Annotated in this window: 180 protein-coding genes, 3 tRNA genes and 3 pseudogenes (1 of these 186 only partly in view); 79 read left to right on the top strand and 107 right to left on the bottom strand. The window is 67.8% G+C overall.

Annotated elements, in window-relative coordinates; translation table 11 throughout:
* Positions 1-47: 47 nt before the first annotated feature.
* From ASC87_RS33655 to ASC87_RS02045, 7 genes are all read right to left on the bottom strand, one after another.
* Positions 48-1166, bottom strand: a complete 1119-nt coding sequence (locus tag ASC87_RS33655; protein WP_056655796.1) for a carbohydrate porin — start codon at positions 1164-1166, stop codon at positions 48-50.
* Between the two features lie 29 nt (positions 1167-1195).
* Positions 1196-1423 (bottom strand): carbohydrate porin (locus ASC87_RS32965; protein WP_235582006.1); only part of this gene is annotated, 228 nt, incomplete at its 3' end.
* Between the two features lie 169 nt (positions 1424-1592).
* Positions 1593-2684, bottom strand: coding sequence for an ABC transporter ATP-binding protein (locus ASC87_RS02065; protein ID WP_056655792.1), 1092 nt, complete (start codon positions 2682-2684; stop codon positions 1593-1595).
* A 1-nt stretch (position 2685) separates the two neighbouring features.
* A complete protein-coding gene (locus tag ASC87_RS02060; RefSeq protein ID WP_056655788.1) occupies positions 2686-3990 on the bottom strand; it encodes a GH1 family beta-glucosidase in 1305 nt (434 codons plus the stop codon).
* Between the two features lie 37 nt (positions 3991-4027).
* Positions 4028-4870 (bottom strand): carbohydrate ABC transporter permease, encoded by an 843-nt coding sequence (locus ASC87_RS02055; RefSeq protein WP_056655782.1) that lies wholly within the window; start codon positions 4868-4870, stop codon positions 4028-4030.
* 4 nt (positions 4871-4874) lie between these two features.
* Positions 4875-5861 (bottom strand): carbohydrate ABC transporter permease, encoded by a 987-nt coding sequence (locus ASC87_RS02050; protein WP_235582005.1) that lies wholly within the window; start codon positions 5859-5861, stop codon positions 4875-4877.
* 58 nt (positions 5862-5919) lie between these two features.
* Positions 5920-7179 (bottom strand): extracellular solute-binding protein, encoded by a 1260-nt coding sequence (locus ASC87_RS02045; protein ID WP_056655779.1) that lies wholly within the window; start codon positions 7177-7179, stop codon positions 5920-5922.
* 307 nt (positions 7180-7486) lie between these two features.
* On the opposite strand from ASC87_RS02045, the gene ASC87_RS02040 reads away from it, so the two are divergent.
* The gene (locus tag ASC87_RS02040; protein ID WP_235582004.1) at positions 7487-8512 is read left to right on the top strand and encodes a LacI family DNA-binding transcriptional regulator; all 1026 of its coding nucleotides are present in this window, start codon (positions 7487-7489) and stop codon (positions 8510-8512) included.
* A 160-nt stretch (positions 8513-8672) separates the two neighbouring features.
* The gene (locus tag ASC87_RS02035) at positions 8673-9995 is read left to right on the top strand and encodes a cyclopropane-fatty-acyl-phospholipid synthase family protein (protein WP_056655911.1); all 1323 of its coding nucleotides are present in this window, start codon (positions 8673-8675) and stop codon (positions 9993-9995) included.
* Between the two features lie 13 nt (positions 9996-10008).
* Here ASC87_RS02035 and ASC87_RS02030 read toward each other — a convergent pair whose 3' ends face one another.
* Positions 10009-10650, bottom strand: coding sequence for an LON peptidase substrate-binding domain-containing protein (locus ASC87_RS02030; protein ID WP_056655773.1), 642 nt, complete (start codon positions 10648-10650; stop codon positions 10009-10011).
* Positions 10651-10767: 117 nt separating this feature from the next.
* Here ASC87_RS02030 and ASC87_RS02025 point away from each other — a divergent pair, with 117 nt between their 5' ends.
* Positions 10768-11679: a ParA family protein gene (locus tag ASC87_RS02025; protein WP_056655770.1), complete on the top strand. Its 912-nt coding sequence runs from the start codon at positions 10768-10770 to the stop codon at positions 11677-11679.
* Positions 11680-11698: 19 nt separating this feature from the next.
* Here ASC87_RS02025 and ASC87_RS02020 read toward each other — a convergent pair whose 3' ends face one another.
* On the bottom strand, positions 11699-15367 hold the full coding sequence (locus ASC87_RS02020; RefSeq protein ID WP_056655766.1) for a DUF748 domain-containing protein: 3669 nt from the start codon (positions 15365-15367) through the stop codon (positions 11699-11701).
* A gap of 50 nt (positions 15368-15417) precedes the next feature.
* Here ASC87_RS02020 and ASC87_RS02015 point away from each other — a divergent pair, with 50 nt between their 5' ends.
* Together ASC87_RS02015 and ASC87_RS02010 are read left to right on the top strand one after the other, a co-directional pair.
* The gene (locus tag ASC87_RS02015; protein WP_369820726.1) at positions 15418-15924 is read left to right on the top strand and encodes an HU family DNA-binding protein; all 507 of its coding nucleotides are present in this window, start codon (positions 15418-15420) and stop codon (positions 15922-15924) included.
* A 244-nt stretch (positions 15925-16168) separates the two neighbouring features.
* On the top strand, positions 16169-16546 hold the full coding sequence (locus ASC87_RS02010; protein WP_056655761.1) for a hypothetical protein: 378 nt from the start codon (positions 16169-16171) through the stop codon (positions 16544-16546).
* 79 nt (positions 16547-16625) lie between these two features.
* Here ASC87_RS02010 and ASC87_RS02005 read toward each other — a convergent pair whose 3' ends face one another.
* The 17 genes from ASC87_RS02005 to ASC87_RS01930 all read right to left on the bottom strand — a co-directional run bounded on the left by ASC87_RS02005 (position 16626) and on the right by ASC87_RS01930 (position 34682).
* Positions 16626-17450, bottom strand: a complete 825-nt coding sequence (locus tag ASC87_RS02005) for a GNAT family N-acetyltransferase (protein WP_082568303.1) — start codon at positions 17448-17450, stop codon at positions 16626-16628.
* 203 nt (positions 17451-17653) lie between these two features.
* Entirely contained in the window at positions 17654-17992 is a 339-nt protein-coding gene (locus ASC87_RS02000) for a hypothetical protein (protein WP_056655758.1), read from the bottom strand.
* Positions 17993-18097: 105 nt separating this feature from the next.
* Complete coding sequence (locus ASC87_RS31485) at positions 18098-18793, bottom strand: hypothetical protein (RefSeq protein WP_157603783.1); 696 nt, start codon at positions 18791-18793, stop codon at positions 18098-18100.
* Positions 18794-18796: 3 nt separating this feature from the next.
* On the bottom strand, positions 18797-20482 hold the full coding sequence (locus ASC87_RS01995; protein WP_056655754.1) for a hypothetical protein: 1686 nt from the start codon (positions 20480-20482) through the stop codon (positions 18797-18799).
* A complete protein-coding gene (locus tag ASC87_RS01990) occupies positions 20479-21030 on the bottom strand; it encodes a type 4 pilus major pilin (RefSeq protein WP_056655751.1) in 552 nt (183 codons plus the stop codon). The genes ASC87_RS01995 and ASC87_RS01990 overlap by 4 nt, the downstream gene beginning before the upstream one ends.
* Positions 21031-21057: 27 nt before the next feature.
* Positions 21058-22215 (bottom strand): hypothetical protein, encoded by a 1158-nt coding sequence (locus ASC87_RS01985; protein ID WP_056655747.1) that lies wholly within the window; start codon positions 22213-22215, stop codon positions 21058-21060.
* Positions 22212-23939 carry a GspE/PulE family protein gene (locus ASC87_RS01980; RefSeq protein ID WP_056655744.1) on the bottom strand — a complete coding sequence of 576 codons (1728 nt, stop codon included), beginning with the start codon at positions 23937-23939 and terminating at the stop codon, positions 22212-22214. Before ASC87_RS01980 ends, ASC87_RS01985 begins: the two co-directional genes overlap by 4 nt.
* A gap of 1 nt (position 23940) precedes the next feature.
* Positions 23941-24414 carry a hypothetical protein gene (locus ASC87_RS01975; protein WP_157603782.1) on the bottom strand — a complete coding sequence of 158 codons (474 nt, stop codon included), beginning with the start codon at positions 24412-24414 and terminating at the stop codon, positions 23941-23943.
* Positions 24398-25621 (bottom strand): hypothetical protein, encoded by a 1224-nt coding sequence (locus tag ASC87_RS01970; RefSeq protein ID WP_235582002.1) that lies wholly within the window; start codon positions 25619-25621, stop codon positions 24398-24400. Before ASC87_RS01970 ends, ASC87_RS01975 begins: the two co-directional genes overlap by 17 nt.
* A 101-nt stretch (positions 25622-25722) precedes the next feature.
* A complete protein-coding gene (locus ASC87_RS01965) occupies positions 25723-27471 on the bottom strand; it encodes a type II secretion system protein GspD (protein WP_056655735.1) in 1749 nt (582 codons plus the stop codon).
* Between the two features lie 22 nt (positions 27472-27493).
* Positions 27494-27916, bottom strand: coding sequence for a TcpQ domain-containing protein (locus ASC87_RS01960; RefSeq protein ID WP_056655732.1), 423 nt, complete (start codon positions 27914-27916; stop codon positions 27494-27496).
* A gap of 48 nt (positions 27917-27964) precedes the next feature.
* A complete protein-coding gene (locus ASC87_RS01955) occupies positions 27965-29029 on the bottom strand; it encodes a TcpQ domain-containing protein (RefSeq protein WP_162255119.1) in 1065 nt (354 codons plus the stop codon).
* A 14-nt stretch (positions 29030-29043) separates the two neighbouring features.
* The gene (locus tag ASC87_RS01950; protein WP_056655725.1) at positions 29044-30351 is read right to left on the bottom strand and encodes a TrbI/VirB10 family protein; all 1308 of its coding nucleotides are present in this window, start codon (positions 30349-30351) and stop codon (positions 29044-29046) included.
* A complete protein-coding gene (locus ASC87_RS01945; RefSeq protein ID WP_056655722.1) occupies positions 30351-31184 on the bottom strand; it encodes a TrbG/VirB9 family P-type conjugative transfer protein in 834 nt (277 codons plus the stop codon). The genes ASC87_RS01950 and ASC87_RS01945 overlap by 1 nt, the downstream gene beginning before the upstream one ends.
* A complete protein-coding gene (locus ASC87_RS01940) occupies positions 31181-31915 on the bottom strand; it encodes a VirB8/TrbF family protein (protein WP_056655719.1) in 735 nt (244 codons plus the stop codon). Before ASC87_RS01940 ends, ASC87_RS01945 begins: the two co-directional genes overlap by 4 nt.
* A 168-nt stretch (positions 31916-32083) precedes the next feature.
* On the bottom strand, positions 32084-32509 hold the full coding sequence (locus ASC87_RS01935; RefSeq protein WP_056655716.1) for a hypothetical protein: 426 nt from the start codon (positions 32507-32509) through the stop codon (positions 32084-32086).
* Positions 32510-32657: 148 nt separating this feature from the next.
* Positions 32658-34682: an RICIN domain-containing protein gene (locus ASC87_RS01930; RefSeq protein WP_056655713.1), complete on the bottom strand. Its 2025-nt coding sequence runs from the start codon at positions 34680-34682 to the stop codon at positions 32658-32660.
* A gap of 153 nt (positions 34683-34835) precedes the next feature.
* On the opposite strand from ASC87_RS01930, the gene ASC87_RS01925 reads away from it, so the two are divergent.
* Together ASC87_RS01925 and ASC87_RS01920 are read left to right on the top strand one after the other, a co-directional pair.
* A complete protein-coding gene (locus ASC87_RS01925; RefSeq protein ID WP_369820725.1) occupies positions 34836-35696 on the top strand; it encodes a helix-turn-helix domain-containing protein in 861 nt (286 codons plus the stop codon).
* A 35-nt stretch (positions 35697-35731) separates the two neighbouring features.
* Positions 35732-37951, top strand: coding sequence for a molybdopterin-dependent oxidoreductase (locus ASC87_RS01920; protein WP_056655710.1), 2220 nt, complete (start codon positions 35732-35734; stop codon positions 37949-37951).
* Between the two features lies 1 nt (position 37952).
* Here the strand turns inward: ASC87_RS01920 and ASC87_RS01915 are convergent, their stop codons facing one another.
* From ASC87_RS01915 to ssuE, 7 genes are all read right to left on the bottom strand, one after another.
* On the bottom strand, positions 37953-41960 hold the full coding sequence (locus ASC87_RS01915) for a Pls/PosA family non-ribosomal peptide synthetase (RefSeq protein WP_056655707.1): 4008 nt from the start codon (positions 41958-41960) through the stop codon (positions 37953-37955).
* Entirely contained in the window at positions 41957-43027 is a 1071-nt protein-coding gene (locus ASC87_RS01910; protein ID WP_082568300.1) for a sensor domain-containing diguanylate cyclase, read from the bottom strand. The genes ASC87_RS01915 and ASC87_RS01910 overlap by 4 nt, the downstream gene beginning before the upstream one ends.
* Before the next feature lie 66 nt (positions 43028-43093).
* Entirely contained in the window at positions 43094-44215 is a 1122-nt protein-coding gene (locus ASC87_RS01905) for a hypothetical protein (RefSeq protein WP_056655704.1), read from the bottom strand.
* A gap of 215 nt (positions 44216-44430) precedes the next feature.
* Complete coding sequence (locus ASC87_RS01900) at positions 44431-45414, bottom strand: formylglycine-generating enzyme family protein (RefSeq protein ID WP_056655701.1); 984 nt, start codon at positions 45412-45414, stop codon at positions 44431-44433.
* A gap of 34 nt (positions 45415-45448) precedes the next feature.
* Positions 45449-46039 carry an alpha/beta hydrolase gene (locus tag ASC87_RS01895; RefSeq protein ID WP_056655698.1) on the bottom strand — a complete coding sequence of 197 codons (591 nt, stop codon included), beginning with the start codon at positions 46037-46039 and terminating at the stop codon, positions 45449-45451.
* Positions 46040-46055: 16 nt separating this feature from the next.
* The gene (locus ASC87_RS01890; RefSeq protein WP_056655694.1) at positions 46056-46274 is read right to left on the bottom strand and encodes a molybdopterin-binding protein; all 219 of its coding nucleotides are present in this window, start codon (positions 46272-46274) and stop codon (positions 46056-46058) included.
* A gap of 44 nt (positions 46275-46318) precedes the next feature.
* Positions 46319-46960, bottom strand: a complete 642-nt coding sequence (ssuE, locus tag ASC87_RS01885; protein WP_056655691.1) for an NADPH-dependent FMN reductase — start codon at positions 46958-46960, stop codon at positions 46319-46321.
* Positions 46961-47112: 152 nt separating this feature from the next.
* Between ssuE and ASC87_RS01880 the strand changes: the two genes are divergently transcribed.
* From ASC87_RS01880 to ASC87_RS31480, 3 genes and pseudogenes are all read left to right on the top strand, one after another.
* Positions 47113-48411, top strand: a complete 1299-nt coding sequence (locus tag ASC87_RS01880) for an O-acetylhomoserine aminocarboxypropyltransferase/cysteine synthase family protein (RefSeq protein ID WP_056655688.1) — start codon at positions 47113-47115, stop codon at positions 48409-48411.
* Positions 48408-49024: pseudogene (locus tag ASC87_RS30510) on the top strand (hypothetical protein). Before ASC87_RS01880 ends, ASC87_RS30510 begins: the two are co-directional and overlap by 4 nt.
* Positions 49025-49169: 145 nt before the next feature.
* Entirely contained in the window at positions 49170-50693 is a 1524-nt protein-coding gene (locus tag ASC87_RS31480; protein ID WP_157603780.1) for a lipopolysaccharide assembly protein LapB, read from the top strand.
* Positions 50694-50701: 8 nt separating this feature from the next.
* Here the strand turns inward: ASC87_RS31480 and ASC87_RS30505 are convergent.
* Positions 50702-50991, bottom strand: a pseudogene (locus ASC87_RS30505) (Tn3 family transposase); the annotation flags it as partial.
* Between ASC87_RS30505 and ASC87_RS01865 the strand changes: the two are divergent.
* From ASC87_RS01865 to ASC87_RS01805, 13 genes and pseudogenes are all read left to right on the top strand, one after another.
* Positions 50911-51207 (top strand): annotated as a pseudogene (locus ASC87_RS01865) (ABC transporter permease); the annotation flags it as partial. The pseudogenes ASC87_RS30505 and ASC87_RS01865 overlap by 81 nt on opposite strands.
* A gap of 164 nt (positions 51208-51371) precedes the next feature.
* Positions 51372-54356 (top strand): PAS domain S-box protein, encoded by a 2985-nt coding sequence (locus ASC87_RS01860; protein ID WP_056655675.1) that lies wholly within the window; start codon positions 51372-51374, stop codon positions 54354-54356.
* Between the two features lie 125 nt (positions 54357-54481).
* Complete coding sequence (locus ASC87_RS01855; protein WP_056655670.1) at positions 54482-54838, top strand: co-chaperone YbbN; 357 nt, start codon at positions 54482-54484, stop codon at positions 54836-54838.
* Between the two features lie 73 nt (positions 54839-54911).
* Positions 54912-57695 (top strand): type VI secretion system Vgr family protein, encoded by a 2784-nt coding sequence (locus ASC87_RS01850; RefSeq protein WP_235582001.1) that lies wholly within the window; start codon positions 54912-54914, stop codon positions 57693-57695.
* 97 nt (positions 57696-57792) lie between these two features.
* Complete coding sequence (locus ASC87_RS01845; RefSeq protein WP_056655666.1) at positions 57793-58218, top strand: hypothetical protein; 426 nt, start codon at positions 57793-57795, stop codon at positions 58216-58218.
* 12 nt (positions 58219-58230) lie between these two features.
* Positions 58231-58596 (top strand): PAAR domain-containing protein, encoded by a 366-nt coding sequence (locus tag ASC87_RS01840; RefSeq protein WP_056655663.1) that lies wholly within the window; start codon positions 58231-58233, stop codon positions 58594-58596.
* A gap of 40 nt (positions 58597-58636) precedes the next feature.
* Positions 58637-59161 (top strand): DUF4123 domain-containing protein, encoded by a 525-nt coding sequence (locus tag ASC87_RS01835; RefSeq protein ID WP_235582000.1) that lies wholly within the window; start codon positions 58637-58639, stop codon positions 59159-59161.
* Positions 59162-59164: 3 nt separating this feature from the next.
* Entirely contained in the window at positions 59165-59797 is a 633-nt protein-coding gene (locus tag ASC87_RS01830; RefSeq protein WP_056655658.1) for a hypothetical protein, read from the top strand.
* Complete coding sequence (locus ASC87_RS01825; protein ID WP_056655655.1) at positions 59794-60669, top strand: HNH endonuclease; 876 nt, start codon at positions 59794-59796, stop codon at positions 60667-60669. Before ASC87_RS01830 ends, ASC87_RS01825 begins: the two co-directional genes overlap by 4 nt.
* A gap of 8 nt (positions 60670-60677) precedes the next feature.
* Positions 60678-61268 (top strand): SMI1/KNR4 family protein, encoded by a 591-nt coding sequence (locus tag ASC87_RS01820; protein WP_056655652.1) that lies wholly within the window; start codon positions 60678-60680, stop codon positions 61266-61268.
* Positions 61265-61966: an SMI1/KNR4 family protein gene (locus tag ASC87_RS01815; RefSeq protein WP_056655649.1), complete on the top strand. Its 702-nt coding sequence runs from the start codon at positions 61265-61267 to the stop codon at positions 61964-61966. The genes ASC87_RS01820 and ASC87_RS01815 overlap by 4 nt, the downstream gene beginning before the upstream one ends.
* Complete coding sequence (locus ASC87_RS01810; protein WP_056655646.1) at positions 61963-62724, top strand: hypothetical protein; 762 nt, start codon at positions 61963-61965, stop codon at positions 62722-62724. Before ASC87_RS01815 ends, ASC87_RS01810 begins: the two co-directional genes overlap by 4 nt.
* 195 nt (positions 62725-62919) lie before the next feature.
* Positions 62920-63210, top strand: coding sequence for a hypothetical protein (locus tag ASC87_RS01805; protein ID WP_056655643.1), 291 nt, complete (start codon positions 62920-62922; stop codon positions 63208-63210).
* Position 63211: 1 nt separating this feature from the next.
* On the opposite strand, the gene ASC87_RS01800 is transcribed toward ASC87_RS01805, so the two are convergent.
* Positions 63212-63664 (bottom strand): MarR family winged helix-turn-helix transcriptional regulator, encoded by a 453-nt coding sequence (locus tag ASC87_RS01800; RefSeq protein WP_056655640.1) that lies wholly within the window; start codon positions 63662-63664, stop codon positions 63212-63214.
* Between the two features lie 74 nt (positions 63665-63738).
* On the opposite strand from ASC87_RS01800, the gene ASC87_RS01795 reads away from it, so the two are divergent.
* The 12 genes from ASC87_RS01795 to ASC87_RS01740 all read left to right on the top strand — a co-directional run bounded on the left by ASC87_RS01795 (position 63739) and on the right by ASC87_RS01740 (position 79489).
* Positions 63739-65466 (top strand): chloride channel protein, encoded by a 1728-nt coding sequence (locus ASC87_RS01795; protein WP_056655637.1) that lies wholly within the window; start codon positions 63739-63741, stop codon positions 65464-65466.
* 69 nt (positions 65467-65535) lie between these two features.
* Positions 65536-67170 carry an alpha-amylase family glycosyl hydrolase gene (locus ASC87_RS01790; protein ID WP_056655632.1) on the top strand — a complete coding sequence of 545 codons (1635 nt, stop codon included), beginning with the start codon at positions 65536-65538 and terminating at the stop codon, positions 67168-67170.
* A 239-nt stretch (positions 67171-67409) separates the two neighbouring features.
* A complete protein-coding gene (locus tag ASC87_RS01785) occupies positions 67410-67733 on the top strand; it encodes a hypothetical protein (RefSeq protein ID WP_235581999.1) in 324 nt (107 codons plus the stop codon).
* 17 nt (positions 67734-67750) lie between these two features.
* Positions 67751-69388 carry a PepSY domain-containing protein gene (locus ASC87_RS01780; RefSeq protein ID WP_157603779.1) on the top strand — a complete coding sequence of 546 codons (1638 nt, stop codon included), beginning with the start codon at positions 67751-67753 and terminating at the stop codon, positions 69386-69388.
* On the top strand, positions 69385-69699 hold the full coding sequence (locus tag ASC87_RS31475) for a DUF3325 domain-containing protein (protein ID WP_056655625.1): 315 nt from the start codon (positions 69385-69387) through the stop codon (positions 69697-69699). The genes ASC87_RS01780 and ASC87_RS31475 overlap by 4 nt, the downstream gene beginning before the upstream one ends.
* A 90-nt stretch (positions 69700-69789) precedes the next feature.
* The gene (locus ASC87_RS01770; RefSeq protein ID WP_082568297.1) at positions 69790-71973 is read left to right on the top strand and encodes a TonB-dependent siderophore receptor; all 2184 of its coding nucleotides are present in this window, start codon (positions 69790-69792) and stop codon (positions 71971-71973) included.
* Between the two features lie 118 nt (positions 71974-72091).
* The gene (locus tag ASC87_RS32380) at positions 72092-72499 is read left to right on the top strand and encodes a response regulator (protein ID WP_162255117.1); all 408 of its coding nucleotides are present in this window, start codon (positions 72092-72094) and stop codon (positions 72497-72499) included.
* Positions 72500-72512: 13 nt separating this feature from the next.
* Positions 72513-73139 carry a sigma-70 family RNA polymerase sigma factor gene (locus tag ASC87_RS01760; protein ID WP_369820724.1) on the top strand — a complete coding sequence of 209 codons (627 nt, stop codon included), beginning with the start codon at positions 72513-72515 and terminating at the stop codon, positions 73137-73139.
* Positions 73136-74104, top strand: a complete 969-nt coding sequence (locus ASC87_RS01755) for a FecR domain-containing protein (protein WP_056655620.1) — start codon at positions 73136-73138, stop codon at positions 74102-74104. The genes ASC87_RS01760 and ASC87_RS01755 overlap by 4 nt, the downstream gene beginning before the upstream one ends.
* Before the next feature lie 2 nt (positions 74105-74106).
* Positions 74107-76452, top strand: a complete 2346-nt coding sequence (locus ASC87_RS01750; RefSeq protein ID WP_056655617.1) for a TonB-dependent receptor — start codon at positions 74107-74109, stop codon at positions 76450-76452.
* A gap of 83 nt (positions 76453-76535) precedes the next feature.
* On the top strand, positions 76536-78731 hold the full coding sequence (locus ASC87_RS01745; RefSeq protein WP_056655614.1) for a TonB-dependent siderophore receptor: 2196 nt from the start codon (positions 76536-76538) through the stop codon (positions 78729-78731).
* Positions 78732-78754: 23 nt separating this feature from the next.
* A complete protein-coding gene (locus tag ASC87_RS01740) occupies positions 78755-79489 on the top strand; it encodes a DUF4198 domain-containing protein (protein WP_056655611.1) in 735 nt (244 codons plus the stop codon).
* Between the two features lie 52 nt (positions 79490-79541).
* On the opposite strand, the gene ASC87_RS01735 is transcribed toward ASC87_RS01740, so the two are convergent.
* The 13 genes from ASC87_RS01735 to ASC87_RS01675 all read right to left on the bottom strand — a co-directional run bounded on the left by ASC87_RS01735 (position 79542) and on the right by ASC87_RS01675 (position 95181).
* Positions 79542-82577, bottom strand: a complete 3036-nt coding sequence (locus ASC87_RS01735; protein ID WP_056655608.1) for a hypothetical protein — start codon at positions 82575-82577, stop codon at positions 79542-79544.
* Between the two features lie 592 nt (positions 82578-83169).
* A tRNA-Pro gene (locus ASC87_RS01730) sits at positions 83170-83246 on the bottom strand.
* A gap of 67 nt (positions 83247-83313) precedes the next feature.
* The gene (locus ASC87_RS01725; RefSeq protein ID WP_056655606.1) at positions 83314-83751 is read right to left on the bottom strand and encodes a MerR family transcriptional regulator; all 438 of its coding nucleotides are present in this window, start codon (positions 83749-83751) and stop codon (positions 83314-83316) included.
* Positions 83752-83786: 35 nt separating this feature from the next.
* Entirely contained in the window at positions 83787-84161 is a 375-nt protein-coding gene (locus ASC87_RS01720; protein ID WP_056655889.1) for an integration host factor subunit alpha, read from the bottom strand.
* Positions 84162-84181: 20 nt separating this feature from the next.
* Positions 84182-86602: a phenylalanine--tRNA ligase subunit beta gene (gene pheT / locus ASC87_RS01715; RefSeq protein ID WP_056655603.1), complete on the bottom strand. Its 2421-nt coding sequence runs from the start codon at positions 86600-86602 to the stop codon at positions 84182-84184.
* Positions 86603-86630: 28 nt separating this feature from the next.
* A complete protein-coding gene (gene pheS, locus ASC87_RS01710) occupies positions 86631-87674 on the bottom strand; it encodes a phenylalanine--tRNA ligase subunit alpha (RefSeq protein WP_056655600.1) in 1044 nt (347 codons plus the stop codon).
* Between the two features lie 128 nt (positions 87675-87802).
* Positions 87803-88159 (bottom strand): 50S ribosomal protein L20, encoded by a 357-nt coding sequence (gene rplT / locus ASC87_RS01705; RefSeq protein ID WP_056655597.1) that lies wholly within the window; start codon positions 88157-88159, stop codon positions 87803-87805.
* A 22-nt stretch (positions 88160-88181) separates the two neighbouring features.
* Positions 88182-88385 carry a 50S ribosomal protein L35 gene (gene rpmI / locus ASC87_RS01700; RefSeq protein WP_056655594.1) on the bottom strand — a complete coding sequence of 68 codons (204 nt, stop codon included), beginning with the start codon at positions 88383-88385 and terminating at the stop codon, positions 88182-88184.
* A gap of 124 nt (positions 88386-88509) precedes the next feature.
* Positions 88510-89058 carry a translation initiation factor IF-3 gene (gene infC / locus ASC87_RS01695; RefSeq protein WP_082568294.1) on the bottom strand — a complete coding sequence of 183 codons (549 nt, stop codon included), beginning with the start codon at positions 89056-89058 and terminating at the stop codon, positions 88510-88512.
* Between the two features lie 72 nt (positions 89059-89130).
* Complete coding sequence (gene thrS / locus ASC87_RS01690) at positions 89131-91050, bottom strand: threonine--tRNA ligase (RefSeq protein WP_056655588.1); 1920 nt, start codon at positions 91048-91050, stop codon at positions 89131-89133.
* A 200-nt stretch (positions 91051-91250) separates the two neighbouring features.
* A complete protein-coding gene (locus ASC87_RS01685) occupies positions 91251-91727 on the bottom strand; it encodes an acyl-CoA thioesterase (RefSeq protein ID WP_056655586.1) in 477 nt (158 codons plus the stop codon).
* A 19-nt stretch (positions 91728-91746) separates the two neighbouring features.
* Positions 91747-92826 carry a hypothetical protein gene (locus ASC87_RS01680; protein WP_056655582.1) on the bottom strand — a complete coding sequence of 360 codons (1080 nt, stop codon included), beginning with the start codon at positions 92824-92826 and terminating at the stop codon, positions 91747-91749.
* A 12-nt stretch (positions 92827-92838) separates the two neighbouring features.
* Positions 92839-95181, bottom strand: coding sequence for a Tex family protein (locus ASC87_RS01675; protein ID WP_056655579.1), 2343 nt, complete (start codon positions 95179-95181; stop codon positions 92839-92841).
* 102 nt (positions 95182-95283) lie between these two features.
* On the opposite strand from ASC87_RS01675, the gene ASC87_RS01670 reads away from it, so the two are divergent.
* Positions 95284-96969: a hypothetical protein gene (locus ASC87_RS01670; protein ID WP_056655576.1), complete on the top strand. Its 1686-nt coding sequence runs from the start codon at positions 95284-95286 to the stop codon at positions 96967-96969.
* Here ASC87_RS01670 and ASC87_RS01665 read toward each other — a convergent pair.
* Together ASC87_RS01665 and ASC87_RS01660 are read right to left on the bottom strand one after the other, a co-directional pair.
* Positions 96959-99121 carry a response regulator gene (locus ASC87_RS01665; RefSeq protein WP_056655573.1) on the bottom strand — a complete coding sequence of 721 codons (2163 nt, stop codon included), beginning with the start codon at positions 99119-99121 and terminating at the stop codon, positions 96959-96961. The two genes, ASC87_RS01670 and ASC87_RS01665, sit on opposite strands and share 11 nt — an antisense overlap.
* Entirely contained in the window at positions 99118-104031 is a 4914-nt protein-coding gene (locus ASC87_RS01660; RefSeq protein ID WP_056655570.1) for a HAMP domain-containing protein, read from the bottom strand. The genes ASC87_RS01665 and ASC87_RS01660 overlap by 4 nt, the downstream gene beginning before the upstream one ends.
* A 138-nt stretch (positions 104032-104169) precedes the next feature.
* On the opposite strand from ASC87_RS01660, the gene ASC87_RS31470 reads away from it, so the two are divergent.
* The gene (locus ASC87_RS31470) at positions 104170-106791 is read left to right on the top strand and encodes an ATP-binding protein (RefSeq protein WP_056655567.1); all 2622 of its coding nucleotides are present in this window, start codon (positions 104170-104172) and stop codon (positions 106789-106791) included.
* Positions 106792-106821: 30 nt separating this feature from the next.
* On the opposite strand, the gene ASC87_RS01650 is transcribed toward ASC87_RS31470, so the two are convergent.
* Positions 106822-107865: a LacI family DNA-binding transcriptional regulator gene (locus tag ASC87_RS01650; protein WP_056655564.1), complete on the bottom strand. Its 1044-nt coding sequence runs from the start codon at positions 107863-107865 to the stop codon at positions 106822-106824.
* A 328-nt stretch (positions 107866-108193) separates the two neighbouring features.
* Here ASC87_RS01650 and ASC87_RS01645 point away from each other — a divergent pair, with 328 nt between their 5' ends.
* Positions 108194-109357, top strand: coding sequence for a response regulator (locus tag ASC87_RS01645; RefSeq protein WP_082568293.1), 1164 nt, complete (start codon positions 108194-108196; stop codon positions 109355-109357).
* Positions 109354-109776, top strand: coding sequence for a response regulator (locus ASC87_RS01640; protein ID WP_056655558.1), 423 nt, complete (start codon positions 109354-109356; stop codon positions 109774-109776). Before ASC87_RS01645 ends, ASC87_RS01640 begins: the two co-directional genes overlap by 4 nt.
* Positions 109777-109822: 46 nt before the next feature.
* Here ASC87_RS01640 and ASC87_RS01635 read toward each other — a convergent pair whose 3' ends face one another.
* Positions 109823-110884, bottom strand: coding sequence for an ABC transporter substrate-binding protein (locus ASC87_RS01635; RefSeq protein WP_082568292.1), 1062 nt, complete (start codon positions 110882-110884; stop codon positions 109823-109825).
* Between the two features lie 97 nt (positions 110885-110981).
* Here ASC87_RS01635 and ASC87_RS01630 point away from each other — a divergent pair, with 97 nt between their 5' ends.
* Together ASC87_RS01630 and ASC87_RS01625 are read left to right on the top strand one after the other, a co-directional pair.
* A complete protein-coding gene (locus ASC87_RS01630) occupies positions 110982-111914 on the top strand; it encodes an ABC transporter substrate-binding protein (protein WP_235582013.1) in 933 nt (310 codons plus the stop codon).
* Between the two features lie 9 nt (positions 111915-111923).
* On the top strand, positions 111924-113717 hold the full coding sequence (locus ASC87_RS01625) for a sensor histidine kinase (protein WP_056655549.1): 1794 nt from the start codon (positions 111924-111926) through the stop codon (positions 113715-113717).
* A 67-nt stretch (positions 113718-113784) separates the two neighbouring features.
* On the opposite strand, the gene bla is transcribed toward ASC87_RS01625, so the two are convergent.
* The 8 genes from bla to ASC87_RS01585 are packed head-to-tail and all read right to left on the bottom strand — an operon-like array spanning position 113785 to position 121366.
* On the bottom strand, positions 113785-114696 hold the full coding sequence (bla, locus tag ASC87_RS01620) for a class A beta-lactamase (RefSeq protein WP_162255116.1): 912 nt from the start codon (positions 114694-114696) through the stop codon (positions 113785-113787).
* The gene (locus ASC87_RS01615) at positions 114693-115637 is read right to left on the bottom strand and encodes a pseudouridine synthase (RefSeq protein WP_369820723.1); all 945 of its coding nucleotides are present in this window, start codon (positions 115635-115637) and stop codon (positions 114693-114695) included. Before ASC87_RS01615 ends, bla begins: the two co-directional genes overlap by 4 nt.
* A 10-nt stretch (positions 115638-115647) precedes the next feature.
* On the bottom strand, positions 115648-116439 hold the full coding sequence (locus ASC87_RS01610) for a rhodanese-like domain-containing protein (protein ID WP_056655540.1): 792 nt from the start codon (positions 116437-116439) through the stop codon (positions 115648-115650).
* Between the two features lie 10 nt (positions 116440-116449).
* The gene (locus ASC87_RS01605) at positions 116450-117703 is read right to left on the bottom strand and encodes a putative Na+/H+ antiporter (protein ID WP_056655536.1); all 1254 of its coding nucleotides are present in this window, start codon (positions 117701-117703) and stop codon (positions 116450-116452) included.
* 26 nt (positions 117704-117729) lie between these two features.
* The gene (locus tag ASC87_RS01600) at positions 117730-119439 is read right to left on the bottom strand and encodes a TrkA family potassium uptake protein (RefSeq protein WP_056655533.1); all 1710 of its coding nucleotides are present in this window, start codon (positions 119437-119439) and stop codon (positions 117730-117732) included.
* Complete coding sequence (locus ASC87_RS01595) at positions 119436-119816, bottom strand: DUF6394 family protein (protein ID WP_056655530.1); 381 nt, start codon at positions 119814-119816, stop codon at positions 119436-119438. The genes ASC87_RS01600 and ASC87_RS01595 overlap by 4 nt, the downstream gene beginning before the upstream one ends.
* 9 nt (positions 119817-119825) lie before the next feature.
* Complete coding sequence (locus tag ASC87_RS01590; protein ID WP_056655528.1) at positions 119826-120443, bottom strand: phosphatidylcholine/phosphatidylserine synthase; 618 nt, start codon at positions 120441-120443, stop codon at positions 119826-119828.
* Between the two features lie 26 nt (positions 120444-120469).
* Positions 120470-121366 (bottom strand): DUF72 domain-containing protein, encoded by an 897-nt coding sequence (locus tag ASC87_RS01585; protein ID WP_056655525.1) that lies wholly within the window; start codon positions 121364-121366, stop codon positions 120470-120472.
* Positions 121367-121448: 82 nt separating this feature from the next.
* On the opposite strand from ASC87_RS01585, the gene ASC87_RS01580 reads away from it, so the two are divergent.
* Both ASC87_RS01580 and ASC87_RS01575 read left to right on the top strand, forming a co-directional pair.
* Positions 121449-123506, top strand: a complete 2058-nt coding sequence (locus ASC87_RS01580) for an ATP-dependent helicase (protein ID WP_056655522.1) — start codon at positions 121449-121451, stop codon at positions 123504-123506.
* A 251-nt stretch (positions 123507-123757) separates the two neighbouring features.
* The gene (locus ASC87_RS01575) at positions 123758-124234 is read left to right on the top strand and encodes a CreA family protein (RefSeq protein ID WP_082568289.1); all 477 of its coding nucleotides are present in this window, start codon (positions 123758-123760) and stop codon (positions 124232-124234) included.
* Here ASC87_RS01575 and ASC87_RS01570 read toward each other — a convergent pair.
* Positions 124224-124853: a LysE/ArgO family amino acid transporter gene (locus tag ASC87_RS01570; protein ID WP_056655519.1), complete on the bottom strand. Its 630-nt coding sequence runs from the start codon at positions 124851-124853 to the stop codon at positions 124224-124226. The two genes, ASC87_RS01575 and ASC87_RS01570, sit on opposite strands and share 11 nt — an antisense overlap.
* Before the next feature lie 71 nt (positions 124854-124924).
* On the opposite strand from ASC87_RS01570, the gene ASC87_RS01565 reads away from it, so the two are divergent.
* Positions 124925-125824 (top strand): LysR family transcriptional regulator ArgP, encoded by a 900-nt coding sequence (locus ASC87_RS01565; protein ID WP_056655516.1) that lies wholly within the window; start codon positions 124925-124927, stop codon positions 125822-125824.
* Here ASC87_RS01565 and ASC87_RS01560 read toward each other — a convergent pair.
* Positions 125813-127057: a TIGR03862 family flavoprotein gene (locus ASC87_RS01560; RefSeq protein WP_056655513.1), complete on the bottom strand. Its 1245-nt coding sequence runs from the start codon at positions 127055-127057 to the stop codon at positions 125813-125815. The genes ASC87_RS01565 and ASC87_RS01560 overlap by 12 nt on opposite strands.
* Before the next feature lie 67 nt (positions 127058-127124).
* Here ASC87_RS01560 and ASC87_RS01555 point away from each other — a divergent pair, with 67 nt between their 5' ends.
* Positions 127125-128093 carry a magnesium and cobalt transport protein CorA gene (locus tag ASC87_RS01555; RefSeq protein ID WP_056655509.1) on the top strand — a complete coding sequence of 323 codons (969 nt, stop codon included), beginning with the start codon at positions 127125-127127 and terminating at the stop codon, positions 128091-128093.
* 4 nt (positions 128094-128097) lie between these two features.
* Here ASC87_RS01555 and ASC87_RS01550 read toward each other — a convergent pair whose 3' ends face one another.
* The 12 genes from ASC87_RS01550 to ASC87_RS01495 all read right to left on the bottom strand — a co-directional run bounded on the left by ASC87_RS01550 (position 128098) and on the right by ASC87_RS01495 (position 142208).
* Complete coding sequence (locus ASC87_RS01550; protein ID WP_056655506.1) at positions 128098-129006, bottom strand: SDR family oxidoreductase; 909 nt, start codon at positions 129004-129006, stop codon at positions 128098-128100.
* A 17-nt stretch (positions 129007-129023) separates the two neighbouring features.
* Positions 129024-129959, bottom strand: a complete 936-nt coding sequence (locus tag ASC87_RS01545; RefSeq protein ID WP_056655503.1) for a glutathione S-transferase family protein — start codon at positions 129957-129959, stop codon at positions 129024-129026.
* Positions 129960-129962: 3 nt separating this feature from the next.
* Positions 129963-130982 (bottom strand): NADP-dependent oxidoreductase, encoded by a 1020-nt coding sequence (locus ASC87_RS01540; protein WP_056655500.1) that lies wholly within the window; start codon positions 130980-130982, stop codon positions 129963-129965.
* A 22-nt stretch (positions 130983-131004) separates the two neighbouring features.
* Positions 131005-131442, bottom strand: coding sequence for a PaaI family thioesterase (locus ASC87_RS01535; RefSeq protein WP_056655497.1), 438 nt, complete (start codon positions 131440-131442; stop codon positions 131005-131007).
* A gap of 2 nt (positions 131443-131444) precedes the next feature.
* A complete protein-coding gene (locus tag ASC87_RS01530) occupies positions 131445-132236 on the bottom strand; it encodes an SDR family oxidoreductase (protein ID WP_056655494.1) in 792 nt (263 codons plus the stop codon).
* A 49-nt stretch (positions 132237-132285) separates the two neighbouring features.
* Positions 132286-134238 carry a M3 family metallopeptidase gene (locus tag ASC87_RS01525; RefSeq protein WP_056655492.1) on the bottom strand — a complete coding sequence of 651 codons (1953 nt, stop codon included), beginning with the start codon at positions 134236-134238 and terminating at the stop codon, positions 132286-132288.
* 3 nt (positions 134239-134241) lie between these two features.
* Positions 134242-134430, bottom strand: a complete 189-nt coding sequence (locus ASC87_RS01520; RefSeq protein WP_056655489.1) for a hypothetical protein — start codon at positions 134428-134430, stop codon at positions 134242-134244.
* Between the two features lie 96 nt (positions 134431-134526).
* The gene (locus tag ASC87_RS01515) at positions 134527-136341 is read right to left on the bottom strand and encodes an acyl-CoA dehydrogenase (protein WP_056655487.1); all 1815 of its coding nucleotides are present in this window, start codon (positions 136339-136341) and stop codon (positions 134527-134529) included.
* Positions 136342-136373: 32 nt separating this feature from the next.
* Positions 136374-137003 (bottom strand): DUF922 domain-containing protein, encoded by a 630-nt coding sequence (locus tag ASC87_RS01510; protein ID WP_056655484.1) that lies wholly within the window; start codon positions 137001-137003, stop codon positions 136374-136376.
* A 16-nt stretch (positions 137004-137019) separates the two neighbouring features.
* Positions 137020-138195, bottom strand: coding sequence for an acetyl-CoA C-acyltransferase (locus tag ASC87_RS01505; RefSeq protein WP_056655481.1), 1176 nt, complete (start codon positions 138193-138195; stop codon positions 137020-137022).
* 69 nt (positions 138196-138264) lie between these two features.
* Positions 138265-140358, bottom strand: coding sequence for a 3-hydroxyacyl-CoA dehydrogenase NAD-binding domain-containing protein (locus tag ASC87_RS01500; RefSeq protein ID WP_056655477.1), 2094 nt, complete (start codon positions 140356-140358; stop codon positions 138265-138267).
* Positions 140359-140561: 203 nt separating this feature from the next.
* Positions 140562-142208: a 3-(methylthio)propionyl-CoA ligase gene (locus tag ASC87_RS01495; protein ID WP_304440673.1), complete on the bottom strand. Its 1647-nt coding sequence runs from the start codon at positions 142206-142208 to the stop codon at positions 140562-140564.
* Between the two features lie 122 nt (positions 142209-142330).
* Between ASC87_RS01495 and ASC87_RS01490 the strand changes: the two genes are divergently transcribed.
* The 5 genes from ASC87_RS01490 (at position 142331) to ASC87_RS01470 (ending at position 146083) form a co-directional block, all read left to right on the top strand.
* Complete coding sequence (locus ASC87_RS01490) at positions 142331-143821, top strand: YdiU family protein (protein ID WP_056655474.1); 1491 nt, start codon at positions 142331-142333, stop codon at positions 143819-143821.
* Positions 143818-144231, top strand: coding sequence for a peptide-methionine (R)-S-oxide reductase MsrB (gene msrB, locus ASC87_RS01485; protein WP_056655470.1), 414 nt, complete (start codon positions 143818-143820; stop codon positions 144229-144231). The genes ASC87_RS01490 and msrB overlap by 4 nt, the downstream gene beginning before the upstream one ends.
* A gap of 16 nt (positions 144232-144247) precedes the next feature.
* A complete protein-coding gene (locus ASC87_RS01480; RefSeq protein WP_056655467.1) occupies positions 144248-144901 on the top strand; it encodes a septation protein A in 654 nt (217 codons plus the stop codon).
* Positions 144902-144903: 2 nt separating this feature from the next.
* Complete coding sequence (locus ASC87_RS01475; RefSeq protein WP_056655464.1) at positions 144904-145167, top strand: BolA family transcriptional regulator; 264 nt, start codon at positions 144904-144906, stop codon at positions 145165-145167.
* Between the two features lie 76 nt (positions 145168-145243).
* A complete protein-coding gene (locus ASC87_RS01470; protein WP_056655461.1) occupies positions 145244-146083 on the top strand; it encodes a peptidylprolyl isomerase in 840 nt (279 codons plus the stop codon).
* 63 nt (positions 146084-146146) lie between these two features.
* On the opposite strand, the gene ASC87_RS01465 is transcribed toward ASC87_RS01470, so the two are convergent.
* Positions 146147-146839 carry an ABC transporter ATP-binding protein gene (locus ASC87_RS01465; protein WP_056655458.1) on the bottom strand — a complete coding sequence of 231 codons (693 nt, stop codon included), beginning with the start codon at positions 146837-146839 and terminating at the stop codon, positions 146147-146149.
* 18 nt (positions 146840-146857) lie between these two features.
* Between ASC87_RS01465 and ASC87_RS01460 the strand changes: the two genes are divergently transcribed.
* Positions 146858-147514, top strand: coding sequence for an arylesterase (locus tag ASC87_RS01460; RefSeq protein WP_056655455.1), 657 nt, complete (start codon positions 146858-146860; stop codon positions 147512-147514).
* Positions 147515-147524: 10 nt separating this feature from the next.
* On the opposite strand, the gene ASC87_RS01455 is transcribed toward ASC87_RS01460, so the two are convergent.
* The 7 genes from ASC87_RS01455 to ASC87_RS01425 all read right to left on the bottom strand — a co-directional run bounded on the left by ASC87_RS01455 (position 147525) and on the right by ASC87_RS01425 (position 156229).
* Positions 147525-149555: a DUF6600 domain-containing protein gene (locus tag ASC87_RS01455; protein WP_056655452.1), complete on the bottom strand. Its 2031-nt coding sequence runs from the start codon at positions 149553-149555 to the stop codon at positions 147525-147527.
* A gap of 93 nt (positions 149556-149648) precedes the next feature.
* Complete coding sequence (gene def, locus ASC87_RS01450) at positions 149649-150185, bottom strand: peptide deformylase (protein WP_056655449.1); 537 nt, start codon at positions 150183-150185, stop codon at positions 149649-149651.
* Between the two features lie 36 nt (positions 150186-150221).
* The gene (gene ligA, locus ASC87_RS01445) at positions 150222-152306 is read right to left on the bottom strand and encodes an NAD-dependent DNA ligase LigA (protein WP_056655446.1); all 2085 of its coding nucleotides are present in this window, start codon (positions 152304-152306) and stop codon (positions 150222-150224) included.
* 79 nt (positions 152307-152385) lie between these two features.
* Positions 152386-153537, bottom strand: a complete 1152-nt coding sequence (locus ASC87_RS01440; RefSeq protein WP_056655443.1) for a branched-chain amino acid ABC transporter substrate-binding protein — start codon at positions 153535-153537, stop codon at positions 152386-152388.
* Positions 153538-153627: 90 nt separating this feature from the next.
* Positions 153628-154308, bottom strand: a complete 681-nt coding sequence (locus tag ASC87_RS01435) for a hypothetical protein (protein ID WP_056655440.1) — start codon at positions 154306-154308, stop codon at positions 153628-153630.
* Entirely contained in the window at positions 154305-154748 is a 444-nt protein-coding gene (locus ASC87_RS01430; protein WP_056655437.1) for a DNA polymerase III subunit chi, read from the bottom strand. The genes ASC87_RS01435 and ASC87_RS01430 overlap by 4 nt, the downstream gene beginning before the upstream one ends.
* A gap of 20 nt (positions 154749-154768) precedes the next feature.
* Positions 154769-156229, bottom strand: a complete 1461-nt coding sequence (locus ASC87_RS01425; protein WP_056655434.1) for a leucyl aminopeptidase — start codon at positions 156227-156229, stop codon at positions 154769-154771.
* Positions 156230-156255: 26 nt separating this feature from the next.
* Between ASC87_RS01425 and lptF the strand changes: the two genes are divergently transcribed.
* The 7 genes from lptF (at position 156256) to ASC87_RS01390 (ending at position 166136) form a co-directional block, all read left to right on the top strand.
* Entirely contained in the window at positions 156256-157362 is a 1107-nt protein-coding gene (lptF, locus tag ASC87_RS01420; RefSeq protein WP_056655432.1) for an LPS export ABC transporter permease LptF, read from the top strand.
* A complete protein-coding gene (lptG, locus tag ASC87_RS01415) occupies positions 157359-158483 on the top strand; it encodes an LPS export ABC transporter permease LptG (RefSeq protein WP_056655428.1) in 1125 nt (374 codons plus the stop codon). Before lptF ends, lptG begins: the two co-directional genes overlap by 4 nt.
* On the top strand, positions 158480-158863 hold the full coding sequence (locus tag ASC87_RS01410; RefSeq protein WP_056655425.1) for a sirohydrochlorin chelatase: 384 nt from the start codon (positions 158480-158482) through the stop codon (positions 158861-158863). The genes lptG and ASC87_RS01410 overlap by 4 nt, the downstream gene beginning before the upstream one ends.
* Before the next feature lie 468 nt (positions 158864-159331).
* A complete protein-coding gene (locus ASC87_RS01405; RefSeq protein WP_056655422.1) occupies positions 159332-162604 on the top strand; it encodes a hypothetical protein in 3273 nt (1090 codons plus the stop codon).
* Positions 162605-162688: 84 nt separating this feature from the next.
* Positions 162689-163948: a PHB depolymerase family esterase gene (locus ASC87_RS01400; protein ID WP_056655418.1), complete on the top strand. Its 1260-nt coding sequence runs from the start codon at positions 162689-162691 to the stop codon at positions 163946-163948.
* An 87-nt stretch (positions 163949-164035) separates the two neighbouring features.
* Positions 164036-164983 carry a CysB family HTH-type transcriptional regulator gene (locus ASC87_RS01395; RefSeq protein ID WP_056655416.1) on the top strand — a complete coding sequence of 316 codons (948 nt, stop codon included), beginning with the start codon at positions 164036-164038 and terminating at the stop codon, positions 164981-164983.
* A 4-nt stretch (positions 164984-164987) separates the two neighbouring features.
* On the top strand, positions 164988-166136 hold the full coding sequence (locus ASC87_RS01390; RefSeq protein WP_056655413.1) for a pyridoxal phosphate-dependent aminotransferase: 1149 nt from the start codon (positions 164988-164990) through the stop codon (positions 166134-166136).
* A 6-nt stretch (positions 166137-166142) separates the two neighbouring features.
* Here the strand turns inward: ASC87_RS01390 and ASC87_RS01385 are convergent, their stop codons facing one another.
* Positions 166143-168080 (bottom strand): FimV family protein, encoded by a 1938-nt coding sequence (locus tag ASC87_RS01385; RefSeq protein WP_056655410.1) that lies wholly within the window; start codon positions 168078-168080, stop codon positions 166143-166145.
* Between the two features lie 134 nt (positions 168081-168214).
* On the opposite strand from ASC87_RS01385, the gene ASC87_RS01380 reads away from it, so the two are divergent.
* The 3 genes from ASC87_RS01380 to ASC87_RS01370 are packed head-to-tail and all read left to right on the top strand — an operon-like array spanning position 168215 to position 170802.
* Entirely contained in the window at positions 168215-168994 is a 780-nt protein-coding gene (locus ASC87_RS01380; RefSeq protein ID WP_056655408.1) for an oxepin-CoA hydrolase, alternative type, read from the top strand.
* Between the two features lie 22 nt (positions 168995-169016).
* Positions 169017-169727 carry a Crp/Fnr family transcriptional regulator gene (locus tag ASC87_RS01375; protein WP_056655405.1) on the top strand — a complete coding sequence of 237 codons (711 nt, stop codon included), beginning with the start codon at positions 169017-169019 and terminating at the stop codon, positions 169725-169727.
* Between the two features lie 16 nt (positions 169728-169743).
* Positions 169744-170802 carry a phosphotransferase gene (locus tag ASC87_RS01370; RefSeq protein ID WP_056655403.1) on the top strand — a complete coding sequence of 353 codons (1059 nt, stop codon included), beginning with the start codon at positions 169744-169746 and terminating at the stop codon, positions 170800-170802.
* A 10-nt stretch (positions 170803-170812) separates the two neighbouring features.
* Here the strand turns inward: ASC87_RS01370 and ASC87_RS01365 are convergent, their stop codons facing one another.
* The gene (locus ASC87_RS01365; RefSeq protein ID WP_056655400.1) at positions 170813-171562 is read right to left on the bottom strand and encodes a hypothetical protein; all 750 of its coding nucleotides are present in this window, start codon (positions 171560-171562) and stop codon (positions 170813-170815) included.
* Positions 171563-171624: 62 nt separating this feature from the next.
* On the opposite strand from ASC87_RS01365, the gene ASC87_RS01360 reads away from it, so the two are divergent.
* Positions 171625-172323 carry a glutathione S-transferase family protein gene (locus ASC87_RS01360; RefSeq protein WP_056655396.1) on the top strand — a complete coding sequence of 233 codons (699 nt, stop codon included), beginning with the start codon at positions 171625-171627 and terminating at the stop codon, positions 172321-172323.
* 13 nt (positions 172324-172336) lie between these two features.
* Here the strand turns inward: ASC87_RS01360 and ASC87_RS01355 are convergent, their stop codons facing one another.
* The 5 genes from ASC87_RS01355 to hrpA all read right to left on the bottom strand — a co-directional run bounded on the left by ASC87_RS01355 (position 172337) and on the right by hrpA (position 177487).
* Positions 172337-172543 (bottom strand): hypothetical protein, encoded by a 207-nt coding sequence (locus ASC87_RS01355; protein ID WP_157603777.1) that lies wholly within the window; start codon positions 172541-172543, stop codon positions 172337-172339.
* A gap of 309 nt (positions 172544-172852) precedes the next feature.
* Positions 172853-172926, bottom strand: a tRNA-Arg gene (locus tag ASC87_RS01345).
* Between the two features lie 82 nt (positions 172927-173008).
* Positions 173009-173085, bottom strand: a tRNA-Pro gene (locus ASC87_RS01340).
* A gap of 13 nt (positions 173086-173098) precedes the next feature.
* Positions 173099-173590, bottom strand: a complete 492-nt coding sequence (locus tag ASC87_RS01335) for a hypothetical protein (RefSeq protein ID WP_056655388.1) — start codon at positions 173588-173590, stop codon at positions 173099-173101.
* 36 nt (positions 173591-173626) lie between these two features.
* On the bottom strand, positions 173627-177487 hold the full coding sequence (gene hrpA, locus ASC87_RS01330; RefSeq protein ID WP_056655384.1) for an ATP-dependent RNA helicase HrpA: 3861 nt from the start codon (positions 177485-177487) through the stop codon (positions 173627-173629).
* Positions 177488-177537: 50 nt separating this feature from the next.
* Between hrpA and argA the strand changes: the two genes are divergently transcribed.
* The 6 genes from argA (at position 177538) to ASC87_RS01300 (ending at position 185365) form a co-directional block, all read left to right on the top strand.
* The gene (gene argA / locus ASC87_RS01325; protein WP_056655381.1) at positions 177538-178878 is read left to right on the top strand and encodes an amino-acid N-acetyltransferase; all 1341 of its coding nucleotides are present in this window, start codon (positions 177538-177540) and stop codon (positions 178876-178878) included.
* Between the two features lie 50 nt (positions 178879-178928).
* Positions 178929-179201 (top strand): oxidative damage protection protein, encoded by a 273-nt coding sequence (locus ASC87_RS01320; protein WP_056655378.1) that lies wholly within the window; start codon positions 178929-178931, stop codon positions 179199-179201.
* A 143-nt stretch (positions 179202-179344) separates the two neighbouring features.
* Positions 179345-179650: an H-NS family nucleoid-associated regulatory protein gene (locus ASC87_RS01315; protein ID WP_056655375.1), complete on the top strand. Its 306-nt coding sequence runs from the start codon at positions 179345-179347 to the stop codon at positions 179648-179650.
* A 129-nt stretch (positions 179651-179779) separates the two neighbouring features.
* Positions 179780-181786 carry a DNA primase gene (gene dnaG / locus ASC87_RS01310; RefSeq protein ID WP_056655373.1) on the top strand — a complete coding sequence of 669 codons (2007 nt, stop codon included), beginning with the start codon at positions 179780-179782 and terminating at the stop codon, positions 181784-181786.
* Between the two features lie 351 nt (positions 181787-182137).
* Positions 182138-184315, top strand: a complete 2178-nt coding sequence (gene rpoD, locus ASC87_RS01305; RefSeq protein ID WP_056655371.1) for an RNA polymerase sigma factor RpoD — start codon at positions 182138-182140, stop codon at positions 184313-184315.
* A gap of 81 nt (positions 184316-184396) precedes the next feature.
* Positions 184397-185365 carry an adenylate/guanylate cyclase domain-containing protein gene (locus ASC87_RS01300; protein ID WP_056655368.1) on the top strand — a complete coding sequence of 323 codons (969 nt, stop codon included), beginning with the start codon at positions 184397-184399 and terminating at the stop codon, positions 185363-185365.
* A 7-nt stretch (positions 185366-185372) separates the two neighbouring features.
* On the opposite strand, the gene ASC87_RS01295 is transcribed toward ASC87_RS01300, so the two are convergent.
* A complete protein-coding gene (locus ASC87_RS01295; RefSeq protein ID WP_056655365.1) occupies positions 185373-186104 on the bottom strand; it encodes an HAD family hydrolase in 732 nt (243 codons plus the stop codon).
* A 31-nt stretch (positions 186105-186135) separates the two neighbouring features.
* Between ASC87_RS01295 and ASC87_RS01290 the strand changes: the two genes are divergently transcribed.
* The 7 genes from ASC87_RS01290 to ASC87_RS01260 all read left to right on the top strand — a co-directional run bounded on the left by ASC87_RS01290 (position 186136) and on the right by ASC87_RS01260 (position 197449).
* Positions 186136-190122 carry a PAS domain S-box protein gene (locus ASC87_RS01290; protein WP_162255115.1) on the top strand — a complete coding sequence of 1329 codons (3987 nt, stop codon included), beginning with the start codon at positions 186136-186138 and terminating at the stop codon, positions 190120-190122.
* A gap of 48 nt (positions 190123-190170) precedes the next feature.
* The gene (gene hemH / locus ASC87_RS01285; RefSeq protein ID WP_056655359.1) at positions 190171-191262 is read left to right on the top strand and encodes a ferrochelatase; all 1092 of its coding nucleotides are present in this window, start codon (positions 190171-190173) and stop codon (positions 191260-191262) included.
* A gap of 15 nt (positions 191263-191277) precedes the next feature.
* Entirely contained in the window at positions 191278-191685 is a 408-nt protein-coding gene (locus tag ASC87_RS01280) for an RNA-binding S4 domain-containing protein (RefSeq protein WP_056655356.1), read from the top strand.
* A 148-nt stretch (positions 191686-191833) separates the two neighbouring features.
* On the top strand, positions 191834-192346 hold the full coding sequence (gene grpE / locus ASC87_RS01275) for a nucleotide exchange factor GrpE (RefSeq protein ID WP_200954276.1): 513 nt from the start codon (positions 191834-191836) through the stop codon (positions 192344-192346).
* Between the two features lie 108 nt (positions 192347-192454).
* On the top strand, positions 192455-194395 hold the full coding sequence (dnaK, locus tag ASC87_RS01270; RefSeq protein ID WP_056655353.1) for a molecular chaperone DnaK: 1941 nt from the start codon (positions 192455-192457) through the stop codon (positions 194393-194395).
* 99 nt (positions 194396-194494) lie between these two features.
* The gene (dnaJ, locus tag ASC87_RS01265) at positions 194495-195643 is read left to right on the top strand and encodes a molecular chaperone DnaJ (RefSeq protein WP_056655350.1); all 1149 of its coding nucleotides are present in this window, start codon (positions 194495-194497) and stop codon (positions 195641-195643) included.
* A 159-nt stretch (positions 195644-195802) separates the two neighbouring features.
* Positions 195803-197449, top strand: a complete 1647-nt coding sequence (locus ASC87_RS01260; protein WP_056655347.1) for a tetratricopeptide repeat protein — start codon at positions 195803-195805, stop codon at positions 197447-197449.
* A 73-nt stretch (positions 197450-197522) separates the two neighbouring features.
* On the opposite strand, the gene ASC87_RS31465 is transcribed toward ASC87_RS01260, so the two are convergent.
* Both ASC87_RS31465 and ASC87_RS01250 read right to left on the bottom strand, forming a co-directional pair.
* A complete protein-coding gene (locus tag ASC87_RS31465; RefSeq protein ID WP_157603775.1) occupies positions 197523-198080 on the bottom strand; it encodes a hypothetical protein in 558 nt (185 codons plus the stop codon).
* Positions 198081-198568: 488 nt separating this feature from the next.
* A complete protein-coding gene (locus ASC87_RS01250; protein WP_082568284.1) occupies positions 198569-199750 on the bottom strand; it encodes a PA0069 family radical SAM protein in 1182 nt (393 codons plus the stop codon).
* A gap of 128 nt (positions 199751-199878) precedes the next feature.
* Between ASC87_RS01250 and ASC87_RS01245 the strand changes: the two genes are divergently transcribed.
* Entirely contained in the window at positions 199879-200307 is a 429-nt protein-coding gene (locus ASC87_RS01245; protein ID WP_056655340.1) for a VOC family protein, read from the top strand.
* A gap of 53 nt (positions 200308-200360) precedes the next feature.
* Here the strand turns inward: ASC87_RS01245 and ASC87_RS01240 are convergent, their stop codons facing one another.
* Positions 200361-202826: an ATP-binding protein gene (locus ASC87_RS01240; RefSeq protein ID WP_056655337.1), complete on the bottom strand. Its 2466-nt coding sequence runs from the start codon at positions 202824-202826 to the stop codon at positions 200361-200363.
* A 64-nt stretch (positions 202827-202890) separates the two neighbouring features.
* A complete protein-coding gene (locus ASC87_RS01235) occupies positions 202891-203688 on the bottom strand; it encodes an ABC transporter substrate-binding protein (protein ID WP_056655334.1) in 798 nt (265 codons plus the stop codon).
* 145 nt (positions 203689-203833) lie between these two features.
* Here ASC87_RS01235 and ASC87_RS01230 point away from each other — a divergent pair, with 145 nt between their 5' ends.
* Both ASC87_RS01230 and ASC87_RS01225 read left to right on the top strand, forming a co-directional pair.
* The gene (locus tag ASC87_RS01230) at positions 203834-204427 is read left to right on the top strand and encodes a helix-turn-helix domain-containing protein (RefSeq protein ID WP_056655331.1); all 594 of its coding nucleotides are present in this window, start codon (positions 203834-203836) and stop codon (positions 204425-204427) included.
* Positions 204424-205155 carry a response regulator gene (locus ASC87_RS01225; protein ID WP_056655327.1) on the top strand — a complete coding sequence of 244 codons (732 nt, stop codon included), beginning with the start codon at positions 204424-204426 and terminating at the stop codon, positions 205153-205155. The genes ASC87_RS01230 and ASC87_RS01225 overlap by 4 nt, the downstream gene beginning before the upstream one ends.
* Here the strand turns inward: ASC87_RS01225 and dnaB are convergent.
* The 9 genes from dnaB to ppsA form a co-directional block, all read right to left on the bottom strand.
* Complete coding sequence (gene dnaB / locus ASC87_RS01220) at positions 205128-206558, bottom strand: replicative DNA helicase (protein ID WP_056655324.1); 1431 nt, start codon at positions 206556-206558, stop codon at positions 205128-205130. The two genes, ASC87_RS01225 and dnaB, sit on opposite strands and share 28 nt — an antisense overlap.
* Positions 206559-206702: 144 nt before the next feature.
* The gene (gene rplI / locus ASC87_RS01215; protein ID WP_056655322.1) at positions 206703-207155 is read right to left on the bottom strand and encodes a 50S ribosomal protein L9; all 453 of its coding nucleotides are present in this window, start codon (positions 207153-207155) and stop codon (positions 206703-206705) included.
* Between the two features lie 10 nt (positions 207156-207165).
* The gene (gene rpsR / locus ASC87_RS01210) at positions 207166-207456 is read right to left on the bottom strand and encodes a 30S ribosomal protein S18 (RefSeq protein ID WP_056655319.1); all 291 of its coding nucleotides are present in this window, start codon (positions 207454-207456) and stop codon (positions 207166-207168) included.
* Positions 207457-207466: 10 nt separating this feature from the next.
* Positions 207467-207769 carry a primosomal replication protein N gene (gene priB, locus ASC87_RS01205; protein ID WP_056655316.1) on the bottom strand — a complete coding sequence of 101 codons (303 nt, stop codon included), beginning with the start codon at positions 207767-207769 and terminating at the stop codon, positions 207467-207469.
* Between the two features lie 37 nt (positions 207770-207806).
* On the bottom strand, positions 207807-208169 hold the full coding sequence (rpsF, locus tag ASC87_RS01200) for a 30S ribosomal protein S6 (protein ID WP_056655313.1): 363 nt from the start codon (positions 208167-208169) through the stop codon (positions 207807-207809).
* 109 nt (positions 208170-208278) lie between these two features.
* Entirely contained in the window at positions 208279-210393 is a 2115-nt protein-coding gene (locus ASC87_RS01195; RefSeq protein ID WP_056655310.1) for a cation acetate symporter, read from the bottom strand.
* 1 nt (position 210394) lies between these two features.
* Positions 210395-210652, bottom strand: a complete 258-nt coding sequence (locus ASC87_RS30475) for a DUF4212 domain-containing protein (RefSeq protein WP_235581998.1) — start codon at positions 210650-210652, stop codon at positions 210395-210397.
* A 77-nt stretch (positions 210653-210729) separates the two neighbouring features.
* On the bottom strand, positions 210730-211029 hold the full coding sequence (locus ASC87_RS01185) for a hypothetical protein (protein WP_056655304.1): 300 nt from the start codon (positions 211027-211029) through the stop codon (positions 210730-210732).
* A 13-nt stretch (positions 211030-211042) separates the two neighbouring features.
* Positions 211043-213439, bottom strand: coding sequence for a phosphoenolpyruvate synthase (ppsA, locus tag ASC87_RS01180; protein WP_056655301.1), 2397 nt, complete (start codon positions 213437-213439; stop codon positions 211043-211045).
* Positions 213440-213669: 230 nt separating this feature from the next.
* Between ppsA and ASC87_RS01175 the strand changes: the two genes are divergently transcribed.
* On the top strand, positions 213670-214491 hold the full coding sequence (locus tag ASC87_RS01175; RefSeq protein ID WP_056655874.1) for a pyruvate, water dikinase regulatory protein: 822 nt from the start codon (positions 213670-213672) through the stop codon (positions 214489-214491).
* A 58-nt stretch (positions 214492-214549) separates the two neighbouring features.
* Here ASC87_RS01175 and ASC87_RS01170 read toward each other — a convergent pair whose 3' ends face one another.
* The 4 genes from ASC87_RS01170 to lpxB form a co-directional block, all read right to left on the bottom strand.
* Positions 214550-215539: an MBL fold metallo-hydrolase gene (locus ASC87_RS01170; protein ID WP_056655298.1), complete on the bottom strand. Its 990-nt coding sequence runs from the start codon at positions 215537-215539 to the stop codon at positions 214550-214552.
* Positions 215540-215723: 184 nt separating this feature from the next.
* Positions 215724-216494 carry an RNA methyltransferase gene (locus ASC87_RS01165; RefSeq protein WP_056655295.1) on the bottom strand — a complete coding sequence of 257 codons (771 nt, stop codon included), beginning with the start codon at positions 216492-216494 and terminating at the stop codon, positions 215724-215726.
* Entirely contained in the window at positions 216491-217129 is a 639-nt protein-coding gene (gene rnhB / locus ASC87_RS01160) for a ribonuclease HII (RefSeq protein WP_056655292.1), read from the bottom strand. Before rnhB ends, ASC87_RS01165 begins: the two co-directional genes overlap by 4 nt.
* Positions 217101-218175, bottom strand: the 3' portion of a protein-coding gene (gene lpxB / locus ASC87_RS01155) for a lipid-A-disaccharide synthase (RefSeq protein WP_082568283.1). It continues 71 nt past the right edge of the window; only the last 1075 of its 1146 coding nucleotides appear in the window; its start codon lies beyond the right edge, outside the window; it ends in the stop codon at positions 217101-217103. The genes rnhB and lpxB overlap by 29 nt, the downstream gene beginning before the upstream one ends.

Below are 218175 nucleotides of genomic sequence, written 5' to 3'. Positions count from 1 at the left end.
CCCCCAACCGCAACAGCTTCGCCGTCCCCGGCGGTCGACGCGTCAGRTCACCACCAGGTTTCGCCCTGGATGCCGATCGACGTGCCCGACTTCTTGTCGCCGTAGATCTCGGCGGTGCGCGAGCCACCGGCCACGAAGGCCTGGCGCGCGGCCTCGTTCCACACGGCGTGCGTGACGAACAGGCGGATCGTCGGACGCGAGCCCGCGGTGTTGCCACCCGAGACAGCACCGGCCAGCGTGAGCTTCGTCAGCGAGCGCGTGTTACCCACGTCCGGGCTGATGCGGTCGTGGCCCAGCTCGGCCAGGAAACGGAACGGGCCCGAGATGTACGTGTCGGTGCGTGCACCGATCGAGTACCACTTGTCACCTGCGTTGTTGGGTGCGTCGCGGTTGCGGAACTCGGCGATCGCGTCGAACGCCGTGGCGCCGAACTGCGTCGATTCCTGGGCCATCACGCGGGCGGTCTTGATGCCACCTTCACGCTCGTACTTCGCACCCACCAGCAGGTTGCCACCGAGCACACCACCTTGCGTGTGGTACACGCCCAGCGTGGCAGCCTTGGCTTTCTTTGCCGGCTCCACGCCCGTCAGCTGGTTCTTCGTCTGCGTGTTGTCGGCCCCCGACACGTACACCGCCAGCTCGCCGTCCTTGAACGTCTTGATGTTCGTCAGGCGGATGGGGATGGTCAGGCGGTTGTCGAACCCGGTGTCGCTCGGGTTCATCATGACCGCCACGCTCAGCTTGCCGAAGCCGACGTTCACGTCTTCCAGGCCAGCGCCGTCACCGTCGTTTTTCTCGAGGAACTGGTCGTTGATGCCCAGTTGCAGGCGGTTGTAGAACCGGCGGCCGACCCACAGCTTGCCGTTGCCCAGCGCCGAGATGTTGTTGCCGTAGGTGTAGACCTGGCCGTAGCGGGCCACGAGATCGTCGCCCGATTCTTCCGAACCCGGTGCGCCCACGAACTCGTTGCCACCCCAGGCGCGGTACACGCTGGGCATGAAGTGCACGTGCCAGTCGGCACCTTCGTACGAGGCCAGCTTGGCGCTGAAGCTCGGTTCGATCACGTAGTCACACTCGTTGCCGAGACGCCACTTCGTGTCCGCGCCCGGCAGCTGGAAGCACACCTGGGTGCCGCCACGGGCGGTGACGCCCACGCCGGCGCGCATGTAGCCGGAGAAGTCGATCGCAGGGGCCNGTGGTGGCTGGCGGTGTTGAAGCTCGGTTCGATCACGTAGTCACACTCGTTGCCGAGACGCCACTTCGTGTCCGCGCCCGGCAGCTGGAAGCACACCTGGGTGCCGCCACGGGCGGTGACGCCCACGCCGGCGCGCATGTAGCCGGAGAAATCGATCGGCGGGGCCGCCATCGCGGCGGTCCCGATGCCGGCGAGCCCCAGGGCAATGATCAGACGCTTCTTTTTCATGGTTACTCCTCGTCGTGTGTGTAGTGAGGTATCGATCGCCTGCGCGGCGAAGACATCCGTCCGGGGATGGTGCGAGCCATCCCCTGGCCGGAAGAGATGTCCCGGAACCTGCTCCCCGGAAAGCAGATGCCTGGACAGTGGAAACGGCAAGCTCCGGGATTCCTCGAAATCAGTGCAGGGAGAGTGCCTCGCCGGCCTCGCTGAACAGCAGCACCTGAGATGGGTGCGGCGCAAGACCCACGTCGAGCCCGGCGCGCAGGCCTGCCTGGCTGGCCGGCACGCGTACGGACACGGTGTTGTCGGTGCCACGCAGCGTGGCGTGCACGAGCACCGAGTCGCCCAGGTGTTCCAGCAGGTCGATGCGGGCGGCCAGGCCGTCCTCGACACGCGTGACACCCAGGTGCTCCGGCCGGATGCCCAACATCAGCGGGCCACTGGCCGCGGTGGACAACACGCCCGGCACGTCGACAACACCGGCCGGATCGACGCGCAGGCGCACGCCGCTTTCGGCGCGTTCGTGGCCCGTCACGCGGATGAAGTTCATGCGGGGCGACCCGAGGAAGCCCGCGACGAACTTGTTCGCCGGACGGGAGTACAGGTCGAGCGGCGTGCCCACCTGTTCGATGCGCCCCCCGTTGAACACCGCGATGCGGTCGCCGAGCGTCATGGCCTCGACCTGGTCATGGGTCACGTAGATCATCGTGCTGCCGAGTTCCTTGTGGAGCTTCGACAATTCGATGCGCATCTGCATGCGCAGCGAGGCATCGAGGTTGGACAGCGGTTCGTCAAACAGGAACACGCCCGGCTTGCGCACGATGGCGCGGCCGATGGCCACGCGCTGGCGTTGTCCGCCTGACAGGGCCTTCGGCTTGCGGTCCAGCAGGTGCGTGATCTGCAGGATTTCCGCGGCCTTGCCCACGGCCGAGGCGATCTCGGCCTTGCTCTGCCCGGCGAGCTTGAGCGCGAAGCCCATGTTCTCGCCCACGGTCATGTGGGGGTACAGCGCATAGCTCTGGAACACCATCGCCACGCCACGCTGGGCCGGCGGCACGTCGTTGATGAGGCGGCCGCCGATGCTGATCTCGCCGGAGCTGATGTCTTCGAGGCCCGCGATCATGCGAAGCATCGTGGACTTGCCGCAGCCGGACGGGCCCACGAAGACGGCGAACTCGCCGTCGGCGATGTCGAGGTCGATGCCGCGGATCACCTCGATGGAGTTTTCATAGCGCTTGGTGATGCCGCGCAGGGTCAGGGCTGCCATCTCAACGTCCTTTCCGGATGAGGTCGCTATACCAGTGCGCGCTGTCTTTCAGCGTGCGTTGCTGGTTCTCGTAGTCGACGTGCACGAGGCCGAAGCGCTTCGCGTAGCCGGAGTTCCACTCGTAGTTGTCGAACAGGCTCCAGTAGAAGTAGCCGCGGATGTCGACGCCGGCCTCCATGGCCTGCTGCAGTGCGGCCAGGTGGGTGTGGACGTACGCGATGCGGGGGGAGTCGGCCACCTTCCCGCCCACGAGGTGGTCATCCCCCGCGAACCCGTTTTCCGTGATGTAGATGGGCGGCAGGTCGTAGTCGCGGTCGATCTGCCGGAGCAGGTCGGACAGGCCTTGCGGGTAGGTCTCCCACCCCATGTCGTTGACACCCATCGCGTTGGGTGCGGGCACCGGCGGGCTGGACTCGCTGGCCCAGATGCGGGTGTAGTAGTTGATGCCGAGGAAATCGAGCGGCTGGGCGATCGTGTTGAAATCGTTTTCAGAGACGGTCGGGTAAATGCTCAACCCGGGTGCCGTTGGATAGCGCTTCAGGAAAATCGGGTCCATGTACCAGCGCACGAACGCAGCGTACTGGCGTTCGGCGGAATCGCGGTCGGCTTGCGACTGGGTGGCGGCCGTCACGGACGACTGGTTCAACACGATGCCGAGCGGGGCCTTCACGCCGCTCGCGCGCATGGCCTGGAGGGCCTTGCCGTGCGACAGCAGCAGGTGGTGCGCCACCTGGATGGCCAGTTGCGGATCCTTGTTGCCGGGGGCGAACTGGCCCACGTGGTGGCCCAGGTGCGCCGTGCACCAAGGTTCGTTGTGGGTGCAGATGGACGCCACGCGGTCGCCGAGGCGGCGGCCCATCACGTCGGCATAGTCGGCGAAGCAATCGGTGGTGTCGCGCGAGCCCCAGCCGCCCAGGTCCTGGAGGCCTTGTGGCAGGTCCCAGTGGTACAGCGTGACATGCGGCTTGATGCCCTTCGACAGCAGCTTGTCCACCAGGCGGTCGTAGAACGCGAGGCCCTTCTCGTTCCAGGCGCCGTGGCCCTTCGGCTGCACGCGGGACCACGAGATCGAGAACCGGTAGGCATCCACGCCCAGGCTTGCGATCAGGTCGACATCGGTGTCGTAGCGGTGGTAATGGTCACATGCGACGTCGCCCGTGTGGCCTTCGAACGTCTTGCCCGGCTGGTGGGAGAAGGTGTCCCAGATGGAAGGGCCGCGGCCGTCCTCGGCGGCTGCACCTTCGATTTGATAGGCACTGGTGGCAACACCCCACGAGAAATTCGGGGGAAACTTCAATTCGCTCACGCTTGGGCTCCTGGAAAGATGGGGTGGATCAATTCGTTCATGCCTTGACGGCACCGGCCGTGAGGCCTTCGATGAGTCGGCGCGAGGCCATCACGAACATCACGAGCAGCGGCAGCACCGCGATGGACGAGCCGGCGCAGATGGCGCCCCACGGCGTCTGGCCGGTGCCCTGCAGCGACCGCAACGCAAGCGGCACGGTGAACATCTCCATGTCGCGCATCACGATCAGCGGCCCCATGAAGTTGTTCCACGACCCGATGAAGGTGACGAGGCCGAGGGTGCCGAGTGCCGGCCCCACCAGGGGCAGCACGATGCGCCCGAAGATGCCGAACTCGCCGCAGCCATCGATGCGGGCCGCGTCGATCAGGTCCTTCGGGATGGCCGACGTGATGTACTGGCGCATCATGAAAACACCGAGCGCCGAGCATGCGCCGGGCACGATGAGCGCTTTCGGTTCGTTCATCCAGCCGAGCCAGCTCATCGTGATGACCGTGGGGATCATGCCCACGAACGACGGCAGCAGCATGGTGCCCATCACGAAGAGGAACAGCTGGTTCTTGTACTTGAACTCGAACATCGCGAAGGCGTAGCCGGCCAGCGAGCACAGCAGCAGGTTGGCTGCCGTGACGGCCAGCGCCACGTACAGGCTCCAGCCGAGGTTGTGCCAGAAGTACGGCAGCTTCTCGACCAGCAGGCGCAGGTTGCTGACGAACGCGTCGCCGAACCAGAGCGGCGGCGGCAGCGAGAGGATCTCGCGGTCGGCGTGCGTGGCGAACACGAACATGAAGTAGAACGGGGCCAGCATGATCAGCGCGCCGCCGAGGACGATCGCGTAGGCCACGCCGTTGGCCGCAAGAGAGGTATGGCGGAAGGTACTCATGGGGTCAGCCCTTCGTGTCGCGTTGGCCGAGGAACCGGTTGTTGGCCCAGGTGACGCCGGCGATCAGCATGAACAGCAGCCAGGCGATGGCCGACGCGGTGCCGAAGTCACCGTCGACGAACGCGGTGGCGTACATGTGCATGGCCGCGGTCTTGCCGGCCTGGTCAATGCCGCCGGTGCCGCCGGTCAGGATGAAGGGCTCTTCGAAGAGTTGCAGGTTGCCGATGATGCTGAGCGTCACGGCGAAGAAGATCATGGGCCGCAGCAGCGGCAGGCACACATGGCGGAACTGCTGCCAGGGCTTGGCGCCGTCCATCGTGGCGGCCTCGAAGAGGTCTTTCGGAATGGTCTGCATGGCGGAGAGGTACAGCACCGCGTTCCAGCCCACGTAGCGCCACCACACGACGAACGAGATCATCCACTTGGTGTACTGGGGCTGGCCCCAGTCGATCTTCTCGGCGGGGAAGAACCATGAGAGCCCCGGTACGTCGTGCAACGCGGTCAGCGTGGCGTTGACCACCCCGAAGTCACGCGAGAACAGCGACGAGAACACGAGAGAGATGGCCACCGTGGACGTGATGAACGGCAGGAAATAGGCACCCACCACGGCGTTCCGCCACCGGCCGAAGGCCGTGTGCAGGAAAAACGCCAGTGGCAGCGCGACCAGGTGCTGCGGTAGGCCCGACACCAGGGCCAGCCACACCGTGTTGTAGAGCGACGAGTGGAACCAGTCGTCGTTCGTGATCACGAAGATGTAGTTCTCCAGCCCCACCCAGTTCATCGCCGCGAGACCCGCGGCGGGGTCCCAGCGGTGGAACGACAGGTACATCGAGAACAACAGCGGGAACAGGCCGAACACGAAAAACAGCACGAAGAACGGGCTGATGAACACGTACGGAGCCACATCCCGGAAATGCAGCGGTTTGCGCTTGCGTTGGATGGGTGTCGATGGAACGCTGGTAAGCGTTGTCGACGGCTTGGAGTCGGCCATGGCCTGCATGTTGGGCACTCGAACTGGACTGGATGGGCGGTGTCGGGCGGTGCCGGGATCAGCGGCGGACGCGGCGCTTCAGCTGGGCTTGGGCATCAGCCAGGGCGGTCTTGATGTCCTTGTTCTGCTCCAGCACCTTGTCGAGTTCGGCGTTGACGACGCTCTCGGCCACCGGGTCGAACTTGTCGATGGTGGTGGCCGGGATCTTGTCAGCGGCGGTCTTCCAGGCCTGGCGGGCCGGCTGGCCACCGAGGTACTCCATCGGCTGGGCGATGAAGGCGTCGGTCTGCGCGTCGAGCAGCACCGGGAACGAGTCCTGGCTCTTCAGGGCCGTCAGTTGCATTTCCTTGTTGTAGGTCATGAACTGCACGAAGTCCCATGCGGCGGCCTTGTTCTTGGCCTGCTTCGGGATGGCGTAGAACGAGCCTCCCCAGAAACCGAACGCGCCGTTCGGCAACTGGGCCGAGCGCCACTTGCCCTTTTGTTCCGGGGCGAGCCAGTTGTTCAGGTGACCAGCGAGCCAGCCGCCCATCATCTGCGTAGCGATCTTGTCGCGCTTGAAGCCTTCGCTCCACTCGTTGGACCAGGCCGCGATCTTGCCGTCGATGCCCGCGGCACGTGCAGCCTTGGCCAGTTCGAACGCCTTGACGAAACGCGGCGTCGTGACGAGCGAGTTGCCCTTCTTGTCGAAGTAGATGCCGTCACCGTCCTTCAGGCCCGAGCGGATGTAGATGTCCTTGATGTCGGCGGCGTTGCCGAGCATGTAGGCACCGGTGGCCGCCTTCACCTTCTTGCCAGACGCGATGTACGAGTCCCAGCTCTTGATCATGTCGGCTTCGGAGACGCCGGCCTTGTCGAGCAGGTCCTTTCGGTAGAACAGCGCGCCGGGGCCGATGTCGACCGGCAGTGCGGCCAGTGCGCCTGCGCTGCTGGTGGACTGGTTCACCGCGAACTTGGCGAGCTTGTCGCGCTGGGCCAGGCCGTTGAACGGGGCCTTGCTCAGGTCTTCGAGGCAGCCCGATTCGGCGAACTTGCCGATGAAGCCGTTGTCGACGGCCATCACGTCCGGCAGGTTGGCGCCGGTGGCGAGCGACGTGGTCATCGCGGTGTGGTGGTCGGGATACGCGAGGCTCGTGAGCTTGATCTCGACCTCGGGGTGCAGCTTCTTGTACAGCGGAATGGCAGCCTTGACGCCCCGGTCCAGGTCAGGGAACGACGAGACGTTGAGGGTGATGGTGGGTTTGGCGTCCTGGGCTTGGGCGCCAAAGGCCGCAACAACTGCGGCAGTGATCAACAGGGGTTTCAACAGACTTTTCATGGCGTCTCTTCCGTGCCTGGGGCGTTGGGTTGATGTGCTGCGGTAACAGCGTTCTTTGTCGCCTGCGCTGACGACAACCTGTGAAAACGTTTTCAGAACGACGAATTTCACTCCCGCGGTCGCCAGGAGTCAACACCTAAGTCTCAGGAAGTACCCCATCCCAGGGAAACCCCCTAGAACACATCAAAACAACATCAGTGTTTTTCAGAACCAAAAGCACTTGACACCTTGAAAACGTTATCATGATGACAAAATTCAACGCAGCACGCAGTCGTGCCGTCGGCTCCACCCCTTCTTCCGAGCAACCGTGAATCGTCCCATCACCCCAGAAGCGCCCCCTGCCGCGGTGACCCTCCTCGACGTGGCCAAGGAAGCTGGCGTTTCGCCGAGCACGGTTTCCCGCATCCTCAATGGCACCGCCCGCGTCGACGGCGCCAAACGGGCGGCGGTCGAGAAGGCCATCAAGAAGCTGTCGTTCAGGCCCAACCTCTTTGCCCGCAGCCTGAAGACCGGCACGACCATGACGGTGGGCATCCTGGCGCAGGACATCGAGAGCCCCTTCTACACACGGGCCATGCGGGGCATCGAACAGGGCCTGGCCGACAGCGGCTACGCCCCGATCATCGTCAGCGGCCACTGGAATGCCCACGAGGAGGCCGAGCGCATCCGCCTGCTGCAGGCCCGCCGCATCGACGGGCTCGTGATCCTGACGGGCCACCTGCCCGACGAGGACATCCTCAACTTCGCCAAGCAGCAGCCCATCGTCGTGACGGGGCGCCACCTCGAAGGCCCGAGCATCCGGTCCCACACCATCGACCACGCCGCCGGGGGCTACCTCGCCACCAAGCACCTGATCGGCCTCGGGCACCGGCGTGTGGCACACATCGCGGGGCCGGTGGACCACGTGGACGCGATCGCGCGCTACAAGGGCTATGTGCGGGCACACCAGGAGGCCGGCCTGGCGCTCGACCCGGACCTGGTCGTCCAGGGCGACTTCCTCGAAGGCGGTGGCCTGATGGCGATGAACCGCCTCCTCGACAGCGGCCACGCCTTCACGGCAGTGTTCGCGGCCAACGACCAGTCGGCCTTCGGCGCCCGGGTGGCGATGTACCGGCGTGGCATTCGCGTGCCCGACGACGTTTCGCTGGTCGGTTTCGACGACTTGCCGGTGGCTGCCTACCTGACCCCACCGCTCACCACCGTGCGCCAGCCCATCTACGAGGTGGGCCTGTTCGCCGCGCAGGCGCTGCTCAACATGCTTGGCCAGCCCACGCCGGAGGTGGAGCTGCCGCCCCTGTCCCTGACGGTTCGGGAAACCACACGGCGCCTGTAGTTCCAAAAACCGCCCGGCTGACTCGGGCAGCGGGAATGTGTCAAATTCCCAAGCACAGGGAGTACGCCCGGGCAGCCCCCCCGCCCGCACGACTTGCAGCTGGAGTTCGATCACCATGAAGGAACCCTCTTCCTCCGCGTGTGCGACGACGTCCGACGACATGCCGTCGGCGGCCCCCGCCTCTCGACCGGGCGCCGGGCCCGACAGCGCCCCCCTGATCGAGGCGGTCGAACGCCTGTTCCGGGCCTTCGACAGGCACCTGGCCGTCAGGCTGTGGGATGGCCGCACGCTGTTGCTCGGCCGCGGCCCGCCGCCTGCCGAGCCAGCGCCCTTCACGCTCGTGTGCCACACGCCGAACGTCGTCCGCAGCCTGCTGGGAGGCGGCGACCCGCTCCGGCTGGCTGACGCGTACTTCAGGGGCGACCTCGACATCGAAGGTGACTTTTTCGCGGCCCTGGCACTCAAGGACCACGTCCAGGTGCTGCGCCTGCCCTGGCAGGACCGGTGGCGTGTGCTGCTGACCACGTTGCGCCTGCGCTCTGCCGCGGCGTTCGACGAGGCCCGTGCGTCGCTGCTCGCGCCGCCCGTGCAAGCCCATTCGAAGGCAGAAAACCGGGACGCCATCGGATTCCACTACGACGTCTCGAACGATTTCTACCGGCTGTGGCTCGACGAACGCATGGTGTATTCGTGCGCCTACTTCGAACGACCCGACCTCACGCTCGAAGACGCCCAACGGGCCAAGCTGGAGCACATCTGCCGCAAGCTGCAGCTGGCGCCCGGCGAACGGCTGCTCGACGTGGGCTGCGGCTGGGGCGCGCTCGTGATACATGCCGCACAGCACCATGGGGTGACCGCGCACGGCATCACGCTCAGCGAAAGACAGTTGCAGGAAGCCCGCGAGCGCATCCAGGCCGCAGGCCTGTCGGATCGGGTCACCGTGGAGTTGCGCGACTACCGCGACCTGCCCCGCGAACCGGGCTACGACAAGGTGTCGAGCATCGGCATGTTCGAGCACGTGGGACTGAAGAACCTCCCGGTGTATTTCGAGACGCTGTACCGGCAGCTCAGGCCCGGCGGCCTGCTGCTGAACCACGGCATCACGCACTACGTGGAGGGGTGGGACAAGACGGTGTCCACCGAGTTCATCAACCGCTACGTGTTCCCTGACGGGCAGCTCGACACCGTGGGCAACATCCAGCGGCACATGGAACGTGCGGACTTCGAGCTCCTCGACGTGGAAGCCTGGCGGCCCCACTACGCGAAGACGCTTCGGCACTGGGTGGCCCGGCTCGAGGCCAACCACGCCCGCGCCCTCGCCCACGTCAGCGAGGCCACGTGGCGTGTGTGGCGCCTCTACATGGCCGCCTGTGCGCTCGAGTTCGAATCGGGCGACATCGGTGTGTACCAGTTGCTCGCGGCCCGCCGGGTTCCCGGGGGCACCCCCATCCCGATGACACGCGGGCACATGTACCCGGGGTGACCGGGCCGCTGCGTCAGTCCGCTTCGGGCTGGCGGTAGCGGTCGAGGGCGTCGGCCACCAGTTCGAGGCGCACGAGCGGGCTGTCCACCACCAGCAATTGCTGCCGGAGGGCGTTGGAGAGAGGCAACAGGTCGCACCAGCGGTTGGCCACCCAGCCGCAATCGTCGAAACGCCAGGGGGCCTGGAGCGGCATGTCGTCGTCGCCGAGACCCTGGTCCCGCAGGTCGCTCACCACCCGCTGCAGCGCGATGCGGATGTGCTCCAGGTCGGACGGGATGGGCACGAGCGGGTCGTCAGGCAGGGATTCGGCGTCCCCCACCCACAAGCCGTGCGGCAGGCACTCCGTGCGCTCGAGCCTGAACCGTTGCAGGCCGGTGCACTGGATGTTGAGCAGACCTGGCCGGGGGCGCTCCAGGCGATCGATGCGGGCCAGCGTGCCGAATGGGTGGAACGACTCCGCCTGGAAGCCCCCATCGACGTTCCGGCGCACCTCGTCGCCTTCCGTCAGGCACACCACGCCGAAGGGGATGCCTTCGCGATGGGCCCGGCCGATCATGTCGAGGTAACGCACCTCGAAGATCTGGAGCGGGAGGCGCCCGCCCGGAAACAGCACCGTGCGAAGCGGGAAAAGCGGGAGGCGGGTGTCGCGGTCCATGGGCAATTGTCGCCCGGTCGCAACGATTGGCAGGGCTTCACCTTACTGATCGTGACACTGTGAGACACCTGGCAATGTTGTAATACGACCACCCCGAACCAGCTGCAGTGCGCGTCAATGCCCGTCATCGCCGTCGTCAATCGCAAGGGTGGCAGCGGCAAGAGCACGCTGGCCACGAACCTCGCCGCATACTGCGCCAACCACGGCATCCTTGCCATGTTGGGCGACGTGGACCGCCAGCAATCCACCCAGACCTGGCTGCGCCTGCGCGCCGAACGCACGCTGCCCCGCAGCGCGCCCATCCTCGGCTGGGCGGTGGACCCGAAGAACGTGCTGCGCTCCCCGGCCGGCACGACCCACGTCATCCTTGACACCCCGGGTGGCCTGCGCGGCTTCGATTTGGCACGGGTGGTGGGATATGCCGACGTGATCCTGATGCCCGTCTGCAATTCAGTCTTCGACCGCGAGTCTGCCGCCGACTGCCATGCCGAACTGCTCACCCTGCCCCGGGTGGCCTCAGGGCGTTGCAAGGTGGCGGCCATCGGCATGCGCCTCGACGCGCGCACGAAGGCGGCGGAAGTCATGCACGCCTGGGCCGAGGCGAACCAGCTGCCCTACCTCGGCGCGCTTCGGGAAACCCAGGCGTACGTGAAATGTGTCGAACAGGGACTCGGGCTCTTCGACCTGCCCGCGTCCAAGGTAGCAGCCGACCTGGCCCAGTGGGATCCCATCCTCGGGTTCCTCGAACCGGTGTTCCGGCGACCCGCCGTGCTGGCCGAGGCGGAGGCGCCCCCCGCCGAACGGGAACTTGCGGTCGAACGCGAGCCGGTGGCCCCGCGCCCGGTCGCGACACCGGTGGCCCCCGCCATGTCGCGTGACACCAGCCCGGAAGCCCTGGCCCAGGCCGCGCGCGCCACGCTGCTGGTGCCCCCCAACCTCGGCGAGGTGTCGTCGCGGTCGGGGTTCAAGCACCGGCTGGGCCGATTGTTGGGGTCGCTGCAGGGGCGGCCCAACCCGGCCAACCCCTGAGCGCCGCCGCCCTGCGCGTTCAGTCCAGCGACAGCCCCAGCTTGACCGACGGCAACCAGGTGCCGTCATCGCCCTTGCCCTTCGGTGCGGCGAGGAACAGCCGCTCGGCCGGCAACCCCTTGGCCACCAGCGTGTCCCGAACCGCCACCGCGCGCTGCAGAGCCAGTTCACGCATCGCGTCGCTGTCCACCGTGATGCGGGCCTTCAGGCGGGCCTCGGTGTCGGCGTCCGGCAGGTCCCGAACCAGGCCCAGCGCGTTGCGCGGTTTGTCCGGGATGTCGGCCTGGCGGTAGAGCAACTGCAACAGGCGCGAGCGATCGCCTGCGCCCAGGTTGGCGGCCCCCTCCCCGTTGCCGCCCGTGGCGAGCATTTCCTTGCGGCGCTCCGCCACCAGCCGCGTGCCGAGCACCTGGCGCTGGAACGCATCGCGTTCGGTGTCGGCATCGGACGTGCCGGTGATCGTCAGTTTGAGCGACGGTTTCTCGGCAAGTGTGGCACCCACCCGGTCGAGCGACGCCTGACCCTCTGACGTCAGCCGCGCCGTGCCCGGCTCGAAGGCCAACTGGCTGATGTCCGTCTGCCCGCCGCCCGACAGCAGTGAAAACGGTGCCGTCACGGCCTTGGTGATCAGGTTGCCCAACACCTTCGAGATCAGCCCGCCGACACTGAACTGCGGGTCGTTCAGCGAACCGCTGATGGGCAGGTTGATGTCGATGACCCCATGGCGATCCTTCAGCAGCGAGACCGCCAGCCGCACGGGCAGCGTGGTGGCCTGGGGCGACGGCACCGCGTCACCGAAGGTCAGCTGGTTGACGATCACCTGGTTGCGCGCCTCCAGGCGGCCGTCGGGATCGATGCGGTAGGCCACGTCCATCGTCAGCTTGCCGCGCTCGATCGCGTAGCCCACGTATTTCGCGGCGTACGGTGACAGCGGCGCCAGCTCGAGGTCACTGGCGCGGGCCTTGATGTCGAGCGTCAAGGGATGCGCGAGCGGCTGCACCTGGCCCGAGATCTCGAGGTCGGCGGTGCCCGCGGCACGCCCTTTCAGCTCGAGCTCGGCCATGCGCGTGCCCCGCGTGCTGATGGCGCCCAGGCGGCCGTTCAGCTGGGTCAGGTCGGCGCTGTACTTCGGCCGCACGAAGTTGTCGCTGAACTCGATGCGGCCGTTGGTGATGCGTGTGAGGCCCACGGTGGCATCGATGGGCAACTCGTCTCGCGGCGCCACTGCGGCCGCGCCGGGGGTCGATGCCGGCGCGGACGCCGCATCGGCCGGTGGCACCGGTGCCTGGGGGCCCACCCGGCCGCCGGCAGCGTCTTGCAGGTTCAACCGGCCTTGTTCAGTGACCACCAGCCGTGCACGCAGGTCGTTGAGCGCGGCCTCGGCGATGTTCAGGCGCGGCTTGGCCTTTGGCGCCATGTCGAACTGGAGGCCCTTGAGCGCGAGCGCCTGCCATTGCAGCAGGTCGTCACCCGGGCCGGCGGATGCATCGGCGGCGCGCGACTGGAGCAACACGTCGGCAAGCAGCACGTCGCCCTTGACGCTGGCCTCCGGCCCGGTCGACGGCAGCCGCACCGTCACGCTCCCCTTGAACCCGGCCTCGGCGCGGGCCAGCGCCACCCCCGGCGCCAGCGTGACGTACGGGGCAAACGCCTGCACGGGGAAACGCGTGATGGTCAACGTGCCGGATCCCGCCTGTGGCACCAGGCCCACCTGCCCGTCGAACGCCACTTGGCCGCTGCCCACGCGGGCGCCGATCTTCAGCTTCGCCGGCGGTGCAGGCCGGTCGCCGTCCCACACGAGGTTGCGAATGTCGAGCGCGAGTGCACTGACCTCGGTGCGATGCGGCGTGCCACCCGTAGACGAACTGGCATCGGAGAGTCGCAGCCGGCCCCCGTCGACGAACGCCGACTTCAGCGTGACCTTCCACGGCGGAGCGGCCGAGGCTGCGGATTCGGCCGGCACGGCCACTGGCGTCGATGCGGTGGATGTCGGCATCCAGCGTTGCACGTTCCACGCGCCGGTGTCGGACCGGTCCAGGCTCAGCCACGGTTGTTGCACCCTCAACTCACCCAACGTGACCTGCCGCGCCGGCACGTCGACCGCGACATCGGTGAACCGCACCTGCTTCAGGGCCACGACCTCCATCGCGGCACCGTGCGGCACGCGGCCGGAAGCCTCCGTGAGGCGGACAGCGTCGAACGCGACGCTGTCCAGGGCCACCTTGAGCCGTGGCGCAGCCGGATCACCTGACCAGTCGACCTGGCCCGTCCCGGACAGTTGCCCCGCCACACGCGGCGTCAGCGCACCCGCCAGATACGGTTCCAGCGCTTCGAGGGACAAGGCATCGAGCGTGACCCGGAGGGCCGCATGTTGTGTGTTGCCCGTGCCGGTGGCTGCCAGCGTGCCCCAGTTGCGCGGCTTGTCGCCGTGAGAGCGCAGCGTGGCTGACAGCGAAACCGGCACGTCGCCGGCCGGTGGGTAGGCGAGCCGGTCCGCCTTGACCGTCACGTCCACCAGCGACACGGCCGCGTTCGGCACCACCGCCGTGTCGGACCATTCGACGCGGCCGTGGTCGAGCGACAGCGACGCGATGGCGATCCGCCATCCCGGGGGCGTGGTGGGCCCCAGCGTCGCGGTGCCACTCGCCGCAGACGCAGCCGGTGCAGGCGGTGCGGTGGATGCCATGGCCGGGCCACTGGCCGCGGGCATGCCGTCGAAGCGGCCATCGGCCTGGCGCCGCGCATGCACGGTCAGGCCATCGAGCGCGATGCTGGAAAACTCGAGCCGGCGTGCGAGGGGTTGCACGTCCGAGAGCCCCAGCGACAGCGTCTTCCAGGCGAGGAGATCGGCACCCGCGGCGGTGCCGACCGCCAAGTCCGACACCTGGAGCTTGCCCTTCAAGGACACGCTGGGGGCGCCGGTGGTGGTCACCGAGAACCGGGCCTGCAGGTTGCTGTCGATCAGCCCGCGCTGCAGCCGCACGGGCCACACCTTCGGCGTGTAGCCGAGGTACGGGGTCACATCGAAGTGGTCGATCGACAGATCCAGCGTGCCTTCGCGGGTGGTGGCGAACGGCGTGGCCTGCACCCCGGTGTCGAACGCCGCGCCATTCAAGCGAAAGGCCAGCCGCGGTTCCACCTTCACCGCCACGTGAGTGGCCAGGTTGGAGAGGAACGGCAGGGTCAGGTGCACCCCTGCCACCTCGTGCGTGCCGCCAGCGGGGCGGTCGTCGAAGTGGATCTCGCCGTCGGTGAGTTGCACGTTGTAGAGCGCGAAGCGGGCCGGCTCAGAGGGCTTGGCATCGGACGCAGGGGTGAACCGCGCGATCAGGTCGTCGACGTCGTAGTGGCCCGCCGACACGTGCACGACGCGCAGCTTGGGGTGAACCACGTCGAGGCCTTCGAGCACGGGTGCCAGACGGAACAGCGAACTCGACGACACGTTGGCGACGAGGCGCTCGATCGTCAGCAAAGGCGCGGCGCTGGCGGTTTGACCACCGATCGTCACGTCGTCGACAGTGAGCTTCAGCGCGAACGGCTGCACCGTGACGTGGCCGAACGTGACCGGCCGGCCGAGCGCCTGGCTCAGCCGTGTTTCGCCTTGCACCTTCAGCAGAGGCGGACCGCCGAACCACACGATGCCCGCCAGGCCCATCACGGCCACCGCGGCCCACGCCAACCATTTCATCCTCACTGAACGCGCTCCCAAGCCCGCAGGCTGATCCACCGAAAGGGGGCATGGTTGCACAAAACCGACGCGGTGTCCCGAGCCCTGCAAAGGGATTTCAGCACGTTGCGATGCACCCAAACGCGGGTGTTGTGCCGAAGTGGGCCCGGTTTCCGTCACAATGCGGCAGCCCGCGAGTGGCGGGCGCAACCGATAGAAACGAAAGAATGAACAAAACCGAACTGATCGAGCACCTGGCCTCCAAGCACGAACTGACCAAGGCCGAAGCCGGCCGCATCCTGGAAACGCTGCTCGACGCGGTCGTCACGAACGTCAAGAAGGGCAACGCCGTCACGCTGCCGGGCTTCGGCTCGTTCAAGCAACACGCCCGTGCCGCCCGCAACGGCGTGAACCCCAGCACCGGCGCCAAGATCAAGATCGCTGCCGCCAAGCTGCCGAAGTTCACCCCGGGCGCTGGCTTCAAGGCTGCCGTGGACCCGAAGGCTGCTGCCCGCAAGGCCGCCAAGGCCCCGGCCCCGAAGAAGGCCGCTCCGGCCAAGAAGGCCAAGAAGGGCTGATCACCCGCCCTTCCCTGTGGGCCGGCGTCTTGCCGGCTTGCAGCCGCAAGCCCTGGGCAACCGGGGTTTGCGGGCTTGTGGGGGTGACCGTCCCTCAAGCCCTGGTGCTTGCGCCGTTCGCGCCTCACCTGGTCCACCAGCGCACGCTCCCGTTGGCATTTCTCTTTTGCAGTCCTTCAGCGCCGAGCCGCGAAGTCGACGGATCGGCCCACCCACCGGCCACTTCTTCCCCGCCCGATCTGTCATGACCCAAACACCCCGCTTCGTTCGCACCGCCCTGCTCGTGGCGCCGCTGCTCGTCGTCCTCACGGCCTGCCACACGCCGCCCGGCCAGATGCGCGAAGACGGCACCATCACCCCGTGCCGCGGCCATCGCAAGGACCACCAGCTGTGTGGCAATGCCGTGTTCAATGCCACCCGCATCCACAAGGTGGCTGTGGGGCAGACCCGCGAGCAGGTGCGTGCGGCCATGGAACACGAGCCCGAGCAGCGCACCGCCAAGAACGAGGGCGGCAAGCCCTTGGAACAGTGGACCTACATGACGAACTACCAGACGCGCACCTGGTCGCAGATCACCTTCACCAACGGGGTCGTGAGCAGCGTGGTGTCGTTGAACCGCTGAGGCGCGGGAGGCCTTGGATGGGCGGGTCGCGTGTCGCGGGGACTTCGCGCGGCGAGGGCCTGCCTGCGGACCTCGCGGTTCAGCGCAAGCGAGGTGGCTTGACGAAACGAGGTGGCAGGTCGGCGAGCCGGGCCATCATCGGCAGGTCGGCCGTGTTGAAGTCCGGGTCATACGCTGGTGGCCCGAGCACCTTGGTGCCACAGCGAAGGTAGCCCTTGATCAAGGTTGGCACCGGCGCGGCCGGCCCCTCCAGGGGAGGGGCTGGATGCAGTGCCAACGGCAGTCGCGGGGTGGCGTGCCACTCGGGGGCTGCCAGGTGTGCCTCGCGAAGCTGGTGCCACACGGCGCTGGCCGTTGCGCCCTCCCCGTCCATCGGCATGCTCGCACAGCCGATCATCGTGTCGAGCCCTCGTGACACCATGTACTGGCACAGCGCCGTCCACAGCAACAGGATCGCCCCGCCACTGCGCCACGCCGGGTCGACGCACGAGCGTCCCAGCTCCACCGTGTTCGGGCGAAGCACGTCGAGCGCCCGCAAATCGAACTCCGTGTCCGAATACCAGCCGCCGGCACGCCGTGCGCCCGACGGGGTCAGCAGCCGGTAGGTGCCCACCACATCGCCCGCCTCGCCATCGGCGTTCACTGTGCGCACCAGCAGATGCTCGCAGCAAGCATCGAAACGGTCGCTGTCGTGGCCGGCCGGTGTTCCCGGCAGCGGAGTCAGTCGTGCGCCCATCTCGCCCGCAAACACACGGTAGCGCAGCCGCTGTGCCTCACGCAGGTCGGCCTCGCACTCGGCCCAGCGGACGGCGAGGCGCGGAGCGTCCCGGGCGGCGGCCTGCGGCTGGCGCCCCTCCAATGTGCCTGGACTCGGCACCGTCACGTCGATGGGGTCACGTCGCATGGTGTGGACAGGCGAGGCAGAAGAATGGGGTGAAGTCCGGCGAACGAAGTGGCGGAACGAAAGCTAGAGCGCCGGAGGGCGATCGGGCAGCGCAACGGCGCTTGCGGAATCGCCGCGAACTTCGAGCCAGGGCGTCGCGACGTTCGGGCGCAAGGGCGCCTCAACAGCAGGTGCGCCCGGAAGGCGGAGATGCTGCGCCGCGTTCAATGGGATTTCCGTTCAGCTTGGACCGGCGTGTCGATCAGCGGTGCCGGCGCTGTTTCCGGACCATCGGCCAGATGCCCTCGCGCCAGATCGAGCAGCAGCGAACTGATCCAGGCAGATTCGATGCCGGTGGCGTACATCCGGCACTCACCAGTCGAACGTCGAGTGACCTTGACGACCCCGCCGCTCAACCCGAACAGGTTGGCGAGCTCTTCGGACCGGTCTTCCTCGATGACGAAATCTTTGTCGTCGTAGCCCCAGGAGCGGAGGAGGCCTGCGAGCGTTTGAAGTTTGCTTCGGCCGAGATCCTGGGTGGCATGATCGTTCGCGGTGCGCATGCTGATTCCTCTTTCGAAGGGCTACTATTGCCTGGGATTATTCGTTTTCGCGCGGTGCGCGACCTCCCCCATAGGGGGCATCCCCCATTCGGGGTAATCTAGAATTTATTCCCGCATAAAATAAATGTAATCGAGATAGTCAACCAATTCGCAAGGATTATGTGTACCGCGCAACGGCACGCCTCGCGTTAGGTCTCGATGAGCCGAGTTATAGGAGTCCAACCTCACTGATCGATCCGACATTCTTCCGGCCTCATAGATGAATATTTCGTTGGGGAACTCGAGATAATTTGGCTCATATTGAACCAGTCGATAGCACTTCCTGTAAGCGCCGCTCGGCGCCAAAAAATCTGCTGCGGATGGAAGACCCGGATCGCTCCCTTGGTAATTGTTTGTGTTGACTGTCGCCGTAATGCTGGACACATCTTTTGCGCTGAAATGGTATTCATCCCCAGGCGCAACCTTGAACTCGATGTCGCCTTGTCTTGTCATGATCTTCTGTCCAGAAATCCAAGCACCGAACTCAGACCAGCCAGGTGTGCTCCCCGTGTGTTGCAGCACAATGGTCAATACCAAGTTGGAATCGTTCCTGAAGGGCCCGTAGCGCACATGCTCGTTCTTCGAGGAGGACGCCATTGAGACACCCTTTAGGAGATAAGACAAACCAACCTGTTGTGTGCCAATGTTTATTCCGGAATCACCACGATGGTATCCATTAACGACCGAATCCTGAGCTGACTCGCCGCAAACGGCAGTCGAATAGAGAATCATCAATCCGAGAAGAGAAAAGCTGCGCTTCATTTTTCAACGGTAGTAACAGTAAATGCTTGCAATGAGATTTCCGCCCAGCGCCGTATTCCCTGCAGACCGCTCGAGGTACACATCCCAGGTGTCGCCCAAATCTGTGGCAAACCGATTGATTCCGGAGAAGGTCGCCGGTCCTGCGAAGGCGGCGTCTTCGTTATTGGGCGACAGGATGATTAATCGCTCGGCCACAGTCGACCCGGATGTTGGGCAGACGGGTTTTTGAACTCGCAGTGGCCCACCGCTCATCTGCAGGGCCATCGTGCTCACCAGAACAAACTTCGAAAGGAGCGCGCTGGTGCGCAAATACTGGTGATCACGGCAGATTAAGGATTGCCCGTCCGATAGGTCGGTCGCAGCGCCCCCTTCTGTTGCGCATGGCCCTCCGGCGGAACCCATGCGAAAGGACGTCACCCACCGTCCGGCGACACAGACCGCCAACGAACGGTCCGCTGTGACGCTGATTTGGGTCGCGGCGGCATCGACCCCTGTGGACTCGCACGCGCTTCCCTCTGCAACCACTTCCGCAAGGGACAATCTTTGCCCCGACACGACGCCGCCAACCCGAAGGTTTCCGCCCTCGAGGGACACAAGGTTGCCAGCCGCGCCCCGAACGAAAAACTCGCCCCCGGCTACTGTGACGGCATGAGGGTCAGAAGCGCCGAACAGGACATTGCTGCCAGACCGGAAGCCATCGGCGGACTGCATGCGCCCTGTGGTTGTCATCCCGCTGGGCAAAATCTCGCTGCGGTTGCCGCTGACGTCTTCGAAGATGGCCGTTCGGGTGTTGAGTACGCCGGCACACGCTATGCTGAGCACGCCATCCGGCGCGACCGTGGCGCAGGAAGTCGCCTCCGTGTTACCGACACGAATGGCACCTTGGACCAACGCATCCCCCCCGAACTCCGCCTTACCCGTGACCACGCTGCTTCCGCGCACGCTCAGATTCCCTGCCGCGCTGAGGTCACCGCCCAAGTTGGGGTCACGCCTGTCACCGATTCGAACAAACTGACTGAACCCACCCGTATTGGTCCCTACCCGCATGGCCACCACCCCCGCCGGGTTGCCGGGCACCGGGTTGGGGTGGCTCCATGTGCCGTTGAAACCTTGGATGGTGGCCGGGGCGGTGGCGAGTGAAACGCCGCCATCGGCGCCGCTGCGGGTGAGGATGGGACCGATGAGGACGCCGTCGACGGGCGATCCGGGGCCGCCGTCGAGGACGGGTGCGCGGATGGCGACCAGTCCTTCGACGTCGCAGGTCACGGGGGCGCAACCAGCAGGGACGCGGCGAAAGGTGATGCCGTAGGCGCCGTCGTTCAATGACGAACGCGTGTTGAGCCAACCGCTCGGCAGGTAGCCCATGGTGCGAAGCTGTTCGATGGTGGGAGACCACACGAGTTCGCCATCGACCGCGACGGCATCGACAGTGACGCCGTCCTTGACGATCGATTGACCCTGCTGGATGGCCGCAAGGTGCTCGTGCACCGTGGCCTGGACGCCGTTGCGCAGGCGTTCGAGCACCGTCGCCTCAGCCGCGCCAGCATCGCGCTTCAGTTCGACCCGCTTGTTCTGCAGGGCCGTGGCCGCACCCAGGCCCGTGACGGCCAAGGCCAGCAACGCGAGGATGAGCGCGTTGCCTCGCTGGTGGCGACGCCGCGGCGGCGCCCGATGGCGGAATGGCGTCATGTGCGGCCGATGATCCACGTGATCTCCGCTGCTTCGGCGGTGGAGCAGCCGGCGTTCAAGGCAGCCAGGTTGACCTGGGCGTTCTGTGCCTTGACCACCGAGCTACCGATCAGGATCTCGCGTGCGAGGCCCTGGGTGCCGTTGATGAGGCTGGTGCAGATGGCCCTTGGCACGTTGGGATAGACGAGTTCGGCTGTGCCAGACCCGGCGGGGAGCCGCTCTCGCAGTTCGATGGTGCCGCCGAACTTGTTGCGCGCCGCGGTTTCGGAGGTCTGAAGGCTCTCGGGGATGACCCGCGATCCGACAGCGATGCCGGTGCTCATGCCTGCGTAGGAGTACTGGCCGAAGTTCTGCTTGGTGTTGCCGATGATGGCGTTGACCTCGGCAACTGTGGACTGGACCGACGCAGCACGGTCAGCGTCCTGGTATTGGCTGACGCCGACCGCCACGACGATGCCGCCGATGACCATCGACAACAGCGTGAACAGGACGGCGTTGCCGGCAATGCGGGAACGATGGAGGGGGTTCGATCGGACGGTGCGGTTCACGTGGGTCTCCTGGGCATGTGGCGCCGTTCACGGGGCCTTGTCGGAAGGGGGGGCTTGTCGTGACGCGGCCATCGCCGCTTCATGGGCTTGCTTGAGGCCCATGAGCGTCGATGGCTCCATCAACGCCGAGAATCTGCCCGGCACGGTCAGCGTTGCCAATCCCATGAACGTACTCACGGACACCAGCGCGCCCACCACGGCCACGTTGGCGACCAGGGCCGCCCGGCGGACACCCTTCAGCACACGGTCACATTCGCGTGTGCCCAACTCCACGAGCACGTCCGAGAAGGTTGCGGCGGTGCGTTGCAGGGTGGCGGCGCGGGCCAGCATGTACGGGGACAACAGGCCCCGGCTGAAGGCGTCGATGGTGCCGGTGGGGCTGTCGTCCAGCGCGCGAAGTACCCGGGTAAGGTGCCAGCGCATCCACGCGGACGAACGTTGGGCGATGTCTTCCAGTGCCCCCTTCAGCGACGCGCCATTGGAGAGCAGCATCGCCATGGAGGTGAACAGCAAACCCGATTGGAAGTCGCGGTACAGGCCGTACACGGGCCAGGCTTCGACAGCCAGGCGACCCGCGCCCTTCCAGCGGGGCAACGAGATGACGGCGGCAACCACCAGGGCTCCGAGCAGCAAGACCATGGCCAGCCCGTACTGGTCGCAGGCCAGGGCGACATGACGGGCCCATCCGTTCAGCCCCACCCACAGTTCGGCCTTGACGTAGTCGGGCGTGCTTCGGTCGATGGACAGGATCACGTTGGACAGGACCCGGATCAGCACGTAGCACAGGGGCAGCATCACGGCAGGAAAAACCGCATAAGCCGCCACGACGGACTTCATGGCTCCCTGCGCCTCGACGGCCTCGGCGAGTGACGTCAAAGCCTTGGCCTTGTCGTCGGCACGATCGACCGCGACGAGCATCATGACGTCACCCCGCGGCATCACCCCCTCCATGAGGTACCCCACCCGGCCGGCGTCGTGGCCGGTCTGGTACCTGGCGAGCATGGTGCGGAGGGCCGCGGCCCGTGCCCGCTGGCGCGTACGGACGGCATTGGCAATCTCACCTTCGAAGAACCCCATCATGGGTTCGTGACGCCGGAACATGTCGGCGAGGTCGCGATAGAACTCGGCCCGCTGGGGGCGAAACGCGACCAGCCACAGTTGGCGCGTCAACAACCGTGCGTTCATCGTGCGTCACCCGTTCGGGGCATCAGTTCGAACCGCGAGAACGAATCGAACTCTTCGCAGTTGCGCACGTCGATCTCGCCTTGCAGCGCTTTCCACAGCGTGTGCTCGAAGACGGTTTTGCCGGTCATGTCCGGGCTCAGGAAGTCATGGTCGGACGTGGACCGGAAGTGCATGACAGCACCATCGTCGTCGTTGTTGCGGACCAGTCGCAACCAGGTGCGATCCGGGCGCAGCATCTCGGCCACGATGGTCTTCCCCCGGGTACCCCGGCGTTCGCACTGGAGACATCCGCCGACATGCTCCCAGCGCAGCCGCCGCGTCGGCACGCGGTACCGGCGCTCCCGCACTTCGACCACCTCCGCGATGTCGGGATCGCCGGCCGCAGCGGTGTCGGTGTTGTCTGCACAGTGCGGACACAGCTTCGGCACCAGCGCCTGATAGACGAGCAGGTTCAGGATGTTCGGGCCGGTGAGCGCCTGGCGCGACAGGCCGATCTGGTCATTGGTGAGGCGGGGAACGATGGTGCTGATCAGGTGCGCGTGCACGGTGCCCATGGCCAGGTGACCGGTCTCGGCGATCTGGAGGGCGAACATCGCGGTCAGCTTGTCGCGGATCTCGCCCATCATCACGCCATCCGGGTCACCGCGCATCAGCGCACGCATCGTGTCGGCGTAGCGCGTGGTGGTGAGGTCTTCGTCGGCCAGGTCCCTGAGCACCTCGATCTGGTGAGCGCCCTTGATCTCATATTCGATGGGATCTTCGACGGTGTAGATCGACTTGGAGTCGAGCCCGGGCAATGTCTCGATCAGGCACTTGAGGCTGGTGGACTTGCCGGAGCTGGTCACGCCGGCGATCAAGACGATGCCCTTGCCCGATCGCCCTGCCTCGCGCAGCATGCGAAGCTGGCTGCGCGCGTAGCCAGCCTTCTCGAACGTGATGGCGTTTTCCTCACCCGAGCGCAGGATGCGCACGACCGCTTTCGGGCCCGCCCTGCCCTTGAAATTCTGGTACCGCAACTGCCCGCTGAGGCCGGGAAGGTTCAACGCGATCATGCACGACACGAACTTGTCTTCCGTGTATTGGGAGACGTTGTTGCCCTGCCGGGTGTTGTTGTAGCCCGCGGCCAGCGCATCGACCGCTTCGCCACGCGGGTAGACACCTCCGTGGCCATCGGCCAGGGGTTCGAGCCGCCCGTCCACGCGCACGCGGACATGGGCCACGTTGCCGAGCACGTCGACATGAAGATCGGTGGCGTCGGCGCGGGCAGCCATCTCGATCCACTCGTTGAACAGCCGAAGGGGCTCGCCTCGGCCCCGCGACTGGGTGCTGCGGCCCACGTTGCGCATCACGGTGCGCATCACGTCGGGGGTGGCCACCAGCTCCTGGGCGATCTGGTACCCCTTCGCCCGGAGCTCGCCCTTGAGGGCGCGCACCTGCCACTGGAACTGGCGCAGCTGCGATTCGGGCATCGCAGCGCAGATGACGTTGACCCGCTTGCCACCGATGTCCGTGGCAATGAGCTTGTCCTGCTGTTCGGGTGGCAGCCGGTAGATCGGGTCGTCGCCACCCGTGAGCAGGCGCTGGTAGGCGGGGACGTCGGCATAGCGGTCGATCACCTCGGCCTGCTGTTCCGTCGGATGAAAGTCGGTGGGGGGAACACGCTCCATGGCGAGTTGTGCGCCGCCGGTGGCGGGCGATTGGACGACGCGGTCGAACCATTTCATGTCACGGCCCCATGTTGGCGACGGGATACGTGCGCGGACCGCGCATGCCCCGGGCGCCCGACAACACCACGCGGTCGGCGGCCACGGTGGCAACGGTCATGGGCGTGCCCGGCACGGACTGGCCCGCCGAAAGCATGTACGCGACACCGTCCACGACCACTTCCGCGAGGGCCTTGTTCGGGGTCACGACCACACCGGTCACCGCCACCTGAGGTGCGCTGGATTCCTCGGGCATGTCGCGGCGCGGCGGCGCGGCCTGGGGGAGCGGCACCAAAGGGGCCGACGCGGCCGCCTGCGGCAACGCGGGAAGACCGACAGGGCCACCGGAGGAAGGGCGAAGGGCACTGCGGGCGATGGTCGACTCGATCACCGCGCGCTGGGCGCGGCTGTAGTCGCCGATGGTCTGCGCATGCGCGGAGGCCGCCGCGCACGACACGACTGCGGAAATGACCCACTGCTCAACGTGACGAGACATAGTAGTTCCCCGTGGCTTTGAATCTGAGGCGGCCTGCGGCGTCGCCATCGCCGATGTCCGCACTGACGGTTTCCCAACTGATCCATTCAGGCGCGGCGCGCAGTGCTTCCAGGATGAAGGGACCCGGGACGTCGCTGAGCGTGATGGCGCCGCTCAGGATCGCGCGGGGGTGGTCGAACTGGGCGGGCACCGCATCGACCCTCGGCCACAAGCGCGGCGGTTGCAGGTCGATGGACAGGTCGGCGGTCTTCCAGACCTGGAACAGGGACCCGCCCTCGTCGATGGCCTGCTTGAACGTGGGCAGGCGGTGGGTCGCGCCACGCAGCGGCGAACGCCTGATGGCAATGTCGGACACGGTGCGCGCCGAATCGAGGGCCGGCACGGGATTGCCGTCGTGGCCGACCCACTGCAGCGTTTCCTGGCCCCGCGCAGAAACCAGTTCGTCGTAGGTGCCTCCCTGGCGCAGCCACACCGATTCGCAACGCCTGGCGCCGGCACTGCAGACGCGAGACTTCATGCGCCAGCCAGGGACACGGACCGGATCGTCGAACATGCGTTCGACGATGGCCAGCAGGTCGGAGCGGTCTGCGGACATGGTGGCCGACTGCATCTCCAGCGCCGCGAGGTACTTCGGGACAGGGTCGGCAGCGGCCACCGCCCTTGCCTGCTCCCGAAAGGCCTCGGCGCGTCGTGACTCGCGCACCGAGAACCACGCGGCGCATCCGATGGCGGCGAGCAGGGCCATGGTCACCAACGGCCAAGGGTTCATCGGAATGGGCGCCACGCGAGCGCCCTTGCCCACCCCGTCGGCCAACCAGTCGAAGCCGACGACCTCGCAGTTCGGGTACAGGTCTGGCGCATCGGACCAGATGGGACGATCCTCGGAGCCGAGTGCGTTGCGGGCTTCCATCTCGGTGGTGAGCGAGTCGACTGCCGGGATGCCATCCTCGAGGACCACGACGTAGACCTGGCCATCGCGGCGAGCCCCGTCGGACGAAACGCTGAGGATCAGCGCCCCATTGGGCGCCTGGTTGCCGACGCGCCCGGCGAAACAGTGCGCGGCCGACAATACCCCCTTGGGCAGCCGGACGGACTCCTCCGATGCACGCGGCTGGAACAGCCCGTAGACGTCCGTGTGGCCAGCGGTGAACAGCGTGTAGTGCGTGGCGTCGACGGCCAGGTTGCGCGCTTCATGGAGCTTGCGCATGGAATGCTGGCCGCCGCTCGGCGGGCGCCAGCTCAGCCCGCCAAGCAGAGGCCCTGCGGCGGTGGATGCCAGGATGCGTTCGATGTGCATGGCAGCCGCAGTCACAGGATGGTGGGCCGCACGAAGATGACGAAGTCCTCGCGTTGGCGCAGCATCTTGCGGCTGCCACCGGCCAGCCACGGCGCATCCTCACCGAGCTTGCGGGTGTCGTCGCTGGTCACCACGCGGCTCAAGCCGGTGATGACCAGCAACTGGCCCGCCTTGAGCGCAACGGTGGCCTGGTCGATGAGGCTGCTGATCTCCGGGGTCTGCACCCGCTGCGCGGTGACCCCTGACCCGCTGTCGAAGTTGGCGAGCTGCACCAGGGACGAGAGGCCGATACCGAACTTCAGCACCACCGTGTGGTTGTCCATGATGAAGGGCTGGGCCAGGTAGCGGTCGCCCGTGGTCACCGTGGCGGTCTTCAGGCCCGGTGCCCCGGCGCCCAACGTGGACGCGGCGCCAGGCACGGTTTCGCTGACGTAGGCCTTGCTGCCCAGCGACGCCTTCCGCGCCCATTGCCGGTTCAGGGTGAGCAGGCTCACGGGCCGGTGTTGTGTGGACGAACCGTATTGGTTCAGCAGCGTCAGCAACGCTTGGCTGTCGCCGGCCAGGCGAGACAAGGCGTTGACGGGCGGATCGCCGCTCAGCACGCTGAAGCCCACGGCACCCGCCGCATTGCTCACAAGGGTGGCTGGCGACGACACCGTCATGTTCAGCGCGCGCGACACCGATGTGATGACAACGGACCAGTCGATGCCTCGTTCGTCGGATTCATCGCGCCGGACCGAATAGATGTCGAACTGGATCTGCGCCTGGCGAAGCATCGACTCGTTCTCGGCGCGGAGGAAATCGCGTACCTTGGTCATCGCCTCCTTGGTCGTGGTGACGGCAATGCGCCCGGAGCCGTCGGACCGGATCACCGCGGAACCGGGGACCGGCGAGATGATCTGGTTGACGGCAGCGATCAGCGTGGCCACCGTGGCGGCCTTGCCTTTCTCGGCCACGTCGGCGCTCGCGTTGTTGGTGCTGAGCCCCCCACCTGCGCCGGCTCCGCCCGACGTGCCCGTGCTTCCCTGCTCGCTGGAATTCAGGCCCATCGCGTACTGGGTCTCGCCCTCGAGCGTGGCGAGTTCGAAGAACTCGGTGCGGAAGCGTTCGATGACCACCACCCCGTCGCGGTACTCCCACGAGAGGTTGGTGAGGTCGGTGACGTGGTTGAGGAAACCTTCGAGCGACCCATGCCATCGCATCGCGATGGCGTTGAAGCCGGTCTCGCGGACCACCGGCGTGCGTGCAGCCGAGGGCGCGGGGCCCGGTGCCGCCGGCAATGCGGCTGCGGGCCCGGCGATTGGCGTGACGGCCCGGCCCGTGGGGGCCTCGCTGAAGACATCGGGCTTCACCCGGACCGGCACACCGGTGACGAACGTGATGCGTTCGGCCATCAGGCGAAGGCCCACCTTGCCGCCCGTGGCGGCGTCGTTGAAGTTCAGCCTGACCGGCTCCTGGAACACCGACGGGAGCTTGTCGTTGGCACCCATGGGGACGGACACGGAGGCCACCCACGGGCGGCTGGAGCGGCGCAGGACCACATGGGCCGACTGCTCGGCCGCCCGCCGATCGGCATCGGCCAGGCCTCCGGCCACATCGGCGGCGGCGTCGGACGAGATGGCCGCACCCACCACGGCCGGGGCGACGCGGCGAGATCGATCGGCATGGTCGGTAGCGACACGTTCACCCACGCTCGGGGCCGCGCAGCCTGCAACCAGAAGGACCGCAGCCAGGGTGGGGATGGTCGGGAAGAGGTTCATCGCGTGGTTCATCAAGGTGGGGTCACGGCGTGGTGGCCGTGCATTCGCGGACTTGCTCGCCCAGGCGCGTGATGCGCATGAGCGGAGGTGTGTTCGCATAGACACAGGCCTCGAGCGGGTAGTCGGAGAAACGGATGCCCGGTGACCGGAGCACGTGCTGGACGGCGCCTTCGAACGAGCCGACGTACACGTCGGGCGCGCCGATCAGGAAGTTGCGCGTGGCATCCCACTTGAGCTTGTGGCCCGCTGCGGCTGACCAGCGTTCGAAGGTGCGGGCGAGTGTCACGTCGGACGCCTTCACCTCCCAGCGTTGCGCGTCTTGCGGCGCTGAGGCCGACATGAACGGCGCCACCGGCAACGGATTGACGGCGCCCGGACCGGTCTGGGCGTGCGCCGCCCAACTGGCAACGGCCACGCACAAGGTGCCGGCGATTCTGGCGATCATGGGTTCTCCTCCCTGGTGAATGGGTGACCGCGGGTCGAGGCGCGCGGCTCAGTTCTTCCGGACGACACGGACAACGCGGTCCGATGGCAACTCCAGTTGCAACGGATAGCCCGAGGCACGCAGTCCGGCGATCACATGCCCGGCTGCCTCGGGGAAGCCTGGTGTGTCGAGCGTGAGTTCGCCGGTGATGGGTGCATCGATGCCTGCGGCCCATTCCAGGCTGTAGCCGGACTGGCGAGCCCACCGGCCCAGCGTGGCGGCCACGGTTCGGTCGGCCGCGAGGATGTCGAAGTGGTGTGGCAAGGGCTTGCCGGATGCGGGCGTGGCGATGTCACCAGCCGGTGCAGCAGGCTGCGGCGCCGGGACTGCAATGCCGGGCCCCCGCCATTGCACACCCACCGTGTCGGGTGCGGACCACCGGGAGGCCGGGTTCTCAGCGGGATGGTCCATCACGATGTGCCTCGCGGCGATACCGCTCTGGACCAAGGCGCGCCGCACCTGCTCCGCCCGCCGGAGCGGGTGCGGCCCTCCCGCCGCGGTGACACGCACCCGGGTGCCGGCCCCCATGCGCTTCGACACGGCCATGATCAGCGCCCGCCCCTGCGGGGACAATCGGGCACCGCGGCCGTCGAACGCGATGTCATGTTCCACCTGCTGGTCGGCTTCCATCCACTCGATGACGTCACCCCGGATGGGCGATGCGTAGCTGCTCAGCGTCCGGTCGGCAGCCCGGGGCGGGGCAGGCGCCACGGAACGGCCGAGGGGACGGGCGTCCCGCTGCAAAGGCAAGGTGGCGTGTTCGACCTGTGCGGTGTGCCCTGCCAGGACAAGCATGTACGAGCGGGCCCGCCCAGCCACGACGTGGTACGGACCCTCCGCCGCCGGGAGAACCATGTCGGGCCCTTGGCCCACCAGGATCAGCGGGATCGTGGCACCGGCCGGAAACTGGAAGTACGTGCGGGCCGAACCGTCGTCGAACACCTGCACGGGGCGCGCCACGCGGTCGCCGGAGATGCGGTACGCGAAATCGTACGGATGCACCGATGCCGCCGGGGTGCCGCCCGACAAGCCGGCCAGGCCCAGGGCGATCAGGCCCGCGCGCCAGACGTCCATCAACCGCTTGTGCCTCACCATGATGCTTGTTGCTCCGGATAGACCGAGGGGAAACCCATGTCGCGCACCACCTCGACGTTGATGCGTGACCCTTCTTCGATGGTCACGGTGGGCGGAATGGCCTTGTGACGCTCGAGTTCGGCGCGTGCCGTGTCCACGAACACCTGGCCGGTGGCCGACACGCCGCCCTGCCCGGCCGCGCCGCCGTTCGGCAAGGCCGTGATGCGGGTGACCCGGTCGGCCAGCACACCAAGCAGCAGCGCTGCACCGAAGCTGCGGAAGAAGTGGCGATCGACGTCGCCGGTGATACCCGCCTGCCCTGCCGCATCCGAACCGGTGGCCCCGGGCAGGTCGAACGTGGCGCCGTCGGGCATCTTCAGTTTGGTGAAGACGAACTGGAGCCGGCTCTGCCCCTGCTTGACATCGCTGTTGTAGGCGCCGACCAGCAACGCCCCTTTGGGCAGCAGCAGGCGCCGGCTGGTGCGGGAGTCGTAGACATCCATCGACACCCGGGCCGTGACCACGCCCGGCATGTCGCTGTTGATGCGGCGGGTCAGCACACACGGGATGACGGTGCCTTGGTACAGCATCAGGTCGGCATGGGGCGGCTTGGCCTGCAGCAGGTCGTCGCGGGTGGGCGCGGCCAGCTGCTGGGCCCATTGCCGGTCGCTGTCGGCGCGGGAGAGCACCGGGGCCTGGCCGTGGGTGGCCTTGATGGCGTCGATGACCGGTGCGAGCGCGTCGGGGCCGGTGGGCATGCCGCCAGCGCCTGCGCGACGGGCAAGTTCACCGGGGAGGCCTTCGAGGCGGCCATCCGCCTTGGCGGGCGGCTGTGCACCGTCGTCGAACACGGTGGCGGCCGCCGACCGCGAAGCGCGCTCGCGTTCGACGGCGGCGCTGTCGACGTCGCGGGGCAGCCCATCCCTGGCCGCCGGACCCGTGGACCGGCCCTGGGCATCGAATCCGGGCAGCATCGGGGCGGGCGGCCGAAGATCCACCGGTGGTGCGGCCGATGGCTCGGCCGGGAGGCCTGTGGCCCGGGCTTCCACCACCTTGAGCGGGCCGGCCCCACCGGCCTGCGCGTGTTCGGCGGCTTCGTCGACCCAGTGCGCGTTGCCCTTCTGCTGCGAGGTGACGGACTCGGGTTTTTTCAGTTCGGCGCGGGCCTTCTGGTCGCCGGTCATCAGAGGTTCGTCGTGGGACGTGAGCATGAACACGGCCAGCGCCGTGACCGACACGACGATGAAAACGCCCGCGAGCAGTTTGCGCGGCACGCCGCCAGGTGTGGTGTAGCCCTCGGGCGCGATGAGCAAGTCGGCCATCAACGCTCCCCGCTTCCGCCGAACCCCAGGCGTGCGAAGAACCCCGGTTTCGGTGACTGGCGGAGCACTTCGACCTTCGCCTTGCCGAGCTTGAGCACGAACTTGGCCATGGTGCGCTGCACGATGAGGTACGGGGCGTTCACGCTGTAGTTCACCAGCGCGGAGTCGTCGGCGTCGGGCGTGAGCATGAACAGCGCGGGCAGCTCCTGCAGGTCGTCGGGCAGCCGGATGAAGGTGTGCGAGCCATCGTCGAACACCTGGACGGGGCGAAACGGGGCGTCGCCTTCGATGTCGTACTTGAAGTAGAGCTTTTCCACATCCACGCCGGGCGCAGCTGATTCGCGCCCCACCGCCGCCCGCGGTCCCCCTCGGGCAGGTGAGGCGCCAGGGTCGTCGGCGGGCGGACGGGTCTGGTCGAGCAACGCGGCATCGGCGTAGGCCCACGCGACCCGCGTGTACCACTTCTTGCCTTCGGCGGTGCTCTGCAGGTCGAGGTGGTAGGAGCGCTTGTTGGTGACCACGAGCAGGTTCGTGGACACGTTCTCCCACTTCGGCTTGACCTCGACGAAGGCCTTGCTGGAGGGCACGGTGACGCTGAAGTTGGACGAGTCGCCGGCGGACACGTAGGTGACACGCTCGTCGCCACCGAGCTTGAGCTGCGTGGTGTTGCGCGGGCGTACGAGTACCTTGTAGATGCGGTCGTCGTCGTAGTCGAACGTAACCATGCGCGCTTCTCCGAGGACCGGGGTGGGCACCAGCGGCGATTGGGCCGAGGCGGGCATAGTGGCGGCGATGGCCGCCACGGCGCAGATCAAGGGAACGGGCGATGTCATGAGAGGTCCTGGGCGCGTTCGAAGTGGGTGATGTTCAGACCGGCCGGGTTGGCGAGCACGTCTTCCTCGGTGTCGGGGACGGCCAGCACGTAGTGCACCGTGAAGCGCCAGCGCCGGATGAGCGGTTCGCCGCTGCCGGCCCGTTCGGTGGTAGTGGCGAACACGAACGCAATGCCGTCCTGGGAGACGTCGACGCCACTGGCGCGTGCGGTGCGCACCAGGCCCGGCGTGGCCGTGAGGCGCTTGAACGGGGCCTCGAGGTCGACGAATTCCTTGTGTTGCGACACGGCCTTGCCGCGCAACGGCCGGATGGACTGGCGGAGGTTGTCGCGCGTGAGGTATGGGTCGATCACCATGAGGCGTTCGACCCAACGGGCGAGTTCGGACTTCAGCACGCCGGTGGTGGGTTTGTAGACGGCGGCCTCGACCACCTTGACGACCGTGCCATCGGCCGTGTGTTCGACGGCGTATGGAACGACCCGCTTGAGCGGGAGCATGCGCAGGATGGCGAAGGCCTGGGCCACGACCACGATGGCCAGCACGATGGTGGCGACGAACCAGCGCGCGGCATTGGCCTGTGGGTCACCGAACAGTTCGGCGAAGAGACGCACGTTCTCGAGGGCCACCGGCGGCGTGTTGCGCAGCGGGCGCTGGGACGCCTTGGCCTGGCGGCGGGCGTCGCGGTCGGGCCGGGTGGGCAGCAAGGGGGCGCTGGGGTGGGTGGTGTGCACGGGCGGGGCGGCTCAAAATCGGATGCGTCGATTCTCGAAGCCCGCCCGGCCCCACTCCCCTTGAAACCGCCCGGAAACACCCTGGTTCCTAGGGGGTGCCGGGCCTTCGATCTAGGGGTCCAGGCCCCTCCCGTCGGGAATCGATCCGTCCGACGAAACGGGGCTGGATCATGCGCCTGCCATCGACCGAGACTTCCGCAACCCGACGACCTGGAGTTCGGCGAACGCGATCACGGTCACCACCTGCACCACGAGGAAGGCCTGGCCGAGCATGTTCGGCGCGAACCACGAACCGAACGCGATGGCGAGGCAATCGACCGCCCACACCGCGTTGATCACCACGGCCGCCCACACGCCACCGCGGGGCACCACCGGCCGCTTGGCCAACCACAGCACGAACGCGGCGTACACGAACAGGCTCAGGCCAGCGGGCACGAGCATGGCGCCGGGCAGGTTCAGCAGCCCGTGCAACGGGCTGCCGCCGAACGCCATCAGCGCACCGGCCGCGACACTCACGGCCCCGTCGGCGAGCAGCACCTTGCGGAGGAACGACGCGTTGGTGAAGGAAGAAGAAGACGAGGAAACGTTCGACATGGTGATCTCCGGTTCGCCGACACGGGCCCGGCCCCCTTGGCCGTGCTGCCGTGTTCGGCATGGAGATCAGTGTCGGCAACGCGGTGCGTTCGATCCATGACCTGGGAGGTCATGGGCCATGCCGCGGTTCACTGCGCCTGGCGTAGAACTACTGCCGCGTCCACTGCTGGTTGAGCCCGCCGTGGCACGCCCACAGTTGCAGGCGGGTTCCATTGACGGTGCCGTTCAACGCGGCATCCACGCACAGGCCCGACTTGCGGTTGGTGATGGTGCCGTTCGCGTTCAGGTTCCACTTCTGGTTGTCCTGCCCGTTGCAAGTCCAGAGAATGAGCTGGGTGCCGTTGGCGGTGCCGCTGTTGTTGGCGTCCAGGCACTTGTTGCCGTAGACCACGAGTTCGCCGCGTGACGTGGCCGTGAAAGTCTGGTTCTGGCCGCCATGGCAGTCCCACAGCGTGGCCTGCGTGCCGTCGACGATGCCGTTGTCGGGGATGTCGGCACAGCGGCCGGAGGCTCCGCCCACGAGGGCCGTGCCATGTGTGCCCGGCAGGGTCTGCACCCGGATCGCATCGAAGTCGGGCGTCCATGCCGTGGCGTTGCCGAACGTCAGCGTGTTGCTCGTGCCCTGGCGCATGGGCACGAGCAGGGAGACGGTGCCGACGCTGGACCACGAGCCCGTTGGCGGGAACGACACCACCGTGGGCTGCTGGCCGTTGACCTGGAGCGTGGCCGTTCGTGCCGTGCTGTCGCCGTTGAGGTAGTCGATGTCCACCAGCTTGAGCCCGGCGGCCGCGGCCGCCACGCCGTTGACCACCAGCGTAGCCCCCTTTCCCACGAGGCCCAAGCGGGCGCCGCCGGAACACCCTGTGCAGGCGGCGGCCGCAGCGGTGCCGGTGCGGGTGTTGCCCACGGCCTCGGCCTCGTGCGTCGACCCCGCCGCCTCGGTCCCGCTGACCAGAACGAAGGCCGCATCGCCCGCGGACACGCGGATCGCAAGCCCCGTGCTGCTGCTGGCCAGGCTGGCGCCCGTCCAGACATCACGCACCGTGGCCGCGCCGGTGGTGAGGCCCATGTCGGCCCACCGCATGCTGATGTCGCCAGCGTTTCCGGTGCGGTTGAGCAGCAGCACGGCGCGTTGCCCGGTGCCGGACAACACCTTGGCATAGACCTGCAGGCCCGCGCTGTCTTCCGCCACCTTCACGCCCTGGAGGCCACGCGCATCCTGGTCGATGCCGAGCATCGTGCGGTTGCCGAGCATGGCCTTCACGGCCGGGGTCATCTTCGTGAGGTCATGCCCCATCAGCAGCGGCGCGCCGGCCATGGCCCACAGGGCCAGGTGCATGCGGTTCTGGACGTCGGTCAGACCAGGCATGCCCACCATCAGCATGTCGGGGTCGTTGACGTACCCGGTGTGATGGCCCGAGGCGTGCAGGCTGCGATCGAAGTTGGCCAGCATCTTGGGCGTGGTGGCCGTTTCACCGAAGAAGATCACGTCCGTGCTGGTGCGCCACATGGCGGCCATGCCGGCGCCCCAGTTCCACGGCTGGCGGATGCCCCAGTTGCAGATGGACAGCGTCATGGGGCGACCGGTCACGGCAGTGGCCGCTGCGATGGCGTCGCTGATCCGCTGGTAGGTGCTCCTGGGGTCCAGCCCTTCGACATCGCCCCCGCACCAGTCCACCTTCAGGAAGTCGAAGCCCCAGCGTTGGAACTGCAGGGCGTCCTGGGCCTCGTGGCCTTCCATGCCGGTGCGCGGTGCCGCCGGCTGCCCGGAGGTCGGGAAGTAGTATCCGCAGCCATCGCGGCCGGCATCCGAGTAGATGCCGGCCTTCAGGCCCTTGCTGTGGATGTAGTCGACGATGGCCTTCATGCCACCCGGCCATTGCGCCGTGTCCACCACCATGTCGCCGTTGGCGTCGCGCTGGCCTTGCCACCAGCCTTCGTCGATGTTGACGTGGACGTAGCCCGCCGACGGCAGGCCCGACGCGACGAGCGCGTCGACCTGCGCCTTGATGGTCTGGTGGTCGAAGGTGCTGGCGAAGGTGTTCCAGCTGGCCCAGCCCATGGCCGGGGGCGGGACCGGGACGGCGGTGGCGGCCTGCGCGAGGCTCGCGCATCCGCACAGCAGGGAGAAGGCAAGCGCCATCAGGCGGCCGGACATCGAAGGCATGGACATGGGCAAGCTCCTTGACATGACAGGCCGCGATGCTAGGAGGCGTGACATCGCCCCGTCCAATGCCGTTATTCGGGCCGGCCATACGTTTGCCGGTATCGGGGGTAATCGCGGGGGGCCGTTGGCACCTCCCGCCCATCCATGACCTGGCAGGTCATGGGGAACCCCGTCCTGCTGCGTTATCGTTTCCGCACCATGAGCCCCCATGCCCACCCTGCCCCCGCCCCGTCGTCCCGCCCCGTGGGCGTGCTGATCCGCGAATGGCGGCAACACCGCCGCCTGAGCCAGCTCGACCTGGCGATGCAGGCCGACATCTCCACGCGCCACCTCAGCTACGTGGAGACCGGCCGCGCCACACCGAGCCGCGCGATGGTGATGCACCTGGCCGAACGGCTGTCGGTGCCGCTGCGTGAACGCAACGTGCTGCTGGCCGCTGCCGGCTTTGCGCCGATGTACCGCGAGCGGCCGCTCGCCGATCCGGCGCTGGAGGCGGCCCGCCACACGGTGGAACTGGTACTGAAGGCCCACGAGCCGTGGCCGGCGCTGGCAGTGGACCGCCACTGGACGATCCTGTCGCACAACGCCACCGTGCCACTGCTGCTGCAGGATGTGGACGCCGCGCTGCTGCAGGGGCCGGTCAATGCCTTGCGCCTGAGCCTGCACCCGGGCGGGCTGGCGCCCCGCATCGCGAACCTGGCGACATGGCGCGCCCACCTGCTGCACCGCCTGGGCCAGCAGATCGAGGCCACGTCGGACCCGGTTCTGGTGGCCTTGCGCGACGAGTTGCAGGCCTACCCCGCGCGCCCCGTTGACGACGGCCCTGCCGCCTCGCACGAACTCAACGCGATCGCCGTGCCACTGCAGCTGCACACACCCGCGGGAATGCTGTCGTTCATCAGCACCACCACCGTGTTCGGGTCGCCGGTCGACATCACCCTGGCCGAGTTGGCGCTCGAAACATTCTTTCCGGCCGACACCGCTACCGCCGAAGCGTTGCGCCAGCTTGCCGCCACCTGAGTAAACTGCCTCAGCCACCCCTCCGGGAGAACCCGATGACTGTTTCGATCGCCGCCCGCGTCTGCCCCTTGTGCGAGGCCTGCTGCGGGCTCGATGTCCATGTCGATGAGCAGCGTGTCACCGCCATCCGCGGCCGCGGCACCGACGTGTTCAGCCAGGGCTACATGTGTCCGAAGGGCGTGGCCCTGAAGGACCTGCAGGACGACCCGGACCGCCTGCGTTCGCCGCTGGTCAAGCGAAACGGGCAGTTCGAGCCGGCCACCTGGGACGAGGCCTTCGACGAGATCGAGCGGCGCCTCGTGCCGCTGCGGGAGCGGCATGGGCCGCACGCGGTTGCCGTGACGGTGGGCAACCCGTCGTCGCACAAGATGGGGCTGCTGCTCTACTTCGGCCGCGTGCTCAAGGCGCTCGGCACGCGCAACGCGTATTCGGCCTCCACGCTCGACCAGATGCCCAAGCAGTTGTCGAGCGGCCTGATGTTCGGCCACTGGCTGTCCATCGCCGTGCCCGACATCGAACGCACCGACTTCCTGCTCGTGCTGGGCGCGAACCCGGCGGCCAGCAACGGCAGCCTGTGGACGCTGCCGGATTTCCGCGGCAAGGCCAAGGCGCTGCAAGCCCGTGGCGGCCGCCTCGTGGTGATCGACCCGCGCCGCAGCGAGACGGCGGCGCTCGCCGACAGTCACCTCACCATCAGGCCGGGAGGCGACGTGTTCCTGCTGCTGGGCATGGTGTTCACGCTGTTCGACGAACGCCGTGTGCGCCTCGGAGCCGTGGCCCAGCACCTGGCCGGGCTCGACGACCTGCGTGCCGCCGTGCAACCCTTTCCGCCCGAGGCGGTGGCCGATCGGTGCGGCATCGAGGCCGCCACCATCCGCGGCCTCGCACGAGACCTTGCCGACGCCCCCCGTGCGGCGGTGTACGGCCGGATGGGCACCTGTGTGCAGCCGTTCGGCACCTTGTGCAGCTGGTTGATCGACGTGCTGAACACCATCACCGGCCACCTGGACCAGCCGGGCGGCGTGATGTTCCCGAAGGCCCCTGCCTTCCAGGCGAACACGGAAGGCAGCCCGGGCCGCGGCCGTGGCGTGATCACCGGGCGGCACGTGTCGCGGGTGTCCGGGGCACCCGAGGTGTTCGGCGAATTGCCGATGGTGTGTCTTGCCGAGGAGATCGAAACCCCGGGTGACGGCCAGGTGCGTGCGCTGATCACCATCGCGAGCAACCCGGTGCTGTCGAGTCCGAACGGGCCGCGGCTCGCCAAGGCGCTCGATTCGCTCGAGTTCATGGTGAGCCTCGACATCTACGTGAACGAGACCAGCCGGCATGCGGACGTGATCCTGCCCGGGCTCGCCCCGCTCGAGGAGGCGCACTACGACGTCGCGTTCCACCAGCTGGCCTACCGCAACGCCGCGCGCTTCAGCGCCCCCGTGCTGCCCGCACCCGACGGCCATGTGCCCGAGTGGCAGGTGTTGCTCAAGCTCGTGGCCATCGCCAAGGGACTGGGCTCAGGCGCCGACGTGCTCGCACTCGACGACGAACTGCTCGCGGCCGACCTCGCCAAGGGCGCGGGCGCGCAGGCCCCGGCCCTGCTGGCCGCCGTTTCCGGCTTGACCGGCCCGGAACGGCTGCTGGAACTCTCGCTGCGCACCGGCCCCTATGGCGACGGCTTCGGCCAGAGGCCAGACGGCCTGACGCTGGCCCGGCTGAAGGCGGCGCCGGACGGCATCGACCTCGGCCCCCTGCAACCGCGCATCCCCGAAGTGCTTCGCACACCGAGTGGCAAGGTGGAACTGGCGCCGCCGATGCTGCTCGCCGACCTGCCCCGTGCGCTCGCCGACCTGGCGCGCGCCGCACCCGACCTCGTGATCGTGGGCCGGCGGCAGGTGCGCTCGAACAACAGCTGGATGCACAACCTGCCCACGCTGGCGAAGGGCCCGTTCCGCTGCACGGCGCTCGTCCATCCTGCAGACGCCGAACGCCTCGGCCTCGTCGATGGGGGGATGGCGCGCATCGCGCGCAACGGCACCTCGTCCATCGATGCGCAGGTGGAAGTGAGCGACGAGGTGATGCCCGGCGTGATCAGCCTGCCCCACGGGTGGGGACACGCGCTGCCAGGCGCACGGCTGTCGGTGGCCGCCGCGCGCCCCGGCGTCAACCTGAACGACGTGCTCGACGAATCGCTGCGCGATCCGTTGTCGGGCAACGCCGTGCTCGGCGGTGTCGAGGTGCAAGTGGCCGCGCTGCCGTCCTGATTCAGGTTCTCCGCGCCGGCGCCGCGGGATTGCCACCCCAACGCGTGTGGGCGGGCAGCGCCTCGCCCTTCATCACGAGGGTCATGGGCCCGAGCTGCACCAGGTCGCCCAGGCGGGCACCGTAGAGCACGGTGGTGCGCGGCCCCACGTTGACCTGCTTGCCGATCACGACGTGGTCCACCTTCATCACGCGGTCCTCGAAGAGGTGGGTCTGCGGGCAGGTCAACGCGTTCATCTCGGCGTGGTCGCCGATGTGCACGCAGTCGAACTCGGTGATGTCGGTGGTGTCGAGGTACACGCCCTTGCCGATGTGGCAACCGAGCAGGTTGAACGCCCAGGGCAGCCACGGCGTGCCCCGCAGGTACCGCATGAAGTTCGGCACGGCGATGCCTTCATACAGGTTCGTGGCGGCCTCCGACAGCCACACGAACGGCGTCCACATGGGTTCCGACCGCTGGCGGTAGCGGCCGATCAGCAGCCATTTGAACAGCGCGACGAACACGAAGGTGGCCACACCGAAGATCAAACCGTCGAGGGTGAGCTCCCAGGCCACGCGGCCCCAGAGACCCACGCCGGCGATGGGCATCACCGCCAGCACGATGGCGTACCCCGCCGCGATGACGATGGCGTGCGGAGCGACGATGCGGAAGGCTTCGATCAGCCCGCGCGCCAGGCGCCGCCAAGGCGACGGGCGGAATGTCAGCGATTCGGGGAATCCCGTCACCGTCTCGCGGGCCGGCAGGTGCATGGCAGGCGACCCGAGCCAGGTGTCGCCGCTGCGCAGCTTCGACGCGTCAGGCGCCCGCGACAACACGCCCACCAGCACGTTCTCGGGCAACGTGGTGCCATCGGGAATGTAGGCCCCGTTGCCCACGAAACTGCGGCGCGACACGACCGTGGGCTGCATGGTCATCCAGCCGCCGTCGACCTCTTCGTCGCCCAGCAGCACGGCGTCGGCGATGAAGGTTTCGTCGCCCAGCGTGAGCATGTCGGGCACCACGCCGAGGGCCGTGGAAATCTCGGCGTCGCGGCCCACCTTCGCACCGAGCAGGCGATACCACGATGGCGCATACACGGTGGCATAGATGCCGTGCAGCACCTGCAGGCTCGACTCCTGGATCTGGTTGACCAGCCACTTGCCGCAGTAGACGTTGCTGTGCACCGGCCAGCTGCCGGTGCGCATGCGCGGCAGCACCGACCAGCGGATGCCCGCTGACAGCAAGGCCGTCAGCACGATCATCACGGCGCTGGCGGGCAGCGCGAGCACGAAGTACTTCAGCAGTGGCAACCCGGAGAACAGCGACGACAGCCGCGGGAACAGTTCCGCGTCGTCCAGCAAGTCGATCAACATGAACGTGGGGAACACCGGCATGAAAAAGAGCGTGGCGATCAGCAGCGCACCGAACACGAAAAACGCGGCCTCGGCCATCTGGCGCCGTGCCGACACCGGCGGGCGCGGCCGCAGCGACGCCGGGTCGAACGCCCCTGCGTCGCGGGCCGGCGAACCGGTGAACAGGCGCCGCGAAGGCACCCCCTCGCCGGAACGCAGGGCCGACTGGGCGTCCAGGTGGGCCCACTCGCCGAGCGAGGTATCCCCTTCGAGCACCGCGTAGGAGCCCACATGGGCGTCGGCACCGAGTTCGATGGCGCCGAGGATGAACTGGCCCTGCACTACCCTCGCATTCTCGAAGTTCACGGCGTTGCCGACACTGACCCGGTCACCCACGGTGAGCAGGTCGGGCGAACGCAGCGTGATGGAACCGATGGTGGCGTCGTCACCCACACGGGCGCCCAGCGCGCGCAACCACCAGGCGTGCAGCGACGAACCATGGATCAGGTACGTGGGAGCCGCTTCGACCAGCCGGTCGGTCAACCACCAGCGGTAATACACGAACCCCCACAACGGGTACGTGCCGGCTTGCAACCGGCCCGCCACGAGCCACTTGCCCGCGATGGCGATCGCGAACTCGAGCACGGTGGCGAACAGGAACACCAGCACCGACATGGCCACCGCGTAGGGCACCGAGTCGCCGGGGCTACCCGTGTGGAAGTGGTAGGTGAAGAACGGCGCGAGCCACTGCCCCATGCGGATGGTGAGCAGCGGCGGCACTGCCAGCGCCTGGAAGAAGCCACAGCGCCAGCGCCGCCAGGCCGAGGGGGGTGTCCACGGTGCCACGTCGTCGGTGGGTGCGCTGGCCGCCGCCTCGAGTGCCGCGGCGATGTCACCCACGGTGCGGTGGGTGTAGATGTCGCGCACCGTGGCATGGGCGTAGCGCGGATCGGTACGCAGCGCGGACGCGAGCCGCGCGGCAAAAAGCGAATGGCCGCCCAGGTCGGAGAAGAAATCGGCGTTGCGGCGGATGGCCTGCCCCGGGAACAGCTTCTCGAGCGCCGGGAACATCACCGCTTCCAGCGGGGTCTCGGGCGGGTCGGAGCCTTCGGCGGGTGCCACGGCCGCGAGCGGCCGGGCCTTCAAGGCGTTGCGGTCGATCTTGCCCGACGTGAGCCGGGGCATCTCGCCGAGGCGTTCGAAGCGCGTGGGCACCATGTAGGGCGGCAGCCGGGTGCCGAGCGACGCGCGCAGCGCGGCGTCTTCGGGCGCCCCACCGGCCTCGGCCACCAGGAACGCCACCAGCTGGTCGACCCCGTCGTCCTTGCGCAGCAGCACGGCCGTGGTGCCGATGCCGGGCAGCGCGGCCAGGGCCGCCTCGATTTCGCCCAGTTCCACGCGAAAGCCGCGGATCTTCACCTGGTCGTCGGCCCGGCCGAGGCACTGCATCTGGCCGTGTTCGTCGATGCGGGCCAGGTCGCCGGTTCGGTACAGGCGGCCGTCCGCCGGTGTCTCGGCCCAGGGATTGTCCAGGAACTTCTGGGCCGTGAGGTCGGGCCGGCCGAGGTAACCCGCGGCCACCCCGGGACCGAAGATGCAGAGTTCGCCGGTCTCGCCCGCTGGCAGCAGCCGCAGGCCCGCTTCAACGTCGGTGGCGATCACGAGGAGGCCGTAGTTCGGCAGTGGCGTGCCGATGGTGACGGGCTCGCCCGGGCGCAGTTCCGCCAAGCTGGCCGAGACCGTGGCTTCAGTGGGCCCATAGGTGTTGAACACCTGGCGGCCCGGCCGGGCCCAACGGGTCACCAGCGACTCGGGGCACATCTCGCCGCCGAGGTTGATGAGCCGCAGGTGGGGGACGTCCACGTTGAACAGGGCCAGCAGCGTGGGCACCGCGTGCAGCACGGTGACCTGCGCATCGGCCAGCGCGAGCGGCAGCGCCTCGGGGTCGGCCGCGAGGGACTTGGTGGACAGCCACAGCGTGGCGCCCACCAGGTAGCTGATCCAGATCTCCTCGAACGACATGTCGAAGGCGACCGAAAAGCCCTGGTACACGCGATCGTCCTCGCGGATGCCGAGCACGGCGTTTTCGCTGCGCAGGAAATGGCAGATGCTGCCCTGCTGCACGACGATGCCCTTCGGCTTGCCGGTGGAGCCCGACGTGTAGATCACGTACGCGGGGTGGTCGGGGCGTGCGCCGTCGCGGCGGAGGGGGGGCGCAGGCGCGGGGTCGCGCAGCGCCTCGGCCGTCCACACCGGGCGGCCCAGCGCCGACAGGCGCCCAGCCGACGCCGCGTCGGTGACGATGCCCACGGCGTCGGCATCGTCCAGGCACACGGCGATGCGGTCCACCGGGTTGTCGGCATCCGACGGCAACCACGCGGCGCCGGTCTTGGCGATGGCCAGCTGCATCGTGAGCAGGTCGATGCCACGCGGAAGCCACAGGCCCACGATGTGCCCAGGCCGCACGCCGGCCTCGATCAGCCGGGCGCAGGCGCGGTTGGCCAGGTCGTCGAGTTCGCGGTAGGTGACGGCGCGGCCGTCGAACACCAGCGCCGCGTGATCCGGCCGGCGCAACGCCGTGGCCTCGAACACGTCGGCGAGGATCTCGTGGCGAAGCAGATCGGGCCGGGTCGGGCCGGCCAGCACCCCCGCTTGCGCGGGCAGGACGGCGGCGCTCAAATCCAACGCTCGAACGCTTGGACCCGGTTGCGGCCGGACGCCTTGGCCTGGTACAGCGCGCGGTCGGCGCGTGCCACCAGCGAGTGGGGGTCGCCACCGGCGGCCGGCCGTTCAGACGTCGCGCCCACGCTCACCGTGAGCCGATCCACCGGCCACTGGGCGTTTTCCACGGCGGCACGCACGCGCTCGGCTGCTTCCATGGCCCCGGACAGTTCGGCATCAGGCAGGATCACCACCAGTTCCTCGCCACCGAAACGTGCGAGGAAGTCGATGCTGCGCAGCGGCTGCTGCGCCACGCGCACAACCTGCGCCAGGGCCACGTCCCCGGCCTGGTGGCCGTGGCGGTCATTGAATTGCTTGAAATGGTCTACGTCAATCATCAGGAGTCCGAGGGGCGACTGGGCGCGGGTGTGGCGATTCCACTCCGCTGCCAGGCGTTGGTCGAAGGCACGGCGATTCCAGGCGCCGGTCAGCACGTCCGTGGTGCTTTGCAAGCTCAGGTCCGCCACCAGGTGCCGAAGTTCCAGCTGGGCCACAACCTGCCGGGCAAGCGAGGCGAGCGCATTGTGCTCCCGCTCGGAGAGGTGCCGCGGCACCCGGTCCATCACGCACAACGTGCCGAGGGGCAGGCCGTCCGGGGAGACCAGCGGCGCCCCGGCATAGAAACGGATGTTGGACTCGCCGAGCACCAGGGGGTTGGTGGCGAACCGCGGATCGTCGAGCGCATCGGGCACCTCCAGGATGCCGTCCGGCTGCAGGATCGCGTGGGCACAGAACGCCACACTGCGTTCAGTTTCGGCCGTACCCGCCATGCCGACGTTCGACTTGAACCACTGGCGGTCCTTGTCGATCAGCGAGATCAGCGCGATGGGCGCGTTGCACAACGCGGCGGCGATGTTGGTGATGTCGTCGAAGGCCTGCTCTGCCGGGGTGTCGAGCACCCCGTAGCGGCTCAGGGCCGCCAGGCGGGCCGGTTCGTTGGGCGGCAGCGCCGCAGGAACCGCCCCCCGCGCGGCCCCCGGGACAGCGGCGCCAGTTTCTAGCGGGACAGGTGTGACGGACGGCATGGGCGGAAGGTTCGAGGAGCCTGAACGGCTCGCTCCGCCTGAGTGGACCCTAGCGGTGTCGCGGCGTCAATGCCCCTGGTTGGCAGCAAGGTCGCCGACGGGTGCACTTTCACCGGTCTTGGCCAGCAGGCGCCGTGGCGTCGCGGGGGTGTCGACGACCGGTGCATTGAGCAACGCCACGTGGGGGCTCTGCAGGAAGCGGGCGTACTGGACCACCGAAGTGTACGCACCACCCGGCATGGGTTTCCAGGGATCGGCGCCGCGGTCCAGCAGGAATGCGATCGTGTCCTTCTGCCGCGACGGGTCAGTCATGAAGTCGGCTTGCAGGACTCGGGCGAGCGGCGACCAGGCGAGCTGGTTGCCCTGCGTCGGCGGGACGCGGTTGGCCAGTTGGGGCGCCCGGTTGAACCACCACTGGAGCGCGCCCTGGTGGCCGGCACGCAGCGCCGCTTCGAAACCGGCCGGCTGGCGTCCCTCGAACGGGCCGAGCGACGCCTGGGCGGTGTGCCCCTGGGATTCAAGCTTGCGGGCGAACGGCGACTGCAAGTAGTCGGGGTGCAAAGCGCCGAGCACGCCGAAACCGACCACATCGCGCTGGAAGGCGCCGCTGTCGAGCCACGTGTCGAGCACGCGATCGAGGCCCACCTGGCGGGCATTCGGGCAGCTCAACATGCGAACCACGTCGTGGCGGATCGAGCGGGCGTCGGCCTCGGCGAGCCACGCGATCGCCTTCAGGGATTCTGGCGACGCGGCCTTGAAGTCGGGGCACGGGTGGCTGGCCGCCAGAGCCACCAGCGGCGGCACGCCACAGGATTCGGGCTGGGCGCCCTTGTTCAGCAGCTCGGGCAGCACCGGCCACAGCACGGGGTTGCGCGCGGCGATGGTGACGGGGCAGCCCTGCAGTTCGTTCTGGCGGATGTCCTCGGCGCGAATGCTGCCCTTGGAAAACGACCCGCAGCGGGGGGTCAGCGCCTTCTCGACGCTGTTCATGCGGAAGCAATAGACGGGGTCGCCCTCGGTGTACTTCGCGTGGAGGTGCTTGGCGATCTCCCAGGAGATGCTCGTGTCGGTGGCAATGCCGACCGCGGAGAACGCAAGAGAAGCGGTGGAGCACCCGGCGACCGACAGCAGCGCCATGGCCGCCAGGGCGGTGGCGCAAATTCGGGTCAGGGCGGCAGGCAGGCGCATGGCAATTCCGGAGGACTGGACTCCACGCCGCAACTTCCGAGCCCGGTAACGTCAACTGGCCCTTCGGGCGAACCATTCGAGACTTCCGTCGCATCCACCGGGCATCTGGGCTGCCCGAAGCCCGCCAACACCTCCCGGCCCATGTGACACTTTTCGCTGCACCAGCGCGCACCTGCCACGATCCGACAGGAATGTCTCCGAGTGTGACCGGCCGTTCAGCGTGCAGCGTCGCGCACCAGGCGGATCCCGACGAGGGTGTAGCGTGTCTCCGGCGTGTTCCAGTTGCGGAACGAACACCGCGCATAGAGCGGCCAGGTGTGCCAGGACCCACCCCGGCGCACCTTCACGTTGCCGTCTGCCGGTCCGGCCGGATCGGTGGCAGGCGAGGTGCGGTAGTAGTCTTCCCCGTACCAGTCGGAGACCCATTCCCACACGTTGCCGTGCATGTCGAAGAGGCCGAACGCGTTGGGCTTGAAACGGCCCACCGGCGCGGTGAACGGGAACCCGTCGTGACCGGCCAGCGCACGGTCCTGCCAGCGAGGCCAGTTCACCGCGGCGTCCGCGTCGAAGGTGTTGCCTTCGCTGACAAGACCCGCCGGGTCGTCGCCATGCTGGTACCGCCCTCGCCCGCCGGCGCGGCAGGCGTACTCCCATTCCGCTTCGGTGGGCAGCCGGTAGTGGCGGCCTTCGGTGGCGGACAGCCAGCGTGCGAGCGCCTGGGCATCGTTCCAGGTCACGTTGACCACGGGGTGGTCATCGCCCTGCGGGAACCCGGGGTTGCGCCACGAGTAGACGGGCAGCCGCCCCTCGAACGCATCGCCGCGCGCGCTGGTGGCAGGGTCGTAGACCGGGTTGTAGCCGTAGCCACCGGTGCCATCGGCCACCGATTCGGGCACGTGACCCGAACGTTCGAGGAACGCGCGGAACTGGCCCACGGTGACCTCGTGGCGGCTCATCTCGAAGGGCTGGGAGATGCGCACCGTGTGAACCGGTGCCTCGTCGGCCAGCCCGGCCAGGCGCTGCGGTTCCAGCCCTGGGTACGCTGCCGCCAGCGCAGCGGGCGCTTCGTCGCTGCCCATCACGAACTCGCCGGCAGGCAGCCGCACGAAGTCGATGCCCAGCACGTCGCGCGACGGTGGCGCCTGGGCGCAACCCGCGACCACCGAGACGCACACCATCGCCGCCGACAGGAGTTTCATGGCGGCGAGTGTGTCACGGTTCCGGTCTGCCCCGTCAGATCGCGAACGAGAACTCCAACGGGTGCGCGCGCACCGGGCGCCGGCTGCGCTCCACACGCTGGATCATCAGTTCCACCAGTGTCTTGGCCTGCGGCAGCGGACCGAAGCCCGACTCGGTGTTGATGTGGCCCACGGCCCCGAGGTTGATGAACTGCGCGCCCCAGATGCGGGCCCAGGCCCGGGCGCTGTCGAGGCGCATCCACGGGTCGTTTTCACTCGCGAGCAATGCCGCTGGGATGGGCAGCCGCGCATGGGGAAGGAAGGGACCGGCCGCGAACTTCTCGGGGTCGGCGGGCGCCACCATCAGCGCCGCGTGGATGCCCTGCCCGCCGTGGGCCAGGTAGCGTGCGAGCGCGAGGCAGCCGAAGCTGTGGGCGGCGGCCACCCAGCGGGCGCCCGGGTGGCGGGCGATCGTCACATCGATGCGGTCCGCCCAACGCGCCAGGTCAGCGACCGCCCAGTCGTCCTGGCGCACGCGCGTGGACGTCCGGAAGTGCCCTTCGAGCCAGGTCTGCCAATGGCCGTGCCCGCTGTCGTGCAGGCCGGGCACCACCAGCACCCGCACGGGATCGCCCTTGAAGCTCATGGTGCCGCCCTCCGGGTCAGAGCGTCGCGATGGACACTTCAGTGGACTTCACCAGCGCGACCACGTCGCGCCCCGGCTTCAGCCCCAGTTCCTTGACGGAACGTGTGGTGATGACTGACGTGACCACGAGGCCCGACGGCGTCTCGACGTCGATCTCGGAGACCACCGGGCCCTCGATGATTTCCTTGACCTTGCCGCGGAACTGATTGCGAACGTTGATGGCGGTGATGCTCATGATTTCTCCGGAGGAGGCGAACGAGGGGACAGGGGGAATGGGTTTCAGGTGGACCAGCGCACGTCGCTCGACGCCCACCGGGTGGTGTCGTCGTGTGACGAGACCTGCAGCCTCGACAGCAGGGCCTCGCGCTCGCGCGCCGCGTCTTCCTGGCGCAGGAACTCATCGTTGCGCGCCACGACCGTCTGCAGCGTGCGGCCCAGGCGCTCCTGCACCTCGGGCAGCAGGCGGTAGCCCTCGGTGTCGTGTTTCGGGATCTGCGGGTCGGTGGCGAACACCGGGTCGAGGATGTCGCGGGCGCCAAGTGCCGACAGCACGGGCTTCAGCGCGTAGTCGAGGGCCAGCAGGTGGGCGATGCTGCCGCCGGTGGCCAGCGGCACGATGGTCTTGTCGCGCAGGCCGTCTTGCGGCAGCAAGTCGAGGAATGCCTTCAGGAGGCCGCTGTACGCCGCCTTGTAGATGGGGGTCGACACCAGCACCACCTGGGCCTCGTGCACCTCGTGCAGTGCCTGGCGAATGAGCGGGTGGTCGAACTGCGCATGCAGCAGCGCTTCGGCGGGCAATTCGCGCACGGAGATCGTGTGCAGGCTCGAGGCCACGTCCTGCAAAGCCGCCTGGGCGTGTTGAAGCAGGGTCCCGGACCGGGAAGAAACAGAGGGGCTGCCCAGGATGCCGACGATTTTCATGGAACGCGAGACCGGTATGGAAAGCCGTGACGATACGGACGGCCCGTTGCTCGCGGAACGAAGAAGAACGCCTTTCGTTATTGCAAATGTGCATTTCCCTCGGGTGCCCGCGCTGCTTAGCCTCGCGGCTTCATCCACTGCGGAGACTCCCCATGACCCAAGCTTCCTGGCGCTTCGAGACCTTGTCCGTGCACGCCGGCTACCAGCCCGACCCCACGACAAAAGCCGTCGCCGTGCCGCTGTACCAGACGGTGGCCTACGCGTTCGACAGCGCCCAGCATGGCGCGGACCTGTTCGACCTCAAGGTGCCGGGGAACATCTACACGCGCATCATGAATCCGACCACCGACGTGCTGGAGCAGCGCCTCGCCGCGCTCGAAGGGGGCATCGGTGCGCTGGCACTGGCATCGGGCCAGGCGGCGGTGACGTACGCGATCCTCACCATCGCCGAGGCCGGCGACAACATCGTGTCGTCCAGCGCGCTGTACGGCGGCACCTACAACCTCTTCGCCCACACGCTGCCGCAGTACGGCATCACCACGCAGTTCGCGAACCACCGCGACCCGGCGTCGTTCGAGCCGCTCATCAACGAGCGCACGAAGGCCATCTTCGTGGAATCGCTCGGCAACCCGCAGGGCAACGTGACCGACATCGCCCGCATTGCCGAGATCGCCCACCGGCACGGTGTGCCACTGATCGTCGACAACACCGTGCCCTCCCCCTACCTGAGCCGGCCCATCGAACACGGCGCCGACATCGTGGTGCATTCACTGACCAAGTACCTCGGCGGCCACGGCACCAGCGTGGGCGGCGCCATCGTCGATTCGGGCAAGTTCCCGTGGGCACAGCACAAGGCCCGCTTCAAGCGCCTGAACGAACCCGACCCCAGCTACCACGGCGTGGTCTACACCGAGGCCCTCGGCCCGGCCGCGTACATCGGCCGCGCGCGGGTCGTGCCGCTGCGCAATACCGGCGCCGCCATCTCGCCGTTCAACTCGTTCCTGATCCTGCAGGGCATCGAGACGCTGTCGCTCCGCATGGACCGCATCAGCGACAACGCGACCCGCGTGGCACAGCACCTGTCGAAACACCCGAAGGTGGCGTGGGTGAACTACGCTGGCCTCGAGGGCCACCCGGACCACGGCCTCGTGCGCAAGTACCTCTCGGGCAAGGCCTCGGGCCTGCTCACCTTCGGCGTCAAGAGTGCGCCGGGACAGGGCCGCGAAGCCGGCGCGCGATTCCTCGACGCGCTGAAACTCTTCACGCGCCTGGTCAACATCGGCGACGCCAAGTCGCTGGCAACGCACCCCGCCTCCACCACCCACCGCCAACTGAGCCCCGAGGAGCTGGACAAGGCCGGCGTGGGCGTGGACACCGTGCGGCTGTCAGTGGGCATCGAGCACATCGACGACCTGCTGGCCGACCTGGACCAGGCCCTGTCGGGCGCCTGAGCGCAGATCGTTATTCGGGAAGTTTCGTTGTCGGGGTGGGAAGGCTGGCCACGCCGGCCCGTGCCGAGGGCCAGCTCCGCATTGCCGAGCAGTTCGGCATCGTCTACCTGCTGCTCAATGTGGCGCAGGACCAGAAGCTGATCGAAAAACACGGCAAGCAGCTCGGCCAGGAGATCAAGGTCGAGTTCGTCAAGCTCTCGGGCGGCGCGGCGGCGAACGACGCGCTGCTGTCGGGTTCGATCGACGTGGCGGGCGCCGGCGTGGGCCCGTTGCTCACGCTGTGGGACCGCACCCGCGGCAAGCAGGGCTGTACGCCACCGACAAGTTCCGCACCACCAATCCGAAGACCTACCGCGCGTTCATCGATGCCCTCGACGAAGCCGCCCGGTTCGTGAAGGCCAACCCCGAGAAGGCCGCCGACACCTACATCCGCGTCAACCACGCGAAGATCGACCGCGACCTGCTGGTCAAGATCATCAAGAACCCGCAGGTCGAGTACAAGATCGCGCCGCAGAACACCCTCGCGCTCGCGCAGTTCCTGCACCGCGTGGGGGCCATGCCCAGCGACCTAAACTTCCCATCTTTCAGCTTTCGGCTCCGCCGCCAGACGTAATCGCCGGTCAGACTGGTATTGAAACAACTCGGCATTCGCCGGCTTTCCGCCGTCAACCAGCCCCTGCGTATTCCCTCAGGATGTGTCCGCTTACCTTGGCAATTGGTCTGATAATCATCTGCCGGGGAGTATCAATATGAATCTCATGAGAAAAGCGATTCACCAGTCTCTGTTGGGCGCGCTCAAAGGCCAATTTCGGCTCTCCAGGGGTCACATAGCCTTCGCTTTTGGGAAATGGCAAAAACGTATTTTTACGACAACAGTCGTAGTTGGTTTGCTGATGACGGGCACGCTGGCAGTCGCTCACCCCAGTAATCTTGGGGACAATCAAGTCTTTCAAACAAACAACGACCTCGAGCGCACTACTGCGGAGGTGAACTCGGCGTATACCTCCGCAGAAAAGCATCCAGGTAGTACTGATGCGCAGTATGCTCTAGCCGTGGCGCTAGATCGGATGGGGGACCTTAAAACGCTGAGAGCCAGGCACAAATTCCCCTACAGTGAAGGATACGGGGCAGCCCTCGAACTGGCTCGTAACAACCGGAAGTCCCACCCGCGCACCGATCTCATGGGAAAGGTGGAACGCCTCGAAGCAACTGCCGCACCAGATTCGGAAAAAACATTGTGGGAGTTTCGTGATACCGCCCGTCGTTACTACGGCAGAGCACGTGTCTTGTACCAACGCCTCATCGCATTGCAGCCCAACAACAATAAATGGCAACGTGCTCTCGCAGTGAACTATACAAAAACAAACCCGGGTCACGTGGGGATCGAAGAGGTCAGAGCTTACTATCAACCTGCACTGACTATTCTTCTTCGCCTGGTAAAGCTAGAGCCGGGCAATGATGAGTTTCAACGCGATCTCGCTATGGCATACGAGACAATTGCAGACCAAGTGAACTCCATGACAGGCTCACTGCCCGCTGAATACGATGACGCATTGGCGATACGAATGAAACTTTTCAGACGCAACGAGGAAAATCCACTCTTCGTTCGCGAGTTGGCAGTGACCTTCGGAAAGCTCGGGGAAGCCTTGGCGATACGGGGAAAATGGGAAGCCGCCCGCGACGCAGTAACCGATGAATTTGGCTTGTACCAAGATTTGGCTGCCAGGGACCCAGCCAACATGGAATGGCAACACGACCTGGCAGCGGCACATATGGATTTCGCTGCCATTAAAGACGATAACAATGGGCCAGGAAAAAAACTAGAGGGAGAAGTGTTAGCTCATTATGCCCAAGCATTAAAAATACGGATCAACCTAATTCAAATGGATCCGAGAAACACAGAGTGGCAGATGGATTTAGTCGCTAGTCACGAAACAATGGCCAGATTTTACAATAATAGAGCATTGAATGAGAAGGCATTAGACTCATACATTGACGCGCAGCGGCAGATGTCACAGTTAGCACAGCGCTACCCTAACGATCGAGGCTGGCTTTTTTACCAGCTCTATTTTTATTTCAGTATTGGTTACGAAAATCGTCAAATTCAACGCTGGGCTGCTCCCCTCTCACAAGGGGGCAAATTTCCAGAACCTGAGAAATTCAAAGCCGCTGCAGTAACCCAGGAAAAAATTTTTAAAACCATGGTTGGAATAATCGACACCTTGGTTCGAATGACCGATGCGCCCATGAAACCAAACGATCCGGCTTTTGGAAACCTATAAAGGTCGGGCTCCAGGTAGACCGTGTTCCACAGCACTATGGCGGCGGTCACCAAGTTGAGACCGCTGGCCCGGTATCGCTGCTGTTCGAAGCTCCGATCCCTGATTTCACCGAGGCGGTTGAAGAACACCGCCCTGCCAGGGAATTGCGTGCTTCGCCCTTATTGAGCCCCGCATGCACACGGCGGCGTAGCTCGATACTTTGCAGCCAGTCCAAGATATACAGCGTGCGCTCGATCCGGCCCAACTCCCGCAGGGCGACGGCCAAGCCGTTCTGACGTGGATAGCTGCCCAGCTTGCGTGGCGCACGCTGATCGCGGCGGAGCTGGTGTTCGGCACCACATCCACCGGCCAGGGTGGCCTCGGCTGGTACATCTTCCAGAACCGCAACGAGCTCTATACCGACCGCGTGTTCGCCGGCCTGGCGATGGTGATCGTGATCGGCCTGCTGGTCGAGAACCTCGTGTTTGCCACGCTGGAACGGGCAACGGTGAGGCGCTGGGGCATGCAGCGCTGAGCGCCGCCTCATTCCGGCACCGCGAGATATCGCTGTAGGGCCTTGCCCAAGCTGTTGCGGAAGTCTCGTACGCTTCAATATTGCGATGAGGCAATCAGACGCATGACAGCGCCCGCACGCGCAAGAGAAACGCGCCAGCCAACACGCTCGAGGGAGGGTGGCCCATGTTCAAGACGAAGGACGTCAGTGCCGGCCAGGACACCAAGGCGCCGAGCACACCGGCGTCCGTGCAGCCGGTCGTCGAAATCAACTTTCCAAGTTTCCTCGAGGCCGCTCCGGACGCCATGGTGGTCATGGGGCAGGACGGTCGCATCGAGCTGGTCAACGGACAGGCGGAGGTGCTGTTCGGATACCCACGCGGCGAGCTCATTGGCCAGCCCGTGGAAGTCTTGATCCCGGAACGCTACCGCAGCAGGCATCCCGGGCATCGAAGCGGATACTTCGCCCAACCAAGGGCGCGGCCCATGGGTGCAGGTGTCGATCTCTGCGCCGTGCGAAAGGACGGCACCGAGTTCCCTGTCGAGATCAGCCTCGGCCCTGTCGAAACGGCGCAGGGCGTGTTCGTGACAGCCGCGATCCGCGATGTGACCGACCGCAAGAGGAGCGAAGCGAAGTTCCGCGGCTTCCTGGAGGCGGCCCCCGACGCGGTGGTGATCGTCGATCGCACTGGCGAGATCGTGCTGGTCAATTCGCAGACAGAGAAGCTTTTCGGCTATCCACGCGCCGAGCTCGTGGGACAGCAGGTCGAGATTCTCGTGCCGCAGCGCTTTCGAGGCGGCCATCCGGCTCAGCGCGGAGGCTACTTCGCAGATCCGAAGGTCCGCTCGATGGGCTCGGGTCTCGAACTCTACGGGATGCGCAAGGACGGCACGGAGTTCCCGATCGAGATCAGCCTGAGCCCCCTCGAAACCGAGGAAGGCACCCTGGTGTCGAGCGCCATCCGCGACATCACGGAACGAAAGCGGGCCGAGGACAAGTTTCGTGGACTGCTGGAAGCGGCTCCAGATGCGATCGTGATCGTGAACCGGTACGGCAACATCGTGCTCACCAATGCCCAGACGGAGAAGCTGTTCGGCCATCCGCGCCAGGCGCTTCTCGGGCAACTGGTCGAAGTGCTCGTGCCCGAGCGGTTTCGCAGCAAGCACCCGATGCATCGAGCGGAGTTCTTCGCTTCACCCAAGGTGCGTTCGATGGGCTCGGGGCTCGAGCTCTACGGGCTGCGCCAGGACGGGACGGAATTCCCGATCGAGATCAGTTTGAGCCCCCTTGAAACCGAGGAAGGCACGCTCGTTTCTGCCGCGATCCGTGACATCACCGAGCGGAAGAAGGCCGAAGAGAAATTCCGCGGACTCCTCGAGTCCGCCCCCGACGCGATGGTGATCGTGAACAGAGGGGGACGGATCGTGCTGGTCAACGCACAGACCGAGAAGCTCTTCGGCTATGGCCGGGAAGAGTTGGTGGGCCAATGGGTGGAGCTGCTGGTACCGGAGCGCTTTCGCCAACAACACCCGACACACCGGGCCGGCTTCTTCGCGGATCCGAGAGTTCGCTCCATGGGTTCGGGGATCGAGCTGTACGGGCTGAGGAAAAATGGCTCCGAGTTCCCGATCGAGATCAGCCTGAGCCCACTGGAGACGGAGGAAGGCACCCTCGCTTCGAGCGCAATCCGCGACATCACCCAGCGCAAGAAGGCCGAGGAAAAGTTCCGAGGCCTCCTCGAGTCGGCGCCCGACGCGATGGTCATCGTGGACCGGAGCGGTCGCATCGTGCTGGTGAACTCGCAGACCGAAAAGCTCTTCGAATACCGCCGGGCGGAACTCCTTGGAAAACCGGTCGAGATCCTGATGCCGGAGCGCCTTCGCGAAGGACATCCGGGGCATCGAGCCGGCTACTTTTCCGATCCGAAAGCCCGCAACATGGGCTCGCGCCTGGAACTTCACGGGCGGAGGCGAAATGGCACCGAGTTTCCGGTCGAGATCAGCTTGAGCCCGCTCGACACCGAGGAGGGGGTGCTCGTGTCGAGCACCATTCGCGATGTGACGGACCGCAAGCGCGCCGACGAGCTGAGAGCACAGTTGGCGGCCATTGTCGATTCCTCCGACGACGCGATCATCGGGAAGACCCTGGACGGCATCATCAGGAGCTGGAACAAGGGCGCCGAACGTGTCTTTGGCTATGCGGCCGAGGAAGTGCTGGGCAAGCACATCTCGCTGCTGTTGCCTCCCGGCCGACAGGCAGAGGAACCGGCGATTGTCGAGCGGCTGAAGAACGGCGAGCGCGTGGACTCCTTCGAGACATTGCGGCGGTGCAAGGACGGGCAAGACATTCATGCCTCCGTCACCATTTCTCCAATCCACGATTCGCGAGGCAATGTCATTGGCGCGTCGAAGGTGGCCCGGGACATCAGCGGAACCAAGCGCGCAGAAGTGGCCCTGGCCCGCGCGAAGGATGCCGCCGAGGCCGCGAATCGTGAACTGGAGGCGTTCAGCTATTCGGTGGCGCACGATCTGCGCGCACCGCTGCGCGGGATCGACGGCTACAGCCACGTGCTGCTGGAGGACTATGCCGACAAGCTTGACGCCGAGGGGCGCCATTACCTTGGGCGGGTGCGCGAAGCCGCCCAGCACATGGCGCAACTCATCGAGGGCTTGCTCTCGCTGGCCCGTGTCAACCAGGGCGATGTTCGGCGCGAGCCGGTCGATTTGAGCAAACTTGCACGCGCGACCGCGGAACGGCTCAGGGCCTCCCAGCCCGACCGCGATGTCGAGTTCCTCATTGCCAAGGATTTGACGGGCTCCGGAGACAGCCGGCTACTCGGCGTGGTGCTCGAGAACCTGCTCGGCAACGCCTGGAAGTTCTCCAGGAACACGACGAAGGCGTGCATCGAGTTCGGCGCCAGCCGTGAAGGTGGGCGATCCATCTTCTTCGTCCGGGACAACGGTGCCGGATTCGACATGACCTCTGCCTCGAAACTCTTCGGCGTGTTTCAGCGGCTGCATGGGTCGACTGAGTTCGAGGGGACCGGGATAGGCCTGGCCACGGTCGAACGAATCATCCGGCGCCATGACGGACGCGTCTGGGCAGAAGCCAAGGCGGCCGAGGGAGCCACCTTCCACTTCACCCTGAATGAACGCGGCCAACGCGCATGAACGGGCCACGGTTGGCGCTTGTTGCTGCCGACTGAACTGAACCATGGTTCAGGGAACCGCAGACCCGCTCAGGAATTCCCACCCCCGGCAGCAACCCGGTCATTTGTTTGGGATGATCCGGACCCATGCACACGACCGACCGTTCCGAGCCCCTGCTGGTGGCCTGCCTCTGTGCCGCCTGGTGCGGCAGCTGCCGCGAGTACCGCGCCACGTTCGATTCGGTGGCCGCCGCCTTCCCCGACGCCCGTTTCGTGTGGATCGACATCGAGGACGAGTCCGACTTGGTCGACCCCCTCGAAGTGGAAAACTTCCCCACGGTGCTGATCGCATCCCGCGGCGATCCCCTCTTCTTCGGCCCCCTCACCCCCCACCGTGAAACCCTCGTGCGCCTGGTGCGCACGCAAGCCGACGGCGCCGGCGGCCCGGGGCTGGCCGACGAGGACGTTCGGGCGGTGGTGGCCCGGATCGTGCGCAAGCCCTAGTTACTTTCGTCGTGTCGGGAATGCGGCTGCGCCGCGTCTAATACGCGGCATCGTCCACCCTACCGGTCCGGCCTTGTCCCTCAATCTGATCGAAGGCGCCAAGCAACTGCAGGCTCTGATGAGTCGCCAGCACCACCAACTGGTGCGCCTGCATTTCCCGAAGAACGATGGGCCCGGGGCGCCCATGGTGGCGAACCGCCTCGACGCGCTGGAGCGCCTGTCGGCGGACTTCCAGTTCACGGTCGAGGTGCTGTCGAACGACCCGCGCATCCCGCTGAAGTCGGTGCTGGGCAAGCTCGTGACCATCGAGCTGACCCGCGAACAAGGCGAGCCGCGCTGGTTCAGCGGCTACGTGTTCGAGTTCCGTTTCGTCGCCATCGAGGGTGGGCTCGCGCAGTACGACATGGTGCTGCTGCCTTGGCTCGCATTCCTGCGCCTGCGCAAGGACAACTACATCTTCCACGGGGCCACCGTGGAGGAGCAGACCACCCAGATCTTCGGTGACTACGAAACCACCGACTGGCGGTCCATGGCCCTCGGCACCGACCCAGTGATGACGGACGCGGTGCAGTTCGACGAAAGCGACTACAACTACCTGCACCGCCGCTGGGAAGCCCTCGGCTGGCATTACTGGTACGAGCACCGCCGCGATGGCCACACGCTGGTGCTGAGCGGCGACTCCACGCTGTCGAACCCGCTGGACGCACCGGGCCCCGACATTCCCTTCCACGACGAGGCCACGCTGGCCGAGGACCACGGCTTCAACCAGGTCACGCCGGTGCGGCGCCTGTCGTCCACGTCGGTCGCGGCAACCAGTTTCGACTTCAAGAACCCCCGGCCGCAGTCGAGCGACACCCCCACGCAGAACCAGCAGGGCCAGGTGCCCGAGCTGGAGGTGTACGAGTACACCGGGGCCTACGGTTTCCCCACCCGCGACGCGGGCCAGGCCTTCGTGCGGTTGCGCATGGAAGAGATCGAGGCCGCGGGCAAGCACTTCTCGGCCATCGGCAATTTCCGGGGCCTGCTGCCGGGCCGCTGGTTCCGCCTCGGCGGCCACTTTGACCAGGAGGTGCTGGGCAGCAACGCCACCGACCACGAGTTCCTCGTGATCGACGTGCAACACACCGCGGCGAACAACTACAGCGCGGGCGTGGCACTCGCGGCCCACTACCACAACCGCATCACGTGCCTGCGCAAGAAGATCCCGTGGCGGCCGGCGCGCGGGTTCAACAGCATCGAGCCGCGCATCTACGGGCTGCAGACGGCCATCGTGGTGGGCCCCAAGGGGGCCGAGATCCACAGCGACGAGTTCGGCCGCGTGCGCGTGCAGTTCCACTGGGACCGCGAAGGCAAGTACGACGAGAAGTCGTCGGCCTGGGTGCGCGTGGCCAGCACGTGGGCCGGCAGCAACTTCGGGTTCATCGCGGTGCCGCGCATCGGGCAGGAAGTGCTCGTCCAGTTCCTCGACGGCAACCCCGACCGGCCGCTCATCACCGGCCGCGTCTACAACGCCGCCAACATGCCGCCGTGGGAACTGCCCGCGCACCAGACGCAGACCGGCATCCTGAGCCGCTCGAGCCAGGGCGGCGGCTACGACAACGCCAACGCGCTGCGCTTCGAGGACAAGAAGGGCAGCGAAGAGGTGTGGCTGCACGCCGAGAAGAACCAGCGCATCGAGGTCGAGAACGACGAGAGCCACTGGGTGGGCCACGATCGCAACAAGGTGATCGACCACGACGAGATGGTGCAGGTCAAGCACGACCGCTTCAACAACATCGACGTCAACCACACCGAGCAGATCGGCAGCAACCACACCGAAACCATCGGGGCCAACCACAAGCAGACGATCGGAAAGAACCAGGCCATCAAGATCGGGAAGAACCTGACCGAGACGGTGGGCATGGCCAACATCCAGAACGTCGGCCTCGCCAAGGTGGCCAACGTGGGGCTGGGCTACATGGTCAACGTGGGGGCCGGGTACAGCGTCAACGTGGGGGGGCTCGCCAATTTCGTGGTGGGCGGTGTCTACAACGAGCAAGTGGGCAAGAGCCGCGGCATCTCGGCTGGCGACAACGTCACGGTCAAGGCCGGCAAGACCATGTCGCTCACCGGCGCCGACAAGATCACCGCCAACGGCAAGGAAGTGTTCATCGAAGGCAGCACGAAACTCGTGCTGGCCGTGGGCGCGAGCACCATCACGATGACCCCGGGCGAGATCAAGATCAACGCGCCGATGGTGAAGATCAACTGCCCGGCCGCGCCCTCTTCCGCGTTGGCGGCGGGTGCGCCGGCCGCCAAGGAAACCACGGGCCTCGGCCCCGACGTGGACGACATCGCGGCCAAGTCGCCCACCCTGCAGAAGGACCTGGCCGAACTCAAGAAGGATGGCTGGGTGGTCAAGGACGGCCCGGCAGGCGGTGGCTCCCACGCCGACCGCAGCAAGAAGGTCATCACGATCGACAGCGCGCTCAAGTCCGATCCCCAGCAGGCCACGCAGGTGCTCGCGCACGAAGTGGGCCACGCGAAGTACCCGTTCGTCGACGACCGCTCCAGCAAGGCGGCCTACCTCAAGGGCACCCTGGGCGACGAAGGTGCGGCCACGATGAAGAACATCGAGGTGCAGCGCGAGATCGTGAAGAATGGCGGCCCCGACATCGGCATTGCCGGCAACCCGGCGAACCACCCGAGCTACAACGCTGCCTACGACCAGGCCTTGAAGGACGGGAACGTCGCGGGCGCCCGCGACAAGATCGGGCAGATCTTCGGCAACGGCGAACGTGTCTCGGGCCCCACGAACCCCACCTACAACGAATACTACGGAGGCTGGTATGACTCGGTCTACGGTGCGAAGCCATGACCTGGCCGATCGCACACGCCGCTGGATCGCCGCAACACTGGTTGCAATCGTGTTGCCCGGCTGTTCCACCGCAGGCCGCCTCCCCGAAGGAAAACCCATGAAGACCCTCGACCTCTGGACCGTCATCGACTACCTGCCCACGCGGCTGCCGTTCGCCACCGACAAGATCGAGTCCGCGCTGAACGTCGTGCTTGCACGCGACAGCGAAAACGAGTACTTCACGTTCTACAAGGGCACCGATCTCGCGTTGAGCCACGACGTGGTGATCGAGACCCTCGACTTGCGCATCAAGAAGGAACAACCCCACCCCGGATTCCTCGTGCTCACGCTGTCCGGCGCGTGTGTGCCGAAGAGCGCCGTGTTCGGGCGCTACGAGAACCTGCAACTCACCGACTACCCGCGCGGCCGGTCACTCGATGAAGAGGCCAGCTACACCCGCGTGGAGTCTTGGGGCAAGCTCAGCTTCGGGTTCGCCGAGCGTGCGCGTGACTGCCTGCGCACCGTCGTGTTCAACCCGGTCTGACACGAGCCCGCCATGCAACCCGCCGCCCGCGTCTCCGACATGCACACCTGCCCGATGGTCGATCCGGGCCCGAAGCCGCACGTGGGCGGCCCCATCCTGCCGCCGGGTTGCGTGACCGTGCTGATCGGTGGCATGCCGGCGGCACGCCAGGGCGACAAGGCGTTTTGCGTGGGCCCGCCCGACACCATCGCCGAAGGTGAGGCCACGGTGCTGATCGGCGGCAAGCCGGCGGCGCGCCTCGGCGACAAGACCGCGCACGGCGGCGTGATCGCGGTCGGGTTCCCCACCGTGCTGATCGGCGCCAAGGCCCAGGGCAAGTGCCTGATCGAGGCGGCCGCCGACGGCTCGCCCTTTGTCGAAAGTGTCGACGGTGCCTGAAAGGCGGCGGCGCCTGTTGCGGGCCGACCGGATCGAGGCGTTGTTGTTCTCGACCGGCTCCACCGTGTTCGCGCTGCTCGACGCGGCCCGCGACCCCGGGGTGGTGCCCCTGCTCGCGGGGGGCGACTGCCCCTACACCAGCCTGTACCGCGGCCAGTCGGCCGCTACCTATGGCAGCTATGCCCCGTACCTGGTGCAGCTGGCGCCCGAATCGCGGGTGACCGACCGCCTCCTGCAAGACGGCTGGGGCACGAGCGTGGGCCTGTTCCTCGGCACGTCGCTCACCCCCGAGGCGCTGAGCCACCACCTGCGCCACTTCCTCTTCGTCACCCTGCCGAACGGCAAGCGGGCCTACTTCCGCTTCTACGACCCGCGCGTGATGCGTGCCTTCCTGCCCACCTGCACGGGTGAGCAACTCGACGAATTCCTGCGCGACGCCATCGACTGGTTCATCGTGGAGGGCAACGACGCCGATACCGCCCAGGTGTTCAGCCGGCTGCACGGCGCACGCGGATTCGAGCCGAGGCTGGCCTTCGACACCGTCTCCGTTGCGATGACCGCCTGAGCCATGATCATTCCACCGAACCAGTTCGACCAGTTGCTGCAGCAGGACGAAGAGGCCTTCATCCAGCGCACGATGGACGCGATCCGCGAGGCCCACCCCACCTACCGCGAAACCGACGGCATGCGCCGCGCGTCCGTCCTCGCCGGCTTCAAGCGGGCACGCCGCCACGGCCTTGCCGCCGACCAGGACCTGATGGCCTACGTGCTGCTGATGTACCGCATCAACCCGAACTTCGACCAGCACCCGCAGATCGCCGCGATGTTGGGCGACCCGTCGCTCGAAGCGGCCGAGCGGTGGGACCGGATCTTCGGCGACGACTTCGATGACGCCTGGTTCGAGGCCTCGACGTGGGAGTTCCGCGATGGCAGCTACTGGCGCGATCCCGACGAACGGTCGAGCCCCCTGTCCACGGAACCGGTCACCGACGACGACTGGGCAGAACTGGTGGTGGGGCTGAAGCAGGCGCAGGGCCCTGGCCCGTACCCACCTGCCACACCCGAGCAACTGGCGCAGGCCAGGGAAGACCTCGCCCGAGCGATGGCAGAGAGCGCCCGTCGCACGCCAGCCGACTGGGAGGCTCGGGCGGACGAGGTAGCCGCCCGGCTGCGCGACCATGGAAAGCCGCCAGCCAAATGACCGACAAGCTGCAGCAACTCGACAAGGTCCCCGACAAGCAGGTCACGGCGCTCGAAGACAAGCTCAAGAGCCTCACGCAGAGCAAGGAATGGGAAATTGCCCAGGGCGCAGTCGATGCCGCCGGCATCGTCGATCCCACGCCGATCAGCGACGGCATCAGCGCGGTCATGAGCCTGGCCAAAGGCGACTGGATCGGGGCGGGCTTGTCGGCGGTATCGATGATCCCGTATCTCGGGGACGCCGTGGCAAAAACGGCCAAGGGCGCCCGCGCCATCAAGAAGCTGAAAGAACTTGCCGAGTCGATCAAGACCACGGCCAAGGCATTGGAGGACGCGCGCGCCGCCCGAAACATCGCCAACCGCAAGGCCGCAGCCAAGGCAGCCCAGGACGCACGCAAGGAAGCCGCGAACGCCTGCAAGAAATGCGATCCCGAGGTGCAGAAGTTCGGCACGCAGTTGCCCACGCGGGGTACCTGGGATCCACCGGGGTCGCGCGGCAACGGCAAGTGGACCAGCGAAGGTGGCGACTACAACGTTGAATACAAGAATGGGTATCCGGACTTCTCCACGGCGACCGGCAAGGACGGCCTTCCCATCAAGATCGACAGCGTGGAAATCCCCGCGATGAAGGGAAATACTGGTTCGGACATGACTGCGGCTCGGGACGCGATGCGGATCAAGGAGAACAAGCCGGATTGGCCGGGTCCCGGGATCAAGGGGACCGAACCGCCCGGGTATGTCTGGCATCACAAGGAGGATGGCGCCACGATGGAGTTGCTGCCGGTAGACCTTCACAACAAGTCGATGTCCAGTGGCGGCAGCGGCGCGGCGCACACAGGCGGCGCGTCGATCGTCAAGGACAAGACCTTCTAGGATTCACCATGCTCAGAAAAGACATCAAGTTCGACCGCCCGGGCCCGGCCATCGTGCAGGCCGACCTCGACCGCGTGACGGCCGCGCTGGGCGGCATCCAACTGCCCCAGGAATACGAACGCTACATGTTGCGCCTGAACGGCGCGGCGCCTGACATCGTCCTCGACGACCGCCCCTTGAGCCAGTTGCTGCGAGTGTGGTGGCCAGTCGGGTCACCGGGCGCCGACGATGGGCACGGCGTGATGCTCGGCGAGATGCACAAGATCGACGTCGACCCCAAGGTCGTCTCCGACCTGCTGACCACGCACCATGACATCGCCCACCTGCTGCCACCGTCGAGCATCGCCTTTGCAAACAGTGCCGGAGGCGGCCGATTCCTCTTCGACCTGAGGCCCGACCGCTTCGGCGAAGTGCTCCATTGGAGCTACCTGCATCTCGCCGGGGCGGAGATGCTTGCCCAGCAGCCGTACCACAATGTTGCATGGGTCGCTCGTGACTTCATCGACTTCCTGAACCGCATCGAGATCGAGCCGGCCAACTGGAACATCTGGGAAGCTGCATTGCCCCCCGACTCGGATATGGATTGGCGCCCGGAATGATCGCGCTCGACAAGGACCCGACCACGGCACGCCCTGTGGACAGCGGCGCGGCACACACCAGTGGCGCGTCGGTCGTCACCGATCCGAGATTCCAGGAAAACCGAACCATGCTGAGAAAAGACATCACGTTCGAGCACGCAGGGCCCGCCGTCACGCAGGGAGAAATCGACGCGCTCAAAGCCGCGCTCGGCGGCATCGCGCTTCCGACGGACTACGAACGCTACCTGCTGCGCTTCAATGGTGCCAATCCGACGCTGACGAGCGGCGACCCCGATCGCCCTCCCATCCTGCGCCTGTGGTGGCCCGCCGGCAGCGCCGCCGACGTGTCGGACCATGCTGGAACACTGGCCTCCTTCTACCGGATCACCGGTCAACCCGAAACCGCGTCGAATCTCCTGCAAACGCACCAGGACATCGGTCACCTTCTTCCCCCACAGACGTTTGCGTTTGTCGGCGATGGCGGGGGGGGACGCTATGTGTTCGACCTCCGCCCGGACCGCTTCGGCGAGGTGCTGTTCTGGTCCTACCAGGCCTTGGGCAGCGAAGAAGACGCCGCGTCCGACCCGTACCACAACGTCGCCTGGGTAGCCTCCGACTTCATCGATTTCATCAACCGCATGGAGCGCAGTCCTACCGACTGGAACGCCTGGGAGATGGCATTGCCGCCCGATTCGGACAAGGACTGGCACCCTCGATGACCCCACTCGACCCGCGGGCGTTTCTCGCTTACGCCCGCCCCACGTTCCTGACCGAATGGCCGGAGGCCTTGAAGGCCCTGTCGTTCAAGACTGAGCCGGTGTACCTCAACGTCGCCGAGTCCCTCGCCGTGCGGAAGGGGCCCTTGTGGAAAGGGCCGGTGTGGGGCCGCTCCGATCCCGTGGTGGCCGGCTTGCTGGGGAAGCTGCACGACGCGCTCGACAAGCTCGGCGGCCAGGCCTTCGTCCGCACCCACACCCGAAGCCCGAAGGACAGTCCGTTCTTCCGGCGCCAGGCGGGTCGGGTCGACGACCCATGGACCGCGCTCGTGATGCTCCACGAGTCACGGCGTTTTCATGAGGACGCCGCCTGGCTCGAACTCGATGGTGCCCTGCCCGTGATCACGTTGCGCGAGTGGGTCCCCATTCCAACCGGGCTGGAGTTCCGTTGCCTCGTGCGCAACGGCGAGTGCGTGGGCATCAGCCAGCGGCCCACCGACGGGGTGCGCAATCCACGGCTCGAGCAACATGCCGTCACCGTGCAGGCCCTGTTGCTGGTGTTCACCGCGGAATGCACACGGCGCTCGGGCTTGCACAACGCCGTGTTCGACCTGTGCCTGCTTCGCCAACCCGCCGCGGACATGACCGTCGGCGACCTGCGCCTGATCGAGGTCAACCCCTGGCACACCGCCACGGATTTCTATGCCTTTGATCCGGCACGGCCGAACGACCTCGATGGGTCCTTCCGCTTCGATGCCTGAACCAGGAGGCCCCGACATCCCGGCAGCTACCACGCCCGTGAACGTGTCGCCTGGCATCCCGTTGCCGCCCGCCGCCAGCCGATAGGCGCCGCACCCCCGATCTGGCAGCGATTCCGGGTGTTATTCCCCGCGCGGGCGACGGCCGATGGGCGGAACATCGTGGCTTGGCGTGTGTTCAGCGCCGTGGAGCCCCCCATGTTCTGTGCCAACCATTCCTACCCGCACGAGGACTGCCCCGATTGCCTGGCGACGGTGGCGGCCATGCGTCCCACGGTGTTCGCCGAGCTGGCGGCGGCCGAGCTGCGCTCGGGCACCATGTGCTGCCACGGGTGCGAGTTCGTCTTTATCGAGGCCGTCGACAACTGCCCGCGCTGCCTGCGGCCGAACCCGTTCCGTGTGGACGATGTGGTGGCCGAACCCGCCGGCGACCGCTGGGGCCAGCCGGTGGCAGACCTGTCGGCACTCACCATGCGCGCCTTGCAATAGCTCACGTGCGGTCGTTGAAGGCCGAGATGTGCGCCACCTGGAACACCCCTGACAGCGCCTGCAACTCGGCCCGGTGCCGTTCGGCCAACCGCCGCAGGCAGGTGTCGCCGGCGGGCGTGAGCCGAATGATCACCTGGCGCCGGTCGCTTTCACCCGGCTCGCGTGTCAAGAGTTCCGCCGCCACGCACCGGCCCACCAACGCCACCACGCCGTGCTGCAGCATCTGCAGCCGCTCGGCCAGTTCCCCCACCGTGGCCCAGTCCCGGCCGGGATAGCCCTTCACGTGCAGCAGCAGCTGGTACTGCTGCGGGGTCAGTCCTTCCCCCTGCGCCGCCTCTTCGCTGAAGCGCAGGAATCGGCGCAGCTGGTAGCGGAACTCTGACAACGACTCGAAATCGGCCTTGGACAACGGCGAAGTGCGCGGAGAAGTGCGCGAAGAGGTACGAGGGGGCATCGTGCGGCGGCGGTCAAATTAGATCATGACGTGATGTAATTCGGGGTCACGTCGCAGTCGAATCCTACGCTCCCATGGCCCTCTCGCCCCACCCCGCCCGCGACTACGCGGCTCAACCCCGCCTGTTGCTGATCGCCGCGCTGGCCGTGCCCATCGGTGCGCTGGGCACCGTGGCCGCCCTCGTGCTGCTGACGCTGATCCGCTTTTTCACGAACCTGTTCTTTTTCCAGACGGTCTCCATCGCCGACCAGTCGCCGGCCGGGCACACGCTCGGCGCCTGGGTGATTGCGCTGCCGGTGATCGGCGGTGTCATCGTCGGGCTGATGGCCCGGTTCGGAACCGAGAAGATCCGCGGCCACGGCATCCCGGAGGCCATCGAGGCGATCCTCTTCGGCAAGAGCCGCATGTCGCCGAAGGTGGCCCTCCTGAAGCCGCTGTCGTCGGGCATCGTGATCGGCTCCGGCGGGCCGTTCGGTGCGGAAGGGCCCATCATCATGACCGGCGGGGCCATCGGTTCGCTGCTGGGCCAGCGTTTCCACCTGTCCGCCTCCGAACGCAAGACGTTGCTGGTGGCCGGTGCCACCGCGGGCATGACCGGCGTGTTCGGCACACCCCTCGCCGCGGTGCTGCTGGGCGTGGAGCTGCTGCTGTTCGAGCTGCGGCCGCGCAGCCTGCTGCCCGTGGCCATCGCGTGCGCGGTGGCAGGTTTCATGCGTCCGCTGCTGCTGGAGGCCGGCCGGCTGTTCCCGCTGGAGACGGCGCCCGCGGGTTGGCCGGCGTTGGCATCGTGTGTCGTGGCGGGTGTGCTGGCCGGGTTGCTGTCGGCGGGCATGTCGCGGGCCCTCTATGCCGTCGAGGACCTGTTCCACCGCCTGCCGCTGCACTGGATGTGGTGGCCGGCGCTTGGCGGGCTGGCAGTGGGCCTGGGCGGCTGGTGGCAGCCGCGGGCCTTCGGCGTGGGCTACGACGTCATCGCGGACCTGTTGAACCACCGCCTGCTGGTCGGCGCCGCGCTGTCGCTGCTGGCCGTGAAGGCCGCGATGTGGGTGGTGGCCTTGGGGTCGGGCACCTCGGGCGGTGTGCTGGCGCCGTTGCTGATGATCGGCGCGGGGCTCGGCCTCGTGCTGTCGCCGGTGCTGCCGGGGGGCGATGCGGCACTGTGGCCGCTCGTGTGCATGGCGGCGGTGCTGGCCGGGGTGCTGGGGGCGCCGCTGACCGCCACGGCGTTCGCGTTCGGCCTCACCGGCGCAGGCAACGCCCTGCTTCCGCTGCTGCTGGCCTGTGCGGTGTCACACGGCGTCAGCGTGTTGCTGATGCGCCGCTCGATCATGACCGAGCGCATCGCCCGCCGCGGCCGGCATGTCTACCGGGAATACGGCGTGGACCCGCAGGAACGAGTTCACGTGGGCGACGTGATGACCCGCACGCCGCAGACCGTGCCCGCCTACACGGCGCTGGCCGAGGTGGCCGAACGCTGGTTCGGCGCGGGCCAGGTGCACCGCGCCTTCCCCGTGGTCACCGGCGACGGCCGCTTCGTGGGCATGCTCGACCGCGACCGGCTCGCACGCGGCGACGCGGCGGCACTCACCGCAGGAGACCTCTTCGACGGCGATGACGCCGACGTGGCCATCGCCGACGACACCTGCCGGAAGGCCGCACAGGTCATGGCAACGACGGGGCTCGAACGGTTGGCCGTGGTGGACCACCCCGGCACCCGCCGCCTCGTGGGCCTGGTGAGCCGCAGCGACCTCGTCAAGCCGGCGCAGTCCGTGCACGAAGAGGACGCTGTGCGCGAACGCTGAATCTGGTCGCCCGGAACGGCCGCAAGGCGTCACAATCGGCGCCGTCTTGACCGATTCAGAGTTCACCGCATGTCCACCACCCTCGACCCCGCCCGCACCGCCCTCCTCCCCCGCCGCGCCCCGGGCGGTGTCTTGTTCACGTTCGAAACGCCACCTGGCGTGCAACAAGTCGCGGTGGCCGGCACCTTCAACAGCTGGGTGGGCGACACCTGCCCGCTCACCCGCACGGGCCCCACCACCTGGCAGGCCACCCTGCCCATCGCCACGGGGCGCCACCTCTACAAGTACGTGGTGGACGGCACGCAGTGGATCCGCGATCCTGCCAACCCCTGGGTGTCCGAGGACGGGCAGAACAACTCGAGCTTCACCGTGGACGACCAGGGCGGCGTCTTCGTGCGCCAGGGCACCATCGATGCCACGCACCCCACCGGCGTGCACCGCCGCCATGCCGCGCTGAAGAGCCCCGGCTGGTTGCGCGACGGCGTGGTGTACCAGCTGTCGGTGCGTGCCTTCGGCGGCACCTTCGCCGGGCTCCGCCAGCGGCTCGACTACCTGGGTGAGCTGGGCGTCACGGTGATCTGGTTGATGCCGGTGTTCCCGATCGGGATCGAACGGCGCACCGGTTCCCTGGGCGACCCGTACGCCGTGCGCGACTTCACCGCCATCGACCCGGCACTCGGGGATGCCGACGGCCTGCGTGCACTGGTCGATGACCTGCATGCACGCGGCATGCGCGTGGTACTCGACTGGACCCTCAACCGCGCGAGCCGGGACAACGTGCTCACCGTCGAGCACCCCGAGTGGTTCACGCACGATGCCCGCGGCGAGTTGCACTATGCAGTGCCACTGCGCGATCACTTCGCGGGGTTCGACTTCAGCCAGCCCGCGTTGCGCCACTGGTTGATCGAGGCGATGAAGAGCTGGTTGACCCGCTTCGGCTTCGACGGCCTGCGCTTCGATGATTCGGACATCACGCCGCTCGACTTCCTCAGCGAGATCCGCGCCGCGCTGACCGCGGATCACCCGCACATCGGCATCATTTCGCAGGCCTACGACGAGTTCCATCACCTCGACAGCTGCGACCTGACCTACGAAGGGGGCACGCGCGACCTGATCCACCAGGTGGCCCGGGGCGACGCCACCTCGGACGACTTCGCCGCGTACTGGAACGCCTCCACCTACAGCTTCCCGCGCGGCGCGCTGCGCCTGCGCTGGCTCGAGGAAAAGGAACAGGGCCGCGCCACCGCGCTGTTCGGCCGCAACCTGCACCACGCCGCCGCCGCCATCGTCCTCACGCTCGACGGCGTGCCCCACCTGCTGATGGGCCAGGAATTCGACGAACCGTCGTGGCGCACGTGGACGAGCCTCTTCGAACCCTTCGAACTCGATTGGTCAGCGTTCGACGACGACACGTTCCACCACCACCAGGCCCTGATCCGTTTGCGAAACGGCTGGGCCGCCCTTCGGCAAGGCAGCACCGAGTTCATCTCAGGCCTGCCCCCTGGGGTCATCGGGTACTGGCGGCGCGCGGCCAGCCAGGCGGTGCAGGTGGTCGTCAACCTGTCGGGCAATCCCGTTGAGCTTCCGGCCGAGATGACGGGGTTGACGAGCCTGTATGCGCGCGGCCTGGGCCTGTCAGCGCAAGGGAACCCCGACCTCGCGCCGTTCGGCTGCGTGATCGCGACAGACGGTCTCCCCGCCTGAGCCCCCTGGTCTTGGAATTCACCCGCCATTCGAGCCGCCGCCCGGCCGCTACTGATACTCATTCGCATTACAATGCGGCTCGGTCAAGCGTACGCGGCCCTTCCGGCCGCGGCGCGAACCCACTCGAAGCCAGCCATCGCGAGCCTTCGGTCACCACGGGCGTCCGACTCGGGCCGCCACACGGCGCTGCAATGCCCTCGCGGGCCCACACGAATTTCCTCAAACCCGGCAAAGCTGCCATGAGCGCAACCGTTCCCCTCCCACCCACGCCAAGGCCATCAAGCCCCCTGAAGGCCGCCCTTCCCGCAGCAAGCCGAGCCTTGGCCGCCGTGCTGGGCGGCTACGTGCTGATGCTGGCCTTCGCCGCGGCGCTCGCCACGGCCCTTCAACAGGGCGCGCATTGGAGCCGCGGCGAGGCCATGGTCTGCGCCGGCATGGCCGCTTTCGTGGTCTACCTGCTGGCCGGGCTGCGCGCCTTCGTCGCTCCCAGCGCACGGCGCGCCTGGGGCGAGTTGCTGGCCGCCGCCGCGCTGCTGGCGGCACTCGCCGCAGCGTGGCGCTGAACATCGTGACGGACACCATGATCCCGCAAGACACACCGCCCCCGGACCGCCGGCCCAAAGGCTTTCGCCTCGCCATGGACGAGGTGCACACCTGGTGCGGCGTGATCTTCGGCAGCCTGCTGTTCACCATCTTCCTGATGGGCACGCTGGCGGTCTTCGACCGCGAGATCGACCGCTGGGCGCAACCCCACACGCGGCTGGCCACACCGGCCGCAGCCGGCAACCCCGGGCCGTCGCTGGACCAGGCGCTGCCGCTGCTGGAGCGGCTCGCCCCCGGCAAGGCGGCATCCTGGTTGATCTACCCGCCGGCCGAACGCACACCCACACTGCGGCTGGGCTGGTCAGGTGGGGGCGTCGAGCGGGGCGCTCGGGATCTGCACCCGGCCACCGGCGAACTGCTGCCTGAACAAGGTGCAGCGCTGGGCACGCAACTCTTCTATCCCTTCCACTACAGCCTGCACCTGAAGTGGCTGGACCTGGGGGAATGGTTGGTGGGGTTGGCCGCCATGGCCATGCTGGTGGCCATCGTCTCTGGCGTGGCCACGCACCGGCGCATCTTCAAGGACTTCTTCACCTTCCGCCCGCGCAAGGCCCTGCAACGCGCCGCACTGGATCTGCACAGCGTGACGGCAGTGTTTGCGCTGCCCTTCCACTTCGTGATCGCGTTGTCGGGGCTGATCGTCTTCGCCGCGGTCTACCTGCAGCCGGCCATCGCCTGGGTGTACGGCGGGGAAACGGCCGCCTACTCGAAGGAGGTGCTGTCGCGCTTCAGCCGCCCGGCGGCCAAACGCCCGCTCGAGCGGCGGGCCTCGATCGATGCATTGGCGACGCAGGCCCGCGCCCACTGGGCCGCCGCAGGCCAGCCGGGCGAGGTGCAACTCGTCATCGTGCGCCAGCCGCGCGACGCCCATGCGGTGGTTGAAGTGCGCCGTGCCTACGGCCGCCGCGTGGCGCTGGAGCAAGGCACGCTGTACTTCGATGCAGGCACTGGCGCGTTGCTGCATGCCGAGGCGTTGCCCGCCGCTTCGCGCGTGCAACGTTTCATCGCCGGCCTGCACCTGATCCAGTTCGAACACTGGACCCTGCGCTGGCTCTACTTCCTGATGGGCTTGAGCGGCTGCGTGATGCTGGCCACCGGCAGCATCGTGTGGGTGCAAAAACGCGCCCAACGCCATGCCCGCCTGGGCTGGCGCGGCGCAAGCTGGGTGCAGGTGTTGACGGTGGCCTCGGTGTGCGGCCTGCTGCTGGCCAGTGCCGGCGTGATGCTGCTGAACACCTTGCCCGCCGCATGGTGGACCTGGGGTGCCACGCCGCTGGCGGCCTCGATGCGCTGGTTCTTCGGTTTGTGGGCGGCCAGCCTGTGCCATGCCGCCGCGCTGCGGCACGGGCAGCGTCACTGGGTGCAGCAATGCGCGGCGCTTTGCGCCATCTCCCTGGCGGCCGTGCTGGCCAACTGGGCGGGCAGCGGCGACGGCCCCTGGGCCATGCTGAACAGCGGGCGCCGGGCGCCGCTGGGCGTCGACCTGGCGTTGTTGGCCGTCGCAGCGGCGGCGGGTTATGCCACGTGGCGGCTGCGTCACCAAACGCAAGCCGGCATCGCGCCAAGGCCTCGCCTGGTGGCGTGGCGCCCGCTCCATTGGAGAACCCAGCGATGACGGCCCTGCTGTGGTCCCTGGCCGCCTGGTGCGCCCTGGCCCTGGCCATGCCACGCCACCATGAGCAGGTCTTCGGCCGCGAGGGCTCGGCCTGGGCACACCGAGGCTGGCGCTGCAGCGGCGCCGCCGCCCTCCTGATGGTGCTGGCCCATGCGGTGCGAATCGAGGGCTGGTCACTGGGTTGCCTGACCTGGATCGGCGCCATGGCGGTGTCGGGCGCGGCCAGCGTGCTCCTGCTGGCCTGGAAGCCACGCTGGTGCCTGGCCATGGCAGGCACCGCTGCCCTGCTGGGCACCATCGCAACGCCATGACACATGCGCCACCGCAGCGCGGGGGTGCATGCCCGCGTGCGGCGTGCCCTGCCCCCTTGTCATCTGAACTCAACCACGTCTCCTTTTTTCATGCATCGTCTCCAGATCCAACGCCAGACCGGCACGCCAACTTTCTCCCATACGTCCATCGCGCTGGCTGCCCTGCTGGCAGCTGCCGGGGCCCGTGCCCAGACCGAAGCGCCGCCCGCTGCACCGGCAAGCCCGGCATCCGCCGCGCACGCACCACAAACACCTCCGGAAAGCGAACTGCCCCCCGTGCGCGTGCGGGCCGCGGCCGACAGCGGCATCGTCGCCACCAAGGCGGCAGCCAGCACCACCAAGTCCGGCGCACCGCTCTTCGAGACGCCGCAATCGGTCTCCGTGCTCACCCGTGCGCAGATGGACGAACGCGGCGTGCAGTCGCTCACCGACGCGCTGCAGGGCGTGGCCGGCGTGGTCTCGGGCAACTACGGCCGGCGCGGCTGGGACGACTTCATCATCCGCGGCGTGCGCGCCACCGAATCGGTGTACCTCGACGGGCTCAAGCAAGGCAGCGACACCTGGATCGCGCAGGAGCTCTTCGGCGCCGAAAGCGTGGAAGTGCTCAAGGGGCCGGCCTCCGTCAACTTCGGGCTGGTGCAGCCCGGCGGCATGGTCAACCTCGTCAGCAAGCGGCCCCGGGCGGAGAGCTTCAGCGAGGTCGGGTTCACGCTGGGCAACTACGGCATGAAGCAAGCCACCGTGGACCTGGGCCGACCGCTGTCCCCCGAAGGCGGCAAGGCGGCCTGGCGCCTCAATGCGCTGGTCTCCGACAGTGACGACCCGACGCAGCACGTGTACTTCAAGAAGCGCTGGCTGGCCCCCTCGCTGACGTTGGACCTCGGCCCCGACACCGACCTCACGCTGCTGACGAGCTACCAGAACCGCGAGTACATCCGCCAGCAGGGCCTGTCGCCCTACGGCACGCTGCTGGACAACCCGAACGGCAAGCTGGACCGCAGCCTGTTCGCCGGCGAGCCCGGCTTCGGCCCCTACCGCGCCTGGGCGGCGAGCGTGGGCTGGGCCCTGGAACACCGCTTCGCCTCGGGTTGGACGCTGCGCCAGAACGTGCGCGCACAGCGCTTCGATGTCGACGGCCTGGCCGTGTTCCACAACGCGCTGAGGGCCGACAACCGCACCCAGGCCCGCACCGGCCGCGTCCAGGACATCCCCGGCCATAGCCTGATGGCCGACCAGAACCTGCAACGAGACTTCACGACCGGGCCGCTGCAGCACAGCCTGATGGCCGGCCTGGACCTGCGGCGCGACATCATCCGCCTCGCCTCCTCCACTTGCACGGTGCCGGCACTCGACCTGTACAACCCGGTCTACGGCGCCCCCATCAACTGCCCGGCCACGCCGAACGCGGACGACACCAGCAACATCGTCGACGTCGGCCTGTACCTGCGCGATCGAATCCGCCTGCAGGACAAGCTGACACTGAGCCTGGCCGCGCGCCACGATCGCGTGCGCAACACCACGACCAACCACCTGACCGGTGCCGAACTCTCGCAACGGCCCAGCAAGACCACCGGCAATGCCGGGTTGATGTACCAAGTCACGCCGGGTGTCGCGCCCTATGCGAGCGTGGCCAATTCGTTCTACCCGGTCGAGGGCACCAACTTCGACGGCCAGCAGTTCACCCCGGAAACCGGCCAGCAGGTGGAAGTGGGCGTCAAGCTGCAATCCGATGGCGGCCGGGTCCAGGGCGCGCTGGCCGTGTACGACCTGAAGCGCCGCAACGTGACCACCGCCGATCCGGTGAACACAGGCTTCAGCGTGCAAACTGGCGAGCAGCGCGCCAAGGGCTTCGAGGCCGAGCTCAACGCCGAACTCGATGGCGGCTGGACGCTGAGCGCCGCCTACACCTACAGCGACACCGAGGTGACCCAGGACAACACCGCCGCCCGCGTAGGCAAGCGGCTCGACAACGTGCCGCGGCACGCCGTCAACGCCCAGGTGGGCCACCGCTTTACCGGCGGCTTGCTGCACGGCTGGTCAGCCACCGCAGGCCTGCGCCACGAGAGCGACAAGCGTGGCTACAGCTTTGACTACGTGGTGCCCGCCTACACCGTGTTCGACGCCGGCCTGGGTTACCAGGCCCGGCACTGGCGCGCCGGTCTGACGGTGAAGAACCTGTTCGACAAGGACTACTACGCCGGCGGCCTGAACAACAACGTGCTGCCGCTCGGAACGCCCCGGCAGGTTCTGGTGAACGTCGTCTTCGAACTGTGAACCCGAACTGGACGGTCTACGCCTGTTTCGCCTTCGGCCAGTGAATTGATCAGGATCGTATCAGTGGTGACCGCGCACGGTTCAGCGTTCAAGGCGATCCCTGGAAACAATGGTTGCCATGTCCGCCCTCCTCTTTCCTGGCCCGGTCCTCCTGGTAGGCGAGACCAAGGTACGCCTCCGCAAGCTCGCCGGCTTGCTGATGGATCGAGGTTTTGACGTGGTCGTCGCAGCCGATGCGGCCCCCGATCGGGTTCGCCAGTTGAGCGGCTGGTGCGTGGTTGCCGTTCTCGATGTCGGGGCGAAAACCCGGCAGGCCCTGCCGGCCATCTCACGCCTGCATGCGGCACGGCCGCTGCTGCCCATCGTGGTCCTGTCTCGGGAAGCGTCGCGGAAGCTGCCTGTAGAGGTGTTGCGCGCAGGCCGTGATGCCTGCGTCAACGCCTTGCACGACAGCCAGTATCTGGAGTTGGAGGCACGCCTGCTGGGCCTGCGCAGAAGGGGCGTACTGGGCGATTGGCGGTCGTAGCGAATATGGGCGGGTGGCGCAACTCTTCACGTACACTGATGCCATTAATTCTCATTCACTCTTCGCCGACGGTTCGTCGGCCCTCGAGTGCCGCGCCGTGCCCGTCGCTTCCTCCCCTTTCCCCGCGCCAACCCCGGACTGGGCGCCAAACCTGGCCCGGCTTTATGGTGACCATCACCTCTGGCTGCTCGGCTGGCTGCGCCGCAAGCTCGGCTGCACGCACCAGGCGGCCGACCTGGCGCAGGACACCTTCCTGCGGCTCATCCACGCCCGGCTTCGCGGCGCCGCCAATGCGGCCGAGCTGCACGAGCCACGCGCCTTCCTGGCCACCGTGGCCAACCGGCTGGTGGCGAACCACTTCCGCCGCCTGTCGCTGGAGCAGGCCTGGGCTGAAGCCTTGGCAACGCTGCCCGAGGCCAGCTGGCCATCGCCCGAGCAACAGGCCGTCGCGCGACAGGCGCTGCATCTCATCGATGCCGCGCTCGCCACCCTGTCCGAACGCGCCAGGCAGGCCTTCCTGCTGTCGCAGTTCGACGGGCTGACCTATGGGCAGATAGCCGTCGAGCTGTCGGTCACCGAGCGCAGCGTCAAGCGCTACATGGCCCAGGCCTTCGAGGCGTGCATCCTCGCGACCGAGTGAGCGCCGCGCCGCTTCTCCCCACGGACCCGAAAGCCCCGCTCGACCGCGCCGCCGTGCGCGCCGCGGCGGCGTGGCTCGCGCGCCTGCATGCCGGTGACGCGAGCGCGGACGATCTCGCCGCCTGCGAGTGCTGGCGCAAGGCCTCGCCCGAGCACGAGCGCGCCTGGCAGCGCGCCATGCAAGTGCACCAGGACATCGGCCGGTTGCCGCCCGCCGTGGCCCGCCAGGTGCTCGCCCGGCCGAAGCCCGCGCGCCGCCGAGCGCTGCGCGGACTCGGTGCACTGGCCCTGGCGGCGCCCGCCGGCTACATGGCCTGGACGGGCTGGGGCCACACCCTGGCGGCGGATCACCACACCGCCGTGGGCGAACGGCGTGACCTCGAGCTGCCCGACGGCACGAGGCTGCACCTCGACACCGACACCGCGCTCGACGTGGCCTACACGCAGGCGCAGCGCCGCGTCACGCTGCGCCACGGCGAGGTGCTGGTCGAGACCGCAGCGGATGCCGCCCGCCCCTTCCTGCTCGGCACGGCCTGGGGCGACTTGCGGGCACTCGGCACGCGCTTCCTGGTGCTGTCCGGACACGAACGCGCCCGCCTCGCCGTGTTCGAAGGCGCGGTCGCCGCTCGCCTGTCGCACGGCGCTGCGCAAACGGTGGCCGCGGGCTTGGCCGTGGACTTCGACGGCGAGACCTTCAGCCCGCTTCGACAGGCCGACCCGCACGCCGCCAGTTGGACGCGTGGCCTGTTGGTCGCTCAGGAGCAGCGCCTGGACGACTTCCTGCTCGCACTTGGCCGGTACCGGCGCGGGGTGCTGCACTGCGACCCGTCCGTGGCCCACCTGCGGGTGAGCGGGGCCTTCCAGCTCGACCGCAGCGAAGAGGTCCTCGACGCACTGCCGGCCACGCTGCCGGTGCGCGTGGTCTGGCGCACGCGCTGGTGGGCCAGCGTGCTGCCCCAGGCCTGAACATGCGCCGCAGCGTCCTGCTCGCGCTGGCGCTCTCCGCGTGCTTGCCTCTGCCCGCAATTGCCGCGGACCTGGATTTCGATCTGCCCGCCGGCCCCATGACCGACCAACTGCCGGCCCTCGCCGCGCAGGCGGGCATCACGGTGCAGGCAGACGCCGCGCTGCTGCGGGGCCTGCGAAGTGGTGGCGTCACCGGCCGCCTGTCGGCGCACCAGGCTCTCTCGCGGTGGCTGGAAGGCACAGGCCTGGCCGCCACGCAACCCAGCCCCGGGCTGTTCGTGTTGATCCGCGCGCAGGCTCTGCCGCCGAACGCTGCGCCCGCAGGCCCTGCATCCGCGGCGGAGGGCGGTCCGGCCCTGCCTGTCGTGCGCGTGGTGGCCACGCGCGACGAAACGCCTCTGGCCGCGGGCGCCGCCGCCCGCAGCGGCGCTGCCGCACTGGACACGCCGCAGGCCCTGACGACGGTCGACCGCGCGCTGATCGACTCCGTCGGCGCGCTGCGCCTCAACGACGTGCTTGAACACGTTCCCGGCGTATCCCGGCAGAACGACTTCGGCGGCACCTGGGACAACATCGCGCTGCGCGGTTTTGCCGGCCACGAGGACACAGGCATGAGCCTGCTGCGCAACGGCATGGCCGGCAACCGCGGCTATAACGCGCCGCGCGACAGCGCCAACGTCGAGCGCTTCGAATTCCTGCGCGGCCCCATGGGGGCGCTGTACGGCGCGTCTGAACCGGGGGGCACCCTCAACGTCGTGACCCGGCAGGCGCCCCTTCCGGGCGAGGCACTGCCCGCACGATCGATCGAGGCACGCGCAGGAAGCTGGGACGCCAAGCGCCTGGCGCTGGACCTCGGCGGCCGGCTCGATGACGCCACGGCGCTGCGCCTGAACGCCGCAGCGGAGGACAACGGCAGCTTCCGCGACCACGTGCGCACGCGCCGCGAGCTGCTCGCCCCGGCGCTGGCGTGGCAGCCCGTGGTGGGCACCACGCTGCGCTACGACGGCGAGTGGCTGCGCCAGCGCGCGCCACTGGACCGGGGCGTGGTGGCGGTGGGCGGCCAGCTGGGCAAGGTGCCGATCAGCCGCTTCTACGGCGAGCCCGACGACGGCGACATCACGCTCGTGAACCAGACACACCAATTGCGGTTGACGCAGCGCCTGCCCGACGGCTGGTCGATCAACGCGGGCCTGATGGCGCGCCGCGGCACGATGAACGGCGACAGCACCTATGGCCACGCCTACGGTGCCGGGCTGGAGTCGCTGGACCGCGATGGCTGGCTGTGGCGGCAACGCCGCCGGCGCGACTTCGCGTCCAGCGACCAGGCCGTGCAAGTCGACCTGCTGGGCACGCTGCGCACCGGCGGGCTCGCGCACCGGATGCTGTTCGGCGTGGAGGGGTTTCGCTTCAGCCTGGCGCAGCGCATGCAGCGCACACCCTCGGCGCAATGGGCGGACTACGGCATCGACGTGTTCCAGCCGGTCTACCACGGCAGCCCGCTGCCCGAGCCGCAGGACTTCCTGTCCACCACCGAGCGCCAGCGCGGGCTGGCTTGGTACCTGCAGGACGAACTGGCGCTGGCGCCCGAGTGGCGGCTCTTGATCGGGCTGCGCCAGGACCGCTTCGAACAGCGGGTGCATGACCGCCTGGCCGACCTGACCCACGCGCAGACCGTGCAGGCCGCCACACCTCGCCTAGGCCTGACCTGGCGGCCCGCCGCGGGCTGGGCGGCCTACGCCAGCTACGGCGCCTCGTTCCGGCCCAACGTGGGCGTGGACGTGACCGGGCAGGCCTTCGAGCCCGAACGCGGCAGCGCACGCGAAGCCGGCCTGAAGTGGCAGCCCCCTGACGGGCGCTTCGCGGCCGCACTGGCGGCGTTCGACATCGTCAAGCGCCAGGTGCTGGTCACCGACCCGCAGCACCCCGACTTCAGCATCGCCGCCGCACGCGCGCACAGCCGCGGGCTCGAGGCCGAGCTGCAGGGCGAGATCGCGCCCGGCTGGCGCAGCGTGGCCGCGGCAGCCTGGCTGCAACGCGCGCTGCCGCAGTTTCCGCGGATCAGCGGCAGCCTCCTGCTGCTGCACGACCAGCCCCTGGGCGGCGGCCAGCTGACACTCGGCGGCGGGGTCACCCACATGGGCCCGCGGACCGGCGACTCGGGGACGCCGCAACTGCCCTCCTACACCACGGCGCGGCTGACCACGCAATGGCAGCAGTCGGGGTTTCACCTGTCGTTGCAGCTCGACAACCTGTTCAACCGCACCTGGTACGCCAGCGCCTACAACAACGCCTGGGTCTCGCCTGGTGCGCCGCGGCGCTTCAGCCTGGCGGCGCGGCAGGAATTTTGAAGCGCGCTGTCACCTTTCGCAGGTCTCGCGTGTCCTCCCATCGAACAACGGCGCACCACTGCGCCGTCGATGGAGAACCCCACATGCACCCCACCCGCACCTACCCACCACGCCTTCGCCGCGCGCGCCCTGCTATCGCGAGCGCCAGCCTGGCCGCGCTGCTCGAACTCGCCGCCTCGGCCGCCTGGGCTGCCGAGGCGACGCCTGCCACGGACAAGCCCAGCGCCGAAACCACCCTGCCCGCGGTGCAGGTGGTCGGCCGCCGCCAGTCCGGCGAGTACAACGGCCGCGAATCCGACGGCGCCACCAAGACCGACACCCCCGTGATCGAAGTACCTCAGGCGGTGCGCGTAGTCACGCGACAGCTGGTGGACGACCTGGGCGCGCAGCGTGTCGACGACGTGCTGGACTACGTGGCCGGCGTCTCGCGCCAGAACAACTTCGGCGGCACCTGGGACAACATCGCGCTGCGCGGCTTCGCCGGCCACGAAGACCGCACGATGAGCCTGCTGCGCAACGGCATGCCCAGCAATCGCGGCTTCAATGCGCCGCGCGATACCGCCAACCTCGAGCGCATCGAGTTCCTCAAGGGCACGATGGGTGCGCTGTACGGCAGCAGCGAGCCCGGCGGCACGGTCAACCTGGTGACCAAGCAGCCGCGCTTCACCGCCGGCCACTCGGTGGAGGCCTACTACGGCAGCCACGACTACAAGCGCCTCGCGCTCGACAGCACCGGCCCGTTGAACGGCAGCACGGACGAACCGGCCACGCTGGCCTACCGGCTGAACGTCTCGGCCGAGGACAAGGACAGCTTCCGCGACCACGTCCACAGCCGCCGCACGCTGGTGGCACCGTCGCTCGCCTGGCGCCTGGGCGCCGACACCCGGCTGCGCTACGACGGCGAATGGCTGCGCCAGGAAGCGCCGCTCGACCGTGGCGTACCGGTGATCAACGGCCAGCTGGGCACCGTGCCGAACTCGCGCTTCTATGGCGAGCCCGGCGACGGTGACATCACGATCGACAACCAGACCCACCAGCTCTTCCTCGACCATGCGCTCAGCCCCGACTGGGAGCTGCGCGCCGGGCTGCAGCACAAACGCGGCACGCTGGCCGGCCGCGCCACCGAGACGCACCAGTACGGCCCGGGCACCCTCGGCTGCGCCACCTCGATGGACACGCGCGACTGGATGTGCCGCCGCGTGCGCGACCGCGATTTCGCGTCACAGGAAACCTCGCTCCAGCTCGAAGCCTACGGCCGGCTGCAGACCGGTCCGATCAAGCACGACCTGTTGATCGGTGCCGAGGCCGCGCGCTTCGAGCAGGACCGCACGCTGCTGGACCATGCTGGCGGCCTGCGCGACGCCGTGGGCATCTCGGTCTCGAACCCGGTGTACGGCCAGATCGCCGTGCCCGCCCTCAGCCCGCAGCTCACCGACTGGAACGGCACGCTGAAGGACCGCCAGCAGGCCCTCTACGTGCAAGACCAGCTCGCCTGGGGCGACTGGCGGCTGCTCGCCGGGCTGCGCCACGACCGTGCCGAGAGCCGCTACACCAGCCGCATCGACGGCTCCACCGCCGAGCAGGACCCCAGCGCCACCTCGCCGCGCCTGGGCCTGACCTGGCTGCTGCAGCCGCACCTGTCGGTGTACGCCAGCGTCGGCCGCTCGTTCCGCGCCCAGACCGAGCTGGACGCCAGCGGCCGCATGTTCGAGCCGCAGATCGGCACGGCGAAGGAGCTGGGCCTGAAGTGGGAGTCGGCCGACGGCCGCCTGGGCGGCACGGCGGCGCTGTTCGACATCGCCAAGCGCCATGTGCCGCAGTACGACCCGAACACCGACACCTATGCCGAGCTGGACCGCGTGCGCAACAAGGGCCTGGAGCTCGAACTGACCGGCCAGGTCGCCCCTGGCTGGCGCGTCGCACTGGCCTATGCCTACCTCGACGCCGACCCGAGCCTGACGCAGTTCGCGCGCCACACCGGCAGCGCCTTCGTCGTGCACGAACACAGCCTGGCCGACGGCGGACTGCTGGGCCTGGGCGGCGGCGTCACGCACGTCGGCGCCCGTTCCGGCGAGGATCCTTTCGCCGCGCCGCCGCAGCTGCCGGCCTACACCGTCGCCAAGCTCACTGCCTACTGGCGTGTGAACACCAAGATGCGCATCTCGCTCGACGTCGACAACCTGTTCGACAAGACCTACTACACCAGCGCCTACAACCGTGTCTGGGTCATGCCAGGCAGCCCGCGCCACGTGACGCTGGGCGCGCAGTACAAGTTCTGAAACCGCTCCAAGGAGAAGCATCCATGCGAATCGTTCCCATCGTCGTGGCCGCCGCCACGCTCGCGCTGCACGCGCTTCCAGCCCAAGCCCACGGCATCTGGTTCGCGCAGCGCGCCGACCGGCTCGCACTCATCTACGGCGACGGCGCCGAGGACCTGGACGTGGTCAAGCGGCTGCCCAAGATCAGTTCGATCGGCGGCGTCGGTGCCGACGGCCTGCCGGTGGCCGTGACGCTGGAGCCCGAAGGCAAGCTGCCCTTCGTGAACCTGGCGAACAAGCCCGCCATCGTCACCGCAACGATGAACAACGGCCTGTGGTCCAAGGCGCTGGACGGGCAGTGGCACGGCAAGGGCAAGGACGAAGTTCCCGGTGCCACCATCAGCGGCCGCTACCTGAAGTACGCCACGCACCTCGTCAGCCTGCCGGCCGGCGCGTTGCGGCCCGTACCGGGCCTCGCGTTGCAGATCGTTCCCGTCGGGGCGAAGTTCCCACACCAGAAGGGCGAGCCGCTGAGCGTTCAGGTGCTGTTCGACGGCAAGCCGCTGCCCGGCGCCAAGGTGTCGCAAGACCTGGTGACCGACCCTGACGCTGCGCCCTTGGTGGCCGACCGTGAAGGCCGCGTCACGCTGCCGGTGCGCAACCAGGGGCTCAACGTGGTGAAGGCCGAGCACGAGTCCGCGCCGTTGGACGTGGGCAAAGCGAACATGACGCATCACTTCGCCACGCTGAGCTTCATCCTCGAGCACGCGCCGGAGTAGGCCGCCACGGCCGGGAGGAGGACGCGGCCGTTGAGTAGCCCCACAGCGGTTCTCAGCGCCGCTTCGCGGGCGGAGGCGCCGAGTCCGGCTTGGTCGGTTCGCCCGGGCGGTCTGCTTGGGCGGCCGTCTGTGATGTATCGCGTTTGCCGAGCACGGTGCGCGCCTTGCGCACAGACCAGGACGACAGGGCTGGTGTCGACGTTGTTTCCTGGGGGGCCTCTTCTGCCGCCTCGGAGTCGCCGTCGGTGCTGTCCGTGTTGTAGGCGATCGTCAACTCCCCTTGGCGCGTCACGGTAGCGTAGGCGCCGATGGATGCGTTGCGATTCTCCTCGGCGATGGCAATGACGTCATACCCCTCTCCGCTCGATCGTGACATCCAGAAGGGGCCTCGGCGGGCCGTGTCCGGCAGGGAAAAATCCTTCGCGCAGATGCCGCACGGGCGCATGGTGCCCGCAATCCGGTTGCGATCTAGGCTTCCTTCACCGTATTGGCCCTCGAAGGCCCGCTTGATCCGCCGCTCCGCGTGCAACTCGATGCGGCGCCCGCTCGTGCTGCTGCGATACACCTCGATCGGTACCCGGAACCTGCCGTTGAACATCGCATCGAGCAGCTCTCGCGCCTGCGCGGGGCGGGCCGATTCGTCGTTCAGCATCTTGCGGAGGTTCGATGTGTGCCGCGCTCGCCGGCTCGCATGCGGATTGCCGGAGAACGCCTGCAAGTTGCGGGTCAGCATGCCCTGCGACAGGAACTCCTCGATGGCTGCGTTGCTGGTGGTGTCGTTCGAGGAAACCCAGATTTCGCCGCGTTTTGGGTCCCAGTAGGCCTGGACCTCCGCAGCCCGCGAGAAGGTGCCCTTCAGCACCGTCGACAGCCACCGCAAGGACTGCTTCTGCCTTTCGGCGCGATACGAGCGGGGCGCGACGACGAGATCCGCACTGTTGGCGTAGATGCGTTCAATGCGTCGGGATTTCACGGGCCTCGCGCCTTGGGCGAGCGCCGCCTCATCGGGCGGCGGCTCCCTCACGATGAAAACCTTCCCCGGCATGATGCCCTGCGCCGGCATGAGTTCCTCGACCATGGCGCCGGTGCGGACCTGCGGGTCGATGCGGTTCAGCAAGTTTTCCAGGAGCGGCTGCAAGTCGGGCGAGAATGCCTGCAGGTCACGGGCGATCGCCGCTGCCTCGCGCAGCGTGCCGCCGGGGCCGACGAGCTTGTCGAGCAAGGCTGGCATCTCGGGCCATGTGTTCACGAGCTGCGCGGCATCAGCGGCCAGCAGCGTGGGGTCGCGCCGCATCTGCGCGACGGCGATCCGCACCGGGTACAGCCGTTCTTCGAGTTCCCTCAGGAATCGCTGCGCTTCGTTGTCCGGAGCAGGAAGGCCGGCGGCCCGCTCCACATGTCCGAGCGCCTTCAGCGCGGCTTGAAGCCCAGCCCAGTGTTCGAGGTAGTCCGGAAGGGCGCGCAGCGTGTAGTTGCCGGCCTTCATGAACGTCGCGTGATCGTCAGCGAAGTGTCGCGCCACCGCTTCTGGATTGCAGTTCACCATGTGTGCCAGCCTGGTCGTGTTGGCGCCCGGATGCGCGAGGCGGGCCTGCAACACTTTCACCATCTGCTCGGCCGTGAGTTCCCCCGGCAGGGTCTTCGCGCTTTCCGGTTGACCGAGCAGGGTGAACAAGCCATAGAGATCCTCGCGTTCGTCAAAGTAGCCTCTCAAGTTGATCAGGGCGCTGGCCGCGCGCAGCAGCGAACCGTCGTAGTTGATCCAGTTCCGCAACTCCCGGTCCGGAATGCCGGTCACCTCGGCCACGCCGGCAAGCAGTTCCTTCGATTGCGCCCTGTTGAGCACCGCGAGCTCCAGCACCTGGGTGAGCTGATGGGCATCCTTCAACTTCGGGGGGCTCGTGGCCGGCTGGGGAGCGATGGGCGGCGCAGGTTCCGTGGGTGCCGCAGCGCTTGCCTTGCGCTGGCCCTTCGCGAGGTCGCTGACCATGCTCGCCTGGACCGCGGCCAGTGTCATGCCCTCACTGAGCACGCGCAGCGAGGCGAGGCCGCGTGTGTCCGTCCGGCGCAGCAGGACGATCGGCTTCCGGCTGCCATCGGGCGTGACCTCGTGCTTCCAGATGTCGTTGCCGGCATCGACGACCTCACTCTCGTCGTCGTCCATGCACAGCGCATCCAGATGCTTCACGAACGCGCCGGCGGCGGGAACGCGCTCGTGCTTCCGGCGCCGGTCTTCGCGGAAGGCTTCGAACTGCGTGTTCAGGTGTTCCTTGAGGGGATTCCAAAAGTTGGCCGGAGTCCGCGGGCCCGTTCCTTCCTCCCTGGTCCTCCTGGCGACCGACCTGACAGCCCCTCGCTCGACGTCATTGATCAACCACGGCAGGCGCTCCTTCTGCGCAGGCACCATGCGAAGTTCGGCGAGACTGCCGTCGTCCGTCAGCCGTCGCAGCACGTCGATCGTGTCCTTCATGCCGGGAACCCGAAGCACGAATCGTTGGACGCTCGGGCTTTTGATCTGCACTGAGCGAGCGTCCGGCCCATTCGTGAGCGCCTGTAGATACTCGAGGACGCGGAAATCGGGAAGGAGTTCGTTGCCCGGCTGCCCGCGCCACACGTCGAGGACGGAGCGGAATGCCTCGTCCTCCCCCAGCTTCTCCAACTTCTGCCACAGCTGGCGAACGGGCCGCCACTGGCCTCCCTCTTCCCGCCAGTTGCCACTCTCGTCCCTGGCGTTGCGGTCACTCTTGCGGAACTTCGCGCTCCTGATCATGACGCCCAACACCTGGGCCAACGCGTCGGCGCTGTCGCTCTTGGCCAACCGCACATCGCCGATGGCGCCGTCTGCTTCTTTCCATGTCAGCACATGGATGGCCGGGAGACGGGCATCGAGTTGGACGACGAAGCGCGTGACGTTGGGAACGTCCGTGGCGGACGGCTGCGAACAAGGCTTCCCGGTGGCGTCGAGCAACGCCTGAAGCAGGTCCGGTCCGTTCTTTTTCTGGCCGAACACGTTCTTGTATTCCGTGAACAACCCGGCATGCTCGTCCTTGAGTTGATTCCAGATTCTGTCCAACCGCTTGCGGAACAATTGCCGGGCCCTCTTCTCCTCGGCGCTCGATGGGGCCGTGGCGGAGGAGGTTCCCGGCAACAGGGTTGGCGCTTGCGCCGGGGCCCGCAACGGAAGCCGGCTCCTTGGGGCCAGCTGGCCGGCAACGGAGGTCAGTGGGCGCGAAGACAACTCTGACAACCCTGCGTCCGCATGGGCCTGTGGGGGGCGAGCCCGTTTCGAAGCGGTGAGGTCGGACGGGCCGGCGTCACCCGCGGCGTTCGACAGCCGGGAACGGCGATCCTTCACGTGCATGGCAGACAGGTGTTTCAGAGTACTTGTCCGCCACCATAGGCCACCGCATGCAGTGGCCTCCCACGCCTGTGCGAAGCTCGGGCCGGCCCTGCGAAATGAGGACGGCAACCAGTGAGATGCGGCACTGGAACTGGATTGCTGCCGAATTGCAGCGCACGCTGACTGAGCCGCATGTGTGTACCGCGCGCGGCAACGACTGGGCGCAGGGATTCATGCGAGCTACTTCGAGTCACACCGACGCGGGTACGAGCGACTTCTTAGCCCACCCCAAAAGTCAAAAGGGTCAGCTTCTTTTGGAAGCTGACCCTATGATTTTCTATGGTCGGGACGGCGGGATTCGAACTCGCGACCCCTTGCACCCCATGCAAGTGCGCTACCAGGCTGCGCTACGCCCCGACTGAGCCCACTAGTATATCCGGAAACTTGGTGAGTGCGACCAACTCATTGAGGATTTTGATGGGAATCAAAGCGAGAGCAACGAGCGGATCGAGAGCAGCTCGCTGCGCACCTGGTCGAGGGTGAGCTCGGTCGTTGGCAAGTCGGGCAACGGTGCTGCGTCTTCGATCGCATCGGGACCGAACGACGAGGCATCGACGTCTTCGGGTTCGTCATGCGGTTCCTCGGCCGGCGCGGCGCCGCGGGCATGGACCAGTTCGGTGAGGCGGTTGCGGGCCCCGCTGATGGTGAAACCCTGCTCATACAGCAGCTCGCGGATTCGCCGGATGAGCAGCACCTCGTGGTGCTGGTAATAACGGCGGTTGCCCCGGCGCTTCATGGGCTTGAGCTGCGTGAACTCCTGCTCCCAGTAGCGGAGCACGTACGGCTTCACGCCGCACAAATCGCTCACTTCACCAATGGTGAAGTAGCGTTTGGCAGGAATGGCGGGAAGCGCTTTCTCCATTGAAATCAATGAGATCGAGGCCGAAAGCTAAGACTTTACTCGAAGTCCTCCCCGACGGGGATGTCACCTTGCACAACGCCCTTGAGTTTGTGACTTGCGTGGAAAGTTACAACATTTCGTGCCTTGATCGGTATGGATTCCCCGGTTCGGGGGTTGCGCCCGGGTCGAGGGGCCTTGCGACGAATGTTGAAATTACCGAACCCCGACATCTTGACGTCGTCGCCCTTCACGAGCGTGCCGTGGATGATGTCGAAGAAAGCCTCGACCATGTCCTTCGACTCGCGCTTGTTCAGCCCGAGCCGCTCGAACAGCAGCTCGGCCAGTTCGGCCTTGGTCAGCGTGGGCGTCTCGAGCGTGGGCAACATCACCCGCTCAGGCGGAGGTTGATCGGGGGGCAGATCGGGAGGCATCGTGGTCATGGTTCGCTCACTCATCCGCGCAGGCGCGCGCCCAACCGGGTCTTCAAGGCATCGAGCACCGCCGCCACCACCACGTCGATGCGCTCGTCGGTGAGGGTGGTGGTGTCGTCCAGCAATTCGAGGCGCACGGCCAGGCTGCGTTCGCCTGCTGCCATGTCGGCCGATGCGGCCGTGGGCTTGTAGATGTCGAAGAGGCGCGCGGATTTCACCAACGCGCGGTCGGCCGACAGGATGGTGTCGATCAACGCGCTGTGGGTGACTTGCTCGCCTGCGATGACCGCGATGTCGCGCCACGCCGATTGTTGACGCTGCACCGGCACGGCCTGGGGCACTTCGCGTTGCGTCAGCAGGTTGGCATCGAGCTCGAACAACACCGGCGCACCGGGCAGTTCGTAGCCCTGGCGCCACCGCGGGTGCAGTTCACCCACGAAACCGGCCTCCTGGCCGTCGATGACGATGCGCGCGGACCGGCCCGGGTGCAGCGCCGGGTGCTCGGCCGCCTCGAACGTGGCGACGCGTGGCGCGAGCAGCGCCTCGATGTCGCCCTTCACGTCGAAGAAATCGACCGTGCGATCCTTGTGGGTCCACTGCGTGGTGTCGGCCGGGCCATAGGCCAGGCCCGCCACACGCAGCGGCTGCGAAATGCCGGCCACGGTGGTCAAGGTGGCCGCCACCGACGCATCACGGCGGAACACACGCCCCACCTCGAACAGCCGCACGCGCGAGGCCTTGCGCGCGAGGTTGAAGCGCAGCACCGAGACGAGGCTGCCGAACAGCGTGGACCGCATCACCGAGAGCGGGCTGGCGATGGGGTTCAGCACACGGATCGGGTCGAGGTTGCCGGCGAGTTCGTGCTCGGTGCGCTCCTCGACGAAGCTGAAGTTGATGGTCTCGAAGTAGTCGCGGCCGGCCAGTGCATGGCGCACCGCATGCACGCTGCGGCGGGTTTCCGTGAGCGCGCGCGCGGTGACGGGCGCATTCGGCGGGGTATCGGGCAGCTTGTCGAAGCCGATGACCCGCACCACTTCCTCGATGAGGTCTTCCTCGATCTGGATGTCGAAGCGCCAGGTGGGCGGCGTGACGGCCAGCACACCCGGGGCGGTCTCGATCGCCTGCAGGCCGAGCCGCGCGAACACGTCGGCGCACTGCGCCTGCGTGACGGGCATGCCGATCACCTTGGACGCGCGGGCCACCCGCAGCACCACCGGTTTGGCAGAAGGCACATTGACGGCCTGGTCGTCCACCGGACACGCTTCACCGCCGCAGATGTCGAGGATCAGTTGCGTGACACGCTCGACGCTGGCGACGGTGCGTGCCGGGTCGACGCCGCGTTCGTAGCGGTGGCTGGCGTCGGTACTGAAGTTGTACTTGCGGGCGCGGCCGGCCACGGACGCCGGCCACCAGAACGCGGCCTCGACATACACGTTGCGCGTGTCGTCGGACACCGACGTGGCGTCACCGCCCATGATGCCGGCCAGTGACTCCACCGCACGGTCGTCGGCGATCACGCCCGTCTTCGGGTCGAGTCCGACGGTGTTGCCGTTGAGCAGTTTCAACGACTCGTCCGCACGGCCCCAGCGCACCTCGAGGCCGCCATGGATCTTGTCGAGGTCGAAGATGTGCGAGGGCTGGCCCGCCTCGAACATCACGTAGTTCGAGATGTCGACAAGCGCGGTGACCGACCGTTGGCCGCAACGGGCGAGGCGGTCCACCATCCACGCGGGGGTCTTGGCCTTCGTGTCGACGTTCTTGACGATGCGGCCCGAGAACCGGCCGCACAGGTCGCCGGCGCGCACCTGCACCGGCAGGCGATCGTCCTGGGACACCGGCACCCGCGGCGTGGGCGGCACGGTGAGTGGCGCACCCGTCAGGGCCGACAGCTCGCGGGCAATGCCGAACACGCTCAGGCAGTGGCCGAGGTTCGGCGTGAGCTTGAGCGTGAACAGCGTGTCGTCCAGGCGCAGGTGGTCGCGGATGGAATTGCCCACGAGGGCGTCGTCGCCGAGGATCAGCAGGCCCGACGACTCATCGGACAGCTTGAGCTCCTTGGCCGAACAGAGCATGCCCTGGCTTTCCACACCACGCAGCTTGCCGAGCTTGATCTCGAAAGGTGCGCCGCCCTCCTCCGCCGGCGGCAGCTTCGCCCCGACCATCGCGCAAGGCACCTTGATGCCGGGGGCCACGTTCGCGGCGCCACACACGATGCTGAGCACCGTCTCCGGGCCCACCTTGACCTGGCAGACGTTCAGCCGGTCGGCGTTCGGGTGGCGCACGACCTCGAGCACCTCGCCCACCACCACGTTCGAGAACGGCGGCGCGACGGGGCGGAGTTCCTCCACCTCCATGCCAGCCATCGTGAGCGTGTCGGCCAGCGCCTGGGTGGACAGCGGGGGGTTGCAGAATTCGCGCAACCAGGATTCGGGAAATTGCATCTCTGGGGTCCTGTCTCTACCGTCTTGCTTACTTGAACTGCGACAGGAAACGCAGGTCGCCGTCGAAGAATCCGCGCAGGTCGTTGACGCCGTAGCGCAGCATGGTCAGGCGGTCGAGGCCCATGCCGAAGGCAAAGCCGATGTGGCGTTCGGGGTCCAGCCCGTAGTTGCGCACGACGTTCGGATGCACCTGACCCGACCCGCCCACCTCGAGCCAGCGGCCCTTGAGCGGCCCGCTCGCAAACGCGATGTCGACTTCGGCCGACGGTTCGGTGAACGGGAAGAACGACGGACGGAACCGCAACTGCAGGTCGTCCGTCTCGAAGAAGGTGCGGAAGAAATCGGCGAACACCGATTTCAGGTCCTTGAAGCTGACGTTCTCGCCGATCCACAGGCCTTCGCACTGGTGGAACATGGGCGAGTGGGTGGCGTCGCTGTCGACGCGGAACGTGCGGCCCGGCGCGATGACGCGGATCTCGGGCATGGGGGTGACGCCGGCATACTTCGCGGCGTGGGCGCGCGCGTGGCGCACCTGCATGGGCGACGTGTGGGGGCGCAGGTTGAGCCAGGCGCCCGACTCGTCCTTCATGTCCACGTAGAACGTGTCCTGCATGGAACGCGCCGGGTGGTTCTCGGGGTTGTTCAGTGCGGTGAAGCTGTACCAGTCGGTCTCGATCTCGGGGCCGTCGGCCACGTCGAAACCCATGGAACCGAAGATGGCCTCGATGCGCTCCATGGTGCGCGAGATGGGGTGGACGCCCCCGGTGCCACGCTGGCGGCCCGGCAGGCTCACGTCGAGCGACTCGGCCTTCAACTGGGCATCCAGCTCGGCATCGGCGAGCGCCTGGCGGCGTGCGTTGAGCGCGGCCTCGACCTGCTGCTTGGCCGCGTTGATCAGCGCGCCACGCGACTTCTTCTCTTCCGGAGAGAGGGCCCCGAGCGCCTTCAGCTGCTCGGTCAACCGCCCCGACTTGCCGAGGTATTTCGCCTTGGCGTTCTCCAGATCGGCCGGTGCCGGGCTTTGCGCAAAGTCTGCCTGCGCGTCTTGCACCAATTGATCGAGGTCGTTCATCAGTTGTTCAAGGCAGAAAATAAAAAAGGCCGAACCAGAGGGTCGGCCTTGAGGGCTTGGCACCCGCCTGGAATGGTCACCGGGCGGGGTTTGCCGCGGTGCCGGGTTGCCCCGGCACCTGTACGACATCAAGCGAGCTGGGCCTTCACCTTCTCGACGATGCTGCCAAAAGCGGCAGGATCGTTCACGGCCATGTCGGCGAGGACCTTGCGGTCGATCTCGATCGAAGCCTTCTTCAGGCCAGCCATGAACTTGCTGTAGGTGAGTCCGAGGCCACGGCTCGCCGCGTTGATACGGGCGATCCACAGTTGACGGAACACACGCTTCTTCGTGCGGCGGTCACGGTAGGCGTATTGCCCAGCGCGCATGACTGCTTGCTTGGCAATGCGGAACACGTTCTTGCGGCGGCCACGGTAACCCTTGGCGAGTGCGAGAACTTTCTTGTGACGAGCACGGGCGGTTACACCACGTTTGACGCGAGGCATGGGGTATCTCCTTCAGAAGCGATTAAAGGCCAGCGAAGGGCAGCATTTGCTTCATGTGCCCCATGTTGGTCTCATGCACGTTGACAGCGCCACGCAGGTGGCGTTTGTTCTTCGTGGTCTTCTTGGTCAGGATGTGGCGCTTGAACGCCTGGCCCCGCTTGACGGTGCCCCCCGGACGCACGCGAAACCGTTTGGCCGCGCTTTTCTTGGTCTTCATTTTGGGCATGACTGCTCCTTTTAGATTGCACCTGCAGGCGCCGGCAAAGGGACTTGCCGTCTTGTTGGCCTGCAGCCGCTTCTTGCGACACCCCAGTGACCGACCGGGGCATCGAACACACTCTGTGGTCTGACTATCGCTTCTTCGGGCCGAGCACCATGATCATCTGGCGCCCTTCGAGCTTCGGCATGTTCTCGACGACGGCGCAATCGGCCAGCTCGTCGCGAATGCGCTCCAGGAGGCGCATGCCGATGTCCTGGTGGGTGATTTCACGGCCGCGGTAGCGGAGCGTGACCTTGCCCTTGTCGCCGTCTTCCTCGATGAAGCGACGCAGGTTGCGCATCTTGATCTGGTAGTCGCCTTCGTCCGTGCCCGGGCGGAACTTGACTTCCTTGATTTCGATGACTTTCTGCTTCGACTTCGCTTCGGCAGCGCGCTTCTGCTCCTGGTACTTGAACTTGCCGTAGTCCATCAGGCGGCAGACCGGGGGGTCCGCCGTGGCGGCGATTTCAACCAGGTCGACGTCGAGGTCACCCGCCATGCGCAAAGCTTCTTGCGTGCTGACGATGCCCAGGGGTTCGTTCTCGACACCGTTGAGTCGAACCTCGGGCGCCATGATTTCACGGTTCAGGCGATGCTTGCGCTCCACGTTGGGGGCACGGCGGTCGGCAAAAGTAGCGATAGTTCTGGTCCTTCAGCGAGCCCCCAAGGCAATGGGGCCCAAAAATAGTGTTCACGCGCCCCGGGAACTCGTTCAGACCCGTTGGGCGATGTCACTGGCGATCTTCTCGGTGAAGTCGGTCAGGGGCATCACACCGAGGTCTTGGTTGCCTCGGGCGCGCACCGCAACAGCCCCGTTTGCCTTTTCCTTGTCGCCAACGACGAGGAGAAACGGGACCTTCTGCATGGAATGCTCGCGGATTTTATAGTTAATTTTCTCGTTGCGCAAATCAACCGAGACCCTAACTCCTTGTTTTTGCAGCGTTTTCGCGATCTCCCGGGCGTAGTCGGCCTGCGCGTCGGTGATGTTCATGACCACAACCTGCTTCGGGGCAAGCCACGCGGGCAGCGCGCCGGCGTGTTGTTCGATCAGGATCCCGATGAAACGCTCGAGGCTGCCCACGATGGCGCGGTGCAGCATCAGGGGCGTGCGGCGCTCGCCCGCTTCGTCCACGTATTCGGCGCCCAGGCGCTCCGGCATGTTCGGATCCACCTGGATGGTGCCGCACTGCCACTGGCGGCCCAGGGCGTCCTTCAGGGTGTATTCGATCTTCGGGCCGTAGAAGGCGCCCTCGCCCACCGCGATCTGGAACTCGCAGCCGGAGCGGCGCAGGCTCTCCATGAGCGCGAACTCGGCCTTGTCCCACGCCTCGTCGGTGCCGATGCGGGCCTCGGGGCGCGTGGCCACCTTGTAGATGATGTCGGTGAAGCCGAAGTCCTTGTAGACCTTCTGCAGCAGCGTGGTGAAGTCGGCGCATTCCTGGAGGATCTGCGCCTCGGTGCAGAAGACGTGGCCGTCGTCCTGCGTGAAACCGCGCACGCGCATGATGCCGTGCAGGCCGCCGGTGGGTTCGTTGCGGTGGCATTGGCCGAACTCGCCGAACCGCAGCGGCAGGTCGCGGTAGCTCTTGATGCCCTGCTTGTAGATCAGGATGTGGCCCGGGCAGTTCATCGGCTTCAGCGCGTAGTCGCGCTTTTCCGATTCCGTCGTGAACATGTTCTCGCGGTACTTGCCCCAGTGGCCCGTCTTCTCCCACAGCGACTGGTCGAGCAGTTGCGGACCCTTGACCTCCTGGTAGCCGTTGTCGCGGTACACGGCGCGCATGTACTGCTCCACCTGCTGCCACACGGCCCAGCCGTTCGGGTGCCAGAACACCACGCCGGGCGCGTGTTCGTCGATGTGGAACAGGTCGAGCTCGCGGCCCAGCTTGCGGTGGTCGCGCTTTTCCGCCTCTTCGAGCATCAGCAGGTACTTGGCCAGGTCGTCCTTCGTGGTCCAGGCCGTGCCGTAGATGCGCTGGAGCATCTCGTTGCGGTGGTCGCCGCGCCAGTAGGCCCCGGCCACCTTCATCAGCTTGAAGTGCTTGAGCTTGCCGGTGCTGGGCACGTGCGGGCCGCGGCACAGGTCCTCGAACTGGCCTTCGCGGTACAGCGACACGTCCTCGTTCACCGGGATGCTGGCGATGATCTCGGCCTTGTAGGCCTCGCCGAGGCCCTTGAAGTATTCGACGGCCTCGTCGCGCGGCAGCACGCGGCGCTCGACCCGCTCGTCCTTCTTGGCGAGTTCGGTCATCTTGGCTTCGATGGCCCCCAGGTCTTCGGGCGTGAACGGCCGCTTGTACGAGAAGTCGTAGTAGAAGCCGTTTTCGATGACCGGACCGATGGTGACCTGGGCCTCAGGGAACAGCGCCTTGACCGCATAGGCCAGCAAGTGGGCCGTCGAGTGGCGGATCACCTCGAGGCCTTCGGGGTCCTTCTCGGTGATGATGGCCAGCTGCGTGTCCTGCTCGATGCGGTAGCTGGTGTCCACCAGGCGGGCGGCATCGCCCTGCCCCACGCGCCCGGCCAGCGCGGCCTTGGCGAGGCCGGTGCCGATGGACGCAGCCACCTCGGCCACCGTCACGGGGTTGTCGAACTGACGCTTGGAACCGTCGGGCAATTGAACGGAAATCATGGGGAAAGCTCCGGAAAACAAAAAAGCGCGGGGGTGAGCCGCGCTTTCGAGAACAAACGAGAAAAGACGAACGAGCCGCGGCCGACTAAACGAGTACCTCGCCAGTGGGAGTTCGCGGTGTCATAACCAGGGTGCCTTTCTCGCTCTTGCTCGTTGAATGTGCGGGGATTGTAGTGCAGCAGCGCCCCGGCGTGGGGCTTTCAGGTCTTGACGGCCTGGTAACGGGCTTCCAGTTCCTGGCGCAGTTGCCGGCGCACCTGGGCGGCGTTGCTGCGCCGGATTTCCTCGGCCGTCTCGGGCACCAGGGGCTTTACCTCCACCGGCTTGCGGTCGTCGTCCACGGCCACCATCGTGAAGAAGCAGCTGTTGGCGTGGCGCACGGTCTGCGAGCGGATGTCCTCGGTGATCACCTTGATGCCCACCTCCATCGACGTGCGCCCGGTGTGGTTCACCGACGCCAGGAACGTCACCAGCTCGCCCACGTGGATGGCCTGGCGGAACGTGACCTGGTCCACCGACATGGTGACCACGTAGCGCCCGGCATAGCGGCTCGCGCAAGCGTACGCCACCTGGTCCAGCAGCTTCAGGATGGCGCCGCCGTGCACGTTCCCGGTGAAGTTCGCCATGTCGGGTGACATCAGCACCGTCATCGTCAGTTGGTGGGTCGGGAGGTCCATGGCGGTTGTGTCTCAGGGGTCAGAGGGGATCGGCAAGCACCGGGCGGCCATCGGCGAGCTCGGCGAATTCGTCGCGCAGCCGCTGGCTCTCGTGCACGGCGCGGGTCCACGCCGCCGTGCGGCCAGCAAGATCCTCGCCATAGTGCGTGAAATCGGCCCGGTCAGGCAACTTGCCGTTCGGCAAGGCGGCGATCCATTCCGGCCGGGGCGACACCACGACGACGTTGGCGAGGTGGCTGCTCGCCCGGTGGCGGTGTTTCAGCACCTTGTCGAGCCAGCCGGGGATCACGGTCTTCTGGAAGTGCGGGTAGAGCGTGAGCCCGTCGGCCATCGAGGCGTAGTTCAGGTGCAGATGGTAGTCGGTGATGCCACCGTCCCAGTAGGCGCCGCGCGGCGCGCCGGGGATGTCGTGCACGGCATCGAGCCAGAACGGGATCGAGCAGCTGGCCAGGATGCTGGGCGCCAGGTTGCCGGCATCGAGGGCCACGCTGTGGGTGCGGTAGTCGCGCAGGTGCAGCGGCAAGGGGTCGCGTGTATCGGAAAACACCACCCGCTCCAGCCACGCGCCCATGGCGCGGCGGCTCACCGCGTTGGTGGCAAACGCGCCCAGGTAACCGAGCGGCGTGGTCACCTTCGAGAACGCCCGCCCTTCGCGGCGCAGCACGTGGCGCCCGCGGCTCGTGAACACGTGCAGGCGAAAGCGCGGGTGGGACAGCACCTCGGCCTCGCGGCCACCGAAGTGTTCGGCCAGCTTGCCCGAAAACGCCTCGGACACATGCCGGGCCGTGGGCCGGCGCCCGGGCTCGTGGGGATAGTCCTGGTGGATGTAGTCGTGGCCCATGCGGGCCAAGGCTGCAGCCGGATCGGGCAGGCAGGCGCTGGCCATGCGCCACGCGCCGATGGACGCGCCCAGCAGGTGCACCGGGTGACCGGTGCCCGCCAGCCAGTCGCCGAAGAGGTACTGGTCGAGCGGGTTGAGCACGAGGCCCTTCGGGCCACCCGCAGCGCCGGGGATGGCCCGCACGTCGGACGGGCGCAGGCCACGCTCGCGCAGCTGTGCGAGCGCACGCGGCCCGGCGTGGATCTGCAGCGCCTTCATGAAGCGCAGGTGTCAGCGCTTGAGCTTCGCGAACGCCGCGGCCATCGCCGAACCGCCCGCCGGCTGGGCCGGGGCGGCATTGCGGTGGCCACCACCGCCCACCCGCTCGTTGCGCGCGGCCGGCCGGTGCGAGTTGTCGCCCGAACGTTCGCCACGCGGCGCCACCGGGGCGTCGAGCTTCATCGTCAGCGAGACGCGCTTGCGGGCGAGGTCCACCTCGAGCACACGCACCTTGACGATGTCGCCCGTCTTGACCACCTCGCGGGCGTCCTTGACGAACTTGTTGCTCAGCTGGCTCACGTGAACGAGCCCGTCCTGGTGCACGCCCAGGTCCACGAACGCGCCGAACTCGGCCACGTTGCTGACCGTGCCTTCGAGGGTCATGCCCGGCTGCAGGTCCTTCAGGTCCTCGACACCGTCGTTGAACCGGGCCACCTTGAAGTCGGGGCGCGGGTCGCGTGCGGGTTTTTCGAGTTCGCTCAGGATGTCCTTGACCGTGATGGCACCGAACTTCTCGGTGGCAAAGGCCTCGGGCTTGAGGGTGCGGATCACGTCGCTGCGGCCCATCACCTCGGCCGCGGGCTTGTTGACGGTGGTCAGGATCTTCTCGACGACGGGGTACGTCTCCGGGTGCACGCCGGACTGGTCGAGCGGGTTGTCGCCGTTGCGGATGCGCAGGAAACCGGCACTCTGCTCGAACGTCTTGGCGCCGAGGCCGCTCACGTCGAGCAGTTGCTGGCGGTTGCGGAACGCGCCGTTGGCATCGCGCCAGCGCACGATGCTGCCGGCCACCGCGTTGCTGAGGCCCGACACGCGGGACAGCAGCGGCGCGGAGGCGGTGTTGAGGTCCACGCCCACGGAGTTCACGCAGTCTTCGATCACCGCGTCGAGGCTGCGCGCCAGCTCGCTCTGGTTCACGTCGTGCTGGTACTGGCCCACACCGATGCTTTTCGGGTCGATCTTGACCAGTTCGGCCAGCGGGTCCTGCAGGCGGCGGGCGATGCTCACGGCGCCGCGCAGGCTCACGTCCAGGTCGGGCAATTCCTTGCTCGCGTACTCGCTCGCCGAGTACACCGACGCGCCGGCCTCGCTCACGACCACCTTCTCGATGTGCGTGCCCGGCGCGAGTTGCTGGATGCGCTTGATGAGGTCGGACGCGAGCTTGTCGGTCTCGCGGCTGGCGGTGCCGTTGCCGATGGCGATCAAGTTCACGCCGTGGGTGGCGCACAGGCGGCCGAGGGTGTGGATGGAACCTTCCCAGTCCTTGCGCGGCTCGTGCGGGAACACGGTATTGGTGTCGAGCACCTTGCCGGTGGCGTCGACGATGGCCACCTTCACGCCGGTGCGGATGCCGGGGTCGAGGCCCATCACCACGCGCGGGCCGGCCGGTGCGGCGAGCAGCAGGTCACGGAGGTTTTCCGCGAACACCTTGATGGCCACCTTCTCGGCCTCCTCGCGCAGGCGCGAGAAGAGGTCGCGTTCGAGGCTCAGGCTCAGCTTGACCTTCCAGGTCCAGGACACCGTCTTGCGGATCAGGTCGTCGGCCGGGCGCTTGGCGTGGCTCCAGCCGAGGTGGATCGCGATGCGGCCCTCGGCCTTCGACGGTTGCCCGGGCTGCAGTTCTTCGTCGAGAACGAGCTTGGCATCCAGGAATTCCTGCGTGCGGCCGCGGAACACGGCGAGCGCGCGGTGCGAGGGCACGCGGGCGATGGGCTCGTCGTAGTCGAAGTAGTCGCGGAACTTCGCCACGTCGGCGTTGTTCTCGTCCTTGCCGTCCATCAGCTTGGAGCGAAAGAGGCCCTCGTCCCACAGCCACTCACGCAGCTTGCGCACCAGCGCAGCATCCTCGGCCCAGCGTTCGCTGAGCAGGTCGCGCACGCCGTCGAGCACCGCGAAGGCGTCGGCAAAACCGCCTTCGGCATTGATGAAGGCCGGTGCCTCGGCGGCAGGGTCGAGCGTGGGGTCGGCGAAGAGCTTGTCGGCCAGCGGCTCGAGGCCGGCTTCGCGGGCGATCATGCCCTTCGTGCGGCGGCGCGGCTTGTACGGCAGGTAGATGTCTTCCAGTTCCTGCTTCGTGGGCGCACCCTCCACCGCGGCTCGCAGCTCGGGCGTGAGCTTGCCCTGCTCGTCGATGCTCTTGAGCACCGCGGCGCGGCGGTCTTCGAGCTCGCGCAGGTAGCCGAGGCGGGATTCCAGCTCGCGCAGCTGGATGTCGTCGAGGCCGTCGGTGGCTTCCTTGCGGTAGCGGGCGATGAATGGCACCGTTGCACCGCCGTCGAGCAGCTCCACCGCGGCGTTCACTTGGGCCGGCCGGCACTTCAGCTCGGCGGCAATCTGCAGAAGGATCTTGTCCAAAACAAAAGGCCCTTCGGACGGGCAAAGCGGGAAAGCGGGGAAGTTTGCCACACCGCGAGGTGCCCAATCCCCTGCCGGCTTCGGCCACAATCCGCGGTCGCGATGTTCCCCGATGCCATGGCCCACGAACCGCCGACCACCGCCTCCACCCGAATCCTTGCCGCGGCACTGCTCGCCGGCGTCCCCGCTGCCGCGCAGGCCCATGCCTACGAGACCGGGGTGGTGCTGCTCGCCGCGGCGTCCTTCATCGGGTTCGTCTTCGCCGTGAAAACCCTGTTCGCGCCCTGGTTCGCCACGCGCAGCGGGTGCCGTTCGGCGTCGTGGCCCCTGGGCCTGGCACTGGCGTTCGGGGCGGTGGCGCTGGCCGCTGTGCTGGTGGCCGTGGTGGGGCCCGACACGCCGGGCTGGCGTGTTTCCGCGATCGCCTGGAACGCCCTCGTGCTGGCCACGCTCGGTACCGGCGTCGCTGTGGTGTGCGGGCTCGTGCTGCATGGCCGCGACGGGGCGTTGCCCCGGGTGCAGCAGGGCCTCGCGATCGCCTGGCTCGTGCTGGTGCCGCTCACCACCCAATGGGACCGCCTCACGCGCCACCACCACGTCGAACCACCGGGCGCCGACGACGTGCGGTCCGTTCAACTGCGCGCGCTCACCGCAGCGGAGGCCGGCCCCCGGCTCACGGACCGTCGCCCGGCCACCGGCCAGTGCACGCTGCGTGTGAGCCGGCCGGGCGACGAAGCGCCCTGGCTGATGGCCCTGTACGGACGGGACACCGGCGCGCCGCAGGACCGCCTCACCGCCCCCGGGGCGTGGCGCGGCCGCGGTGCCACGCTCATCGGCCTGGCCGATGGCACGCTTGGGCTGCAGGACAACGGCGGCCTCGTGCGGCGCCATGGCCTGAACTGGCAACTGGACGTGGGCCGCCCGTGGTCGTGGCCGCAGGTGGAGGCCGCCCATGCGGCCTACCTCACCGAAGCCGCACGCCGGGCCGAGCTGGCCGGGCGCGAAGCCGCCTGGCGGGCCGCCGACAAGCAGTTGCAGCTGATCGGGCACACCGTGCCTGACCCCCACGCGGAATCCCCGCTCCGGCTGCAACCCGAAAGCGCGTTCGACCGCCTCGAGGCGCCAGTGCCCGCCCGGGCACTGGCCGATGCCGGCCTGGTCTGCACCCGGTCCATGACGGCATCGAGCGGCTGGCAGTGCACGGACACGCGGGCCGCCTGGATCTGCCCCGTGGTGCACCTGTCCTCGCTGTGTGAAGTGCCGGGCCGCCGGGTAGCAGGCACCGTGATCAACCTGCAGGCCGGTGTGCCGGCCGGTGACACCGGCAGCGACACCTCCTGGTTCCTGTTCCGTGCGAACCCGCCGGCCTGCGTGCTGCTGAGCCGGCGGCTCACCGACGCGGCGGTGCGCGCCCGAAGCGGCGATGGCCTGGTGACCTGCGACACGACTGGCACCGACCCCACGCGCCCGGTACCCACGCTCATGGCCCACCTGCCAATGCCCACCGAGAGCGACCGCAGCCACCTGGCGGACCGCGTGCGCGACCTGCGCTCCGTGCTGGACGACGCCGCACGGGCCATCCAGCCGCCCGAGGCCACACCGCTGCCCTACCGCGTCAACGCCATCACGCGCGGCGAGCTCGACTGCGACGCCACGGCAGGCCCATGCCGCCGATTCGCCGCCGAACTGGTGTCGGACGGCACCCCCATCGAGATGGCCGAACGCTGCAGCGACGGGGCCACGGCCGCCGCCCACTCCCGCTTCGCCGACCCGCTGTTCAAGCCGTGAACGGCCGGGCCCGGTGCGCCGTGTCGTGCGGTGCGTCGCGCCACCGGGCGATCAGCTCGGTGAGCTTCACCGGTTCGGCGGGCTTGATCAGGTGGGCATCGAAGCCCGCGTCGAACGCGCGCTGGCGCTCCACCTCCTGCCCGTAGCCGGTGACGGCGATCATCAGCGCCCCGGCCGTCTCCGGCAACTGGCGCAGCCGCGTGGCCAGCTCGTAGCCGTTCATGCCCGGCAAGCCGATGTCGAGCACCACCACCTCGGGTGCGTACACGGGCGCACTGGCCAGCGCCTGCAGTCCGTCGAACGCGGTCTTGACTTCGTGGCCGGCAATCTCCAGGCACATGGCGGTGGTGGACGCGGCGTCGCGGTTGTCGTCGACCACGAGCACGCGGCAACCGGTCACCGGCCGAAGCGCCACCGGCGGCTCGGACTGCACCGGGCTGTTGGGCACCTCGCTCAGGCACGGCAGCAGCACGCGGAACCGGGAGCCGTGCCCCATCCCGTCGCTGGCCACGGTCACCTCGCCCTTGTGCAGGTGCACGAGCCGCTGCACCAGCGTCAGGCCCACGCCCAACCCACCCTGGCTGCGGTCGAGTGACCGCTTGCCCTGCTCGAACAGGTCGAAGATGTTGGGCAGCAAATCGGGGTCGATGCCGACGCCGGTGTCGGTCACCGTGATGACCGCCAGCCCATCCGCCACGTCCAGCGACAGGCCCACTTCCCCTCCGTTTTCAGTGTATTTGGCCGCGTTGTGCAGCAGGTTGGACACCACCTGGGCCAGCCGGGCCGGATCGCCGCGCAGCCACACCGCACCTTCCGGCACGTGGTGGCTCACGCGGTGGGCCCGGGATTCGAGCGCCGGGCGGGCGGTTTCGAGCGCCATCGCGATGACCGAGCGCAGGTCGAGCAATTCGGTGCGGAGCGAGATCTTGCCCTGGCTGATACGGGCTACGTCGAGCAGTTCCTCGACCAGGCGGGTCAGGTGGTTGACCTGGCGGCCGGTGACGTCGGTGGCCCACGACAGCTTGGGATCGGGGGGCGCCACGCGCCGGATCACCTCCAGGGCGTTGCGGATGGGTGCGAGCGGGTTGCGCAACTCATGCGACAGCATCGCAAGGAACTCGTCCTTGCGCTGGCTCGCCTCCTGCAGCTTCGCCTCCGCCGCGCGGCGATCCTCGATCTCCACCTGCAGGCTGCGGTAGAGCCGCGCATTCTCGAACGCGATGGCGGCCCGCTCCACCAGGTCTTCCAGCGTGCCCCAGTGCAACGCGCTGGCCGCCTGGCGCACGGGGTCGATCCAGAGGGCCCCCAGCACCCGCTGGCCGATCATCAGCGGCAGTGCGGCGGCAGGCGGTCCCCAGCCACCGGGTCTGGTCGACTGGCGTGCCACCTGCACGATGCGGCGCTCGGCCATGGCCCTGGCCATCGCGTCGTGTTCGTCCGCAGCCAGCGCTGCGGTGTCGCACGCGGTCACTACCAGCGGCTGCCCCTCGCCGCGAAACACCCGGGTGTGTTCGTCGCGGTCGTCGGGCAGCACGAGCGTGGCACGGTCCGCCAGGCGTGGCACGACGAGGTCGATGAACTGCCTCGCCCCCACCTCGAGGTCGAGCGAGCCGCCCAGCACGCTGCTCGCGTGCGACAGGAAGCCGGAGCGCTGGGTGGCATCCTCGGCCGCCGCCCGCGCCGCCTCGGCCGTGGCGAGGGCCACGCGTTCGTCGGCCTGGGCCCGCAGGCGGCGCTGCATCAGGTGGAGTTCGACGAACACCTTGACCTTCGAACGCAGCACCTCGGGCACGACCGGCGACAGGATGTAGTCCACCGCACCGAGCTCGTAGCCCCGCACGGTCTGCACGTCGTCGGCGTACGAGGTGATGAAGATGATGGGCGTGTGCGCCGAGCGCTTGTAGCGCCGGATCAGGCCGGCCGTCTCGAAGCCGTCGATGTCGGGCATGTTGACGTCGAGCAGGATCACGGCAAACTCGCGCCGCAGGATCTCGCGCAGCGCTGCACTGCCCGAACGCACCGACACGATGTTCTGCCCGAGTTCCTCCAGCACCGTCTCGAAGACGAGCAGCTTCTCGGGCATGTCGTCGACGATGAGGATGTCGCTGCGCTCGCCCGGGTCGTTCGCCAGTTCGGCGAAGGTGCTGTTCAATGGCACAGCCACCCCCGCAGCACGGCCAGCAAGTGCTGCGGGTCCACCGGCTTGGCCAGGTAGTCCCACGCGCCGGCCTCGATGCACTTCTGGCGGTCGCCCTTCATCGCCTTGGCGGTCACCGCCACCATGGGCAGGTCGCGCCCGCGCGGCAGCTTGCGGATCTCGCGCATGGTCGCCATGCCGTCCATCTCCGGCATCATGATGTCCATCAGCACGATGTCGATGCTCGGGTCGGCCTCCACCAGGCGGATGGCCTCGCGGCCGTTGTCGGCCGACACGATCACCATGCCCTCGCTGTCCAGCACGGTGGCCAGCGCGAAGATGTTGCGCATGTCGTCGTCCACCAGCAGCGCCTTCTTGCCTTCGAGCGCACGGTGGGCACCGAGCACCGCGTCCACCGCACGCCGTTCGTCTTCCGACATGCGCCCCGGGTTGCGGTGCAGCACCGACGTGGTCTGCGCCAGCGTCGCGGCCCAGGAATCGGATTGCCGCAACGCGAAACGGCCGGCCACGCCACGCCATGGGCTGTCGTAGCTGCCATGGGGCGCATGCAGCACCACGGCCACCGGGCACACGCCGCCCCGCTTCTCCATCGCCTCGATCACGTCTTCCGGGCCGAAGTCCTTCAGGTCCGCATCGACCACCACCGCATCCACGGTGGCAAGCGACCGGAGCGCCGCCTCGGCGTCCTCGACGACGACGGTCTCGATGCCGTCGTCGAGCCGGGACAGGAAGTCCGAACGCTGCGGCGACACGGGCATGGCCACGAGCAGCCGGCGGCTGTCGCGGTCCGCGTAGCGGTACAACTCGCGTGCCGCGACGTCCACCGCATCCTTCGACTGCAGCGGCTTGGCCAGGAACCCGACGGCACCGAGGTGCAGCGCGCGGTCGCGAGATTCGTCGGTGGACACCACGCAGATGGGCAGGTGGCGCGTGGCCTGGTCGGTCTTGAGGCGGGCGAGCACCCGCCAGCCCTGCATGTCGGGCAGGAAGATGTCGAGCGTGATGGCCGCGGGGTGGTATTCGCGCACCATCGTCAGCGCACCCGCGCCCGTGCCGCTCACGAGGCCCTTGAAGCCGGCGAGCCGGGCCGCATCGAGCAGCACCTTGGCAAAGGCCAGGTCGTTCTCGACGATGAGCAGCACGCGGTCACCGGACGAGATGTCGTTGCGGTCGTCGTCGGCCGTGTTGGCAAACACCACCGATGCGGGGTCCTCGCCCTCCTCGTCGCGCGGCAACGGCATCGCCACTGCGCCTGGCGAGGCCTGCGCCGGTGGCCTCGGGCGATCGCCAGCGGCCGGCAGGCGGCCCTGGCGCGACGGCCGCACCACCGAGTAGTTCAGCGGCAGGTACAGCGTGAAAGTGCTGCCCGAGCCCGGTGAACTCACGAGCCGGATCTCCCCGCCGAGCAGGCGCGACAGTTCGCGGCTGATGGCCAGGCCGAGGCCGGTGCCGCCGTACTTGCGCGACGTGGAGCCATCGGCCTGCTGGAACGCCTCGAAGATGATCTGCTGCTTGTCGGCCGAGATGCCGATGCCGGTGTCGGCCACCGAGAACGCCACCACCTGGCTCGCGCGGTTGAGGCCTTCGTTGTCGGCCGCCCAACCCTCGGTGACCCCGCTGATCGAAAACGCCACGTGGCCGTGGTGCGTGAACTTGAATGCGTTGGACAGCAGGTTCTTGATGATCTGCTGCAGCCGCTTGACGTCGGTGACCAGCGCCTTCGGCGCCGCCGCCCCGGCGGTGACGATGAAGTCCACGTGCTTGGATTCGGCGAAGTGGCGGAAGCTGCGTTCGACCGAGCGGGTGAGGTCCTCGATGCGCAGTTCGCTCACGTCCACCGCGACCGTGCCCGACTCGATCTTGGACAAGTCGAGGATGTCGTTGATCAGCATCAGCAGGTCGTTGCCGGACGCGTGGATGGTCTTCGAGAACTCCACCTGCTTCGGCGAGAGGTTGCCGTCGGTGTTCTTGCACAGCTGGTCGGACAGGATCAGCAGGCTGTTGAGCGGCGTGCGCAGCTCGTGCGACATGTTCGCGAGGAACTCCGACTTGTACTTCGAGGTCAGCGCGAGCTGCTCGGCCTTTTCCTCGAGCGCCTGGCGGGCCTGCTCCACTTCCTGGTTCTTTCGCTCCACCTCCTGGTTCTGGTGGGCGAGCAGCCGGGCCTTTTCCTGCAGTTCCTCGTTGGTCTGCTGCAGTTCCTGCTGGCGGTTCTGCAGTTCCTCCGCCAGGGACTGCGATTGGGTGAGCAGGTCTTCCGTGCGGGAGTTGGCCTCGATGGTGTTGATCACGATGCCGATGGACTCGGTCAGCTGCGTGAGGAAGGCCTCGTGCACCGGGTTGAAGCGCTGCAGCGACGCCAGCTCCAGCACGCCCCGCACCGCCCCTTCGAACACCACCGGCAGCACCAGCACGTCGAGCGCGGCGTTTTCGCTCAGGCCCGACGCGATGCGGAAGGCCGCGGATGGCACATTGGTGAGCAGCACCTTCTGCTTGTCGAGGGCACACTGCCCCACGAGGCCCTCGCCGAGCGCCACCTGCTTTCCGTGCATCTGCTGGCCGCCCGACGCGTAACTCGCGAACAGCTCCAGGCGCGGCACCTCGGCCCCCATGCGCAACACGTAGAACTCGGCCTGTTGCACCCCCACCACCGGCGCCAGCTCGGACAGGATCAGTTGCCCCACGGCCACCAGGTCGCGCTGCCCCTGCAGCATGCGGGTGAACTTCGCCAGGTTGGTCTTCAGCCAGTCCTGCTCGGTGTTCTTCTGCGTGGTGTCCTTCAGGTTGCGGATCATCTCGTTGATGGTGTCCTTGAGCGACGCCACCTCCCCCTGCGTGTCCACCGTGATGGACCGCGTCAGGTCGCCCTGGGTCACCGCGGTGGCCACCTCGGCGATGGCACGCACCTGGGTGGTCAGGTTGGCGGCCAGTTCGTTCACGTTTTCGGTGAGCCCCTTCCACGTGCCCGAGGCCCCCGGCACCTTGGCCTGGCCACCGAGCTTGCCCTCCACGCCCACCTCGCGGGCCACAGTGGTCACCTGGTCGGCAAAGATGGCCAGCGTGTCGGTCATGCTGTTGATGGTGTCGGCCAGGGCGGCGATCTCGCCCTTGGCCTCCACCGTAAGCTTCTGCTTGAGGTCACCGTCGGCCACCGCGGTCACCACCTTCGCGATGCCGCGCACTTGCGACGTGAGGTTGCCGGCCATGAAGTTCACGTTGTCGGTCAGGTCCTTCCACGTGCCGGACACGCCGGTCACCTGGGCCTGCCCGCCCAGCCGCCCTTCGGTGCCCACCTCCCGTGCCACGCGGGTCACCTCGGCGGCAAACGACGACAGCTGGTCCACCATGGTGTTGATGGTGGCCTTCAGCTCCAGGATCTCGCCCTTCACGTCCACCGTGATCTTCTCGGACAGGTTGCCCGCGGCCACGGCCTTCGTCACGTCAGCGATGTTACGCACCTGGCTCGTGAGGTTCGACGCCATCAGGTTCACCGAATCGGTCAGGTCCTTCCAGGTGCCGGCCACACCCTGCACGTCGGCCTGGCCGCCGAGCTTGCCCTCGGTGCCCACCTCGCGGGCCACGCGGGTCACTTCCGCGGCGAAGGAGCGGAGCTGGTCCACCATGGTGTTGATGGTGTTCTTCAGCTCGGAGATCTCGCCCTTCACGTCCACCGTGATCTTCTTGGAGAGGTCTCCCGCAGCCACCGCGGTGGTCACCTCGGCGATGTTGCGCACCTGGGAGGTCAGGTTGCCGGCCATGAAGTTCACCGATTCGGTCAGGTCCTTCCAGGTGCCGGCCACGCCCTGCACGTCGGCCTGACCGCCCAGCTTGCCTTCGGTGCCCACCTCGCGGGCCACGCGGGTCACTTCCGCGGCGAACGACCGGAGCTGGTCCACCATCGTGTTCACGGTGTTCTTCAACTCGAGGATCTCGCCCTTCACGTCCACCGTGATCTTCTTGGAGAGGTCACCCGCGGCCACCGCCTTCGTCACGTCGGCGATGTTGCGCACCTGGGACGTGAGGTTGCCGGCCATGGAGTTCACCGAGTCGGTCAGGTCCTTCCACGTGCCCGACACCCCCTCCACCCGCGCCTGGCCGCCGAGCGAACCTTCGGTGCCCACCTCGCGAGCCACGCGGGTCACTTCCGAGGCGAACGACCGCAGTTGGTCCACCATGGTGTTGATGGTGTTCTTGAGGGTGAGGAACTCGCCCTTCACGTCCACGTCGATCTTCTTGGACAGGTCGCCCTTGGCCACGGCGGTGGTCACGTCGGCGATGTTGCGCACCTGGTCGGTCAGGTTGCCGGCCATCGAGTTCACCGAGTCGGTCAGGTCCTTCCAGGTGCCGGCCACGCCCTTGACCTTGGCCTGGCCACCGAGCTTGCCTTCGGTGCCCACTTCGCGGGCCACCCGCGTCACCTCGGCAGAGAAGTCGCCGAGCTGGGCCACCATGGTGTTGATGGTCTTGGCCGTGCGCAGGAACTCGCCTTCGAGCGGGCGCCCCTCCACCTCGAGGGCCATGCTCTTGTTCAGGTCGCCCTGGGCCACCGCACCGATCACCCGGGCCACCTCGCTCGTGGGATGGACCAGGTCGTCGATCAGTGCGTTGATGCAGTCGATGGATTCGCCCCAGAATCCGCGGGCCTCGCGCAGCGACGCCCGCTGCTTGAGCTTGCCCTCCTTGCCCACCACCTGGCGCAGCCGGGCCAGTTCCTCGGCCATGGCGGCGTTCTGCTCGACCACGTCGTTGAAGGCATCGGCGACCTTGCCGGCCACGCCAGGCCACTGCAACGGCAGCCGGACCGCCGCGTCTCCCTTGCGGAGGGCCGTCAACGCGGCCAGCACGGCCACCCATTGCGCCTCCTCGTTTCGGGTCAGGACGGTCGGGGTGTCGAGCACGTTCATCAGGGCGTCTCCAGAAGGCCGGGGCAGCGGTCCGTTGATTGTGGACACCGCCCCGGCAGCCAGCAAGGAAATTCGGATTTCGTCACATGCCCGGGACAGGCGGTGCCGGACGGCAGCGGTTGTACGGATAATGAAGAAATGCTTCGATCCGGATATTTCTTCGGCCGCCTGCTGGCGGCTGCGGTGGCGCTGCTGGCCCCGCTCGTCGCCCTGCATGGCTACACGCTCTACCAGCAGAACGAACGCGCCGAGGCGCTGGCATACCGTTCCGTCTCCGAGCGGGCGACGGAGCAGGCCAAGGGCGTCGAGGCGCTGCTGCACCGCACCAAGAAGCTGGTGGACGTGCTGGCCGCCCGGGCCGACCTGGCCACGCTCGACCCGCAGCGCTGCGCCGACGTGCTGGGTGGCATGGCCACCACCGACCCGCTCTACGCCAACCTGCTCGTGATCGCGGCCGACGGCGCCCTGGTGTGCGCCGCGGTGCCGCCCGCCCGTGACCAGCCGGCCGTCACGTTTGCCGGCCAGCCGTGGTTCATGGCCGCGGCGGCGGCGGACGGCCCGTCCCTCGGACGGCCGTTCCCCGGCCCCATCGCCAAGGCGCCGGTCAGCGCCGTCAGCGTGCCGTTGCGGGATGCGAGCGGCAAACGGGTGGGCCTCGTGGCCGCCACGATCCAGCTCGTCCGCTTCGCGGACCTGCAGCTGTCCCAGGGGCTGCCGCCCGGTGGCAGTGTCACGGTGGTGGATGAACACGACATCGTGCTGTCCCGCTTCCCGGACCCCAACCGCTGGATCGGACAACCCACCCCGCGCAGCGTGCAGGCCATCCGCAAGGAAAGCCCCCACGGGGTGGTGGTGGTGGCCGGTGCGGACGGTGTCACCCGCGTCTACGCCACGGTGCCGGTGGGCGTGCACGGGCTGCGCCTCGCCGCCGGCGTGCCCACCGACTACGTGTTCGCGAGCCCCCGCGCCGCGCGGATGCAGGGGTACGTGGTGGCCGGCCTCACGATCTTGCTGGCCACCGTGCTGACATTCCTGCTGGCCCGCGCGTTGGCCCGCCCGCTGCAAAGCCTGGGCCGCACGGCCAAGGACTGGGCGTCGGGTGCCCGCGGCACACGCGCCGATGAGCGCCTGCCGGGCGAGTTCCGCACGCTGGCCCGCGAGTTCAACGCCATGATCGATGCCCGCGAGGCCAGCGAAGCGCGGCTCGTGGAATCCGAACGTCGCTACGCCGCCATGCTCGACGGGGTGGACCTGCTGGCCATCAACGTGGCGCTGGACGGCCGGCTGCTGTATGCCAACGATGCGCTGTCGCGCCTCACGGGCTGGTCCTCCGGCGAACTGCTCAACGGCGACTGGACCCGCCTCGTGCTGCCGCCCGACTCCACCGACATCTTCGCCGGGCTTCGCACCATGGCCGCCCGCGAGTTCCCGGTGCCCCCGCGCCAGGACGGCATCATCGTCACCCGCGACGGCCGCAAGCGGCGCATCCGCTGGTCCAACGCACCGCTGCGGTCGGCGGGCGGTGACCTGATCGGCATCACCAGCATCGGCGAGGACGTGACGGAGCGGCACGAGGCGGAACTCGCCCGCCAGGCCAGCGCCCGCGCCGAGGCGGCCAACCAGGCCAAGACGGAATTCCTGGCCCACATGAGCCACGAACTGCGCACGCCACTGAACGCCGTGCTCGGCTTCTCGCAGTTGCTGCAGCTCGAAACAGGCAGCCGGCTCGACGACACCCAGCGCCACCACCTCGGGCTGATCCACCTCGCCGGTGTCCAGCTGCGGTCGCTGATCGACGACGTGCTCGACGTCTCGCAGATCGAATCCGGCCGGCTGGCCATCAACCTGGAGACCGTGGACGTCGCCGGGCTCATCGAGGACGTGCTGAAACTGAGCGCCCCGAATGCCGAGGCGGAACACATCCGCCTGGAAAGCGCCGGGCCCGCCCCGGCCATCGCGCTGCGCACCGACCCGGTCCGCCTGCGCCAGGTGCTGCTGAACCTCGTGTCGAACGGCATCAAGTACAACCGGGCCGGCGGCCACGTGCGCATCGCTGCGCGCACACAAGGTGACACGCTCGAGATCGACGTGAACGACAACGGCCTCGGCATGAGCGCCGACCAGTTGGGCCAGCTGTACGAGCCCTTCAACCGCCTCGGCCGCGAGCGCGGACCGGTGGCCGGCATGGGCATCGGCATGGCACTCTCGCGCCAGCTCGTCCGGCTGCTGGGCGGGGACATGCTGGTCGACAGCGCGCCAGGGCGTGGCACCCGGGTGACGGTGACGCTCAGGGGCGCCATCTCACGTTCGGTACCGCTCGCGGCATTCTCCTCCGGCCTCCACCCCCCGCAGCGCCACGGGGAACCGTCGGGCACCGTGCTCTACATCGAGGACAACGCCGCCAACACCCTGATTGTGCAGGAACTGCTCGCGCAGTGGCCCGGCGTGCGCCTGCTGCTGGCCGCCGACGGGCGCACCGGCATCGCGATGGCACGCCAGAGTGCGCCCGACCTCGTGCTGCTCGACATGCGCCTGCCCGACCTGCACGGCATCGAGGTACTGGCCGCACTGCGCACGGAACCGCTCACCGCCACCATCCCGGTGGTGTCGCTGTCGGCCAGCGCCATGCCCGAGGAGGTGGATGCCGCCCGGGCAGCCGGTGCCACGGCGTACTGGACCAAGCCGATCGACTTCGCCCCGTTCCTCAAGGGTGTGTCGAACCTGCTGGCCAAGCGGTCCACGCGCTTCCCGCCGGGCTGAGAGACACTGGGCCGCTGCCCGGCGGTGGGGTCACACCGAGTCGCGTTCGACGATCGAGAACCCGATGTCGACGACGCGGGTGGCCACGTCCCGGCCCTCGGCCCGGTCCACGATGAACTGCGCGGCCTGCTGCCCGATGCGCGAGCCGTCCACCCGCACGGTGGTGAGCGCCGGGTGCAGGTCGCCTGACATGGACAGGTCACCGAACCCCATCACCCCCAGGCGCCCGGGCACGTCGATGCCTTGCGACTGGGCCTCGATCAGCACCCCGAGCGCCAGCAGGTCCGAGCTGCAGAAGATGGCGTCCGTGGCGGGGTCTTGTTCGAGCAGGGTGCGCAGGCCACGGCGGCCGCTGGCCAGCGTGGTGGGCGCAGGCACCAGGTGCACGATGGGCTCGGCATGCCCGAGTTCGAGCGCGCGCTGCACGAATGCGGCGTTGCGGCGGTGCGAACGTTCGTCGTCGCCGCCGATCAGCGCGATGCGGCGCCGCCCGTGGTCATGCAGGAACTGGCACACCGCGCGGCCCACGTCCACGTGTGAGAAACCCACCAGCATGTCGAGCGGGTCCGGCGTCAGGTCCCAGGTCTCGACGATGGGAATGCCCGAGGCCAGCAGCCGCTGGCGCCCTTCGTCCGTGTGGCTGATGCCGGTGAGCACGATGCCGTCGGGGCGGCGGCCGATGATGGCGTCCAGCAGGTCGTCCTCGCGGGATTCCTTGTAGCCGCTCTGGCCCAGCATCAGCTGGTAGCCCTTCGCGGCCAGGGCCGCGGTGAGCGACTCGACCGTCTCCAGGAACACCGGGCCGGACAGCGTGGGGATCACCGCGGCAACGAGCCGGCTCTTGTTGGACCGCAGCCCGCCCGCCAGCAGGTTGGGCACGTAGCCGGTGGCCGCGATGGCCTTGCGCACCTTCTCGAGCGTGGCCGCCGGCACCTGGTCCGGCTTGTTCACCGCGCGCGAGACGGTCATTGCCGACACCCCGGCGATGCGGGCAACGTCATTCACGGTGGCGCGCCGGGGGCGGACCGGCCGCTCGGCGGGTGGGAACTTGGGGTCGGTGGGCGGGGTGCTCATAGGGCGCGGATGTTACCTGCCGGCGGCGCACCCCGATGGGGCTCCCCGAGCATTGGCCGAGATTCAGGAAGTTCCCTCCAGAAAGTGAGCCAAGTGCCTTGGCCACAAAGACTTTCTGACCTCGGTTTTCCTGCCGCTCAGGCCGCATTCGCAGCCCGCCTCTTGAAGCCGAACCTCTCCGATACCGGGGACGCTCCCCTACTCGTACCCACTCTTGGAGGCGCTGCCGGAATGTTCTACTATGAACCGGTAGGCTGGCCGGACATTCGATGGGAGACCGAGTGCCGGCCGACTGCAAGGTCGTTTGTATGTACCTGGCGCTGTACCCATGAAACCAGTCTCCCTCCTGATCGTGGAGGACGAAGCCGTGGTGGCGGCCGATCTCCAGATGCGGCTGGAGCGCAGCGGCCACGCTGTTTGCGGCATCGCCGCGTCGGGCGAACAAGCCCTCAAGCTCGCGCGCCAGCATCGGCCAGACTTGGCGCTCATGGACATCCGGCTCCAAGGCGCGATGGACGGCATCGAGACCGCGCACGTCCTCCGCACCGAACTGGACGTGGCCGTGATCTACCTGACCGCGCACTCCGACGTTTCCACGCTCAATCGCGCCAAGGTCACGGCACCCTACGGCTATTTGCTCAAACCGTTTCAGGAACGTGAGTTGCAGATCACGATCGAGGTGGCGCTGACCAGGCATGAAGCCGAACGCCAAATCGCAGCCGCCGACCTTGAGATTCGCCGCCTCAACGCAAGCCTCGAACAACGTGTCCGCGAACGCACCGCGGCGTTGGAAGACGCACTCGCCGAGATCGAAACCATCGTCCATGCCGTAGCGCACCATCTGCGCTCCCCGCTGCGCGCAATGGAGGGTTTTTCGTATCTGCTGACGACTCAGCATGCCGCGAGCCTCCCGGACTCGGCCAAGCGAATTCCACAAGTCATCAGGAGCAGTGCGTGCCGGGCCGAACGGCTCGTCGACGACTTGCTGTCCTTCCTCGAGCTCCGCCAGCAACCCGTGAATTGCCAACGCGTCGACATCGCCGCGCTCGCACGTGAAGTGTTCGCCGAGAAGATTCCTGTTGAGGCACGCGGTCCGCTGATGCAAGTCGAGGTCGAAAACCTTCCGGCGGGATGGGCTGACCCCACGCTGCTCAAGCGGCTCCTCACCGAGCTGATTTCCAACTCGATCAAGTTCGCCCAGGCCGGCCGGCCGAACGTCATCACCATCGGCGCCCTCCCCTTGAGAGAATCCCCGCCAGGGAAACAGGTCTACTTTGTTCGCGACAACGGCATTGGCTTCGACGCGCCCTACTCCGACAAGTTGTTCGGGCTGTTCAACCAGCTCAACCTGCCAGAAGCGTACGAAGGAACAGGGGCCGGCCTGGCGAAGGCACGACGCATCATCGAACGCATGAATGGACACCTCTGGGCCGAACCCTTGCCGGAAGCCGGCTGCGTCTTCTTCTTCAGCCTTCCCAGCCCTCCGCCATGAACAACGGATCACCCGACATCCTGCTGGTTGAAGACAACCCCCTGGATGTGGAACTGGTGAGGTACGCCCGCGAGTTCAACGCGGCCACATCGACTCTCCACGTCGCCCGCGACGGTGTTGAAGCCGTGGCGTATCTGCTGGGCGATGGTTCCACGGGCGACGACACGCGGGGCTTGCCCAAGCTGGTGCTGCTCGACCTGCACCTCCCGAGGTTGACGGGCTTCGAGGTGCTTGCGCGGCTACGCTCGAATGCACGCACGCAAAGCCTTCCGGTCGTCATCCTGAGCTCGTCCGACGAGGAGTCGGACGTGCGCGAAGCGCTTCGGCTGGGTGCAAACGCCTACCTGCGCAAACCCTCGTCCCTTGTCGACCTCTGCGAGCTGATGACGCAGATCGAGCGGGATTGGTTGGGTTCGTGAAGTTCCCGAGCATCAAGTAGAGGCTGAGGGCCAACCGTCCCGGCGCTCAGCGCACCAGCGTGATGGCGCCGGGCGCCCCTTGTCGCAGCAGTGACGGTTCGACGAGATCCAGCGGATTCGGTATTTTTCCCTCGGGCTTGACGTGGCCTTCGCGCACCGCCCAGCGGGCCTGGCGGCCCATCGCGCCAATGAGCGCCTGGTCGAGCCGGATCCGGAAGTCGTGTTCCCTGAACTGGGCATCGGCGGCCCCAGGTTCCATTCCCAGGCGGTTCACGAGAATCTCGCGGGCCCTCGACGGCTCGTCGGCGATGAACTGCTGGGAACGCAACAGCGCGCGCAAGAGCCTTTGCATCTCATCCGAGCGCTTGGCGATCGCGCCGCGTGTTGTCACGAGACTGAAAAACTGCGTGTAGACGCGCGGATTCGGCATGCTCAGACCGTCGGTACCCAGCGACTTGAGGGCCGTCGCAGCATGCGGTTCCCAGATGGCAATGGCATCGACCTCGCCGCGGGCGAGCGCTCCGGCCAACTGGTCGGGACCGAGCGCAACCAGGCTGATGTCACCCGCAGAGAGGCCATGAAACAAGAGCCAGCTGTCCAGGAAAAATTCGGCCGACGTTCCCAAGACGGTGCCAACGCGCTTTCCACGCAGCTGACCGGGCGCCGTGACGCCCGCGCTGCGGCGCGCGATCAGTTTGATCTGATGCGACGACGCACTGATCGTCGCGATGATTGCGAGATCTGCACGGCTGAAGCTGCCCAAGGTGACGACCAGTTCTGCGGCCGTGGCGAGGTCGGCTCCTGCGTCGAGCATCTCGACGCAGGAGCGCCCGCTTGTGCAATCGCGGACGCGAACGATCAGGCCTTCCCGCTCGAAGTAGCCATTGGTCTCGGCGACCCAGACCGTCAGCGACACCGGGCCGTGGGACACGGCAAGCGTGAGCGGCTCAGCAGCCCAGGTACTGACATGCAGCCATACCGCCAGAACCGCCACGCCTGCCAGCCGGCAGGCGCCGCGCCCGCGGTTGCCGAGCGCTGCTACGCGGTGGGCGGTGGTTGACGTCATACAGGTGTGCGAATCATCGAATGTCGCATTGACATTGTCCATGAGCGTTCCGATTCGTGATCAACTATCGGTCGTGGTACCCGGGAAACCTCCAATGACTGCTTCGACCCCTACCCGGTGGCTCTTGGGCTTGCTGCTGATGCTGCTGCCCCTGACGTTTGCATGGGCGGCTGGGCAGTTGACCTTCGCGGTGGCCCGCACGCCGATGAGCCTGCCCATCTACGTGGCCGAGGCAGAGGGCTACTTCGCGGCCGAGAAGGTTTCCGTGCGAATCGTCGACTGCGCGTTCGGAAAGGCGTGCCTGAGCGAACTGCTGAACGGCAAGGCGGCGCTCTGCACGGTAGCGGATTTGCCGATCGTCCTCGCGAGCTTCACAACGGACCGCTTTGCGATTCTTGCCACTCTCGCCGCGAACCGCAACGATGCCAAGATCATTGTGCGAAAAGGCGACAAGATTCGTTCGGCGGCAGATCTTTCCGGCCGCAGGGTAGGCACCGCGATGAGCACTTCGGCGCACTACTTCCTCGACTCGGCGGCGCTGCTGGCCGGCATCGACCCCGCCAGCATGAAAGTCTCGAACCTGCAGCCCGAAGACTGGTCTGCCAAGCTCCAGTCCAACGAAGTCGACGCGATTTCGGCTTTCGAGCCGTATGCCTTCAACGCGGTGCGCGCATTGGGCTCAGATGCTGTGGTCCTGCCTACGAAGCGCATCTACACCCTGTCGTGGAACGTCGTGGCTACCCGAGGCATTCTCGGCGACGAGGAGCACCAACTGGACGGCGTGCTGCGCGCACTGGACCGCGCCGTTCGGTCAATTCAAAGCGACCCCGCACGGGCCAAGATGCTCCTGAAGTCCAAGCTCGGCCTGGACGACGCCGCCATCGAATGGATGTGGCCGGACCTGATCTTCGGACTCTGGCTGGATCAATCGTTGATCAGCACGCTCGAAGGCGAGGCACGCTGGGCGGTGCGAGGCGGCCATGCGCACGGCCGTCTGCCGAACTACCTGCATTTCATCCACGAGGGTCCGTTGCGCGCAGTCAAGCCCGGCAACACGGCCATCGCCCGCTGACGGCGCTCCGTGAAGCTGCGTCAACTGTTCGCGGGACTGGTTGGTTTGGCGGCGGTGCTCGGCGTCGCCGCGCTGGCCGCGTTCGCCCTCACCGCGACAAAGGTCAACGCCCTCGCCAGTGAGCAGCGTCGCGCGCAATTCGTCGCACGTGAGGTCTCGGCGATCCTGGCGCTGACGCAAGAGTACGTGCTGCACGCCGAGGAACGCGCCGTTCAGCAGTGGCGCAAGCGCTTCGCGTCGCTGAATGATGCCTTGACGCATGAGGCGAGCGTGACCACCGATCAGCGTCACGCGGCGCCCGACCTCCTGGACGAAGCGAAGGCCTTGCCCGTCTTGTTCGATGCGCTGGTCGCGCTTTCGCCTGCCGATACCGCAGACGCGTTGAAGGTGAAACGGCGCGAGTTGTTCATCGACCGCCTCCTGTCGGAGACGCAGGCCATCGCGCAGGACGCCTACCAGTGGGAAGCCCAGGTCGCCGCATCGCGGGCGGCCATCGAGAGCCGGTTGATCGTCATGGCGATCACACTGCCGGCACTCCTGGCGCTGCTGTTTGCCGGCGCGGCGTGGCTGCTGGCACGCCGGATCCTCAAGCCGATCGGTGTTCTTCAGGGCGTCACGGCAATCGCAGCCACCGGTGACTTCTCGGTGCGCTGCGACAGCAGCGTGCGCGACGAGGTCGGCGACCTGGCACGCGGGTTCGACCACATGGCCAACGAGCTGCAGATCAGCACCCGCGCCATCAAGGGGGCCGAAGCCTTCTTGCGCAGCATCACCGACAACCTGCCGGTACGCATCGCCTACGTCGATCGTGAGTTGCGATATCGATTCGTCAACGAGCTCTGCTGCGAGCGACTGGGGCACAGGCGGGAAGCAATCATCGGTCGGACCCTCGCGGAACTGGCCAGCCAGGCCAACGACCCAGCCTACATGGCGCAAGTGACAGCGGTGCTCGGCGGCGAAGGGCGCAGGTTCGAGTTCTCGGAGCGGGTGGGCCGCCACGCCCTTTGCATCGAAACCAGCCTCGTTCCGGACCTCGCCCTCGACGGCACGGTCAAAGGATTCTTCTCGGTCGGGATCGACGTGACGGAGCGCAAGGAACAGCAGGCGAGGATCGAGACGGCGCTTCGAGAGAAGGAGACGCTGCTCAAGGAGATCCATCATCGCGTCAAGAACAACATGCAGGTCATCTCCAGCCTGCTGCAACTGCAAGCCAGCTATATCGAAGGGGCCGAGACCAGGGAAGTGTTCAACGAGAGCCAGGCGCGCATCAAGTCGATGGCGCTCGTTCATGAGAAGCTCTATCAGACGGTGGATCTTGCGCAAGTGGACTTCGCCGACTATGTGCACAGCCTGGTATCGATGCTGGTGGCGTCGAACACCATGCAAGCCGGCGAAGTGGCCGTTGACGTGCGGGCGCAGTCGCTGAAGCTGGACATCGAGCGCGCCATTCCGGCGGGGCTGATCCTCAACGAGTTGGTATCCAACAGCTTCAAGCACGCGTTCCCGCCCGGGCGTGCGGGGCGGCTCGAAGTCACGCTCACGGCGCATGCGGGAACGCTCGTGATGCTGGCGGTCCGCGATGACGGGGTGGGGCCCCCCGAGACGTTCGACCCGACGTCCAGCCCGACGCTAGGCTTGAGGCTGGTTCACATCCTGTCCGGCCAGCTCGGCGCCGTGCTTGCGTTTCACCACGACAAGGGCTTTGCCTGCGAGCTCACATTCGATCGGCTCGGAGACTCATCGAGAATCCGTGAACGCGAAATGCAAGATGCCGGGGCATCGGAGGGCGGAATGCGCTCTTGAGTCGGATACCCGAGCTGGGGAGCGACGGCGAACACCTGCGCCGGGCCGCACCCGGTCGACGGCACCGTCACTCGCGCGAGGAGGCCACGAAGGCCGCGGACGGCACCAGTTCCCGGGACACCAGGCGCGCCGCCACCGCATGCACCGCGTCCAGCGTGTCAGTGGGCGTGCCGGACCCGGACAGGTACACCGCCAGGATCAACGGGGCGCCGACGGTAGGCCACGCGATGGCCACGTCGTTGAACGCGCCGTTGGCACCTGACCCCGTCTTGTCGCCCACGCGCCAGGTGTCGGGCAGCCCGGCACGCAGCCGGCGCTTGCCGGTGGTGGACGCCACCATCCACGCACTGAGGTGGGCCTTCGACGCCACCGACAGCCGCCGGCCGAGCAGCAGCGTGCGCAGCGTGCGCCCCATCGCGAGCGGCGTGGTGGTGTCGCGGAGGTCGCCGGGCAGGTTCGAATTCAGTTCGGGCTCGGTGCGGTCGAGCCGGGTGGTGAGGTCGCCGGTCTCGCGCACGAAATCGGTCACGCCGGACGGGCCGCCCACCAGTGGCAGCAGCAGGTTGGCGGCCGGGTTGTCGCTGACCTCGAGGGTGGCGGCAAGCAGGTCGCGCACGCTCATGCGGCCCTCGGCCACGCGAAGGGACGTGACTGGCGCGTGGGGCACCAGGTCGCGGCGGCTGAACGCCACGGTCTGGTCGAGGCTCAGTTCGCCGTTGTCGACCCGCGCCAGCACCGCCGCGGCCAGCAGCACCTTGAAGGTGGAGCACATCGCAAACCGGCTCTCGGCGTTGAAGCTGATGAAGTCGCCACTGCCGGTGTTCTGGGCGAACACCCCGAGCTTTCCGCCCGCACGGGCCTGGAGTGCCGAGAGCGGCCCGTTCAGGTCGATTTCGGTGCCGAACGCGGTGGCGCAGCCGGGCAGAAGCCAGGGTACGGAGCAGGCCAGCACGGCCCTGCGGGTCACGTCAAACGTCACGAGGCGTCCTCCTTGTCGCAGGGCGCATCATGCCCAAGTTCCGCAGCCGACAACACAAGGCGGCTTTCGAAATGCCGGTGCTGGCCCGTCGCCGGGTCGGTGAAGGTGATCGACCGGGCCAGCAGCTGGAGCGGCCGGGAGAAATCCTGGGTGGTGCCGTCGGCCTCGTGGGGCCACAGCACCGGGTAGATCCGGTCGTTCACCAGCGGCAGCCCGAGCGCTGCCATGTGCACCCGCAACTGGTGGCGCCGGCCCGTGAGCGGACGAAGCCGGTACAGCGCCTGGCCATCGCCACACGCCCTCACCCATGCGATGGCGGTTTCCGCGTTCGGTTCACCCGGCACCTCGGCCATCTGCATGAACGACCCGGCCGACTCCACCATGCGGCTGCGGCGCACCTGCGGCATGGGCACCTCCCGCCGGTCGGCCGCCACCGCCTCGTACACCTTCTCGACCGCGCGGTGCCGGAACAGCGCGTGGTACGCCGCCCGCTCCGCGGGCACCACGGCCAGCACCACGAGCCCGGCCGTTTCACGGTCCAGCCGGTGCACCGGCGACAGCGTGTCGATCCCCAGGCGCCGCCGGGCCCGGACCAGCACCGTCTCCTGCAGGTAGCGGCCGCCCGGCGTGACGGGCAGGAAGTGCGGTTTGTCGATCACGACGATGTGGTCGTCCTGGAACAGCACCGTGTCATCGAACGGCACGCGGGGTTCGGCCGGCACGTGACGATAGTAGTAGACCTTCAGGTGCGCGCGGTAGCCGCGATCGGCATCCACGCGTTCGCCCGCCTCGTCCACCACGTCGCCACACGCCATGCGCCCGAGCCAGTCGGCCGCAGGCACCGCGGGGAAGCGATCGATCAGGAACGCGGCAATGGTGGGCCAGGGGCCCGGCGGCAGCGCGATGCAGCTTGCCCCCACGCCATCGCGGGCGGGCAGCACGCGGGAGGAATCAACCCGCGGCATCGAGGCGTCGTGCCCGCGCGAGGCGCCAGGCGTCGGCCGGGTCGCCGGCGTAGACGTCCTCGAGCGTCGTGCCCGTCTCCTGCAGGTGGGTGTCGAGGGCGATGCGGTTGTCGAACACGAAACACTCGCCGGCCCAGTCGCGGGCCGCGTCGGGCAGGCGTTCGAAGTAGTTCAGGATGCCACCGTCGAGCCGCAGCACGTCGAGCCCGAGGCCGGCCATCCAGCCGCTGGTCTTGTCGCAGCGGATGCCGCCGGTGCAGTACATCGCCACGCGCCGCCCTTCGGCTTTCCACTGCGCGGCGTGCGCCTCGACGTACTCGGGGAAGTCGCGGAAGTGGTGCACACCGGGGTCGACCGCACCCTTGAAGTGGCCCAGGCGGTATTCGAACGCGTTGCGGTTGTCGAGCACCACCACGTCGTCGCGTCCCATCAGGTCGCGCCAGGCCTCGGGGCTGACGGCGGTGCCGGCCATCGCCTCGCCACCTCCCCGCCCCACGGCCACGATCTCCGGCTTGCGGTGCACCTTCATGCGGGCAAAAGGCGGTGTGGTGCACGCGGTGCGCCGGAACACCATGCCGGCAAACCGGGCGTCCGCCGTCAGCGCCGCCTCGAACGCATCGAGCGCGGGCGCGGGTCCGGCCAGCACGCCGTTGATCCCCTCCTCGGCCACCAGCACGCTGCCGGTGAGGTCGCGGGTCAGGTGGCGGAGGTGGTCGGCGAACGCGTCGGCGTCGGTCAGTGCAACGAACCGGTAGAAGGCGATGTGGAACAGCGGCATGGCGCCATTTTCACAGGAACAGCAAGGCCGCCATGGCCACGAGCGTGGGCGGGATGGCGCCCAGCAGCAAGGCCCCCGCCCCCACCGACTCGTCCTGGAACCCCCGCTTGAGCAGTGCCACCCCGGCCGGATTGGGTGCGTTGGCGATGACGGTGAGCCCACCGCCCGCCACCGCACCGGCCATCAGCATGTACTTCGATTCCCCGGACAGGCCCGCGATGAGCGACCCCAGGTAGGTGAGTGCGGCGTTGTCGGTGATGGCGGTGAGGGCCGTGGCACCGAAAAAGAGCCCGAGTGGCGAGAGGCCGGACACCAGCGGCTGCAACCACCACGACTGCAGCCCGCCGAGCACGACGAGGCCCGCCAGGAAAAACCCGACGAGCCCGGCCTCCTTGATGATCAACGGGCTCTGGTAGCGCTCGTACGACTGGGCGAAACCGAGGAACATCGCGAACAGCCCGAGGAAAATCACCGGGTGGTGCGCGAACGCCACGACGGCGGCCAGGAACACCACGTGCACCAGAACAACCGGCCACGGCACGCGGTCGGGCGGCGCGGCATCGGTGGCGTGGGTGGGCAGGTGGTGCCGCATGGCCCAGGTCACCGCGGTGGCGTTGACCAGCACCGCAATGGCCGACTTCCAGCCGAAGTGGGTCAGCATGAACAGCGAATCCCATTGCCAGATGCCCGCCACCATCAGCACCGGGGGGGCGGCGTACGACGTGAGCGTGCCGCCGATGGAGACGTTGACGAACAACACCCCCAGCGCCGCATATTTCAGGCGCTCCGGCATGCCGTTGTGGAAGGCGAGCGGCGCCGCGGCCAGCGCGGAGAGGGTCATCGCCGCCGGCTCGGTGATCAGCGAGCCGAGCAGCGGGCCCAGCGACAGCGCGATCCACACCTGGGCCACGGCCGGCCGCACCGGCAGGCAACGCGCCAGCGCGAACATGGCCTGCATCACCGCGGCCAGCACCGGACGCGACGCCGCCACCACCATGACGACGAACACGAACAGCGGCTCGGCGTATTGGCGCGACTCCGCATAGGCCACGGCCTCGGCGCCACCGGCCAGCCATGCGAGCAGGAACACGAGCACGATGGCCCAGAAGCCGAACACCACCTCGACCTCGCCGAGCAGGTGGATCAGGCCGGCATGCCGCGGGAACCGGCGGGCCAGGCGGTCGATCTGGCGGCTGGCGAACGTGTGCACCAGCGCCACGGCAAACACGATGGCCGCGGCCCATTGGACGGTGCTGCTGTTCAACCGGGAATCTCCGAAAGCATGGCGGCTCAGGCGGCGTCAGGCAACGGCGGCCACGGCACGCGCCGGTTCGAGTCGATGCCGTCGAGCACGTAGGCGAGCACTGTGTCGTCGCGCACGGTCCAGCGCATGCGGTTGGTGGCGATGCCCCGGCCGCACAACAGCAATCGGTCGCCTTCGGCCAGGGGTTCGTCGTCCGACGGGAGCAGCACCTTCTCCTGTGCCCGCTGCAGCAGCAAGGGCACGGCGCGCAGGCGGAGCGCCCGGTTGTCGGGCGCCTTCATCACGTCACCCACGGTCACGGCATGGCCGGCCCGCAGCGAGCCGACCACCGCCGGCGCCTCGTGGGCGTCCATGGACACCGACCAGCTCTCGACCGTGTCCTCGCCGATGTGCTCGCGCATGGCCATCAACAGGCCGTGGGCCCACTCTTCCTTCTGCTGCCGCGCGAGGCGCATGAAGTACGACAGCTGCGGCGCCCGGATGATGCGCAGCACCTCGGCCGCCACCACGTAGCCGGAGAGCACGCTCAGGTCCACCGGTGCGGCCCGGAACATGGGGCTGTTGCGGCGTTCGTTCTGGCGCACGGCCATGAACACGTCGGTGCGGACCTTGCGGGCAGCAAGGCAGGCGGTGAGGTTCTCGGTGTCGTCGGGGCCGCACACCACCACGCCGCCGGCGGTCTCGATGCCCGCGGCACGCCACGTGTCCATGTGCGCGGGGGAGTCGGTCACCGCGCCGTCGGGCAGGTCGGCGTCGGGGTCCTGCTCGATCACGGTGACCTGGACGCCGATGCGCTCCAGGTGGCGCCGCACCGTGCGGCCATAGGGCCCATGGCCGCAGACGATCCACCGACCGAGCGGCAGCGCGCGCGGCGTGCCCATCGCGTTGGCGCTCTGGATGGTGAGCGACTCGTAGATGATGTGCAGGCTGGGCGCTTGCAGCGCGAGGGTCAGACGCTCGGCAAAGGTGTCGAACGGGTTGATGATGTGGTCGGCGCCCACCGCCGCCATCTCCGGCTGCTTCTGGTGCGAACGCGCCGCGCAGATGATGACGCTGCGCGGGTTCAGCAACCGCGCAGCGAGGGCCACGTCGACGTTGACGCCATCGTCCCCGGTGAGCGCCAGTACCCCCACGCAGTTCGGGTTCGCGAGCCCGGCCAGCGTCAGCGCCCGCGGGTCGCTGGCGTCTCCGTGGAGCGCGGGCACTGGCAGGCGCAGGTTGTCCACCTCCACGGCGTCCACGCGGGTGAGGTCGTGGTCCACCACCACCAGCCGCACGCCGCTCTCGGCCAGCTCGCGTGCCACCAGCGTGCCGGAGTCGTCGTAGCCGCACAGCAGGTAGAACGGCTCGGTCAGGCGCCGCACGCCGCCCGAGGCGCGGGTCTCGTGGATGATGCGGCGAAAGAGCGGGTCCTGCAGCGTGCTGAACACGGCCCCGATGGCGTAGAGCCAGGCCATCACCGTGGTGTAGATGGACAGCAGCGCCCACAACCGCTGGGCATCGGAGAACGGGTGGGGAATCTCGCCCAGGCCGATCGTGGTGCCGAGGAAACTCACGAAGTAGACGGCGTGGAAGAAGGTCATCTGCCACGGGCGGCCATCAGGCGTGGTGCCCCAGACCAGCGTGAAGCCCACGATGGCCACCGCGTACACGCAGATGAGCAGGACCAGCGGCACCCGGAGGCGCCGCAGCAGGATGAAGACACCGCGCTGGGCGCGGCCGTCGGTGCCGATCATCGCCGCAGGCTGGCCGTCTCGATGATGAGCAACACGACCGACACCACGTTGGCCGCGAGCGCCCCGATGGCCAGCGACACCACGGTCACCGTGTCGTGCACCGACATCACGGAGCCATCGAGCGAGGCATACGTCCAGAACAGCGCCGCGGCGATGAGCTGCACGTCGGCCACGAGGCTGGTGGCGAGCATGGTGGAGCCGAGCTGCGAACGGTCGCCGAACTTCATCACCGTGGCGATGAGGCTCACCACCAGGGAGGCGAACAGTTCGTAGCGGTTGTGGTGGGCGATCACCGTGATGTCGCCCACGACGAAGCCGAAGTTCAGTGTGAGGGCGAGGACGATGACAACCGCGAACAGGATCTTGTCGAAGCTCATGGGGGGATCTCAGAGCTTCGGGATGCGGATGCGGCTGACCATCAGCGAGCCCGACAACGCGAACATCAGCACCAGGGGGTGGAGCTTGAGCCCGCCGATCTCGAGCATGCCGAACCAGAGTTGATCGCCAATGGCCCCCTGCCACGCGGCGAACGCGATGACGATCACGAGGGCCAGCGACGTGGGGATGGGGGTGCCTTCGAAGTACTTGACCTTGTCACCCCCTTCGGACAGCGCCTCGGCGGTGACGTTGTAGCGTGCCAGGCGCGACACGCCCGCTGCCACGAAAAACACCAGCACGATGCGGTCGTAGAAGCCCTGCATGCCGGCGCCGTAGGCGATCACCGCGGGCGCCACGCCGAACGAGATCACGTCGGCCAGCGAGTCGAGTTCGCGGCCCATCGCGGAGCTGCGCTGGCGCCAGCGGGCGATGCGCCCGTCGAGCACATCGAACACGAGGGCGAGCGGGATGAGCGAACACGCGAAGTAGAGGTGGATGACCTCGCGCGTCTGCAGGTAGGTCATGACCGAGAACAGCGCCCCGACACCACAGAACGCGTTCGCGAGGGTGAACCAATCGGCGAGGTGGAACTCGCGGATCATGGAGAAGGGTTTGGCTTTTTGCATGCGCGAAGCATAGACCAGACTAGCCGTCAGATCCCCAGGATCGCCATCAGGCTTTTGGCGTTGCGTTGCCCCTGGTCTTCCATGTTGTTGTTGAAGACGACGTGCGTGAACACCCCGTCGAGCGACAGCTGGCGGATGTTCGCCGCGAGGCCCTCGAGTTCGTTGTCCGGGTAGTCGTAGTTGAAACGGTCGGACGATGCAGTGCCTCCCGGCAGGTTCCACGTGCCGGCGTTGCGGCCATGCAGGCGCACCAGGGCACCTGCCGGGTGGGACCGGGCCCACACGGCCGGCACGCTGTTGTCGAAACCCTGCGGCTCGTCCACGACGGTGTGCACCACCGCGAGGTCACGTTCGAACGCGAGGGTCTCGTCCGCCTGGCCACCGGCGAACCACGATGCATGCCGGAACTCGACACTGACCGTGTGGCCGGCCATGTGCTCCACGCAGTGCGCCACATGGCTGCGGCCGGCGGCGCCGCAGCGCACCCAGGGCGGGAACTGGAAATGCACGAGGCCCAGCCGCCCGGCCGCCTTCAGCGGCGCCAGCGCCTCGATGAAGCGGCGCCACAGCTCGTCGCGCAGGGCCGGCGGCACGTCTTTGTAATAGAGCTGCCGGCGTGCCGCGGCCGGGCCCAACTGGGCCTGGATGTCCTTGTGCAACACGGTGGGCGACGTCTGGTGGCCCGTGAACAGCCGGAACGACTTCACGTTCATCGTGAAGGTGTCGGGCGTGCGCTCGGCCCAGCGCTGGGCGTTCGCAGGCGTGGGCATGGCGTAGTAGCTCGAGTCGACCTCCACCAGCGGGAACACCGACGCGTAGTGCCGCAGCCGCCCCTCGGGTGTGCGCGCATGCGGCGGGTAGAACCGGCCGCAGTCGATCAGGGTCTTGTCCGTCCAGGACGCGGTGCCGACGAGAACAGGCATGCCGTTCGCTCCTTGCGTTGCGGGCCTCGCGGCCTGTTTTTTCATACAGTATAAGATCGCAGGACAGCTTCGATCCACCCCGATGAACCCCGCCCCGCCCGACCCCTTCGCCACGCTGAACGACGCCCAGCGCGACGCGGTGACGCACGGCCTCGACGGCGACCCGCGGCCCCTGCTCGTCATTGCCGGGGCCGGCTCCGGCAAGACCATGACCCTCGCCGCGCGGGTGGCCCGGCTGGTGCTGGCCGGCACCGACCCGCAGCGCATCCTGATGCTCACCTTCTCGCGCCGCGCGGCCGGCGAGATGGAACGCCGGGTGGGCCGCGTGCTTCACCAGGCGCTCGGGTTCAAGTCCACGCAGCAGCCGCCCGCGTTCCACTGGGCTGGCACCTTCCACGCCATCGGCGCCCGCCTGTTGCGGGAACACGCCGGGCAGATCGGGCTGTCCGAGTCGTTCACCATCCTGGACCGGGCCGATGCCGAGGACCAGATGGGCCTCGTGCGCCAGGAACTCGGCCTGGCGGCCACGAAAAATCGCTTCCCGCTGAAGGGCACCTGCCTGTCCATCTACTCTCGCGTGGTGAACAGCCAGGCCACGCTGGGCACCGTGCTGCAAACGGTGTTCCCGTGGTGCCGGGTGTGGGAGGACGAACTCAAGCGCCTTTTCCAGGCGTATGTGGCGGCGAAGCAGACGCAGCATGTGCTGGACTATGACGACCTGCTGCTCTACTGGGCCCAGATGATGACCGACCCCGGCATCGCGCACGCGGTGGGCGCGCGGTTCGACCACGTGCTGGTGGACGAATACCAGGACACCAACCGCCTGCAGGCCGCCATCCTGATGGCGATGAAACCCGACGGCCGCGGGCTCACCGTGGTGGGCGACGACGCGCAATCGATCTACGCCTTCCGCGCGGCCGAAGTGCGCAACATCCTCGACTTCCCGCAGCAGTTCACGCCCGCCGCGCGGGTGGTGGCCCTCGAGCAGAACTACCGGTCCACCCAACCCATCCTCGATGCCTCCAACGCGGTGATTGCCCAGGCCGCCGACCGCTTTCCCAAACGACTCTGGAGTGACCGCGCCGCGTCGTCACGGCCGGCGCTGGTCACGGTGCCTGACGAAGCGCAGCAGGCCACGTGGGTGGCCGACCAGGTGCTGCAACAACGCGAACAGGGCCTCACGCTCAAGTCACAGGCCGTGCTGTTCCGGGCCTCGCACCACAGCGCCGCACTGGAACTCGAACTCACGCGCCGCAATATCCCGTTCGTCAAGTTCGGCGGACTCAAGTTCCTCGAAGCCGCCCACGTGAAGGACGTGCTCTCGGTGTTGCGCTGGGCCCAGAACCCGCGCAGCCGGCTCGCCGGATTTCGCGTGGCACAGCGGGTCGAAGGCATCGGGCCCGCCAGCGCGCGGCGCCTGCTGGACACGATGGAGGCCGCCCCCGATCCCGCCGCCGCACTGCGCGACTTCAAGCCGCCGGCAGCCGCACGCGAGGCCTGGGCCGACTTCGCCACCACGTGGACCACGCTGCACACCGCCTCGACGTGGCCGGGTGACCTGGACGCGGTCAACCGCTGGTATGCACCGCAACTGCAGCGATTGTTCGACGACGCCGCGGTGCGCGAGGCCGACCTGGCCCAGCTGGCCCGCATCGCCGGGGGGTACACCTCACGCGAACGGTTCCTCACCGAACTGACCCTCGACCCGCCCGACGCCACCAGCGACGAAGCCGGCGCGCCACACCGCGACGAGGACTACCTGATCCTCTCCACCATCCACTCGGCCAAGGGCCAGGAGTGGCAATCGGTGCACGTGCTGAACGTGGTGGACGGTTGCCTGCCGTCGGACATGGCCACGGGCCATGCGGCCGAGATCGAGGAGGAGCGCCGCCTGCTGTACGTGGCGATGACACGGGCCAAGCGGCAACTGAGCCTGATGGTGCCGCAGCGGTTCTACGTGCACCAGCAGGCCGGGCATGGCGACCGTCACGTGTACGCGTCGCTGACCCGGTTCATTCCGCCCGGGGTGGCCGCACAGTTCGACTGGATCGGACCGGCCGCCGCGGCCGAACCCGTTGCAACGCTGGACGCCACACCCCGCATGGACGTGGCCTCGCGGATCCGGTCATTGTGGGACTGAGCGGTTGGCGCCCCGCCCTGCAAAAATTGCAAAAAAAAACGGACGGGGCCCGTTGGGCGCCCGTCCGTAGAAGAGACCGCAGTAGTTGGGGAGGGAGAGAGTCTGCGGCCCCGGGGAAAGCGAATCGTATGAGCGTGGAGAATCCGTGTGTGTAGGACATGGCCTCGAATTGGCGTACTTCCAGGGGCGCTCGCGTAACCTGCCGTTTCGGGTGCGTCATTTCGTTTATTGGCAAACAAAGGAGACACGGCATGAACAAGTTGGGGTGGTGGATGGTGGGCTGCATGGCATCGGCTGCGGCGGCGGTGCAGGCAGAACCGATCGGCGAGGTCGACACCGTGTTCAAGTGGATCGGCCCCGACCACAAGATCGTCGTCGACGCGTACGACGATCCGAAGGTGGCGGGCATCGCCTGCTACGTGTCGCGGGCGAAGACCGGCGGTGTCAAGGGGGCCGTGGGCCTGGCCGAGGACAAGGCCGAGGCGTCGATCGCTTGCCTGCAGGTGGGCCCGGTCAGTTTCGACAAGCCGCTTCCACAGCAAGAGGAAGTGTTCAGCGAACGCCTCTCCCTGGTATTCAAGAAGCTGCGCGTGGTGCGCATGGTGGACCGCCAGCGCAATGCACTGGTCTACCTCACCTACTCCGACCGCGTGATCGAAGGGTCACCCCAGAACAGCGTGGCCACGGTGTCGATCCCGCGCACCACGCCCATTCCGGTCAAGCGCTGAAGACCGACCACAGCAGGCCACCGCCGAGCGTGGCCATCACCGCGGCCACCACGGCGTCCAGCACGCGCCATGCGGCCGGCCGCTGGAACCACGGCGCCACGAGCCGTGCCCCGTAGCCGAGGGCAGCGAACCACACGCCGCTCGCGGACGCCGCACCGGCGGTGAAGTACCACTTCATCACACCGGCGTGTTGCGCGCCCACCGACCCCACCAGCACCACCGTGTCCAGGTAGGTGTGCGGGTTGAGCAGCGTGAACCCGGCGAGTTGCACCATCACGCGCGCCAGCGGCGTGGCGCCGCCCTCCCCCTGCGCCTGCAGCACCCCCGGGTGCAGCGCGCGCAAGGCCGCGCGTGCGCCGTAGCCCAGCAGGAACACCGCGCCCCCCACCGCCACCGCGGTGCCCACGGCCGGGTGGGCCGCCACCAGGCGCGCCATGCCACCCACGCCCGCGGCAATCAGCAGCAGGTCGGCCACGATGCAGAACACCACCACCGGCAACACGTGCTCGCGCCGCAGCCCCTGCCGCAACACGAAGGCGTTTTGTGCGCCGATGGCCACGATCAGGCCAAGCGTGAGCCCGAAGCCGGTGACGAACGATGACGAGTTGAGCTGTTCCATGACACGAGGATGCCCGTCCCCGATGAATTAGCCCAGTTAAACTTCCTTCAGTTCATTAAGGAAAACTGAACATGCTCGACTACGCTTCGTTGGCCGCGGTGAGCCAGGTCGTGCGCGACGGCAGTTTCGAGCGCGCCGCGCGGGCGCTGAATGTGACCTCGTCGGCGGTGTCGCAGCGTGTCAAGCTGCTGGAAGACCGCCTGGGCGTGGCGCTGATCGTGCGCGGCACACCCTGCGTGGCCACCGAGGCCGGGCGGCGCCTGTGCCGCCACGTCGAGCAGGTGGGCATGCTCGAACGCGACCTGCATCGCGCCATGCCGGCGCTCGGCCAACTGGACGACCCCGTGGCGCGGGTCACGCTGAAGGTGGCCGTGAACGCGGACAGCCTCGACGCGTGGTTCGTGGGCGCGGCGGCGCGCTTCTGCGAGCAGGAAGCCGCCCTCGTGGACGTGAGCCTCGACGACCAGGACCACACGGCCGAATGGCTTCGCACTGGCGCCGTGATCGCCGCCGTCACCGGCAGCGCCAAGCCCATCCAGGGGTGCCGCAGCATCCCGCTCGGGCACATGCCCTACGTGGCCACCGCGAGCCCGGCGTTCGTGAAGCGGTACTTCCGCGGCGGGGTCGATGCGGCCACCCTCGCGGAGGCCCCGTGCATGACCTTCAACCGGAAGGACACCCTGCAGGCCGACTGGATGAAGCGGGTGTGCGGCCGGCTGGTGCAGGTGCCGCGGCACTGGCTGCCGTCGTCACAGGCTTTCGTGACGGGGGCGCTCGCCGGGCTCGGCTGGGGCATGAACCCGCGCATGTTCGTCGAGGACCACCTGCGGCGCGGGCGCCTGGTGCAACTGGTGCCCGACACCGACCTGCCGGTGGCACTGCACTGGCAGCACGCCCGGCTGCAGGTGCCCATGCTCGACCGGTTGACCGACGCGGTGGTGGCCGCCGCGCGCGCGACGTTAAGCCCGTGACAGCAACCAGTCGGCCGCCGCGTTCCCCGCGGCCCGTCCGGTGGCAAAGCAGGCGGTGAGCAGGTAGCCGCCCGTGGGCGCCTCCCAGTCCAGCATCTCGCCGGCCGCGAACAGGCCCGGCACGGCGCGCACACCCAGGCCGGCGTCCAGCCCGTCGAAGCGCACACCCCCGGCGCTGCTGATGGCCTCGTCGAGGGGGCGCGCTGCATCCACCGTGACGGGCAGCGCCTTGATGCGGGCAGCCAGCACGGCCGGGTCGTGCATGTCCGCCTTCGACACCAGCTCGTTCAGCAGCCCCGCCTTCACGCCCTGCAGCCCAAGCCGTGACTTCAGGTGGGTGGACAACGACCGCGACCCGCGCGGATGCGCCACCTCGGCCGTCACCCACTCGGCCGTGCGGCCCGGCAGCAGGTCGAGGTGGAACGTGGCGCGGCCCTGCGTGTCGATGGCATCCCGCAAGGCGGCCGATGCCGCGTAGACCAGGCTGCCCTCGATGCCGGTCTCGGTGACGACGAATTCACCGGCCTGGCGGAACCCCTCGAACGACAGCGCGACGGTTTTCACCGGTTCACCCGCGTGCCGCTCACGGAACAGCGCCGTCCACGCAGGCGCCACGTGGAAGCCGCAGTTCGACGGGCGCAGCGGCGCCACCGGTACCCCTCGGGCTTCGAGCAGCGGCGCCCATGCGCCGTCGGAACCGAGGCGGCGCCAGCTGCCGCCGCCCAGGGCCAGCACGACGGCGTCCACCTCCCGCTCGACGGCGCCGGCCGGGGTGTCGAACGCCAGCACATGGCGGTCGGGGGCGGCCCAGCCGGTCCAGCGGTGGCGCATCGACAGCGTCACACCGGCCGCACGCAGCCGCTGGAGCCACGCGCGCAGCAACGGCGCCGCCTTCATGTCGGTCGGGAACACCCGCCCCGAACTGCCCACGAAGGTGCCGATGCCCAGCCCGGCCGACCACGCCCGCAGCGCGTCGTTGCCGAAGGCCGCCACGAACGGCGCCAGTGCCTGCGCGCCGCGGCCATAGCGGGCCAGGAACGGCGCGGCCGGTTCGCTGTGCGTGAGGTTCAACCCCCCCTTGCCGGCCAGCAGGAACTTGCGGCCCACCGACGGCATGGCATCGAAGACTTCGACCGCCAGGCCTCGGGCGGCGAGCGCCTCAGCGGCCATCAGGCCCGCGGGGCCGGCGCCGATCACAGCAACACGGGGTGTGGGGGCGGAGGACAGGGTCATGGGAAGCGGCACAGCTGGAGGGACGGGAGCATGCGACCATTGTCGCCTCCTCCCACAGGGCACTGCCATGCTCATCAACTGCGTCGTCTACCAGGAAGGCCGCAAGATCGCCGACATCGATCCCGATGACATCAGCGATTACCTCGAACGGCCCGGATGTTTCGTCTGGGTGGCGTTCCGCGACGCCACCGCCGATGAACTCGCGAAGGTGCGTAGCGAGTTTCAACTGCACGAGCTGGCCGTGGAAGATGCCAGCAGCGGCCACCAGCGCCCGAAGATCGAGGAGTACGGCGACACGGTGTTCGCGGTGATCCAGACGGTCGAGCTGCTGCCAGGCGGCGAGATCCAGGTGGGCGAGGTCGACGTGTTCGTGGGGTCGAACTTCATCGTGTCGGTGCGCAACCGGTCCGAACACGCCCTGGTCGAGGTGCGAGAGCGCGCCGAACGCGAGCCCCACCTGTTGCGGACCGGGTCAGGCTTCGTGCTGTACGCGCTGATGGACGCCATCGTGGACCGCTACTTCCCGGTCATCGAGTCGCTCGAGAACGAGCTCGACGACATCGAGGGGCGCATCTTCACACCCGGCCAGGGCCGCCTGAACGTGGAGCGGCTCTATGCGCTCAAGCGGCGCATCACCACCGTGAAGCACGCCGTCACGCCGCTGCTCGAATCGGTGGGGCACCTCACGCGCGGCCGCGTGCCGAAAGTATGCGAAGGCAGCCGCGACTACTTCCGCGACGTGGTGGATCACCTGGCGCGCATCAACGCGGCCCTCGATAGCGTGCGCGACACCATCGGCACCGCGATCCAGGTGAACCTGTCGATGGTGACCATCGAGGAGGCCGAGACGTCGAAGCGGCTGGCCGCCTGGGCCGGCATCTTCGCGCTGGCCACCGTGTTCGCGGGCGTATGGGGCATGAACTTCGAGGTCATGCCCGAGCTGAAATGGGCGTGGGGTTACCCGGCGGCGCTGCTCACCATGGTGGTGTCGTGCGCGGTGCTGTACCGCCGGTTCCGCAAGACGGGCTGGCTGTAGGGGCTCAGTCGGCCGAACGCAGCGCCTTGCGCAGGTCGGCCCCCAACTCCGGGCGTGCCGCGAACGGGTCGCTCGGGTTGCGGCCGTTCAACACGTCGTCCAGGCGCACCTGCACACCGGCCAGCGCGTGCGCGTGGCTGTAGATGTAGAACCGTTCCTCGCGGATGGCGTTGAACACCGCTTCGGCGATGGTGGCGGCCGTGACCTTGCCGCTAGACACGGCCTTCGACGCCATGGCGCGGCCGATCAGCTGGCTCTTGGTCTGCGGCGCGTTGTCGCTCAACTCGGCCGGCCGGTTGCGCGCGCTGTCCGCGATGCCGGTGGGCACGAAGTACGGGCACAGCACCGAGGCGTGCACCTGGTCGGTCACGAGGCTCAGGTCCTGGTAGAGCGTTTCACTCAGGGCGACGACGGCATGCTTGCTGACGGAGTAGACGCCCATGTTCGGCGCGGACAACAGACCGGCCATCGACGCGGTGTTCACGATGTGGCCACGGTACGCGGGGTCGTTCTTCGCGGCCTCGAGCATCATGGGCGTGAACACGCGCACACCGTGCACCACCCCCATCAGGTTCACGCCCAGCACCCACTCCCAGTCCTTGACGGTGGATTCCCAGACCAGGCCCCCACCGCCCACGCCGGCGTTGTTGAACACGAAGTTGGGCGCGCCGAAACGCTCGAACGTGGCCGCACCCAGCGCCTCGACCTCGGCCGCCTTCGAGATGTCGATGCGGTAGGGCAGCACCTGCGCGCCCAGCGCCGTGATCTCGGCCGCGGCCTTGGTGAGTGCCTCTTGCTGCACGTCGGCCATCACGACGTTCATGCCCAGGCCGGCCGCGATGCGCGACACCTCGAACCCGAAGCCCGACGCCGCACCGGTGATGACGGCGGTGCCGCCCTTGAAGTTGTCCATGGTCGTCCCCTGCTGGTTCAAGTGGAAGTCTTCGGCGCCTTGACCTGGTAGCCGAGGCGTGGGAAGTGCACGTGCACGCGCCCTGCCCGCTCGTCCACCCGCTCGATCACCACCTCGGCCGGGGTGAGACCCACCAGCGTGCCCTCGTTGGGGTCGGTGCCGTAGTCGGTGGCCGACACGACCACCGGTGCACCCGCCTCGAACCCAAGGCCCGCGTCGACCTGCACGGGCGCGAAGGTGGTGCTCTGGCGCGCGATGCCGATGGCATCGGCACTCGACAGCGGCGACGGGGTGCCGTGCCCGAACGCGGAGACCCGGGTGTACCAGGCCGACAGCCGCGGATACGGCACGAACAGGTCGGCCAGCAGCGGCGCGCGCCGCAGGTGCCACACCGATTGCGCGGCCGACACGTCGGCGATGCACGGCACGGATCCGAGCAGGAACGGCCGGCCGTCGGCCAGCATGGATTCGAGCCACGCGAGCTGGCGGTGCAGGTGCACGCCCGTGTCGGCCGGCCCGGGGCGGGCTCGGCCCGCGGTCATCGCGGCGCGGTCGGCGCCAAACGCCTCCAGGAACTCGGGGCCGGCGTCGGACAGGCGCTGCGCGAGGCCGCCCACTTGCATCGCGTAGGGGATGGCGGCCCAGAACAGCGTGGCATCGGCCCAGCTGGACACCACGTGCTGCACACCGGTAAGTGCCGCGGGGTACAGCGACGGCTGCGGGGCCCGCTGCTCGAGCACGTCGCAGATCAGGGCGCTGTCGCAGTAGATGTCGGCCCCCACCTGCATGAACGGCGTGCGGCGGTAGCCCCCGGTGAGGGCCAGCACGTCGGGCTTCGGCAGCATCATCGGCACCTCGACCGTCTGGTACGCGATCGATTTGAGGCCCATGACCAGCCGCACTTTTTCCGAGAACGGCGAAGAGTCGAATTGGTGGAGGATGAGGTCGCTCATGGGTTACACCAGCTTCACGAGTTGCTTGCCGAAATTGCGGCCCTTGAGCAGGCCGAGGAACGCTTCCGGTGCGTCGGCGAGCGACGGGGCGAACGTCTCGCGGTATTTGAGCCGGCTGCCTGCCACCATGGCGCCCAGTTCGCCGAGCGCTTCGGGCCACACATCCATGTGTTCGCTGACGATGAAGCCCTCGACCTTCAGGCGCGACTGCAGGATCAGCTGCGGGTGGGCCATCGGGATGGGTTCGCCGTTGTAGCCGGAGATCATGCCGCAGAAGGCCATGCGGCCGAACGCGTTCATGCGCATCATCACGGCGTCGAGGATGGAGCCGCCCACGTTCTCGAAGTAGCCGTCGATGCCGTTGGGTGCGGCCTCCTTCAGTGCCGCCGCCAGCGACTTGGCGCCGGCGTGGGCCTTGTAGTCGATGCACGCGTCGAAGCCCAGTTCGTCGACCACGTACGCGCATTTGTCGGGGCCGCCGGCAATGCCCACCGCGCGGCAGCCGCGGGCCTTGGCGAGCTGGCCCACGGTGCCACCCACCGCGCCGCTGGCCGCGCTGACCACCACCGTCTCACCGGCCTTCGGCGCGATGATCCTGACGAGGCCGTACCACGCCGTGACACCGGGCATGCCCACCGCCCCCAGGTAGGCCGACAGCGGCACACGCGAGGTGTCGACCTTGCGCAGCACGCCGGGCTGTTTTGCATCGGCCAGGTGGTACTGCTGCCAGCCGCCCATGCCCACCACCTTGTCGCCGGGCCGGTACGAGGGGTGTTTCGATTCGACCACCTCACCCACCGTGCCGCCGATCATCACCTGGTCGAGCGGCTGCGGCTGGGCGTAGCTCTTGCCATCGTTCATGCGGCCGCGCATGTACGGGTCGAGCGACAGGTAGTGGTTGCGCACGAGCACCTGGCCGTCGCCCACGGCAGGCAGCGGCACGTTTTCCAGGCGGAAGTTGCTGGTGGAGGCTTCGCCGTCGGGCCGCGAGGCCAGCACGATGCGTTGGTAGGTGTTGCTCATCGGGAACTCCGGAAAGGTCGGATCAATCGGATGCGTCGGGACGCTGGATGCGGCGGCCCTGCGCGGGCAAGCCGTTGAGGTACTTGAACGTGCCGGTGGCGTGGCCCACGAGCGCGCCTTGTTCGTCGGTGACGGTGCCTTCGCAGAAGGCGAGCGAGGCCGTGCCATGGAGGATGCGTGCACGCGCCACCAGGCGGCCGAGGCCCGGCCGCATGAAACTCGTCTTCATCTCGATGGTGACCACGCCCTGCCCCGTGGGCTCGGCGCCCGGTTTCGGGCTGCGCGCCGCATGGGCCATCGCCACGTCGAGCAGCGTCATCGTCAACCCGCCGTGCGCCACCATCCACGAGTTGCACAGCTCGTCGCGCACGGTGACGGCGATCTCGGCTTCGCCGCTGTCGAACTTCAGCAATTCGAACCCGAGCAAGTCGACGAACGGGATGTGGCGGGGAAACTCCATCGTCACCCCCCGTGGATGGCCGTGACGCCGCCATCCACCGCGAGGATCTGGCCGGTGATGTGCTTGCCGGCGGCCGATGCGAACAGCAGCGCGGCGCCTTTCAGGTCGTCGTCGTCGCCGATGCGGCCGAGCGGGGCGTTGCCGGCCAGCTTGTCGGCGCCCACGCGGTCGATGGTGCCCTTGGTCATCCGGCTCGGGAACATGCCCGGGGCCAGCGCGTTGACGTTGATGTTGTGCCGGCCCCACTCGCCCGCCAGCGTGCGCGTGAAGTTCACCACGGCGCCCTTGCTGGTGCCATAGGCGATGTACTGGATCTCCTTCGATGAACCCGACAGCCCGGCGATGGACGCGAGGTTGATGATGCGGCCCTGGCGGCGCGGGATCATGCTCAGCTTGCCCACCGCCTGGCACATCAGGAAGATGCTACGGATGTTGAGGTTCATCACCTTGTCCCACGCCTCGAGCGGGTAGTCTTCCGCCGGGGCGCCCCAGGTGGCGCCAGCGTTGTTCACGAGGATGTCGATCTCGCCGAGCGCGGCCTTGGCCTGCATGGCCACGCGCTGCACTTCGTCGGGCACGCTGGCATCGGCGGCGATCCACTGCGCCTCGATGCCCAGGCCCGACAGGTGCGCCGCCGCCTCTTCGAGGTCGGAGGCCTTGCGGGAGGTCAGCAGCACGCGGGCACCAGCTTCGCCGAGCGCTTCGGCGATCTGCAGGCCGAGGCCGCGGGAACCACCGGTGATCAGGGCTGTCTTGCCGGTCAGGTCGAACAGGGTCTTGAGGGGGGTGCTCATGGGAATTCTCCGTGGTCTTCGATGATCGGCGATTTGCGCCGAACGCACGTCACGGGCGCGACAGTGCCTTGAAAAAGGCCTCGTTGGTGGGCGGGCGCCCGAGAAAGCGGCGCAACAGTTCGCCGGCATCGGCCTGGCCGCCTTGCGACAGCACCGTGTCGCGGTAGCGGCGTCCCGTCTCGGCCGACAAGCGGTCGCCGGCAAACGCGGTGCGCAGATCCTCTGCCAACACGAGGCTCCACAGGTAGCCGTAGTAACCCGCCCCGTAGCCGCCGGCGATGTGGGCGAAACCGGCCGGGAACATGCTGCCCGGCACGTGGCCGAGGGGCGTGGCGGATTCCATCTCGCGCCAAAGCGCCAGCGGCACGGCCGGCCGCCGGCCATACAACGCGAGGTCGTATGACGCGAACAGCCGCTGGCGCGCGAACTGCACGCCCTTGCCGAACTCGCGGGCGGCAAAGGCACGGGCCAGCAGCCCGTCGGGCACCGGCGGGCACGTGGCACACACTGCCTGGAACAGCGCCATGACCTTCGGGTCGTACACCCAGTCCTCGAGCATCTGGGACGGCGCCTCGACGAAGTCGAGTTGCACGTTCGTGCCCCCCTGCGAGGCATACCGCGTGGCCGACAGCAGGCCGTGAAGCGCGTGGCCGAACTCGTGCAGCAACGTCTCCAGCTCGTCGAGGTTCAGGCCGTTCCGGTTGAAGTTCACCACCAGCGCGGCCGCGGGCGTGCGGCCGGTGCGCGTGGACACGTTGCGCAGCCCCCAGACTGCCGCATGGTTGTACTTGCCGGGCCGCGGGTACAGGTCGACGAACAGCGTGCCCAGGTAGGCGCCACCCGGGCCATCGTGCACGGAAAACGCGTGGGCATCAGGGTGCCACAGCGGCTGCGGCTGCGGCTGCGGCTCGAACGTCACGCCGAACAGGCGCCCGGCGAGGCGGAAGACGAAGTCGAGGCTGGCGTCGGGCGGGAAGTGCGGCCGGAACTGCTCCTGGTCCACGCCGTGGCGTGCGCGCCGCAAGCGCTCGACCTGGTACGGCACATCCCAGCGCTGCAGTGGCACACCGGGTTGCGCGGCCTGCAGTTGCGACAGGTCGGCCAACTCCCGTTCACCCACCGCGGCCTGCACGCTGGCGAGGAACGCCGTCACGGTGGTTTCGTCGTGGGCCATGCGCCGGCGCAGCGTGAAATCGGCGTACGACGGGAACCCCTGCAGCGCCGCCTCCTCGCGCCTCAACCGGGCGATGTCGTCAAGCGTGCGAAGGTTGGCCTCGCCACCCTGCGTGAGGCCCGCACGCCACATGCGTTCGCGCGTGGCCCGCTGCGTGGCGTACTCGACCACAGGCTGGTACGTGGGCGCATCGAGGCCCAGGCGGTAGCGGCCCTGCCCGTCCTTCGGCGTGGAAGCCCACACTGCACGCGGAACCCCTTCGAGCTCGGCCTCGGTGAACGCGACAACGCGCTTGTCCTCGAGGATGCGGCGCTCGAAATCCTGGATCCGCCGGGCAAGCTGCCGGGCGATCTGCCGGGCACGCAGGCGCCGGCTCGGCGACAGGGCCACGCCGGCATCCTCGAACGCGTCGAGCTGGTCCTGGCGGAAGCGGCGGTCGATGTCATCCACCGGTTCCAGCCGGCGCAACAAGCGGTAGATGCGCGCGTTCTGCAGGAAGGCCGACACGAAGGCCTGCTGCCGGCGTTCGCACGCCGACGCCGCACCGCGCACCGCCGCATCCGGGTGAACGGCGGCCAGCAGACCGACCGGGCCCATGGTGTCTTCGAGTTGCTGCGCCAGGCCGTCCAATGCACCCAGCAATGTGGCATCGGCCGGCCGCACCGCCAGATGCCGCTCGGCGGCACGGGCCCGGGTCATGGCCACCGAACAAGCGCGGTCGATGCGGGCGGCGCTGTCGAGCACCGGGAACGTGTACGGTGCCGCCACCGCCGAGGCGGCCAGCCAGGCGCCGGCCACCGCGATGGGCACGGACCGCCACCATGGCATCGGTCAGTCGTCCTTGCGGCGCGAGCGCACGTAGATCAGCGCGAACCCGGCCGCGGCCACCACGCCGCCCCCCGCCATCAGCACGGTACCGAGCGATTCGGCCGTGCGGCGCACCGCGATGCCCAGGCACACCACCAGCAGCCCACCATAGACCAGCACCCAGGTCAGCGTTTCGATCGTGCTCGTTTTCATTCAGGAGATCCTTTGCGGTCGACAGCGCCGATCATCTCCTATCTCGAGGGGTCTGCGCGGCACAGGGAAGGGCCCGCGCCTCTGCTGCGCAGACCCCTAGAACCACCCCTCCTGCATCGTGCGGCAGGTGTCATCGCGGGTCTCGACGACCCGCAACCAGGCCGGCACCTTGGGCAATTCGTAGTGGAAGAAGTAGCGTGCGGCCTGCAACGCGCCCCGGGTGGTGTCGGACGGGGTGGTGGCGTGCGCCTGCAGCGCCACGTCGAGCCAGATCCACGCGAGCACCGTGTGGCCGAACGCCTGCAGGTACGGCGTGGCGTTCGCCAGCGCTTCGTCGGGCACGCCGGTGGACCAGGCCGCCTGCGTGGCACGCTCCAGGTGGGCCATCGTGGCGGCCAGCGCGTTCGCGTGGCCGGCGAGCGGCGCCACGGCATCCGCCCGTGCCACCGTGGCCGCCACGCGCGACGCCAGGAGCGCCAGGCCACGCCCGCCGTCCATCGTCACCTTGCGGCCCAGCAGGTCGAGGCCCTGGATGCCGTGGGTGCCCTCGTGGATCATGTTCAGGCGGTTGTCGCGCCAGTACTGCTCGACGGGATAGTCGCGCGTGTAGCCGTAGCCGCCCAGCACCTGGATCGCGAGGCTGTTGGCCTCGAGGCACCATTCGCTGGGCCAGCTCTTGGCGATGGGTGTCAGCATGTCGAGCAGCAGGCCGGCCTCGGCCGCCTCGGCCGTGCCGCCGGTGTGCAGTTCGTCGACGAGCCGCGCGCAGTACAGCGTGAGCGCCAGCGCACCTTCGCAGTACGACTTCTGGGCCAGCAGCATGCGGCGCACGTCGGCGTGCTGGATGATGGGCACCTGCGGGCGGCTGGCATCCTTGCCCCCCACCGCCACGGGCCGGCCTTGCGGACGCTGGCGCGCGTAGTCGAGGCTCGCCTCGTAGCCTGCATAACCGAGCATCGCGGCACCAAGGCCCACGCTGATGCGCGCCTCGTTCATCATGTGGAACATGCACTTGAGGCCGTCACCCGGCCGGCCCACCAGGTAGCCGATGGCCCCCGCCCCACCGCGCACCGGGTACTTGCCCTCGCCGAAGTTGAGCAAGGTGTTCGGCATGCCCCGGTAGCCGAGCTTGTGGTTCAGGCCGGCGAGCGCCACGTCGTTGCGTTCGCCGGTGAGCGCCCCGGTGTCGTCCACGAGCCTCTTCGGCACGATGAAGAGCGAGATGCCGCGGGTGCCGGGCACCAGTTGGCCGTCGGGCCCCGGGATCTTGGCGAGCACCAGGTGCACGATGTTCTCGGCGAGCTCGTGTTCGCCGTTGGAGATCCACATCTTGTTGCCACGCAGGCGAAAGCGCGGGCCCAGCGCATCATCACCATCGGGCGTGGCCCGTGTGACGATGTCGGACAGGCTCGATCCGGCCTGGGGTTCGGACAGGCACATCGTGCCGAAGAACCGCCCGGCGAACTCGTTTTTCGCGAACACCGCCTGCTGCAGGCCGGTGCCGTGCGCCATCAGCAGGTTGGCGCTGCCGCTGGTCAGCATGGCCCCGCCGCCGAGGCCGATGCTCGCCTTCGAGAAGAAGCTGTTCGCGGCCATCTCGATCACGCACGGCAGCTGCATGCCACCCACCTCGTAGTCCTGCGCAGCAGCGAGCATGCCCGACTCGACGTAGGCGCGTGCCGCGTCGTGTGCGGCCGGCGGCAGGATCACCCGCTCGCCGTCGAAGTGGGGTTCCTCGGTGTCGCTCAGCCGGTTGAAGGGCGCGAACTTCTCGCGGGCGATGCGCTCGCAAGTGTCGAACACCGAGGCGAAGGTTTCGGACGAATGGTCGCTGAAACGGTTGCGGGCCGACAGTGCTGGCACGTCCAGCCAGTCGTTCAACAGGAAGTCGAGGGTGGCGCGGTAGGTCATGGGAACGGTCCGTGTCAACCGGGTTAACCGGGTCAAGGGAGTGAGAGGAATGCGCCCTGCGTGGTGCCGTGGCGGGTCTCGGCGTCGTAGAGGCGGTCGCGGGCGTGGTGATCGGCGATCAGGGCTTCGGCGGTGCGGTCGACATGCGCCTTCAGCTGGTTGCACGTGGGCGCGGCCAGCGTGCCCAGGTCCGACTGCAACGCGCGGGTGAGCGCCTGGCCCGTGGCCATGTGGCCTTCCTCGTGGCGCATCAGCGCCGCGACGTAACGCTGCCAGGCCTCGCGCATGGGCGCGGGCGCCCTCGCCTCGTCCACCCACCGCGGCATCAGGATGCGGCCGGTCACCGACGTGGACACCGCGGACACCCGGCATCCGCCCTGCGGCGCCGGCTCGTACCGGTAGCGGTAGTCATAGCGCCAGTTCGTCATGCCGTGAAAGCCCTTCGGGCCGCGGCGGGCGAGGTCGGCGAGCAAGGCCGGTCCGTCGCTGCCACGCACGTCGTAGTGTTCGACGACGATGCCCGACAGCCGGCGGCTCACCGCGTCGTCGCGGGTCATGCCGGCCGCGTCGCACGGGACGTCCGAGTACCGCACCCGGCCCCCGGCGTCGGTGCACCGGTTGACTTGGGCCTGGACACCGGATGCGAAGGACAACACCAGCACGCCAACGGTCCGCGGGTCACAGCACTTCGAAAACACCCGCCGCACCCATGCCGCCGCCGATGCACATGGTCACCACCACACGCTTGGCGCCGCGGCGCTTGCCTTCGATCAAGGCGTGGCCCGTGAGGCGCTGGCCGCTCACACCGTACGGGTGGCCCACCGCGATGGCCCCACCGTTGACGTTGAGCCGGTCCATCGGAATGCCCAGCGTGTCGGCGCAATACAGCACTTGCACGGCAAAGGCTTCGTTCAGCTCCCAAAGGTCGATGTCGGCCACCGTCAGGCCGAGCTTCTTCAACACCTTGGGCACCGCGAACACCGGGCCGATGCCCATCTCGTCGGGCTCGCAGCCGGCCACGGCAAAACCGAGGAAGCGGCCGAGCGGCTTGAGGTTGCGCTGCTGCGCATAGGTGTCGCTGACCACCACGCAGGCGCCGGCGCCATCGCTGAACTGGCTGGCGTTGCCGGCCGAGATCACCCCGCCCGGCATGGCCGGGCGGATGCCCGCGATGCCTTCGGCGGTGGTGCCTTCGCGCAGGCCTTCGTCGGCGGTGATGGTGACCTGCTTCGTGCGCAGGCCCAGCACCTTGTCGACCACACCCGCGGTGACGGTGACGGACACCATCTCGTCGTTGAACTTGCCGGCGGCCTGGGCCGCGCACGCCCGCTGCTGGCTCTGGGCGCCGTAGGCGTCCATGCGGTCGCGGCCGATGTCGTAGCGCTTGGCGACCTGCTCGGCCGTCTGCAGCATGCTCCAGTACACCTCGGGCTTGTGCTCGCGCAGCCAGCTGTCGGCCATCATGTGGCGGTTGGCCTCGTTCTGCACGCACGAGATGCTCTCGACACCGCCGGCCACGTACACGTCGCCCTCGCCCGCGATGATGCGCTGGGCAGCAGTGGCGATGGTCTGCAGGCCGCTCGAGCAGAAGCGGTTGATGGTCATGCCGCTGGTGGTGACCGGGAGGCCGGCACGCAGCGCGATCTGGCGGGCGATGTTGTTGCCGGTGGCCCCTTCGGGCGTGGCGCAGCCCATGATGACATCGTCGACTACAGCGGCCTCGATGCCGGCGCGTTCGACGGCCGCCTTGACGGCGTGGCCACCCAGCGTGGCGCCGTGGGTCATGTTGAAGGCGCCTTTCCAGCTCTTGGCGAGCGGGGTGCGGGCGGTGGAAACGATGACGGCTTGGGTCATGGGAACTCCTCGGGGATCAGGGTCGACCGGGGCGCGGCGGGCGCGGCCTGGCAAATGGCGAGCAACGGGTCAGCTGAAGGTCTTGCCCTCGTCGGCCAGCTTGGCCAGCAGCGGCGCGGGCACCCAGAACGACGCATCGTCGTTCGGGTTTTTCGCGAAGCGCTTCATCGCGGCCACCACGTTGAAGAGGCCCTGCGTGTCGGCATAGCACATCGGGCCGCCGCGGTGCAGCGGGAAGCCGTAGCCGGCAAGGTACACCATGTCAATGTCGGAGGCCTTCGAGGCGATGCCCTCCTCCACGATCTTGGCCCCTTCGTTGACGAGCGCGTAGACCAGGCGTTGCACGATCTCTTCGTCGCTGATGCGGCGCGGCGCGATGCCGAGGGCCGCGCGGTGTTTCTCGAGCATCTCGGCCACCACCGGCGACGGGATGGCGTCGCGCTTGCCCGGCACGTAGTCGTACCAGCCGGCGCTGGTCTTCTGGCCGTAGCGGCCCAGTTCGCACAGCAGGTCGGCACTCTTGCTGTAGCGCATGTCCGGCTGCTCGATGTAGCGGCGCTTGCGGATGTACCAGCCGATGTCGTTGCCGGCCAGGTCGCCCATGCGGAACGGTCCCATGGCAAAGCCGAACTTCTCGACGGCCTTGTCCACCTGCTGCGGCGACGCGCCTTCGTCCAGCAGGAAGCCGGCCTGGCGGCTGTACTGCTCGATCATGCGGTTGCCGATGAAGCCGTCGCACACGCCCGAGACCACGCAGGTCTTGCGGATCTTCTTGCCGAGCTGCATCACGGTGGCCAGCACGTCCTTGGCGGTCTTGGCGCCACGCACCACTTCCAGCAGCTTCATCACGTTCGCCGGGCTGAAGAAGTGCATGCCGACCACATCCTGCGGGCGCTTCGTGAACGCGGCGATCTTGTCGACGTCGAGCGTGGACGTGTTGCTGGCGAGGATGGCGCCGGGTTTGCACACCTCGTCGAGGGCCTTGAACACCTGCGCCTTGACGTTGATGTCCTCGAACACGGCCTCGATGACGAGGTCCACGTCCTTCAGGTCGTCGTACGCGAGCGTGCTGGACAGCAGCGCAAGGCGCTGGTCGAGCTTTTCCTGCGTGAGCTTGCCCTTCTTCACCTGCGCCTCGTAGTTCTTGCGCACGGTGGCGAGGCCGCGGTCGAGTGCGTCCTGCTTCGTCTCCAGGATGGTGACCGGGATGCCCGCGTTCAGGAAGTTCATCGCGATGCCACCGCCCATGGTGCCCGCGCCGATCACCCCCACCTTCGCGATGGTGCGCACCGGCGTGTCGGCCGGCACGTCGGGAATCTTGGACGCGGCACGTTCGGCGAAGAACATGTGGCGTTGCGCGCGGCTCTCGGGCGTGAGCATCAGCGCCGAGAAGATCTCGCGCTCGACCTGCATGCCGGCGTCGAACGGCTTGTTGATCGACGCGGCCACCGCTTCCACGCACTGCAGCGGCGCGGGGAAGTTTTTCGACATGGCGCCCACGGTGTTGCGGGCGAATTGCAGGTAGGCCTCGGCGTCGGTATGCACCACCTTCAGGTCGCGCACCCGCGGCAGCGGCCGGCGGTCGGCCACGTTGGTGGCGAACGCGATGGCCGCGGCCACCACGTCACCGTCGGCCACCTGGTCGAAGAGCTTCTGCCCCGGCAGCGCGGCGAGTTGCTCGCTCTTGGCGGTATCCCCGCTGGCGATGAGGTTCAGGGCGGTCTCGAGGCCCAGCACGCGCGGCAGGCGCTGCGTGCCCCCGGCGCCCGGCAGCAGGCCCAGCTTCACCTCGGGCAGCGCCACCTGGGTGCCCGGGGCCACCACGCGGTAGTGGCAGCCGAGCGCCAGTTCCAGGCCCCCGCCCATCACGACGGACTGGATGGCAGCCACCACGGGCTTGCTGCTGGCCTCGACGGCGGCGATCACGCTCAGCAGGTCGGGCGAGGCATACGCGAGCGGCGAGCCGAATTCGCGGATGTCGGCGCCGCCCGAAAACGCCTTGCCAGCGCCAGTGATCACGACGGCCTTCACCGCCGCATCGTTCTGGGCACGCTCGATGCCGTCGGTGATGCCCTTGCGGGTGGACAGACCGAGGCCGTTGACCGGCGGGTTGGTCAGCGTGATGACGGCGACGGGGCCGCGGATCTCGTAGGTAGCGCTCATGGGGTTCCTCGCAAGCAGACGGATGGGTCAGGAATCGAACGATCGTGCGATTCTAGGAAGGAAACAGCCGGCACCTGTCTCGCCAGCGACAACGCGGCGCACCAGGGCCGGCTCGGCGTCCGGTCAGCCGGCATGTTAGACCTCCAGCCACGCCTTGCGGAATGGCCGCTTCCAGGAGCCCCTGAAAACGCTCAGCCATCCCCTCATGCCGTGGGCAGTCGGTGGTCCTTGAACTGGTCCCTCAACTTGAGCTTCAGCACTTTTCCGGTGGCGGTATGGGGAAGCTCGGCCACGAAGGCCACATCGTCGGGAACCTGCCACTTCGCGATGCGGCCCTCGAAGAACTTCAGCAGGTCCTCCCGCGTGGCGGTGGCGCCGGGCTTGAGCACCACCACGAGCAGCGGGCGCTCGTCCCACTTCGGGTGCCGGCAGGCGATGGCCGCCGCCTCGTGCACCGCCGGGTGCGACATCGCGATGTTCTCGATGTCGATGGAGCTGATCCACTCGCCCCCGGATTTGATCACGTCCTTGCTGCGGTCGGTGATCTGCATGAACCCGTCGGCGTCGATGGCGGCCACGTCCCCGGTGGGGAACCACGATCGCCCATCGACCTGGACCAGCGGCGACGTGGGCTGCCGGTAGTAGCTGTCGATCACCCACGGGCCGCGCACGACCAGGTTGCCCGACGTGGTGCCATCCCATGGCACCGGCTTGAGATCGTCGTCGATCACCATCATGTCCACCCCGTAGACCGAACGGCCCTGCGTGAGCAGCAGCTTGCGGCGCGTGGCCGCATCGGCGCCGCGATGGTGCGAATTGAGCTTGGCAACCGTGCCGATGGGCGACATCTCGGTCATGCCCCAGGCGTGGATGACCTCCACGCCGAAGTCGTTCTCCAGCGCGTCGAACATGGCCGGCGGGCACGCCGATCCGCCGATCACCGTGCGCGTGAACGTCGAGAACTTCAGCCCGTTCTTCTGCACGTGTGTCAACAGGCCGAGCCACACGGTGGGCACCCCGGCGCTGAACGTGACCCCTTCGCTCTCGAACAGCTCGTACAGCGACTTGCCGTCGAGGTGCGGGCCGGGGAACACGAGCTTGGCGCCGACGAGCGGGCACGAGTACGGCAACCCCCACGCGTTGACGTGGAACATGGGCACCACCGGAAGGATGGTGTCGCGCGCCGAACACCCGAGCGAGTCGGGCAACGCGCACGCGTACGCGTGCAGCACGGTGGACCGGTGCGAGTAGACCGCCCCCTTCGGGTTGCCGGTGGTGCCAGACGTGTAGCAAATGCTCGATGCCGTGTTTTCGTCGAACTCGGGCCAGGCGTACCGGCCGTCCTCGGCCTCGACCAGTTCCTCGAAGCACAGCAGGCCGGGGATGGCGGATTGCGCCGGCATGTGCGCGCGGTCGGTCATCAGCACGTAGTGCCGGATGGACGGCAGCGCGGCCGCCAGCTTCTCCACGAGCGGCAGGAACGTCAGGTCGAAGAAGAGCACCTGATCCTGGGCGTCGTTCACGATCCAGGCGATCTGCTCGGGGAACAGCCGCGGGTTGATCGTGTGGCACACCAGCGCCGACCCGGACGTGCCGTAGTAGATCTCCAGGTGACGGTAGCCGTTCCAGGCGAGCGTGCCCACGCGGTCGCCGGGCTGGCACCCGAGACGGGCCAGCGCCTGGGCCACCTGGCGCGAGCGCAGTTCGGCGTCGCGGTACGTGTAGCGGTGGAGGTCACCCTCGGTGCGCTTCGACACGATCTCGGTGTCACCTGCGTGACGCGCGGCGTGCACGATCAGCGACGAGATCGTCAAAGGGTTCTGCATCATCTGGCCCATCAGGCGCGGCATGGCGGTTCTCCGGGATATGCAGGGGTCTGCGATCGCCTCATCATAAAAAGCACACAGCGCTCGGGCCGCCTCGGTTTACCCCTAGTGGGAAACGGCCGCGGGCGGCTGGCTACACTTGGCGGATGAATGCTGTCGTCGACGCCACGGGCTCCTTTGCGAGCGCGCAGTGGCCCAACCGGTTCCAGTCCCTCGGACCCGCGTTTTTCACGCCACTCCCTCCGCAAGGCATGCCCGACCCGCACTGGGTCGCCTGGAGCCCCGAGTGCGCGCGCCTGCTCGGTTTGCCCGCAGAACGGCCCGGCGATGCCGACACCCTCGCGGCCCTGAGCGGCAACACGCTGGCCACCGGCATGAACCCGCTCGCCTCGGTGTACAGCGGCCACCAGTTCGGCGTGTGGGCCGGGCAGCTGGGCGACGGCCGTGCGCTGTGGCTCGGCGAGATGGCCACGCCAGCCGGCCCGATGGAGCTGCAGCTCAAGGGCGCCGGACTCACCCCCTACTCCCGCATGGGGGACGGCCGCGCGGTGCTGCGCTCATCCATCCGTGAATTCCTCTGCTCCGAGGCCATGGCCGGGCTGGGCGTGCCCACCACCCGTGCGCTGTGCATCACCGGCTCGCGGCTGCCCGTGCGGCGCGAGGAGGTCGAGACCGCGGCGGTGGTCACCCGCGTGGCCCCGAGCTTCATCCGCTTCGGCCACTTCGAGCACTTCGCCCACACCGCCGAAGACCCGGCTGCCCTGCAGCAGCTGGCCGACTTCACCATCGACACGCTGTACCCCGCCTGCCGCGAGGCCGCGCAGCCGGTGGTGGCGCTGCTGGAGGCGGTCACCGAGCGCACCGCGTCGCTGATGGCCGACTGGCAGGCCGTGGGGTTCTGCCACGGCGTGATGAACACCGACAACATGTCGATCCTGGGCCTCACGATCGACTACGGTCCGTTCGGCTTCCTCGATGCGTTCGACCCGGGCCACATCTGCAACCACTCCGACCACCAGGGCCGGTACGCCTACGCGCGCCAGCCCCACGTGGCGTTCTGGAACCTGCACGCCCTGGCCCAGGGCCTGATGCCCCTCATCGGTGACAGCGACGCTGCGCTGGGTGCCCTCGAACGCTACAAGACGGCGTTCCCCGACGCGCTGATGGCCCGGATGCGCGCGAAACTGGGTCTTGCCACGCGCCAGGAAGGCGACCACCAGCTGGTCGAAGGCCTGCTGGAACGCATGGCGGCCGACCGCACCGACTACACCATCGCGTTCCGCCGCCTGGCCGGGTTCGGCACCACCGCCGGCGCCGACAACGCGGCCATCCGGGACCTGTTCATCGACCGCGAGGCCTTCGACGCGTGGGCCACCCGCTACCGCGGCCGCCTGGCCGAGGAAGGCAGCGACGACACCGAGCGGGCCTTGCGAATGAACCGGGCCAACCCCAAGTACGTGCTGCGGAACCATCTGGCCGAAGTGGCGATCCGAGACGCCCGGCAGGGCAATTTTTCCGAGGTCGAGCGCCTTTGTCAGATCCTTGCCCGGCCGTACGACGAACAACCTGAATGGTCGGCGTATGCCGATTTCCCGCCCGCATGGGCGAACCAGATCGAGGTGTCCTGTTCATCATGAGTACCCCTGACAACAAGCCCCGCAAGGTGCAGAAGACCGACGCCGAGTGGCGCGCGCAGCTCGACCCCATCCAATACGAGGTGGCCCGTCACGCCGCCACCGAACGCGCCTTCACCGGCAAGTACTGGGACCACTTCCAGGCCGGCCACTACAACTGCGTCGGCTGCGGCACGCCGCTGTTCGAGTCCGCCACCAAGTTCGACGCGGGCTGCGGCTGGCCCAGCTACTGGGAACCGGTCAACAGCGAGGTTGTCGAACGCATCGTGGACCACGGCCACGGCATGGTGAGGGTCGAGGTGCGCTGCAACAATTGCGGCTCGCACCTGGGCCACGTCTTCCCCGATGGCCCCGAACCCACCGGCGAGCGCTTTTGCATCAACTCGGCCGCGATAGACTTCGAACCGAAATGACCTTCCGGCCCACCTGATGAAACTGCTACTCGATTTCCTGCCCATCCTGATGTTCTTCGCCGTGTTCAAGTACGGCGAGGGGCACAAGGAATGGGCCGCCGCGTTCGCCAGCGAACACCTCGGCTTCATGGTGTCGGGCGGCGTGGTGGGCCCCAACGAAGCGCCCGTGCTGCTGGCCACCGTGGTCGTGGTGGTGGCCACCCTCGCGCAGGTCGCCTGGCTGCTGGTGCGCCGCCAGAAGGTGCACGCGATGCTGTGGGTGAGCCTGGCGCTCGTCACCGTGCTGGGCGCCGCCACCGTCTGGTTCCACAGCGACACGTTCATCAAGTGGAAACCCACGGGCCTCTACTGGGTGATGGGCCTGGCGTTCTGGGTGAGCCAGACCTTCTTCCGCAAGAACCTCGTGCAGGCCCTGATGGGCGCGCAGTTCGAGCTGCCGCCCGGTGTGTGGCAGCGGCTGAACTTCGCCTGGGTGGCCTTCTTCGGCCTGATGGGCCTGCTGAATCTCTACGTGGCCTACAGCTTCGAAACCGCCACGTGGGTCAACTTCAAGCTCTTCGGCATCACCGGGCTGATGCTGGTCTTCATGGTGGCGCAGGGGCTGTACCTCGGCAAGCACCTGAAGGACGACTCGGCCGAGGCCGGCAGCGCACCGAAGGACGCGGCCTGACCATGCCTGTGTCCAGTGCCGACATCGAAGCCGCGTTGCGCGAGGCGCTGGCGCCGCAAACCCTCGAGGTGCGCGACGACAGCCACCTGCACGCGGGCCATGCCGGTGCCCGGGAAGGCCGGCATTTCCACGTGCTGGTGGTCAGCGACCGGTTCAACCAATTGTCACGGCTGAAGCGCCATCGGCTCGTTTATGATGCGCTTTACCTCTTGATTCCGCGCGGTATCCACGCGCTTGCCATCGACGCCCGCGCCCCTGGCGACTAGCCAATCACCGCGCCCTGTTGTGCGGCGCCGCAACGGCAGTCCCCACCCCCGATCCCCCTTGAAAGGCCACTTGCCCATGAAGAAGCTGTCCGTTGTCGCCCGCGCCTCGTTGCTGGGGACATGTGTGTTGCTGGCCACTGCCTGCCAGCACAGCACCGCCCCGTCCGCGACCGATGCGCAGAACGTCACGACCGTGAACGGCAAGCCCGTGCCGCAGTCCCGGGTCGACGCCCTCCTTCAGCAGGCCACGCGCCAAGGGCAGCAGCCGCGCACCCCTGAACTCGAAACCCAGGTCCGCGACGAGGTGGTGCTGCGCGAGATGTTCGTCCAGGAAGCCGTGCGCCGTGGCCTGTCTTCCCGCAAGGAATACCTCGACCAGATCGAACTGGCTCGCCAGGGCATCCTGATCCGCGAACTCTTCGTCGACTACCAGAAGAGCAACCCGGTCACCGACGAAGACATCAAGGCCGAGTACGAGAAGTTCGTGGCGCAAGCCGGTGGCAGCGAATTCCGTGCGCGCCACATCCTCGTCGACAAGGAAGACGAGGCGAAGGACCTGATCGCCAAGATCAAGGCCGGCGCCAAGTTCGAGGACCTCGCGAAGAAACACTCGAAGGACCCGGGGTCCGGCAAGGAAGGCGGCGACCTGGACTGGGCCAACCCCAACTCCTACGTGCCCGAGTTCTCGCAGGCCCTCGTGAAGCTGAAGAAGGGTGAGATGACCCAGGAGCCGGTCAAGTCCCAGTTCGGCTTCCACATCATCAAGCTCGACGACACCCGCGACGCCAAACCGCCGTCGCTCGACGAGGTGCGCCCCCAGATCCAGCAAAGCCTGAACCAGAAGCGCCTCACCGACTTCCGTGACGAGATCAAGGCCAAGTCGAAGACGACGTACAAGTTCCAGCCCGCGGGCTGATACACCAACGGCTCGACAACCAAAGGGCGCCTTCGGGCGCCCTTTGGTATTTCCAGGGCGCCGTCAGAGCGCCGGCACGGGCACGGGCAATTCGAGCCGGCCGGCCTCGATGCGGAGTTGCCGGTCGCAACGTGCCGCGATGGCACGGTCGTGGGTGACGAGCACGAGCGTGGTGCCGGCTTCGCGGTTGAGGTCGAACATCAGCTGCATCACCCGCTCGCCCGTGGCGAAGTCGAGGCTGCCCGTGGGTTCGTCGGCCAGCAACACGGCCGGCCGCACCACGAAGGCCCGGGCCAACGCCACGCGCTGCTGCTCGCCACCGGACAGCACCCGTGGGTAGTGGCTGAGCCGTTCGCCGAGGCCCACGCGCTTGAGCATCTCGGTGGCCTGCGCCCGCGCGTCGGCGCGGCCCTGCAGCTCGAGCGGCAGCATCACGTTCTCGAGTGCGTTCAGGTTGGCCAGCAGCTGGAAGCTCTGGAACACGAAACCGAGGCGGGCCGCCCGCACCGCGGCACGTTCGTCTTCGTCGATGGCGAACAAATCGGTGCCGCCGAGGCGAACTGTTCCCGCGGAGGGGGTGTCCAAGCCCGCGATGATCGACAGCAGCGTGCTCTTGCCCGAGCCCGACGCGCCCACGATGGCCGCGGATTCGCGGGCCTCGAGGCTGAAGTCGATGTCGTGGAGTATCGTCAGCAAACCGCTGGTGTCGTGCACCTGCTTGGTCACGTGCTGGACAGCGATGATGGGGTCGGCCATGGAAGGTAGGAGTCAGGGATGGAAAACAGGACACGCAGGCAACTGCTGAAGCAATGTACCTTGCTATCGCTCGCCGTTGCTGGGGGCATGGCATTCGCGGCCACGCCGGATGGCACGGCACCGGTGATTCTCGTGGTGGGCGACAGCTTGTCGGCCGAGTACGGCCTCACCCGGGGCAAGGGCTGGGTAGCGCTGCTGGAGCAGCAACTGGCTCAGCAGAAGATCGGCGCGAAGGTGGTCAACGCGAGCATCAGCGGTGACACCACGTCCGGTGGGCGATCACGCCTGCCGGCGCTGCTGAAGCGCCACACCCCGAACATCGTGATCCTCGAACTGGGCGCCAACGACGCGTTGCGAGGGCTGCCGCTGGCCATGACCCGAGAGAACCTCGTGTTCATGGCGCGCAGCGCACGCGAGGCGGGTGCCCAGGTGGTCGTGGTGGGCATGCAGATGCCCCCGAACTATGGGCGCAAGTACGCGGCCGATTTCGGTGCGGTGTTCTCCGAGGTGGCCCGCGACGAGCAGGCCGCCCTGGTGCCATTCCTGCTGCGCGGGGTGGCCGACGTGCCGAACGCCGAGGCAAACTTCCAGTCCGATCGCATCCACCCGCGCGAGGAAGCCCACCCCACGATGCTCGCCAACGTGTGGCCGGCCCTCAAACCGCTGCTGCGCTGAGCAGCGGCCGTCAGTCCATGCGGCGGTGGCGCGGGCCTTCGTCGCGGCGCTGATCGCCGCCACGCTGCTGCCCTTCCCCGCCGCCCGGCCCGCGCTGCGGCGCGGGTTGTGCCTGCGGCTGCGGCTGGGGTTGTGGGCGCGGCTGCACCTGGGGTGCAGGCATGGGCTGCGGTTGCGGTTGCGGCCGTGGCTGCACCTGGGGTGCCGGCATGGGTTGCGGTTGCGGCCGTGGCTGCTGGGCCTGCGGTTGCTGGGCCTGCGGCTGCTGCACCTGCGGATGGGGCCGCATGTGGTTGAACCCACCCGGGCGGTGCGCATCGGGATCCTGTGCCGGCCGCGTGGTCTCGATGCGCGGCGCGGGCTGCTGGGGCTCCGGTTGGGGCGCCGCCGGGCGCAGCTGGCGCCAGCGATCGTCTCGCGGCGACGGCGTGGGCGTGGGCCGGCCCGGGTCGGTGGGGAACCCCGGGCGCATGCCCGGCCGCACCCGGTCGGCGTCGTCGCGCCCCCCGCCGAAGGCGGGTTGGGGTGCGGGGTTGCTGTTCACCGGCGGGTTGTTGTCACGCCAGCGGCGATCGTTGTCGCGCGGCTCCTGGCGGTCGCCCCGCCCGAAACGCGGCGCACCGAAACGGTCCCCGCCGCCACCGGGCGCGGCCGGAATGGCCACCTGCGGCGCGGGACGCTGCCCGATGCCGGGCCGGCCACCGGGCATCACCGGCGCGTCGGGTCGCGGCCGGTCGCGGTCCGCACCAGGCAACGCGCGGCCGTTCATGCCGATGATGGCGGGGCCCACGGGCTGGCGCCGTTCGATGACCTGGCGTGGCACGATCGTCACGGCCTGCGGCATGCCGCGGTGGCGGTAGTGGCCGCGTTCGACGGCGGCACGGGGGTCGCGGATGAACGGGTTGAAGTTGAAGCCGTTCGGCACCTGGTTGTCGTTCACGTGCCGCATGTAATGCGGCGTGAACCGATGGCCCGGCACGTAGACTTCGCGGGGGCCCAGCGGGAACCACCCCACGGTGGGCGGCGCTCGGCGGCCCACGTTGATGGACACGCTGGCGCCGCCGCCACCGATCCAGGCCACCAGTGCCGGCGCATACACCGGCCGGGCCACGTAGCGGCCGGGCGACCAGCACCAGATGTTGCCGCGCGACACCCAGCGGCCGTAGTGGAACGGGGCAAAGCCCCAGGGGGCGTCATCCACCCAGGTCCAGCCCCACGGGCTGATCCACACCCAATGGCCCACGCGGTACGGCGCCCAGCCTGGCCCCACGTCGCGCGGGATCCACAGCGCGCCGTACTCGGCGTCCTGCTCCCAGCGGCCGTAGCGGTCCAGGTCCTCGACGCCGGTCATCTCGGGCGAAACGTACCTGGCGGAGACGCTGCGGTCCTCGCGGTCGTCGCGGGATGCCACCCAGTCGTCGAACGCATCCCGGCGCAGCTCGGCCAGTTCGAACTGGGTGCCGTTGTCTTGCCAGAAGCGGTACCGCTGGCCGGCCTTGACCGTGACCCCGGCGTCGCGTGCACGCAGCTGCAACTGGCCGCTGAACGCGCTGGCTTCCGTGGTGTCGTCGTCGCGGGTGAAGCGGTAGCTGCCTGCGCGGTCGGGGCGGAAGGTGCCCTCGGGGGTCACCAGCTCGAATTCCTGCGCGGCCTCGCGGGTGCGCAGGCGCGCGGCGACGTCGCCGCTGTGCAGTTGCAGCGTGATGCGGTCGTCGTCGAGTGCCGACACCTCCACTTCGGTGTTGCCATCGACGCGGAGCGTGGTGGAGCCGATGCGCACCTCGGCGCGGCCGGTGCGGGACGACGACAGGCGGTCACCCACCGTCACCGGGCGGTTGCGGACCGCCTCGATCCATTCGTTTTCCTCGTTGTCGAAGACCCACACCTCGCCCTGGACCTCGGCCAGCCGTCCCACGCGGCCCGGCGGGTCGGCGGCATCGCCGGCATCCTGGGCATGGGCCGGCCAGGCCAGCACGGCCGCGAGCAGCAGGCCGAACAGCCACGCAGCGCGGTGGAAGGAGGTCAATCTCAGGGTTTTCATGGACGTTTATCCTCCGGTTGGAGCCCGCGGCACCGGGTGGGTTCCCACCACAACGCGGCAGCGGGCCCCTCGGCTGACAGGCCCGCGAACCGCTCAGTCGTCGTCGGACGGGTCCAGCCCCGGGAACAGCACGCTCGTGAACCCGAACTTGGAGAAATCGCGCACCCGCATGGGGTACAGCTTGCCGATCAGGTGATCGCATTCGTGCTGCACGACCCGCGCATGGAAGCCCTCGGCCTCGCGGTCGATGCGCTCGCCGGCCGGGTCGAACCCGGTGTAGCGGATGCGCGACCACCGCGGCACGATGCCACGGAGGCCCGGCACGGACAGGCACCCTTCCCAACCGTCTTCCTCGGCGTCGGACAGCGGCGTGATGACCGGGTTGATGAGCACGGTCTCCGGCACCGGCGGCGCGTCAGGGTAGCGGTCGGTCTTCTTGAACCCGAAGATCACCAGCTGCAGGTCGATGCCGATCTGCGGCGCGGCCAGGCCGGCACCCTGGGCCTCGTGCATGGTGTCGAACATGTCGGCCACCAGCGCGTGCAGTTCGGGGGTGTCGAACGCCGTCACCGGCTGGGCCACCCGCAACAGCCGCGGGTCGCCCATCTTCAGGATCTCTCGGATGGTCACGTGGCAGGTCCTCTTGTGAGTGTGTGAGGCGGCCGGTCAGCGGCCGCCGGCCTTCAGCAGGTCGCGCAAGCCGGCTTCGTCGAGCACCGGGATGCCGAGGTCGGTGGCCTTCTGCAGCTTGCTGCCCGCCTCTTCGCCCGCCACCACATAGTGGGTCTTCTTCGACACCGACCCACTCACCTTGCCGCCGGCCGCCTCGATCTCGGCCTGGGCTTCGTCGCGGGTCCAGGTGGGCAACGTGCCGGTCAGCACGAAGGTCTTGCCGGCGAAGGGTTTGGGCGACGTGTCGGCGGTGCCTTCGTTTTCAACCCAGTGGATGCCGGCCGCGCGCAGCTGCTCCACCACCTCGCGGTTGTGCGGCTGGTCGAAGAACGTGCGGATGCTCTCGGCCACGATGGGCCCCACGTCGGGCACCTCGAGCAGTTGCTCGACGGTGGCATCCAGCAGGCGGTCGAGCGCGCCGAAATGCCGGGCCAGGTCCTTGGCGGTGGTTTCGCCCACGTTGCGGATGCCCAGCGCGAACAGGAACCGCGCCAGCGTGGTCTGCTTGCTGCGTGCCAGGCCGTCGATCAGGTTCTGCGCGCTCTTCTCGCCCATGCGCTCGAGCGCCGTCAGTTTGGCAATGCCGAGTTTGTAGAGTTCCGGCAGCGTGCGGATCAGGCCGCTGTCGATCAGTTGCTCCACCAGCTTGTCGCCCAGGCCTTCCACGTCCATGGCCCGGCGGCTCGCGAAGTGCAGGATGGCGTGCTTGCGCTGGGCCGCGCAGAACAACCCGCCGCTGCAGCGCCAGTTGGCCTCGCCCTCGTCTCGCTGGATAGCGCTGCCACACACCGGGCACTTGCCGTCGAGCTTCTTGTACAGGTCGAACGGTTCGCCCACGTGGGCCGGGCGGCGGTCGAGAACGACCCCCACCACCTCCGGGATCACATCGCCGGCGCGCCGCACGACCACGGTGTCGCCCACGCGCACGTCCTTGCGCCGGGTCTCGTCCTCGTTGTGCAACGTGGCGTTGCTGACGGTGGTGCCGCCCACGAACACCGGCACGAGCTTGGCCACGGGCGTGAGCTTGCCGGTGCGGCCCACCTGGATGTCGATGGCGCGCAGCTCGGTCATCTGCTCCTGCGCGGGGTACTTGTGGGCCACGGCCCACCGCGGCTCGCGCGACACGAAGCCGAGGCGCTTCTGCAGCGCCCGGTCGTCGACCTTGTAGACGACCCCGTCGATGTCGAACGGCAGCGCGTCGCGTTGCTCGCCGATGCGGCGGTGGAATGCCACGAGGCCCTCCGCGCCTTCCACCACGGCCCGCTCCTGGCTCACCGGCAGCCCCAGGCGAGCCAGCGCATCGAGCAGTTCGCCATGCGTGGGCGGGATGTCCCAGCCCGACACGTCACCCAGGCCGTAGGCGAAGAAGCTCAACGGCCGCTTGCGCGCAATGGCCGGGTCGTGCTGGCGCACCGCACCGGCCGCGGCATTGCGCGGGTTGACGAACGTCTTCTCGTTCCTGGCCCCGTGGGCGATCAGGTCGCGCTGGCGTTCGTTGAGCGCCTCGAAGGCGTCGCGCCGCATGTACACCTCGCCGCGCACTTCCAGCACCGCGGCGTCGCTTTGTGCCAGGCGCAGCGGCACCTGGCCGATGGTGCGGATGTTCTGGGTCACGTCCTCACCCGTTTCGCCATTGCCGCGGGTGGCCGCCTGCACCAGCACCCCGTGTTCGTAGCGGAGGTTGATGGCCAGCCCGTCGAACTTCAGTTCGGCGGCGTAGCGCACCGGCGGATCGGTCTCGGCCAGCGCGAGTTCCTTGCGCACTCGGGCATCGAACGCGAGCGCGCCCGTGGGTTCGGTGTCGGTCTCGGTGCGGATGCTGAGCATGGGCACCGTGTGGTGCACCTCGGCGAAGCCGTCCAGCACCTGGCCGATCACACGCTGCGTGGGCGAGTCGGCCGTGAGCAGGTCGGGGTGGGCCGCTTCGAGGGCCTGCAGTTCCTGGAACAGCCGGTCGTATTCGGCGTCCGGAACCTGCGGTTCGTCGAGGACGTAGTAGCGGTGCGCGTGCTCGCGGAGTTGTTCGCGCAGCGTGGCTGCACGTCGGGCGGGGGCGGAGGAGTCGGATCGCGTGCTCATGGATCCTGGCACTCTAACGCCAAACGCACATAAAAAAGGGTGCCCGAAGGCACCCTTTGCACGCAGGTCGAGCTGGGTCTCAGCGCACGACGGCGATCTGCTCGCGCTTGTCGCCGTTGAACGTGAACAGCGTCAGCGCGCCGTTCTTGATGTCACCCTTCTCGTCGAACGCGATGGTGCCGGTCACGCCCTTGTAGCCTTCGGTCTTGGCCAGCACCGGGAGGTACTTGGCCGGATCAGCCGAGTCGGCCTTGACCATGGCGGCCACGAGCACGTTCACGGCGTCGTAGACGTACGGGGCGTACAGCTTCACGTCGACGTTGAACTTCTCCTTGAAGCGCTTCTTGAACTCTTCCATGCCGGCCTTCTCTTCACCTTCGACACCACCGGCCTCGGCGCAGACGATCTGGCCCTGGACCAGCCCGCCACCGGCGAGGTTGGGCAGTTCACCCGTGCAGATGCCATCGCCGCCCATGAACTTGGAGTCGATGCCGAGCTGCTTCATCTGGCGCAGCATGGGGCCGGCCACGGCGTCCATGCCGCCGAAGAAGACGACGTCAGGCTTCGTGGCCTTGATGGCCGTCAGGATGGAGCTGAAGTCCTTTTCCTTGTTGTTGGTGAACTGGCGCGAGGCCACGGTGCCGCCCGCGGCCGTCACGGCCTTGACGAATTCCTCGGCCACGCCCTGGCCATAGGCCGTGCGGTCGTCGATCACCGAGATCGACTTGCCCTTGATCTGGTTCATCGCGTAGCGGCCGAGCGTGCCACCCAGGTGCACGTCGTCGGCGACGACGCGGAACGTGGTCTTGAAGCCCTGGCGGGTGTAGGTCGGGTTGGTGGCCGACGGGGAGATCTGCGGGATGCCGGCATCGCTGTAGATCTTCGAGGCCGGGATGCTGGTGCCGGAGTTCAGGTGGCCCACCACGCCGTTGACCTTGGCGTCGACCAGCTTCTGGGCGGCGGCGGTGCCCTGCTTCGGATCGCCGGCGTCGTCTTCGGCCAGCAACTCGATCTTCACTTTCTTGCCACCGATCATCACGCCCTTGGCGTTGAGTTCGTCGATCGCGAGGCGAGCCCCGTACTCGTTGTCCTTGCCCAGGTGGGCGATTTCGCCGCTGGTGGGGCCCACGTGGCCGATCTTGATGACCTGTTCTTCGTCCGCCTTCTTGCCACAGGCGGCCAGGGCGACGGCAACGACAACGGCCGACAGTGCAAACAGTGAACGCTTCATACACGAACTCCTCATGGATTGAAAAGAAAGGAGGCTAGGCACGGATCGGGCCAGCCTTGGGCACTACCACTCGCACACACGAAAGAAACGTCAGATCGTACCGCCGCCGCCACGGCCGTGGCGCGCCATTTCGATGGCGACGGCGTGCGCCACCATCTCGTGGAGCGTGGCGGCCAGCTGGCCGCGCAGGTCGGCCATCAGCACGTCGGCGGCCCGCGCCAGCGCCGGCACGATGGCGTCGCGCAGCTGGTCGTCGAACATCAGGTCGAGTTGGCCGTCGATGCCGGCAAGCACGCGCCGCACCAGTTCGTCTTCGGACACGGGCGTCACCGCCGGCGCATGGGCCACCAGGGGAGCCGGGATGGGCATGGGCACCGGGGTGGGCGACGGCAGCACCGCCGGCCCTTCGTCGCGGCTCCACCAGCTGCCCGAGAAGTCGGACGGCAGCGGGGTCTGCGGCGCCATGGCCGGCAGCGGCAGGTCCACCTTGGCATCGGTGGGGCGGCGCTTCAGCCACTCTGGCGGAGACGGTGCGTCGTGGGAAAACGGGAACGGCGCCGGCTGCTCCACGAGCGGCACGGGTTCTGGCTGAGGTTCGGGTTCCGGCATGGACCGAGGGGTCAGCCGGGCACCGGCCGCAACGTCCAGCAGGCGGACCGTGTCATCGACCACGGCGGCCGGCAGCATCTCGGGCGGATCGGCGAGCTGCACCACTTCCGTCAACACCGGAAGCCGGTGTGCTGGCGGGCTGCTCGGGGCGTTCATCTTCATGCGGACGGGTCCTGCGCCACGTCGTGCTTCTGCAGCACGTAGCCGCGGTCGGCATAGTGTTTCCAGCGCGCACGCCCGGCCATCCGCGCCGGCCCGTCGACCGGCACGAGTTCGATGACCCGCGAGAAGCTTTCGAAGCCGTTGACCAACTCGTCTCCCAAGTTCAAGAGGACGTCCTGATGTGGTGCATCCTGCACCTGTTCGGCCAGCCAGACGGGAGTGTGACGCAAACGTGGTGCCAGCGGTTGGCCCGATCGTGCATGAACGTGGGGGATGAAGTCCAGCGCTTCGAACGTCCAGAGCTGCCGATCGAGCTGGGACAGCAGGGTCTGTGGTCCCGTCACCACGACGCGGGCATTTCGCCGCACCGCCTTGCGCAGCAGGCGGCACGCGTACCCCATGCGGTCGGGCACGTTGAAATGGAAGCTGACCTCGGTCATCGGATGGGGACGGGCCGGGATCAGGACGCCTGGGACAGCACGAAGTGGGTCAGGAGCGGCACGGGCCGCCCGGTGCCGCCCTTGGCCGCGCCCGATTTCCAGGCCGTGCCAGCGATGTCGAGGTGGGCCCAGCGGTACTTGGCCGTGAAACGGCGCAGGAACATCGCGGCGGTGATGGCCCCGCCGGCGCGCGGCCCCACGTTGGCCATGTCGGCGAAGTTGCTCTTGAGCCCTTCGTCGTACTCCTCGTCGAGCGGCATGCGCCAGCACGGGTCGAGGCCGGCCTGGCCTGCGTCCTGGAGTTCGCTGGCGAGGGTTTCGTCGGCCGTGAACAGGCCGCTGCGATGGTTGCCGAGGGCGATGACGCAGGCGCCGGTCAGCGTGGCGATGTCCACCACGGCGGCCGGCTTGAAACGCTCGGCGTAGGTGAGCGCGTCGCACAGCAGCAAACGGCCTTCGGCGTCGGTGTTGAGCACCTCGATGGTCTGGCCCGACAGGCTGGTGACCACGTCGCCCGGCTTCAGCGACCGGCCATCGGGCATGTTCTCGCAGGCGGGGATCAGCCCCACGAGGTTGACCTTCGGCTTCAGCTCGGCCACCGCGAGGAACGTGCCGAGCACACTTGCCGCACCGCCCATGTCGAACTTCATCTCGTCCATCTCGGCCGCGGGCTTGATGGAGATGCCCCCGGTGTCGAACGTGACCCCCTTGCCCACCAGCACGATGGGCGCCTTCGTCTTGGCCGCACCCTGGTAGCGCAGCACGATGAAACGCGGCGCCTCCTCGGAACCCTGCGACACCGCGAGGAACGAGCCCATGCCGACCTTCTCGATCGCCTTGCGGTCCAGCACCTCGACCTTCACGTCCTGGTGGCTCTTGGCGAGCTTTTTGGCCTGTTCGGCGAGCAGCGTGGGGGTGCAGTGGTTGGCCGGGCGGTTGGCCCATTCGCGGGCCAGCGTGACGCCGGCACCGATGGCCAGGCCGCGCGTGATGCCCAGTTGCGCCATCTTCGCGTGGACCTTGTCGGTGACGAGGGTGACCGTGGCCAGCGCCGCTGCGGGCGGCGCGCTGGGCTTGGTGTGGCGGTACACGTAGGTGGCATCGAGTGCCGCGGCCACCAGCGCCTCGGCATGGCTCGCGTCGAGCTCGATGCCGGCGGCGGCGACACCGACGTGCTTCGCACCAGTGTGCTTCAATGCCGCCAGGCCCGACGCGACGGCCGACTTGAAGGCCTTCGGCGACGTGCCCGATGCCGCGGCCAGCACCACGCGGCCGGCACGGACGCCGGGCTGTCGATGGAGGTACAAGGTGCGGCTGGCCTTGAGCACGAAGTCGCCCTGTGCGATGGCGTCGTCGATGGGTGCTGCGAGCTTCGGGTCGAGCTTGGTATCCAGGCTGTCGCCGGCTACCACGAGCAGCAGTGCATCGGCATTCAGCGAGGACAAGGCAGTCAGCGAAAGAATCTGGTGGCGAACGTCCATAATGCGGCCCAAACAATAATCCAACGATGTTATTCGATTCCACCCTGCGCCGAGACGTTGCCCGCACATTCGGTGCGACGCTGGTCGTCATTCTCACCATCGTGCTCACGATGTTCCTGATCCGCACGCTGGGCCAGGCCGCGGTGGGCAACGTGTCGCCGCAGGACGTGGTCCTGCTGCTCGGGTTCACGTCGCTCGCCAACCTGCCCACGATGCTCAGCCTGTCGCTGTTCATCGCCGTCGTGGTCACGCTCGGGCGCATGTACCGCGAAAGCGAGATGTCGATCTGGTTCGCAAGCGGCATCGGGCTCAACCGCTTCGTGCGCCCGGTGCTGCGGGTCAGCTGGCCGGTGCTGGTGGTGGTGGGCCTCATGGCGTTGGTGGTGTGGCCGTGGGTCAACCAGCAGAGCGCCGAACTGAAGGAACGCTTCGAACGGCGATCCGACCTCTCCCGCGTGGCCCCCGGCCAGTTCCAGTCCTCGCGCGACGGCTCCCGCGTGTTTTTCATCGACCGCGACCAGGCGGATGGTGCCACCGGCCGCAACGTGTTCATCCTGATCCGCAAGGGCTCCAACGAGTCGGTGACCACCGCCCGCACCGGGCGCATCGACCACACGCCGGAAGCCGACTTCCTGGTGCTCGACAGCGGCCAGCGCAACGAACAGGACCTCAAGACGAACGAGAACACCGTCTCGCGCTTCCAGAGCTACCGCATCCAGGTGGGCGAGCGGGCGAGCCAGCAGGCCACCGCCCTGCCCTTCAAGGCGCGGCCCACGCTCGACCTGCTGATGAACCCGGAACCGAAGGCGCTGGGTGAACTCACCTGGCGCGTGGGCCTGACGCTCGGTTCGGCGAACCTGCTGCTGCTCGCGCTCAGCCTCTCGGCCACGCAGCCGCGGCGCGCCAGCAACTGGAACCTGCTGTTCGCGCTGCTGGCCTTCGTCGTCTACTACAACCTCATCAACCTCTCGCAGGCCTGGGTGTCGTCCAGCCGCATCGGCATGGGTGCCGCGCTTGCGGTGATCCACGGCGGCGCCTTCGTCCTCGCGCTCGTGATGCTCTGGTGGCGCGACAACGGCACCCACCTGAGCTGGCGCAAGCCCGCCCCCATCCGCACCAGGGCCCGCGCATGAAAACAGTCCGCCGCCTGCTGTACGTCGACGTGGTGAGCGCCGTGGTGTTCGTGGCCATCGCGTTTCTCTCGCTGTTCTTCTTCATCGACTTCGTGGACGAACTCGGCGACGTCAACAAGGACTACTCGGCCATGCAGGCCGCGTTGTACTCGCTGCTCGAACTGCCCGGCCACCTCTACGAGCTCGCGCCCATCGCGGTGCTGATCGGCACCATCTACGCGCTGTCGCGGCTCGCGCAGTCGTCGGAGTTCACCATCTTGCGCACCGGCGGGCTGGGCCCGGGCCGGGCGCTGTCGCTGCTGATGGGCCTCGGCATCGCGTTCGGCGTGCTCACGTTCCTCGTGGGCGACTACCTCGCGCCGCTGAGCGAACGGGCGGCTGCCGAACTGCACGCGAGGGTCAAGGGCGGGCTGAGCCTCGGCCGGGCGGGCGCGTGGATGAAGGACCGCGTCAACACCCCCGACGGCGAACGCACCTACTCGATCAACGTGGCCACCGCCGCGGCCAACGGCGAACTGCTCTACGTGCGCATCTATGCATTCGACGCAGAGGGCCGCCTGGTGCAACGCATCGCGGCCGACAGCGGCCGCGTGGGTGCCGATGCCACCTGGACGCTGAACAAGGTGGTGCTGACCGACTGGAGCGGCGCCTCTGGCGCCGCGTCCGCCGACACCGGCAGCCTCAAGGTGGACGTGAAGAACCTCGACACGTACCGGTGGCAGAGCACGCTGGCGGCCAACGTCGTGGCCTCGGCCGTGCTGCCGGTCAACTCGATGTCCACGTTCGAGCTCTTCCGCTACATCGCTCACCTCTCCGACAACGAGCAGACGGCCCAGCGCTACGAGCTGCGCTTCTGGAAGCGCGCGCTGTACCCGCTCGCCTGCCTCGTGATGGTGGGCCTCGCGTTGCCGTTCGCGTACCTGCATGCTCGCGCGGGTGGCGTGAGCCTGAAGGTGTTCGGGGGCATCATGCTGGGCATCAGCTTCGTGCTGATGAACAACGTGGCGGCGCACATCGGGCTGCTGAAGAACTGGACACCGTGGATCGTGGCGGCCACGCCGAGCCTGATCTACCTCCTGTTGTCGCTCGCCGCGTTCAGCTGGCTCGTGAGGTACCGATGAACGCCCAACCCGGACTGCTGCTGTTTGCCCACGGTGCGCGCGACCCGAACTGGGCGGTGCCGTTCGAGGACGTGGCCCGCCGCGTGCGCGTGCAACGCCCCGGCATGCCGGTGGCGCTCGCCTTCCTCGAGTTCATGGCCCCCGACATCGTCACCGCGGGCAACACGCTGGCGGCGGCGGGCTGCACGTCGGTCACCGTGGTGCCATTGTTCCTGGGCGCCGGTGGCCACGTGCGCAAGGACCTGCCGGTGCTGCTGGACGGGCTGCGTGCGGCCCACCCCGCGGTCTCCTGGACGCTGACCCCCGCGGTGGGTGAACTGGCCCCGGTGATCTCGGCCATGGCCAACACCGCCATCGACCTGCTCGACACCACGCCTTGATACACCGGCGGCCACCGGGCCGACGGCGGGACTCCCCCACCCCGCGACTTCGCGAAGGAGCGTGACGCTTCGCGTACAGCCCCACGCCGTGCAATGCCGATGGTTATGGTGACCGGGAACGGACATCGGAGAACACGCTGCATGTGGAATTGGCTTCACAAACGCCCGGTCAACACGACCTTTCTCGTGCCAGGCAACGACCGCACGCGCGAGCATCCATCGCGCCCCGTCCCCTCGCCGTCGACGGGTGCAGATACGCCACTGCGCTCGCGCCGCCAGAGCGAGGCTGACCCAGCGCAAGTGCTGAAAGTGTCAGGCCGGGCAACGGCCGATTCGCCGTCGAACATGGAGCGTCCGGGCACCTCCCAGCTGCGGCGCCGCGTCGCTGCCCTGTCGCCTGCCGGCTTGGTCCCCTCTGCGTTCCACGCACCGATGTCCAGCTTCCTTACCGGCGAGAGGAACGGAGCGGTGGTCCCCCTGGGCGCCGGGCAACCGCGCGGCGGCCGGCCCCCGATCAACCCCGACCGCGCAGCCGAGGTGCTGCAGGAGTCGGTGGACCTGGACTTCACCCTCCGGATGGATGCCGCCGAGAACGCCCTCCGCGACGCCACCCGCCGGCACGACACCGAGCCCGGCGAACAGACGCATGCCGCCCTGCGGGCCGCTGCCGCCGACCTCGACGCGGCCCTGTCGACGTCGCAGCTGCGCAACCTGGCAGCGTCGGCCCGCATGCACACCGCCACGCGTGTGCGCCAGGACTTCTCCATCGGCGAACTCGACCGGCTCGCCCCCACCGGCGAGCCGGAGGATGCCGACGTGTCTGTGTCGCAGCAGCGCCAGGCCACGCTGGATGAAGTGGCCCGCCAGAGACCCGTGGTCCAGGCCTCAGCCGAGGGCGCACGGCAGATCCAGGCGCAGCACGATGCCGCGCTGGACGCAGCCGAGCAGCGCCTGCTGGACCTGATGGTCCTGCACCCACCGGGCTTCGCCCTGATCGAGCCCATGCCGGATCTCGGCGACCGGCTCCAGGCGCTGGTCGACCGGCTGCCCGAGCAATCGCTGAAGGAGGCGATGCCGCGCTCGGCGATGGTGGAGGCGATCTCGCGCTCGCTGGCGCATCTCACCGGAGGGGATCCCGCGCGCGCGGCCAACACGCTGCAGGCACTGATGGACTCGCCCACCTCGCGCTGGATGTCGTCCGTGGAGCCCGCGGCGGACATCGCGTCCGACGCCGCCGAGCACGTGAAAGACGACGTGCAGGCGCTGTTCCGCCTGATGAGCGGCGTGCATCGCGGCACGGAGGTGCTGATGCTCGCCTCGCGCGACAAGGCAACGATCGCGCAGGTAACCGCCGATTCACTCGACGTTCGCGCCTATTGGCGTGCCGACGAGGCACAGCGTCATGAATCGCCTGCCGTCCGAGAATGGCTAGAAGGCGCGAAGCGGGTGGCCGTCACCGCCATTGACAAGAACCCCGACGCCGCCCCACCCACCCACCGCGATCTGGCAGCGCAGCGCGCCGTGCGCATGGGCTTCCTGTCCAACGAACCGGATTCGCACTTCGGGCGCATCAACAAGCGCGTGACCAAGATGATCACGCAGTGGGTCGACCGCGCCATGGCAGCAGAGGTCGGCATCGCGGACCGCCTTTGGCAGATGGTGAGTCCCGGCGAAACGCAGGACACGGACATCGAGCAAGGCGACTCGCCGGCAGCCCAGGCGAGCCGGCGGCAGCAACTCGATCCGCCCTCGCGCAACCCCCTGGGCAAGAAAACGCCCCTTCGCTCCGGCATCCTGCAAACGCTGGACACCGTGGGCGCGTCCGTGGGCCTGCGCACGCCCTCGGTACAAGCGCGAGAAGCCACGCACGCCGCCTCGCGGGCGCTGGAGGAGGCGGCGGACCTGCACTTCGCCCATGCGCTCGCGGAGGAGCCGGCACCGACGGTCGCCATCGCGAAGGCGCTAGGGGTGTTCATGCGCGAACACCCCGACCTCGGGCCGGAGCACACGCCCTCCGACGAAGAGATGTCGACCCTTCAAGCGCATGTTCGCGAGGCACTGACCGGCCACGACGTGCGGATGCCGCCCGCCGAGACACTGCTGTCGATGGTCCGGCAAGCCGGCGAGGCACTGCAGGCGCTGCCGGGCGGCGCGGAAGCAGACGTGGCCGCGGCGCTTGAATCGTCCCTCGCGCAGGCGGAGGCCGCGGAGAAGTTGCTGTCGCCATCCTCGGACGGCAGGCAGCGATTCGTCGACGACATCTGCGCCAAGCTCGATGCCTGGGACCTGCGCACCCGGATGCGCGCCTCCGACGGTGCCGTCGCCGGGCTGGGGCTGCCGCCGATGTCGATCTTGCCGGCGGCAGCAGGCACGCCGCTTGTCACGCCGGTGCTCAGCGGGCAGGTGCGGCGCGAGGCGTTCATCGACATCTTCCACCCGATGCAGGGCCTGCAGATCACCGCCGGCTCGATCCGCCAGGTCGGGGGCGAACTCGGGCTGAGCGCGGGGCCGAGCTTCAAGCTCGCCGAGGACGTGCTCGGACTGCGCCTGTCCGGGGGCATCAAAGGCTCGCTCAGCAGCACCCATGCGGAAGGCGCCATCCTGCGCATCCGCCGCGAGCCGGGCCGGCTGCCCGAGATGATCGAGAACCTGAAGAACGTGGTGCGCGACCTCGCCCGGTGGGAAACGTTGCTCGACGACCGCGGCGAACACTACAGCGATGCACTGACGGCCCTGCTGGCGCGCCATGACAAGCTGATCGTGTCCGACATGGCGCAGGACGTTGCCAGCAGCACGCTCGAGATGTCGGCCTCGGCCGGCCTGAGCGTGGGCGACCCGCGCAAGGGCCAGCGCAACACCACGTTCGGTCCCAACGCGTCGATGATGCTGTCGACCGAGCGGCAGCAGCAGTCGTACGCCGACAACTCGGGCCATGTGAGGGTGCTGAACGAGCAGGGCTCGGTCGCCCAGCACAAGTTCCGAGCCTCCGCCAGCCTCACGGCCAACATCGGCGACCCCAACAACTACCCGCGCGCGCCGCACAGCGCCTCTGCACCGGCCCCGCACAGCGCCCCTGCGCCAGCGCCGTCCGCGGGTGTTCCGGCAAAGCAGTCCACCGAGGTCACCGGCCTGAGAGGGCCGCTGATCGCATCGGGCACCCGGGAGTTCGGCCAGAGCTACGAGAAGGCCTCGGTCACGCTGCTGGACTTCGCCGGCACGATCGACGCGGACCACGACCGCTACTACAACACGCCCGAGCCGCTGCTGGCCGAGGTGGAGCTCAATCGCGAGCAGTGGGTACAACGCTATCTCGAAACGCTGGCCGACTGGAGCGAGCAGCAAAAGCAGACGCAGGGCCGCGAACTCGCGCACCAGCACCTGGATCGGTTCCTCGAGGACGCGCAGGCGCTGGCACCGAGCAACTTCGCGAACTTCAACATCCACGACACGATGATGCCGCAGGCCGCGGGTCACTTCGAGACGCTGCAAATGCTCACCGACGTGGCCCAGGCCACCGACAACGAAGCGGTGGTCCTGGCACGAAAGGCTGATCGCGACCAACTCCTGAACGAGCCTTCCACGTGGCGCCGCTCCACGATGAACCTCTTCGAACGCGGCAAGGCATCCTCCACCACGGGCGTCAACGTCGTGCTGCGGGCCGGTCGCACACAAGGCGCGGACGCCCAGATCCAGCTCACCGAGTATCCGCCTCGCAATCCGGCACCGCCGCCGCAAGCTTGAGCGCGATGGCGCAGGCCGCTGCGACTGCCTTCGGAACCTGATCGCGCCGACAGCACCGACAAGTGCATCTCCACCAACATGGGGATGGACTTCGAGACGCCCCCCGGCAAGATCGCGGTGAGCGGCTGCGCGGCACCGCGCCTGCAACTCCGGGAGATTCTCATGTCGATCGAACCGAACCGGCGCTCCGCGGCCTTGGCGCTGATCGCTTTCATGTCCATCTCCGCCACGGCCGCGGCCGCGGCCGAGCCATTGCCGCACAACATCGTGGACCGCACCCAGGTGTCGGTGTCAGGCCTGTCATCCGGCGGCTTCATGGCGGTGCAGATGCACGTGGCGTACTCGGCCACCTTTGCCAAGGGTGCGGGCGTGGTGGCCGGCGGCCCCTACGACTGTGCCGAAGGCGCGCTCTCCAACGCGCTAGGGCGCTGCATGACCAGCAGCGGCAGCATCCCGGTGGGCCACCTGACCGCCCTCACGCGAACCCGTGCGACAGGCGGCCAGATCGATGCGGTGTCCAACCTGGCCACGTCGAAGGCCTACCTGTTCGCCGGCACCGTCGACACAACGGTGAACCCGCGCGCAACGCACGAACTGATGACCTACTACGCCGAATTCATGCCGGCCACGAGCATCCTGCTGAAAACCGACATCGTGGCAGAACACGCGATGGTCACCGACGACTTCGGCAGCGCTTGCGCCGCCAAGGGCCCGCCCTTCATCAACGACTGCGACTTCGACCTCGCCGGGGGGCTGTTGGCCCATTTGCACGGGCCGCTCGCGCCGCGCAACAACGGCCCGCTCGGCGGGCGCTTCATCGAGTTCGAGCAGGGCCGCTATGGCAGTGGCCACGGCCTGGGCGCGAAGGGCTGGGCCTACGTGCCGGCGGCCTGCGATGGCAGCGCGCCCTGCGCGTTGCACGTGGCGTTGCACGGCTGCAGGCAGAACAACGGCGACATCGGCGATCAGTTCGTGCGCCGCACGGGCTACAACCGCTGGGCCGACAGCAACCGCATTGTGGTGCTCTACCCGCAGACCGGCCCCGGGGCCACCAACAGCTGCTGGGATTGGTGGGGCTATGACAGCGCCGACTACGCGCTCAAGGCCGGCCCGCAGATGAAGGCCATCAAAGCCATGGTGGACGACCTGGCCGGCGTCGGTTCGCCTGAGGCCGAACCCTGCATCACCGCGACCAACTCCGACCATTACACCGCCGACCGCGCCACGATGTTCTTCGGCGCCACCTACGCCAAGGGCTCAGGCGAGTCGATGGGCTGGTGGTTCCAGACCAGCAGCCTGCAACAGACCGCACCCGGCCAGTACCGCGTTGGGGGCTGCAGCTAGGCGCCGCTGAAGATCGACATGATTTACGGACGAACTCTTAGACGCAAAGTGGAATAATCAGGGCATCGCCGCACCTCGCCCTGGAATATGAACCTGCACCAGTTCCGGTTTGTCCAAGAAGCCGTCCGGCGCAACCTGAACCTGACCGAAACCGCCCGCGCGCTGTTCACCTCGCAGCCGGGGGTGTCCAAGGCCATCCTCGAGCTGGAGGGTGAGCTCGGCGTGGACATCTTCGCGCGGCACGGCAAGCGCCTGCGGCGCATCACCGAGCCAGGCGCCGAGGTGCTCAAGTCCATCGAGATCATCATGCGCGAGGTGGGCAACCTCAAGCGCATCGGCGAGGAATTCTCGAAGCAGGACGCCGGCACGCTGTCCATCGCCACCACCCACAGCCAGGCCCGCTATTTCCTGCCCGGCCCCGTGGCCCAGTTGCGCCGCAAGTTCCCGAAGGTCAACATCAGCCTGCACCAGGGGTCGCCCGCGCAGGTGGCCCAGATGGTGATCGACGAGGTGGCCGACATCGGCATCGCCACCGAGGCCATCAACGACTTCGACGGCCTGGTCACGCTGCCCTGCTACGAATGGCAGCACGCGATCGTGATGCCGGCCGGCCACCCGCTGTCGCAGGCCGAGACCCTGACCCTCGAAGACCTGGCCCTGCAGCCCCTCGTGTCGTACCACCCGTCGTTCAGCGGGCGCACGCGGGTGGACCAGGCGTTTGCCGCCGGCAACCTCAAGCCCACCATCGTGCTGGAAGCCATCGACGCCGACGTCATCAAGACCTACGTGCGGCTCGGCCTCGGCATCGGCATCCTGGCCGAGACCGCCGTAAGGGACGACCCGCCTGGCGGCGACCTGGTCTGGCGGCCAGTGGGCCACCTGTTCGGCCAGAACGTCACGCGCGTGGCCTTCAAGCGCGGCGCCTACCTGCGAAACTTCGTGTTCGCCTTTGCCGAAATGCTGGCCGACCGCCTCACCCGCACCACCATCCTCCAAGCCATGGGCGGTGAACCGCCCGCGAGCGCCCCCGCCTGACACCATGACACCCTCGATCGACAGCCGCCTGCCGCAGGTGGGCACCACCATCTTCACCGTGATGTCGGCGCTGGCCGCCCAGCATGGCGCAGTCAACCTCGGCCAGGGCTTCCCCGACTTCGACTGCGACCCCGCGCTGGTGGACGCCGTGACGGCCGCGATGCGTGCCGGCCACAACCAGTACCCGCCGATGGCGGGCGTGCCGGCGCTGCGCGAGGCGGTCGCGGCGAAGATCGAGCGCCTGTACGGGCACCGCTACGACCCCGGCACGGAGGTCACCATCACCGCCGGCGCCACCCAGGCCATCCTGACCACGATCCTCGCGCTGGTGCACCCCGGCGACGACGTGATCGTGCTCGACCCCTGCTACGACAGCTACGAGCCCAACATCGTGCTCGCCGGTGCGCGGGCCGTGCACGTGCCGCTCACCGCACGCACCTTCCGCCCCGACTTCGACGCGATCCGCCGCGCCATGACCCCGCGCACGCGCGCGATCCTCGTCAACACGCCGCACAACCCGAGCGCCAGCGTGTGGACGGCCGGCGACATGGCCGAACTCGCCGCCGTGGTGCGCAACACCGGCGTGCTGGTGATCGCCGACGAGGTGTACGAACACATGGTGTTCGATGGCCAGCAGCACGAGAGCGTCTCGCGCCATCCCGAACTGGCGGCCCGCAGCGTGGTGGTGTCGAGCTTTGGCAAGACCTTCCACGTGACCGGCTGGAAGGTGGGTTACGTGGCAGCACCCGCGGCGCTGTCGGCGGAATTCCGCAAGGTGCACCAGTTCAATGTGTTCACGGTGAACACCCCCATGCAGCACGCCTTGGCGCAGTACCTCGCCGACCCCGCCCCCTACCTGGGCCTCCCGGCCTTCTACCAGCGCAAGCGCGACCTGTTCCGCGCCGGGCTGGCGCGCACGCGGCTCACGCTGCTGCCCAGCCAGGGCAGCTATTTCCAATGTGTCGACTATTCGGCCGCGAGCGACCTGCCGGAAGAGGCCTTCTGCCGCTGGCTCACCACCGAGGTGGGGGTGGCCGCCATCCCGCTGGCCGCGTTCTACGCCGATGGCCGGGACCAGCGGCTCGCCCGCTTCTGCTTCGCCAAACGCGACGAGACGCTGCAGCTGGCCCTGGACCGCCTGGCCGCGCTCTGACCGGCCTCAGCGGCGCGGCGGGAGGTCGTTCTCGTCGATGTGGAAGTCGAGCACGCGGCCGTCGTCATCCGGGACCGGCGCGGGTTCGAGATCCGGTTCCGGCCGGATCTCGACGGTGAGGTTCGGGGGCTGGTCGGTGGACACGTCGAGGTCGAGCGTGATCCGGTCCACCTCGAGATCGTTCGCCTCGTCGTCTGCCAGACGGGACACCACCGCGCTGATGCTGGGCGACACCTCGTCGTCGCCGAACGGCAGCAGCAGGTCCACGCCGGCCGACGGCAGGTCGCGCTCAGCCAGGTCGCGGGCGATGCCGTAGAGGAACAGCAGTTCGCGGTAGGCCGGCACGTCGAACGTGGGGCCGGCGTCACGGCGGAACAGCTGCGTGTCGAGCAACTCCATCGCCATGGACGGCATCTCCCAGATGCCCTGTACGCGCTGCAGCACCTCGGGGTAGCCGGCCAGGTCAAGGCCCGTCTCGGGGTCCACACCCCATTCGGGCGCGTAGGCATTGAAGCGGCGGTTGAACCGCTCGCGGATGCGTTCGTAGGGTTCGCGTTCCTCGCGGCGCCGGTAGATCTCGAGGAGCTTCAGGTACGGCAGCGGGCTGACGCCGCTCGTGCTGCGCACATGCCCCATCAGCAGGTCGATGGCGGCGTCGTCCTGGCCGAGCACCACGAAAAACTCGACCTGCTGTTCGAGGTCGATCAGTTCCTCGGCCGACATGGGGCGGCGGGGTTCGTTGGCCACCACGTCCGTGCTGGCATCGTTGCGCGCCACGTGGGCCTCGACCGGTCGGGCCGGCGCACGCAACGGCGGAGGCGGCGCCGGAGGCAGGACCGCCGGGGGCATGGGGGCCGACACCTTGGCGGTGTCCGCCTCGGGTGCGGCGGGCACCACCGCCGGTTTCTCGGCACCGCTTTCGGCGGCGGCGGCCGCCGCCCACCATTCGGCCTGCTGGCGATCGCGGCGGCGCAGCCAGAGGACCGCCGCCAGGCCCAGCGCGAGCGCGGCGCACAGGCCGGCGAGCGTGTAGGTGACCGGGTTCGCATAACGCTCGCGTTCGGCCGCCTGCATCTGTGCCTGCATGGCGTTCAGGGCGCGCTCCTTCGCGAGCTCGTTGTCGCGCAACTGCTGCACCGAGGCCTCGAGCGACTTCAGCCGTGCCAGGCCGGACACCGGTTGACCCGCTTCGGGGTCCACGGGCGCGGTGCCCACACCGCTCGCCTCGCGGGGGACACTCAATTCGGAACTCATGCGCAGCGCTGGCTGGCTCAGTTCCTCGTCCTCGAGCGGATCGAGCTGCAGCACGGACCGCGGTGTGCGTGCCACCGGCGGGGGCGGCGGCGCTGCCCGGGCGCGGCGGGAGGCCGTGGGTGTCGCGGCGGCAGCCGGCGCGGCGGCTGCATCCCGGCGCTCGGCGGGCGCTGGCCGCCCCGGGCGTGAGGCGGCTCGGGCCGGCGCCTCGGGCACGGCCGAGGCCAGCGGCGAGGTGGCGCGCACGTCGACGTCGACGTCGACGTCGTCGGCGGCAGCGTCGGTTTCGGGGTCGCCAGCGCGGGCAAGCGTGTGGGGCGGGTCCGCAAAAACCACGAAGCTGCGGGTGATCTGCGCCGGGCAGCCGGCCCGGACAGTGACCGACAGGGTGGGCTCGTCGATGGCGACCGTGGTGGTGACCCGGATGCGGCGTTCGCCGCTCGACCCCACGCGGACCAACCGCGCTCGCACCTGGTCGCCATGCAACGGCCGGTCACCGACCATCACGTCGGCGGCCACGCAACCGGGTTCGAGGGCGTCCGCGGCGTCCAGTCGGAGGCTCACCGAGAAGCTGAGCGGATAGCCCAGCGCGGTGGTGCCGGAGACCTTGCCGAACCCCAGCGCCATCGCGTGGCCCGCATGAAGCGAGAGCGCGAGAACGAGGGGCGACAGGATCAGGGGTCTCTGCATTCGTGCGCGTGCTGGTAGGAAAATTGACTCTAGCACGAAGTGAACGGAACAATGCCCTTCGCCGGTATGCCTGCATGCCCCTGCATGCCGCGTGACACAATCCGCACACCCCATTCCCTGCTGTCCGAGCGCCCATGTCCTCTGAACTGCACACCGAACGCCGCGGCAGCACGCTGGTCCTCACCATCAGCGACCCGGCCTCGCGCAACAGCCTGTCGGATCAGGTCTACGCGGCGGGCATCGAGGCGCTCGGGGTCGCCGAATCCGACCCCGGCGTGCGGGCCATCGTGCTTCGAGGTGACGGCGGCCACTTCAGCGCTGGCGGCAACGTCTCGCGCCTCAGGCACAACCGCGACGCGGCTCCCGACGCCCAAGGCCAGACACTGCAGGCCTTCCACGACTTCGTGGAGGCACTGCGTGTGTGCCCGAAGCCGGTCATCGCCGCCGTCGAGGGAGCCGCAGCCGGGGGCGGGTTCTCGCTGGCGCTCGCGTGCGACCTGGTGGTGGCGGCCGCCGACGCCCGCCTGGTGTTGTCTTACGGCCGCATCGGGCTGTCCCCCGACGGCGGGATCACCTGGCAGCTGATGCAGCGCCTGCCACGCGGCCGGGTGCTGCAGTGGATCTGGCTCGGTGAACCGGTGCCCGTCGCCGAGCTGCAGGCCCTGGGCCTCGTCAACTGGGTCACCGACAGCGGCCAGGCATTCGCGAAGGCCCTCGAGGTGGCGGACCGCCTGGCGGCCTGCGCCCCCAATGCCATCGCCAGTGCGAAGGACCTCGTCAACCAGTGGCCGCAGCGCACGCTCGCCCAACAGGCCGCGCTCGAGCGCACCCAGTTCCTGGAGAACCTCGCCCACCCCAACACCGCCGAAGGGCTGGCGGCCTTCGCGGCCAAGCGCCCGCCCGCGTTCGAGTAACCCTGCGCCAGAGACCCGTCCCATGCACACCCCCGTTCTCACACCCGACGAGCGACACAACATCGACTCGGGCGGCTGGTTCTCCAGGTTGTCGCAACCCCTGCGCGATGCCATCCTGTCGCGCTCGATCGTCCGCCGGCTGGCCGACGGCGCCCTGCTCTCCACGCGCGGTGAATCCGCCGACTGGTGGTGCGGTGTCGCCAAGGGCGCGGTGCGGGTCAGTTCGGTGTCCCTGTCGGGCAAGCAGATCACGCTGACCTACGTGGAACCGGGGGTCTGGTTCGGCGACATGGCCCTGTTCGACGGCCTGCCCCGAACGCACGATTCCAACGCCCATGGCGAGACCACGCTGCTCGTGGTGCGCAAGGCCGATTTCAAGGACCTGCTGTCGCAACACGTGGAGCTGTACGACGCCCTGTTGCACCTCAACTGCCGCCGGCTGCGCCTGATGTACGACCTCGTCCAGGACCTCAACACCATGCCGCTCGCCGCGCGCCTGGCCAAGCAGCTGCTGATCCTCGCGCGCAGCTATGGCATCAACGAGGGCGAGGAGATCCGCATCGGCCTGCAACTCGCCCAGGAAGACCTCGCGCAACTGCTGGGCGCGTCGCGCCAGCGCGTGAACCAGGAACTCAAGAACTTCGAGCGGGAAGGCGCCCTGCGCATCGAACCCACCCGCCTCGTCGTGCTGTCAAAGGAAAAGCTGCTCGCGTTTTCCGAACCCCACCTCTGAAAAACCGGGGCCCGCCATGCACACCTTGTCGGCCGAACACGTGGCCGCCCTCGCGGCCTACCTGGCGCCCCGCCTGCCCGGCCTCGAAGGCCCGCTCACGGTCGAGGGGTTCAAGGGCGGCCAATCGAATCCCACCTACCGCCTGCGCACGCCCACCGGGTCGTGGGTGATGCGCAGCAAGCCGGGTCCGGTGGCGCGCCTGCTGCCGTCGGCCCATGCCATCGAGCGGGAGTTCCGAGTGATGTCCGCGCTGTCAGGCAGCGCAGTGCCCGTGCCGCGGATGCACCTGCTGTGCGACGACGAGTCGGTCATCGGCCGTGCGTTCTACGTGATGGAGTTCCTCGACGGCCGCGTGCTGTGGGACCCCGCCCTGCCCGGCTTCGAGCCGGCCGGCCGCGCCAGCCTCTATGACGACATGAACCGCGTGATCGCGGCGTTGCATGCGGTGGACGTGCAGGCCGTGGGCCTGGCCGACTACGGGCGCCCCGGCAACTACTTCGAGCGGCAGATCGCCCGCTGGCACAAGCAGTACCTGGCCTCGATCACGACACCCATCCCGGCGATGGACCACCTGGCGGCCTGGTTGCCAGGCCACCTGCCGGCGAGCGCACGCGACGACGGCCAGGTGGCCATCGTCCATGGCGACTACCGCCTCGACAACCTGATGTTCCACCCCACCGAACCGCGCGCCATCGCCCTGCTCGACTGGGAGCTGTCCACGCTCGGGCACCCGCTGGCCGACTTCAGCTACCACTGCATGGCCTGGCGCATCGAACCGGCGCTCTTTCGCGGCCTCGGTGGCGTGGACCTGGAAGGCCTGGGCATCCCGCCGGAAGAAGCCTACCTGCGCCAATACTGCGCCCGCAGCGGCCGTGCCGACGTGGACGGCCTGCTCGCTGAGTGGAACTTCTACCTCGCCTACAACCTGTTCCGCATGGCCGGCATCCTGCAGGGCATCGCGAAACGGGTCGAGGATGGCACGGCGGCCCACCCGGAGGCGCGCCACGCGGCGGCGGCGGCGCGGCCGCTGGCCGAGATGGGCTGGCACATCGCGCAAAGTGCGCAAGGCGCCTGAGCGACTGACGTCAGGGCTGCTTGGGCTCGTCGGGCCCGAGCGTCTGCCACGCGGTGGACCCGCTGTTGCTCCAGTCGGGCGCCGCCGGCTCGTCTTCCGTCACCGTGGCCGCCACGCGCACCGCCTGCGTCACGGCACACCGGAACAGTGCCACGACGCCCGCGAGGGCCTGGGGATCGGGGTCGGCCAGCTGCATGCGCAGGTACACCCGACCGCGCAGGGTCATCAGCACGAACGGCGGTTGTGAGGCGAGGAAGCCGAGGTCGGCCTTTTCGAGCTGTTCGGCAAGCGGCCCTTCCACCCAGCGTTCGGCATCGGCGGCCGTGCCACCCGTGAAATGAAAGCGTGAGCGCACCGTCTTGCATGCCTTCACGGAGGCCTTCGGGAACATCACGAGCCAGCGCATTTCCTCGGGCGTATTGCCGTCGATCACGGTCTGCGTGCTTTCGGTGAAGCTCTCGAACGCGCTGCGCTCGAGGGCCTCGAAGAGCGACTGGGTCAGCACCAGCATCTGCAGGTTGGGCGACAGGCCCAGTTCCATGCGGACGCGAAGTTCGTGGCCTTCGATGTACTGGCGCTGCGGGGGGCCCCATTCGAGGCGCCACGGCTTGCCGTCGGTGGTGCCGTCGAGCACGAAACCGCCACCTTCGTCGCGCACACGCTTGAATCCGAGCTGCTGACGTTGGGCCCAAGCCGCCACCTCGGGCCACTCGGGCTCGGCAGGCTTGCGGGTGATCAGACGTTTGAATGCGTCAAGCATGAAATGTCGGCTTCATCTAGAGTGGTGCAGGTGGCACACGGCGTGTCCGAGGAGACCCAAGAATGATCGAAGTGTATTCGTGGCCCACCCCCAACGGGCACAAGGTTCACATCATGCTGGAGGAGTGTGGGCTGCCCTATCGGGCCCACCCGGTCAACATCGGCACCGGCGATCAGTTCAAACCTGAATTCCTCTCCATCAGCCCCAACAACAAGATACCTGCCATCGTAGACCCCGAGGGACCGGAAGGCGAGCCCATTTCGCTGTTCGAATCCGGCGCCATCCTCCTGTACCTGTCGGGCAAGACGGGCAAGCTCCTCCCTGACGGCGTGACCGCCCGGTACGAGGTGCTGCAGTGGCTGATGTTCCAGATGGGCGGCGTGGGCCCCATGCTCGGCCAGGCCCATCATTTCCGCATCTATGCCCCCGAGAAGATCGGGTACGCGATCGACCGCTACACGAACGAAGCCAAGCGCCTGTACGGCGTGATGGACAAGCGCCTGTCGAAGTCGAAGTACATCGGCGGCGGCGCATTTTCCATCGCCGACATCGCCGTCTTCCCGTGGCTGCGTTCGTGGAAGAACCAGGGCATCGACTGGTCCGACTTCCCGCACCTCAAGGGCTGGTTCGACGAGATCGCCGCCCGCCCCGCCGTGAAGCGTGCGGTGGAAGTGCTGTCCACCCAGTCGAACGCCCGCCCGCTGACAGACGATCGCGCCCGCGAGGCGTTGTTCGGCAGCCAGCAATACGCCCGCCGCTGACTGCCGCTGGCCCTCACGGCCGGTGCCGCACGAGGGCAAGCCCGCGCGCCGTCAGCGCTGGCGCGCCACTGGCCGTGCACGTGACGAACCCCAGGGCCACCAGCCGGTGGGACGGTTCGGCCTGCAAGCCGGTGTCGATCTGCGCCACGTCCTGCTCGAGGCGCTTCAGTGCTTCGAGCTCGTCCGAGGTGAGGTCGAAGGTGTCGTGATCATTGGACATGATGGACTCCAGCAAGCGACTGACTGACTTGCCGAAGATCCTGAACGGACCGCCCCGCAAGCGCCATCGGCAGACATGCATAGCCGATGTCAGCCAACACCGACAACGACAACGACAACGACAACGACAAGAAGGATGGAGGGGGGCAAGCAAGCGAAGCGAGCAAAGCCCCGAAGCGCGAACGCCAGGCAGAAGGCGAGCGAAGCGAAGCCGCAGATCAAGCTACCGCCGAGCCCGGGTTCCCCGGGCGACCGCGGGCGCCCCCCTCGGGGGGGCAGGAGCGAAGCGACGTGGGGGGCAAGCACCATGCGCGGCGGACAGGAATCGAACCCGTAACCCCCAGCTTAGAAGGCTGGTGCTCTATCCGGTTGAGCTACCGCCGCATCGAAATCGGAGCGCACGCGGCGGCAGGGGCTGCGTCGCGCCAGCGGCGCGAGGCCACTCGACTGTCGAGGAGGGAGAAATTGGTCGGGGCGGTGGGATTCGAACTCACGACCACCTGGTCCCAAACCAGGTGCGCTACCAGGCTGCGCTACGCCCCGAAAAGCTGACATTCTAACCCGGGATTTCAGAGTTCACGCCACGAAGTTGTTCTGACACCGCAATGCACTGTCGAATGTGCTGCTCGCACACGTAGCGCAAGGCCGTGAACGTGAGCGCTGCCGACACCGCCTGCCCCGCGATGGGCACGAACTTGGCCACCTGCTGCGCGGTGAGCCGCACGCCCACGAGCCGCATCACATGCACCACGAGCGCACGTGTCACGATGCGCCCTACCAGCAGGCTCCCGCCCGCGGAGAGCGCCTTGTAGACCACCACCCGACGGTCGGGCGAAAGCCGCGCCACCTGGTCCGGCGACAAGCCGAAGGCGCGGTTGATCTCGGGGATCAGCTTCATCAGCACGCTGACGTCGGCCAGCCAGTCGAGGCCCGGCACAGGCACGATGGCCACGCCCGCCGCCAGCAGCGCGCGCTGGTTCACGCGCCGACGGCAGTCGCGCGCGATGTCATCGATGCGTCGCGGGCCCAGGTCGGTGAAGGCGTTCATGGCTCGATGCTAAATCCGACGCCATGACCCTGCCCGTCACGCGCTCAACTGGGCCCAGGTCTTCTCCAGGCGCTTCACGCTGACAGGCTGCGGCGTGCGCAGTTCCTGGGCGAAGAGGCTCACGCGCAGTTCCTCGAGCAGCCAGCGGAACTCGTCGAGCCGGGCGTCGTGCACCCCCTTGCGATCGGCCACGAGCCGCAGGTAGCGCTGCTCGAGGGGCCGCAGTTCCGCGAGGCGCGCCGTGTCGCGTGCAGGGTCGGCCCGCCACTTGTCGAGGCGCATCGTGATCCCCTTCAGGTACCGCGGCAGGTGCGCCAACTGCGCCCACGGCGTGGTGGTGACGAACCGCTTCGACACGAGCCGCCCCAACTGCGCCGTGACGTCGTCGTTCACCTCCTTCGGGGCACGCGCATCCTTGAGCTTGCGCGTGGCCGCGGCGTACTCGGCGAGCACCGTGCCCACGCTGCGCGCGATCTCGTTGGCGATCAGGGTGAGGCGCCCTCGCCCCTCGTCGATGCGTTTCCTGAAGGCGGCCGCGTCGGCGGGCAGCGGGTCGGCCAGGAACGCACGGTCGAGCGCGAGTTCGACGATCTGCTCGCGCAGTTCATCGACCGTGCCCACGTTCATGAACAGCGCCGCCATCTTCTGCAGGTCGGGGATGTTCTTTTCGAGGTACTTCAGCGCGTCGCGGATCTGCAGCGCCACCAGCCGGCGCAGGCCGGCACGGTGGCGCGTGGCCGCCACGTCGGGCTCGTCGAACACCTCCACCACCACGTGCGTGCCGCGGTCGATCAGCGCGGGGAACCCGACCAGCGTCTGGTTGCCGCGGCGCACCTCCATCAGCTCCGGCAGTTCGCCGAAGGTCCAGTCGGTGTGCTGCACCTCGGCCACGGGCGCGGCGGGTGCCGGGTCGGCCACCGGCGGCGCGGCCTTCGCGGGAACCCGGCTCGGGCCGGCCGTCACGGTCACCGTGGGGCCGGGCACCACGGCCGGACGCAGCGCTGCCAGCGCCTGGAACGCCGAACGCGCCTGCCCGCCCAGCTCGGCCTTCAGCGCGGCGACGTTGCGGCCCGTGCCCATCTGCCGGGCGTTGTCGTCGACCACGCGGAAGTTCATGAACAGGTGGGGCGGCAGCTGGTCGAGCTTGAAGTCGGCGCGTTTCACGTCGAGCTGGGTCTTGTCGCGCACCGCCTTGAGCAATGCATCGACCAGCGCGCCCTGCCCGTACGTGTTGGCCGCGTGCACCGCGGCCACGAACGATTCGGCGAACTCCGGCAACGGCACCAGCCGCGAGCGCGGGCGCTGGTGAAGGCTCTTGAGCAGGGCCAGCACCTTGTCCTTCAGCATGCCCGGCACAAGCCACTCGCAGCGTTCGTCGTTGACCTGGTTCAGCGCGTACAGCGGCACCGTGACGGTGACACCGTCCTTCGCGTCGCCGGGTTCGTGCAGGTAGGCCGCGGCGCAGTCCACCCCGCCCAGGCGCAACGACTTCGGAAACGCCGATGCCGTGACGCCAGCGGCCTCGTGGCGCATCAGTTCCTCGCGCGTGAGGTGCAGCGCCTTCGGATTGCGCCGGCTTTCCTCGCGGTACCAGCGTTCGAGCGTGGCGCCGCTGCACACGTCGGCGGGCAGGTGCTGGTCGTAGAACGCGAAGATCAGTTCGTCGTCCACCAGCACATCCTGGCGGCGCGACTTGTGTTCCAGCTCCTCCACCTGGGCGATCAGCTTGCGGTTGGCTGCGATGAACGGCAAGCGCGTCTCCCACTCGCCTTCCACCAGCGCCTCGCGGATGAAGATCTCGCGCGCGGCCGCGGGGTCCACGTTGCCGAAGTTCACGCGGCGGTTGGCGTAGATCACGATGCCGTACAACGTGGCCCGCTCCAGCGCGATCACCTCGGCCGCCTTTTTCTCCCAGTGCGGTTCGAGCAGCTGTGTCTTGATCAGGTGGCCTGCGATGCCCGGCAGCCACTGCGGCTCGATGCCGGCGACGCCCCGGCCGAAGAGCCGCGTGGTCTCGACGAGTTCGGCGGCCACGATCCAGCGTCCGGGCTTCTTGCTGAGGTTGGCGCCGGGGTGCTTGTAGAACTTGATGCCGCGCGCACCCAGGTACCAGTCGTCGTCATCGCTCTTGAGGCCGATGTTGCCCAGCAGGCCGGCGAGCATCGCCAGGTGCAGCTGTTCGTACGTGGCCGGCTGGGTGTTGAGCCGCCATTTGTGCTCGGCCACCACCGTGTGCAGCTGCGAGTGGATGTCGCGCCACTCGCGCACGCGCCGCGGCGAGATGAAACTCTCGCGCAACTGCTGCTCCTGCTTGCGGTGCGACAGCTTGTGCTCGCCCTGGCCACCGCGGGTGTCCTCGAGCCACTTCCACAGCTTGAGCGTGCCCACGAATTCGGACCGTTCGTCGTCGAACTTCTTGTGCGCCGTGTCGGCCGCCTGCTGGTGCTCGAGCGGGCGGTCACGCACGTCCTGCACGCTCAGCGCGGAGGCGATCACGAGCACCTCGGCCAACGCCTCGCGGTTGCGCGCCTCGAGGATCATGCGGCCCACGCGGGGGTCGAGCGGCAGCTTCGCCAACTCGCGGCCCACCGGCGTGAGTTCGTTCTGGTCGTCGACGGCGCCCAGTTCGTTCAGCAGCTGGTAGCCGTCGGCCACCGCACGCCGCGGCGGGGGCTCCAGGAACGGGAAGTCCTCGACGAGCCCGAGGCCCAGCGACTTCATGCGCAGGATCACGCCGGCCAGCGACGAGCGCAGGATCTCGGGGTCGGTGAACCGGGGGCGGCCGGTGTAGTCCTTTTCGTCGTACAGGCGGACGCAGATGCCGTTGCTGACGCGGCCGCAGCGGCCCGCGCGCTGGTTGGCCGCGGCCTGGCTCACGGGCTCGATCTGCAGCTGCTCGACCTTGTTGCGGTAGCTGTAGCGCTTGACCCGCGCGGTGCCCGCATCGATCACGTACTGGATGCCGGGCACCGTCAGCGAGGTCTCCGCCACGTTGGTGGCCAGCACGATGCGGCGGGCGCTGTGGGGCTCGAAGACGGCGTCCTGCTCCTCCTGGCTCAGCCGGGCAAAGAGCGGCACCACCTCCACGCCGGGCGGGTGGTGGCGGCGCAGGTGCTCGGCCGCCTCGCGAATCTCGCGTTCGCCGGGCAGGAACACCAGCACGTCACCGGCGCCCTCGCGCCAGAGTTCGGTCACCGCGTCGCCGATGGCGTCGTTCAAGCCGTACTCGCGGCTTTCCTCGAACGGGCGCCAGCGTTGCTCCACCGGGAACAGGCGCCCCGACACCTGGATCACCGGCGCCGGTCCGTGGCGCGACGCGAAATGCTGCGCGAAACGGTCGGCGTCGATGGTGGCCGACGTCACGATCACCTTCAGGTCGGGCCGGCGCGGCAGGACCTGCCGCAGGTACCCGAGCAGGAAGTCGATGTTGAGGCTGCGTTCGTGCGCCTCGTCGATGATCAGCGTGTCGTAAGCCCTGAGCAGCGGGTCGGTCTGGGTTTCCGCCAGCAGGATGCCGTCGGTCATCAGCTTCACGCTGGCGCCGGGCGACAGGCGGTCCTGGAACCGCACCTTGTAGCCCACGTGTTCGCCGAGCGGCGTGTTGAGTTCCTGCGCGATGCGCTTGGCCACGCTCGACGCGGCAATGCGCCGCGGCTGCGTGTGGCCGATCAGCCCGCGGCCGCCAGCCCCCCGCCCGCGCCCGAGGGCGAGCGCGATCTTGGGCAGCTGGGTGGTCTTGCCCGACCCGGTTTCACCGCAGACGATGACGACCTGGTGGGCCTCGATGGCCCGCGCGATTTCATCGCGCCGGCCGGAAACGGGCAACGCATCGGGGAAGGTGATCGGCGGGATCGGATTGGCTACAGGCGGGGCACCGCGGCGGGGAGAAACTGACATCGGCCCTTCGTGCAAAAATCGGTGATTATTTCAAAGCGTCTCGAGCGGCCATGAGTCTTGTCTTTCCCCATACCTTCGTTCCGTGGTTCCGTTCGGTCGCGCCGTACATCCACGCGCACCGGGGAAAGACCTTCGTGGTGGCCATCGCGGGCGAACTGGTGGCAGCCGGCAAGCTGCCCACGTTCGCACAAGACCTCGCCATTCTCCACGCGATGGGCATCAAGCTCGTGCTCGTGCACGGATTTCGCCCGCAGGTGGAAGAGCAGCTCGCGCTGAAGGGGCACACGTCCCGCTTCAGCCACGGCATGCGCATCACCGACCCGCTGGCGCTCGACTGTGCCCAGGAAGCGGCCGGCCAGATGCGCTACGAGATCGAGGCCGCATTCTCGCAGGGCCTGCCCAACACCCCGATGGCACACAGCCAGATCCGGGTGATCTCGGGCAACTTCATCACCGCGCGCCCGGTCGGCATACTCGACGGCGTGGATTTCCAGCACACCGGCCTCGTGCGGAAGATCGACGCCGCCGGCATTCGCCGCGCGGTCGACTTCGGCGCGCTCGTGATGGTGTCGCCATTCGGGTTCTCGCCCACCGGCGAGGCATTCAACCTCAGCATGGAAGACGTGGCCGCCAGCGCCGCCATTGCCCTGCAGGCCGACAAACTCATCTATGTGACCGAGGTCAAGGGCATTCCGCTGGACCCGTCCGACCCCGAAAGCGAAATCGACACCGAACTCGCGCTGGCCGACGCGCAGAAACTGCTGTCGAACCTCCCCAATCCCATTCAACCCACCGACACGGCGTTTTATTTGCAGCACGCCGTGAAGGCGAGCGTGGCCGGCGTGGAACGCGTGCACATCGTGCCGTATTCCGTGGATGGTTCGGTGCTGATCGAATCGTTTACCCACGATGGCGTGGGCACCATGATCGTCGACGAGAAACTCGAGAGCCTGCGCGAAGCCACCGCCGACGACATTGGCGGCGTGCTGCAACTGATCGAACCCTTCGAGCGCGACGGCACGCTCGTCAAACGCGACCGCACGGAAATCGAGCGCGACATCGGTCTCTATACCGTGATCGAACACGACGGCGTCATCTTCGGTTGTGCGGCGCTGTACCCATACCCCGAGGCCCGCACGGGCGAAATGTCGGCATTGACGGTATCTCCGGCCGTGCAGAGCCAGGGCGACGGCGAGCGCATCCTCAAACGCGTGGAGCAACGCGCGAAGATGGCCGGGTTGGAGAGCATATTCGTGCTCACCACCCAAACCATGCACTGGTTTCTCAAACGCGGCTTTGCCCAGGTGGACCCCAACTGGCTGCCGGACGCGCGCAAGCGCAAATACAACTGGGACCGCCGCTCGCAGGTGCTCGTCAAGAAATTGACCTGACCCGGCGGCATCCCCTCCCCATTCAACCCCACTTTTCGAGGAAGTTCACCATGGCCCGCACCGTTCAATGCGTCTACCTGAAGAAGGAGGCCGAAGGCCTCGATTTCTCCCCGTACCCCGGCGACCTGGGCAAGCGCATTTACAACGAAGTGAGCAAGGAAGCCTGGGCCGCCTGGATGAAGCACCAGACCATGCTCGTCAATGAAAACCGCTTGAACCTTGCCGACCAGCGCGCGCGACAGTACCTCGCGCGCCAGATGGAACGCTTTTTCTTCGGCGAAGGTGTTGAACAGCCGGCCGGGTATGTCCCGCCGTCGGCCTGAACGAACCCCCGGCCTCATATTCCTTCACAAGGAATCCGGCATTTCATCGAACTGGTAATTACCCAGCCCGATGTACCCCGGATTCCCGTAGAATCCCGGCAGCGCAGCGCAGGTGCTGCACTCATTGACTGAAGGAATAATCCATGAGCACGCTTCAAGACTTGCTGGCCCGTAAAGCGGCCCTCGAACAGGAAATCGAAAGCACCCAGAAACGGGAGCGCAGCGACGCGATTGCCAAGGTCAAGGCGCTGATGACCGAATACGGTTTGAGCGCGGCCGACCTGACAGCCAAGAGCGGCACCCGTGCCGGCGCAACCAAAGGCGGCAAAGTCGCCGCCAAATACCGCAACGCCGCAACCGGCGACAGCTGGAGCGGCCGCGGCCTGCAACCCAAGTGGCTGAAGGCCGCATTGGCGTCGGGCAAGAAACTCAGCGATTTCGCCGTCTGACCCATACCCCTGCCGGGTTTTCCCACAAGAATTCGCCGCCCTCCGGGGCGGCGTTTTTCTTGGGTGGTGCCCGCATCCGGCCCGGCATTCGCACCGACCCCGTTTCGGGCCACCCGCTAGACTGACACCGTGATCCCTCCCAGCTTTGTCCAGGACCTGCTCTCCCGCGTCGACGTCGTCGAGGTGGTGGGCCGTTACGTGCAGCTGAAGAAGGCGGGCATCAACCACAAGGGCCTGTGCCCCTTCCATGGCGAGAAGACGCCCAGCTTCACCGTCAGCGCCACGCGCCAGACCTACCACTGCTTCGGGTGCGGGGTGCACGGCAACGCCCTCGGGTTCCTGATGGCCTACTCGGGCATGGGTTTCCTCGACGCGGTGCGCGACCTCGCCCAGCAGGTGGGCATGGCCGTGCCCGAGGACAACCGCACGCCCCAGGAGCGTGAGAAGGCGGCGGCCCTGAAGGAGCGCCAGGCCACCCTGACCGACGTGTTGCACAAGGCCAGCGACCACTACCGCAAGCAACTCAAGGGCAACAAGCGCGCCGTCGACTACCTGCGCGGGCGCGGCCTCACCGGCGAGATCGCCCTCGCCTTCGGGCTCGGATACGCGGCCGATGGCTGGCGTGGGCTCGCGAGCGTGTTCCCCCGCTACGACGACCCATTGCTCGAAGAAAGCGGCCTCGTGATCGCCACCGGCGACACCGAGGCCGACCGCAAGCGCTACGACCGCTTCCGCGACCGGATCATGTTCCCGATCCGCAACGTGCAAGGCGAGGTGATCGGGTTCGGCGGGCGCGTGCTCGACAAGGGGGAGCCCAAGTACCTGAACTCGCCCGAAACCGCCGTGTTCCACAAGGGCAAGGAACTCTACGGGCTGCACGAGGCCCGGGCCGGGCTGCGCAAGCGCGGGTACGCGCTGGTGGTCGAGGGGTACATGGACGTCGTTGCCCTGGCCCAGCTGGGGTTCCCGAACGCGGTGGCCACCCTCGGCACGGCATGTTCGGCCGAACATGTGCAGAAGCTGTTCCGCTTCACCGAGACCATCGTGTTCAGCTTCGACGGCGACAGCGCCGGCCGCCGCGCCGCGGGCCGTGCGCTCGAGGCGTCGCTGCCGTTCGCCACCGACACCCGTTCGGTGCGATTCCTGTTCCTGCCCCCCGAGCACGACCCGGATTCGTACGTGCGCGAACATGGCGCCGAAGCGTTCGAGGCCTGCGTGGCCGACGCAGTGCCGCTGTCGCGCCAGCTCATCGAGGCCGCCCGCGAGGGCTGCGACACCGCCAGCGCCGAAGGCCGCGCGCGCCTGCTCGCCCAGGCCAAGCCGATGTGGCTCGCGCTCCCCGAGGGCGCCCTCAAGATGCAGCTGCTTGGCGACCTGGCGCAGGCCGCGGCACTGTCCACCGACGACCTGAACCGCTTGTGGCAAGCCCAGGCCCAGGCCACCGGCGGCCGCTCGCGGCCGCCTCGCGACCGCACCCACGAGCCCGACGACTACCCGCCTCCCGACGACAGCTGGTCTGCCGAGTCCCAGGACATCGACTACAGCAGCTTCGAACCGTCCGAAACCGGCGCCCAGCGCGCGCCGCGGCAAGGTGGATTCCAGGGCGGCGCGGGCGGGCAGCGGCGCCCCTGGGTCGACAAACCGTTCTTTGGCAAGCGCAAGCCACCCGAGGAAGGCGTGGGCCTGCCCCGTGCCCGGACCACGAGCACCGAAGACCTGGCCGTGAAGTTCCTGCTGCTGCACAGCGAGTGGTGGGAACAGCTCGATGCCGGCGACCTGGAGCTGCTGCATGAACTCCCCGCGCCCCACGGGGCACTGTGTGCGTGGATGGAGCGCCACGTGCAGGACAACGGCCCCACCGCCTGGGCGGTGTGGGAGGTGGCGCTCCGCGAAACGGAGTGGGCCCGCCTGGTGGGGCGCCTCGTAACCGAGGATGCGCTGCAGGAGGAATCCCAGTTTACCGAGCTCCGCCGGGTGCTCGACCGGATGTGGGTGCGGCAGCTCGAACGCCAGCAGAACGAACTGAGCCAGCGCGCCGCCACCGACCCGGCCGCCCTCGCCCAGTACCGGGAAGTGCTGCAGCACAAACAAAAGCGGCTCCAGGCCCTCTCCCTGACGCCGGGCCCTTTGACGTAACGGACTGCATCGACCATAATCAAGGGTTTGTTACGGCGCAAGAGTGACAGCAGTACCTCCGGGCCCCGGCCACCCTTCGAACCAGGGTCCCCATACAGGCCAACCTTCCCCGCAAGGACTGCGTTTCTTTGGATGATCACGCGAGTCTTGCCCGTTTCATGCCTGCCCCTGGCCGGCCCGAACTGCTGTTCGGCCGGCGCGGCTGGCTTGCCCGTTTCCGATTCCTTTTTGACACATGCCGTGCTGCACCTGCTTGTTTTTTGGGCAACAGGACACACCTGTGTCGTCCGTGGATCGTCAGCGAGGCAATCGGCATGAAGCCGTGATGCCCACCACCATTCGAGGAATTGCATGACCGCGAAGAAGAGCGCCCCCGCCAAAGCGACAAAGGCCACCTCGGCCGAAACCACCGAGGAAAAGAAGAAGCCTGGCCGTCCCGCCGCCAAGACCGCGACGGAAGCCAAGGGCAAGCCGGGCCGCAAGCCGAAGGCTGCCGCCGCCAAGGAAGAAGTGCCCGAGGAAGACTTTTCCGACATCGAGGCCGACCTGGCCGGCGAACCGGAAGCCGAGGTCGCTGACGCTGGCGACGGGGAAAAGGTCGTCAAGGCCAAGCCATTGCGCATGAAAGTGTCGCGGGCCAAGGAACGCGCGCTGATGCGCGAGTTCGGCCTCGACGAAACCGCCCTCACCGAAGAGGAAGTCGCCAAGCGCCGCCAGGAGCTGAAGACCCTCATCAAGATGGGCAAGACGCGCGGTTTCCTGACGCACCAGGAAATCAACGACCACTTGCCTGAAAAGCTGGTCGACGCCGAAATCCTCGAAGCCATCGTGTCGATGCTGAACGACATGGGCATCGCGGTGTACGAGCAGGCGCCCGACGCCGCCACGCTGCTGATCGCCGGCGGCGGCACCACCACCGCCACGGAAGAGGAAGCCGAGGAAGCCGCGGAAGCCGCGCTGTCCACGGTCGACTCCGAATTCGGCCGCACCACCGACCCCGTCCGCATGTACATGCGCGAGATGGGCACGGTCGAGCTGCTGACCCGTGAAGGCGAGATCGAGATCGCCAAGCGCATCGAAGGCGGCCTGCAGGCCATGATGCTCGCCATCAGCGCCTCGCCCACCACCATCGCCGAGATCCTGACCTACGCCGACAAGATCGCCTCGGGCGAGATGAAGATCTCCGAAGTGGTCGACGGGTTCGTCTCGGAAGACGAGGCCGACGACTACGTGGCCGAGGAAGACGTCGACTTCTTCGACGAGGAAGACGACGACGACGGCCAGGGCGGCAGCAAGGCGCTCACCAAGAAGCTCGAGGAACTGAAGAACGCAGCCCTGTCGAAGTTTGCCGAACTGCGCATCAACTTCGACAAGATGCGCAAGGCCTTCGAGAAGGACGGCTACCAGTCGCCGTCGTACAACAAGGCCCAGCAAGCCATCAGCGACGAGCTGATGACCATCCGCTTCACCGTCAAGACGATCGAGAAGCTCTGCGGCATCCTGCGCTCGCAGGTGGACGACGTGCGCCGCTACGAACGCGAACTGCGCAAGATCCTGGTGGACAAGTGCGGCATGCCGCAGGAGTACTTCATCAAGAACTTCCCGCCCAACCTCCTGAACCTCAAGTGGGCTGAAAAGGAAGTGGCCTCGGGCAAGCCGTACGCCGGCATCCTGCAGCGCAACCTGCCGCCGGTGCAGGAACTGCAGAAGAAGCTGACCGACCAGCAGGCCCGCGCCGTGGTGCCCCTGGAAGACCTGAAGGGCATCAACAAGCGCATGAACGAGGGCGAGAAGTCCTCGCGCGACGCGAAGAAGGAAATGATCGAGGCCAACCTGCGCCTCGTGATCTCCATCGCCAAGAAATACACCAACCGCGGCCTGCAGTTCCTCGACCTGATCCAGGAAGGCAACATCGGCCTCATGAAGGCGGTGGACAAGTTCGAGTACCGCCGCGGCTACAAGTTCTCGACGTACGCCACGTGGTGGATCCGCCAGGCCATCACCCGCTCGATCGCCGACCAGGCGCGCACCATCCGCATCCCGGTGCACATGATCGAGACGATCAACAAGATGAACCGCCTGTCGCGCCAGCACTTGCAGGAATTCGGCTTCGAGCCGGACGCCCCCACGCTGGCCGAGAAGATGGAGATCCCCGAGGACAAGATTCGCAAGATCATGAAGATCGCGAAGGAGCCGATCTCGATGGAAACCCCCATCGGCGACGACGACGATTCGCACCTGGGCGACTTCATCGAGGACACCAACAACACGGCGCCCATCGAAGCGGCCATGCAGGCCGGCCTGCGTGACGTGGTCAAGGACATCCTCGACAGCCTGACGCCGCGCGAAGCCAAGGTGCTGCGCATGCGCTTCGGCATCGAGATGAGCACCGACCACACCCTCGAGGAAGTGGGCAAGCAGTTCGACGTGACCCGCGAGCGCATCCGCCAGATCGAGGCGAAGGCGATCCGCAAGCTGAAGCACCCGAGCCGCTCCGACAAGCTGCGCACGTACCTCGACAACCTCTGACCGTTCGATCCGTCGAACAACACGGAAAGCCCCGGGCATCTGCCCGGGGCTTTCTGCATTTATTGCCATAAACTTCACGACATGACGCAGATTCTTCAGCGCACCGTCCTGTTCGCGGACCTGCGCGGCAGCACTTCGCTGTACGAGACCCTCGGCAACGCCGAAGCCACCACCGTGGTCACGCAGAGCGTGGCCCTGGTCGGTCGCATCGTGGGAAATGCCGGCGGGGTGGTCGTGAAGACCCTCGGCGATGGCCTGATGGCCGTGTTCGAGAGCCCGGTCGCCGCCGTCATGGCGGCCGACGAAATGCACGACTCGATGGACCGCATCACCCCGCTGTCCACCAGCACACGGGCCGCGGACACCCGCGCGCCGGTGCTCAGGCTGCAGGTGGGCATTGCCCAGGGTGAGGTCATCGAGATGTCCGGCGATTGTTTCGGCGATGCGGTCAACGTGGCCGCCCGCCTGCTCGACCACGCCGGCGACAACGAGATCCTGGCCACCGTCAGCGTCGTCAGCGGCCAGCCCGACGGCGTGCGGGCGCGCTTTCGCAGCCTCGACCGGGTGCAATTGCGGGGCCGTGTGGAGCCGGTGCATGTGTTCCTGCTGGAGGGGCGCCGCTTCAGCGACACCGCCGCCACGGCCTACGGCGAACTGCAGTCCTCGCCCGTCGAGCCCGAAGGCATCCGCCTGATCTGCCTCGACCAGAACCGCGTGTTTGCCGGCCCGTCGCTGCCGGTGGTGCTCGGGCGCAGCCCGCAGGTCACCTACTGCATCGACGACTCCCGCGTGTCACGCTCCCACGCCCGCATCGACTGGCACGGCGGGGCGTTCCAACTCACCGACCTCAGCTTCAACGGCACCTACGTGCGGTTCTCGGGCGGCTCCGAGATCGTGTCGCTGCGCCGCGGCACCTGCACGCTGCACGGCAGCGGCACGCTCGGGCTCGGGGCTTCGCTCAGCGACCCCACCGCCCCGCACGTGCGGTTCGAGGTCATGCGGTTCTCCGACACCATGCCGCAGGCGCCGGAAGACCTCTCGTTCCGCTGATTCCCCTTCAGCAACCCAGGGCGTCGGCGAGCCGGGTCAGGTTGTCGAACACCCGGTAAGGCGCTTTCAAGGCCGGAGCGGGTTCGTCCACCCCCACCTCGCGCCGCAACCACACCGCCTGCAGCCCGGCCTCGAGCGCGCCGTTCACGTCGAGCATCAGGTCGTCACCGATGTGCAGCACCCGGCCGGGCGCCACCCCCAGGCGCTCGCACGCGGCCAGGAAGATGCGCGGGTCGGGTTTTCCCACGCCGAAGCGGATGGCACTCAGGCTTGCCTGGAACAGCGTGTCCAGCCCCACGCGGGCCAATTCGGAGTTGCCGTTGGTGACGGCGACCAGCGGGAAGCGGGCCGCCAGGCGGCCGAGCGCCTCGCGCGCATCTGCATACAACGTGACCTGCTGGCGGGCTTCAAAAAACACCGCGAAGGCGGCCTCGGCCAGCGACGGGTCATCGCCCGCGAGCACCAGCGCTTCGCGAAGGCTTTCAAGCCGCATGCGGCTCAGGTCGTGCCCCCATTCGGGATGGCGTTCACCCACTGCGTTGCGCAGGGCCCGCAGGCCGGCCGCATCGAAACGCCCTGCCGTGGCCGGCGCATGCTCGCCCAACCACCCGTGCAACACCTGCTCCGCCCGTTCGATGGTGGGCCAGATGGGCCACAGCGTGTCGTCGAGGTCGAAGCTCAGCGCGAGTGGTGGAGAATTTGTCGGAAGTCCCGACTCAGTGAGGTTGCCAGACGTCATGCCCGGCATTCTCCGCTACAGTAAAACGACCATGCCTTCCGCCCCTCTCCCCGCCGATGAGTCCGGACGGTTGCAGACGTTGCGCGCGCTGCGCATCCTCGACTCCGACCATGAACCGGCGTTCGACGCCATCGTCCGGCTGCTGCGCCAACAGCTCGGCCACGCCATGGCGGCCATCACCCTCGTGGACGAGCACCGCGTCTGGTTCAAGGCCGAGGCCGGGCCCCCTCTGGGGAACCTCCCGCGCGACGAGGCGTTCTGCGCCCACACCGTGCTCACGCCCGACCTGCTGGAGGTGGGCGACGCGTCCCGCGACCACCGCTTTTCCGATCAGCCGTCCGTCACCGGCACCCCGAACATCCGCGCCTACGCTGGCGCGCCGCTCACCGTGGAGGGATATCGGGTCGGGGCGGTGTGCGTGTTCGACCCGGCGGCGCGCGCACTCACGCCGGCCCACCGCGACGCGCTGCACGACGCGGCCGAAGTGTGCAACGCGCTGCTCCGATCGCGCCTGAGCGAGCGGCACTTGCGGCGCCAGGCCGCCCGTGTGCGCACTGCCAGCCTGTCGAGCAGCGACTGGCTCTGGGAAACCGACGACAACGGCCGGCTCACCTGGGTGTCCGACAGCATCGAGTCCCACACCGGCCGTTCGCCCACCGACAACCTCGGCCTGACGATGCAGGACATCAACCGCCGGTGCGAGGCCGACACCACCAACTCGTGGGACCGGTTTCTCTCCGCGCGGGCAGAGCGGCTGCCGTTCAAGGACATCATCACCGACCGCCCCACGCCGAAGGGCGTGGTCACCACCAGCATCAGCGGCATGCCGGTGTTCGACAGCAAAGGGATGTTCCGCGGCTACCGGGGCGCCACCAGCAACATCACCGCGCGCCTGCAGGCCCAGAAGGCCGCCCGCCAAGCCGAGCAGTTGCTGAGCGATGCCCTCGAATCCCTCGTCGCCTGCGTGATGATCAGCGACCCGGACGGCAGGGTGATCCGGTCCAACGCGGCCTGGCGAAAGGAGATCCACCGGCGCCAGCTGAGGGCCCAGGCAAACTGGCCGGAGATGGTGCGCGAGATGGCCTACGCGGGCGACTATCCCGACGCCGTCGGCAACGAGGAGGCCTTCATCGAGTGGCGCCTGTCCATCGCGTCGCACCAGGCCGAGCAGCACGAGATCCGGTGGCGGGACACGTGGCTGATCGTCAGCGGGCGCCGGTTGCCGGACGGCAACGTGGTGCACATGTCCATCGACATCACCGACCGCAAGCGCGCCGAACTGGCCCTGGCATCCCGGGAGGCCGAGCTCCGCGATTCACAGGGGCGCCTCACCGCGGTGCTCGAGGCCGTGCCCGACCTGTGGTTCGTGCTCGACGGCGAGGGCCGCTTCCTCGAGTGCAGCTCGCCCGAGCACCCGATGCTGATCCACGACTGGTCCAAGGTGCGCGGCGAGAAGTTCGGCGTCGAGCTGTCCAGCGACCTGGCGCAGAAGGCGATGAACGCGATCCGCCTCGCGCTGCACACGGGGCAGGTGCAGCGCCACGAGTACGCGCTGCGCACCCGCGACGGTGTCACCCGCTGGTTCGAGGCCCGCGTGTCGCCCATGCCCGGAAACCGGGTGCTGTATGTTACCCGCGACCTCACCGAGCTGCGCGCGCTGGAACGCGGCCTGATGGTGATGAAAGGCGCCGTCGAGGCCGCGGCCGCGCTGCCCATGTGCGTGTGCGACGCCAACCAGCCGGACATGCCGATGGTGTACGTCAACCCGGCCTTCGAGACGCTGACCGGGTTCTCGCAGGACGAACTGCTGGGCCGCAACTGCCGCCTGCTGCAGGGCCACATGACCGACCAGGCGCCGCTCGTCCGGCTGCGCGAGGCCATCGCCGAGCGCCGCGAATGCAGCGTGGTGGTCAACAACGTGCGCAAGGACGGCACCTCGTTCATGAACGCCCTGCACGTGGCGCCGGTGTTCGACGGCAATGGCGAGCTGACCCACTACATCGGCGTGCAGCACGACGTGACCGACCAGACCCGCGCCGCCGACAAGCTGCGGCTGAGCGAGGAGTTGTACCGGTCGGTGGCCTCGGCCATCAGCGACGGCCTGGTGGTGGTCACCCCCACGCTCACCATCATCGCCATCAACCCCGCGGGCTGCGACGTGCTCGGGGTGGACCCCGTGGCGGTCGTGGGCAACACGGACGGCTGGCCGTTCGAGTTCATGTCCGCCGCCGCGCGCCCCCTGGCGCACGAGGACCACCCGGTGCGCCGCGTGGTGCGCAGCGGCGAGCCGCTCTCGCGCAGCGTGCATGCGCTGCGCCGCCCCGACGGGCAGTTGCGCTGGCTCGAACTCAACGGCCACCCGCTGCAGCTGCGCCCGGAAGGCAGCACGTTTTCAGTGGTGCTGACCTTCCGCGACATCACGCAGCACCGGGCCTCCGAGCTGGCGCTGATCGCCGCCGAAGAACGCTGGAAGTTCGCGCTCGAGGGGTCCGGGGATGGCGTGTGGGACTGGGATGCCCAGACGAACAAGGTGTACTACTCGCCCCGCTGGAAGAAGATGCTGGGGTACGCCGAACACGAGATCGGCGACTCGCTGGAGGAATGGACATCCCGCATCCATGTCGACGACCTGCCGCGGGTGATGTCGGGCCTGCGCCGCCACTTGCGCTGCGAGACGCAGGTGTACCAATCCGAGCACCGCATCCGGCACCGGGACGGCCACGACCTCTGGATCCTCGACCGCGGCAAGGTGGTGGGGCACAACGCCGAAGGCCGCCCGCTGCGCGTGGTGGGCACCCATTCCGACATCACCAGCGCCAAGCAGGCGGAGCAGGCCCTGCGCGAGAAGCAGGCGGCGGAACTGGCGAGCCATGCCAAATCGCAGTTCCTCTCGCGCATGAGCCACGAGATGCGCACGCCACTGAATGCGGTCATCGGTTTCGCGCAACTCATGCGCATGACCCCGGGCGGCGGTGACGGCACCGAGATCGGCGGCTACGCCGACCACGTGCTCAACGCCGGCCAGCACCTGCTGGCGCTGATCAACGACGTGCTCGATCTGCAGAAGGTCGAGGAAGGGGCGATGACCCTGGCCATCGGCCCCGTGGCACTCGACGACACCGTGGAGCGCACCCTCGAACTGCTGCAACCGGCCGCCTCGGCGCGCCGGGTGCGGCTCGACAACCAGGTTCCCGCGCACACGTGGGTGCGCGCCGACATGCAGCGCCTGCGCCAGGTGGTGCTCAACATCGCATCGAACGCCATCAAGTACAACCACGCGGGCGGTGCCGTGCGGCTGTCGGTGGACACCGGCCGGCGCGGGTTCGTCACGCTGGTCATCGAGGACACCGGGCCGGGCATGACCGAGATGCAGATGGCGCGGCTCTTCCAGCCCTTCGAGCGGCTGGGCAAGGAGACGTCCAACATCGAGGGCACCGGCCTCGGCCTGATCATCGCGCGCAGCCTGACCCAGGCCATCGGAGGCAAACTCGACGTGAGCAGCCTGGCGGGACGCGGCACGCACGTGTCGATCGAACTCCAGCGCGACGACGCACCCGATACGGTGTACGACAATCTCGCCACGATGCCCGAGTGCGAAGCCCCCCCTGCCCCGTCTCGCCCCCCCCTGCGCATGCTGTACGTGGAAGACAACCGCATCAATGCGATCCTGTTCGAGGGCGCACTCCGCATGCACAACAGCCAGGTCGAGCTCCGCGTGGCCGAAGACGGCGAAGAAGCCCTCGCGGTGGCCAGCGAATGGCAGCCCGAGGTGCTGGTGCTCGACGCTCACCTCCCCGGCATGTCGGGTTTCGACGTGTTGCGGGAACTGCGCAGGCTGCCGGGCCTTGGCACCGCGCCGGCCTACATGTGCTCGGCCGACGCCATGCCTGATGACGTCCAGCGTGCCTACGAGGCCGGCTTCATCGGCTACTGGACCAAACCCATCGACATCGCCGCCGTGCTCGCCGACATCGACGACATCTCCCGGCGCATCCGCGGGGCCGCGCCGACGGCCTGAGAGGCTGATAATCATGAACTGACCGCCCGCCCGGAGACCCACCGTTCCATGAGTTTTGCCCCCGAACCCGCACGCCCCCACGACCAGGCGGAACTCACCGCCGTCCTGCTGTGCAACCTCGGGACACCCGACGCGCCCACGCCCTCGGCGGTTCGCCGCTTCCTCGCCGAATTCCTGGGCGATCCGCGCGTGGTCGAAATCCCGCGCCCGCTGTGGTGGCTGATCCTGCACGGCGTGATCCTCCGCGTCCGCCCGAGGCAGTCCGCGGCACGGTACGCGAGCATCTGGACCCCGGAGGGGTCGCCCCTCACCACCTGGACCCAGGTACTCACCAAGCGGCTGGCCGGCAACCTGGGCGAGCGCGGGCACCGTGTGACCGTCCGGTCGGCCATGCGCTACGGCGCGCCGTCCATTCCACAGGTGCTCGACGAACTCAAGGCGGCGGGCGCCACCCGCGTACTGGTGCTGCCGCTCTACCCGCAATACGCGGCGTCCACCACCGCCAGCGTTGTCGACGCGGTGCTGGGCTGGTCGCGGCGCATCCGGGCGCTGCCCGAATTCCGATTCGTGAACCGATTCCACGACGACCCCGGCTACATCGCCGCCGTGGCCCGCCGCATCGCCGATCACTGGGCCGCGAACGGCCGCGCCGACAAGCTCGTGATGAGCTTCCACGGCATCCCGAAGCGCAGCCTGACACTCGGTGACCCGTACCACTGCGAATGCCTGAAGACAGCCCGCCTCGTGTCCGAGCAGCTCGGCATCTCGGCCAACGACTACCTCGTCACCTTCCAGAGCCGGCTGGGCCGCGCCGAATGGTTGCAGCCGTACACCGAGCCCACGCTGGTGACCCTGGCCCACCAGGGCGTGCACCGCGTGGACGTGGTGTGCCCGGGGTTCACGAGCGACAACCTCGAGACCCTCGAGGAGATCGACCAGGAGGCCCGCACCGCCTTCCTGAAGGCTGGCGGCACCGAGTTCAGGTACATCCCGTGCCTGAACGACCAGACCGACTGGGTGCGCGCGCTGACCGCCCTCGCCGAACGGCACCTGCAGGGCTGGGACACACGCGGCGGACCCGACGCCCGCGAGCTGGCGCTGCGGCGCCAGCGGGCGGTCGACGGCGGCGCCAAGGCCTGATCCGGAGCTTTTCCCATGAACACCCCGAACGACGACGTCCGCCTCGACAAGTGGCTTTGGGCTGCCCGCTTTTTCAAGACCCGCAGCCTGGCCACCCAGGAAATCGGCAAGGGGCGCATCCAGGTCAACGACCAGGATGCCAAACCCTCGCGCGATGTGCGCGTGGGCGACCGCATCGAGGTGCGCCAGGGCGTGGTGGTGCGCACGGTGCTCGTGCTGGGGGTGAGCGCCGTGCGCGGCCCGGCGCCGGTGGCGCAGGCCCTGTACGAGGAAACGCCCGAGAGCATCGCCCGGCGGGACGAGGCAGCCCGCCAGCACCGCGAGGCGCCGGAACCCTCGCTCGCCATCGAGCAGGGCCGGCCCACCAAACGCGACCGCCGCCAGTTGGCGGAATGGAACCGCTGGAGTGCGAGCAAGGAGTAGCGCCAAAAAGCGCCGAATCACGCCGGAGGACGCGCGCGAATACGCCGTTCCCGGCCGGCCTGCAATGGCCCGGTAAAATTCCCCGCTTTTCCCTCTTGAAACCGATGGGCATGCACCCATGTGCGGTGCAGTCGAAGAGGTCCACCACATGCAGAACCCCCAAAATCCCATGGAAAATCAAGACGTTGGCGAAACCACTGAAGTGAACACCGCGCCGCCGGCCCCTGACGTCGACGCCCGCCTCGCCGAGATGTCCGACGCCTACCTGCGCGCCAAGGCCGAGGGCGAAAACATCCGCCGCCGCGCTGAAGAGGAAGTGTCGAAGGCCCGCAAGTTCGCCCTCGAAGGCTTTGCCGACAGCCTGCTGCCCGTCAAGGACAGCCTCGAAGCCGCCATCGCCATCCCCGCCGCCACCCCGGAACAGCTGCTGGAAGGCGTGCACGCCACGCTGCGCCAGCTGTCGGCGGCGCTGGAGCGCAACAAGGTGCTCGAGATCAACCCGGCGGCCGGCACCAGGTTCGACCCGCACCAGCACCAGGCCATCAGCGTCGTGCCGGCCGAACAGGATCCCAACACCGTCGTCACCGTGCTGCAAAAGGGCTACCTGATCGCCGAGCGTGTGTTGCGCCCCGCGCTCGTCACCGTGTCGGCACCCAAATAAGACAACAACGTAGGGAGAGGTGGCCGTCCACAAGCGCGGCCCCTTGAAAAAGTCGAGGTTATCCACACCTCGGACTCATCTGGATTCAAAGCAAGCAGGAGCAGAAAAATGGGAAAAATCATCGGCATCGACCTCGGCACCACGAACTCGTGTGTCGCGATCATGGAAGGCAACACCACGCGCGTGATCGAGAACAGTGAAGGTGCCCGCACCACGCCGTCGATCATCGCGTACCAGGAAGATGGCGAGATCCTCGTCGGCGCCTCGGCCAAGCGCCAGGCCGTCACGAACCCGCGCAACACGCTGTACGCGGTGAAACGCCTGATCGGCCGCAAGTTCACCGAAAAGGAAGTGCAGAAGGACATCGACCTGATGCCCTACAAGATCGCGCAGGCCGACAACGGCGACGCGTGGGTCGAGGTGCGCGGCCAGAAGCTGGCCCCGCCGCAGGTCAGCGCCGAAGTGCTGCGCAAGATGAAAAAGACCGCCGAGGACTACCTCGGTGAAGCCGTCACCGAAGCCGTGATCACGGTGCCCGCGTACTTCAACGACGCACAGCGCCAGGCCACGAAGGACGCTGGCCGCATCGCCGGCCTCGACGTCAAGCGCATCATCAACGAACCCACCGCCGCGGCGCTGGCGTTCGGCCTCGACAAGAACGAAAAGGGCGACCGCAAGATCGCCGTGTACGACCTGGGTGGCGGCACGTTCGACGTGTCCATCATCGAGATCGCTGACGTCGACGGTGAAAAGCAGTTCGAGGTGCTCTCCACGAACGGCGACACGTTCCTGGGCGGCGAAGACTTCGACCAGCGCATCATCGACTACATCATTGCCGAGTTCAAGAAGGAACAAGGCGTCGACCTCAGCAAGGACGTGCTGGCCCTGCAGCGTCTGAAGGAAGCCGCCGAGAAGGCCAAGATCGAACTGTCCAACGGCGCGCAGACCGACATCAACCTGCCGTACGTGACGGCCGATGCCTCGGGCCCGAAGCACCTGAACATCAAGCTGTCGCGCGCCAAGCTCGAGTCGCTGGTGGAAGAGCTCATCGAGCGCACCATCGCCCCGTGCCGCACCGCCATCAAGGACGCCGGCATCTCGGCCGCCGACATCGACGACGTGATCCTGGTCGGCGGCATGACCCGCATGCCCAAGGTGCAGGAGAAGGTCAAGGAGTTCTTCGGCAAGGAACCGCGCAAGGACGTCAACCCGGACGAAGCCGTCGCCGTGGGCGCGGCCATCCAGGGCCAGGTGCTCGGCGGTGAACGCACCGACGTGCTGCTCCTCGACGTCACCCCGCTGTCGCTCGGCATCGAGACGATGGGTGGCGTGATGACGAAGATGATCAAGAAGAACACCACCATCCCGACCAAGTTCGCGCAGGTGTTCTCCACCGCGGAAGACAGCCAGCCGGCCGTGACCATCAAGGTGTACCAGGGCGAACGCGAGATGGCGTCGGGCAACAAGAGCCTCGGCGAATTCAACCTCGAAGGCATCCCGCCGGCACCGCGTGGCACGCCGCAGATCGAGGTGAGCTTCGACATCGACGCCAACGGCATCCTGCACGTCGGCGCGAAAGACAAGGGCACCGGCAAGGAAAACAAGATCACGATCAAGGCCAACTCCGGCTTGAGCGAGAGCGAGATCGAGCAGATGGTCAAGGACGCGGAAATGAACGCGGCCGAAGACAAGAAGAAGCTCGAACTCGTGCAGGCCCGCAACTCGGCCGACTCGCTCGTGCACAGCGTGCGCAAGAGCCTCGCCGAACACGGTGACAAGCTCGACGCCGGCGAGAAGGAAAAGATCGAAACGGCCTTGAAGGACACCGAGGAAGCGCTCAAGGGCGACGACAAGGCGGCCATCGAAGCCAAGACCGAAGCGCTGATGACCGCGAGCCAGAAGCTCGGCGAGAAGGTCTACGCCGATGCCCAGGCGGCGGCCGGTGGTGCAGCGGGTGGTCCGGAGGCTGCGCCGCAAGGTGCGCAGTCGGCCCCGGCCGACGACAACGTGGTCGACGCCGAGTTCAAGGAAGTCAAGGACTCGAAGTAAGCCGGCACGGCAACGCACCGGGGGCCTTCGGGTTCCCCGCCTCCCCCGTGCGCCTTTTCGGGCCGCGGGGGTTTCGTTATTCAGAAGACGCAAGACACCATGGCAAAGCGTGACTACTACGACGTCCTCGGATTGGCAAAGAATGCCACCGACGACGACATCAAGAAGGCCTATCGCAAGCTGGCCATGAAGTACCACCCGGACCGCAACCAGGGTGACGGCGCGAAGAAGGCCGAAGAGAACTTCAAGGAAATCAAGGAAGCCTACGAGATGTTGTCGGACGGCGAAAAGCGCGCCGCCTACGACCAGTACGGTCACGCCGGGGTCGACCCCAACGCGGGCGGCTTCCGCCCGGGCGGCCCGGGTGCGGAAGGGTTCGGCGGTTTCGCCGAAGCCTTCGGCGACATCTTCGGCGATGTGTTCGGCGGCGGCGGCGGTGGACGCCGCGGTGGCGGCGGCCAGCAGGTGTACCGCGGGGCCGACCTCAGCTACGCGATGGAGATCTCGCTCGAAGAGGCGGCACATGGCAAGGACAGCCAGATCCGCATCCCGAGCTGGGAAGAATGCGAGACCTGCCACGGGTCGGGCGCCAAGCCGGGCACCAGCGCCAAGACCTGCACCAGTTGCAACGGCAGCGGTACGGTCCACATGCGCCAGGGCTTCTTCAGCGTGCAACAGACCTGCCCGCATTGCCGGGGCACCGGCAAGATCATTCCCGAGCCCTGCATCACCTGCCACGGTGCCGGCAAGGTCAAGAAGAACAAGACGCTCGAGGTCAAGATTCCGGCCGGCATCAACGAAGGCATGCGCATCCGTTCGGCCGGGAACGGCGAACCGGGCACCAACGGCGGCCCGGCGGGTGACCTGTACATCGAGATCCGCATCAAGCAGCACGAGATCTTCGAGCGTGACGGCGACGACCTGCATTGCACGGTGCCGGTGGGCCTCACCACGGCTTGCCTCGGCGGCAGCCTGGAGGTGCCCACGCTGGGCGGCAAGGCCGAGATCGAGTTGCCTGAAGGCACGCAACACGGCAAGACCTTCCGCCTGCGTGGCAAGGGCATCAAGGGCATCCGCTCCAGCTATCCCGGCGACCTGTACTGCCACATCGCGGTCGAGACACCCGTCAAGCTCACCGAACACCAGCGCAAGCTGCTCAAGGAGCTCGACGAATCGCTGAGCAAGTCGGACAAGCACTCGCCCAACGCCAAGTCCTGGACGCACCGCGTCAAGGACTTGTTCAAGTGACCTGCGCTTCCTGAGTTCCCCCTGCCAACGGCGCCTTCGGGCGCCGTTGTGCTTCCTGGCGCGAAGGGTCACACTGCGTGGATTGCACTCAAGTCGGGGCCGGATGGTGCCGATATGCGCGCAGGAGCCGTACCGTGTTCCACGTCCCCGGAGCCTGGCATGCAGATGATTGACCGAGACATCGCGACGTCGTCCGCGCTCGTGATCGACCCCAACCTCACGTCGCGCGGCATGCTGGTGTCGCAGCTGCGCGATTTCGGCGTGGGCAACGTGTCGCAGTCGAGCCGCATCCACGATGCGCGGCGCATGCTCGAGTCACGCACGTTCGACATCGTGCTGTGCGAACAGGAATTCGAGGCCGAAGGGTACTCGGGCCAGAACCTGCTCGACGACCTGCGCCGCCTGCAGTTGTTGCCGCTGTCCACCGTGTTCATCATCGTGACCGGCAGCGCGTCGTATACCACCGTGGCCGATGCGGCCGAATCGGCGGTCGACAGCTTCCTGCTCAAGCCCTATACCGCGGCCGCCCTGGGCGAGCGCCTGACCCAGGTGCGCAAGCGCAAGAAATCGCTCGCGGACATTTTCGCGCCCGTGGCCGCCGGCGACCTGGCCTCAGCCGCCAGGCTGTGCCTCAAGCGCTTCAAGGAACAGGGGCCCTTCTCCGCCTATGCGGCCCGGCTAGGGTGCGAATTGCTGCTGCGCATCGGCGAACCGGAGGCGGCCAAGCGCCTCAACGAGCTGGTGCTGGAGACTGACCCCACCGTGCCCTGGGCTCGCCTGGGCGTGGCCCGCGCACAGATCGACGCGAACCAACCCGCGGCCGCCGCACGCAGCCTCGAGGCGCTGGCGGCCGAACAGCCGAACTACACCGACGCCCTCGACGTGCTGGGGCGCCTGCAAATGGAACAAGGCGACATTGACGGTGCCGTCGCCACGTACCGCCGCGCGGCCGAGTTCACGCGCGGTTCCATCGTGCGCCTGCAGCGCCACGGCCTCACCGCGTACTACGCGGGCTTGCGCGACGAGGCACAGAAACCGCTGGAACGTGCGGCGGTGCTGGGCCTCGGGTCGCGCATGTTCGACATGCAGGTGCTGGTGCTACTGACCGCGCTGCGCTACGAACAGCGTGACGGCCGGGCGCTGCAGCGGGCCCTCGACAGTCTGCAGGAAGCCGCCGCGAAGGACCCCGACAACACCCGCCTCGTGGCGCTGGGCGGCGTCGCCTGGGTGTTCGGCCTGGCATTCCACAAGCAGTTCGACCAGGTGGGCACCGAGCTGGCCAGCTGGTCCACGCGCCTGCTGGACCCGGCGCTGGACACAGAAACGGCCTGCAACCTGCTCACGTTGTGGTCCACGTTGGCCGCGTCGGGGGTGCAGATGCCCGATGACACCGGGGCGTGGGTCGACACGCTGGCCACCCGCTTCGCGTCGTCGCGCGCCACCACCGAGCTGCTGGCTGGCGCCGCCCGCATCCACCCGCCCTTTGCACAACGGATGTGGCAGGCCCAGCAGACGGTGGCTGCCCTGGCTGAACGCGCCGTGGCCCACACCCTCGAGGGCCGGCACCAGGAGGCCATCTCGACGCTGATCGACGAAGGGCAGCGCACCTTGAACATGAAGCTCGTGGACCTGGCCCGCATGACTTTGCAACGCCACCGCGAGAAGGTGCAAGAGGCCGCTGCGTTGGCTGCGGCCATCGACCGCATTCGAATCGCCGTCGCAGGCGCCTCTCAGCTGCCTTCGTTGGGACAGACGAGTCGGGAAAGAGTGGCGCTCACGGCACGCCCGGCTGCTCACCGGGACTGATCAGCGGCCTGAATCCATCCGGAACGCGAGGCCTCGTGTCCATCGTCTCCGACACCCTTGCTGCGACAGGCCGTCATTTCGGCACCTTGACGTGCATGTGTGCGTAGTCGTCTTCGTTCAATTCCCGCATTGCCTTTCCTACGGACTGCATGAGCCTGATGAGTTCCATGTCGGACGTCGCGTTGTTCAACTTGCCTAGTGCGCGTTGGAAGCCTTCGAAGTTCAGGTCAACGAGCAGCTTCGCCAGCTCCCGCTTCGTGCCACGGTCCAGATTGCTGTTCATGAGCCGGTCCAGCCGCGCGTTGAACTTCACGGCCGGAGAATCGTGCTGCTCACGTCGCTTCAGTTCAGCGGCCGATATTTCCGCGCGCTGTTGCGGGGCGGCTTGCACGGGTCTGTCCTCGGTCTTCTTGGGGCCCTTGTTGAACAACCGGCCCAGGAGCCCATGGGCATGCTCCTTGGGCGCGGCCGGCTGCGGCTGCGGCCGCTGCTGAGGCGCGGCGATCGGCTGACGCAGCGGGCTTGCTCCGGCACTCGAAGGCTTCGCCGCTCGCCGCGGGGGACTTTTCGAACCGAATATGACTGTATTCGAGTTCTCGCTCTCGAAGACTTGAGCCCGGTCATTGAACATGACCCGCCGTTCATTGGGAGGTTGGGCACTGTTCCTTGGGGGGAGCAAATCCTCCGAGCGGCCACGTGGCGCCATGGGCGTTGCATGGGTCGATCGACCGAGCGATTCGCGCGCCTGCAAACCGTCCATGGCCAGGGACCGGGTGAGCTTCGGCTGAGTCGGTTTGCCTGATCCGCTGGAAACGGACTCCGGGCTGGAACTTGAGCTCGAGCTCGAGCTCGGTTTCAATCTGGCGTATCCGGTCGTATTGAACATAGATGCGAATGAAGACTTTCGTTGCCGGTCGGCGCGATCGGGCGGCAACACCTGCAACCGCCCGAGTTCATCATAGGAACGGCGGAAAATGCACTCGCATCCGATGCGAAGCCGCGCTCACCCAGGCGAACGGCGTGCGTCGACCAAGCGCGCAGCCCGTGATCGATCTGCTGCACGACGAACGGCTGGAGCCCCTCTGACCTTCGGCGACAAGACCCAAGCCCCCTCCCGCATCAGAAGAGTTCCGACTGTGCAGGGGCCTTCGGGCCCGCAGGCCGCCGGAATTGCGTCACATCGAGCGCGTGGCGGGCCTGATCGTCGTTCAGCCCGAGCCGGGCCGCGGCCTTGCGCAGGCGCTGGCGCAGGAGGTCGGCCCACACGCCCTGCCCGCTCATGCGGGCGCCGAACGCCGCATCGTAGTCCTTCCCGCCGCGCATCTCCCGCACCCGAGCCATGACCCGGGCGGCGCGCTCGGGAAAGTGCTGGTCAAGCCATTGCTGGAACAGCGGATTCACTTCCCACGGCAGCCGCAACACCACCGAAAACGCGCTGGTGGCGCCGGCAGATGCGGCCGCCTCGAGCACCCGCTCCAGCTCGGGTTCGTTGATGAAGGGGATCAGTGGCGACATGCTCACCCCCACCGGCACGCCGGCGCGGGCCAGCGCCTCGATGGTTTTCAGGCGCCGTTGCGGCGAGGCAGCCCGGGGTTCCAGGATGCGCGACAGCGCCGGGTCGAGCGACGTGATGGACACATAGGCCACCGCGAGGTTGGCCGCCGCCATGGGGGCGATCAGGTCCAGGTCGCGCTCGATGCCTGCCGACTTGGTGATCACCGAAAACGGGTGCTGGTGCGCCACCAGCACCTCGATCACCGACCGGGTGATGCGCAACCGGCGTTCGACGGGCTGGTAGGCATCGGTGGCCGAACCGATGTTGATGGTCTTGGGCACGTAGCGCGGCCGGGCCAGCGTTTCCCGCAGGCGTTCGGCGGCGTTGACCTTGGCGATGATGCGGGTCTCGAAGTCGAGGCCCGGCGACAGGTTCAGGTAGCTGTGGGTGGGCCGCGCGAAACAGTAGATGCAGCCGTGCTCGCACCCGCGGTACGGGTTGATGGAGAGGTCGAACGAGATGTCAGGCGAATCGTTGGCCGCGATGATGGACTTGACGTGTTCCTCGGTCACCTCCGTGCCCACCGGAACGGGTGCCTCGGCCGCCGTCTGCTCGAGCGTGCCCCAGCCGTCGTCGAACGTGTCGTGGGTGTCGCGCGTGAAACGGTGAGGCACCGACCACCCGGTGCCCCGCCCCTTCAGCGGGCCGGCCACGGGCTGCCAGCCTGCCGGCGCGTCAGCCCCCGGATCGCGCTCGCGCACGATGGGTGGCGGTTCGACAGGTGGTGTCGGGCGGTGTGCGGTCATACTGTTATTTTATACAGTATTCCGGTTCGCGGGGTCGAACCCTTTTCGCCAGTGGGCGCTATGGTGCCCGGGCGGTCCTCGCTCGCTACGATGCCCGCTCCCACGTCAACCCACCCAGGAGTGCACCCATGGAAACACAGGAACTGCATCGCGGCCGACTGATCGACCACATCCAGCTCGTCGTTCGCGACCTGCCAGCCAGCCAACGCTTCTACGAAGCCGTTCTCAAGGTGCTGCAGGTGCCCCTGGGGGGCACCGGCGAAGGCTATTTCTGGGCCGACGAACTGTTCGTGTCCTCCGCCGACAGCTTGGCAGCACAAGGGCGGCTCACCGGCCGCCACCACCTCGCGTTCCAGGCCCGTGACCCGGCGATGGTCAACGCCTTCCACGAAGCCGCCCTCGCCCACGGCGGCGAGGACAACGGCGGGCCGGGCGAACGTCCCTACCACCCCGGCTACTACGCCGCGTTCGTGCTCGACCCCGACGGCAACAACATCGAGGCCGTGTTCCATGGCGCGGCCGAGCGCAGCGCGCCGTCCGTCAAGGTGACGTTCTGACGAAGGACGTCAAGTTACAAGGGCGGCGACACCAAGAAGCAGGACTGCAACCGCTACCGGTGCAGCGCCGCCCCGCGCGACGGCAGCTCGATCAGGAATTCCGCCCCGCCCCCTTCGGCCTGGGACGCCGCGATGCGCCCGCCGAGTGCCGTCACGATCTTGCGGCAGATGGCCAGCCCGAGGCCGGTGCCCCCTGTGCCCCCGGTGCGATTGCGCGTGGCGGTCGACTGCACGAACGCCTCGAAGATCGATTCAAGTTCCCCGTCCGGAATGCCCGGCCCGTGGTCGCGCACCCGCACGTGAACGTCGCCCGACCGTGTCATGCCGCCGCTCACGTCGATGCGGCCGCCCACCGGCGAGAACTTGATGGCATTGGCGAGCACGTTGCGGATCACCTGCTGGAACCGCGAGGGGTCCACCCAGGCCACGAGTGGCATGTCGGCCCAGACGGTCTCGATGTCGAGCTGCCGCTGCGTGGCCTGCGGCGTGAGCTCGGTCACCACGTTACGGATCAACCCTTTCAGGTCGGCCCGCTCGACACGGAAGGCACCCACGGTGCTTTCCAGCTTCGCAATGTCGAGCAGATCGTTGACGAGCAGGAGCATGCGCTCGCCGGACAGGTGGATGTCCTCGAACATCGGCACCGCGCGGTCGTTGGGCCCGGCCCGGGCGATGCCCAGTTCTGAGAACCCCAGGATCGATTGCAGCGGCGTGCGCAGCTCGTGGCTGATGTTGGCGATGAACTCGGACTTCGCCCGCGACGCCTGCTCGGCCGCATCTCGCGCCTCCCGGGTGGCGCGTTCGGCCTCCCGGAACTCGCTCACGTCGAGCGTGGTGCACAGGATGCCGAGCCGCTGGCCGTCCTCGCCCGGCACCAGCACCTTCGTCACCACCACGTCGCGCCGGGGCCGGTCGCGCGGGGTCACCTCGGTTTCATAGCGGATGGGACCGCCGAGCCCCAGCAGGCGGGCATCCTGTTCGGCACCGGCCTCGAGCTGATCGGTCGGGAACACCTCGCTGGCCAATCGGCCGATGGCCTCCGCCCGCGGGCAGCCGGTGAAATTCTCCCAGGCCTGGTTCACGACCATGTAGCGGCCCTCGGCGTCGGTCATCGACACCGGCACCGGGCTGATCTCGAGCAGCAGGCCCGAGAACGCCAGCTGCTGCTGCAGCTTCTGCTGCGCATTCCAGCGGTCGGTCACGTCCATCGCGCTGCCCACGAAACCCAGCGCGCTGGCGGCGTCGCGCAGCAGCGACACGGTGACCTCGAACCGGCGCACGACGCCCCCGCGCCCCTTGGCCGACACCTGGGCCGTGCGTGGCCCCGGCGGGCCACCGGGCATCAGCAGGCGGTCGATGGCGGTGCTGAACTCCGGGTCCACCAGGTCGCGTAACGGGCGCCCCAGCACCGGTCCGAACGATTGCGGCACCAGGGCCGTCCAGCGCTCGTTGACAAACGTGACCACACCTTCCCGGTCGGTGCGGAAAATCAGATCCTGCACGCTCTCGACCACCTCGCTCAATTCCCGTTCGCTGCGCACGATGCGGTCCTGGGCCGCGTCCAGCGCATCGCGGGCGGCCTCGCGGCCACGCAGGCCACGCCAGGCGATCCACGTCATGCCGGATGTGAGCATCACCGCGAGCAGGCCGGCCAGCACGAACCCGCGCATGGTGGCCGCCCATTCCGCCAGAAGCACTGCGTTCGACCGCTCCACGATCACGACAAGCGGCCGTGTGTGCGACGCGCGGAACGCCACGAGGTGTTGCTCCCGGCCGAACCCCGGACCGATGAAGCTGCCGTGCTCCCGGCCCGCCAGCAAGGCGCCGAACACCGGGTGCAGCGACACGTCGGTGCCGATGGCCTGCGTCCCGCCCGCGCTCGACATGACCCAGCCGTCATACGAGGCCAGCACCACCTGGGCATCGGGTTCGTCCAAAGCGAGCCTGTGGTACGTCTCGAAGGTGCCCGGGTTGATGAGCCCCACCAGCAGCAGGTCGTCGCGCCCACCCGCCCGCACCCGGCGCAGGATGGGAATGAAACTGACCACCGCGGGCGGCCGCTCGCCATGGGCCACGCTGAGGTCCGCCAACTGGCGGCCAGGCACCGCTTTCCCGAGCGACTCCTGCCCTACCGGCGGCAGGTGGCCCAGGGCCCGCAGGTGGATGGTGCGGCCGGTGTCACCACGCGCCGTACTGGCGAGCACCTGCCCGCCCAGGTCCACGAGGGCCAGGCTCCGCATGAACGGCAGGCCCACCAGGGCCTGCGACAGCGTGGCATCCGCCAGGACCGGATCGAGCGCGCGCTCTCGTGTCTCGAACGTCTCGGCAATGCCCCCCATCGCCACCGAAGCCGTGTCGATGGTGCGCGTGGCGTGGTCGTCGAACACCCGGGCCAGCAACTCGGCCTGCGCCACCCGCACCTCGACGAACTCCCGCCGTTCGTACCAGCCGGCGGCAGCCAGCACCAAGGCAACGGCCAACGTCACGATCACCCCGGCCACGAGCGCCACGCGGCTCACGGGCCATGCGCCGGGTTTCGGAAGATCGGAGGGGGTCGCCGGTGGTGCTGCGGACATCGGGCGGTCACTTCGTGATGGCGATGGCGCTCAGGCCATGGGCCCGGGCGGCGCGGGCCAGCCGGCCGTCCACCTTGATGCGGGCCACGAAGGTGTCCAGCAACTCGAGCCACGCGTCGTCGCCGGGCTTCACGGCATACGCGTAGGGCAACACGTGGAACGGCTTGGGTGGCGAGATGAGCACGGCCCAGTCGGCGTTGTCGAGCAGCCGGCGGCTGTACGGGTAGTCGGTCATGAAGACGTCGATGCGGCCCGCCTCGAGCTCCCGTTCGCGCACCGCCGGCGGTTTGACAATGACGAGTTGGGCCCGCTTGAGCGACTCGGCGAGCACCGGCTCCATGAACGTGCCCGCCTGCACCCCCACCATCACACCGGGCTTGTCGATGTCCTGCCACTCGCGGACGACCCGGTTGCCTTTGGTGGTGACGCCGTAGATGTCGCTCTGCATGTAGGGCTGGGTGAACTTCAGGTGCGCCATGCGCTGCGGCAACCGGCCCACGGCGAACATGGCCACATCGCACCGGTCGCCGGTGAGGTCCGCAACGAGGGTGCCGAACGACGATTCCACGTACTCCACCCGCACCCCGATGTCGGCGCCGAACTCGGCCGACAGGTCGATGTCGATGCCCGTCAGCGCGAGCGTGCGCGGGTTGCGGAAGGAGACGCCGTAGTAGTCCGGCCAGAAGCACACCCGCACACGCCCGGACGATCGCACGCGGTCGAGCACCGGCCCGGCGAGCGCGGTGGCGGCCAGGGCGGAGGCGACAACGAAGAGGCAGAGGCTTCTGAAGTGGGTGGCATTCATGGGGCACTCCGTTGCCAGCGGGTCGGCCGGGTTCGGGCGGTTACCATGGCATGTCGGCATCTTAGGCCGTACATTTATCAAATTCGTCCCGAATTTGCGCCGGAAACCCCCATCAAATCAGCAAATTTGGCAGAATGCGGATGAAATGACCTCCGACACCCACGCCCCCTGCACCACCGTCGAGGCAGCCCGCCTGCTGGGGTTGGCCGTGCGTTCCGTGCAATCCATGGTTGACCGGGGCGAACTCGACGCATGGAAGACCCCGGGTGGCCACCGCCGCATCTCACGTGCATCGATCGACCGCTGGCTGACGGCACGGTCCGCTCCGGCGGCCCCGCCCACCCCGGGTGCCCAGGTGCTGCTGATCGATGACTCGGTGCACTACCAGAACCTGGTGTCGCTGCTGGTGCGTGAACGGTTCCCGGACCTGCAACTGCGCACCGCCACCGACGGCATCACCGGCCTCGCGATGTACGGGGCCCTCCGGCCCGACCTGCTGATCGTCGACATCCTGCTTCCGGGCATCGACGGTGCCGCACTCATCACCGCGTTGCGGTCGCAGCCCCAGTTCGCCCAGAGCCGCCTCGTGGTGTTGACGGGCCTGGACGAGGCGCAGCGCAAGCCCTACGAGTTCGCGCTGCAAGGCGTGCCGGTGGTGCACAAGCCTCGCCTGGTGCTCGACCTCCCGCCCCTGCTGCAAGCCCTGCTGCCCGCGCCGGCCGCAGCCATCGTGTCATGACCGGCGCCCGCGTCATCCTCGTCGAAGACGACCCGTCACTGCGGCGTTTCGTGGCGATGGCGCTGTCCGACCTTGGCGTGGACCTCGTGCCCTGTGGCGACGTGCCCGACGCCATCGCGGCCCTCTCGGCCGGCCCGGCGCGGCTCGTCATCACCGACCTGATGCTGCCGGGTGAACCGGGCAGCACCCTGGTCGCCCGCCTCCACCAGGATGCGGCGCTGCGTGGCAATGCCCGGGTGGTGGTGTTCAGCGCCGGCCTCACACCGCAACTCAACACGGAACTCACGCGGCTGGGGGTGTGGCGGCAGCTGCACAAGCCCGTGCCGCTGGCCGAGCTGCGCGCGTGTGTGTCCGAGGCGCTGGCCGAGGCTCCCACGGCGTTGGCCGAGGCCCCCGCGGCGCCGCCGGCCGGGGGTGCTTTCGGTGCCAACCAGGCCCTGTTCGAGAAGTTCCGGGCCGCCTGCCTGCTGCAGTTTGCGGACGACGTGCGGCGGGGCGATGCCGCCTGCCAGGCGGAAGACGCGCCCGCGTTGCGGCGGCTCGCGCACAGCCTCGTCTCGGTGCTGTCCATCCTGGGCCACACCGAGGCCGCAGCCGTCGCCGCGCGCATCGAGACCCTCGAGGCAGCGGGTGGCACCACGCCGCTGTGGGACGAATGGGCGCTGTTGCGCCAGGCGCTGCGCGCGCTGGCGCCGCCCGATCAGTACTCGTCGCCCGCCGACACGTAACCCGGGGCCAGGTTGTCGAACTTGGTCAACGGCTTCAGGAACGCGAGCTTGCAGGTGCCCACCGGGCCGTTCCGCTGTTTGGCGATGATGATCTCGGCCACGCCCGGTTCCTTGCTGGTTTCCCGGTTGTAGTAGTCGTCACGGTAGATGAACATGATCACGTCCGCATCCTGCTCGATGGCGCCGGACTCGCGCAAGTCGCTCATCATGGGGCGCTTGTCGGTTCGCGTTTCCACGCTTCGGTTCAGCTGCGACAGTGCGATCACCGGGCACTTCAGCTCCTTCGCGAGCGACTTCAGGCCCCGCGAGATTTCGCCGATCACGGTGGCGCGGTTTTCCTCGTTGCCCCCGCTGCCGCTCATCAGCTGCAGGTAGTCGATGATGATCAGGCCCAGCTGACCGCATTGGCGGGCCTGGCGCCGCGCGCGGGCGCGCAGCTCGTTGGGGCTCAGCGCCGAGCCCTCGTCGATGAACATGCTGACCTTGCCGAGCTTCTCGACCGCCTCGGACAGCCGCCCCCATTCGTCGTCGCGCAACTGGCCGGTGCGCAGGTGGCCCTGATCGATGCGGCCGAGCGACCCCACCATCCGCAACGCGAGCTGCGCGGCGCCCATTTCCATCGAGAACACGACGACAGGGAGGCCTTCGTTGACCGCCACGAACTCGCCGATGTTCAGCGCGAACGCCGTCTTGCCCATCGACGGGCGCGCGGCCAGGATGATCAGGTCGCCCGGCTGCAGCCCGGAGGTCATCTTGTCGAGGTCGAAGAAGCCCGTGCGCACGCCCGTGACGTCCTCGGCGCCGTTTTCGTGCAGCTCGTTGACGCGGTCGATCAAGTCGACCACCAGCTGGTCCATGCTGAGGAACCCCTCGCGCGAGCGCGAGCTGTCCTCGCCGATCTTCATGATCTTGGTCTCGGCCTCGTCGAGGATGTCCGAGACGTTGCGCCCCGCCGGGTTGAACGCAGCGGTGGCGATCTCGTCGCTCGTGGCGACCAGCTTGCGCAGCACCGAGCGCTCGCGCACGATCTCGGCGTAGCGCCGCAGGTTCGCCGCGCTCGCCACGCTTTGCGCCAGCGCATTCAGGTACACGAGGCCGCCCGACTCCTCGGCCTTGCCGAGCATCGTCAGGTGTTCGAACACGGTGATCACGTCGGCCGGTTTGCCGGCGTTCATCAGCGAGCCCAGGGCCGCATAGATGAGGCGGTGCTCGGCGCGGTAGAAGTCGCTGTCCTTGAGCAGTTCGCCCGCACGGTCCCAGGCGCTGTTGTCGAGCAGCAGCCCGGCCAGCACGGCCTGTTCGGCCTGGACGGAGTGGGGCGGGATGCGCAGCTTCGCCACTTCGTCATCGGGCATCGAGGAACCGGACGGAACGAACGTGGTGGTGGTGAGTACGGCAGACATCGTGGAATCATACGGGCGCTGGGGGACGCGCCTGTGGGTAAGCCTGTGGACTTCCGTGGGGCAACCGGTGGAAATGCACTGCCGGCGCGCAAAAAGAAAAAGGGCCGGCTAAGCCGGCCCCTTCGGATCGAACGCGGAACGCGATCAGTCGGTTTCGCCGACGACCACGACCTTCACGTCGACCACGACGTCGGTGTGCGGTGCAACCGACACGACGTGTTCGCCAACCGTCTTCAGCGGGCCGTTGGGCAGGCGAACCTGAGCCTTCGAGACCTTGAAGTCGATGCGCGTGAGCGCTTCGGCGATGTCGTTGTTGGTCACCGAACCGAACAGACGGCCGTCAACGCCAGCCTTCTGCGTGATGTGAACGGTGCGGCCGCTCATCTTGTCGCCGAGGGCTTGGGCGGTGGCGAGCTTGTCGGCAGCAGCCTTCTCGAGCTCGACACGGCGGACTTCGAATTCCTTGATCGCGGTTTCCGTGGCACGGCGTGCCTGGCGGGTCGGGATCAGGAAGTTGCGGGCGTAGCCGTCCTTGACCTTGACGACATCGCCGAGGTTGCCGAGGTTCGCGACTTTTTCAAGCAGGATGATTTGCATGGTTGCTCCTTCAGACCTTGTGCTGGTCGCTGTACGGCAGCAGGGCCAGGAAACGAGCACGCTTGATGCAGGTGGTCAGCTGGCGTTGGAAGAACGCGCGCGTGCCCGTCAGGCGAGCCGGCGTGATCTTGCCGTTTTCGCCGATGAAGTCGCGCAGCGTGTCGATGTCCTTGTAGTCGATCTGTTCGACGCCGGTCACCGTGAAGCGGCAGAAGCGCTTGCGGCGGAAGAGCAGGGACTGTTGGTTGCGCTTGGGCTTGCGGTCCTTCGAGAACCGACCTTTACCACGTGGGGGGGCCATATTTCACCTCTTAAATATCAGATCCGGAACAAACTTCGACTTCGGTCACATGGAACACGATGCCTCGGCCATTGCGCTGGTTGGTCAGGAAGCCGGCGAACGAGCCGCGGGTTCCGATGTCCATGCGCTGGAGCAGCTTCGCGATGTCCCCGATGCCCACCGCCCGGATCTCCATGGAGACCTTGCGGGGCTGGCTGGCTTCCGTGACCTGCGATTCATGCTTGAGGCTGAATTCGCAGACCGGCAAACCGGCCGGGGTGTATCGCGCTGCGCCCCGTTCGACCATCTCGGCCAGCAGAACCAGGCGGTTCATGCGGCCAGGACGGACGGCGTCGCAGGCAATGTGTTCTTCAGGCCGCTGCCTCTTGCGGCGCCTTGCGGGCGTCTTCGCGCTCGACCGACTTCATCATGACGGACGGGCCGGTGGCGGCCTTGTCCATCACGACCGTCAGGTGGCGCAGCACGGCGTCGTTGAAACGGAAGCCGGTCTCGAGTTCGGCAAGGGCTTCCTTGCTGACTTCGATGTTGATGCACAGGTAGTGCGCCTTGGCGAGCTTCTGGATCAGGTACGCCATTTGACGGCGGCCCCAGTCCTCCACGCGGTGCACCTTGCCGCCAGCGGCGGTGACGATGCCCTTGTAGCGCTCCAGCATGGCCGGAACCTGTTCGCTCTGATCCGGATGGATGAGCAGGATGATTTCATAGTGACGCATTGGAACTCCTTCTGATTTCCGTAGCAGGAAGCCACCCCGAAGCGTCAAAGAACCGGGTGTGGCAAGGTAAGCCCGCGATTGTACTCCGAAAAGCGGGGCTGCCGGAAGATCATTGCCCAGCCGGGGCCGGTGCAGCGCCCTCGCCTCTCGCCCGCAGGCGATCCACCAGGGCCAACGCCCGGGCGTCGGGCGGGCCGGTGAGCAGGCTCACCACCACCATCACCACGAACCCGAGCGGTACACCGAACACCCCGGCCGAGATGGGCTGGATGCCGAACCACAGCAGCGGCTCGGCGGACACCCCGAACACCCCGCGCAGCCAGGATTCGTTGCGGATCATGTAGTAGAGCGCCATCAGCAGGCCGGACGACATGCCGAACACCGCGCCCCAGTGGTTCGCACGCCGCCAGAACACCGCCAGCACGAGCGCCGGGAAAAACGCCGATGCCGCCACCGAAAACGCCGCCGAGACCAGGAACACGATGTCGGTGGGCCGCTGCGCGGCGACCGCCGCCGCGGCCAGCGCCACGAGCAGCAGCAGCATCTTCGACAGCATCACCCGCCGCCGCGCTGGCGCCCCGGGGTCGATCATGCGATGGTACAGGTCGTGTGACAGCGCGTTGGCGATGGTGAGCAGCAGCCCGTCGGCGGTGGACAGTGCGGCGGCCAGCCCGCCCGCGGCCACCATGCCCGACACCACGTAGGGCAAGCCGCCGATCTCGGGTGTGGCGAGCATGACGATGTCGGCCCCGATGCGGATCTCACCCAGCTGCAGCAGGCCGTCGAGGTTGATGTCCACCACCGACAGCAGCGTCGAGTCCACCTTCGTCCAGTGGGCGATCCAGGCGGGCAACCGGTCGAACGGCGTGCCCACGAGCGACGTGAACACCTCGTGCTTGACCATCACCGCAAGCGCCGGCGCGGAGAGATACAGCAGCAGGATGAACACGAGCGACCACGTGATGGACTGGCGTGTCTGGCGCACCGACGGCGTGGTGTAGCAGCGGATCAGCACGTGCGGCAAGGCCGCGGTACCCAACATCAGGCAGAACACCAGCGCGAGGAAATTGTTGCGGGAGTCGTTGAAGGCGGCCTGTTCGGCCGCACTGCCCGCGGGGTCCCCTGCAAACGGCAGCGCGTGCGGCGCCATGCCCCCGAGCGGCCGGGACCGGAGCTCGTCGTTCACCTGCGCCTGCGTCCATGCCGCCCGCGCCACGGCCTCGTCGGCCGGCAGCGCGGCCAGGCTGCGGTCGGCGGCCTGCCGGTCCGCGAGAGGGGCCTGCGCGGTCCGCAGCGCCTCGATGCGTTCCCGCGCACGGCCATGGTCGCGGGCCAGCGCAGACGGCACATCGGCGAGTTTCGCCCGGTACTCGTCGGCCCGCGCCTTGAAGAGCGCCCTCACCTCCAGCTCCTTCGGATCGGTGGCGAGCTGGCGCTCCCGCTCGGTCAGCTGCTGCAACTGCGCACCGTACATGGCCTGCGGCACCGGCTCCCCCGTCTGCTTGACCGACAGCCAGACCACCGGCACGAGGTACGCCATGATCAGCACGATGTACTGGGCGACCTGGGTCCAGGTGACGGCACGCATGCCCCCGAGGAACGAACACACCAGCACACCGCCAAGCCCGAGGAAGATGCCGATCTCGAAGGTCACGCCGGTGAGCCGCGTGGTGATGAGCCCCACGCCGTAGATCTGCGCCACCACGTACAGGAACGAACACATCACGGTGGCCACCACCGCGACGCCGCGCGCGAGGTGGCCGCCGTAGCGTTCGCCCAGGAAATCAGGGATGGTGTAGCCCCCGAAGGTGCGCAGGTACGGCGCCAGCAGCAGCGCCACGAGGCAGTACCCACCCGTCCAGCCCAGGATGAAGGCCAACCCGGCGTAACCCTGCAGGTACACGGTGCCCGCCAGGCTGATGAACGACGCGGCAGACATCCAGTCGGCCGCCGTGGCCATGCCGTTGTAGGCCGCCGGCACGCGGCGCCCGGCCACGAAGTACTCGTCGGCATCGGTGGTGCGGCACAGCATGCCGATGCCCGCATACAGCACCACGGTGGCCAGCAGGAAAATGAGGCCGATCCACCGCTTGCCCAGCCCCATTTCCTCGAACCCGGCCAGCGCCCCGATGAACACGAGCAGCCCGAGCGTGTACCAGGCGTACACCCGGTTGAGCTGCTGCGTGAAGGAGCGTGGGCCGGGAACCGGGAAAAAGCGGAACACGTTAGCCGGCCCCGCGCGCGAGGGCGGCGTCGAGGCGGCCCATCACCCAGGCGTACGCGCCGATCAGCACCAGGTAAACCAGCAGCGCACCCTGTGCCGCCACCCAGTAGCCGAACGGCCAGCCGAACCAGATGAAATCGAGCTGGCGCGCGAAGAAGGTGGCCACGAACGTGACAGCGAACCAGATGGCCAGCAGCACCAGCGTGATGGCGCGCACGAGTCGCCAGCGGGTCGGATCAGACGCAGGAGGGGAATGCACGGGGAAGGACTCCGGACCGGACGCGGCATTCTCGGAGCACCCGGCGCCCCTGTCGACCCCTGGGAACCCGTGAGGCATCAGCGGCACACGGCGCCGCCCACGCACAGCGTGACCTTCCACGCGAGGGCTGCGGCCCACACCAGGGCCAGCAACACGGCGGCCAGCACACGGCGGCGGCGCAACGGCCAGGCGGCCGGCAACCGGTGGACGAACCACCGCACCGGCCACAGGATGGCGGTGAAAAGGCCATACACGACGTTGCGGTCACGTGCGGCGCCCAACAGCGCCCCCAAAAGCAACTGGCCGAGCCACGCGAACAGCGCGATCTCGGCCAGCAGTTTCAGCGACCGTGCGATCAGCAGCGAGGCGTCAGGCACGGCCGGTGAAGGTTCAGCGTTTTGCCAGGCGCTGCCAGGTCTCGACCACCGTGTCGGGGTTCAGCGAGATGGACACGATGCCTTCGCTGGCGAGCCAGTCGGCGAAGTCGGGGTGGTCGCTGGGGCCCTGACCGCAGATGCCCACGTACTTGCCCACCGCGCGGCACGCCGCGATGGCGCGCGAGATGAGCGCCTTCACGGCCGGGTCGCGTTCGTCGAAGTCGCGCGAGAGCACCTCGAGGCCCGAGTCGCGGTCCACGCCGAGCGTCAGCTGGGTCAGGTCGTTCGAGCCGATGGACATGCCGTCGAAGTACTCGAGGAACTGCTCGGCCAGCACCGCGTTGCTCGGCACCTCGCACATCATGATGAGGCGCAGGTCGTCCTGGCCGCGCTTGAGGCCCTGCTCGGCGAGCATCTCGGTCACGCGCTTGGCCTGGCCCACCGTGCGCACGAACGGCACCATGATCTCGACGTTGGTGAGGCCCATCTCGCCGCGCACGCGCCTGAGCGCTTCGCACTCCATCGCAAACGCTTCGCCGAAGGCTTCGCTCACGTATCGCGCCGCGCCACGGAAGCCGATCATCGGGTTCTCTTCTTCCGGCTCGTAGCGCGAGCCGCCGATCAGCTTGCGGTACTCGTTGCTCTTGAAGTCGGACAGGCGAACGATCACCGGCTTCGGCCAGAAGGCCGCCCCGATGGTGGCGATGCCCTCGACGAGCTTGTCGACGTAGAACGCACGGGGCGACGCGTGGCCGCGGGCCACCGATTCGACGGCCTTTTTCAGGTCGGGATCGACGTTCGGGTAGTCGAGGATGGCTTTCGGGTGCACGCCGATGTTGTTGTTGATGATGAACTCGAGGCGGGCAAGGCCCACGCCGCTGTTCGGCATCTGTGCGAAGTCGAACGCGAGCTGCGGGTTGCCGACGTTCATCATGATCTTGATGGGGCAGTACGGCAGTTCGCCGCGCTGCACATCGCTGATCTCGGTTTCCAGCAGGCCGTCGTAGATGTAGCCGGTGTCACCCTCGGAACACGCCACGGTGACCAGCGCACCATCCTTCAGCACGTCGGTGGCTGTTTCGCAGCCCACCACGGCGGGGATGCCCAGCTCGCGCGCGATGATGGCCGCGTGGCAGGTGCGCCCGCCGCGGTTCGTCACGATGGCCGCGGCCCGCTTCATGACGGGCTCCCAGTTGGGGTCGGTCATGTCGGTGACGAGCACGTCACCGGCCTGCACCGTGTCCATGTCGGCCAGGCTGTGCACGATGCGCACGGGGCCGGTGCCGATCTTCTGGCCGATGGCGCGGCCTTCCACGAGCACGGTGCCCGTGCCCTTGAGCTTGTAGCGCTGCTCGACCTTGCCGGCCTGCTGGCTCTTCACCGTTTCCGGACGCGCCTGCAGGATGTACATCTGGCCGTCGCCGCCGTCCTTGCCCCACTCGATGTCCATCGCGCGGCCATAGTGCTGCTCGATGATCAGCGCGAACTTGGCGAGGTCGGTGACGTCGGCGTCGCTCAGCGAGTAGCGGTTGCGCAGTTCGGTGGCCGTGTCGACCGTCTTGACGAGCTTGCCGGACTTGGCCTTTTCCTCGGGCGTGGCGAACTCCATCTTGATGAGCTTCGAGCCGAGGTTGCGGCGGATGACCGCGGCCTTGCCGTTCTTGAGCGATTGCTTGTGGACGTAGAACTCGTCGGGGTTGACGGCGCCCTGCACCACGGTTTCACCGAGGCCGTAGCTGGACGTGATGAACACCACGTCCTTGAAGCCGCTTTCGGTGTCCATCGTGAACATCACGCCGGCGGCGCCCAGGTCGGAGCGCACCATGCGCTGCACGCCCGCCGAAAGCGCCACGTCGCCGTGGGCGAAGCCCTTGTGCACGCGGTAGCTGATGGCGCGGTCGTTGTAGAGGCTGGCGAACACCTCCTTCATCTTGTGCAGCACGTCGTCGATGCCGACGACGTTCAGGAAGGTTTCCTGCTGGCCCGCGAAGCTGGCATCGGGCAGGTCTTCGGCCGTGGCGGACGAACGCACGGCAAAGGACACACCAGGGTTCGATGCCGTCAGCTTGGTGAATTCGGCGCGGATGGCGGCTTCCAGGTCGGCCGGGAACGGGGTGTCCTCGATCCAGCGGCGGATCTCGGCACCGGCCTCGGCGAGCGCACGGACGTCGTCGGTGTTGAGCGTGGTCAGGCGCTTGGCGATGCGATCGGCCAGGCCATTGTGGGCGAGGAACTGCCGGAACGCGTGGGCGGTGGTCGCGAAACCGCCGGGGACACGCACCCCGGAGGCTGCCAGTTGGCTGATCATTTCGCCGAGTGAGGCGTTTTTGCCGCCAACCGACTCGACGTCGGTCATTCTCAGGTGTTCAAACGGTACGACCAGGGCGGTCGCCAGGTTGAGGTTGGACATGGGAGAGCTCCGTGATGATGAAAAACCGGTGTGTTCCCAGGGCGGCCCAGCGAACCCGAGCAAAGCTCAAAGGGCTCCAGCAGATGGCGGCGGCGCACGGTCAGGCGCGAGGCGGGGGTGGGCGTGAGCACGGACCGTTGCATATTGGGGGGAAGACTTGAGCGTCATTCTACGGGCTTTTGCCTATGATGTCGGATTCCCGCTCCGGCCCGCGCTCCGGCCCGTTTCCCATGCTCAATCGCACCGTTTACTTCATCTCGGACGGCACCGGCATCACCGCCGAAACCTTCGGCAACTCGATCCTGGCCCAGTTCGCGATCAAGCCGCGCCACGTGCGCCGGCCGTTCATCGACACGGTCGACAAGGTGCACCAGGTGGTCCGCGAGATCAACCACACCACCGAGCTCGAGGGCCGCCGGTCCATCGTGTTCGTCACGCTGGTCGACTCGGAGATCCTCACCATCCTGAAGACCCAGTGCAAGGGCATGGTGCTGGACATGTTCAACACCTTCATCGAGCCGCTGGAAACCGAGTTCGGCATCACGTCCAACCACCGCGTGGGGCGCTTCTCCGACATCTCGAAGAGCCAGGAGTACACGGACCGCATCGAGGCCATCAACTTCTCGCTGGCCCACGACGACGGCCAGTCGGCCAAGAACCTGGAGCAGGCCGACGTGATCCTGGTGGGCGTGAGCCGCAGCGGCAAGACCCCCACCTCGCTGTACCTCGCCATGCAGCACGGCATCAAGGCGGCCAACTACCCGCTGATCCCCGAAGACTTCGATCGCCGGGCCATCCCCGCCAGCCTCGCCCCGCACAAAAGCAAGTGTTTCGGACTCACCATCGCGCCTGAACGGCTCTGCGAGATCCGCAACGAGCGCCGGCCCAACAGCAAGTACGCCAGCATCGAGAACTGCCGCCACGAAGTGTCCGAGGCCGAGGCCATGATGCGCCGCGAAGGCATCTCGTGGCTCTCGTCCACGCACAAGTCCATCGAGGAAATCGCCACCACGATCCTCCGGGACATCCGCCCCGACCGCCTCATGTACTGAAGGCCCGAGGGTCGGCCTTTCCTCGAGATCGGGAAGGCCTCCCGGCCTTCCCCCACCGTCACTTGAGCAACGTGCCGTAGTTGACCGGGATCCAGCGGTAGCCCTTGCCTGCCGCCTGCAGGTACCCGAGCCCCGGGAACTGCAGGTGGGACGCACCCATCAGGGTACCGTCCTTCGCGGCCTGGGCAAACACCTTGGCCCGCGCCTTGGCTGCCCGAGGCTCGTCGGTGTCGAAGGCGATCGTCACCCCGGGGTGGTCGAACTGCACCGCGCCCACGTGGATCAGGTCACCCATCAGCAGGAGCTTCTGGCCCTTGCTCTCCACCGCGTACAAGGTGTGGCCTTCGGTGTGCCCGTGGGCGGCTACCGAACGCACACCCGGCACGATGTCGCCATCGGCCTCGAACGGCTTGTACTTGCCCGCGGCGATGTACGGATTCAGCGACGCCATCGCCCCCTGGAAGAAGCCCTGGGACGCCTTGGGTGCCGCGTCCATGCGCGACTGCGACAACCAGTAGTCGGACTCGCGCTTGTCGGCATGGACCGTGGCGTTCGGGAACACCAGGCTGCCCTGGGCGGCCACTCCGCCGATGTGGTCCGGGTGCAGGTGGGTGATCACGATGTCGTCCACCTGCTCCGGCGTGAAGCCGGCGGCGCGGATGTTGTCGACCAGCTTGCCCAGCGTGGGCCCGAACAGGGCGCCCGCGCCGGCGTCGACCAGCACGAGCTTCGAGCCCGTGTTGACGAGGTAGGCATTGACCGACGTTTCGGTGGGAAGGGTGAGGTGGGCCTTGGTGATGGCCGCCTTCGTCTTGGCGGCCGGCTGGTGCAGCAACTGGTCCATGGGCAGCAGCACGGTGCCATCGCTGACCGCGGTGACCTCGAAATCGCCCACCATCAATCGGAAGTAACCGGGGGCCTGGGTCTTGACCATCGGCGCATCGGCAAGCACCGGCGTGGACACCGAGGCGCCCAACACGCCCAGGATCACCGCGGAGGACAGGAACGCGGCGCGGACGGCGCGCGTCATGGAGGAGAGGATGTGCATGGACGAGCCTTCGGGTTGGAGGGGTGGTGGAATGGCCAGGCGGTCAAACCGCGACGTCGAGCGCGGACGAGGCCTGGACCGCGATGCGGGGTCCCGTCCGAAGAATAGCCGTCCAGTCGCGTGTTGACACGCCAAAGGGTGTTGCCGTCCAGGCTTTGTCGACCACGATGCCTGACGGCACCACTCAGCTGCGCTGGCGGGCGGACTCGTACAGGCACACGGCGGCCGCTGCCGCGACGTTGAGCGATTCCTCGCCGCCCGGCTGCGGGATGCGCACCGACAGCGCACACTGGGCCAACAGCGCATCGGACACGCCCTGCCCCTCGTGCCCCATCACCCACGCACACGGCCATGGCAACACCACCTCGTGCAACGCGTGGGTGGCATGCGAGCTGGTGGCCACGAGCGGCACCCCCAGCGCCTGCAGCGACGCCACGTCGCCGCCTTCGGCGAGGTGCAGCGCGAAATGCGCGCCCATGCCCGCACGCAGCACCTTCGGGGACCACAGCGCCGCACTGCCCTTCAGGGCCACGACCTGCTTGAACCCGAACGCGGAGGCGCTGCGCAAAACGGCACCCACGTTGCCGGCATCCTGGAGCCGGTCGAGCACGACGGTGGGCAGGCCCGGCCGAGGCGGCAACGCGCCCGACCAGGGCACGGCAAACGCGATGGGGGCCGGTGATTCGAGTGTGCTGAGGCCTGCCATCAGCGTGTCGGACACGATGGCGATGCTGTCGGCACGGTTCGCGAGGTCACGCAGGCGGTGGTCTTCCCACCCCCGCTCGGTGATCACCGCCTGTGGCGCGTGACCGCCCCGCTGCAGGAACGCCGACACCAGGTGGTCACCTTCGATCCACACTTCACCATGCTTGCGGTAGGCCCCGGCGTCCCCCGCGAGCTTGCGCAGCCGCACCAGCAGCGGGTTGTCGCGCGACGTGATGGCCTTGACGCTCATGCAGACGACACCACGGTCACCGAGATGACCTCGCGCACCGGGGCGAACGAACGGCGGTGGTGCACGCAGGCGCCATGGCGGCGAAGGGCCTCGAGGTGTTCGGCGGTGGGGTAACCCTTGTGGCCGTCGAACCCGTACTCGGGATGGGCTTCGTGCAGCGTCTGGAGAAGCCGGTCGCGGTGCACCTTCGCCAGGATGGACGCTGCGGAGATGGCCTGCACCTTCGCGTCCCCCTGCACGATGGCCTCGGCGGCCATCTTCAGCACCGGCAGGCGATTGCCGTCCACGAGCACTTTGGCGGGTTTCAGGCGCAGGCCTTCGACAGCCCGCTTCATGGCCAGCATGGTGGCGTGGAGGATGTTGAGGCGGTCGATCTCCTCGACGGTGGCCTCGGCGATGCAGGCGCACAGGGCCTTCGCACGGATCTCGTCGAACAGGCGCTCGCGGGTGCGCGCGGTGAGCTTCTTCGAGTCGTCGAGCCCTGCGATGGGGTTCAGGTCATCGAGGATGACCGCCGCGGCCACCACCGGCCCGGCGAGCGGCCCGCGCCCGGCCTCGTCCACCCCGGCCAGCAAACCGACCACATCGAAGTGCAGCCCGAGTTGCTCAGGCCCGGAGGACTTTTTCGATCGCATCGGTGGCCGCCTGGGCGGTGTTGCAGCGAAGCTGCCGGTGGAGCGCGTCGAACCGTGCCACGACCTGGGCACAGCGGGCCGGGTCGTCGAGCCAGTCGAACGCAGCGTTCGCCAGCGCCTCGGGGTGGCCGGCGTCCTGGAGCAGTTCCGGCACCACGAAGTCGTTCGACAGGATGTTGGGCAACCCCACCCAAGGCTGGTACTGCAGGCGCCGCAGGCGGTGCCATTCGAGCCAGTTCATGTTGTAGGTGATGACCATGGGCCGCTTGAACAGCGCCGCTTCGAGCGTGGCGGTGCCGCTGCCGATCAGCGTGACGTCACACGCCGCCAGCGCTTCGTGTGATTGGCCATCGAGCAGCATGACACCGGTGTCCGCGGCCTCGCTGCGCACCAAGGGCTCCACCATGTCGCGCAACCCCGGCACCACCGGGAACACGAACTTGAGACCGGGCCGCCGGCGCTTCATCAGCGTGGCCGCGGCAAGCAGCCGCGGCGCGATGTACTTGACCTCGCTGCGCCGGCTGCCCGGCAGCAGCGCCACCACGGTGTCGTCCGGTGCCAGGCCGAGGGCCGCGCGCGCCGGTGCACGCGGCACCTCGAGCGGGATGGCATCAGCCAGCGGATGGCCCACGTACGTGGCCGCGATGCCATGTTTCGCGTACATGGCCGGCTCGAAGGGGAACAGGCACAGCATGTGGTCCACCGCCGCACCGATCTTCAGGATGCGCTCGCCCCGCCAGGCCCACACCGACGGGCTGACGAAATGGATGGACTTGATGCCCTGGGCCTTCAGCCGGGTCTCCAGGCCCAGGTTGAAGTCGGGCGCGTCGATGCCGATGAAGGCGTCGGGCCGTTCGCGCAACAAGCGGTCACCGAGGGACTTGCGGATGCCCAGCAGCTCGCGCAGGCGCAGCAGCACCTCGAGGTAACCCCGGACGGCGAGCTTGCTGTGAGGCCACCAGGCCTCGAAGCCCTGGGCCGCCATGCGCGGGCCACCGATGCCGTGCGACTGCAGGCCCGGCCAGCGGGTTTTCAGCCCGCCCAGC

The sequence above is a fragment of the Rhizobacter sp. Root1221 genome, from assembly GCF_001425785.1.
Classification (GTDB): domain Bacteria; phylum Pseudomonadota; class Gammaproteobacteria; order Burkholderiales; family Burkholderiaceae_C; genus Rhizobacter.
This window is presented reverse-complemented; position numbering and strand designations above follow the sequence as displayed.

What these genes read in the sequence shown, in the direction of transcription:
- ASC87_RS02015 (WP_369820726.1), top strand. Translation starts at nt 15,418, where the DNA reads ATGGTTGCACAAAACCGACGCGGTGTCCCGAGCCCTGCAAAGGGATTT.
- ASC87_RS01900 (WP_056655701.1), bottom strand. Translation starts at nt 45,414, where the DNA reads ATGAAACTCCTGTCGGCGGCGATGGTGTGCGTCTCGGTGGTCGCGGGT.
- ASC87_RS01740 (WP_056655611.1), top strand. Translation starts at nt 78,755, where the DNA reads ATGCGAATCGTTCCCATCGTCGTGGCCGCCGCCACGCTCGCGCTGCAC.
- ASC87_RS01660 (WP_056655570.1), bottom strand. Translation starts at nt 104,031, where the DNA reads ATGAACGTGCTCGACACCCCGACCGTCCTGACCCGAAACGAGGAGGCG.
- ASC87_RS01955 (WP_162255119.1), bottom strand. Translation starts at nt 29,029, where the DNA reads ATGGACGTCTGGCGCGCGGGCCTGATCGCCCTGGGCCTGGCCGGCTTG.
- lptF (WP_056655432.1), top strand. Translation starts at nt 156,256, where the DNA reads ATGTTATTCGATTCCACCCTGCGCCGAGACGTTGCCCGCACATTCGGT.
- ASC87_RS01910 (WP_082568300.1), bottom strand. Translation starts at nt 43,027, where the DNA reads ATGCCGTCCGTCACACCTGTCCCGCTAGAAACTGGCGCCGCTGTCCCG.
- ASC87_RS01320 (WP_056655378.1), top strand. Translation starts at nt 178,929, where the DNA reads ATGGCCCGCACCGTTCAATGCGTCTACCTGAAGAAGGAGGCCGAAGGC.
- thrS (WP_056655588.1), bottom strand. Translation starts at nt 91,050, where the DNA reads ATGATTTCCGTTCAATTGCCCGACGGTTCCAAGCGTCAGTTCGACAAC.
- ASC87_RS01980 (WP_056655744.1), bottom strand. Translation starts at nt 23,939, where the DNA reads ATGAAATGGTTCGACCGCGTCGTCCAATCGCCCGCCACCGGCGGCGCA.
- ASC87_RS01595 (WP_056655530.1), bottom strand. Translation starts at nt 119,816, where the DNA reads ATGAGCTTCGACAAGATCCTGTTCGCGGTTGTCATCGTCCTCGCCCTC.
- ASC87_RS01680 (WP_056655582.1), bottom strand. Translation starts at nt 92,826, where the DNA reads ATGAAGGCGCTGCAGATCCACGCCGGGCCGCGTGCGCTCGCACAGCTG.
- ASC87_RS01950 (WP_056655725.1), bottom strand. Translation starts at nt 30,351, where the DNA reads ATGGCCGACTTGCTCATCGCGCCCGAGGGCTACACCACACCTGGCGGC.
- ASC87_RS01530 (WP_056655494.1), bottom strand. Translation starts at nt 132,236, where the DNA reads ATGAGCACCCCCCTCAAGACCCTGTTCGACCTGACCGGCAAGACAGCC.
- ASC87_RS01390 (WP_056655413.1), top strand. Translation starts at nt 164,988, where the DNA reads ATGACACCCTCGATCGACAGCCGCCTGCCGCAGGTGGGCACCACCATC.
- ASC87_RS31475 (WP_056655625.1), top strand. Translation starts at nt 69,385, where the DNA reads ATGACGGCCCTGCTGTGGTCCCTGGCCGCCTGGTGCGCCCTGGCCCTG.
- ASC87_RS01505 (WP_056655481.1), bottom strand. Translation starts at nt 138,195, where the DNA reads ATGACCCAAGCCGTCATCGTTTCCACCGCCCGCACCCCGCTCGCCAAG.
- ASC87_RS02035 (WP_056655911.1), top strand. Translation starts at nt 8,673, where the DNA reads ATGCCGTCGGCGGCCCCCGCCTCTCGACCGGGCGCCGGGCCCGACAGC.
- ASC87_RS01475 (WP_056655464.1), top strand. Translation starts at nt 144,904, where the DNA reads ATGCCTGTGTCCAGTGCCGACATCGAAGCCGCGTTGCGCGAGGCGCTG.
- ligA (WP_056655446.1), bottom strand. Translation starts at nt 152,306, where the DNA reads ATGAGCACGCGATCCGACTCCTCCGCCCCCGCCCGACGTGCAGCCACG.
- ASC87_RS01830 (WP_056655658.1), top strand. Translation starts at nt 59,165, where the DNA reads ATGATCATTCCACCGAACCAGTTCGACCAGTTGCTGCAGCAGGACGAA.
- ASC87_RS01545 (WP_056655503.1), bottom strand. Translation starts at nt 129,959, where the DNA reads ATGAGCGACCTCATCCTCCACCAATTCGACTCTTCGCCGTTCTCGGAA.
- ASC87_RS01805 (WP_056655643.1), top strand. Translation starts at nt 62,920, where the DNA reads ATGTTCTGTGCCAACCATTCCTACCCGCACGAGGACTGCCCCGATTGC.
- ASC87_RS01790 (WP_056655632.1), top strand. Translation starts at nt 65,536, where the DNA reads ATGTCCACCACCCTCGACCCCGCCCGCACCGCCCTCCTCCCCCGCCGC.
- ASC87_RS01490 (WP_056655474.1), top strand. Translation starts at nt 142,331, where the DNA reads ATGAATGCTGTCGTCGACGCCACGGGCTCCTTTGCGAGCGCGCAGTGG.
- ASC87_RS01585 (WP_056655525.1), bottom strand. Translation starts at nt 121,366, where the DNA reads ATGCCTGTTCTCGTCGGCACCGCGTCCTGGACGGACAAGACCCTGATC.
- ASC87_RS01535 (WP_056655497.1), bottom strand. Translation starts at nt 131,442, where the DNA reads ATGGAGTTTCCCCGCCACATCCCGTTCGTCGACTTGCTCGGGTTCGAA.
- ASC87_RS01780 (WP_157603779.1), top strand. Translation starts at nt 67,751, where the DNA reads ATGATCCCGCAAGACACACCGCCCCCGGACCGCCGGCCCAAAGGCTTT.
- ASC87_RS01880 (WP_056655688.1), top strand. Translation starts at nt 47,113, where the DNA reads ATGACCCAAGCTTCCTGGCGCTTCGAGACCTTGTCCGTGCACGCCGGC.
- ASC87_RS01645 (WP_082568293.1), top strand. Translation starts at nt 108,194, where the DNA reads ATGAAACCAGTCTCCCTCCTGATCGTGGAGGACGAAGCCGTGGTGGCG.
- rplI (WP_056655322.1), bottom strand. Translation starts at nt 207,155, where the DNA reads ATGCAAATCATCCTGCTTGAAAAAGTCGCGAACCTCGGCAACCTCGGC.
- ASC87_RS01750 (WP_056655617.1), top strand. Translation starts at nt 74,107, where the DNA reads ATGCGCCGCAGCGTCCTGCTCGCGCTGGCGCTCTCCGCGTGCTTGCCT.
- ASC87_RS01550 (WP_056655506.1), bottom strand. Translation starts at nt 129,006, where the DNA reads ATGGACAACTTCAAGGGCGGCACCGCCGTCATCACCGGTGCGGCGTCG.
- ASC87_RS01965 (WP_056655735.1), bottom strand. Translation starts at nt 27,471, where the DNA reads ATGAACCTCTTCCCGACCATCCCCACCCTGGCTGCGGTCCTTCTGGTT.
- lptG (WP_056655428.1), top strand. Translation starts at nt 157,359, where the DNA reads ATGAAAACAGTCCGCCGCCTGCTGTACGTCGACGTGGTGAGCGCCGTG.
- hemH (WP_056655359.1), top strand. Translation starts at nt 190,171, where the DNA reads ATGAGTTTTGCCCCCGAACCCGCACGCCCCCACGACCAGGCGGAACTC.
- msrB (WP_056655470.1), top strand. Translation starts at nt 143,818, where the DNA reads ATGAGTACCCCTGACAACAAGCCCCGCAAGGTGCAGAAGACCGACGCC.
- rpsR (WP_056655319.1), bottom strand. Translation starts at nt 207,456, where the DNA reads ATGGCCCCCCCACGTGGTAAAGGTCGGTTCTCGAAGGACCGCAAGCCC.
- ASC87_RS01355 (WP_157603777.1), bottom strand. Translation starts at nt 172,543, where the DNA reads ATGTCCAATGATCACGACACCTTCGACCTCACCTCGGACGAGCTCGAA.
- priB (WP_056655316.1), bottom strand. Translation starts at nt 207,769, where the DNA reads ATGAACCGCCTGGTTCTGCTGGCCGAGATGGTCGAACGGGGCGCAGCG.
- ASC87_RS01920 (WP_056655710.1), top strand. Translation starts at nt 35,732, where the DNA reads ATGACTGTTTCGATCGCCGCCCGCGTCTGCCCCTTGTGCGAGGCCTGC.
- ASC87_RS01400 (WP_056655418.1), top strand. Translation starts at nt 162,689, where the DNA reads ATGGACTTCGAGACGCCCCCCGGCAAGATCGCGGTGAGCGGCTGCGCG.
- ASC87_RS01635 (WP_082568292.1), bottom strand. Translation starts at nt 110,884, where the DNA reads ATGGACAATGTCAATGCGACATTCGATGATTCGCACACCTGTATGACG.
- ASC87_RS01260 (WP_056655347.1), top strand. Translation starts at nt 195,803, where the DNA reads ATGCAGATGATTGACCGAGACATCGCGACGTCGTCCGCGCTCGTGATC.
- ASC87_RS01565 (WP_056655516.1), top strand. Translation starts at nt 124,925, where the DNA reads ATGCTCGACTACGCTTCGTTGGCCGCGGTGAGCCAGGTCGTGCGCGAC.
- ASC87_RS01600 (WP_056655533.1), bottom strand. Translation starts at nt 119,439, where the DNA reads ATGATCGGCACCGACGGCCGCGCCCAGCGCGGTGTCTTCATCCTGCTG.
- ASC87_RS01435 (WP_056655440.1), bottom strand. Translation starts at nt 154,308, where the DNA reads ATGAAGATGAACGCCCCGAGCAGCCCGCCAGCACACCGGCTTCCGGTG.
- rnhB (WP_056655292.1), bottom strand. Translation starts at nt 217,129, where the DNA reads ATGCGATCGAAAAAGTCCTCCGGGCCTGAGCAACTCGGGCTGCACTTC.
- dnaJ (WP_056655350.1), top strand. Translation starts at nt 194,495, where the DNA reads ATGGCAAAGCGTGACTACTACGACGTCCTCGGATTGGCAAAGAATGCC.
- ASC87_RS01770 (WP_082568297.1), top strand. Translation starts at nt 69,790, where the DNA reads ATGCATCGTCTCCAGATCCAACGCCAGACCGGCACGCCAACTTTCTCC.
- ASC87_RS01960 (WP_056655732.1), bottom strand. Translation starts at nt 27,916, where the DNA reads ATGATCGCCAGAATCGCCGGCACCTTGTGCGTGGCCGTTGCCAGTTGG.
- ASC87_RS01575 (WP_082568289.1), top strand. Translation starts at nt 123,758, where the DNA reads ATGAACAAGTTGGGGTGGTGGATGGTGGGCTGCATGGCATCGGCTGCG.
- pheS (WP_056655600.1), bottom strand. Translation starts at nt 87,674, where the DNA reads ATGAACGACCTCGATCAATTGGTGCAAGACGCGCAGGCAGACTTTGCG.
- ASC87_RS01670 (WP_056655576.1), top strand. Translation starts at nt 95,284, where the DNA reads ATGTTCCCCGATGCCATGGCCCACGAACCGCCGACCACCGCCTCCACC.
- rplT (WP_056655597.1), bottom strand. Translation starts at nt 88,159, where the DNA reads ATGCCTCGCGTCAAACGTGGTGTAACCGCCCGTGCTCGTCACAAGAAA.
- ASC87_RS01245 (WP_056655340.1), top strand. Translation starts at nt 199,879, where the DNA reads ATGGAAACACAGGAACTGCATCGCGGCCGACTGATCGACCACATCCAG.
- ppsA (WP_056655301.1), bottom strand. Translation starts at nt 213,439, where the DNA reads ATGTCCAACCTCAACCTGGCGACCGCCCTGGTCGTACCGTTTGAACAC.
- ASC87_RS01315 (WP_056655375.1), top strand. Translation starts at nt 179,345, where the DNA reads ATGAGCACGCTTCAAGACTTGCTGGCCCGTAAAGCGGCCCTCGAACAG.
- ASC87_RS01335 (WP_056655388.1), bottom strand. Translation starts at nt 173,590, where the DNA reads ATGAACGCCTTCACCGACCTGGGCCCGCGACGCATCGATGACATCGCG.
- ASC87_RS01610 (WP_056655540.1), bottom strand. Translation starts at nt 116,439, where the DNA reads ATGCCGCTGTTCCACATCGCCTTCTACCGGTTCGTTGCACTGACCGAC.
- ASC87_RS01525 (WP_056655492.1), bottom strand. Translation starts at nt 134,238, where the DNA reads ATGCCATGGTGGCGGTCCGTGCCCATCGCGGTGGCCGGCGCCTGGCTG.
- ASC87_RS31470 (WP_056655567.1), top strand. Translation starts at nt 104,170, where the DNA reads ATGCTTCGATCCGGATATTTCTTCGGCCGCCTGCTGGCGGCTGCGGTG.
- ASC87_RS02025 (WP_056655770.1), top strand. Translation starts at nt 10,768, where the DNA reads ATGCCCGTCATCGCCGTCGTCAATCGCAAGGGTGGCAGCGGCAAGAGC.
- ASC87_RS01170 (WP_056655298.1), bottom strand. Translation starts at nt 215,539, where the DNA reads ATGCACATCCTCTCCTCCATGACGCGCGCCGTCCGCGCCGCGTTCCTG.
- ASC87_RS01640 (WP_056655558.1), top strand. Translation starts at nt 109,354, where the DNA reads ATGAACAACGGATCACCCGACATCCTGCTGGTTGAAGACAACCCCCTG.
- ASC87_RS02045 (WP_056655779.1), bottom strand. Translation starts at nt 7,179, where the DNA reads ATGAAAAGTCTGTTGAAACCCCTGTTGATCACTGCCGCAGTTGTTGCG.
- ASC87_RS01855 (WP_056655670.1), top strand. Translation starts at nt 54,482, where the DNA reads ATGCACACGACCGACCGTTCCGAGCCCCTGCTGGTGGCCTGCCTCTGT.
- ssuE (WP_056655691.1), bottom strand. Translation starts at nt 46,960, where the DNA reads ATGAAAATCGTCGGCATCCTGGGCAGCCCCTCTGTTTCTTCCCGGTCC.
- ASC87_RS01800 (WP_056655640.1), bottom strand. Translation starts at nt 63,664, where the DNA reads ATGCCCCCTCGTACCTCTTCGCGCACTTCTCCGCGCACTTCGCCGTTG.
- ASC87_RS01410 (WP_056655425.1), top strand. Translation starts at nt 158,480, where the DNA reads ATGAACGCCCAACCCGGACTGCTGCTGTTTGCCCACGGTGCGCGCGAC.
- ASC87_RS01495 (WP_304440673.1), bottom strand. Translation starts at nt 142,208, where the DNA reads ATGCCGCGCCTGATGGGCCAGATGATGCAGAACCCTTTGACGATCTCG.
- ASC87_RS01905 (WP_056655704.1), bottom strand. Translation starts at nt 44,215, where the DNA reads ATGCGCCTGCCTGCCGCCCTGACCCGAATTTGCGCCACCGCCCTGGCG.
- ASC87_RS01975 (WP_157603782.1), bottom strand. Translation starts at nt 24,414, where the DNA reads ATGTCTCGTCACGTTGAGCAGTGGGTCATTTCCGCAGTCGTGTCGTGC.
- ASC87_RS01440 (WP_056655443.1), bottom strand. Translation starts at nt 153,537, where the DNA reads ATGAAGCGTTCACTGTTTGCACTGTCGGCCGTTGTCGTTGCCGTCGCC.
- ASC87_RS01365 (WP_056655400.1), bottom strand. Translation starts at nt 171,562, where the DNA reads ATGCTTGACGCATTCAAACGTCTGATCACCCGCAAGCCTGCCGAGCCC.
- argA (WP_056655381.1), top strand. Translation starts at nt 177,538, where the DNA reads ATGAGTCTTGTCTTTCCCCATACCTTCGTTCCGTGGTTCCGTTCGGTC.
- ASC87_RS01720 (WP_056655889.1), bottom strand. Translation starts at nt 84,161, where the DNA reads ATGCCTCCCGATCTGCCCCCCGATCAACCTCCGCCTGAGCGGGTGATG.
- ASC87_RS01380 (WP_056655408.1), top strand. Translation starts at nt 168,215, where the DNA reads ATGTCCTCTGAACTGCACACCGAACGCCGCGGCAGCACGCTGGTCCTC.
- ASC87_RS01930 (WP_056655713.1), bottom strand. Translation starts at nt 34,682, where the DNA reads ATGTCCATGCCTTCGATGTCCGGCCGCCTGATGGCGCTTGCCTTCTCC.
- ASC87_RS01650 (WP_056655564.1), bottom strand. Translation starts at nt 107,865, where the DNA reads ATGAGCACCCCGCCCACCGACCCCAAGTTCCCACCCGCCGAGCGGCCG.
- ASC87_RS01250 (WP_082568284.1), bottom strand. Translation starts at nt 199,750, where the DNA reads ATGACCGCACACCGCCCGACACCACCTGTCGAACCGCCACCCATCGTG.
- ASC87_RS31485 (WP_157603783.1), bottom strand. Translation starts at nt 18,793, where the DNA reads ATGAAGCGCAGCTTTTCTCTTCTCGGATTGATGATTCTCTATTCGACT.
- ASC87_RS01630 (WP_235582013.1), top strand. Translation starts at nt 110,982, where the DNA reads ATGCTGCTGCCCCTGACGTTTGCATGGGCGGCTGGGCAGTTGACCTTC.
- ASC87_RS01820 (WP_056655652.1), top strand. Translation starts at nt 60,678, where the DNA reads ATGCTCAGAAAAGACATCAAGTTCGACCGCCCGGGCCCGGCCATCGTG.
- ASC87_RS01825 (WP_056655655.1), top strand. Translation starts at nt 59,794, where the DNA reads ATGACCGACAAGCTGCAGCAACTCGACAAGGTCCCCGACAAGCAGGTC.
- rpoD (WP_056655371.1), top strand. Translation starts at nt 182,138, where the DNA reads ATGACCGCGAAGAAGAGCGCCCCCGCCAAAGCGACAAAGGCCACCTCG.
- ASC87_RS01860 (WP_056655675.1), top strand. Translation starts at nt 51,372, where the DNA reads ATGTTCAAGACGAAGGACGTCAGTGCCGGCCAGGACACCAAGGCGCCG.
- ASC87_RS32380 (WP_162255117.1), top strand. Translation starts at nt 72,092, where the DNA reads ATGTCCGCCCTCCTCTTTCCTGGCCCGGTCCTCCTGGTAGGCGAGACC.
- ASC87_RS01580 (WP_056655522.1), top strand. Translation starts at nt 121,449, where the DNA reads ATGAACCCCGCCCCGCCCGACCCCTTCGCCACGCTGAACGACGCCCAG.
- pheT (WP_056655603.1), bottom strand. Translation starts at nt 86,602, where the DNA reads ATGCAATTTCCCGAATCCTGGTTGCGCGAATTCTGCAACCCCCCGCTG.
- ASC87_RS01295 (WP_056655365.1), bottom strand. Translation starts at nt 186,104, where the DNA reads ATGACGTCTGGCAACCTCACTGAGTCGGGACTTCCGACAAATTCTCCA.
- hrpA (WP_056655384.1), bottom strand. Translation starts at nt 177,487, where the DNA reads ATGTCAGTTTCTCCCCGCCGCGGTGCCCCGCCTGTAGCCAATCCGATC.
- ASC87_RS31480 (WP_157603780.1), top strand. Translation starts at nt 49,170, where the DNA reads ATGAGAAAAGCGATTCACCAGTCTCTGTTGGGCGCGCTCAAAGGCCAA.
- ASC87_RS02050 (WP_235582005.1), bottom strand. Translation starts at nt 5,861, where the DNA reads ATGGCCGACTCCAAGCCGTCGACAACGCTTACCAGCGTTCCATCGACA.
- ASC87_RS01945 (WP_056655722.1), bottom strand. Translation starts at nt 31,184, where the DNA reads ATGACATCGCCCGTTCCCTTGATCTGCGCCGTGGCGGCCATCGCCGCC.
- ASC87_RS01235 (WP_056655334.1), bottom strand. Translation starts at nt 203,688, where the DNA reads ATGAATGCCACCCACTTCAGAAGCCTCTGCCTCTTCGTTGTCGCCTCC.
- dnaB (WP_056655324.1), bottom strand. Translation starts at nt 206,558, where the DNA reads ATGTCTGCCGTACTCACCACCACCACGTTCGTTCCGTCCGGTTCCTCG.
- ASC87_RS01840 (WP_056655663.1), top strand. Translation starts at nt 58,231, where the DNA reads ATGCAACCCGCCGCCCGCGTCTCCGACATGCACACCTGCCCGATGGTC.
- rpsF (WP_056655313.1), bottom strand. Translation starts at nt 208,169, where the DNA reads ATGCGTCACTATGAAATCATCCTGCTCATCCATCCGGATCAGAGCGAA.
- ASC87_RS01165 (WP_056655295.1), bottom strand. Translation starts at nt 216,494, where the DNA reads ATGAGCGTCAAGGCCATCACGTCGCGCGACAACCCGCTGCTGGTGCGG.
- ASC87_RS01795 (WP_056655637.1), top strand. Translation starts at nt 63,739, where the DNA reads ATGGCCCTCTCGCCCCACCCCGCCCGCGACTACGCGGCTCAACCCCGC.
- ASC87_RS01985 (WP_056655747.1), bottom strand. Translation starts at nt 22,215, where the DNA reads ATGAACGCACGGTTGTTGACGCGCCAACTGTGGCTGGTCGCGTTTCGC.
- ASC87_RS01560 (WP_056655513.1), bottom strand. Translation starts at nt 127,057, where the DNA reads ATGACCCTGTCCTCCGCCCCCACACCCCGTGTTGCTGTGATCGGCGCC.
- ASC87_RS02030 (WP_056655773.1), bottom strand. Translation starts at nt 10,650, where the DNA reads ATGGACCGCGACACCCGCCTCCCGCTTTTCCCGCTTCGCACGGTGCTG.
- ASC87_RS01555 (WP_056655509.1), top strand. Translation starts at nt 127,125, where the DNA reads ATGCTCATCAACTGCGTCGTCTACCAGGAAGGCCGCAAGATCGCCGAC.
- ASC87_RS01300 (WP_056655368.1), top strand. Translation starts at nt 184,397, where the DNA reads ATGACGCAGATTCTTCAGCGCACCGTCCTGTTCGCGGACCTGCGCGGC.
- ASC87_RS02005 (WP_082568303.1), bottom strand. Translation starts at nt 17,450, where the DNA reads ATGCGACGTGACCCCATCGACGTGACGGTGCCGAGTCCAGGCACATTG.
- ASC87_RS02020 (WP_056655766.1), bottom strand. Translation starts at nt 15,367, where the DNA reads ATGAAATGGTTGGCGTGGGCCGCGGTGGCCGTGATGGGCCTGGCGGGC.
- ASC87_RS01540 (WP_056655500.1), bottom strand. Translation starts at nt 130,982, where the DNA reads ATGAGCAACACCTACCAACGCATCGTGCTGGCCTCGCGGCCCGACGGC.
- dnaK (WP_056655353.1), top strand. Translation starts at nt 192,455, where the DNA reads ATGGGAAAAATCATCGGCATCGACCTCGGCACCACGAACTCGTGTGTC.
- ASC87_RS01925 (WP_369820725.1), top strand. Translation starts at nt 34,836, where the DNA reads ATGGGGAACCCCGTCCTGCTGCGTTATCGTTTCCGCACCATGAGCCCC.
- ASC87_RS01280 (WP_056655356.1), top strand. Translation starts at nt 191,278, where the DNA reads ATGAACACCCCGAACGACGACGTCCGCCTCGACAAGTGGCTTTGGGCT.
- ASC87_RS01785 (WP_235581999.1), top strand. Translation starts at nt 67,410, where the DNA reads ATGAGCGCAACCGTTCCCCTCCCACCCACGCCAAGGCCATCAAGCCCC.
- ASC87_RS01225 (WP_056655327.1), top strand. Translation starts at nt 204,424, where the DNA reads ATGACCGGCGCCCGCGTCATCCTCGTCGAAGACGACCCGTCACTGCGG.
- ASC87_RS01845 (WP_056655666.1), top strand. Translation starts at nt 57,793, where the DNA reads ATGAAGACCCTCGACCTCTGGACCGTCATCGACTACCTGCCCACGCGG.
- ASC87_RS01480 (WP_056655467.1), top strand. Translation starts at nt 144,248, where the DNA reads ATGAAACTGCTACTCGATTTCCTGCCCATCCTGATGTTCTTCGCCGTG.
- ASC87_RS31465 (WP_157603775.1), bottom strand. Translation starts at nt 198,080, where the DNA reads ATGTTCAATGACCGGGCTCAAGTCTTCGAGAGCGAGAACTCGAATACA.
- ASC87_RS01890 (WP_056655694.1), bottom strand. Translation starts at nt 46,274, where the DNA reads ATGAGCATCACCGCCATCAACGTTCGCAATCAGTTCCGCGGCAAGGTC.
- ASC87_RS01520 (WP_056655489.1), bottom strand. Translation starts at nt 134,430, where the DNA reads ATGAAAACGAGCACGATCGAAACGCTGACCTGGGTGCTGGTCTATGGT.
- ASC87_RS01370 (WP_056655403.1), top strand. Translation starts at nt 169,744, where the DNA reads ATGCACACCTTGTCGGCCGAACACGTGGCCGCCCTCGCGGCCTACCTG.
- ASC87_RS01895 (WP_056655698.1), bottom strand. Translation starts at nt 46,039, where the DNA reads ATGAGCTTCAAGGGCGATCCCGTGCGGGTGCTGGTGGTGCCCGGCCTG.
- ASC87_RS01460 (WP_056655455.1), top strand. Translation starts at nt 146,858, where the DNA reads ATGGAAAACAGGACACGCAGGCAACTGCTGAAGCAATGTACCTTGCTA.
- ASC87_RS01230 (WP_056655331.1), top strand. Translation starts at nt 203,834, where the DNA reads ATGACCTCCGACACCCACGCCCCCTGCACCACCGTCGAGGCAGCCCGC.
- ASC87_RS01745 (WP_056655614.1), top strand. Translation starts at nt 76,536, where the DNA reads ATGCACCCCACCCGCACCTACCCACCACGCCTTCGCCGCGCGCGCCCT.
- ASC87_RS01430 (WP_056655437.1), bottom strand. Translation starts at nt 154,748, where the DNA reads ATGACCGAGGTCAGCTTCCATTTCAACGTGCCCGACCGCATGGGGTAC.
- ASC87_RS01360 (WP_056655396.1), top strand. Translation starts at nt 171,625, where the DNA reads ATGATCGAAGTGTATTCGTGGCCCACCCCCAACGGGCACAAGGTTCAC.
- ASC87_RS01455 (WP_056655452.1), bottom strand. Translation starts at nt 149,555, where the DNA reads ATGAAAACCCTGAGATTGACCTCCTTCCACCGCGCTGCGTGGCTGTTC.
- ASC87_RS01815 (WP_056655649.1), top strand. Translation starts at nt 61,265, where the DNA reads ATGATCGCGCTCGACAAGGACCCGACCACGGCACGCCCTGTGGACAGC.
- ASC87_RS02055 (WP_056655782.1), bottom strand. Translation starts at nt 4,870, where the DNA reads ATGAGTACCTTCCGCCATACCTCTCTTGCGGCCAACGGCGTGGCCTAC.
- ASC87_RS01375 (WP_056655405.1), top strand. Translation starts at nt 169,017, where the DNA reads ATGCACACCCCCGTTCTCACACCCGACGAGCGACACAACATCGACTCG.
- ASC87_RS01395 (WP_056655416.1), top strand. Translation starts at nt 164,036, where the DNA reads ATGAACCTGCACCAGTTCCGGTTTGTCCAAGAAGCCGTCCGGCGCAAC.
- ASC87_RS01570 (WP_056655519.1), bottom strand. Translation starts at nt 124,853, where the DNA reads ATGGAACAGCTCAACTCGTCATCGTTCGTCACCGGCTTCGGGCTCACG.
- ASC87_RS01590 (WP_056655528.1), bottom strand. Translation starts at nt 120,443, where the DNA reads ATGCAAAAAGCCAAACCCTTCTCCATGATCCGCGAGTTCCACCTCGCC.
- ASC87_RS01935 (WP_056655716.1), bottom strand. Translation starts at nt 32,509, where the DNA reads ATGTCGAACGTTTCCTCGTCTTCTTCTTCCTTCACCAACGCGTCGTTC.
- ASC87_RS02010 (WP_056655761.1), top strand. Translation starts at nt 16,169, where the DNA reads ATGACCCAAACACCCCGCTTCGTTCGCACCGCCCTGCTCGTGGCGCCG.
- ASC87_RS01425 (WP_056655434.1), bottom strand. Translation starts at nt 156,229, where the DNA reads ATGGACGTTCGCCACCAGATTCTTTCGCTGACTGCCTTGTCCTCGCTG.
- ASC87_RS01385 (WP_056655410.1), bottom strand. Translation starts at nt 168,080, where the DNA reads ATGCAGAGACCCCTGATCCTGTCGCCCCTCGTTCTCGCGCTCTCGCTT.
- ASC87_RS01970 (WP_235582002.1), bottom strand. Translation starts at nt 25,621, where the DNA reads ATGCGCAAGCTCCATGAAGCGCGCAACCTGGCCGTCGACGCCACGCAC.
- ASC87_RS01685 (WP_056655586.1), bottom strand. Translation starts at nt 91,727, where the DNA reads ATGGACCTCCCGACCCACCAACTGACGATGACGGTGCTGATGTCACCC.
- ASC87_RS01500 (WP_056655477.1), bottom strand. Translation starts at nt 140,358, where the DNA reads ATGAGCGCTACCTACGAGATCCGCGGCCCCGTCGCCGTCATCACGCTG.
- ASC87_RS01470 (WP_056655461.1), top strand. Translation starts at nt 145,244, where the DNA reads ATGAAGAAGCTGTCCGTTGTCGCCCGCGCCTCGTTGCTGGGGACATGT.
- ASC87_RS01810 (WP_056655646.1), top strand. Translation starts at nt 61,963, where the DNA reads ATGACCCCACTCGACCCGCGGGCGTTTCTCGCTTACGCCCGCCCCACG.
- ASC87_RS01995 (WP_056655754.1), bottom strand. Translation starts at nt 20,482, where the DNA reads ATGACGCCATTCCGCCATCGGGCGCCGCCGCGGCGTCGCCACCAGCGA.
- ASC87_RS01465 (WP_056655458.1), bottom strand. Translation starts at nt 146,839, where the DNA reads ATGGCCGACCCCATCATCGCTGTCCAGCACGTGACCAAGCAGGTGCAC.
- ASC87_RS33655 (WP_056655796.1), bottom strand. Translation starts at nt 1,166, where the DNA reads ATGCGCGCCGGCGTGGGCGTCACCGCCCGTGGCGGCACCCAGGTGTGC.
- ASC87_RS02065 (WP_056655792.1), bottom strand. Translation starts at nt 2,684, where the DNA reads ATGGCAGCCCTGACCCTGCGCGGCATCACCAAGCGCTATGAAAACTCC.
- ASC87_RS01290 (WP_162255115.1), top strand. Translation starts at nt 186,136, where the DNA reads ATGCCTTCCGCCCCTCTCCCCGCCGATGAGTCCGGACGGTTGCAGACG.
- grpE (WP_200954276.1), top strand. Translation starts at nt 191,834, where the DNA reads ATGCAGAACCCCCAAAATCCCATGGAAAATCAAGACGTTGGCGAAACC.
- ASC87_RS01725 (WP_056655606.1), bottom strand. Translation starts at nt 83,751, where the DNA reads ATGGAGAAAGCGCTTCCCGCCATTCCTGCCAAACGCTACTTCACCATT.
- rpmI (WP_056655594.1), bottom strand. Translation starts at nt 88,385, where the DNA reads ATGCCCAAAATGAAGACCAAGAAAAGCGCGGCCAAACGGTTTCGCGTG.
- ASC87_RS01175 (WP_056655874.1), top strand. Translation starts at nt 213,670, where the DNA reads ATGCTCAATCGCACCGTTTACTTCATCTCGGACGGCACCGGCATCACC.
- ASC87_RS01515 (WP_056655487.1), bottom strand. Translation starts at nt 136,341, where the DNA reads ATGACCTACCGCGCCACCCTCGACTTCCTGTTGAACGACTGGCTGGAC.
- ASC87_RS02000 (WP_056655758.1), bottom strand. Translation starts at nt 17,992, where the DNA reads ATGCGCACCGCGAACGATCATGCCACCCAGGATCTCGGCCGAAGCAAA.